Raw genomic sequence first — 187,102 nt, forward strand, 5'->3', positions numbered from 1 at the left:
ATTCCGAAGGGCGGCGAGATCACCTTGAGCAACAACCCGGGGGGGGGGGACACTGGCCAGTGGCGGCTGTGTTGAGGCCGCGAAGGCCGTTGTCTCGGCTGTCGGACGCAGCCGCCATGCCGGGATGTTGGTCGGCGCGGTATTGGCGCTCGCGTCGACCGCCGTCCTCGCCGCGGGGCCGTCTGGCGCCGAGACGGACTCGCACTCAATAGGTTTCAACGCCTACGCTACGTCCACCTCGGCCGTCATCGAGATCGACGCGGGTTCACTCACCGTCGAAGACGGGGTCCTGCGGATCGCAGCCGACGACGGCCGTGTACTCGCCGCCGCAGAACTCGCCGCCCGCGTAGACGATTTTGTTTTCCCGATCGCCGCCGAGATCACCGACCGCACAGTCGTACTGACCCCGCAACTGGATCCCGAGCACGCGACCTACCGCCCGGTGGCCCTGCCCTTCGAGGACCAAGCGCCGTGGCGTTCGGAATACGACCGCGAACGTGACGCCTGGACCCGCCTGACCTCGACCATCGCCACCGGCGTCATGATCGGCACACTGGTCGGCGGAATCGGTGGCGCCGCAACGGGCTGCGTCCTCGGCGGCCTGGCCGGAGCAACCATCGCCTCGGCCACGATCATCGGCCTGTTCGGCCCCTTCCTCCCCGCCGCCCTCCTCGGCTGCCTGGGCGGTGTCGTGGCGATAGGGCCCCTCGGCGCCGTCGCGGGCCAACTGCTCGTCTCCGCCCCGATCGCGATACTGGCCGCGGTGCAGTACTTCACCACGATCACCGCGCCCATGCCCACTCGATGACGGCTGGTCGGCACGCCGAACCATGGCGACGTGCCGACTGAGAGCTTCCTCCAGCGGGTGGGTCTCGCGTTTCCCGCTTCGCCTCGGCACGGATCAACAGGCCTGTCGTTCTCTCACGTCGCAGGGATCGTCGGACATGATCGTGTATTCTTCCAACAGTTCAACTAACCCGGTCAGATTCATGCCGGAGATGGCAAGTCGCCACACGAATCTCAAGAGGATCAGCGGGTACGGCCTGCTCGACGCAGCCGGATATAGCCTCTTGACATGCGCAACTTCGGACAGCCGAGGAAATCGAAGAGCGCTTTGACCTCGCGGTCTGGCCAGGTCGCGCTGTATCGAGAGCGGAAAGTCGAGTTCGGTGTCGAACCGCTTATCGCTGTCGGGTGACGGCGCCCGCGTACCGTGCGCGACCAACCGCGGTCGTAAACGTCGGTGTCGTAGGCGCTTTCACTCAGGGACCGCAGCGTCGGGCGGCCGGTCCTCCCGCTCGACGCCCGCAGGCCAAAGGACGACGTGACCGGGCTCGTTCTCCAGTTTCCCGCCATACAACGGCGAACGTCACCGACCCGCCGGTGGTGTATATCCGAGGCTTGACAGGGCCCGCTCTGGAAAAGTGCGACGAATTCGAGCACTACCGCGATGCGTATGCTGATCTTCGGAGTGTCGCTTGGCGCGAGGCCGGTAGCCGCCAACACATCCAGGAGATTGCAGAGGAGTGGGCTCGGTGAGTCTCGGTTCGGAAGCGCACTTACTCAAGCTTGTCCGGCACAGCCAATAACGATGAATTGACACCGGGGGTAGAACGATGACCAGATTGATGCTGTTGACCGCCGAAGAAGCGGCGTTGGTCCTCGACGGCTACATCGCCGACCCGACGTATCGACCCATGCTGGTCTCGGTCTTCCGGTCGTCGGTCAACCTTCAGCAGCCATCCGATACTTGGGACGGCATCGACTCGCTGAGCCGGCAAGAATCCGCCGCTGCCGCTCCGCCGGCACGCCCGCGACAAGCCGAGCAGGTACGCGAGGACGACACGCCCATAACATTTCCGCGAATGGTGCCAGCTCAGTACTGGACTGCCCATGCGGGTTCAGTAGTCGTGCTGCTCGTCAGATCGCCCGATGGGTTGAAGATCGTTGGCTTGGCGGCTGTCAGCGGAGGAACCCGCAATCGGAAGAGCCATGGCATTCGCGATGTACAGGTCGGTCCATGGCGGGTTGTTCCCCCATTCCCGTTATCCGATTTGATGGAGGGACTCGACTCCGCGCAGCGAACGCGTCTGGAACGCATGTTGTACGAGCCAATCAGAGATCTTCCTCAGGCTATGGATGAGATTGTCCGCCGAAATCTGCGGCGACTGTATCCGGGATACGACGCCGCTGTACGCGAACTCCAACCAACCATGCCATCGGCAATCGACCGCAGCCTGGCGGGCGTACACGGCCGGGACCGTGTCGCTACAGCTCTGCGTATGTTCGGATACAAATACTGGAAGGATGTTGTTCCGGAGCCGAGCGATGAAATGGAGGAGCTCCGATCGGAATATGCGGATGCCCTGGTCGATTCGGTACTCGCCAATGAGGATGACTACATCACCGATGACGCGGCTGTGTTTCCCAGGTGGCAGCGGTCCGATCGTCCGAATCGGGGCTGGTGGGTGTTCCGAAGTAGATCCCGAAGGCTTTTGGTCAAAAACATAAATGTCAGTACAGCCGAAAGCAGGACTGGCGCCGATCTGGTGTATGTGCGTCGGAACCCGGATGCCGTTGTCCTGGTTCAGTACAAGTTGCTGGAAAAATCGAAGAAGCCTGCCCGGCTGCTCTACCGGCCGAACGACGGTCGGTTGGACTCGCAGATGAGCCGTCTGCTCGACCTGGAAAAGCCCCAAGAACGTGCAGTTGAGTGGTCGGCTGACGACTATAGGATTGGTCCCGGATTCACGTTCGTGAAGTTTGTCGCACCATATCCGTCCAATAGATCACAAGACGACGGGTTGTCGGATGGGTTCTACTTCCCCACGGCAGTACTGCAGAAGATGCTGGAGCAACCCGACGTCGGCCCGTCGGGAGGAACGGTCTTCTACCCTGATGCTCGCAGGTATATCGATCCGACCACCTTCGTGAAACTTGTGCAAGACAACTGGATCGGCACGACGGCAAAGGCAACGGACGTCGTGTTCAAAGCTCTTGGCTTGCGGAGGCCGGAAGAGCGAACTCCGTTCACCATCGCCGTCGATGAACTCAGAGACCCGTTGTGATCAGTCATCGGAAATGGCGGCATATCGCCGACTTGCGATCGTATCGAAGCGTTGGGCGCCTGCGTATCCATCGGATGGGAATAGACGACCGCTCCGTCGGACTTGAGTCGCCGCGAGCTGTGCATTGCGCTTCGTGCGGGTGCCGAGAAGTGCTCATAGGCGAGCTGTATGTCGCGCTCGCGGTCCACACCGATGGAAGGTTCCGCATAAGTGACCTCGTCACCGGTCGGTTCGGACGGGCTGAGGCAGCCGTTCTTGCGGTACGTGCTTATCAGCAGCACGGTTGTCACGTCGAGCGCGCCGCGGATGGCGAAGACCTGGTTGCGGCTCAGTGCGCTCAGCGCCCGGCCGCTCGCCCAGTCCAGCACTGGGCGCAGCAGACCGAGGAAGCGCGCCTCCGGCTGGTGCTGGCGTTGAGGCCCTTGCCTGTCTGGTCGTCCGCGGCTGGGCATCGCCGACTTGCGGCGAAGTGGCTGGCCTTAGCCGTTCCCGCACGCGGCCGTGCTGGAGGTAGTTCTGCGGTAGCTGACCCAGCCGCTGCCTGATGTTTCTCGGCGAAACCACGATCAGTCCCGATCGGACAGCAGACCGAGCTGCCTCTTGACCCGGTTCGAGGCCTCGCGGACCGGACCGCGCTGGGTGGCGACCTTTCCGTCCTCCGACAAGATGCTGTTCTGCCAGATCGTCGCGCTGCGTCGCCAGTCGATCTCGGTCGCGAGGCGCTTGTACTGGTGCAGGCGCCAGTCGAGATCGGGGCTCTTGCGAATTTCGTAGGCGACGCGTCCGATGATGACAAGCCCGGTCGCGGTCATGTTCACGTACTTCTGCCGGAAGTCGGCCACCCGGTTGGCCGGGCCGCCGCTGGTGGGCAGCGCGCAGATCTCCTGCCAAGGGTCCATGTGCTCGGACATGGTTTCGACGAGCGTGACCGCGTCGGTGACGAGCTCGTCGCGAGCGGTCTTGTCCCCGATCAGCTGGGCGCTCTGCCTGGCCACCGAATCCTCCGCGAGCGCGTAGTCGGCGAAAAGCAGTTCCTTGACGAACTGGCGGACCTGGTTGAGCAGGAACACCGACTGCGATGCCTTGGGCAAAGTCTTGGAAGTGGCGTCGACGCGGCCGCGAAAGAATCGGGTCCGGTCGACCAGATCGGCGAGAACGCCATTGACGGGTTCTCGGGTGTTGTACACGGCGAGGAGACTGGCCGGGATCTGCTTCGTCTGGGCGGCATCGGCGAAGTCCTGGTGAATGCGCTTGAGGTCGTCTTCGACGACGATCAACACCGCGAGGCTGTCGTTCTCGAAACCGGCTTCCAGGTCGACGAGCCCGGTGATAGCGGAGCGCCCGGCACCATGGCCTTTGATCGCGGTGATGCGGTGCTGCCCATCGGTGACGTAGAAGCGGACGTCGTCGCCGATCACCATGAAGCCGAGGCGGTTTTTGAAATTGCCGCGGGGGACGTGCAAGGCGGGCAGTTGACGAGCGTTCAGGGTGACCGGCGGGAGGATGTAATCCTCGGGATTCTCGCGGACGTAGCTGTTGATGTTCTTCACGTGGTCGGTCATCAGCGGCCGGTTCGTCGTATTGGCCGGGTCGCCGCCCTTCTCGACCGACTCGGACACAACCTGGCGGGCGAGGAAAGCGTACGGGAACGAGGTCGAGATCATGGTCCGCCGTCCTTGGCGGAAGACGGTGCAGGGAAACACGCGGGCGCCGGCCGCTGCCGCGTCGCCGGAGGCGGCCACCAGCGCCTTGTCGAGACCGTCGTGCTCCTGGAGGCCGATGTGGTTGTCGGACATAGCGAAATCTCCTGTCTATCAAGCTGATACGCGCAAGAAGGATAGTGTGGTGAGCGTGCCCCGGGGTGCGATTGCGCTACCTCGGAACTGGAGGCGAGCGGGCCGCCCGTGGCGCTTGCTCGCACACCGGGGGCGAGCTGAGCCGGCACTGCTCGGTATTGGAGCAAACGTCACGAAAGGCCGTCGAAGCTCCCGGTCGCCATGAGCGCGAGCAGGTGCAGCGGAATCTCGCTGTGCGGCACGATCGAGAGTCGGTAGACGCCGTTGTTCAGCCGATCGCAGAGCACGACCGCGTTCGGCACGCTGCCGATCGCGACCTTGTCGGCGTTGCAGGCGAATTCGGCTCCGTAACCGGAGTAGTGGCGAACATGAGCCTCAGCGGTCGCGCTGCCCGCTGTGGCGATGGCGATCGCGAACCCTGTGGCGACGAGGGCAGCGGTGGCGGTGATACGCATGGAGTTCCTTCCGATGTTGCGCGAATGACGAACGAATTCACCGGCCTGCGCGATGACGCGCCCTGCCGAGCTGGGCGAGCGGGCTTCCGACGGTCAGCGCCAGCTCGGCGATGCTGCCGACACCCGCGAGCGCGGCGAGCCGGATGGCGATATCGGCGGTGGCCGCCGCGTCAGCGCCCGCGTGATGGTGCTTGCTCAGAACCACGCCCAGCGCGTCAGCGACGTAGGGCAGCCGGTATTTCTCCAGCAACAGCTGTCGTTTCGACCAGGTATACGTGCATCCATACAGCCAGTCCGGCAGGTCGGCGCCGCCGAAGGCGCAAGCGCGGGTGAGATTGTCCATGTCGAAGGCGGCGTTGTGCGCGACCACCGGCAAGTCGCCTACCACCGCCAGCACCTCGGGCAGCCGTTGAGCGAAGCCGGGCTGACCGGCGACGTCGTCGGGCGTGATCCGGTGTACCCGCACGTTGTACGGCGAGAATTCGCCGATCGCGGACGGGGGCCTGCACAGCCAGGTGTGGGTGCCCACCCGGACGCCGCCGCGCACGATGGCGACGCCCATCGCGCAGATGCTGCCGCGTCTGGGATTAGCCGTCTCCACGTCGAACGCGGCGAAGGAGAGGTCGGATGCCATGGGTTTCCTCCGGGGAAGTGGGCGGACGGATGGCCCGAACGGGAAATCGTCCGCATGCAGGTCTCGAACGCTCGGCAGGCCCGAGCGTGGCCAGGCAGTCGAAAAGAACAGGTGTTAATGAGATCCACTGGGGCTCAGCTTGATTGGTGGATCGATGTGGGGCCGCCGGTGGATGAGATGAACCGTAACGCTAGCTGAAAACATTGTCAATCATGTCTTCGATGGTTGACTTTGACGTCATGCTCCGGGAGTCTGGACCTCCGAGAGGAGGGACCATGTCGGAAACCACCCCGTTGGTCACCGCCGCGGAGATCTCCCGGCTGGCCGGCGTCACCCGTGCGACCGTCAGCAACTGGCGCCGTAGGCACCAGGACTTCCCCGGTACGGCCGGTGGTAGCGAATCGCGTCCGCTGTTCGATTGGAATGAGGTGCGGCAATGGTTACGTGAGCATGGCGTCGAGGCGGCGGAGTCGCCCGCTCAACGCTTGCGCACGTTCCTGCGCACTCAGCTCTCGCCAGTCGTCGTACCCGAGCTGTTGGACCGTTTGATTTGTTCTTCGCGCGACAACGGGTTCTCGGAACTGTCCGAAGAAGCTGTGCGGGAAGCGCTTCGGGCGACGCATTCTGGACCTGATGCCGAGAAAGCCGCCCGTGTGATCGGTGGAGAGCTGCCCGCGATGCTGCGGGCGGCCGAGGCCGAGGTGGGGATAACGGGCACGCTGGAGATACTGGCCGAGCGCGGTCTCGACGGCACACCGACCACCGGTGCCTATCCCACCGAGCAGCCCGTCGCAGCGCTGATGGCCGACCTTGCCGCCGCCGTGACGCCACCGGAAACGGTGCTCGACCCTGCATGCGGCAGCGGGACCCTTCTCGCGGAGGCTGTCCGAGTCGGCGCGCGCACATTGCGTGGCCAGGACGTGCTCGCGGTCCAGGCCGCACGCACCGCCGCGCTGCTGCGATCGCGAGCCGCCGGTCTCGAGATCGACATCCACACGGGTGACAGCTTGCTGGCTGACGCGTTCCCCGGCCTCGCCGCCGATGCTGTCCTCGTCAACCCGCCTTACCAGCAGCGAGATTGGGGCGCCGACGAACTCGCCCTCGATTCCCGGTGGGAGTATTCGGTGCCGCCGCGCGGTGAATCCGAGCTGGCTTGGGTGCAGCATGCTCTAGCCCATCTACGGCCGGGTGGTATCGCCGTTCTGCTGCTTCCGCCCGCGGTTGCCGCCCGCGGCTCCGGGCGGAAGATCCGGTCCGAACTGATGCGTGCGGGTGCCGTCCGAGCGGTGGTCGGCCTACCCGCGGGTGTCACCGCGCCGCGTCAGGTGGGGCTGCACCTGTGGGTGCTCCGCCGACCCGAGCCCAGTGGGCCGAATCCCGATCAACTGCTTTTCGTCGACACCACCGCGACGATGAAGACCGGAAGCGAGTGGGACTCGCTGGCCCGCATCGTGCTCGACTCTTGGCGTGCTTTCGACCAGGGCGATTCCGCGTCCGCCGCGGTCCCCGACGTGGCGACCGCCGTGCGAATGATGGATGTGTTGGACGACGATGTCGACCTGACACCCGCGCGCCACGTGCGAGCGGCTCTGGACCCGGCAGGTGTTTCCGGAGCGGCGAACGAGGCGATCCGCGTGCTGGCCGATGAGCTGGCGATGCTCACCACGGCTGCTGCTACGGTCAGTGCATGGTCTTCCTCGACCAAAAACCCTTGGCGCGCAGTGACTGTCGGAGATCTGATGCGTGGCGGTGCGGTGCGGACGATCATCGCGGCACGCGGACCGGCCGACACGGGGGGCGATGTCAGCGAGAAGCCGCGTCCGGTGCTCACCGGCCGTGACCTGGTGACAGGCGCGGCGCCGTCAGGCCTGACCGCATCGGGATCTCCGGATGACCAACCCGTGATCGCCGCGGGAGACGTCCTCGTCTCCCGTTTCCGAAGTGATCATCGCGCCACCCAGGGCGCCCGCGTGGCGGACGGCGCGGACGTCGGCGCGGTCGCGGGCACGGGTGTCGTGGTGTTCCGTCCGGACCCGACCAGATTGGACCCCTGGTTCCTGGCCGGATTCATCGGCAGCGCCGAGAACTCCGCTGCCATGGTGGGCACCACGACGATCCGCCTCGAGCCCGCCCGGCTGCGCATACCGATGATGAAGCTCGCTGACCAGCAGCGCTATGGTCAGGCATTTCGCCGCTTGGACCAGCTGCGGTTGGCCGCTCGTCGCGCTGCCGCCGCCGCACAGCACACCGCCGACCTGATCGGCACCGGCCTTACCGTGGGCGCGCTCGCGCCCCAGCACACGAATATCGACGCGGAAACAAAGGATTCGGAAGGTAGGAAGTGAGTACGAGGAAGCACACCGAACTCGCCAACCACGCCTGGTCGGTCGCCGACCTGCTGCGCGGGGACTACAAGCAGTCTGATTACGGCAAGGTGATCCTGCCGTTCACGGTGCTGCGCAGGCTGGAGTGCGTGCTCGAGCCGACGCGAGACGCGGTGCTTGCGAAGCTGGAACAGATCAAGGACCGCGACCTGGACGTCGACCCGTTCCTGCGCAAAGCCTCGGGCACCGTCTTCTACAACGTCTCCGACCTGACCTTGAAGAAGATCCTCGCCGACCCCGGTTACGTGGCGAAGAACCTGCTCAACTACGTGGGCTCCTTCTCCGAGAACGCCCGCGAGGTGATGGAGAAGTACGAGTTCGCCCAGCAGGTGAAGCGCCTCGACGGAGCCGGGCTGCTGTACCAGGTGATCGGCAAGTTCGCCGATCTCGACCTGCATCCCGAGGTGGTCTCCAACCACAACATGGGTTACGTCTTCGAGGAACTGATTCGGCGCTTCGCGGAGCAGTCCAATGAGACCGCCGGTGAGCACTTCACCCCGCGTGAAGTGATCGAACTGATGGTGAACCTTCTCGTCGCGCCTGACCCGGACCTCGTCGGCACCCCCGGTGTCACCCGCAAGGTGCTCGACCCCGCCTGCGGGACCGGCGGCATGCTCAGCTCCGCCGAAGAACACATCAAGCTGATGAATCCGCAGGCGCGGGTGGAAACCTACGGCCAGGAACTCAACCCGGAATCTTGGGCGATCTGCCGCTCCGACCTGATGATCAAGGGGCAGAACCCCGACAACATCGTCTTCGGCAATTCCTTCAGCGATGACGGGCACAAGGACCTGCGCGCTGACTACCTACTCGCCAACCCGCCCTTCGGCGTCGAGTGGAAGAAGGTCAAGGCCGATGTTGAATGGGAGCACCAGAACCTGGGTGAGGCGGGCCGATTCGGAGCGGGCCTACCTCGGATCAACGACGGCTCCCTGCTCTTCTTGCAGCACATGCTCTCCAAGATGAAGCCGGTCGACCTCGGTGGAGGCGGAGGCAGCCGGGTCGCCATCGTCTTCAACGGTTCACCGCTGTTCACCGGCGCCGCCGAATCGGGCGAATCCAACATCCGCCGCTGGATCATCGAAAACGACTGGCTCGAAGCGGTGGTCGCCCTCCCGGACCAGTTGTTCTACAACACCGGCATCTCCACGTACTTCTGGATTCTCACCAACCGCAAATCTCCCGAGCATGAGGGCAAGGTTGTGCTGCTCGATGCCCGCGACTACTGGCAGAAGATGCGGAAATCGCTGGGCGACAAGCGTAAGTCGATTTCCCCCGAACAGATCACCGAAATCACCCGGCTCTACAGCAACGCCCTTGAGGTCGCCGCTGACCCCGACCATCCGCAGCACGGCAAGGTGAAGGTCTTCGCCAACAACGATTTCGGCTACCAGCGCATCACCGTCGAGCGTCCCCTGCGGTTGCGTTTCGAACTTAGCGAGGAAGCGCTCGACAAGCTCGCGGGCACCGCCCAGGTCGCCAAGCAGTATTCCGACACCGACGCCTTCCGTCGGCTGCTACAGCCGCTCGTCGGCTCCACGTGGAAAACCAAGGCCGACGCCGTCACCGCGTTGAAGGACGCAGTCGTCGGTGCCGGCGAGCCGTGGCCCACCGGAGCGCCGTTCAATAAGACACTTCGTGACATCCTCGGCGTCCGCGATCCTGAGGGTGAAGTTCAACTCGTCAAGGGGGAACCGGAGCCGGACTCCGACCTTCGGGACTACGAGAACGTTCCCCTCGATGAGGATGTCGAGGACTACCTCGCGCGCGAGGTTCTTCCGCATGTCGCTGATGCTTGGATCGACCACAGTAAGACCAAGATCGGGTACGAGATTCCGTTCACGCGGCATTTTTATGTGTATACGCCGCCGCGTCCGTTGACCGAGATTGATGCTGAGTTGAAGGCGCTAGAGGCGAAGATCCAAGAGTTGTTGGGGGAGGTGACCCGATGACTGAGGTCACTATTGCCCCATGGTTGGCGTCTTCACGCTGGCCCACGGCGCCTATTCGGCTCGTGGCCAGTCTGGGTACTGGGCATACGCCGAGTCGGAAGGTGCCCGAGTACTGGGACAATTGCACCATACCATGGGTAACGCTTGCTGATGTTTGGCAACTGCGTAGTGGCGGCGTGGATGTCATTTCGGAAACGAAGGAGAAGATCAGTGAGCTCGGCATGGAGAATTCTTCTGCCGCGTTGCATCCGCCAGGGACGGTAATCCTCTCTCGGACGGCATCAGTGGGCTTCTCCGCCATGTTGGGAACGGCCATGGCTACCAGTCAGGACTTCGCAACTTGGACCTGTGGGCAACGTTTGGATCCGAGATTCCTGCTTCATGTTCTGCGTGGTATGGCGCCAGACCTGAAGCGGGTCTCCATGGGGTCCACCCATAAGACGATCTATATGCCGGACATCGAGCAGTTACGGACTCCGCTTCCTCCGCTGGAGGAGCAGCGCCGCATCGCCGACTTCCTTGACGCCGAAACCGCTCGCATCGAGAAGCTTCGATGTTTTCGGGAGCGTCAACAAGCCTGTCTACTTGAACGGCAAGATTCATATATTGCATCGCAAATTGATCGATTGTTCTGTGACCACGGTAGGTTGGCGCTTCGCCGGGTGACGACTTCGATCGAACAGGGCTGGAGTCCTCAGTGTGACGAAGTTGGAGCTGATCCAGCGGAGTGGGCGGTACTGAAGACGAGCGCTGTTAGCTCTGGAGAATTTCGTCCTTTGGAGCACAAGCGGCTCCCCTTCGATGTTGAACCCGATCTGAGGTACCAGATCAGGGATGGCGATATTCTGATGACGAGGGGTAGTGGCTCTGCTGCGCACGTCGGAGTTGCGGCATTGGTTCGCACGGACGGGCGTCAACTTTTACTTAGTGATCTTTTGTATCGTATTCGTCTTGAATCAGCATGGTTTCCGGAATTTGTGCAGATCGCACTTAGAAGTAAGCCGGTCCGAGGCTTGGTACATCTACTGCTTCGTGGCCAGTCTGGGCAGACAATAAAACTTCGAGTTGAAGATGTTGGTGCAATAGAGATACCATTTGTTCCTCCTGCGGATCAGCCGGATATCGCTTATCACTTGCGGAAAATTGTGTCCGATACTTCCGATTCGATTAAAGCGATCGAGCGTTCGAATTCGCTTTTGATCGAACGCCGTCAGGCACTCATTACCGCAGCCGTAACGGGCCAATTCGATGTCACGACCGCCAGCGGGCGGAACATCACTCAGGGGGTATAAGAGCATGAGCCCGGTCCACGACGAACTCGCCTTCGGCGACGCGATCGTTGCGAGCATGCGGAAAGCCGGTTGGTTGCAAGGCAATCCGCACGAGTACCGGCCCGAACTTGGGCTCGATATGGGTGAGTTGCTCGCCTTCATCGGCGCGACGCAGCAGGTGGAGTGGGACGACCTGATATCGGCTTACGGGGGAGACCAGGATGCCGCGCAGCAGAGTTTCGCGAACACTGTCGATGAACAGATCGGGAAGAAGGGCCTGATCGAGGTGTTGCGGTCGGGTGTCAAGGACCGGGGTGTGCGGATTCGGCTGGCGTATTTCAAGCCGAATCTGGTGACGTCCGAGGCGGATCTGGCGGAGTACCGCGCGAACCGGCTGACGGTCGTGCGGGAACTGCGATACGCCACCAAACGCGCGGACGCGGGCAACGAGCTGGACTTGGTTCTCATGCTCAACGGCATCCCGGTCGCGACGGCGGAACTGAAGAACCCGCTCACCGGACAGACCGTAGAGGACGCGAAGAAGCAATACCGCACCGAGCGCGACCCGAGTGAACTGATCTTTACCCGCCGGGTGATCGCCAATTTCGCGGTCGACCCGCTGCTGGTGTTCGTCACCACTCAGTTGCGCGGCCCCAAAACCCAGTTCCTGCCGTTCAACACGGGTTCGGAAGGTCCAGGGCGTTCCGGCGGCGCGGGCAACCCGCCCGCGCCGGGACCGGGCCAGTACGCCACCTCCTACCTGTGGGAGACGATCTGGCATCCGGACAACTGGCTGGACATGCTGGAACGCTTCGTCCACACCCAGCAGTCGAAGGGGCCTGGCGGGCGCAAGAGCATGTCGATTGTCTTCCCGCGTTTCCATCAATGGGATGTGGTCAAGATGCTCGCCGCCCACGCCGCCGCGCACGGCGCCGGCCACAACTACCTGGTGATGGCTTCGGCGGGTTCGGGAAAGTCCAACACCATCGCTTGGCTGGCGCATCGCTTGTCCGACCTGCATACACCCACCGATCCGGCCGCGCTCGACCCTGAAGCGTCAGCGGGTGGGTTGCTGACGGGTATCCCGGTTTTCGACAAGATCATCATCATCACCGACAGGCGCAACCTGGACGCTCAGCTGCGCGATACCGTGGGCAGCTTCGAAAAAGTCCAGGGACTCATGGTGGACATCGATGAGAAGCGAGGGGCGAAGTCGGAGCAGCTCGCCCGAGCTTTGAACGAAGAGTCGGGCAAGATCATCCCGATCACGCTGCAAACCTTCCCCGCCCTGCTCGACTATCTACGCCGCAACGAGGCCGAACTGCGGCACGGCCGGTTCGCCATCATCATCGACGAGGCGCATTCCTCGCAGTCGGGTGACGCGGCCACCGCCGTGCGCGCGGCCCTGCGCGACCTCGGTCTCGACGCCGATGACGACGAGGCGGGTGCCACCGAACTCACGGTCGCGGACCGGCTGAGGCGTAAGGCCGAGGATCGCAGCAAAGCTCACAACATGTCGTACTTCGCGTTCACCGCGACTCCGAAGGCCAAGACTCTTGAAGCCTTCGGCACCCTGGTCGGCGATAAATACCAGCCCTTCCACACCTATTCGATGCGTCAGGCAATCGAAGAGGGCTTCATCCTCGATCCGCTGCGCAATTACGTCACCTACAAAACCTTCTACAAGCTGGTCAACGAGAATCCCACCGATTACGAGGTGCCGGAGTCGAAGGCGAAGACGCTGCTGGCGCGGTTCGCGTTCACCCACCCGTCCACGGTGGCGCAGCAAGCGCAGGTGGTGGTCGAACATTTCGTGACCCACACCCGTCCTCGTCTCCAGGGGCGGGCCAAGGCGATGGTGGTGACCGACTCGCGCAAGAGCGCCGTCGCGATGAGCCGGGCCATCCGCCGCCACCTCGAAGACACCGGGTTCGCCAAGAAGTACCCGGATATCGGCGTGCTGGTGGCTTTCTCCGGAACGCTGGACTACGAGGGTGAGGAGATCACCGAATCCAAGGAGAACGGCGGCCTGCCGGAATCCCAGCTGCCGAAGGCTTTCGCGTACACGCGCGCCGACGATATGGCGACCCGCTCGGGCGGCAAGGGTCAGCGCGAGTACCGGATCCTGGTGGTCGCCGAGAAGTACCAAACCGGTTTCGACCAGCCCTTGCTGACAACGATGTATGTGAACAAGTCACTCTCGGGCATCGCCGCGGTACAGACCCTGTCACGGCTCAATCGGACCGCCGAGGGGAAGTCGGTGGAGGACCTCGCCGTCCTGGACTTCTACAACGAGGCCGAGCACATCCAGGAGTCGTTCCGCCCCTACTACGAGGAAGCCGAAGCGCTTCCCACCGACCCCAATCTTCTCTACCGAGCACAGGACCGCGTGCTGGCCCCGCCAATCCTGTTGCAACAGGAGATGCGCGATTTCGCCGACGCTTACACGCAGGCGGAGCAGCGGGCCGGTGGTTCACAGGCCAAGTGGCAGAAGTTGCACGCCGAGTTGTACCGGCACCTCGAGCCCGCCGTCGCGCGGTTCTCCGTGCTGCTGCACAGCGACGAAGCCGATGACGTGGAAACCGCTGAAACCTTCCGCACCGACCTGCGTGACTTCGTCCGCAAATACGGGTTCCTCGCTCAGATCGTGCCGTATCAGGACATCGAACTGGAGATGTTGCACCTGTACGGAAAGCACCTGCTCAACGTTTTGCCGAGGCTGGAGGACGGCGGCGTCGATATCGGCCAGGTCGATCTCAGTCACCTGCGAGTCGAGCGGACCGGCGAGCACGACATCGGTCTCGAACCGGAAGGCGCAGCTGTGTTGCCCTCGTTCGCCGACGGTTCGGCTGGCGCCAAGGACCCGGAGCAGGCGTTGTTGTCGGCGTTGATCGCCGAACTCAATGACCGCTTCGGTCTCGAACTGGGTGAGGATGACCTGCTCAAGCCGTATCGCGATGCCCTGGCCGACCCGAATGTGGAGCTGGCCGCCCTCGCCAACCGCAATGAAGAGGACTTCCGTAACCAATTCGTGGAGGTCCTGCGCGACAAGATGATGGACCACATCGACACCATCGTCGAGGTCGGTAACAAGTACTTCAACAAGGCCGATCCATCGTTCCAGGAGACGGTGAACCGTCAGCTCAGCCGCGCTGCCTGGCGGACCATCCGCCGCCAGGCCGGACTCGACAGCGTGGCCTGAGACGACGGCGTTCGGATACCGTCGCAACTGATAGCGGCATTGAGCAGGGGTGCAGGATGCGGGAGCGGCGGATCGACAACCGATACGAGTTGACCGAGGAGATCAGCTCGGGCGGTATGGGTTCGGTGTGGCGGGGCTACGACACCGTGCTGGACCGGGAAGTCGCGGTCAAGAAGATCCGCCTCGACCAGGTGCAGACCAACGAGCAGGCCAAGGAGTTCACTCAGCGCTTCCGCCAGGAAGCGCGGGTGACCGCGCGCATCCGCTACCACGGGGTGCCGCAGGTATTCGACGCGGTGCTCGACGCCTCGTTCGAGGTGGTGTATCTCGTGATGGAACTGATCGACGGGATTCCGCTGCGCGACTACATCAACCCCGGGAATCCGCTGCCGCTCACCTGGGTGGCCGCGGTCGCGGCGCAGATCGCCACCGTGCTGTCCCATGCTCACGCGATCCCGGTCGTGCACCGCGACCTCAAGCCGGACAACGTGCTGGTCACCCGCGAGGGCGCGGTGAAAGTGATCGATTTCGGTATCGCCGCGATCCTCGATGGGGGACCGAGGCTGACCAAAACCGGTCAGCAGATCGGCACCTTCCGCTACATGGCTCCCGAACGAGTGCAGGGCGCGCGGGTTCAGAACCCGAGCAGCGACCTGTACTCGCTGGGCTGCATGGTCCACGAAATGATCAGCGGTGCACCGCTGTTCGCGGCAGAGTCCGAATTCGATCTGCAACTCCAGCACGTCGACGCCGAACCGCAGCCGCTGCGTGAGATCCGACCCGAGGTCCCTGCCGATTTCGAGCGGCTGGTACTGGACCTGGTGCAGAAGTCGCCTCAGGATCGCCCGGCGGATGCCTGTGTGGTGTACGAACGCCTGCTGCCGTTCCTTCCCGGCCCTGGCGCCCCCGTCGATCCTGCCGAGCTGTACCTCCCCGGCTTTCCCGACCCTACGCGAATCTTCCGGCGGCCCAACGCGCCGCTGGAGACTTCGCAGATCGAACCCACCCGCCTGCGGCCCAACGCCGCGCCGCCGACCGTTCCGCTCTCGGCGATGCACCTGCGAACCGCGGTCGAATCGGCGGAACGGCGCTACAACGAACTGCTGGAGCAGGGCCGATTCGATCAGGCCGCGGCCGCGCTCAACGCTGTGCTGGACAGCGCCGCCGAGGTCAATGGCGCGGACAACCTCGCGGTACTCCGGCTGCGCAGTCTGGTCGCGGCCGCCTGGTCGCTGGGCGGAGAACACGGCAAAGCGAAGCGAGAGTTCGAGGCGCTCGCCGACGCATACCGCCGTGTCCAAGGCCGCTTCAGCGAGTTCGCGTGGGACAGCCGCGCCGGCGCCGCCCGCTGCCGCATCGCACTGGGCGACATCGACGGTGGCATCTCCGCAATGCGGTCGGTACTGGACGAGGTCGTCTCGGCAAACAGCGACGGCGGCGAAATGGCGTTGGCCCTGCGCTTCGACCTCGGTGAAATGCTCGCGAGCACTGGGCAGTTCGCCGAGGCGAGGACGTTGCTCGAAGCACTGCACGACGATCTCTGCGTCATCAACGGGCCTGCGGACGAATTCACGGTGGAAGTCGCGGAGCTTCTGCGGACGTTGCCGGAGGAAGATCGGAACTAACCGCTCCCTGCCCGCTGGCGTTCACGGATCCAGGTAGAGACGCTCGCACGGCAACCGGTCGAGACCACGCGTCGGGCCGGGAATGACGGTGATCGGTTCGTGCTCGCGGGCATGCCACTCTGCGATGAAGCGGAGGGCGGCGGTGCGGCACGCGGCGTAGTCCAGCCGGATTCCGTGTAGAAAGATGCTCAGGTGGAGGTCTGGTTCGCCGGGGCGCGGTGTGCTGCGATCGGTCACGGGGCGCAGGCGACGAGGGCGTCGAGTACCGTCTTCAGGCTTGGGCGGTAGCCGTCGCGAGCTGGTTCTATCCATCTGCGGTAGGCTCCCTGATCCGTGGGGGAGGGCAGTGCGACGATGCCGAGTGGCGGGATGATCAGAGAGTTGGTGCGAAGTAGGGTGCGCGCGTAGAGCGAATGGTCGTCAGCCTCGGCCGAGTAGCCCGTGATAAACGTGTACCTGCGCGATCGATGCCACACGATCGGTCCCGTCCACGATCGGGCGAGTAAGTACTCACGGATCGCGTTTCCGAGTGTTTCCGGCGTGGTGACCGCGCGGACTCGACCGCCGATGGTGACGGCGATGCGTCCGGATCCATCAATGTGGCAGGGCAATTGGCAGACGGTGCGGTAGTAGTGGCAGCGGCCGAGCGCGTCCGCTACGGCGGATACGGACATAGTTACCCCCTGGATGCTCGTACGTGTGGGTGCGCCCGGTCCGACATGTTGACGGCGTCGGACAGGTTGCGAAGGGGTGCGCGGCGTCCCTTCCTCCGGGCGCAGTGATAGCTTGACGCTTCAAACGAATGTGATCCACGGCACTTAAGAGGCGTCTATGATGCCTCTATGCGACGCAAGCGGCTGATCGACGCGCGGAAGGCATCGGGGAAGACTCAGGAGCAGATCGCAGAGTTCGTGGGGGTCGACAGAACGACACTAGGTAAGTGGGAGCGTGGTGAGTCCACGCCGCAACCAACCCAGCGAGAACGATATGCCGAGGCTGTCGGTGTGTCCCTGCGTGAGCTGGACGCGATGCTGAATGGGGTCATGCCGCGCGTCAATGAAATGCCGGAATGGCTGACTACCTATCTCGGTATGGAGCAGTCGGCAACCATCGTCCGCGCTCATGAGCGCCGGGCCGTCTACGGTCTTCTGCAGACGCCCAGGTATCTCGAGAGTCTTGGTAGCAAGGTGGGAATCTCCGGCATGTCGGACACTTACTTGCAGCGTACGGTCGACCAGCGAATCTACCGGCAGAAGCGAGTGCGGAATGGAGATCTGATAGTCGACGTAGTGCAGCCGGAATCGGCGCTGCATCTTCGCATCGGAGACGGACAGGTGATGTCCGAGCAAATGCGGGTAATGGCCGAGTTGGCAGACCTGCCGAACGTGACCATCCGGATCAGCATGTACGACGCTGGCTTGTATGAAGCTCTGCGGTTAGGTGACTTCTCGATCATGACGCATCCATGGGGTGGATACGATCGGGTGCATGTCGAGGGCAATGGCGGTGGGCGGTTTCTAACGGATGTGGACGAAGTTGCATACTTCTCCGCCGCGTTCGATCATGCGTGTCGAGTAGCGCTGTCTCCCAAAGAGTCACGTGAGTTCATATTGGAGGCTGCTGAGAGATGGAGCAGGAGATGCTAGGTATGAAGCAAGACTCGAACGAACTGGACTGGCGGAAGTCGACGTTCACCAGTCCGGAGACTTGCGTAGAGGTTGCCGCGATTCCAGGGGGCGTACTGGTCCGCAACAGCAACGCACCTGAGGCCGGAACATTGGAGTTCACCCGAGCCGAGTTCGCCGCTTGGCTGGAGGGATGCAAAGCGGGAGAGTTCGACGACCTCGCTGTCTGATGCGGTGGGCGGCGTGAGCGCTCCTCGACCTTGTTGCGCCGCAGGGCCGACCCGACCGCACAGATCGATCGTCTGCCAACGCTGCGGCCGCCGAGTTACCGCGGTGCCGTTGTTGTCGCAGGCGGAGTGGGGTCGACGAGTAGTCGTACCTCCAGAGGGGCAACGTTTGCGTCGAGACGTACGGCAGGGCTGTAGACGCCGTCGGGAGGGAGATACCCACGGATGTACGCGGCTCGTTGCACCAAACCGTCCTTTGTGAACACGAGAATGCTGCCACGCTCGGTGAAGATGGGTTCCATCTCGACCGGAGCGCCGACGAACGCCTCGACTTTCGCACGGGTGTCGGCGGTCACGACGTAGACTCGGTCCCAATCGCCGCCGGTGAGATCGTGGAGCAGAGCTGAGCCGTGCGTGCGGAAAAGTTTGTCCTTCTTCGCCTCCAGATCGGTGTCCTCGATAAGGTGTGGACCTGTCGGTCGAGGCTCCACGAATTCGAGATAGCGCGGGTAGCCGGGCGCCCAAAGCTCGACGTCTGCGGTGTAGAGCCCTGAAATCAGTGGCACATCAACCCAAGTCGCATGCTGAACGCCGTTTCCTTTCGCGAAGATCAGCACTGACGCGCCACTTTTGGAGAAGGTGTCCTCCATCTCCACCGGTGCACCGACTTCTCGCTCCACCTGTTCCCGGCCGAGGTATTCCTGCTGGTACACGTAGACGCGGTCCCAGCTTCCGCCGGCAAAGTCGCGCAGTGGCGCGGAGCCGCCCTTCCGCCACAGGTCGTTCAACTGTACGGAAAGCTGCTCGCCCTGGCTCAAGCGCGGTTTGTGCAGACCGCCGCCCACGTATACCAGAGGTCCGAGCACCGCCAACAGCGGCACAGCGAGGAGAAGAACGCCCCACAGCGCCCTGCGAAGCCACTGTCCCTTAGTAGTAGCCCCCGTCCCGGGATTCACCGCGCGTTACCTCCGGGTCGTGCCTAGCTCGCGCCGGAAGCTCCTCATCAGTAATCTCCGTCCCCATCGTCGTCCGAACCTTCGAGTTCGTCGAGCACCCGCCACGCCAGGTCGGCCAGCGTCTCGCCGGAACTGGTTACCCACCGTGCGGTTCCTTGGTTAGCCACAGGCCGCTGCTCCCATTGCGCCAGTTCCCACATGTAGGAGACGAGCCCGGACGGCGAGTACTGCTTACCATCAGCGGCCCAAAGGAGCGGCTTGAGGCGGTGCGGTACCCACGTTGCCCGCGCCCGCTGGGGATCGGCCGCGAGCCAGTCCTGCATGGCCTCGGCCTCAACCGAATAGGCGGTGGAGAGCGTGAGCGGATCGCCCTCGGCAAGAACATTTTTGTCGATCAGGACAGACACTGCACTAGGACGCCGACGCTTCCGTGTTGCGGGTATACGACGGTATCTGTCCGCCGACGCGGCCTTGTTCCTGGCGGAGCCGTCGCCGAGCACATACTCGGCAACTTCCTTACACCGCAGCACGTCCGAGCAAACAGCCCGAACTTGCGAACGGTCGCCATAGAGTTCGTCGATCGCGGCAGCCACAGCGGGCAAGAAGGTTTTGATCAAGCTCGGTGTCTGCTCGACAGCACGAGCCAGCCATTCCAGTTTCGGATCGGGTTCATCGAGGGCTTCGGTATCGAGGCTTCGGAAGACAAGGTAAGCGAGGAGGTAAACGCCATGTTCGGTCAGCGCTGCCCCTCTGCCCTCATAGCGTGGACGGAGGGCATGGAGGCTTCGCCGTACCTGCCTCAGTACATTCACCGCATTCCACAGGAGGTAGACGCTGGGCTGGGGACGGAACAGTATGTCGTGGATTCCTTGCGAGCCACGCTCCCAAAGCACGTCGAGTGTGGTGGCGATCCGTGCTGCATACTGACTGTCCGGGTGCGCGCAAGCCAGCGCACAGGCAGCCTCGACGACTGAGCAACCTGTATCTGGATGCGGCTCCAGCTCGCCCCGGCGGACGCTGTACTCCAAGCCGAGCTCGGCTCGCATCTCCTCCATGATCGCGGCCTGAACCGACTCCAAGGCAATGAAGTCGCGCGCTTCGACGCGATTCTGTCGATTGGTCGCCTGAGTAGTTCGCTTGGCGAAATCTTTTGCCTTCCCCGTCACGATGATGCGTACGCCGATCTGGGCTGAGGCAGCAGTGTCATCCATCGCGACTGCCTCGGCCACTGAGCGAACGGTCTGAGCTCCATCGACTACGCTGGCGTCACGCAGGATTAGGCTGAGTGGCCGTGTATGCGGTGTCCGCATGGATTGGTGGGTTTTCTCGACCGAATTGCAGAGAATGGTGATGCCATTGTTGAAGTACCAGAAGTGAGCCGGTTCCGCGGTGAGCGTCTCGATCAACTCGTTATTGATTGCGGTCCTACCAAGTGGATTGCGAATATTCAGGTTAAACAAATTCGAGCCCTGCTCAACCCATTCGGCTACCTGTGCTGCCTCCGCCACACCTTGGTACGACTCATACGGCGCGGGGATCGCGAACCACGGGAACAGATCGGCTGATAGCTCGACCGGCTGGGGTGCGAGATCCTTTCGGACCGATTCCCAAACCTCGCTGGCGAGAATTATGCGGTGCCGCAGCATCTCTCCATGCCGGTTGAACTCCTTTTCACCGTTTAGGAGTGCCCCGCGAAACCCTGATGTGACCTCGTCAGCTCGCATCAACACAGCCACTTGCGTCACAGGTACTGTGCCTTTATCCATGACGGTTTTGGCGAGTTCGGCGAGCTGCCGACCGCGTGGGTTAAATGGAGCGAAGTCCTCGTCGTCAATGAGACGCAAACCAGCGAGTAGTTCCATCACCGCCGAGCGATCACTGGGGGCCTTGCCGTACTTGCTCCACTTCGCCTGAACGAGATAGATGTGGGGATCAGCGCCATCCACGACGGCGAGAGCATCGATGCCTTGATCGGCCACACCGTCGATCACCGTAAGCGCAGCCTCGGCCGGGCTGAAGCCGGTGACGATACGCACTGCCTGAGCGGCAAGTGCTCGAGACAACACCCGAGGAGTGAACTCCTCCTCCGGCTTGCCTTCGAGGTCGCTGATGTCCAGCAGTCCCGACTCGACATAGACCTTCTGAAGGGCGTTCCCGACTTGGCGGACCTGTCGTGGCACATCGTCGTGCCCGCCGCGGGTGTTGGTGCTCAAACTCTCTCCTCCTGTCGGGCAAACCATTCTGGCCGGGATTCCCACAACTTGTTTTCTCCGTCGGCGATTCCCTATCAAGCGTGCGGGTCGATGCAGACGCGAGCTCAGCACCGTTCTCGTGTCATCGAACCGTCACCGTGCTGTCGACTACCGCTGACCCGTTGTATTCGTAACGCGAACGCCGGGCGTGGCGTTGTTGTTGACGAGCGAAAGGTCGATCGCGGGTTGGGTCAACACCTGCACTGTGAATCCCGAGTCCGTCGTAGAACTGTCCTCCCACAGCCGCGTATGCGTCACATCTTCCTCCGCGTACTTCGAACTCGTTCCCGGCCACGGATCGGGCAGGGTGCGCCCCTGGTCGAGCACTGATCCATCGGCGCGCGATGATCAATCGTGACATGTTGCGCGCGTCGTTTCAGCTTGAATACGTGGAAGGGGTGAGACATCTGGCCGATAGGGGGATTCGGTGTCGGTGTCGGAGGGAGTGTTTCGTGTAGGAAGGATCTACCTGCCTCCAACTGCTTTCCACGGGGCGGCTCTAGTCGGGCCTGTGATGACGGGCGGGCAGTATGGGAGTAGACCGGACAATCGGTGGCGAGCTAGAGGGCGCAGGTGGGTAGACGTTGCGCACAGCCGGGCGTGTTCACCGGCCCGTCCGTAAGATGTCCGGCGGAGCCCGCTTGAGCGGGCTGCCGGTGGCCAGCTCCAGCTGGATGAGATTGTCAGTGCCAGAGCGCGAGGAGCGTGATGGCGAGATCCACTGATATCTCTCCATCGACTGCGGAAGGCCCACTCCTGCTTCGGAATTCCCCTCGCTGTTCTCCCTCGACTCCGTGGTAGCGTCGCAAGGTGCATAGCAATCCCGAACAGATGCATGCCGCAGCCGACCGGATATCGGCTAGGGCGAACGAGTTCTGGGACGACGTCGAGGCGTTGCGCAAGGAAGCCGACGCGCTGATGTCCGCCGATTGGACCGGCGAGGCGGCCGATTCGCACGCCGCGCTGTGGACCGAGTGGGTGGATTCGGCACGGAAGGTTGCTGCCGCTCTCAGCGAGGATGCGGCGTTGATACATCAGGCCGCTGACAGGTACGTGAAGACCGATAACAGCAACGCTGGCGACCTTACGTACGTTCAGTTCAACCTGGGCAATCCGTAATGTCCGCCTACACTGCCGACACCGACCGAATTCTGGCCCTAGTCGAGAAGGCTCGACGAATCGGTCAGCAGATCGAACAACGCATCGCCGATGTCGAGCGCGAAGTGGCTGCGCTGCACATCGAGTGGGAAGGCGCGGCGGCGGAGGCGCACCGGTCGAAACATGACACCTGGCACCGCGAGATGAACGACATGAAGACGGCTCTCACGGAACTCGAAAACGCTGCCCGCGCCGCTCGGGACCGATACCTGGCCAACGTTGCTCACAACCGGGGAATGTGGCCCTGATGGCGCCCATCACCATGGACCCAAGCGTCCTGTACAGCGCAGCGACCCTGTATGAGGCGGCCCGTAACAACGCCGACGGCGTCATGCGAACGCTCGCCGGGGCACTGGACAAAGACTGGGGCTGTGCGGGCAGCGACAGCGCGGGACGCACCTGGGCCAGCAGTTACGACCCGGCCGCATTCAACGCCGTAGCCGCCGGAACAGATATCGTCAATGCACTCGGCAAGCTCCATGACCTGCTTGCCTTTACCGCCGTAAATCATGTCAATACAGAGAAGCTCAACAAGACGCCTCCTGAGACGCCGGACCCGTCGCCCTCGGTCCTCGAGACCACGACGGCACCGACATTCAAAGGTGCATTCGGCGGTGACACCGACCCGCCGTTCGGGTGGGAATTGGTCAGCAGCTGGCTGCAGGGCCACACCTGGCCGAACGGAAACCCCGACAAGCTGAGGAGGCTCGGAAAAGCGTGGAGAGACGGAGCTAAAGGGCTACGCAGTGCCAGCGATGGTACCGGACAGGCGTGGCTGAACCTGGAGGAGATCGCCTCAGAAGAACTGCCACAGGCGCTTGCGCAGATGGACGTGGTGTTCACAAGCGTCGAGACCGTCGCTACGAAATACGAGAGTCTCGGTAGCGCATGTGACGATTGGGCGCAGCAGATCGAAGACGCGCACCAGAAGATCCTCGCCATCCTCGCGGGCGCGCTCGGTATCGGAATCATCGCCGGGGTCCTGGTCGGCATTTTCACTGCGGGAACAGGAGCCGTCGGGACGACAGCCGCAGCGGGGAGTTCCGCCGGCGCCGCCATCGTCACCGTGCTGATCGCGTTCGACGCAGCCGCTGCCCTTGCCGCCGGTGTGACCGTCGCGGCGGGTGCGGCGGTCATCGGCGTGGCCACCGAACTGCAGCCCCTTCTGGAAGCAAACCCCACCCAGTTCAACGCCAGCACGACCGCAGGCGGGGGTAACCACAACTATGTCCCTCCACCGAAAGGTGGGTTGCCAGGCTTTCCAAAAGCGCGGCCGGTGAAGAAAGTTGGACCGCGATACAGGCAGCGATGGCAAGACAATGATGGCAATATCTACGAGTGGGACTATCAGCACGGCGCTGTGGAGAAATACAGCAAAAACGGTAAACATTTAGGCGAGTATGATCCCGATACGGGAAATCAAACAAAGCCACCCGACCCGGGCCGCGTGCCGGGCCGGTGAGATCTTCGAGATCGTCCGAGCATCGCGAACGGTCGAGGCCGCCGCGGGTGGTAGCCACTAAAACAGTCGTCACCGAACGCCATTGGAGCGCAAGTGAATTATCTGGAAGCCTACGATAGGCAGTCCGGGTTCCTGGTCGACGAGTATCCGCTACGCGGTATCGATCTTGCGGAACTGAAGCGGTTTCTGAATATTGATGAAGGAATCGAGATATATGGCTGCGATGTTTCCCGTGAACAGGTAGGCGAGCTCGCTCGATACATTAGTGAACCGTTCACGATAGACGACGCGTGTGACTACCAGGTCGGCTTTTACCGCGAGTAGCCCAGCGTACCGAACGATCCGACCTTCAGGAGGCGTCGTGGACTATTTGGACCAATGGAACGAAGAGCAGCGTCGAGCCGTAGCGGAATGGCGGCGCAAGAATAACGATTTAGGGCGGGCTCTCGCTCGGGTGGCGGTCCGGGCTGGCTCCCGTAATGGTGAGCTGGGCGTCACTGTAGACGCGCGCGGCAAGGTGACTGATCTGCGGCTTACGCCGCAGGCTCTCCGGCTCGGTGAAGTCCAGCTTGCGCGAGTGCTGCTCGAGACCATCCAGCGCGCCCAATCGGATGCGCAGCAACAGGTGGAGGCCATGTCACGCCCATACACCGAGGATCCCGATGCCGCCGCCGCAATGAAGTTCCTCCATGAGATTCTGGGCGAACATGCGCCTAGACGCCGACCATGAGGCGCCCGCGATATTTCGTCCGGCAGCAAGCCAGAGACCTCGACGGTCGAGAATGCTCCGACATGTTGACTCGAGTAGGAAGACTAGCTCCTTCGCCAGGGTGGCGACGCTGGCGTTCTGAATCTCCATGCTCCGGAAAAACTGAATCGGGCCGATCGCTCTGTGTCAGAGAGATCGGCCCGATTCAGGTTAGGTGACTAGGCAGTCGGCTCGAACGCCTCCGCGATGATCTCCGCCTGCTCCACCGCGTGCACCTTGCTCGACCCCGAGGACGGGGCCGACATCGCGCGGCGGGAGATGCGGCGCAGTCGGGTGTTGGCGAAGCGGGGTGGGAGGGTTTCGGGGAGGTTGAGGCCGAAGAAGGGCCAGGCGCCCTGGTTGGCCGGTTCTTCCTGGACCCAGGCCAGGTCGGTGGCGTTGGGGTAGCCCTCGAGGGCCTCGTTGAGGCGGCGGACGGGCAGCGGGTAGAGCTGCTCGATCCGGACGATGGCGACGTCTTCGCGCTTCTGCTTGGCCTTTTCGGCGGCGAGTTCGTAGTAGAGCTTGCCGCTGGTCATCAGGACGCGCTTGACCTTGCTGCGGTCGCCGATGCCCTGCTCGTAGCCCGGTTCGTCGAAGACCGAGCGGAACTTGCTCTCGGTGAAGTCCTTGAGGTCGGAGACCACGGCCTTGTTGCGCAGCATCGACTTCGGGGTGAAGACGATCAGCGGGCGGCGGATGCCGTCGAGTGCGTGGCGGCGCAGCAGGTGGAAGTAGTTGGCCGGGGTGGACGGCACCGCGACGGTCATCGAGCCTTCCGCGCACAGTTGCAGGAAGCGTTCGATGCGACCGGAGGTGTGGTCCGGGCCCTGGCCCTCGTGGCCGTGCGGCAGCAGCAGCACGACGTCGGAGAGCTGGCCCCACTTGGCCTCACCGGAGGAGATGAACTCGTCGATGATCGACTGCGCGCCGTTGACGAAGTCACCGAACTGCGCCTCCCACAACACCAGCGCGTTGGGGTTGCCCAGCGAGTAGCCGTATTCGAAACCGACGGCGGCGTATTCGCTCAGCGCCGAGTCGTGCACGGCGAACCAGCCCGGGTTCTCGCTGCCGATGTTGTGCAGCGGGGTGTACTCCTCGGCGGTCTTGCGGTCGATGATCACCGCGTGGCGCTGGGTGAACGTGCCGCGGCGGGAGTCCTGGCCGGTCAGGCGCACCGCGCGGCCCTCGTCGATCAGCGTGCCGAAGGCGAGCAGCTCGGCGAAGGCCCAGTCGACCTTGCCCTCGTAGGCCATCTCGCGGCGCTTCTCCAGCACCGGCTTGACGCGCGGGTGCACGTTGAAGCCGTCGGGCACGTTGAGGAACGCGTCGCCGATGCGCTGCAGGATCGACTTGTCCACGGCCGTCACGACGGACGCGGGCACCGGCTGGTCGCCCTCGACCGACTCGCTCGGCTCCGGCGAATACTTCTCCAGCTCGCGGACCTCGTTGAACACCCGCTCCAGCTGGCCCTGGTAGTCGCGCAGGGCGTCCTCGGCCTCTTTCAGCGAGATGTCGCCGCGGCCGATCAGGCTCTCCGTGTACGCCTTGCGGACCGAGCGCTTGGTGTCGATGACGTCGTACATGTACGGCTGGGTCATCGACGGGTCGTCGCCCTCGTTGTGGCCGCGACGGCGGTAGCAGATCATGTCGATGACAACGTCCTTGCGGAACTTCTGCCGGAAGTCGACCGCAAGGCGGGCCACCCAGTCGCACGCCTCCGGGTCGTCGCCGTTGACGTGGAAGATCGGCGCGCCGATGAACTTCGCGATGTCGGTGGAGTACTCGGTGGAGCGGCTGTTCTCCGGAGCGGTGGTGAAGCCGATCTGGTTGTTCACCACGATGTGGATGGTGCCGCCGACCCGGTAGCCGCGCAGACCCGACAGGTTCAGCGTCTCGGCGACCACGCCCTGACCGGCGAACGCGGCGTCACCGTGCAGCATCAGCGGCACGACCGAGAAGCCCTCCGGGCCGTCGCCCTTGTCCAGCAGGTCCTGCTTGGCGCGCGCCAGGCCCTCGAGGACCGGGTCGACCGCCTCCAGGTGCGAGGGGTTCGCGGTGAGCGAGACCTCGATCTCGTTGTCGCCGAACATCTGCAGGTAGGTGCCCTGCGCGCCGAGGTGGTACTTCACGTCGCCGGAGCCGTGGGTGGCGGCCGGGTTCATGTTGCCCTCGAACTCGGTGAAGATCTTCGAGTAGGGCTTGCCCACGATGTTGGCCAGCACGTTGAGCCTGCCGCGGTGCGGCATGCCGATGATGACCTCGTCGAGGCTGTGCTCGGCGCACTGGTCGATCACCGCGTCCATCATCGGGATGACGGCCTCGGCGCCCTCCAGCGAGAAGCGCTTCTGCCCGACGTACTTGGTCTGCAGGAAGGTCTCGAACGCCTCGGCCGCGTTCAGCCGGTTCAGGATGTACTTCTGCTGCGCGACCGTCGGTTTCGCGTGCTTCTGCTCGACCCGATCCTGGATCCACTGCAACTGCTCGGGCTCGAGGATGTGGGTGTACTCCACGCCGACGTGGCGGACGTAGGCGTCGCGCAGGACGGACAGCACGTCGCGCAGCTTCATCTGGTCCTGGCCGTGGAAGCCCGCCACGTTGAACGTGCGGTCCAGGTCCCACAGGGTCAGGCCGTGCTGGGTGACGTCGAGGTCCGGGTGGCTGCGGAACTTGTCCTTCACCAGCCGCAGGGGATCGGTGTCGGCCATCAGGTGGCCGCGGTTGCGGTATGCGGCGATCATCTCCAGCACGCGGGCGCTCTTGTCGACAGCGCGCTCGCGGATGTCCTTGCGCCAGCGGATCGGCTCGTACGGCACGCCGAGACCGTGGAAGATCTCGTCGTAGAACTCGTCGGCGATCAGCAGTTGGTGGATGGTGCGCAGGAAATCACCGGACTCCGCGCCCTGGATGATGCGGTGGTCGTAGGTGGAGGTGAGCGTCATCAGCTTGCCGACGCCCAGATCGGCGATGCGCTCGTCGCTCATGCCCTGGAACTCGGCGGGGTACTCCATCGCGCCCGCGCCGATGATCGCGCCCTGGCCGTTCATCAGGCGGGGCACCGAGTGCACGGTGCCGATGGTGCCCGGGTTGGTCAGCGAGATGGTGACGCCGGAGAAATCCTCCGCGGTGAGCTTGCCGTCGCGGGCGCGGCGGACGATGTCCTCGTAGGCGGTGTGGAACTGCCCGAAGGTCATCGCCTCGCAGCCCTTGATGGCCGCGACGACCAGCGATCGGCTGCCGTCCTTGCCGGGCAGGTCGATGGCGAGGCCGAGGTTGGTGTGCGCGGGGGTGACCGCGTTCGGCTTGCCATCGATCTCGGCGTAGTGCCGGTTCATGTTCGGGAACGCTTTGACCGCCTGCACGATGGCGTAGCCGAGCAGGTGGGTGAAGGAGATCTTGCCGCCCCTGGTGCGGGCGAGGTGGTTGTTGATGACCAAGCGGTTGTCGATCATCAACTTGGCCGGGATGGCGCGCACGCTCGTCGCGGTGGGGATGCTCAGCGAGGCGGACATGTTCTTCGCCACCGCGGCGGCGGCGCCGCGCAGCACCTTGGACTCGTCGGCGGCGGTGTCGGCCTGCTTCGGACCGGAGGTCGGCGCGGCGTTCGAAGTCGGCGCCGGGGTGGTCTGCGGTGTGCGTGTTGTCACAGCGGCGGGCTTGGCAGCGGCCGGTGCGGGCTTGGCGGCAGCCGGTGCGGGCTTGGCGGCGGCCGGGGCGGGTGCTTTCGGGGCCGCGGGGGCGGCGGCAGGCTTGGCGTCGTTGCGCGTGGCGGCGGCGGGCTTGGTGGCCGCCGGAGCCGGTGCGGGAGCGGCAGCTTGCGCGGTCGCGGGGGCGGGCTGGCTGTTGCCGGTGTCGCCGCTCGCGTCAGGCGTGTAGTCGGCCAGGAACTCGTGCCAGCTCTCGTCGACCGATGATGGATCTTGTTTGAACTTCTGATACATCTCGTCGACTAGCCACTGGTTCTGTCCGAACTGGGATGTTGAGCTGCTCACAGCAGGTGTTCGCCTCATTTCGTTCTTCGCGCTGCGACGTTTGTGACGTGCCCGGCACGGGGATCAGCGGATTGCGCGCCGATGCGCCCTATCTGAGGATAGGCCCAGCAGCAAATCGACCGATTCACTGACCACCCGACACCCCCGACCCTATTGGTGATGACCCGGCGTCACCCGAGAATATTCCCTCCGACGCCTGTGCCGCTGCCCAGAGCCGGGCATATGGCCCACCTGCGGCGAGCAGCTCCGTATGCTCGCCGAATTCCACGATCCGCCCGTGGTCGACGACCGCGATCCGGTCGGCGCGCGCGGCGGTGCCGAGCCGATGCGCGACGATCACCGTGGTGCGGTCCCGGCTCAGCGATCTGCTCGCTGCCAGCACCGATGCCTCGGCGTCCGGGTCGAGCGTCGCGGTGGCCTCGTCGAGCAGCAGCAAGTCCGGAGCGACCAGCTCGGCACGGGCCAGCGCGATCAGCTGCCGCTGCCCGGCCGACAGGCCCCGGCCGCGCTCGCCGACGGGTTGTTTCATGCCGAGCGGGAGGCCGGCGATCATCTCCGTCGCGCCCACCGCCGCAGCCGCCGCGGCGATCTCGTCGGGGGTCGCGAATGGTTTCCCGAATGCAATGTTGCTCGCCACGTCGCCGGTGAACAGGTGAGCTTCTTGGGGGACGATGCCCAGCCGCGAGCGGTAGTCGGCGAGGCGATAGTCGCGCACGTCGACGCCGTCCACCCTGATCGCGCCGGGAGCGTGTCCTTCGGCTGCTGCGGCGGGCACTCGCGTGCGCTCGCCGGAATCCGGGCGCAGGTCGTACAGCCGCGCGAGCAACTTGACGACGGTCGACTTGCCCGCGCCGGTCGGGCCGACGAGAGCAAGGCTGGAACCCGCCGGAATGCGCAGCGACACACCGTCCAGCGCGGGAACACGACTTCCCGGGTAGTGGAAACGGACGTCGTCGAACGCCACGTCACCCCGCAGCGCGGGTCCGATGGTCACCGGGTCGGCCGGGTCGGCGGCGATCGAGGAGGGGGTGCGCAGCAGGTCACCGATCCGGCGCAGCCCGACCCTGGCCTGCTGGTAATTGTCGAACACCTGGGACAGCTGCAGGATCGGCACGAACAGCAGCTCCAGATACAGCACGAACGCGACCAGCGTGCCGGCGCTGGTCGCACCGGTGGCGACCTCGCGCGCACCGAAGAACACCACCGCAGCCAGCGCCACGTCCGCCCATCCGACGACGAACGCGAAGTACAGCGCGATCGCCCGCTGCGCTCGCAACCGGCTGTTGCGGTAGCGCTGCGAGTACTCGGCGAAGCGGCGGGCGGCGCGCGGCTCGTGCCGGTTCGCCTGCACCGCGCGCAAGCCCGTGACGTTCTCCTGGAAGTCGGCGTTGACCGCCGACACGTGCTCGCGCGACACGGTGTAGGCGGCGGAGGACACCCGCCGGAACAGCACCGTAGCTATCGCGAGGGCGGGCACCGTCGCCAGCACGACCAGAGCCAGCGATACGTCGATGACCAGCAGCGCGACCGTGATGCCGACCAGCGTCAGCAGCCCGACCAGACTGGTGGCCACGCCGGTCTGCAGGAAGGTCGACAGCGCGTCGACGTCGGTGGTCATCCGCGTCATGATCCGCCCGGACAGTTCGCGCTCGTAGTAGTCCAGGCCGAGTCGTTGCAGGTGTGCGAAGCTGCGCACCCGCAGGGCGAACAGCACGCGTTCCCCGGTGCGCGCGGTGAGCAGCGTGGTGGCCGCGCCGACCGCCAACCCCGCCGCGGCCAGTGCCGCGCCGAGCAGTGTCGCTCGGACGAGTGCTCCGGCGTCGTCGCCGAGCACGCCGCCGTCGATCGCGTAGCGCACCAGCGGCGGGAACGCGATGGCGATCGCCGCGTCCACGGCCAGCAGCGCCATCACGGTCAGCACCAGCCCGCGGACGGGACGCAGCAGGCGGGTGAGCCGGAAACCTGGATCCGGCTCGCGAATGCGTTCGCTGTCTGTGTCCGGCTGCTCGGTGGCAGGCGGCAGCCGCTCGATGGTTCGGCGCAGCTCGGGCGTCTCGCTGATATCGGCCGCCGCCGCACCGAAGCGACGGCCGGCGGATCCGTCGCCGACTCGCCTGCCCGTGGCCGAACTCCCGTCCGGCTCGGGAGCGGGGTGCCCGGCGGGCGCGGGCAGCCGGATCACGCGATCGGCGTGGGCGAGCGTCGACTCCCGGTGCGCGAGGATGAGCGTGGTCCGTCCGCCCTGGTCGGGCAGCGCGTCGAAGATCGCCGCCTCGGTCACCGCGTCCACCGCGGAAGTGGCGTCGTCGAGCACCAGGATGCGCGGACGGGCCAGCAGCGTCCTGGCCAGCGCGATCCGCTGACGCTGGCCGCCGGAGAGGGTGAGGCCGCGCTCGCCGACCACCGTGTCGTAGCCGTCGGGTAGCTCGGCGATGAATTCGTCCGCAGCGGCCTGGACGGCCGCCTGCCTGATCTCCTCGTCGGTGGCGTCCAGTCGCCCGAGCGCGATATTGGCCGCGATGGTGTCGGAGAACAGGAACGGATCGTCGAAGACGACGCCGATGGCGGCGCGCAGGTCGGCGGCGCGCACGTCGGCGATGTCGACGGCCTCGCCGATTCGGGTCCCGGCGCGCGAAGTCGGGGCTTTGATCGCGTCGACCGCGCCCGCGTGCGGCGCGGTGGGGTCGGTGAACAGCCGGATACGGCCCGCGTCCGGCGCGTAGAAGCGCGGAAGCAGCAGAGCGAGTGTCGACTTGCCCGAGCCCGCCGGACCGATGACCGCCACCGTCTCGCCGGGCCGCACGCGCAGATCCAGTTCGCGCAGCACCGGCCGCTCGGGATCGAAGCCGAAACTCAGCGCATCGAGCTCGATGCCGAGCGGGCCGTCCGGCAGCTCGACCGGGCGTTCGGGATCGGCGATGACCGGGGCGGTGTCGATCACTTGGAAGACCCGCTCGGCCGCCGCCCTGGTGAGCTGCGCCATGACGATCACCGAGGAGAGAATGCGCGCGGTGCCGGTCATGACGGCGACGTAGGCGGCGAACGCGACGAAGGTGCCGATGCCGATGCTGCCGTGCAGCGCGAGCAGTCCGCCGAGCGCGATGACCGCGACCATCCCGAGCTGCGGGATCGCCGCGACGGTCGGCGCGAAGCGCGCGTCGATCCGTGCGGCGCGCATCCGCTCCGCGAACAGCTTGCGACCGTGCCGCTCCAGCAGGTCGACCATCCGCGCTTCCTGGCCGAAGCCTTTGACCACCCGTACCCCGGTGACCGTCTCCTCGACGTGCTGGGCCAGATCGGCGGCACGCTGCTGCGCGGACCAGGTCGCCGCGTGCAGGCGCGGCCGCATGCGGTAGACCACCAGGCCGACCGCGGGCACCACGAGCAACGCGACGGCGGCCAGCGGCGGGGAGAGCCAGAGCATGACCGCGGCGGCGAGCCCGAATTCCAGCAGCGCCATGCCCGACAGCGGCACCATGGCCAGCAGTCCTTGGACGAGCTGCAGATCGGTGATCGATCGCGACACCACTTGGCCGGTGCGCAGGGTGTCCTGACCGACGCCGTCGAGCCGCTGCAGTGCGCCGAGCAGCTGCACCCGCAGGGTGTGCTGCACGTCCAGCGACAGCCGCCCGGCCAGCCAGCGCCGTCCGAATCCGGCCCCGGACCGGCTCACGGCCACTACCAGGATCAGCCCGGCGACCACGCTGATCGCCGCCGTGTCACCGATCCCGGCCGCGTCGACGGCCCGCTTGGTCAGCAGCGGCCCCGCTGTCTCGACGATCGCCCCGCCGAGCACCGCGGCGGCGAGGCCGCCCAGCACCGCGCGGTGCGGTAGGCATTCGGCCCACAGCCTCCGTATCCAGCCCGGACTGCATCCCCCGTCCACGTCGTTCGCCCGTCCCCTTCGTCGTACCGTGTTCGTCATCGACGGTACCGACACCGGCCGACAAGTCGTTGTTCCCGGCGGGTCCTCGGATCACAGATCGCGGGTGCGCAGATTCCACCAGCTCGCGGCGCCCAGGCCGATGGTCCACAGCAGCAGGACCACCACGGCGGCCGGAGTAGGGGCGAGGAAGTCGCTGTCGGGATAGGAACCGACCGCCACGGTGCCGACGGTGGCGGAGACGGGCAGCAGGGTGACCACGCCCGGAATACCGAGACCGCGCGCGATCAGCCAGATCAAAGGCTCGGCGACGACACTCCAACCGAGCAGCAGCGCCGCCGCCTTGGTCGAGGACCGCAACAGGATGCCCGCGCTCGCGCCGATCAACGACCAGCAGACCGCGGCGAGCAGCCCGCCGCCGAGCACCGCGAAGAACTCCCCGGTGACCGGGACCTTGCCGCGCCCCACGCCGAACAGCGCGCCGGCCGACACCAGTTCCACCGCCAGCGCCGCGGCCAGCGCGCAGCCTCCGATGACCAGGAACTTCGCGGCGGCGAGCCGGTCGCGGTCAGGGCTGAACAGCGTGGTCACGGCCATGCTGCGGTACTGGTACTCCGCGCCGGTCGCCAGCGCGCCGAAGACCGCCGCCGCCAGCACGACGAAGGCGAGGCCGAAGTAGAGCCCGATCGTCGCGGCGCCGGTGGCGGGCTGGCCGCGCGGATCCGGCGGCCCGGCCAGGCTCGCCGACGCGACGCTCGCCAGCAGCGCCACGACGATCGGCGCTGCGGCGAGCGTCCGGCCGCGCGGCATGGTGACGACCTTGCGCACCTCGGAGTTGACGTTCGGCACCAGGTCCGTGGGCAGGATGGCGATCATCGTGGGATCCCGTAGGGCGTCGGCGAGGGTGGCTGGGCGGGCGCGGAGAGGCCCGGGTAGTGCGGCGCGGGCGTGGCGGTGGGTCTGGTCAGCGACGCGAGCACGCGGTCGGGGTGGATCGGGTCGGGCACGATGCTATCGATCCGCACCTGCGCCGCGGTGGCCGCCGTCCTGATCTGCGCTTCGCTCGCCTCGGCGACGGCGAGGCGGCCGTCCGGCCGGATCACCGCGTCCGTGAATCCTTGTGCCGCCAGCGTGGTGGCCAGCGCGATGGGGGTGGACGCGGCGACGACCAGCCGGTCCGGATGCCCGCGCCGCAAGCGCGCCGGAGTGCCCTGGTACACCACCGTGCCCTCGCTCAGCACGACCAGTTGGTCCGCGGCGGGCAGCACCGCGCCGAGACTCTCGCTGGTCAGCAGGACACTGCCGCCGCGCCGGGCGTGCTTGCGCAGGAAGTCGTGCAGCCAGCCGCGTTCGGCGGGGTCGAGTCCGTCCATCGGCTCGTCCAGCACCAGCAGCGGGGGGTCACCGAGCAGCGCGGTGCCGAGGGCCAGCCTGGTCTGCTGCCCGATCGACAGGGCGCCGATCTTCGTCCTGGCGTGTTCGTCCAGTCCGACCAGCTCGAGCACTTCGGTCACCCGGCTGTCGACGACGTTCGCCGCGGCCGCGTAGACCCACAGGTGTTCGCGCGCGGTGCGGGCCGGATCCAGTCCGCGCGGCGCGAGGACGCCGCCGATCACGTTCGCGGAGCCCGCGGTGTTTCCCCGGGAACCGGGCCCGCCGACGGACGCCGTTCCCGAGGTGGGAGCGAGCAGGCCGAGCAGCACCCGCAAGATAGTGGTCTTGCCCGCGCCGCGCGGGCCCACCAGTGCGGCGATGGTGCCGGAGGGCACGGTGAAGCTGACGTCCGTCACGGCGGTCGCCAGCTCGTACTGCTTGGTCAGTCCCCGGACCGCGAACGCGATCGGCCGCGTCCCGCTCATCGCGGAGTGGCCGGAGGTCGCGGCTTCGCCGGGTCGATCGCGGTGAGCGGATCGGCCTCGATGACCAAATGGCGGTCGACCGGCCAGGTGGTGGGCGGCGGCCCGAATGCCTTGCGCGCGTTGGTGATGGTGGCCTTGCCGAGGGCGCGGTTGCCCGCGCCGCCGATCACCGCGCCGATGCCTGCGGGCAGTACCTTGCCCGCCATCAGCGCCGCGCGCTTGGTGATGAACCGGATGATGAACCGCTTCAGCAGCGAATCGTTCATGCTCGACAATCCGGGGATGCGGTTGGCGAAGGCCGAGCCCCAGTTCTTCGCGGAGGTGCCGACGCTCTTCTGCACGATCTGCATGCCGCTCTCGCCCAGCACGACCGCCAGCACGAGCGCCCTGCGTTGCTCCTGGTCTTCCGGCGTGATGCCGTGCACCGAGGCCACCGCGAGGGTGAACACCGCCGACGCCTCCATGAAGAAGGTGGTCTCCGCGCTTACCGCGGCGATGGCCGCGACGGTGCCGACGCCGGGGAAGGCTGCGGTCGCGCCGACCGCGCTGCCGCTGCCGGTCACCGCGAGCAGGTACTGCTTCTCCAGTCGGTCGACGATCTGTGCTGGGCTCTCACCAGGGTGAGAGCGGCGAATGCGGTCCACGTACTTGGCGACCGCGGGGGCCTGCAGGCGGGACCCGGTGTCGAGCAGTTCGACCACCGTCTTCTCGAACGCGCCTTTGAGCATCGGCGGCATCCTCCTCTTCCGGTCTGCTGGGTAGAACTGTATGGCACCGGTTGCCGTCAGCTCGTCATGACAACGAAGTACCCAGCCGCATCGGTTCCACCGGCGGCTGCCTCGCTTTCGACCCGGGCGGGTGCGTCTTTACGCGGAAGTGTGGATCGCGGGCACGCGTTCGCCCGATGCCGGAGGGGGAGGTGGGGTTCCGTCGCCGAACGGCCTGCCGCCGAGAGCCTCTCGGCCGTGCGGGGTCAGCCAGTTCGCCAGGTCGGGGCCCTTGGGGATGATCCCGGTCGGGTTGATGTCCCGGTGCACCACGTAGTAATGCCGCTTGATCTGCCCGAAGTCGATCGTGTCGCCGAAGCCCGGGGTCTGGAACAGGTCGCGCGTGTACGCCCACAGCACCGGCATCTCGGCGAGCTTGGTCCGGTTGCACTTGAAGTGCCCGTGGTAGACCGCGTCGAAGCGGGCCAGCGTGGTGAACAGCCGGACGTCGGCCTCGGTGATCGTGTCGCCGACCAGATACCGTTGTGCGGCAAGGCGTTCGGAGAGCCAGTCCAGCCGCGCGAAGAGCCGGTCGTAGGCGGCGTCGTAGGCGTCCTGCGTACCGGCGAACCCGCAGCGGTAGACGCCGTTGTTGACGTCGCGGAAAACGGCGAGGTTCACCTCGTCGATCTCCGCGCGCAGCGGCTCCGGGTACAGCTGCGGCGCGCCGGGCCGGTGGTGCGCGGTCCACTCGGTGGAGAAATCGAGGGTGATCTGCGCGTAGTCGTTGGTGACCACCTGGCCGGTCGGCACATCCACGATGGCGGGCACCGTGATGCCACGCGGGTAGTCCGGGAACCTGGCCAGGTAGGCGTCGCGCAGCCGCGGGATGCCGAGCACCGGATCGACACCACCGGGATCCAGATCGAAGGTCCAGCTCAGCTTGTCGTGCGTGGGTCCGCACAAGCCGAGCGAGAGCACCGGCTCCAGTCCGAGCAGGCGGCGCACGATCAGCGTTCGATTGGCCCACGGGCAGGCTCGCGCCGCGACGAGCCGGTAGCGCCCCGGCTCGACCGGGTAACCGTCGCGGCCGTCGGCCGTGATCCGGGTGGTGATGTAGTTCGTGTCGCGTTTGAACTCGCCGGGCTCGACGTAGGAACCGGTTTTGCTGGCCGACTTGGTCACATCGACAGTCTTCCAGATCGACCTCGTACGCTGACCGGATGAGTGAAACGAAGGCCACCCGTCTGGAACGAGACGTCACCGACGGCGGAGCGGAGGTGGCGACCCTCACGCTCGCCCATCCGCCGCTCAACCTCTTCGACCGGTCGATGCTGGACGCGCTGGTCGAGGACATCGCCGAGCTGTCGGCGCGGCCGCCGCGCGCGGTGCTGCTGCGCGCCGAGGGCAAGGTGGTCTCCGGCGGCGTCGACGTGCACGTCTTCGACGGCCTGACGCCCGAGCAGGGCGCCGAGTTGTGGCGCACCCTGTTCGCGCAGATCATCCATCCGCTGGAGGCGCTGCCGTGCCCGGTGGTGTTCGCCGCGCACGGGTTGACCCTGACCGCCGCCTTCGAGATCGCCCTCGCCTGCGACATCCTGCTCGCGGCGCCGAAGGCGAAGTTCGGGCTGGTGGAGATCGTGGTCGGGCTGACCCCCTCGATGGGCGGCCCGCAGCGTCTCGCCGAGCGCGCGGGCTCGGGGCGGGCCCGCGAGTTCGTGATGACCGGCGATCTCTACGACGCGGCGACCATGGCCGAGTGGGGCGTGGTCAACGCCGTGCACGAAGATCTCGACACCGCGGCGCGAGCGCTGACCCACCGGCTGGCCGATGGCCCGACGAAGGCCAACGCGGCGACCAAGAAGATCATCGAGGCCTGGCGTTCCGGCGGTGTGGCACATGCGGATTCGGTGACGCCGGAGGTGTCCGGCGAGCTGTTCGGCACCGAGGATCTGCAGGGCGGCGTGCGCAGTTTCCTCGAGCAGGGTCCGGGGAAGGCGCGCTACGCGGGCCGGTGACAGCTAGGACACGTTCATCGCCTATTCCAGCGAAGTTGTGACATGCGTCATATAGTCGCAGTGCCTGATAACTCGAGGCACGCGGAGGACGAATGTCGCAGTTGCTCGTCGAATATCCCCTCACCGGCCCGCACGTCTGGGACAACCCGCTAGCTCGGGGCGCCGACGGGGTGCTGCGCTACGGAAACCTCACACCCGCGCTCACCGAACTACTCGATCTTCAGGTGCACGCGTTCGGGAGCCGCGAAGCCGTGGTGGAGGTCGGCGGCCCGCGCCTGACCTACAGGGAGCTGTGGCACTCCGCTTCCCGCATCGCGGGCGGCTTGCAGGAGCACGGCATCGGATACGGGGACCGAGTCGCCGTCCACCTGCCCACCGGCGCTCGATGGGTGCAGGCATTCCTCGGCGCACTGCTCAGCGGAGCGGTACCGGTACTGGTGCACGACGGGCTCCCGGAGTCGGTGGCCGAGCGCGTGATCGCCGACAGCCGTGCCGATTTCGTGCTCGGCGGCAAGGGCGCCGAGACCGAGCTGCCCGACGGCGCCGCCTTTATCGATGACGGCGCGGCACTGGGCGACCTGGCGCTGCTGTGCTACACGAGCGGAACGTGCACGCCCAAGGGCGTGGAACTGACCAACGAGAACCTGCTGTCGGCCGTGCGTTCGGTGGTCGCGGCGCTGGACCTGCCGACCGACGGCCTGCGCAACCTGGTGCTGTTGCCGTTGGCGCACGCGGGCGGCTGTGTCGATCAGCTGTTGCCGACCTTCGCCGTCGGCGGCACCGTGGTACTCACCCGGGACACCCGAGGCATGGCCGAAGCCGTCACCGCCGAGCGCGTCGACATGGTCTCCGCGACGCCGCGGATCTTCGCGGGCCTGCTGCCCCGGCTCGCGGAACTGCGCTCCGACGGATTGCGCACCGAGGGCATCGCGCGGATCAGTAAAGCCGGTCATCGCGCCGCGTCTCCGGCCGCCCTCGCGGCCGAACTGCGCGGCGTGTTCCCCGCCGCCAGGCAGTGGTCGGTGTGGGGCGCGACCGAGACCAGCGGCATCGGCCTCGCGGTGGACGACGCCGAGCGAGCGGACTCGTCCGAAGCCGCCGCGGTACTCGGTTTCCCGTTCGGCGGAACGGAATTGGCGCTGTGGGGCCCGCGGGCGACGGCGGGGCACGGCGAACTGCTGTGCCGCGGGCCGAATGTCACCCCGCGCTACTGGGACGACCCGACCACGACCGCGGCGCGGTTCACCGGGACCTGGTTCCACACCGGCGACCAGGTGACGATCGACGAAGACGGCTTGGTGCGCAGGGAACCGGTGCCCGTCGAGTGACCCTGTCTCACTCCAGCATTCGCTCGCGCAGCCGCCCGAGCAGGTCGGGCGTCAGTCCGATCGTCGCGAGATAGCCGTCCAGGCCGCCGTGCAACTCGCGCATCGAGGCGGTGGCGATGTCCAGGTATTCCTCCCGCACGCCGAGCAGGTCGATGGAGAGTTCCTCACCGCCGAGCAGCTTCGCCGTCATGAGCGCGCGCAGCGCCGGGACCGCGCCGTTGCTGAGCAGATAGTCGGCCTGCACGTCGGTCTCTGTGACGCCGACCGCGCGCAGCAGCGTGGCGACGGCCCACCCGGTGCGATCCTTGCCCGCCGCGCAGTGCACCAGCACGGCGCCGTCGCCGCGCAGGACGGACTCGGCGAGGGACGCGATGGCGGCATGCGCCTCAGGCAGTGCCGGGAACATCCGGTAGACCTCGAGCATGTGCGTGTAGGCGGTCTGCGCGGTCGCCTCGTGTGGCGGCGCCTCGGCCATGCGCGAGTCGAACGGGGTGATGCTCAGCCGGACGTCCGCGGGCAGCCGGTCGGCGCCGATGTGGTCGATCTCGCGCTGTCCGCGCAGGTCGTGGACGGCGCTGACGCCCAGGTCGCGCAGCGCGGCGTGGCCCGCGTCGTCGAGTCCGCTCAGTTGCGCCGAGCGCAGCAGGACGCCGGGACGGACCTTGGCGCCGTCGTCGGTGCGCAGCCCGCCGGTGTCGCGGAAATTGAACGTGCCGGAGAGGAAGTACTGGTCGGCGGGGGGCGAGAGAGTCACCGATCCAGGCTATCCGCAGCGCGGAACGAACAGGTGTCGGTAGCGGATCGAACCTCCCACGATAAGCTGACCGTTTTGAGAGGTTCCACTGTGGGATTCGCCACAGGATTTGGGCTGCTCGGCACCAGGACCGTACCGTTGTCAACGGTCTGCCGAGTGGCCGAGCACCGCCGAGATCCACCGTCATAGCGTGATTTCCGGGTGACACGGCCCGATCGCATACCGATCGCGGTTGGGTAACAAAACATTCTTTCAGTCTGAAATTACCCATCGAACCCGTTCTCAAACCCCGGAAACGCTCTACCATTGGTGAATGTTGGACCGGGCAGCCCAGGTGTTTCCCGATGTTGCCCGCCCTGTTCAGCGAGTCGCGCCGACGCAGGTGCGTGAGTTCTTTCGCCGAGAGGGAGTCGTCGTTGAGCGCACGTGGAGAAGTGATAACAGAAATCCGGCTACGACCCGCCGTCATCGAGGCGGTCGAAGCGGCGGCGGCCACGGTCGACTACAAAGGCCTCCGCGCGCTGCGCGTGCTGCTGCACGCGGGAGTCAGCGCCTACTGGCCGCTGGTCAAGGCCACGCCGGAGAAGCAGATCAGGTCGTATGAGATGACCCTGCAGGCGCTGCGCGCCCGCTGGGCGGTCAAGGCCGACTGCTTCCCCGATCCGATCGCCACGGAGTTCTATCAGGAGAAGGACGCGGAAGTCACCGCGTTCCTGGAGATGTGTGCCGAGTTGTCCGGAACCCAGTGGCTGGAGCCGGTGGAGGCGATCGCCTGCAATGTCGTGTCGATCGTGCAGGGCACGGTGCTGCGCTGGCTGGCCGACTGCAACGACGAGACCATGCTGGTGGTGCTCGACGAGATGGTCAGCGGGCTGGCCGCCAAGGCCGCGGAGCTCTGACAAATACTGGACGTTTGACCAACTTGGTGGTTGAGTTGTCCGGGTGACCGAGACGTCGCCGATCGCGGGGCTGCATGCGGCCACCGCCGAACTCGACCCGCCGCTGGCCGCCCTCGACCTGTCCACCCTGCGCGCGAACGCCGCCGATCTGGTGCGGCGAGCCGGTGGCACACCGGTGCGGGTGGCCAGCAAATCCGTGCGCTGCCGTGCCGTGCTCGCCGAAGTCCTCGGCGCCGATCTCACCGCGGCGGGCGGCTTCGCGGGCATCATGTCCTATTCCTTGCGCGAGGCGCTCTGGCTCGTGCGCCACGGGGCGCGCGATGTCCTGCTCGGCTATCCGAGCGTGGACCGCGCCGCGCTGGCCGAACTGGCGGCCGACGACATCACGCTGCGCTCCATCACGCTGATGATCGACGACGCCGCGCAACTCGACCTGATCCGCGCCGCCGTCGGCTCCGATCGCGTGCGGCCACGTGTCTGCCTCGACGTGGACGCCTCCCTGCGGATCGGCCCGCTGCACCTGGGCGTGCGGCGTTCCCCTGTTCGCACGCCGCAGCAAGCGGCCACGCTAGCGGGCGAGGCCCGGCGGCGAGGCTTCGACGTGGTGGGCGTGATGACGTACGAGGCGCAGATCGCGGGGCTCCCGGACGCCAATCTCGCGGTGCGCCTTGTGAAGCGGGCGTCCGCGGCGGAGATCCGCAAGCGCAGGGCCGAGGTGCTCGCCGCGGTCCGGTCGGTGACCGGCGAACTCGAGATCGTCAACAGCGGCGGCAGCGGATCCATCGAGGTCAGCGTCGCCGATCCGGACGTCACCGAAGTGACGGCCGGGTCCGGGCTGTACGTGCCGACGTTGTTCGACGGCTACCGGTCCTTCACGCCGAGACCGTCGCTGTATTTCGCGATGCCCGTGCTGCGGCGTCCCGCCACCGACATCGCCACCGTCTTCGCGGGCGGGTACATCGCCTCCGGCCCCGCAGGGCGGTCCCGGGTGCCGAAACCGGTGTGGCCGCGCGGGTTGAAGTTGATCGGCACCGAGGGCGCTGGCGAAGTGCAGACCCCGCTGTCCGGCGCCGCGGAACTGCGGATCGGCGACCGGGTGTGGTTCCGGCACGCGAAGGCCGGTGAACTGTGCGAGCGATTCGGCACCGTGCATCTGGTCGACGAGGACGGCTCCCGCGTCAGCGCGCCGACCTATCGAGGCGAGGGCGCCTGCTTCGGCTGACCCGCGCCGGTCAGCCGCAGGAACGCGCCCAGATCGGCGAGTTCGTCGGGGTTCGCGGGCAGGTATTCGGTGAGCAGCGGCGAGCGTATGACGATCGCCTTCCACATGGCCCGGCACAGCGCGTGGATCAGCCCGCGCGACAGCAGCGACGGCATGCCGTAGGGAGCGTCGGCGGGGGAGGAGGTGGTCATGGACAGCAGCACCACCGCCGCCTCCCGGCCGCGGAAGCGATCCGGCGTGCCCACCAGGACGTCCTCGATCTTCGCGCGGGCCAGCAGCGTCCGGATGCGTCCCACCTGAGCGGCGTACGGAGCGACCACGAAGATGTCGTGGGGGTGCAGCCTGCGCGTGGTCGCGCCGCTGGTCCATGACATGCCGAGCAGCGCGCGGACCCGGCGCACCACTTCGCGCGCTTCCGCGGGCGACTCGGTGGCGTTGCCGTAGTGGTCCACCAGGACGGTGTCCACCCCGGGGTCCTCGCCGTGCAGTTTCCGGGCCAGGGTGACCGTCTCGCTGGCGCGCAGGCGGCCGTCGTAGTACAGGCGGGAGACGGGTTCGCACACCGCCGGGTGCATCCGCCAGGTGCGGTCCAGGAAGTAGCCGCGCTCGGTGGGCAAGGTCTGGCGTCCGTCCGCCAGCCAGCCGAGCACCGATTCGCCGACCGGGGCCGGATGCGCGCCGCGCGCGGTGGACGCCACCGGATCGCCGAGCAGCAACAGATTGCGCGCGCACTCCGCGACGGACACCGTCTCGGCCAGCGGGAAGCGGCCCGCGTCGGCGATCACGAGCAGGTCGAGGCCCGCGCGGGGCACCAGATCATCGTTCGCGAAATCGGCCGGTTCGCCGCCGAGGACGCAGCCGCTGATCGCGTTGTCCAGGAATCGCGGGTAGCGGACGGCGTCGATCACCACCCACTCCGGTGCGACGGTCGCCGCGTCCTTCTTGGCGACCAGTTCCGGCAGCACACCCGCCCGCACCACCGCGTCGAGCAGGTTCTCCACGGTGGCGGGTGTTTGCGCGAGGATGCCGATCCGCCACTTGTTCCGAGTGATCAGCCGCTCCAGCACCCGGGCCGCGGTCGCGGTCTTCCCGGTGCCCGACGGACCCTGCACCGCGACGTAGGAGTGATCCAGAGCGCACAGCGCGGCGGTGATCGCCGCGGCGTAGTCGCCGTGCACCTCGGGCAACCGGACGTCGCCGTGCAGCCGGGGCGGGCGGCGCGCGAGGATGTCGAACACGGCCGTACGCGGCGTTTCCGGCAAGGTCATCAGCAATTGCTGCGCCGCGAGTTCGATCGCCAGTTCGGCGTTCTCATCCCAGTCCGGCAGGCCCGGCGCGATCGCCGAGGGCAGTTCGTCGTAGGGTTCGCAGCCCTCCGGCAGCGATTCCTCCAGCCGGACGGTGTCGTCGAATTCGGCGTCCACCGAGCAGCCGAGCACCGTCGCGGTAGCGGTCGCCCGCTGCCCCGCATCGGTCACCATGCCGGCCGGCATCGGTTGATCGTAGAAGGTGTAGACGGCGGTACCCGGGGTCAGCGCGCTCGGGCCGGGGGCGCCGCTGGAACCGGTGCCGATCCGTCCGGTCAGGGTGAGATAGCGCCGCATCCCCGGGCGGTCGGGGCGGCGATGCCACTTGGTGTCGACGGTGCCCCAGTCGGCGACCAGCACTCCCGGGGCCTGCGCCCATTCCTCCACCGGATGACTGAGCCGGTCGGCGTGCGCCCACCACAGCGGCTGCCGCTCGCGCCGGTGGTAGCCGAGCGTCGCGGCCATCAACGCGGCCGGATGCAGCGGATCGCCCTGCGCGGCGGCGTATTCCGCGAGCGCGGCCTCCAGCGACGACGGCCGGGACGACGGCGGTGCGGGCTCTCCGGCGACCGCTGAGGTGGACCGCGCGTCCGGAGTCCGGGTCCGGGTGGCGATGCGTTGCTCGGCCGCGCGATCGAGCAGCCAGTCGCGCAACCGCAGCACCGTGTGGCAATCGTGTTCCGCGGCAGCCGGATCGGTCACACCGGGAAGCAGTCGGCGCAGGCCGCCGAGCCGGTAGGAGGACTCGCCGACGAGCAGCGCGCCGCGGACGATCGGATACAGATCGACCAGAACGCCCTCGCGCAGCAGTTCGTCTACCAGTTCCTCGTTGACCCCGTGCCGTCCGGTGCAGCGCAGCAGTGCCGTCCGCACCGCCGCGGAGTAGTGGTAGACGTGCAGATCCGGATCGATCCGGCGGCGCTGGGTCAGGTAATCGAGCACCTGCTCGAGCACGCGGCGTTCGGCGGCCGCGGCGCGGCCGGGCTCGCTCGAACCGCTCGGTCCGCGCAACGAGAGGTGCACCGTGTCCGGGCCGCCGACCTCGACGACGAGCGGAGTCCGTCCGCCGCCCGAGACGGTGAGCGAGAGATCGCCGGGCGAAGGCGCGGGCAGCGCCCCGAGCACGGTCGCGTCGAGCACCGCGTAGGTCGGCTCGCCCGAAACTTCGCGGCGCAGCTGGGTTTCCGCCTGGCGGCGCAGCGCGGAAACGGTGCGCGGCGGCACGCCGGGCACCGAGCTCTCGGTGGTGGCCAGCCGATCGATGGTGTTCACCCCCGCTTCGCGCAGCCGGGCGCGGGCGGCGGGCGGCATGCCGGCCACGAGCAGCAGGTCGCGCGCGGCGGAGAGGGCATCGACACAGGTGCGGCAGCGGCCGCAGGCGAGATAACGAGGATCGCCCCACTGCACGGGCAGCAGTTCGCCGAGCTTCTCGTCCACGATGCGCTCCACCCGGCTCCTGCGCGCCCGATACAGCGGAAGCAGCTCGCTCAGCGCTCCGGCGCTGCTCTCCGTGCCGAGATGCAGCCGGACCAGCGGCGCGGTGAGCGCGCCCGAATGGTCGAGTGCCTCGGCGCAGGCGGCCAGTTCGAGCGCGGCGGCCACCCGATCGGCGGTCGTGGACGCGATGCCGTGCACGGTGTAGCGGACCCGATGTTCGGCTCGCACCAGAAAGTCGGCGGAGCAATGGAATCGGCCGTCGAAGAAGGTCGCGCCGTGCACCACGTGCGCGCCGGAGCGCAGCGCGGCGACCGTGTCGGCGTGCGCGACGGTCAACGCCGCGACATGGCGGCCGGGTTCGCCCGGTTCGTCCGGAGGGCGGTCGATCTCGACCACCGCGCCGCCGAACCGCGCGCGGTAGTCGTCGAGCAGGCGTCGACGGACGTCATCGGTTCCCGGAGCGGGTTCGTACCCCGATACGGCGCTGCCGGGGTCGGCCGGGATGGTGCCGAGTTCGGCGTCGAGGGCGCGCAGCAGGGCGAACTCGCAGTGCGCCGCGCGGACGAGATCGACGGCGGTGCAGACGACACGATCACCGAACACGAACAAACGCGGCCCTCCTGTGTCTTCGCGGGACACCCGCTGCAGGCGTGCGCCGAATTACACACGGACCGCAACACTGTAGCTAGCGCGTCTGACCTCGACGTACCCTGCCCGGCTCAGGAACGCGGCTTACGGCGCTCCGGCCGCTTGCCGCCCTCGCGCTCCCGGCGCTGGCCGCGGCTGAACGTGCGATGCTGCGGCGCACCCTGATCCAGTTGCAGCTGAATGAGCACGCCACTGATCCGTGTGCGCCGCAACGCTTCCAGCGTTTCATCCGGCAGCTGCGCGGGCAGTTCCACCAGGCTGTGGTCGGGGCGGATGCTGATGTGCCCGAAGTCGCTGCGGCGCAGGCCGCCTTCGTTGGCGATGGCGCCGACGATGGCGCCGGGCACCACGCGATGCCGCTTGCCCACACTGATCCGGTAGGTCGCCAGCTCGGTTCCGGTGGCACGGTGGTGCGAGGCGCTCTGCCGGTCCTCGTCGAAGCGGCGAGCGGGACGTTCGCGCGGAGTCCGGTCGCGTTGCGGGCGCTCCACCGGCTCCGGCTCGGGCTCCATGAAGAAGTTGTCGCCGTCGTAGGAGCCCACCGCCAGCGCCGCGGCGATGTCGGCCAGCGGGATGTTGTGCTCGCGCTCGTAATCCTCGATCAGCTTGCGGAACAGCGGGAGATTCGACGAGGTGAGGTTCTCGGTGATGGCGTCGCCGAACTTGGCGACGCGCTGGGCGTTGACGTCCTCCACGCTCGGCAGCTGCATCTCGGTGAGCGGGTGGCGGGTGGCCCGCTCGATCGCCTTGAGCAGATGCCGCTCGCGCGGCGCGACGAACAGCAGCGCCTCGCCGCTGCGCCCGGCCCGTCCGGTGCGGCCGATACGGTGCACGTAGGACTCGGTGTCGTGCGGGATGTCGTAGTTGACCACGTGCGAGATGCGGTCCACGTCCAGCCCGCGCGCGGCCACGTCGGTGGCGACCAGGATGTCCAGCGCGCCGGACTTGAGCTGGCCGATGGTGCGCTCGCGCTGGTTCTGCGCGATGTCGCCGTTGATCGCCGCCGCGGAGAACCCTCTCGCGCGCAGCTTCTCGGCGAGTTCCTCGGTGGCCTGCTTGGTGCGGACGAAGATGATCATCGCCTCGAACGACTCGACCTCGAGCACCCGGGTGAGCGCGTCCAGTTTGCGCTGGTGCGACACCAGCACCCAGCGCTGGGTGATGTTGGTGGCCGTCGAGGTCTTCGCCTTGACCGTGATCTCCACCGGATCGTGCAGGTACTGCTTGGAGATCTTGCGGATCGCGGCGGGCATGGTCGCGGAGAACAGCGCCACCTGCTTGTCGGAGGGCGTATCGGCGAGGATGCGCTCGACGTCCTCCTGGAAGCCCATCTTCAGCATCTCGTCGGCCTCGTCGAGCACCAGATACTGCAGCTGCGACAGGTCGAGCGTGCCCTTCTCCAGGTGATCGATCACCCGGCCCGGCGTGCCGACCACGACGTGCGCGCCGCGGCGCAACCCCGACAGCTGCACGCCGTAGCTCTGCCCGCCGTAGATGGGCAGCACGTGCAGGCCGGGAATGTGCGCGGCGTAGCGGCCGAACGCCTCGGCGACCTGGATCGCGAGTTCACGGGTCGGTGCGAGCACGAGGGCGCGGGGGCTGCGACCGGTGGCCTCGAGCCCCATCAAGATCGGGATGGCGAACGCGGCGGTCTTGCCGGTGCCGGTCTGCGCGAGACCGACGACGTCGGCGCCGGAGAGCAACGGGGGAATCGTCGCGGCCTGGATCGGCGAGGGCGATTCGTAACCGACATCGGCGATGGCCGCCAGAATGCGGTCATCGATACCCAGATCGGCGAAGGACGGGCCGTCAATGTCCCTGTCGTCGTCGCCAGGAACGCTGTCGACCTGATTGGTGCTCATTGAGCAGCAGTTTACTGCCTCCTGCTGGTCGTCCCGGCCACCGCCCCAATACGGTGAGATCTATGCAACTGGACAACTCGCCCGCGCATCGGGATGAGACGCCGGATCAGCTGGACGTGGCGGTCGTCCAGTTCGCCCCTTCGACCGCCCCCGCGGAGAACCTGGCCGCGGTGCGCGAACACGTGCGCACGGCGCGCGAACGGGGCGCGCGCGTGGTCGTCGCACCGGAATACTCGATGTTCGCCGTGACCCGGCTCGATGAGCGGGTCGTCGCCGTCGCCGAGCCGCTGACCGGCCCGTTCGTCACCGGCCTCGGCTCGATCGCCCGCGAGTTCGGCGTGTTCCTGGTCGCCGGAACGGTGGAACAGGTCGCGCCAGGCGGCGACCGGATTCGCAACACCCTCGTCGTGCTCGGCCCCGACGGTTCCCTCGTCACCAGGTACCGGAAGGTGCACCTGTACGACGCCTTCGGCCACCTCGAATCCGATGTGGTCGAGCCGGGCGCGATCGAGGCGCCCGCCACCTTCACCGTCGGCGATATCACATTCGGCATGCAGACCTGTTTCGATCTGCGCTTCCCGGAGGGCGTGCGCCGGGTCGCCGCGGCGGGCGCGCAGGTGCTGCTGCTGCCTGCCCAGTGGATCCCGGGACCGGGCAAAGTCGACCAGTGGACCACGCTGGTGCGGGCGCGGGCGATCGAGAACACCGTCTACGTCGCGGCCGCCGACCAGGCCGCTCCCCGGGGCGCGGGCGCGTCCATGATCGTGGACCCGGCCGGCGCGGTGCTCGCCGAACTCGGCGACGAACCGGGCGTGCTGACCGCCGGAATCGACCTGGCGTACCTGAGCAAGGTGCGCACGGCGAACCCGAGTCTTGCCTTGCGTCGATTCGCGATCACCGAGCGTGGACCGGAGTAGCGTTCGGAATCGATGGTCTACACCGATCGGACCTCAGCCGGTCACGCGCTGGGTGCGCATCTGGAACACCTACGCGCGTCGGACCCGTTGGTGCTCGGGCTGCCGCGCGGTGGAGTTCCGGTGGCCGCCGCGGTGCGTGCGGTGATCGGCGGTGACCTCGACATCCTGCTGGTCCGCAAGCTGGGTGTGCCGTGGCAGCCCGAGCTGGCGCTGGGCGCCATCGGGGAGGACGGGGTCCGGGTGCTCAATCAGGATGTATTGGCGCACACCGGGATAACGCCCAAGAAGGTCGACTCGATCGAGGCGCGGGAGCGGGCCGAGCTGGAGCGGCGCAGGCAGGTGCTGCGCGGTGCGTCGCGGCCGATCCCGCTGACGGGTCGCACGGTGGTGATCGTCGACGACGGTATGGCGACCGGCGCCACGGTCGTGGCCGCCTGCCGGGTCGCGCGCCTGCACCGGCCCGCGCGCGTCGTCGCCGCCGTCCCCGTCTCCTCGACCGAGGCGATGCGCCGGGTCACCGACGAGGCCGACGAGGCGGTCTGCCCGTGGGTGCCGCGCTCGCTCGGCGGCGTCGGCGGCGCCTACCGCGATTTCCACCAGCTCGAGGACGCGGAGGTCACCGCGCTGCTGTGCTGATCAGACCTCGGTGATGCCCGTGCGGTGGCGCTGCGCCAGGTCCGCGTAGAAGCCCGGGTTGAGCCGCACCCACATCTGCGCCTGGGTGCCTTCGATCGGCCGTTTCACCTCGGCGGGAGAACCGGCGGCGAGCACGCCGTCGGGGATCTCCGCCCCCGGTGGCACCAGCGAGTGGGCGGCGATCATGCTGCCCGCCCCGATCTTGGCCAGGTCCAGCACCGTGGTCCCGTTGCCGACGATGGCCTCGGCGCCGACCGCGGCGCCGTGGAACACCACGCTGTGCGCGATCGTCGCGCCGGGCCCGATCTCCATCGGCACATCCGGCGGCACGTGCAGCACCGCGTTGTCCTGGATGTTGGCGCGTTCCCGGATGACGATCGGCGCCAGATCCGCGCGCAGCACCGCGCCGTACCAGATCGAGGCGCCCGCCTCGACCCGGACGTCGCCGATCAGGGTCGCCGTCGGCGCGACGAACGCGGTCGGGTCGACCTGCGGACGTTTGCCTTCGAATTCGTAGAGTGGCACTCGAACACCGTAAATGGTCCCGTAGCGCCAACCGGAGCGGTGTCAGGCATCCGCCGCGTGGCTCAGCGACGGATCCGATGCGGACAGGGTGGCGCGCCCCGATCGTCGCGGCCGGTCGGTGTGCCGGGCCGGGGTCGGACTCGCGTCGGGTCTGCGCGCCGCTCAGCGCCCGGCGTAGGCCGTGGAGGTGCGCGCGGCCGCGGCGACGAGCGGTCGCAGCTGGGCGGCCAAACGCTCGGCGGTCACCGCGACGATGTCGACGTCCGTGCCGGTGCGCACCGCGTATCGGCCGTCGGCGACCACGTCGATCCAGCACAGCACGCCGAACGGGCGCGGTTCGCCCACGCCGCGGCGCGCGGAGACGACCATCTGGCCGATACCTTCACGCGGCTGCCGGAGCAGCTTGCGGATCCGGGACGGAATAGACGGGCCCGCGACCGGAACGGTGACCAGGTTGCGGCTGTCCTCGCCGACCTGGGACAGGGGAGCGGTCAGGCGCGGCAGCATGCCGGGATTGTTCTCCGGGAGCATCGAGACGATCCGCGGGCACAGGGTTTTCGAGCTGCCCGCGAACAATCGCACGTCGCCGCCGCGATCGGGCGTCGCACCGGGGCGTTGCGCGGCGACTACCGCGATGTTCCCGGCGGCGGCGCCGAGGATACGGATCGGCCGCGCCGCGGATTGCCGCCCGGTGTCGATCGCCGGTGGGCGTAGTCCACCGTTCTCGCGCGACGGCGGTTCTGGCGCCGCGTCACGTTGACCGAACACCTCGACGCGCAGGTCCGGCTGGGCGAGGATGCGCAGCGCCGCTTCCAGATCCGCGTCCAGCACCTGAGCGCACCAGCGGTCGAGCGCGGGAAGCTGCGCGGTGCGTTCCGCGGTGTCGCGCGCCGAAAGGCGCACGGCGAGTGGATAGGGAATGCGATCCCCATCGGTGCGTGACCAGGCCAGCGCGAACTGATCCGGGGTCAGCGTCCAGTTCACTCGTACTCGGTCCATTCGCCGAGCACAGGCGGCGTGGTCGGATCGAGCGACCCGATGAGTTCGCCGCCGTCGTCGGAGGGCTCGAGGAACGTGGGGAGATCATCGAGGTCGAACTCGTCGTCCTCGTCATCGATCGGCGCCAAGCGTGCGCTCGCGGCGTTCGCGGCCACACTCGAACCGCCGCGCGGGGTGTCGACGGCGGCCACCGCACCACCCATCAGGCCACCCATCGCTCCGGCGCCTAGACCGGTGACCGCCGCGTCGGAGCTGTCGTCGTGCTTTCGCCGCTCGTCGCGCTTGCGCTGCTCTTCGGACGGAACCTGGCCGCCGACGCCGGGCACGGCGGGCAGCGTCGTCGGCTCGCTCGTCGCCGAGGCGGGCGCGGTCGCCGGACCCGGCGATCCGGTGGGGGGCGCGGTGCGGAGAACGGAGGCGGCCGCAACCGTCGAGAGCGCCGCCGTGGCGGCGGGTGCGACTCGTGGCGCGGCCGGGGCCGGTGTCTCGTCCGCGACCGCGGTGCCGGTCGTCGGCACGGCGGCAGCGGCGGCGGACGTGGCGGGCGTCTCGTCGGCGGGTGTCGAATCGGTGGACGTCGCCGAGACGCTCTGCTCCACCGTGTGGATCGGTTTCGGCGCGTGCGTCCCGAGCGAAGTGGGCTGCGCGTCGGGTGCGACCTGGGTTGTCCCGACGATCTTGCTCGTCGGCGCGGCGGTGGGAGCCGGGGCGGCCGATTGATCCGATTCGTCGGGGAACGCGGGCACGTCGGTGCCGGTGCGCACGAAAACCCCCGCGTAGATGTCGTTCATCGCGCGCACGACGTCCTGACGGGCATGCTCGCTCGCCTTCTGCCCATCGACATTGCTGGTCGCCCGGGACGGATCGAGCAGTGCCGCCCCCAGATCCGGTGCGCCGGTGGACGGCTCGGTCACCGCGGCGCGCAGCGCCTCCGCCGCGTCGCTCGCCTGTCCGAGGCGCTGCGAGACGACCGCGAACACGTCGGCCAGGTCTTGGCCGCTCTGTTCGAATACGCGCACCACCGCGTCCGCGCTCTTGGCGGCGGAGCCGCGCCAGCCGTCGGCGATGGCCGCGCGGATCTCGGTGTGCGCCTGGAAGACCGCGTCGGCCAGGTGCGCTGCCGCGTCGCTCCACGCCTGCTCGCCGCCCGCGAGGACGGCCGGGTTCAGCAACTGGACCTTTGCGTGGATCTCGTCGTGGGTGAGGTTGTCGAACACCTCGACGTTCGGCGCGTAGGCGGGATCGGTGCGCCGGTGGGTGGCCCGCTGCCCGGCGCGCGGCATCTCACGCATGCGCGGCTCCCGTCACGTCGACCCGTTCGACCGCCTGCGCGAGCGCCTCGTCGGCCTGCTGGTAGACGGCGGCCGCGGCGCGGAAGGTCTGGGCGAGTTCTCGCGCGGCGGCGGCGTATTCGTTCAGCCGGGTGATCGCGCCGTCGGCCTTGCGCTCGAAACCGGCGCGCAGCGCGTCGCCGGAGGCGAATCCGCCGAAGCCGGGCAACGCGGTGGCGGCGCTCAGGATGCGGATCTGCTCGTCGACCCGATCGGCGAGCAACTCGTACTGGCGCGCGCACCGTTCGTGCGCGCCGTCGGCGACCAGGAGGCCGTCGATCCACAGCGAGCCGTCGTCGACCGCTCGGTTCAGCGCGGCGATGTCGACGCCGGGTGCGGTGACTTCCGCGAGCGGCTCTCCGCCGAACCCGTTCTCTTGCGATGGCATCTGCGCCGTCCCCCTTCCTCGTCCGAAGTGCGGTTACGGATGTCGTGCCAACCCCACGACGACACCCTGCATCCAATCCGCGATGTCGGCAGTGACCCGCGCGTGCACCGGCTCGTGCAGCAGGTCGTGCCCGGCGTCGATGTACTCCCGTAAATCTACCGATTCGTGGCGGCTAGTCCAGACCCTGATCGCATCGATCGGCGCGCGCCGGTCGTCCACGCCGTGCACCGCGAGCACCGGAAGACGCTGCGGCAGGGGCGTTCCCGGCGCGCCCGGCGCCCCGCCGCCCAGCGCGCGTTTCGGGACGCCCGACAGCACCAGGCCCGCCAGCGCGTCCGAGGGCAGGGCGGGGCGCAGTGGATAGTTCCGGTCCAGCACCGTCGAACCCGTTGCGGCATCGGCCGACTCCGGCACGGCGGCCCCGAGCATGCTCAGCGCGGTCACCGCGCCGAGCGAGTGGCCCATCAGGATCAGCGGCCGGTCGCCGCGAGCCAGCTCGACCAGCCGCACCGCGTCCGCCACCAGCTCGGCGAGCGTGCCGGGCCGTTCCGGATCGCCCTCGCTCAACCCGTGCCCGGCGGTGTCCAGCGCCCATACCTCACCGGCGGGGCGCAGACCGCGCGCGAAGCGGTGGTAGTGGCCGCTGTGCTGGCCGATTCCGGGCAGCAGGACCACGGTGTAACGCGGGTGTTCGATCGGCCACCGCCGATAGTGCATCCGGCCGCGCGCGCCGTCGAAGAATGGCATCCACCGATAGTGCCAAAGATCGTGTCGCGGGTGGGACCGCGCGATTCCGCGCCGGAAACGGTTAAGATCCGCGGCGACTCATACCTACCGGAGCCCGAGGTGCCCGCGTTGCGAACTCTCCGCCGTCGAGGCGCCTTCCTCATGTCCGCCGTGGCGCTGGCCCTCACCGGAGTGCTCGCGCCGAGCGCGGGCGCCGCGCCATCCATCGCCGCCTGCGACCCCGCGGTGGCGGTCACGGCCGTCGCGGCGCGAGTGCCGGTGCTCGACTGGGCGGAGAACCTGGGCTACGACGCGCAGGGCAATCTGTGGGTATCGCGGCTCTACCGCAATGAGGTGCAGCGTTACGACCCCGCCGGCAATCTCACGGCGACTGTTCCGGTGGAGTTCCCCGGCGCGGTGCGGCTCGGTCCCGACGGACTGCTGTACGTGGTCTACGGTGACGCGCCGGTCAGCGTCGTCCGTCCCGGCGGCGTGCTCCGATTCGATCCGGCGGCGGCCGTGCCGAAGCCGGAGGTCTTCGTCTCCGGGTTCACGATGCCCAACGGCGCGGCGTTCGACCCGAGCGGCAACCTGTACGTCGCCACCCTCTCCGGCGTGATCAAGGTCCGTCCCGACGCCTCGCTCGACACCGAGTGGGCGGCGCCGCTGGCCGGACTGGCCGCCAACGGCGCGGTCGTGCACGACGGCGTGCTCTACGTGACCGCCAACGGCGGCCCGCTCGGCCGGATCGTTCGCGTCCCGCTCGACGCGCCCGCGTCCCGCAGCACCGTCGCCGACCTGTCCTCGCAACTGGCCGGTCTCCCGGATTTCGCCGACGATCTTCTGGCCGATCCGAGCGGCATCCTCTACGTCACCACCCTCACCGGCCAATTGATCCGCGTCGATCCGACCACCGGCGTCACCTGCGCCGTGCTCAACGGCCAGCCGCTCACCGCGGTCGCCGCCGTCCCCGGCCGTCCGGACGAATTGACGGCGAGCACGGAATCCGGCGCTCTCCTCCGAATCCAGCTCTCTCGCTGAGGCCGAGCCGCCGTCGTCGGGATCACCAGCTTCGGCGCTGTCCCGGTTCGTCGGCGCGCAAAGGGGAGTGAAGCGGCGTCCATCTCCACGTTGATCGGCGGCACCGTGTCGGTGTGCCCGGCGATCCGGCCGCGCGGGCATCTCGCCGCGGGACCAGGAGGACCGCGTGTCCACGAGCCAGCACCGAACGCGCGGTCCACACATCGCTGCGAGGTGAAATATGTTGTCAGGCAGGTGTTTTGATTACGCTTGCTTGCGCAATTTGCCGGTGATGCTGTCATCGGCAAGCGGGAAACCCGCGGCCTCAGGTCACAGGGCCGTGCTGCGGGTTGATCGCGCGCTCGGCTCGGTCAGCGATGGCCCGCAGATGGGCGATGAGTTCCGGGGGCTCGTGGACTTCGAAGTCCGCTCCCAGTGCAAGCAGCCGGTGAGCCAACCATTCCGGCGCGTCGTCGCGCCGGGCGTCGATCCGGCAGGTGTCCGGTTCGATCGCGACGACATCGCCGGGGCTTTCACCCAGCCGCCCCGTGACACGGTCGGCGGAGGTGTGGATGGTCACTCGGAGCCGGAAGGACGGTGTGCCCCAGTCGGTGCGGCGGCCCGCGACGTAGGCGGCGGCATCGGCGGCGGGTAGCGCACGCGGCGAGAAGCGGGCGGCGGTGGGCTGCGGACGGTCGATCCGGTCGACGCGGTAGACCCGCCAGCCGGCCCGATCGAGGTCGTAGCCGACCAGATACCAGCGCCGCCGGGCGGGCACGAGGCCGACCGGCTCGGTGTTGCGCCTGGTCTCGGCGCCCGCCTCGTCGCGGTAGGCGAAACGCACCCGCTCCCGGTTGGTCACGGTCGCCGCGAGCGTGGCGAGCACCTCGGGGTCGGCCGTGGGCCCGTCGGCGGTGGGCGGGGTCAGCGCGACGGCGAGTACCCGCACCCTGCGTCGCAACTTCGCGGGCAGCACCTGCTCCACCTTGGCCAGCGCCCGGACCGACGCCTCCTCGATCCCGGCCACCGCGGACCCGGCGGCGGCACGCAACCCGACCGCGATGGCGACGGCCTCGTCGTCCTCGACCAGCAGCGGCGGCATCGCCGTGCCCGCCGCGAGGCGGTATCCGCCCGCAGCGCCGAGCGTCGCGGTCACCGGATAGCCGAGTTCGCGCAGCCGATCGATGTCGCGGCGCACCGTGCGGTCGGTGACACCGAGGCGTTCGGCCAATTCGCTGCCCGGCCATTCCCGTGGCGTCTGGAGCAGCGACAGCAGGCGAAGCAGTCGGGCGGGAGTGTCGTTCACGAATCAGATGATGCCGAAAATCTAGGACATGTTCGGTCCTAGATGCTGCTTAACGTCATCGCTGTACCGCAGCACCGACCGCCGAGGAGGCGTACCGATGACCACCGCCATTCGCCCGTTCCGCATCGAGATTCCGCAGTCCGACCTGGACGACCTGCACGATCGGCTCGCTCGCACCCGTTGGGCCGCCCAGCTGCCGGGCACGGGCTGGGATCGCGGCGTGCCGGTCGACTATCTGCGCGAGCTGGCCGAGTACTGGCGGACCGGATTCGACTGGCGGGCACAGGAAGCGGCGCTGAACGAGTTCCCGCAGTTCAAGACGCGCATCGAGGGGCTGGACGTGCACTTCCTGCATGTGCGTTCGCCGGAACCGGACGCGACGCCGCTGATCCTCACCCATGGCTGGCCGAACTCGTTCGCCGAATTCGCGGGGACCATCGGCCCGCTCGCCGATCCGCGTGCGCACGGACTCGATCCCGCGCAGGCCTTCCACGTCGTGGTGCCCTCGGTGCCGGGCTTCGGCTTCTCCGACGGGCCGCGCGAGCCAGGCATGACACCGGCGAAAGTGGCCGGGATGTGGCTGACCCTGCTGGATCGGCTCGGTTACCGGCGCTTCGGCGCACAGGGTGGCGATCTCGGCGCCTACGTCGCGCCGGAACTCGCCATCGCCGCGCCGGACCGGGTGATCGGCGTGCACCTCGACGGCGGGATCGGGATGCCCACCGAAGCGGACGTGCCCACCATGACGCCGGACGAGCGTGCCGAGTGGGACCTCATGCAGCAGTGGATGACCGGCGGCGTGGACCACCACGTCCTGCTGCGCCCCGCCCCGCAGACCTTCGCCCACGCGTGGACCGATTCACCGGTGGGCCTGCTCGCCTGGTTGATGCAGAAGTTCACCGAGTTCGCCCCGCTCGCCGACCGGGTGGAGGACGTGATCAGCCGCGATCAGCTGCTGACCAACGTCAGCCTGTACTGGTTCACCGGCACGGCGGCCTCGTCGTCCTGGCCGATGTACAACGGCCTCGGCGACGGCGGGTTCACCTGGCCGAAAGGACAGAAAGCGGTGCCGACCGGCACGTACGGCGGCGGCTCCGCGCTGATGCGGCGGCTCGCCGAGCGCGACAACACCATCGTGCACTGGCCGGAGGGCAACACGGGCAACCATTTCATCGCGATGGAACGCCCGGACGCGCACGTCGCCGACATCCGCGCGTTCTTCGCCGCCGTCCGATAGGGAGCGGCACCTGCCCCGCACGCGGTCGGTTCGGCGATGCGCGGAGCAGCCGGTGCCCGGTTGCTCGACGGGTGGCGGGAGTCCATGCGGCGGATCGGGCCATCCTGGCCGTTCGATTACCGACGCGACGGCGCGGTCGCATCGAGCGGCCGGGCCTCGGACGGTCGGGGCCGGGCACGACGGTCGGCCGACGTCAGCGACGAAACGTTGCTACGGGGTGGGTTCGCCGCCGGAGCCGCTCGGCGCGGGCTGAGCAGGGGCGGGGTTGGGCGCAGGAGCCGAAGGCGGCGGGGGCGGGTTGTCCGGCACCGTGAAAAGTCCCACGGTGGGAGTCATCACACAGTGGGCGAACGGGTAGTCGATGATGCCCCACATCGAAGCGAGCACGGTGCCGGGACCGCTGCGGACCGTCTTGGACAGCGTGGGCTGGCGGTACTCGGTCACGTCGTCGAGCGGGTCGATGCCGCTGGCGCCGGTGTTCACGTTCACCCAGGCGACCACGAGCCCGGAGGCCAGGGGAGCGCCGGAGTGCGAAGGAGTCGCGCTGAACCGCAGCTCGCCGGGCTCCACGTTCAGGTCACGGCCGTTGCCGGTCCCCTCGGTCGTCGCGGCGGCGATGGTCGTGGTGATCGGGCCGTTGCTGCCGCAGCCGAAGGTGGGCGCGGCGTAGGAGAACGGGGTGAACACGCTGGAGACCTCGCGCAGGTGCGCGGCGTCGATCAAGCCCGCGTAGCGCGTGAGCGCGGCGATGCCCTCCTGTGCGGACGGGTCGGCCCCCGCGATGTCGGTCAGATGCGCCAGGCCGGTGTCCACCGGCGCCTGGGTCTGCTCGGCGGTGGCGGGCGCGGAGAAGGTGAGAACCGCGCCGATGCCGAGGGATGCCGCGGCGGCCGCGGCGCGTGCGATGGTCCTGCCGTTCACTCGTTCTCCTCGATACCGAACCCTGTGGGCCCCCGGCCCACCTGCAGCAACGTACCAGCTCGCGCCGGTCGCCGTCCCGGGGAGCTGCGCGGAATCCGATGCCGCGAACGGCGAGTGTGTCCCGCACCTGTGATCCAGTCGACAGGTCAGGATTACCGGGGGGTAGTTTGGACTCGGACGTACGAGACACGCAGGGAGATGCGTATGAAACTATCCTTGTCCCCAGACGACGTCGCCTTCCGCGACGAACTGCGCAAGTTCTATCGGACCGAGATCCCGGCCGACATTCGCGAGCGCGTCCGGGACGGCCGTGAGCTGACCCGCGACGACATCGTCACCGCGCACAAGATCCTCAACGACCACGGCCTCGCGGTGCCCAATTGGCCCGTGGAGTGGGGCGGCAAGGATTGGACGCCGATGCAGCGCCACATCTGGCAGGACGAGATGCAGCTGGCCTCGGTGCCGGAGCCGCTGACGTTCAACGCGCAGATGGTCGGCCCGGTGATCGCCCACTTCGGCTCGCAGGAGTTGAAGGAGCGTTTCCTGCCGCCCACCGCGGCACTGGACATCTGGTGGTGCCAGGGCTTCTCCGAGCCGGACGCGGGCTCCGACCTGGCGTCGCTGCGCACGACGGCGGTCCGCGACGGTGATTCCTACATCGTCAACGGCCAGAAGATCTGGACCACGCTGGCCCAGTACGCGGACTGGATCTTCTGCCTGGTGCGCACCGACCCGAGCGCGGCGAAGAAGCAGGCGGGCATCTCCTTCCTGCTGTTCGACGTGAAGTCGCCCGGTGTCACCATCCGCCCGATCAAGCTGATCGACGGCGGGTACGAAGTGAACGAGGTCTTCTTCGAGAACGTCCGGGTACCCGCCGATCAGCTGGTCGGCGCGGAGAACATGGGCTGGACCTACGCGAAGTTCCTGCTCGGCAACGAGCGCACCGGAATCACCGGCGTCGGCCGCACCAAGGTCAAGATCGGCGTGGCGAAGCAGTACGCGGCGAAGATCAAGTCGGGCAACGGCACGCTGCTGGAGGACCCGGTGTTCGCGGCGCGGATCGCGGAACTGGAGAACGAGCTGCTCGCGCTGGAGCTCACCCAGTTGCGGGTGGTCTCCAACTCCTCCGACGGCAAGCCGAATCCGGCCTCTTCGGTGCTGAAGCTGCGCGGTTCGGAACTCCAGCAGGCCGCCACCGAGCTGCTGCTGGACATCGCCGGACCGGACGCCATCCCGGTGGGCGCGGACGACATCGCCTCGCCCGGCTGGGCGCAGCGCAGCGGCCCCTCCTACCTGAACTACCGCAAGACAACCATCTACGGAGGCTCCAGCGAGGTGCAGCGCACCATCATCGCCTCCACGATCCTCGGATTGTGAGGCGCAACCATGGATTTCGATCTCACCGATGAACAGGTCATGCTCCGCGACACGGTCCGTGACCTGCTCGCGCGCAACTACGACGCCGAATCACGGCTGAAGGTGGTGGACTCCGAACTGGGCTGGAGCCGCGACGTGTGGCGTCAGCTCGCCGAACTGGGCGTGCTCGGCCTGAGTTTCACCGAGGAGGACGGCGGCGTCGGCGCCGGTCCCGTGGAGACCATGGTCGTGCTCGAGGAGGTGGGCCGCAGGCTCGCGCCGGAACCGATCCTGGACGCGGTGCTGGTGCCCGGTGGCCTGGTCGCCGCGGCGGGCAGCGCCGAACAGCGGCAGCGGATCCTGCCCGAGGTGGCCTCGGGTGCGAAGCTGCTGGCCTTCGCCCATGCCGAGCCCGGGGTGCGCTGGCCGGCCGCGGAACTGGCGACCACCGCCACGGCGCAGGGCGATTCGTACACGCTGACCGGCGTGAAGAACCCCGTCGCGCACGGCGACAGCGCCGACGAACTCGTGGTCAGCGCCGCGCTGCCCGAGGGTGGCGTCGGTCTGTTCCTGGTCGCGCCGGACGCGACGGGTGTGGTCCGCAAGTCCTACCGCACGGTGGACGGCCAGCGCGGCGCGCAGGTCGAGCTGACCGACGCGCCCGCCGAGCGGCTCGGCGCGGCGGACGCGACCGAGGCCATCGAGTCGGTGCTGACCCACGCGCAGGCGAGCCTGTGCGCGGAGTCGGTCGGCGCGATGGAAGAGGCGTTGCGACTGACCACCGACTACCTCAAGCAGCGCAAGCAGTTCGGTGTCACGCTGTCGAAGTTCCAGACGCTCACACAGCGAGCGGCCAACATGTACGTCTCGCTGGAACTGGCGCGCAGCATGAGCCTGTACGCCACGGCGTCGCTGGCGGACGGGGCCGACGATCCGGTGATCGCGTCGCGCGCACGGCTGCAGGTCGGCCGCGCGGCACGTCACATCGGGCAGGAGGCGATCCAGATGCACGGTGGCATCGGCGTCACGGCGGAGTACCCGGTGAGCCATTACGTGGCCCGGCTGACCGCGATCGAGCGCACCCTCGGTAGTGGCCTCGAGCATCTGCGGGTGCTCAGCACGCGGGTCGGCGACTACGAGTTGCCCGAACTGTAAGGAGTGCCGCGGTGGTGCGTTTCGCGCACCACCGCGTCATTCATCGTCTCGCGGCGTCGTCCGTAGTTGGGTGGGCGCTTCGTCCGTCGAGTCGCTCGCCGGCGCTCGCGCCGCCGTCGGCCTCGGCTCCTCGGGAGGCGCCGCCTGCGTGGGGTCGTCGTGCGGATTTCCCGGGGACGGCTCAGCGGTGGTGCTGCTCATGAAGCCCGAAAATGGGGTGGGGTGCCGCTGGTCGGCCGGTGCGATCCGCCAGCTGGGCGACGGCGGGATGACGACCTTGGGGGTCGTCGAGCCGGTGGTGTTCTCGTGGACAACGGGTTCGGCGTACTCGCCTGCCTTGAGCGGCGGGGGCGGCACGTAGGTGTCGTGCTTACCGACGCCACAGGCGCCGATCAGGACGAGCCCGATGGAAACCGCTCCTACGGCGATCGCCGGACCGGCGATCTTGGCCCTGCTGCTTTCCAACGGTGACGCTCCTCGGTGTGTATCGAGTGGACTCACCTTACTCGAGGCCGGTCGGTCCGGCGAGGCGAGTGGTCGCTGGGTATGCGCCGGACGGCGCATTTAAAATAGTTCTGATTCAGATATCGAATTGGTCTCTTCGGCGTGTCGTGGGCACGTGTCGCTATCTTCCGGCGTCCCGGAGTCGTAGCGTGTGTGAGCAAAGTTACGCGTGAGACGCCGGTTTAAGGATGAGAGACACGTTGTGTGAGAACGTGATTGTGGTTCTCTGACCGGCGTCATCGAGGAGTAGATGATGGGAGCTTACTCGACAGCGTCGCGGCGTGGTTCGTCCCGCGCCGCAGAAGATGCCGTGTCGGCAACGGCACAGCATCCCGCGTCGAACCAGCAGGGCCGCTCGCTGTCCACGATCGTGTCGCGGACGCTCGCCTGGCTGATCTTCATCGGCGGACTCGTCGGGGCGGTGCTCGGCATCGCCGGACTGCACGTCGAAATCACCGTCGCCGGACTCATTCTCGCCTGCACCGCGGGACTGGTTCTGCTCAAACTCCGCGCGGGTGGCGGCGAAGCGGACTGACCGTAAACCGGCCGGTCGGCCGCCCACAGGCCCGGCGACGGGCGTGAGAAACGAAGGCGCGCAAGATCTCAGGCGCCTACCGTGATCTGTATGAGGATCGAGATCACCACCGACGCCGCCGAGTTCCGCTCGGTCGCGGGGGCGTTCCTGCTCCGCGATCCGCTGCGGCACACCGTGCTCACCACGAGCGTCGCCAACCATGTCACGGGCATGGATGCCCCGGCTGAGCCATCGCGATTTCTTACCGTCCACGGCGAGGATGCCGCGGTGGTAGGCGCCGCCATGCGCGCGTCCGGTCGCGACGTGTATCTCGGTGCGCTACCGCCCGACGGCATTCCCGCGGTGGCTCGCGCGCTGGCCGAGGTCGTCCCCGAAAGCGCGGGCGTCGAGGGCGTCGTCGCGGACGCGACCGATTTCGCCCAGCACTGGTGTGGACTGCTGGGGAGAGATTTTCAGCAGTCGTACCGCACCCGGCTGCACCGGCTCGGCGCGCTGCGGATCCCGGACGTAGCCGGAGCGCCACGCCGCGCCCTGGAATCCGATGTCGCCCTGTGCGGGGACTGGCTCGCGGCCATGCGCGCGGAGTCCGGCATGGCGGCCGGACTGGACGAGGCCGCGATCCGGCGCCGCGTCGAAGCGGGCCGGTGGTGGCTGTGGGAACGCGACGGGCAACCGGTCAGTCTTGCCGCGCATCAGATCCCGATCCAGGGCTGGTCGCGGATCGGGCCGGTCTACACCCCGCCGGACGCCCGCGGACACGGGTACGCCAGCGCGGTGACCGCGCACGTCGCGAAGCAGCTGCGAGCCCAGAACCTGGAGGTCTGCCTCTTCGCCGACACCGACAACACCACGGCCAACCGGATCTACCGGGCGATCGGCTTCCACCCGACCCACGAATTCGCGCACTATGTCTTCGAGTAGCCCGCCAGGACGCCCCGCAGGGCGGCGGTGAACCAGGCGAACACCGGCGTCAGGCTCGGCGGCGCGGCCCAGCCGTTGATCACCGCGAGCAACCGCCAGTACCGCTCCACGCGTTCGTCATCGGCCACCGCGAGGCGTTCCAGCATCCACTCGCGCAGCGCGCGATCGTCGGGCCTGCCGAACGTGGCCGCGTAACGCGCGGCGAGGTCGGCGACCACCTCGGCCGCCGCGGGAGAGCCGGGCGTGACACCCGCCGCCATGGCCGCCTCGACCCGGTCGCGCACGGCCTCGGTGAGTGCGTGGTGCAGACCTGTCGCATCGCCCTCGGCGCGTTCGCGCGCCTGGTACTCGGCCATCCGCCGGATCGCCGCCCGAAAGTCCGTGTCGGCGGTAAGTTCCGCCAGTTCCACCCACGCGGCCACCTGCTCGGGTGCGGGATCGTCGGGCAGGTCCGGCAGTGCGGTGCGCAGCAACTCGGTGAGTTCCGGGTTGGCGTCCAGTCCGCCGAAGGTCGCCTCAACGAAATCCTCGATCAGTCGATGACGTTCGGCAGCCGACAAGGTGACGAGCTTGTGCATGAGATCCAACTCCTGTGGGGTCGAGCCCTGCCCGGCCACCGCGCGCAGAACCGCTCGTCGCTGACGCAGGATTCGGATCTGGGTGTCGAGTGCGTCGGCGTGCGCCGCGGCGACCTCGGACAGCGCGAGCTCGTGGGTGAGCACGCGCCGGACGGTGGCCAGGTCGAGTCCGAGAGCGCGCAGCGTCCGCACCAGATCCAGTTCCGCCAGCGCGCGGACGTCGTAGAGGCGGTAGCCGGAGGGGCTGATTTCGGTGGGCAGGACGACGCCCTTGTCGGCATAGAACCGGATCGTCTTGACGCTGAGGCCGGTGCGTTCGGCAACGGCGCCGATGGTGAAGCGGGTGTCGTCCATGTGCCTACCCTCGCGTCTCCCCCTGGGGGAAACTCAATTCAGCGGCGCGGATTTCCACCAATTCATGAACTCGGCTTCGGTGGCGATGAATCCGGCGCTGTACATCAGCATGGCGGCCCGTCCCGGGTCCGCGGAAAAGGCGGTGACCATTCGCGGCCGCAGGTTCCGGCTGTCGCGCAGGGTGTAATTCGTGTAGCTGTGCCCGCCGTTGTTGGTGGCGGTCGCGCGGTCGTTGGCCGGTAACGCCGCTAGCGCGGCCTGCGCGTCGGCCGGGGAGCCATAGAGGTAGAAGTCGAAAGACGCCTTGTTCGGGCCGCCGAAGCAGCTCCACACCACCAGCCAGGGGCCGAAATCCGGATCCTCGTGGTCGCGCGTCGTCGCGGAATCCGGTGCGTGGGCGAAACAGCCCGCCTTGTTGTACCCGGTTCCGGAGTGGACCAGGCGCTGGGCGGAGGTCTCCGGAAGCATGTCCGGGAACGCGGCGCTCAGCTCGGCCGCGCGGGCGCCGATGGTGGCACGGTCCGCGGTGGCCGAGACGCTCGTCGTCGGGCGCAGGGCGGTCGGCGGCGTGGTGGCGTCGGTGTTCCGCGTGGCCACCGTGGTGGTCGATGCGGCGGAGCCGGATGAGGTGTCGTAGAACGATGGCGCGGCGAGCGCAGCGGCCAGGCCCAGCGCCAGCACCAGACCTATCACGGCCTCCAGTCGCGCTCTCCGCCCGGGACGCCGCTGCGGACGAAGGCCCCCGCCCGCGCTGGGGAGCGGTGGTTCCGCGTGTAGCGGAGGATGACTCGGTGCGGGCCACGCCGCGGGCGCGGTCAGCGCTTGCCACGCGGCGGCGGCGAATTCGCTGCACGAGTCGAAGCGATCGGCCGCGTGCTTGGCCATCGCCTTGGCGAGCACGCCGTCCAGCGCCACCGGCAATCCGGGCCGCAGCCTGCTGATCGCGGGCGGCGGTGCGTTGAGATGCCCCTGGATCACCGCGACCGGATTGGTGGCGTCGAACGGCACCGTGCCGGTCAGCAACCGGAACAGCGTGCAGGCCAGCGAGTACTGGTCGGCGCGGTGATCCAGCGGCGCACCGGACAATTGCTCCGGCGCGGCGTAGGCGAGGGTGGCGGTGAAGGTGCCGGTCTGGGTGAGCCGTCCGGTGTCGTCCCGGAATCGGGCGATGCCGAAGTCGGAGAGGAAGACCCGTTCCTGGTCTCCCTCGACGCGCTCCAGCAGAATGTTCGCCGGTTTCACGTCGCGGTGCAGCACGCCGCGGCTGTGCGCGAAGTCCAGCGCTTTGGCCGTTTCGGCGATGATCTGCACCGCCCGTGGCGGCGGCAGCGTCCACGCGTCCAGCGCCGCGGCGTCGGTGCCGTCGATGTAGCGCATGCAGATCCACGGCTGGTCGCCCTCGACGCCGCGATCGAACACCGTGACGATGTTCGGGTGATCCAGCCGTGCGACGAGGTCCGCCTCCCGCTCGAAGCGGGTGCGGGACTCGGTGTCGTCGAACAGGTCCGGGTTCAACAGCTTCATCGCCGTCAACCGGGGCAGCCGCGGATGCCGGGCCAGGTACACCGATCCCATCCCGCCGCGGCCGAGCAGGCGTTCGATGGTGTACCCCGCGAAGACTTCGCCGGTGTGGCGCATCGGTCAGTTCAGCGGAGCCGAGCGCCACCAGCGCAGCAGCTCGTCGACGGTGGTGTGGGAGAAGCCGTCGGTGTACATGAGGTACTGGGTCCGATCGGGATCGCCGGTGAACGCGGTGACCATCTTGGCGCCGTCGTCGACGTACTTGTAATTGGTGTAGGACTTTCCGCCGTTGGTGTCGGTGGACTTGGCGGCCGACGAGGGCAGGCCCTTCAGCACCGCCTGCACATCGGCGGGGGCTTTGTAGACGTAGATCCGGTAGTACGGATCCTCGTTGTTGCCGCCCTTGAAGCAGCGCCACTGCGCGGCCCAGTCACCGAAGTCCGGTTCGCCCTTGGACGGCGAAGGCGGCGAGCTCGGCGAGGCCAGCCAGCATTCGGCGCCGTTGTATCCGACCTCCTCGGACTTGGAGGCGGGCACCATCCGGGGGAACTCCGCGCTGACCGACTCCGGGGTCGCGTCGACGAGATTCGGCTTCACCGCCGATGTGGTCGTCGTGCCCGCGTTGCTCGAGCCCGAATCGGAGACGGCGCCGATGATGCCGAGCACCACCACGATCAACACGACCACGCCCACCACCAGGCCGATGATCAGGCCGGTGTTCTTCTTGGGCGGCGGCGCGGCCGAGTGGTGCACGTGCGCGCCGTGCGGCGGGGCGAAGGTGGAAAACGCGGCCTGCTGCTGGGGATACGGGTTGGCGGCCGTCGGCTGGGGCGCGGGACCGGTGTGCGGCCGCGAGTTCACCACCGGCGCGGGCGGCGGAGTCGCGGGCGACGCCGAGGCGAGCGCGTTCGGCCCGCTGGTTTGCGGGGTGTGCACCTGGTGGCCAGGGCCGCTGACGTAGTGACCTTGCGCAGCCGGATACGGCGATCCCGTGGTGGGGATCTGCGGCCCGGTGGCCGGGCGCGGCCCCGCCGTGGGGTGCTGCGGCCCGGTGACCGGGCGGGGACCGCCCACCACCGGCATCGACGGCGCGCTGGAACCGGTCAGCGCCTGCTTGGCGGCCGCGGCGAATTCCGCGCAACTGCCGTACCTGTCGTCGGGTCGCTTGGCCATCGCCTTGGCCAGCACGCCGTCCAGCGCGAAGGGCAGGCCCGGCCGGACGCCGCTCAGCGCGGGCGGCGTGCCCTGCAGATGCCCTTGGATGACCGCGGCGGGGTTCGTCGCGGAGAACGGGCCGGTGCCGGTGAACAACCAGAACAGCGAGCAGGCCAGCGAATACTGATCGGAACGGTGGTCGAGCGACGCGCCGGTGAGCTGCTCGGGCGAGGCGTAGGCCAGCGTTGCCGTGAAGGTGCCGGTCTGGGTGAGGTGGCCGGTGTCGTCGCGCAGCCGCGCGATGCCGAAGTCGGTGAGATACACCCGCTCACCGCGACCGGCGCCGGAGCGGGCCAGCAGGATGTTGGCTGGTTTCACGTCGCGGTGCAGCACCCCGTTGCCGTGCGCGTAGTCCAGCGCGTCGGCGGTCTCCTTGATGATCTGCACCGCGCGTACGGGCGGCAGCGACTTCGGCTCCACCGAGGCGGCGTCGATGCCGTCGACGTACTGCATCGAAATCCACAGCTGCTCGTCCTCGAGCCCGCGGTCGTAGACCGTGACGATGTTCGGGTGATCGAGCTGGGCGACCAGATCCGCCTCCCGTTCGAACCGCGCCCGCACCTCCTTGTCGAAGAACATCTCCCGATTCAGCAGCTTCAGCGCGGTCATCCGCGGCAGCCGCGGATGTTTCGCCAGATATACCGAGCCCATGCCACCGCGGCCCAGTTGCCGCTCGATGACATAGCCGGCGAAAACGTCACCGCTGGCCAGCATGACTGCTCCACTTCCCGCCGCCCGCCGGGACCCACCGGCGAACAGGCGTACAGCAAAAGAACGCGTGGCCGGAGATGGGCCCGACCACGGAAAACATCGAAACCATAGCAGTAATCGCGCCTCACCTATCGCTCGTCGAGCGTGGTGCGGCGCGGGCGATCGACATGCGTCGGACCGCCCGGCGGAGGCCGGGGGTCCGGAGGTTGCTGGTGCGGTCGCACCGCCGAGCCCGGGCGCATGGGCAAGTTCGGCAACTCGATCAGGCCGGGACGCGCCGGGCGGCGCGGCGGCAGGAAACTCGGGGACGGTCGAGGGGTTTCCCGCGGCCTCGGTCGGTGCTGCGGCGCGGACGCGTGGTGCGTCGGCGCGGTCGGATACCCGTCGGGATGAATGCCGTGCGGCGCCGTCCGATGCCAGGCCCGCTGTTCGGCCAGCGCGGATTTCGCGGCGGCGGCGAACTCGGCGCAACTGTTGAAACGATCCTCTGGCCGCTTGGCCATCGCACGAGCCAGCACCGGATCCAGCGCGGGCGGCAAACCGGGACGTGCGCGGCTGAGCACCGGGATCGGTGCGTACAGATGGCTGTTCACCACCGCCGCCGGGTTGGCGCCGGGATACGGCGGCGCCCCCGTGAGCATCCAGAACAGCGTGCACGCCAGCGAATACTGATCGGCGCGGTCGTCCAGCGGCCTGCCGATCAGCTGTTCCGGGGCGCCGAAGGCGAGTGTCGCGGTGATCGTGCCGGACGAGCCGATCGTGCTCTCCGCGCCGCGGATGCCCGCGATCCCGAAATCGGTGAGCAGCACCCGTTCCGGGTGACCGATCGGCGCCTTGGCCAGCAGGATGTTGGCCGGTTTCACATCGCGGTGCAGCACCTGGTTCGCGTGCGCGAAATCCAGCGCCGCGGCGGTGTCGGCCGCGATCTGCACCGCCCGCAACGGAGCGAGCACGTCGACGTCCGCGCAGGAGGCGTCCGCGCCGGGCACGTACTGCATCGAGATCCACAGCTGCCGGTCCTCGGCGCCGCGATCGAACACCGTGACGATGTTCGGGTGATCGAGCCGTGCCACCAGATCGGCCTCGCGTTCGAAGCGGCGGCGGATGTCGGTGTCGGCGTACAGTTCGCGTTTGAGCAGCTTCAACGCCGTCAGGCGGGGCAGCCGAGGATGCTGGGCCAGGTACACCGTGCCCATGCCGCCATGGCCGAGGACGCGTTTGATGACGTAGCCCGCGAAGATCTCGCCGGTCTGCAACACCTGTACACCCCCTTGTCGAGTCGAGCGCGCGGACACTACCCATGTATCTCGATGAGCCATCGGGATGCAACACCTCGCGGCGCAACCTCGATTGTCGTCGGTAGCAGCCAGTACTGTGACCCGCATGCGCATTGGAGCACACGTCCGGCTCGACAGCGACCCGATCGGCTTCGGGGAGAAACTCGGCGCCGACGTCATCCAGATGTTCGTGGTCGATCCGCAGAGCTGGGACAAACCCACCCCGCATCCGCGGACCGAGGAGATTCTCGCCAGCCCGATCGAGGTCGTGGTGCACTCCTCCTATCAGATCAACGTCGCCAGCCTGAACAACCGCCTGCGCATGCCCTCGCGCAACGCGGTGGCCCAGCAGGCGAAGGCGGCCGCCGAACTCGGCGCGTTCGGTCTGGTGGTGCACGGCGGGCACGTGCGTTCCGACGCCGAGTTGGAGACCGGAATCGACAATTGGCGCAAACTGTTCGAGCGTCAGCAGGACAAAGGCGGCTTCGCGGTGCCGATCCTGATCGAGAACACCGCGGGCGGCAATCACGCCATGGCCAGGCATTTCGATTCCATCGCCCGGCTGTGGGACGCGGTCGGCGAGTACGGCGCCGGATTCTGCCTGGACACCTGCCACGCCTGGGCGGGCGGCGAGGAGCTGATCGGCGTCGTCGATCGGATCAAGGCGATCACCGGCCGGATCGACCTGGTCCACTTGAACTCCTCGCGCGACGAATTCGACTCCGGCGCCGACCGGCACGCCAACTTCGCCGACGGCACCATCGACCCGCAATTGCTCGCCGAGGTGTGCCGCACGGCGGACGCGCCGGTCGTGCTGGAGACTCCAGCGGACGGCCTGGCGGAGGACTTGGCGTACTTGCGCGAGCACTGTGTCTGATTCGCAGCGCCTGTGGCGCTGCGTGTTCGCGGCCCCGGGGAGTCTCGCGGCCGAGCGACCGAGACTCGCGACTGCGTCGCATGCGCTTCGGTCACTCGGCCGCGAGACGGGCCGCGAAGGGCGCTCGTAAGATTCGCACCCGGCGGGGCTGGGTCAGCTCGGTCGTCCCGACGATGTTTGGGCAGCGCCCCGCAGAACGGAATGGAGCTGGGCGGTGTCCGGGTCGGGCTCGCGCTCGGTGGGCCGAAGTGGTGGTGCTTTCGCGCCGTTTGCGATCAGTGCGACGAAAACCCTGGTCAGAGGGGTCGTTTGGGTGGTCTGCTCTCCGGAGCAGTAACCGATCTCGACAGCGAAGGTGATCTCATGACGGTCGCACCCGCCACCCCATCCACAGCCTCGGTGACCAGGCTCGGCGCTCGTATCGGCGCGCGGATCGACAACGTCCGGCTCGGCGGAGACCTGGATCCGGCCACCGTCGACGTGATCCGTCGCGCGCTGCTGGAGCACAAGGTCATCTTCTTCCGCGGTCAGGACCACCTCACCGAGGACGGGCAGTACGAGTTCGCCCAGCTGCTCGGCTCGCCGACCACCCCGCACCCGACGGTCACCTCGCATGGTGTGAAGAGCCTGGCGATCGATTCCGAGCACGGCCGCGCCAACAGCTGGCACACCGACGTCACCTTCGTCGACCGCATCCCGAAGGCGTCCATCCTGCGCGCGGTGCACCTGCCGTCCTACGGCGGCGCGACCACCTGGGCGTCCACCGTCGCGGCCTACGAGTCGCTGCCGGAGCCGCTCAAGCGGCTCGCCGAATCCCTGCGCGCCGTGCACACCAACGTCTACGACTACGCCCGCGCCGAGGAGACGCCGCGTCCCAACACGGCCGCCTACCGCGCCGAGTTCGAGTCCACCTACTACGAGACCGAGCACCCGGTGGTGCGCGTGCACCCTGAGACCGGGGAGCGGGCGTTGCTGCTCGGCCATTTCGTCAAGCATTTCGTCGGGCTGTCCAGCACGGAGTCGCACGCGCTGTTCCGGCTGTTCCAGGACCGGGTGACCCGCCTGGAGAACACCGCCCGCTGGAACTGGGAGCCGGGCGACGTCGCCATCTGGGACAACCGCGCCACCCAGCACTACGCCATCGACGACTACGACGACCAGCCACGCAAACTGACCCGCATCACCCTGGCCGGCGATGTCCCGGTCGGCGTCGACGGCTCGACGAGCACCATCATCGCGGGCAACGCCGAGCACTACTCGATCGTCGAGGACACCCAGCTGCTCGCGTCCTGAACGCGGACCCCGCATGGTTGCCGGGCCTCCGGCTGTTGAGGGGCCATGCGGTGTCTTCGGGTCGCTGTGAGCCGTCGCCGAGGAGTCCGGCCTGCCATATATGCAGGTCGGGCTACGAAATGCCCTAAGTGACCTGACCGCGAACCGCGGATTCGGTCCACTGACGCGGGGGCAGGAGTACTCGCGTATTGCCCCCGGCACCGGAGGTTGCCACAACAACCTAGAGCCGCCCGAAACCGACCCAACCCCGCCGGGTGCGAGTCTTACGAGCGCCGTTCGCGGCCCGTCTCGCGCCGAGTGACCGACGCGCATGCGACGCAGTCGCGAGTCTCGGTCGCTCGGGCGCGAGACTCCCCGGGGCCGTGAACACGCAGCGCCGCAGGCGCTGCAAAAACCAACACAGCCCATACTGGTTGCCATGAGTATTCGGCCGCTGGACGGGGTGCGCGTCCTGGAGCTCGGCAATTACATCGCCGCGCCGACCGCCGGGCGCATCCTCGGCGACTTCGGTGCCGAGGTGATCAAGGTGGAACGCCCGAAGGCGGGCGACGAGCTGCGCAACTGGCGGCTCTACGGCGGCGACACCTCGATGCTCTACCGGACGATCAACCGGAACAAGAAGTCGATCACGCTGGATCTGCGCACCGAGGCGGGGCGCGGGATCGTCCTCGACCTGATCCGGCGCTGTGACGTGCTGCTGGAGAATTTCCGGCCCGGCATGCTGGAGAAGTGGGGTCTCGGGCCGGAGGTGCTGAACGAGGCGAATCCGGATCTGGTGATCACCCGGATCTCCGCTTACGGGCAGACCGGCCCGCTGTCGGAGCGTCCCGGTTTCGCGGCGGTGGCCGAGGCGATCGGCGGACTGCGCGAATTGGTGGGCGATCCGGACCGTCCACCCGTGCGCACCGGCGTCTCGATCGGCGACTCCATCGCGGGTATCTACGCCGCGTTCGGCACCGTGATGGCGCTGTTCCAGCGCGAGCGCCGCGCCGAGTCGGACACGCCGGTCCCGTTGCGGGAGCGCGTGATCGACGTGGCGCTGAACGAGGCGATCCTGTCGGTGATGGAATCGCTGGTGCCGGACTATCTCGCCTACGGCATCCAGCGCGAACGCGTCGGCGGCCGGATGGAGGGCATCGCGCCGAGCAACGCCTACCCGTGCGCGGACGGCACCAGCATCATCATCGGCGGCAACGGCGACGCCATCTTCCAGCGCTACATGGCGGTCATCGATCGGCCGGACCTGGCCACCGACCCGGACCTGCAGGACAACGCGGGCCGTTGGCGCAATCGCGAGCGGCTGGACGCGGCGATCGGGGAGTGGACGGTTCGGCATACCCGCGACGAGGCGCTGAAGCTGCTGGACGCCGCCGCTATTCCGTGCGGCCCGATCTACACCGCGGCCGACATCGTGGCCGACGAGCAATACCGGGCGCGCAACATGATCCAGTCGTTCACCGTGGACGTCGGCGCGCCGGAGCCCAAGGCTGTCGGCTTCCCCGGCATCGTCCCGGTGATCGGCGAACAGTCCTTGCCCATCCGCAGCGTCGGACCCGACTTGGGTGAACACACCCGAGAGGTGCTGTCCGGCCTGCTCGGCATGAGCGAAGCCGAGATCGATGCGTTGGAGGCGCGATGAGCACGCGGCCACACGACCGGAGGCGTCCGAAGGGGCGCGACGTGAGTGAACCGCGCTCGCCGGGCACCAGCAGGCCCACGGTGCAGCCGAATCCGACCGGGGCGGGCGAGAAACCATGGGGCGGCGTGATGTGCGGCCACCACCGGGCGCGGGAGCAGCGATGACCGCGCCGGTGCTGCGCGATGTCACGTTGCGCGACGGACTGCAGCTGACCGGCAAGCTGCTGCCGGTGCAGCGCAAGGTGGACATCGTGCGCCGCCTGCTCGCGCTGGGGGTGCCCGCGCTGGAGATCGGCTCGATGGCGCGCCCGGACCTGGTCGCGCCGATGGCGAACACCATGGAGCTGGTCGCCGCGTTGACGCCGGAGGAACTGCGCCGCTGCTGGGTATGGGTGGCGACGCCGCGCCATGTGGAGAAGGCCGCCGCGGCGGGAGTGCGGAACTTCCAGTACTGCTTCTCGGTCTCCGACGCGCACAATCGGGCGAACATCGGACGCGACACCGAGGCCAGCGTCGCCGCCATGCCGGACGCGGTGCGCCTGGCCCGTGCGGTGGACGGGTCGATCCAGCTCTGCTTGGCGACGGCGTTCACCTGCCCGTTCGACGGCCCGGTCGACCCGGAACGGGTCCTGGCCATCGCCCGCGACCCGCGCACCGAGGGCGCGGACGACATCGTCCTGGCCGACACGCTCGGCCAGGCCCACCCCGGTGAGGTGTCCGCGCTGGTCGCGGCGGTGCGGGACCGGACGCCTCCCCGGCGCGTCGTCTTCCACGGTCACGACACCTGGGGCATGGGCGTGGCCAACACCCTCGCCGCGGTCGCGGCTGGCGCGGACATGGTCGACGGCGCGCTCGGCGGCCTCGGCGGCTGCCCCTTCGCGCCGGGTGCCAGCGGAAACACCGCCTCCGAGGACATCCTGTTCGCCACTAGGCCGGACTGGTTCACCCCAGCCGCCCTGGCCGCCCTGGTCAACCTGTCGGAGGACCTGCTGTCCGAACTCGGCGAACCCAACCGCTCCCGCACCCTCGAAGGCGCCCGATCCAAAGCGTCCGCCTTCGAGTGGGTCGTAGGTGAGGCCTGAAACACAGGGTGTTCCCTGATGGCGTGCGGCGGCGATGCCGGTAAGACTGGACGGCATGACTTCGCAAGCCTTGGGCGCCGACACCGCCGACCTGGCGGCATCGACCGATGTCGCGGCCCACGCTATCGAACTGACCAAGGTCTACGGATCGGGCGACACCCAGGTCAGGGCATTGGACGGGGTGTCGGCCGAGTTCGCGAAGGGCGAGTTCACCGCGATCATGGGTCCCTCCGGGTCGGGCAAGTCGACGCTCATGCACTGTCTGGCCGGACTGGACAGTGCCAGCTCGGGCGCCGTCCGCATCGGTGACACCGACCTGACCTCGCTGTCCGACAAGCAGATGACGCGCTTGCGCCGCGACCGCATCGGTTTCGTCTTCCAGGCGTTCAACCTGGTGCCGACGTTGACGGCGCTGGAGAACATCACATTGCCGCTGGACATCGCGGGGCGAACACCCGATCGCGAATGGCTGGAGACGGTGGTGCGTCGGCTCGGGTTGGTCGGTCGGCTGACCCACCGCCCCAGCGAGTTGTCCGGCGGACAGCAGCAGCGGGTGGCCTGCGCCCGCGCGCTCGTGGGTAAGCCGGACATAATCTTCGGCGACGAACCGACCGGCAACCTGGACTCGCGCTCCTCGGAGGAGGTGTTGTCGATCCTGCGCGCGGCGGTGGACGAGTTCGGGCAGACGGTCGTCATCGTCACCCACGAACCGCACGCGGCCGGGTTCGCCGACCGGGTGGTGTTCCTCGCCGACGGACGCATCGTCGACGAGATGCGCGATCCGACCGCCGACACCGTGCTCGACCGGATGAAAGCGTTGGAGCAGGCGTGACCGGGCGTTCGCGGAAGATTCGGGGGCGGGCGTAATGGCTGGAAGTCCGATGCGCAAGGTCGCGCTGCGCAATCTCGCGGCGCACAAGGTGCGGCTCGCGCTGACCCTCTTGTCGGTGGTGCTCGGCACCGCGTTCATCGCGGGTTCGTTCGTGTTCACCGACACCCTGCAGAGCACATTCGACGGAATCTTCGCCAACGAGGCGAAGGGCGTCGACGTTCGGGTCAGCCCGAAAGAACGTCAGGCGCAAGGCGTTCCGAACAACGTGGTGGACGAGCTGGGGAAGTACCCCGGCGTCCGCACGGTCGCGCCGAGCGTGAACGGACCGGTCGTGCTGCTCGATCCGACCGGAAAGAAGGCCGTGCAGACCGGCGGGGCGCCGACGTTCGGCAAGTCGTACCTGCCGCCGGAGAAGGCCGTCGCGGAGCCGGAGAAGTTCCTGCAAGGCGTCCCGCCCGCCCGGCCCGGCGAGATCGCGCTCAACACCGGCGGGGCCGACCGGGCCGGACTGAAGATCGGTGACCGCACCAAGATCCTCATCCCCTCCCAGGCCGATCCGATCGACGTGACCCTCACCGGCATCTACGAGGTTCCCTCCGACACGGGTGGGTTCATCGGCGTGCTGTTCGACGATACGCAGGCGCGCAAGCTGTTCACCGACGGCCTGCACGTCGCCTACGTCGACCTGGCGGCCACCGGCATTCCCGGCGACGAGTTGCGCGACAACCTCGCCAAGGCACTGCCCGGCTACAAAGTGCAGAACAGCGATCAGGTGCGTGCCGACCTGAAGAAGGAAATCTCCAACGCGCTCAACTTCATCAACTACTTCCTGCTCGCCTTCGGCGCGATCGCGCTGATCGTCGGCACGTTCATCATCTACAACACGTTCTCGATGATCGTCGCGCAACGCCTGCGGGAGCTCGCGCTGCTGCGCGCGGTCGGCGCGAGCAGGCAGCAGGTCGGCACGTCGGTGGTGGCGGAGGCGTTCGTCATCGGGTTGATCGGCAGCGTGGTCGGCCTCGTGGGCGGCGTCGCCCTGGCGTTCGGATTGTCGGCGGTGCTCAACGCCTTCGATCTCGGCTTGCCGACCGGATCGATGGCGGTGCGGCCGCGCACTGTCGTGGTCGGGCTGCTGGTCGGCCTCGCGGTGACGATGGTCAGCGCCTACGCGCCCGCGCGCCGCGCCTCGCGCATCCCGCCCGTGCAGGCCATGCGCGAGGAATTCGCGTCCATCGGGGAGTCGCTGCGCCTGCGCACGATCTTCGGCGCGGTGCTCGCGGTGCTCGGCGCGGTCCTCGTCGTGCTGGGCGCGCAGCGCACCGGTGGCACGGCGGCCGCGACGGTCGGCGTCGGCGCGCTCGGGTTGATCTTCGCGGTGCTGCTGGCCGCGCCCGCGTTGTCGCGACCGCTGGTCGGCGGGCTCGGCGTGCTGGTGCGCCCGTTCGGGCCGATCGGTCGCATGGCGCGCAACAACGCGTCGCGCAATCCGCGCCGCACCGCCGCGACGGCCTTCGCGCTCACGCTGGGTCTGATGCTCGTCTCGGCGATCGGCATGCTGGGCGCTTCGGCGAAGGAGAGCGTCGGCGTGCTGGTCGACAAGGGCGTGCGGGCCGACTACGTGCTGGCGGGCCCGCAATTGCTCGGGGTGCCGTTCGGTGCCGCCGACGCCGCCCGGACGAAGGTCCCGAACGTGGCGCAGGTGGTCGGAATGCGGGGGGCCGCGTTCAAGCTCGGCGGCGATCAGGTGTTCGCGTCCTCACCGGACGGTCCGCTGACCGGTGTGCTGAACTACGAGATCGTGCGCGGCAGCGACACGCTCGGCGCCAGGGACGTGCTCGTGTCCGAGGACGAAGCGAACGACCGCGGCTGGAAAGTCGGCGAAGAGGTGACCCCGACCAGCGTCGACGGCAAGAAGGTCCCGCTCACCGTCACCGGTGTGTACAAGAAGAACCCGCTGCTCGGCCCGATGGTGGTGTCGCAGACGGTCTACGACGAGGTGGTCCCGCTCAACTTCCGGACCAACTTCCTCGTGCTGATCAAGGCGCAACCGGGCGCGAATACCAGCGCGATGCGCGCCGACCTGGAGAAGGCCACCGAGCAATTCGTCGTGGTGCAGGTGCAGGACCGGGAGGAATTCAAGGGAGCACAGGGCAAGCAGATCAACACCCTGCTGGCCATTCTCTACGGCCTGCTCGCCTTGGCTGTGGTGATCGCGATCCTGGGCATCGTCAATACTTTGGCGCTGTCGGTGGTGGAGCGCCGCCGGGAGATCGGCATGCTCCGCGCGGTCGGCATGCAGCGCGCCCAGGTGCGCCGGACGATCTATCTGGAGTCGATGCTGATAGCGGTGTTCGGCGCGATCGTCGGCATGGTGCTCGGCCTGGGACTCGGCGTCGGATTCCTGCGCACGCTAAGGGATTTGGGTCTCGACCAGATCGCCATCCCGTGGAGTCAGCTGGTCCTGGTCCTGGTCAGCTCGGCGGTCGTCGGGGTGCTCGCCGCGCTGTGGCCTGCGGTGCGGGCGGCGCGCACGCCACCACTGGCCGCGATCGCCGATCTCTGACAGGTCCGTGCGGCGCGCAATCATTGTGCGCCGCACGGGACTGCGGCGTGTCCTCGCGGAAACTACTGCGAACTCTTGCCGGACCTCTCCGTCCGCGTGTTCGATCACGTGGCTCAGAGTCGGTGTATATACCGAGCAAACCAGTGATCTCTATGTCCAGCCCGGTCTCTTCGCGGGTCTCCCGAACCGCGCAATCCTCGAGGGTCTCGCCTACTTCCATGATTCCGCCGGGTAGAGACCAGTTACCCGAGTCGTCACGGCGTTGCATCAGCACGCGCCCGTGCTCGTCGGTCACCGACGCGGAAGCCCCCGGCTTCAGCGAGTTCGGCCGTGGTGCGTTCGGATCTCGGTAGTAGTCACGCCGTGAGCCCATTGGCGAATCCTTGCGTAGTTGAGTACGGGGTGATCTTCACTTTCGCAGTTTGGGCGAACGGGTGTTCGACGCGTACGGCGATGTTCTCGGCTACCAACTACGGGCGCGCGGCCAACCCCGCCGGACAGCGTGTAAAGAGTCTTTACAGTCCCGCACTCCAGCGCTGACCACCCCGCCACGACCAGGAGAACCCGATCTGTAAGCGGCATGTGAGTTCATGTCGAGATGTCATGCCCCCGAGGCCATGCACTGGCGGATGCCCAATGATGGGAAGTTGATCGAGGCCCGGACCCCTAGCCTCGGGACGAGACCGCGCCGGTCCCATCCATCATCGAAATCGAACGTTTCCGCGTTCCTCCAGAGGTTGTTGTATGACTCGCACTACGCCGCCACGTCCGGTCGATCTCGTGGCCGTCTTTCCTGAGCTGGCGCCACTGGCCCGCACCGCGACTCGGTTGCACCCCCGTCCGGGAACACCATCGGCGCACGACAGTTCGATCGGGGGGCCACTGTTGTGGCCGGCGAGCGAGCCATGGCCGTACTGCCACGCTGAGGACCACGATTTGGAACCGGAGTCCGACGGTTCGATTGCGATGGTGCCGGTCGCGCAGTTGTACGTCCGTGACGTGCCCGGTTTGTCTCCGCCCGAGGGGGCGGACCTGCTGCAAGTGTTGTGGTGCCCCTTCGAGCACGACGACGATGGTATGCCCAAGACCGCACTGTTCTGGCGGTTGGCAGCGGCGATCACCGACGTTCTGATGGATCCTCCGGAACCCGCGGAGTACGAGGAAGACCTGGTGCCCGAACCGTGCATGATCGATCCGGAACAAGTGATCGAATACCCGCACTCAGGGGAGCTCGAGGGGGAGCTTCGGCAACGAGTGGACCAGTGGACCATGGCCCAGATTCCCGGAGTCGAGTTCGGCGGTCTCGAAGACGACGATCACCCTTACAACTTCTTGTGTATCGCACCCGGATGGAAGATCGGCGGCTTTATCAGATGGGGCATGCAAGATCCCTATCCGAATCCTTGCCCCACCTGCGGCACCCCGACCGAGCCGCTACTGACGATCGCCAGCCGCGAGTGGCGATCCGACATCCACCACTGGATTCCGTATGAGGACCAAGCCGCCAACATCTCATGGGGCGCTTACCAAGGCGGGCCGAGCACGCCGACCCAGATCTGCGTCTCCGACGTCAACGACCAGATCATCCGAATCTGCCCGGTGTCACATGAGCACCCACACATCCAGATGATGCAATAACCAATTACACGCTGAACGTTCACTTCCACGGCTGCGGTGTAACCGTGCTCGGCATTACCGAGCACTATGGTTCAGGATAGTCAGGTAGGTCTGAGCGACCGGAATGGCAGCTGACGTGTGACAGCCGGTGTCCTTGTCGGCGTGTCGGGGAATCGGCGGCGGGTGTGTGGGGTGATGATCGGCGGTTTGTGTCGATTCCTGCGGTACCGAAGTCGTTGCAGCCCTTGCTGGATGCGTTCCGGCCGTGTTTCACCACCCCCACCTTCACCACGTTCGTCGCCCTGACGGTCGGGGTGATCGCCGCGCCCACGCGGCGGACGGTGTGCGGCATGCTCACCGCCGCCCGGCTCGGCGGGACGCGGCATCACAGCGCGGGCGACGGGGCCGGCCCCGCACCCGCGGCGAAAGTATCGGCACCCCGGCCGATCTCGCCGCCACCACACCCGGACAGCAGGTCACGGTGACCCGCTACGGTCGCACCGCCACCGTGACCGTGCACGAACGCCGCTGCCTGTGGTACGGCGCGTTCCGATCCCAGCCGGTGCGGGTGCTGGTCGTGCGCGAACCTCGCCGATCCGGTCTGGCGCTGCTGACCACATCCCCAGCTATCCGGACATGCTCGCCAAGCTGCGCCGTACGCTGATCGCTGCCCAATATTGTGCCGACCTACCTGGCGACCCCACCCCTGAACAAATTCACACCATTCGCCCGGCCTGGGCAAACACCGGCACCTGATCGCGAAACACGAGGGGTGATGGTGCCCCAGATCTGTTCGAACTGGTCGGCGAACGACTCGAATATCCCGTGCTGCGACAACCGGCGCACAATCATTGTGCGCCGCACGTGACTGCGGCGTGTCCTCGCGGGAACTGCTGTGGGCTCAGGCTGCGCCGGTGGAACCGTCGAGTCGAACGGAATTGGTGAACGTGTCCCACTGGCCCGGAGCGAACACCAGGGCGGGACCGTTGGGGTTCTTGCTGTCGCGAACTCCCACCATGCCCCGCTCCAAGAAGGCGACCTCAACGCAATCTTGGCCCATCGAGCTACGGGTGCTCTTGAACCACTCGGCTCCGGATAGGTCGATGTTCACGCCAAGTACTCCTTCATTCTTTGCCGAAGCAGCCTCCTGCTCGCGACTGCGTCCAGCGCGGTATGTCGAATGATCGTGAGGGCCTCGCGATACCGCCGAAGATCCGACTCTCCCTCAAAGTACATCGCACCAGTGAAGCCCTCAACGTAGACAACTGTCGGTTCCGCGACGCCACCTGCGGCGTCGAGGCCGTAGTCGAGGATCGAAAATGGTCCGACGGGTCCGCCGACCGGAAAGCCCGCACCGAACGGAAGAACTCGAATCGTGACGTTCGGGCACGTGCTCAGCTCCGCAAGGTGACGATGTTGCGCGGACATGATCTTGGGATTGCCGACGACCGCGTGCAGGACGGCTTCGCCGAGAATGACGTCGATCGTCGCCGGGTTCGCCTTGCGCGTGATGATCGCTTGACGCTTGGTCTTCAGTTCGATGCGGCGTCGGCGTTCTTCCTCGGAGTCTTTCGGAAAGTAGATCCGGTCGAGCGTCGCCGCGTAGTCGTTGGTCTGCAACAGCCCGGGAATGATGTCGGGTCGAAAGATCTCGATCTGCCGAGCGCTGGCTTCCAAACCGATGTAGACATTGAACGTCTCAGGAATGAGATCGCCGAAGCTATGCCACCAGCTCTTCTCGGCTCCCTGCCTGAACAGGCCGACCATCGCGGCGCTCTTCTCGTGATCCAGACCTAGATTCTGGCAGAGCAATTCGATGTCACGTGCGCGCAGCCGGCCGACATCTCCCCGCTCCAGCCTGGACTGGGTACTCACACTCCAATCCATGATGGTGGCCACCTGTCCCTGCGTGAGGTTCTGCTCCTCGCGCGATTCACGCAGGTAGCGACCCATCTGCCGGCGCGGCAGCGACGCGCTTGTGCCTTGCTTCCCCATTCCGACCCCCTGGTAGGCATTATCAGTTCGATCGCCTTTCACTCTCAGTTTGGCGGTGATCCAGGGGATTTGGGCCGAATTGCTGAAATTTTCTGTTAGACAGCGGCAGCCTGCTCAGGCGGTGGTATGCTTCCAGTACTCCGACCAGCTTCGAGGGGGATCAATGACCTACGCGAACGCAATCGAGCCGCCCATCGCGGGCAGGCCGAAATCATTGGGATTCATTCGGAATGACCTGTCCGGCATCCATGCCCCACGTCATGCTGCCGAGGTGTGGCGGCATGCTCTCGGACTGGGGCACCACTACGTGTACACCGTTCGTCCACCGGTCGATGTGGAGAGTCCGATCGAGTACGTGCTCGGCCTCGCGGCACGGCTCGGTGTCGATGCGATCGTCGTGTTCGAGCTGGGGCATGTGGATGATCGACCGGCCTTGATCTGCGACAGGGGATTCGATCTCGAGACCGTCAGCCCGCAGGGCACATGGACGCGCTCGTCCGGGCTCGTGCCCGGCGAGGGGGCGTGATGGGGGTCGAGACCGTTGTCGAGCCACCGCTGATCTGCGGTGACGTGGACGTGGAAATCGCTCATCGCATCATGCGGCGGCATCGCGCATGCCGCATCGACCGGTGCGCATGGAAACGTCTGGCGTATTACACGCTTGTCGTGCGTGGCCGGATCGTGCCGCAAACGCTCAGTCCGCGTGAGCGTGCCGCCGAGAGGAACATCCCGTTCCCTCCGATGGACGATGTTCGCGCCTCGACCGAGGTCGGTGTGGCGCCGCGAACGTTGCGGCACGTGTTGGACATGCTGAATCAGTCCTTGCTACCGCCAGGACGGGAGGTCGTGCCGCCGCTCGAAGGGGCGTGATGCCTTGAGTGTGTGGGATCTGGTGTGCAGTGCCGCCGCGACTGTCGGCGGCGGATCGTGTGTCGCGCTCGCGTTGGCCTGTCTGTGGCCGACCGGTTCGCCGGGACGCCCCGATGGGCGTCGCCGCCTCCCGGACGCCGCGAAGCGGGTGGCGTTCCGGTGGCCTGCGGAATGGACCTGTGCGGCACCGTCGGAGCCGTTCACGGTTGCCGAAGCCCATGTCGCCATGCAGTGGCACCGCGAACACGGGTGTGCCCGCAAACGCGCCGCCTGGGGTGTGCTGGTGGCCGCAGGGCGGGTTGTACCGGATTCACACCGGCGGAATGAAAGGCCGTGAATCGGGCCGGATCGATGTCGGCGAAAGCTCAGCCCGCTGGGGCCACATTCGCCCACCGGTTGAGGCAAGCGCGGATCGCGCCTGGAACGGCTGGAGCCGGTGGCCGCGCCAGGTCGTCAGCCATGCTTCTGGCGTGCTCGGCGGTAGCGGTCGATGGGTAGCGAAAATCGCGAGATCGCCTGTCTTGCAAGCAAACTCGAATTGGTGACAGGCGGCTGTATGCCCCGTCACATCTTGCTGAAGTTGTCCGTTCGGTAGTGCTAGTTTAAACGGAGGTTACCACTCCACTTAATTCTGGGTAAACGGCCTGATTCAACGGGGAAGGAGGCCGCGCGATGGTCGCTGTGGACTTCGGGGGTCCGGGCGCCGAGCTCGAGCTCGCGTCGGGCGGAGTCGTCGAACGGGTGCGCGCGGCCGTGCGCGGTCGCGGGGGCGAGGCGGTCGGGCAGCTTCTTCTCATCACGGTGCTCTACCTCGGCTATCGCGCGGGCCGTCTGATCACCGCCGACGACACGGGGCATGCCCTGGTCAACGCGCACCGCTTGCTCGGACTCGAAGACCGGCTCGGCCTGCTGGACGAGCAGACGGTGCAGTCGTTGTTCCTGAACCGCGAATTCCTCGCGGTTCCGGCCAACTTCTACTACGCCAGCGCGCATTTCACCGTGGCCGTCGGAGTCCTGCTGTGGCTGTGGACGTTCCGGCCGGAGCACTATCGCTGGACCAGGAACCTCATGGCGGCGCTGACGGGAGCCGCGCTCGCGGTGCACATCCTGATCCCGCTCGCGCCGCCGCGCATGCTGCCCGACCAGGGTTTCGTCGATCTGGCCGTGCGATACGGCCAATCCGTCTACGGCGCGGCGGATTCCGGCGGTCTGTCCAATCAGTTCGCGGCCATGCCCTCGCTGCACGTCGGTTGGGCGTTGCTGCTCGGTGTTGCCGTCGTCGCCGCGACTCGCACACCGTGGCGCTGGCTCGCCTTGGCCCATCCGGCGCTGACCACGCTCGTGGTGGTGGGTACCGCCAATCACTACTGGCTGGACACCATTGTCGCTGTCATGTTGCTCGCGGTGGCCGCCGTACTGCATCCCCTCGTGGTGCCCGCGGCGGCCACGGCGTGGGGCGTGATGGGTCCCGTTTCGTCGAAACCCATGCTGGCCAGCTCCTGACAGTCCATCACGCACCCGGTGGCGCTCACCGGAAAAGCGCTCCGTCGCGCGTACGATCGCAGAGCCGTCCTGTTCGCCCATCCGGACAAGGAGTTGCCATGGAACCGATGACCATCGCGGATCTGCTGTCTTCGCTTGCCATCCAGGTGTTCGCCCTGTTGGGCGGATTCCCCGGGGGTTACCCCGGCTGATCCGTTGCCGCTGCTTCCGCGCCGCTCTTCATCGCTGCGAGTGTCTCCCGCATGAGCGCGGGCATGGTCCGGCCGACGAGGGCCGATACCAGTGGTCGCAACAGGGCCGCGGTGGGCTGGAACGAGTAGGTCCAGGTCACCGCGGTCCGGCCGTTTTGATCGCGGAACGCGAAAGCGCCGTCATGGGACGTTCCCCGCCGACTTGCTGTCGCGAATACATGCGCGGCCGGGAACGGGACGGTGTTGTCTATTTCTCGCCGGAACCCTGATGCCGGGATTCCTACCGTCGATGCAATGAAAAGCGAACGGATCCCGGATGCCGGGAATGCTGAGTTGCGGGCGCCTGTCGTGTGGTTCATGGCGCTGGCGGCCGCGCTCGGGACGGCGAGTGTCTACCTACTGCAACCGGCCGTCGCGGAGGTTGCCGGTTCCCTGCACGCCTCTACGGCGGCGACCGGCACCGCTTTGGCGTGCGGGCCGGTCGGCTATCTGGTGGGGTTGGTTCTGCTGGTGCCGCTGGTCGACCGGTTCGCGCCACGGGCCGTGGTGGCGGCCCAGTTCGTGGCGCTGGCGGTTGCCTCCGCCGCTGGTGCGGTAGCGGGATCACTCTGGGCCCTTGGATTCGTCATGGGCCTGGTCGGGGCGGGGTCGGCGGTCGGGGCCCAGCTGAGTTCGGTGGCGGGGCGTTTCGCGCAGCGTCGTCGGCGGGCCACGGTCTTGGGTATCGTGACCGCGGGCATATCTGCCGGAATCCTCGCCGGGCGCATCATCGGCGGCTGGCTCGCCGACGTGATCGGGTGGCGAGCAATGCTTTTCGTATTCGCTGTGCCGTGTGTCGTGGTCGCGGCGGTGTCCTTGTCCACCCTGCCGACCGCGTGGGGTCGCACGTATGCCGGATATCTGGATACGATGCGCGGAATTCCCGGGCTCTTCGCCCGCTTCGCCGCACTGCGCCGGGCGGCGGCACGGGGAGCGCTGTGGTTCTTCGCGTTCTGTGCGATCTGGGCAGGTTTCGCGGTGGCGCTGTCGCAGCCTCCGTACTCATATTCACCCGAACGGATCGGCCTGTACGCCTGCGCCGGACTGGCCGGTGTCCTCGCGACCCGGATCGCCGGCGGATGGACCGACCGGGTCGGCCCGCGAAACGTGATCCTCGTGGGGCTCGCGCTCGCCCTTGTCGCGACGGTTGTCCTGGGCGTTGCCCTCTCGAACACTGTGGTGACCCTGGCCTGCCTCGGGCTCTTCGATGCCGGACTGTTTGCGGCCCAGGTGGCCAACCAGAGCACGGTCCTGGCTATCGACCCGTCCGCGCCTGCCCGCTTCAACAGTGCGTATATGTCTGTGTACTTCGTCGGAGGCAGCCTGGGAACCGCATTCGGCGCCGCCGCCGTCGGCTGGTTCGGCTGGCCCGGTCTGGTCGCCCTCGCTGCGGTCGCCACGGCCGCGGCGGGCGGGGTCACCCTGGCCGACCGGCCGCGGCGGCACGCGGCCACGCAGCCTGCCCGATGAGCGCCTACGGTGCGAGTTCGCTGCCACCCGGCTCCTGGGATCCCCCTGCCTCCAGGGTCCGGCGCATGACAGCCGATGCCTGTTCGACGAACTCGGCTATCGGCACAGTGAGCGCCTCGGGCAGGACATCGGTGTGCCACACGACCAGGGTCCCGCCGTCCTCGCCGGGCAGCGCCTGCATCGAGGCGTGGTGATGGGAGGAATGCAGACTGCCTCCGACGATGGAGTACGCGATACGCCGGCTCACCGGGTCGAGGTCGATGAGCCGTTCCACGACGACGGTGCCGTCGGCGAAGGTGACGGTACGGGTGTCCGCGTCGAGCCGTGCGTCGGCGACGAGACCCGGGCCGAGGCGCTCGTGCACCGCGCCGAAATCGCTGACAGCGTCCCATACCTGCTCGGGCGTGGCGTCGATGTCGAATTCTTTGTGAACGGATGCCATTGGGTCCTCCTGGGTCGGGCCGCGGTGATTCGGTTGCCGTCTCAGCATTCCCGTCGGCCCAGCCGCGGGTCTTGAAGATCCTTGCGCGGCGTTTTTCGTCGTACCCTCGGCGTACGGTCCGCAGGTGCTGTCCACGACAACCGTTGCCGCCCGGCCCGAGTTCACCGTGACCACGGTGAACTGCCGCTCCGACCACACCCACTTCTCGGACCCGGAGGTCCGCGACGACCATCGCCTCGTGCTCGTGCGCCGTGGCCGGTTCCAGCGACAGTCCGACGGCGACCGGGCCGACCTGGATCCGACAGTCGGCTACCTGGGCGTACCGGGCGAAGAGGAACGGTTCGCCCATCCCGCCGGCGGCGACGTCTGCACCGTGGTGACCGTCGCGCCCGGCCGTTGGGAAGAGGCCGTCGATCCGCGTGCGGTGTACATCGATGCCCGTATCGATCTCGCGCACCACCGTGTTCTCGCTGCCGTCCGAGGCGGCGACATCGACTACGCGTTGACCGAGGAGCTTGTCCGGCTCGTCGCACTCGCCGCCGGATGGCCGATCCCTCGGTCGCGGCCCACCGACCGGGCGCTGGTTACCGCGGCCCGCGAGGCGATCATCAACGGCGCACCGGAATCGGTGGGCCTGCAATCTCTGGCCGCATCGCTGAAGGTCTCGCCGTACCGGCTGAGCCGGGTGTTCTCGCAGCACATGGGGCTGTCGCTGACCCGCTACCGCAACCGAGTACGGGTCGGCCGGACCATCGACCGGCTCACCGACGGAGAAACCGGCCTCGCCGACCTCGCCGCGCACCTCGGTTTCGCCGACCAGGCACACCTGACCCGCACCGTCCGCGAACACCTCGGCCACACCCCCACGGCGCTACGCCGTCTACTCACCGAAACCACCTGACCGAGCCGTTGAGACGGGGCGCGGAATCAGCCTGCGTCGCTGCACCTTCCCAGGCCTCGCGCTTCCAGCCCGGGCGACGTGAGTTGGCGACATAACGACCGGCTCGAGCTGCGACGGCGCACCGTCGACCTACGTGGTGGCGATTTGCTGGTCCCGCGTGGCAGACCCGGAGGCATTCGCGTCAGTGCTGGGCGGCGTTGGCGTGGGCCCAGGACTGGACGTCGCCGCGGTCGAGAGCCAGTGCCAAGAGTTCCGGGAATTTGTCGGGGGTGCAGGCGAAGGCCGGGATGCCCAGTGCGGCGAGGGCTGCGGCGTTGTCGTGGTCGAAGGCGGGGGCGCCGTCGTCGGAGAGGGCGAGCAGCACGACGACTTGTACGCCGGAATCCTGTAGCGAGCGGACGCGGCGCAGCATCTCGTCGCGGATGCCGCCCTCGTAGAGGTCGGAGATCAGGACGAACAACGTATCGGCCGGGCGGGTGACCAGGGACTGGCAGTAGGCGAGGGCCCGGTTGATGTCGGTGCCGCCGCCCAGTTGCGTGCCGAACAGCACCTCCACCGGGTCGTCGAGCTTGTCGGTGAGGTCGACGATCTCGGTGTCGAAGACCACCAGCGAGGTGCGCAGCGACCGCATCGAGGCGAGCACCGCGCCGAACACCGACGCGTACACGACGCTGGCGGCCATCGAACCGGACTGGTCGATGGCCAGCACCACGTCCCGCCGGACCGCCTGGGCCTTGCGGCCGTAGCCGACCAGGCGTTCGGGCACCACGGTGCGATGCTCGGGCAGGTAGGTGGCTAGGTTCTTGCGAATGGTGCGGTCCCAGTCGATATCCCGCAATTTCGGCCGGGTGACCCGGGCGGCGCGGTTCAGCGCACCGGACACAGCGGCGACGGTCTGCGCCGCGATGCGCTGCTCGATCTCCCGCACCACCTTTTCCACCACCATGCGCGCGGTGGCCTTGGTGGTCTCGGGCATCACCCGGTTCAAGCTCAGCAGGGTGCCGACCAGGTGCACGTCCGGTTCCACCGCCTCGAGCAGTTCCGGCTCCAGCAGCAATTGGGTGAGATCGAGCCGCTCCACGGCGTCGCGTTGCATGACCTCGACGACGGAGGCGGGGAAGTAGCTGCGGATATCGCCGAGCCAGCGGGCCACGCGCGGCGCCGAGCCCTGCAAACCACCGGTGCGCTTGCCGGGCGAGGTCTCCTCATCGGTGTTGTACAGCGCCGACAGCGCCCGGTCCATCGCCGCGTCGGCGCCGGAGCCCAGCCCGCCCAGTCCTTCCTCCGCGGCCGCGCCGAGCACCAATCGCCAACGCCGAGACTGTGCTTCGTCGGTCACGGCTTGTCCTCCTCGGTACGGGCGAGAGCGCCGGTGCGGCCTCGGCCCGCTGCCTTGTCACTCATACTGTGTCCGGGGGTGTGGTTACGCGCCGCTGCCGTCTCCGGGTCCGACCGCTCATACCGTCACCCCCAGGATCTCCGCCGCGGTGCGCACCGCGGTCGTGGCTCGATCGGCGTCGATGCCCGCGACGGCCGCCGCCGGTGATACCGATCCGCCGTCGCGGACCGCCTGCCCGATCGCGCGGCGTTCACCCGATTCGAACGCGCCGAAGGTACGGCGCAGCAGCGGCAGCGTCTCGACGAACGTGTCGTCGCCGAGTCCGCGCAGCCAGTCGTCGATGAGCCGCAACAACTCCCGATCGTGCACCAGAAGCAGGCCGCGACCGCCGAGGAATCCGTCTATCCACGCCGCCTTGGCCGCGGCGGTGGCGCCCACCGAGAGGGCGGCGGACAGTCTGCGCGCGGATTCGGCGTCATCGATGCGACCCGCGTCGGCGAGCAAACGGACCGCACGACCGACAAGCGCGCCGTGTACGTCGTCGCGGTCGGCGACCCGGCGCAATGCGGCGAGCCACTCACCGGTGGCCCAGCCGTCGTCCCTGGTGTGGATGGCGGTGTGCGCCGCGTCCAGCAGACCGCGCAGATCGGTGGCGGCGTCGGTGTCCAATCCGGTGACCGCCGCGGGCAGGCCGGCGCAGATACGCACCAGCAACCCGTCGGCCACGTGGGCCAGCGCTTTGGTGTCGGTGCCGCGCACGTCGCCGTAACGCAGCGTGCGGATCAGGCCGGGCAGCGCGGCCAGCAGGTGGGTGACGTCGTGGTCGAGCGCCGCGGTGGATTCCAGCCGGGCGATCAATCCGTCGGTGGCGCCGCCGAGGTCGGCCAGCAGCGCGACTTCCAGCGCGGCGGTCAATTCGCCGACCGAGCGGTCGGCGCGGCTCGCGGTGTCGAGAATCTTCGCCTCCGCCGCGGTGCGGATGGTGGTGCCCCAGCGAGAGGCCTCGATGATGGAGATCGCGTACTCGGGCTGCCATCGCAGCGTCCAGGTTTCCCGGAAGGTGCCCGTGCTGCGCACGTCGCTGGTGGTGAGCGTGCCCCACTCGATGTCGAGCACCCGCAGCCGGTGTAGCAGGCGCGACCGCCGCACCTCGCGATCCTTACGCAGATCCAGGTCGACGGTGCGGATCGAGGGCTCCTGCTTCATCCGCAGCGACCGGATGGTGGCGCGCAGGTCCGCGTCCAGCGGCACGGTCGGCGTCTGCTCCGGAACGGCCCCGAGCGCCTCGCCGACGACGAGTTCGCCGATCACCAACCGCAGCATCGTCTCGTCGCCGCCGCACAGCACCGACCGGGTGGCCTCGGTCACCTCCGACAGACCGGGGAGCGGGCGACCGCGCAGCGCGGCGAGGGTGTCGGCGAGCCGGACGGCCTCGATGACGTGGGCGCTGGAGACGGGCAGATCGTGGGCGCGCAGCACACCGGCGACCTTGGTCAGCCAGCGGGCGATCGGCCGCTCGGTGGCGGTGAACAGGTGGTGGTACCAGCCCGGTGAGGTGACGCCCGCGCCGTAGCCGGAGGTCGTGGACAGCCGCGAATGCGTCCACGGCACCCAGGTGAGCCTGGTTTTGATCTTCGGAAGGCCCTTGAGCATCCGTGCGTCCGGCGCGGCGGGACCGAGCGCGCCGGCGAGCGCGGGCGCGTGCCACGCCCCGCACACCACCGCCAGCCGCATCGCACCGTCTTTGAGGGCCTTGCGCATCGTCTGGCGCATATAAGCCTCGCGCCGGAGGGTGTGAGCGTCGACCACGAGTGGTTCGGGCGGTGGTTCCGGCACGAGGGCCGATTCGGCTACTGCCTCCGCGACCGAATCCAACTCCGACGCGGAGGCCATGGTGGATCGATCCTGCGCCGGTTGCACGGTCGAGAGTTGCTCGCCTTCAGGGCGATCGCGTCCCGATTCGGCGGTCGGTCGGTCATCAGCCGGTTCGGTGCCCGCAGGCCCCTGGCGCGCCGGGCCGTCTTGCGCGGCCGACGTCGGGTCGCCATGCGTGGCGTCGCGCTCGGCGCCTTCCCGCAGCGCGCCCATCGCCTCGGTGATCGCGTCGAACGCGTCCGCGTCCGGCACGGTTTCGACGACGGCGTCCCACCAGCGTTCGGCGTCGTCGTAGCCGCCCGCTTCGGCGAGCGCGGCGAGCGGATCGAACCGGTCGCCGGGCTCGTCCTCGGTCGCGAGCGTGACGCTCGCGGGCAGATCGCAAAACCGTACGGGCACCGCGTTGTCCGTGGCGTACCGCAGCGCCTGCCACTCGGGGGAGAACACAGCGTACGGCCAGAACGCGGCCGTGGCGGGGGCGTCGGGCACGTACGCCAGCAGCGCGACCGGAGGGACCATCCCTTCGGCGGCGACGAAGCCCACCAGCGGATCGGCGTCCGCGGGCCCCTCGATGAGGATCATGTCGGGCCGGAAATCCGCCAGGGCCATCCGCAGCGAGCGCGCCGAGCCGGGACCATGGTGGCGGATGCCGAATACCCTGGTCACAGGGGCGGTTTCGATACCGGAGGTCACCCGGTGACCTCGCGGCAGGCGCGGTAGAAATCCGCCCAATCCGGTCGCTCGCGGACCACGGCCTCCAAGTACTCCGTCCACACCACCGCGTCGGCCACCGGGTCCTTGATCACCGAGCCGAGCACCGCGCCCGCGATGTCGGAGGCGCGCAGCACGCCGTCGCCGAAGTGCGCCGAGAGCGCGATTCCGTTGGTGATCACCGAGATCGCCTCGGCCGTGGACAGTGTTCCGGACGGCGACTTGAGCTTGGTCCGGCCGTCGGCCGTACTGCCGGAGCGCAGCTCGCGGAAGACCCGCACCACCCGCCGCACCTCTTCGGCCGCCGCGGGCACGGTCGGCAGTTCCAGCGCGGAGCCGAGCTGCTCGACCCGCCTGCTGACGATGGCGACCTCCTCGTCCTCGCTCGCGGGCAGCGGCAGCACGACTGTGTTGAACCGGCGGCGCAACGCGGAGGACAACTCGTTCACCCCGCGGTCGCGATCGTTGGCGGTGGCGATCACGTTGAAGCCCTTCGCGGCCTGCACTTCCGTGCGCAGTTCGGGCACCGGCAGCGTCTTCTCGGACAAGACGGTGATCAGCGCGTCCTGCACGTCCGACGGGATGCGGGTGAGCTCTTCTATGCGGGCGATGGAGCCCGTCCGCATGGCCGTGAGCACCGGCGACGGCACCAGCGCCGCATCGCTCGGTCCCTCGGCGAGCAACCGCGCGTAGTTCCAGCCGTAGCGGATCGCCTCCTCGGCGGTGCCCGAGGTGCCCTGCACCAACAGCGTCGACGCACCGCTGATGGCGGCGGAGAGATGCTCGGACACCCAGGTCTTGGCGGTGCCCGGCACCCCGAGCAGCAGCAGTGCGCGGTCGGTGGCCAGCGTCGCGACCGCGACCTCCATGAGCCTGCGTGGGCCGACGTACTTCGGGGTGATCACGGTGCCGTCGGGCAGGGTGCCGCCGAGCAGGTAGGTGACCACCGCCCAGGGCGACAGCCGCCACGACGGCGGGCGGGGCCGGTCGTCGGCGGCGGCGAGGGCGCGCAGCTCGTCGGCGTACGCCTGTTCGGCATGGGGGCGCAGCAGATCCGGCGTCGGGTCGGTGGTGGTCATCGCAACTCCTCGAGCATCATCGAGCGGTTGTTGAGGTCATGGGCGAGCTGGTCGAAGGCCCGCTGCCAGGCGGGATCGTCGCATTTGCGGGCCACGGCGGACAGTGTGGCGGCGGCGGCGACGGGGAGGTGGACCGAGGCCGCGGCGAGCAGCGAGCGGTGCGCGTTCGGTGAGGCGCCGTGCGTCTCGGGGCGCCGCGCCGCCGCCCGCGCCCGCTCGAACAGCAGCAGCACCACATGCTGGGCCAGCGCTTCCGGCCACGGATGGCCCATCGCGGGCAGCAGCGCCTCGATCTCCGACAGCCAGGAGCCGTCCAGCCGCACCAGGTGCGCGGTCCGATCCGGCAGCGGTAGCAGCGCGAACAGCTCCCGTCTGCGCAGCATCGCCAGATCGGTGGGCACGCCCGCCTCGAACAATGCCCGCGCCCACGTCGAATCGTGTTGAGCCAGTGCGGCGTCCACCCAGCCGTCGAAGATGGGCTGCCGGAACCGGTCTTCGATCGTGGCGCGCACCGCCTGTTGCGGTGTGCCGAGCACACCGGTCCAGTGCGCCAGCGGCGTCGCGGCGACCACCTGCCGGAGCCGGGCCGCGGACACGTCGGGCGCGCCGTTCCAGCGGTAGGCGAATTCGATGGTGCGGTCGGTGATCCCGTCGCGCTGCGCGGCGGCGTCGGGCCGGTCGGGCAGCGTGAGAACCACATTCGTGTGCAGCATTCGGTGCTCGGCGCGGATCCACGCGCTCGCTCGGGCGCGCATCCGTTGCGAGAACGCCGATTCCGGCAGTAGTGCGAGCAGTCCGGCGGCGGTGCGGCGCACGTCGGCGCGCCGGTCGTCCAGCGCCGTTTCCAGCAGGGGCTCGTCGTCCGGGCCGAGCCCGTCGGCGAGCACGGCCAGCAGTTCGGCCTTCAGCGGCCCGGATTCCTTCGGCCACGCCGCGGTGAGCTCCGCCCTGGCCGCGCCCGCGTCGCCGCGCCGGAGGTCGGCGAGCCAGTCGCGCCGCTCGGGTGGTCGACCGAACAGCCAAGTGTCCGTTGACCGTTCGACGGGCAGCCGCACCAAGTCGCGCCGATCCGGATGCTGGGCCGCCAGCCAGCTGCCGCGAGTGCCCGCGAGGCGTAACAGCGGCTCGCGCAAACCGGCATTGATCTTCGCGTGCTCGAGCAGTTGCTCGCACAGCGCGCCCGGCGCCCGGTAATCGTGCGGCCGCGCCGCGTCGAACCATTCGGGCAGGAATGCCGAGCGTTCCCGCAGCATGCGTGCCAGGCGCACGGCAGCAGGGCGCGGCAGCGACGGACGAGGATCGTCCGCCGCGGGTTCCGGTGCCGCGGCAGTGGCGGGCACGACCCCACCCCGAGTGAAAAGGTCTTGTAGGGCGGCTGTTTCGAGCAGTCGCAACGCGGGATCGTGGGGCAACCGGTCGGCCACGCGTGCGATCGCGGGCGCGAGTGCGGCGAGATCCGGGGCGCGGCGCGCGGTGCCGAGCAGCGCGACGGAGGTGAGGTCGGCACTCCAGGTCGGCCCCGCGGGCGGAGTCGCGTCGGGCACGAAGGTCTCCGTGGGTGCAAGATCGATCACCTCCCCCGCGGTGAACACCGAAATCGGCTCCCATCCGTCGGCGCTCCACTCGCCGGCCACCGTCACCGGATGACCGCCCGAGACGGCCAGCAGCGTCCACGGTTGTTCGCCCGGCCGGATCGGCAGCGCGCTGCCGCCGGATTCGGTGAGGTATAAGCCCTCTTCGGTGCGGGTGGGTATCACATCGGCCAGCAGCATCGGCCACGAGCGCAGCCACGGATCGGCGCCGAGCGCGGACGCGTGCGCGGCGAGCGCGGCGGCGATGGTGGCGGGGTGGTTCGCGTCGGCGGGCAACGTGGTGAACGGTTCGACCGTGCTGTGCCGCTCGCCCCACAGCGCGCGCAGCGGCGCGGCGCCCGGGTAGAAATGCAACTCCGCGTCGGCCAGTTGACCCAGCGCGGGAACGTCGGCGGGGAAGCCGGGGGAGCCGAAGGAATGGTCGACCACCAGCGCCCAGCGCCTGCTCTCCCGCCCGTACAGCCAGCTGCGCCGGGTGTAGAGGCGCTCGTCCTCGGTGATCCGCGAGCCGAACACCATCCACCGATCACGCACCGGAGCTTCGGCGCGCACCGCCTCGGCCGGATTGGGGTAGCCGACATGGGTGCGGATGCTGGCACGCAGTGCGGGTGATACCGCGTCGAGCTGCCGGTGCGCGGCGATCAACAGGTGCATCCGCGCGTACTCGCGCAGCACCACGTCGGGCCAGTCGGTTCTGGTGGCCACGGCGGCCGGGAGCCTGCGCAGAGCGGAGGCGAGGCCGGGGGCCTGCGCGTCGACCATCCTGGCGGCCACGGCCTCGAAGGCGCGATACGAGCGATCGGCCTGCGCGAGCCCGGTGCGTACCTGATCACCGAGCCAGACGTCGAGTTCCTCCAGCCCCGCCGTCACCCGCACCCGGCGCTGTTCGGCGGTGGCCGGATTCGGGGTGCGGGGCCGCTCCGCGGTCGCGGCGGCCCGCGCCGTACGGCCGCCGATCCACGCCGCCGCGTAGTCCGCGGTCTCCGGCGCGACGGCGACCTCGCCCGCGGACCAGCGCAGCAACAGCGACAGCGCGTGTTTGCAAGGAAACTTGCGGCTCGGGCAGGAGCACCGGTACGCCGGACCGGACAGGTCGACGATCGTCTGATAGGGCGTGGCGCCGCTGCCCTGGCACCGGCCCCACAGCGCCGGGCCGTGCTGCCCGCACTCGCGCCAGCGACCCACCAGCTTGCGGGCCGCCGAGAGCGAATTCGCATCCGGCGCCAACGCCGTGACCTGGGCTTCGGTCCACTGCGTCGTCATCGGCTCGCTCCGGCTCGCTGCTGCCTCATCGCCTTCCTTCATTGCTCGGTTGACCGGATTTCTACCCCAGCGCACCGACAAGTACCGCCGCCGGCGCCGCGCTGCCCTCGGAACCGCTTGTCCCGGTGCCGCATTCGTCTTTCGAACGAATCTTGCGCCGATCGGTGCGCTCTGGCATTCTGTCCTGTTCGGCTCGACCGAGCCACCCGGACCGGGTGTAGACACCATCGAGGCTGCCCGCCGGGGTTGGCGCGAGGGGTGGACATCGAGACATGGCGCAGGCGTTTCGATGACCATATATCCATCCCCGCGGGCAGATTCGCTCGGGCGCGGTGGGCGATTCCGGCGTGATCGGGTAGCGTTCCGCACAGCTTCGACAAGGCGCCGTGCACGGGGTCGGAGGACGTGTTGCGGCTCGATGGTGGAGGGGTTTTTCGCATGCGCCTGGATCCCGACGCTGTCGACGCCGCCGGTTCCACGGACGCGCCGCCCCGGCTGTCGGAGGTGGTGACGAGGCGCCTTGCCGAGGATCCCGCGGTCACGCCGTCGGTGACGCGGACCGTGTTGCGCGCCATCGGCGCCGCCGAAACAGAGGACGCGTCAACGGCATTCGATCACTCCGGGATCTTCCTCAGCGCCATCCGGGTGTGCGGTTTCCGGGGTATCGGCCCCGAGACGACGCTGCAACTGCCGCCCGGGCCCGGCCTCACGCTCGTGGTCGGCCGCAACGGCAGCGGCAAATCCAGTTTCGCCGAGGCCGCGGAATTGGCGATGACCGGAGGGAACCGCCGGTGGGACGGTCGCTCGGCGGCGTGGCGGGAGGGCTGGCGCAACCTGCACGACGGCACGGCCGCCCGCATCGAGCTCGAGTTGCTCACCGCCGGTGCCGCGCCGCGCCTCACCATCGCCAAGGAATGGGCGGCCGACGCGGACCTGCAGGACGCGCACTGGACCCAGCGATATCCGCCCGCGCCGCCGACGGGATTCGACACCGACCGGTGGGCGGCCCAGCTCGAGCTCTACCGCCCCTTCCTGTCCTACAGCGAACTCGGCGCGCTGGTGGACGGGAAACCGAGCGACCTGTTCGACGCGCTGCACCAGCTGCTCGGTCTCGACGAACTCACCCTGGCGCAGGAGCGGATCCGGATGCGCCGCCTGGAGCTGGAACGCGCCGTGCGGGATTCGCGTCAGGAACGCCTGGAACTGCTGGAGCTGCTCGCGTCGGTGGCCGACGACCGCGCGGTCCGGGTCGCCGGGCTGCTGCGGCCCGCCCAACCGGATCTCGCCGCGGTGGGCCGGGAAGTGCTCGGCGCGGTGGACGACCCGACCGGACCGGACGGCCTGCGCGCCATCGTGCGGCTGGCGCTGCCCGAGGACGCCGAAGTGGAGGCGGTGGCCACCCGGCTCGAGGAATGGGGCGCGGCGCTGGCCGCGGGAGCCACCGCCGACGCCGAAGCCGATCTGCGCCTGCTTGAACTGCTGCGCAAGGCGCGGGAACACCATGCCGCGAGCGGGCCGTGTCCGTGCCCTGTGTGCGGCCGCGGCGCACTCGACGACGCGTGGGCGCGCGAGACCGATGCTGCCATCGAGCGGCTGACCGCCCGAGTCGACGCGCTCACGACCGCGCGGATCGAGCTCGGCAACGCGGTGCGGGCCGCTCGGGCGCTTCCCGACCTCGTTCCCGCCGAATTGGATTTCGATCCGCGCAACCCGCCGTCGGTCGACACCACGGCGGTGCGCGAGGCCTGGGCCGAATGGGCCGCGCTGACCAACACCGAATACGCCCCGGACCTGCCCGCCCGGCTGCGCGCCGCCCACGCGCGACTGGTCGACGAGCTCGACCTGTTGCAGAAGGGCACCCGCAAGGAACTCGACCGCTTGGACGAGGTGTGGACGCCGCTGGTGCCACGGATCGTGGCCTGGCTGGAGGGCGCGCGCGAGGTGGCCGCGCACGCCGCGGAGCTGCGCACCGTGAAGAAGGCCGAGGACTGGCTGAAGTCGGCCACCGCGGGTCTGCGCGGCGAGCGCATGACGCCGCTGGAGACGACGGCCCGGTGGGTGTGGCGCACGCTGCGGCAGCAGAGCAACGTCGAACTGGGCGCTATCCGTTTGCAGGGCAACGCGGGCACCGCGCGCCGCGTGCTGCTCGACGTGACCGTCGACGAGGTGGACGGCGCCGCGCTTGGCGTGATGAGCCAGGGTGAGCTGCACGCGCTCGGTCTCTCGCTGTTCCTGCCGCGCGCCACGGTGGAGCAGAGCCCGTTCCGGTTCGTCATGATCGACGACCCGGTGCAGGCGATGGACCCGGCCAAGGTGGACGGCCTGGCCCAAGTACTCGCCACGGTCGCCTGGACCAGGCAGGTGGTGGTCTTCACCCATGACGAGCGCCTCGCCGAGGCGGTGCGGCGGATGCAGCTCGACGCGACCGTGCTGGAAGTGCAGCGCCGCGACCGCTCGGTGGTCGAGGTGCGGGTGTCCAGCGACCCGATTCGCCGCTATCTCGACGACGCCCGCGCATTGGTGCGCACCCCGCAGTTGCCCGGGGCGATCGCCGACGAACTGGTGGCCACGTGCTGCCGTTCCGCGGTGGAGGCGGCCAGTCTGGCCAGGGCGCGGCGCACCCTGCTCGCCGCGGGCATGGATCACGCGGAAGTGGAACGCCACATCGATGCCGCGCATTCGACCCGGGCGAAGGTGGCGCTCGCGGTCTTCGGGGTCGGCAGCAAGGTCGACGACTTGAACAAGAACCTCATCGCGCGCGAAGGACGGTGGGTGGTGGACGCATTGCGCGACGCCACGGCGGGCGCGCACGTGCCGATCGGGCGCGATATGCGTGAGCTGATCGGTGAGACCGAGAAGTTCGTCGCGTGGCTGGCCCGGTGAGGCGCCGATGAGCGGGCGGCGTCGGCCGGTCGGCGCACGTCGTGGACCCGCGGGCGGCGGGCGCGCGGCCAGGCACGGGCAGCGTGGGCCGAACAACGGCGCGCAACGCTCGCGCGCGAATCGGCCGTCGGTCGCCGAGCGGCTGGAAACCGTGGATCTGTTGCTCGCCGGATCGGTGACCGCCGCGGGCGGGCTGTGGTCCCGCGCGACGGCCTGGATTCTGCGGATCGCTCTGGAGCAGGCCGTCGACGAACTGTGGCTGCGGCTGGCGCCCCCGCTGGTCCGCTGTCCGATGCGGGCACAGCTCATCGCGCTGCGCGCCTTCGCGGGACCGGACGTGGCGGCGCGGGTGGCCGTGCTCTGGGCGGCGCTGTCGCGCGCCGCGCACCATCACGACTACGAACTCGCGCCGAGCGTCACCGATCTGCGGCGCTGGCGGGAGCAGACCGTAGCCTTGGCCGAGGACCTGGCGGCGGTGCGGGCGCGCCGGGGTTCCTGACACAGGTCGGAAGGGCGCGGAATGAACAAGGCACGGCGCTGCCCGTGTGGGCGTGGCGAGGCATTCGAGGACTGCTGCGGTCCGGTGTTGAGCGGCGAGCGTCCCGCTCCCACCGCCGAAGCCCTGATGCGCTCGCGCTACACCGCGTTCGCGGTGGGCGATGTCGACTATCTGCTGCGTTCGTGGCATCCGCGCACTCGCCCGGCCGCCTTGACCCTCGATCCCGCCCAGCGCTGGTTGTTCCTGGAAATCACCCGGACCGATCGAGGTGGACTGTTCGACGACACCGGCACGGTGGAGTTCGTCGCGCACTACCGCGACGCGGGCGGTCGCGGCGCACTGCACGAGACCAGCCGGTTCGCCCGATCCGACGGCGCCTGGGTCTACCTGGACGGCACGCACGACGACTGAGCGGTAGCGTCAGCGGACATGGCACGCGTCGCGATCGAGTACTGCACCCAATGCCGCTGGCTGCTGCGGGCGAGCTGGATGGCGCAGGAATTGCTCAGCACCTTCGCCACCGACTTGGACGAAGTCGCGCTGCTGCCGGGTTCGGGCGGGGTCTTCCGGATCACCGTGGACGGCGAACAGATCTGGGAGCGCAAGGCCGACGGCGGATTTCCCGACATCACGGTGCTGAAGCAGCGGGTGCGCGACCGGGTCGCACCCGAGCGCGACCTCGGTCATGCCGACCGGCGCGAGTGAGACCGCGCCGGGAACTCAGCCGCAGCAGCCGCCACCGCAGCAGCCGCCGCCCGCCGGGGGCGCCGCCGGGGTTGGTGCGGGCGCGCTCGCGCCGCCTCGGGAGACGGTGGCGAAGGTGGTCAGCAACTTGACCGTGTCGTCGTGGCCGATCGGGCAGGTCGCCGGCGCGGCCGACTCCGCCATCGGACGGGTCACCTCGAACGTGTCACCGCAGCTGCGGCACCGATAGCTGTAACTCGGCATCCGCTCAGTTTAGGGCCTGTGCCGCCGGTGTGTTCGGATCGGCCTGCGCCAAATGCTTCGCAGCCGCGGGTCGCGTCCGTAGCGTGGCTGGGCAGCGCGGCGATGAAGAGGTGACGGCGATGGCGGACGGCAGCGCGGGAGCGGTACTTCGAGCGTTGCTCGAGCTGGGTCCGGCTCCGCGCAGTTCGATCGCCAGACACGCGGGAATCTCACCCGCCACGGTGACGTGGCAGACTCGCGCGCTGCTGGAGGCGGGGTTGATCGTCGAGCTGCCCGAGACCGCGGGCGCGTCCGGGATCGGCCGACCGCATAGCCCGCTGGCGCTCGACACCGCCGACAACGTGGCCATAGCGGTGCACATCGCGGCCACCCACACCACCGTCGCGGTGGTGGACATCGGCGGCACGCTCCGGCACAGCACGAAGGTGCCGCACCGCACGCACGCCCCGTACGACATCCTGGCCACCGCCGCCGCCGAGGTGTGCCGGGTCCGCGACGAGTCCGACGGCCTGCGGATCGTGGGTCTGGGCGTCGCTACCGGCGGCCGGGTCGACCGAACGGCGGGGTCGGTGGTGGACCATTCCTTCCTGCGCTGGCGTGACGTCCCGGTGCGGGAGTATCTCGCCGCGCGCACCGGATTGCCGACCCAGCTCGACAGTCACACCAGAGCGCTGATGCACGCCGAGCAGCTGTTCGGCCGCATGGGCGCGACGGCGAGCTCGGTGGTGCTGTTCGTCGGCAACGTGATCGATGTGGCCATCGCGGTGCACGGGCAGGTGCACTACGGGCCGCGGTCTGGAGCCGGATCGATCGAGTCGCTGCTCGGCCTGGGCGCGGGAAAGAGCGCGGGCCCGCAGGGGGGTTCCTCGCTCGACGACTACTACTCCGATCATGCGCTGCTCGAGCGCTGCGGCGTGGCGTCGACCATGCCCGAATTGGTGGCGGTGGCGGCCGAAGGCGCGCCCGTGCGCGGGCTGTTCCTGGAGCGCGCCCGCGTGCTCGGCCGGGTCGTCGCGGCGCTGATCGATCTGCTCGATCCCGAATCGGTGGTAGTGGTCGACCGCGGCCGTCGCGTCGGCGGCGTGTGGGAGGCGTATCTCGCGGCCGTACGCGAACATTCGCTGTTGTGTACCGACCCGGCCGAACTGGTCGTCGGTTCGTCGTTCGAGGGGCGAGTCCTGGAGATGTCCGCGGGCGCGGTGGTGCTGCACAGCCTGTTCCACACTCCGCTGCGCGCGCTGGAGGCTGCCGTTTGACTCCGACTTATTTTAAGTAGAACGAATATTGACGTGCGGCACGGTTATTCGGGAAAGTTCTTTCATGAAAGAAATGCACCGAGCCATTGCCGGGACCGGATCGCAACTGCGGTGTTGTCCGGGAGCGAGATATTCCCGAGAACACCGGATTCGACCCAGGAAATCACCGTGCGCAATTCTCTCCGGCGATTAGCACTCGTCACCTCCGCCACCGCTCTGCTCGCCGTCTCGTGCGCCACCGATGAGGGCGGCGACACCGATCTGAAATCCGCTCTGCCGACCACCGTTCCGGCAGGCACCTCGTTGTCGGTGGCGGTCAACACCACCCGCGTCGCGCTGGAAGCCTCCGGTGAGATCGGCAAGCTGCCGTTCACCGTGTCGGCTTGGCCCGCCGTCTCCGCGGGCCCCGACGTCATCCAAGCCTTCCGTGGCGGTTCGGTGGATATCGCGACGAACGCGGGCATCCCGCCCATCCACGCCCACGCGACCGGTCTCGACGCCAAGATCGTCGGCGTCAAAGTCCGTGACATCCCGAACTATCAGCTGGCCACCGCGCCCGGCGTGACCGTCAACTCGATCCAGGAATTGCGCGGCAAGAAGATCGGCTTCTCGCCTGGTCAGGCCCAGGGCGTGGTGGTGCTGCGCACCCTGCGCGCCGCGGGCATCGGCCTGAACGAAGTGCAATTGGTGGAACTCAACAGCCCGCAGTTCCTTACCGCGTTGCAGGGCAAGCAGATCGACGTCGCCCCGCTGGGGGAGCCGACGCTGACCAAATACCTGGACAAATACCGCGGGCAAGGCGCCACGGCGGTGGCCACGCCCGCGGTGGACGCGCTGACCGTGCTGTGGGCGCCGACCGCGGTCCTGCGCGACTCGGCCAAACTCGCGGCCGTCCGGCAATTCGTCGAGTTCTGGGCGCGCGGCGATGTCTGGGCCTGGGAGCACCAGGAACAATGGATCTCCTCTTACTACGTGAAAGACCAGGAAGTCTCCGCGGCGGACGGCCGGCGAATTCTGGATACGACACCGCGCCCCTATTTCCCGGACAATTGGGACAAAGCGATCGCATGGGAGCAGGACACCGTCGACTTGCTCACCGGTTCCGGCTATTTCGGCAAGCGGTTCGACGCGAACGAACTTTTCGACCGCCGCTTCGAACGAGTCGCCGCCGAGGCGGTGACCGCGAACTACCGCACCCAGGACACCCGGTGAACCGCTCGAGCGCCCGCACAACACAGGAGTCGCCATGACCATCGCACTGACTCGCACCGTAGCGGCGCCGCCGTCACGGACCGACGGATTCGTCGAACGCAGGCAATTGCGCAGGCTCGGGCTACGCAAGTCCGTTCCGTTCGCCCGGATGCTCGGCGTGCTGGTAGTTCTCGGCCTCTGGGCGGCTGGCGCGCACTTCGGCTGGCTCGACGAACGCAAGCTGTCGGCGCCGTGGACCGTGCTGGAAACGGGCTGGGACCTGCTCGTCAACGGTTCCCTGGCGGCGAACGTATCCGCCTCGCTGCAGCGCGCGGGCATCGGCCTCGGCATCGGCGTGCTGGTCGGCACGACGCTCGCCCTGATCGCGGGCCTGTCCCGATTCGGTGAGTCGCTGGTGGACGGCCCGATCCAAGTGAAGCGGGCGATCCCAAGCCTCGGCCTGATTCCGCTGATGATCCTCTGGCTCGGCATCGGCGAATCGTTCAAGATCGTGCTGATCACCCTCGGCGTGGTGATCACCATGTATATCCAGACGCACGCCTCGCTCACCACCATCGATCAGCGGCTGGTGGAACTGTCGGAGGTGCAGCGGGTTTCGCGGGCCACGTTCATCAGGAAGGTCGTGGTACCCGGTTCGCTGCCCGGCTTCTTCCTCGGCCTGCGACTCTCGGTGACCGGCGCGTGGCTGGCGCTGATCGTCGTCGAATCCGTCAACGCCATCGACGGGTTGGGCAAGATGATGCAGAACGCCCAGAACTACGGCCAGGCCGACGTGATCCTGGTGGGCCTCGCGGTCTACGGCACGTTCGGACTGTTGTCCGACGGTGTTATCCGGCTGGTCGAGCGGAAGGTGCTGTCGTGGCGACGGACGATCGCGGGGTAGGCGTACAGGTCCGCGGACTGACCCGCGGTTTCGGGGAACGCACGGTGCTGGACGGCATCACGCTGACGATCCCGGCCGGGCAGTTCGTCGCCCTGCTCGGCCGCAGCGGGTCGGGCAAGAGCACGCTGCTGCGCGCGCTGGCCGGACTCGACTACGACGTGGCCGGGTCGGGCACGCTGCGGGTGCCCGCCAAGACGTCGGTGGTGTTCCAGGACTCCCGCCTGCTGCCATGGCAACGGGTGCTGGCCAACGTGCTCTACGGCCAGCCGCGCTCGCGCAAGGCCGCGGCGGTGCGGGTACTGACCGAGGTCGGTCTCGCCGGACGCGAACGGGCGTGGCCCAACCAGCTCTCCGGCGGCGAGCAGCAACGGGTTTCGCTGGCCCGCTCCCTGGTGGGCGAGCCGGACCTGCTGCTGGCCGACGAACCCTTCGGCGCGCTGGACGCGCTGACCAGGATCAAGATGCACGAGCTGCTGCGGCAACTGATCCGGCGCCGCCGCCCGACCGTGCTGCTGGTCACCCACGACGTGGACGAGGCGATCGCGCTCGCCGACCGGGTGCTCGTGCTCGACGAGGGGCGCATCACGGTCGACGTGCCGGTGGACCTGCCCGCCGAGCGCGACCCGAGTCTGCCCGAATTCCAGCGCGTCCGTCGCGCATTGCTCTCTTCGCTGGGCGTCGCCCCGGCCGCTGTCTGAAAGGACCCGACCATGTCCGGTAAACAACTGCACCTCAACGCCTTCCTGATGTCGGTGGGACACCACGAGGCGGCCTGGCGGCTGCCGGAAAGCGATCCGTACGCGCACACCGACATCAACTACTACGTCGAGCTGGCCCGCACCGCCGAGCGCGGCAAGCTGGACTCGATCTTCTTCGCCGACAGCCCGGTGCTGATGGGCGATCCCGGCCGCAGGCCGAGCGGCAAGCTGGAGCCGACCGTGATCCTCACCGCGGTGGCCGTGCAGACCAACCGGATCGGTCTGATCGCCACCGCGTCCACCAGCTACAACGATCCCTACAACCTGGCACGCCGGTTCTCCTCGGTGGACTGGGTGAGCAACGGCCGGGTCGGCTGGAACATCGTCACCACCGCGGGCGCCGACGCCGCGCGCAACTTCGGTCTGGACGACACCCCGGACCACCAGCTGCGTTACGAGAAAGCCGCCGAGTTCGTCGACGTGGCCACCAAGCTGTGGGACAGCTGGGACGACGACGCGATCGTCGCGGACAAGGGCCTCGGCATCCACACCGACGCGAGCAAGGTTCGCAAGATCGGCCACCACGGCGAGTTCTTCAAGGTCGACGGTCCGTTGAACGTGCCGCGCTCGCCGCAGGGCTACCCGGTGCTGGTGCAGGCCGGCTCCTCGGAGGACGGCAAGAACTTCGCCGCCCGCTACGCGGAAGCGGTGTTCACCGCGCAGCAGACGCTCGAGGACGGCAAGGCGTTCTACACCGATCTCAAGCAGCGCGCGGTCGCGCTGGGCCGTGACCCGGAGACGATCAAGATCCTGCCCGGCATCGTCCCCGTCATCGGCGACACCGAGGAACAGGCACGCGAACTCGACGCCGAACTCGAGCGCCTGATCTCGCCGGAGTACGCGCGCCGCCAGCTGGCCGCGCACTTCAAACTCCCGATCGAGCAACTGGACCTGGACAGCGAACTGCCCGAGGATCTGCCCACCGAGGACGAGATCCAGGGCGCCAAGAGCCGGTTCACGCTCATCGTGAACCTCGCCCGGCGCGAACGACTCACGCTGCGTCAGCTGATCGGGCGGCTCGGCGGCGGCCGCGGGCACCGCACCTTCGCGGGCACGCCCGAACAGGTGGCCGACACCATCGAGCACTGGTTCCGGGAGGGCGCCGCCGACGGGTTCAACATCATGCCCGCCGTGCTGCCCTCCGGACTGGAGCGCTTCGTCGACCAGGTGGTGCCGATCCTGCAGCAGCGCGGGCTGTTCCGCACCGAGTACACCGAGACCACCCTGCGCGGACACTACGGCCTGGACCGGCCGGCCAACCAGTACGACACCGCGGATGCGCTCGTGGTCGCCCGATGAGCTCGGTTCAACCGGATCCGTCCCAGCCGGGATGGATCCGGTACCTGACGCGCCGCTGTCTCGAGCACCGCCGCCTGGTCGTGGCCGCGGGCGCCGGTGCGCTCGCGGCGGCGCTGCTGACGGCGGTGCTGCCCCTCATCGTGCGGCACGTGGTGGACACGCTCACCACCACCGCGGCGTCGGTGGCGCCGTGGGCGGCGCTGCTGCTGGTCGTCGGCGCGGCGCGATTCGGGTCGTCGTTCACGCGCCGGGTGGCGTCGTCCCAGCTGTCGCTGGGTGTGCAGCACGATCTGCGCCGGGACCTGTTCGCCGCGCTGCTGCGGCTGGACGGCCGCGAGCAGGCGGACCTGCGGACCGGTCAGGTGGTCAGCCGGGCGATCACCGACGTCACGCTGATCCAGATGTTCGTGCAGCTCATTCCCATGGTGGCGGGCAATGTGGTGCTGCTCGCCGGTGCGCTGACCCTGATGACCCTGATGTCGCCCGCCCTGACCGTGATCGCGCTGCTGGTGGTTCCCGCCTTGTGGATCATCACCCGGCGCAGCCAGCGCAAACTCTTCCCGGCCAACTGGGACGCGCAGGCCCGCGCCGCCGAGGTGGCGATGCGGGTGGAGGCCGCGGTCGCCGGGGTGCGAGTGGTGAAGGGGTTCGGCCAGGAACGGCACGAGCTCGACGGATTGGCCGCCAAGGCACGGGAGCTGTACCGCTCCCGGCTGCGCGTCGCGCGCATCACCAGCCGGTTCACCCCGGCGATGCAGGCCGTGCCCGCGGCGGGACAGGCGCTGATCCTGATCGCGGGCGGGCTGCTGGCGCTGTCGCAGTCCATCACGCTGGGCACCTTCTTGGCGTTCATGACCTATCTCGGCTCGTTCGTCAGCCCGATCCGGCAGTTCGCCATGCTGCTGACGGTCAGCCAGCAGGGCAAGGCGTCGCTGGACCGGGTGCGCGAGGTGATCGAGGCGCCGACGCCGGTGGAACGTCCCCAGGTCGAGACGGTGCGCGGCAGTACGCCCCCGCGCGTCGAGTTCCGCGGCGTCGGTTTCGGTTTCGACCGCACCCGGGTGCTCGACGGGCTGGAACTGACCGTAGAGCCGGGCGAGACCATGGCGATCGCGGGCGGGGCGGGCAGCGGCAAATCGACATTGGTGCAATTGCTTCCGCGGCTGGTCGACCCGGACGCCGGGGCCGTCCTGTTCGACGGCGTCGACATCCGCTACCTGTCCGACGCCCGCGACCAAGTGGCGATGGTGTTCGAGGACACCCACCTGATGGCCGACAGCATCCGGGCCAACGTGGCCTATGGACGCCCGGCGGCCACGGACGAAGAGGTCTGGCACGCCTTGTATCTCGCCGCGGCCGACGGGTTCGTGCGGACACTGCCCGAGGGACTGGATACCAGGATCGGCGAGCGCGGGCAGCGGCTGTCCGGCGGACAGCGGCAGCGCATCGCGCTGGCCCGCGCGCTGCTCACCGACGCGCCCATCCTGGTTCTCGACGACGCCACCTCGGCCATCGACGCGCAGGTCGAGGAACAGATCTACGCCAGGATCGCGGCCGAGGTGCGCGGGCGTACCACCATCGTCGTCGCGCATCGCCTGTCCACCCTGGCGCTCGCCGACCGGGTGGCCGTGCTCGACGACGGACGGGTGGCGGAACTGGGCACGCTGCGCGACCTGCAACACTCCGGCGAGTTGTTCCGCGCGCTGTTCACCCCGCCGGAGGTCACGGGCATCGGCGTGGACGCCGGGCTCGCTCGGCCCGAGGCGCCGACCTCCCCGCTGTGGGTCGAGCCCGCCGGGGAGGACGATGACGGCGCACGCACCCTGGAGCAGGTGGCGAAGGCGTTCTCCCAGCGTGCCGCCGGTGCTCCTGCCGGAGCGGGCCGGGCGGCGGGGCCGGGGATGCTCGCCGCCGCGCCGCCCAGCGGTGACGTGCAGGAGCTGATCGACCGCCTTCCGGCGCTGACCGGCGAACCGGAGGTCTCCGAATCCTTCTCGCACACGCCGGATCCGGAGTTCTCGCTGCCGCGGCTGCTGCGGCCGTTCGCGGCGCCGTTGCTGGCCGGGCTCGGTCTGGTGGGGCTCGACGCCCTGGCGCAGGTGCTGATTCCCTTCTTGGTGCGTTACGGCATCGACCACGGCGTCCTCGCCGGCGCGCGCGACGTGCTGCTGGTCGCGGCGGCGCTCGCGCTGCTCGTGGTCGCGGTGGACTGGGCGATCAGCGTCGCGCAGGTGCGGGTCACCGGTCGCGCGGGCGAACGGCTGCTGTACGGCCTGCGAGTGAAGACCTTCGCGCAGTTGCAACGGCTCGGCTTGCAGTACTACGAGCGCGAACTCGGCGGCCGGATCATGACCAGGATGACCACCGACGTCGACGGGCTCTCTGCGTTTCTGCAAACCGGCCTGGCCACCGCGCTCACCAGTACGGTGACCATCGCGGGCGTGGTGATCGCACTGCTGGTCATCGACGCGCGGCTGGCGCTGGTGGTACTCGCGCTGCTCCCGCTGCTGGTGATCTCGACGGCGGCGTTCCGGCGCGCGTCGGTGCCCGCCTACAACCTCGCACGCGAGCGGGTCAGCATCGTCAACGCCTACCTGCAGGAGAACGTCGACAACATCAAGGTCACCCAGGCCTACCGGCGCGAGGAGCGCAACCGGGCCGAGTTCGAGCGGCGGTCCTGGGACTATCGCGACGCGCGCCTGCGCAGCCAGATCCTGATGGCCGTGTTCTTCCCGTTCATCGAGTTCATGTCCGTGGTGGCCACGGCTGCGGTGCTCGCGGTGGGCGTGCACCAGGTGCGCGAGGCCGTGCTCACCGCGGGCACGCTCATCGCCTTCCTGCTCTACGTGGATCTGCTGTTCGCGCCGATCCAGCAGCTGTCCCAGGTCTTCGACAGCTACCAGCAGGCCGTGGTCGGCGTCGATCGGCTCGGCGAACTGCTGCGCACGCCGGTCGCCACCCCGGACGCCGCCGACGCGCGTCCGGTGACCCGCCTGAACGGTGCGATCGAGTTGCGCGGAGTCGGATTCACCTACGAGACCCGCGCCGAGCCGGTGCTCTCCGGCATCGATCTGCGCATCGAGCCGGGACAGAAGGTGGCGCTGGTCGGCGAGACGGGCGCGGGCAAGTCGACGCTGGTGAAGCTGCTGGCCAGGTTCTACGACCCGACCGAGGGCGCGGTGCTGGTCGACGGCGTCGACGTGCGCGACTATCGCTTGCGCGAGTATCGCAAGCGGCTCGGCGTGGTCCCGCAGGAACCGTTCCTGTTCGGCGACACCGTGCGCGCGGCCATCTCCTACGGCAAGCCGGAGGCCACGCCCGCCGACATCGAGTGGGCGGCGCGGGCGGTCGGCGCGCACGAGATGATCGCCGCGCTGGAGCACGGGTACTACCAGCCCACCGGCGACCACGGACGCAGCATGTCGGCGGGCCAGCGCCAGCTGCTCGCGCTCGCGCGGGCCCAGCTCATCGAGCCGGACATCCTGATCCTGGACGAGGCCACCGCCTCGCTGGATCTGGCGACCGAGGCCAGGGTGCGGGCCGCGGTGGACGTGCTCACCGCCGGGCGCACGACCATCGTGGTCGCGCACCGGCTCGCCACCGCCGCGGACGCGGATCTCATCGCGGTGGTGGGCGAGGGGCGGCTGTTGCAGACCGGCACGCACGCGCAACTGCTCGGCGAGGACGGGCCGTATCGCCGCTTGTGGGCCGCGTACGTCGGCGACGACACGGCGTCGGTCGGTGACCGGGAATCGGAGGCCGCGACCTGATCCCGCGCCACCGTGACAGCAGGAGCATTCTCCTGGCTATCCCCAGGTGGCGGTGGGTGCCTGCGCTCGCGTGACCGATTCGACACCGCGGCGCCGGCCAGGGGCCTGAACAGCGGATGAATGGGAGTCGACGCGGCAATGTCACGGCATCGCGACGCTCTCGTACTGATCTTCGACGTACTCTCGAAAAAGAAGTATGAGGAGGTCTGCGATGCGCGCTCAGTTCTCCGAGGCGGTGCCCGGTCCCGGCGGTTCGGCCGAGCCCATCGCGCGAACGGCCTACGGCGACGTGCGTGGTGTGCGCGAAGGGCCGGTGTCGGTCTGGCGCAGCATCCCCTACGCGGCGGCTCCCACCGGTCCGGCCAGATTCGCTCCGCCACGGGCCCCGCAGCCTTGGGACGGGGTGCGCGACTGCACCGCTTTCGGGCAGATCGCGCCGCAGACGATGGGCACCATGGTTCCCGTCGACTCCGGCTTGACCATGGGCGAGGACTGTCTGTGGCTCAACGTGTGGTCACCGCGGCCGGAGACGGGCGATCCCACCCGTGGCCCCGACACCGAGCCGCGCCCGGTGCTGGTCTGGCTGCACGGCGGCGCGTACTGCCTGGGCACCGCCGCGCAGCAGATCTACGACGGGCGCAAGCTGGCCGCGGCCGGTGACGTCGTGGTCGTCGGGGTCAACTATCGGCTCGGTGCGCTCGGCTTCCTCGACCTGTCCTCGCTCGGCGACGACTTCGCGCCGAACCTCGGCCTGCGCGACCAGATCGCCGCACTGGAGTGGGTACGCGACAATATCGCCGCGTTCGGCGGCGATCCCGGCAACGTCACGCTCTTCGGCGAGTCCTCCGGCGCGGGTTGCGTCACCGCGCTGCTGACCGCCCCCCGCGCCGCCGGGCTGTTCCACCGGGCGATCGCGCAGAGCCCGCCCGCTACGACGGTGTTCGGGCAGGAACGGGCCGCGACGGTGGCGCAGCGGTTCCTCGAGCTGATCGAGCTGCCCGCGACCAGGGCCGAAGAGCTGCTGGACTGCCCGATCGAGCGGATCGTGGCGGCGGCGGGGGTCCTGCTCGACGAGATACCGCTGAAGGAGCCGGGCCGGCTTGCGGCCGCGCCCGTGGTCGACGGCGATCTGCTGCCGACCTACCCGATCGACCGGTTCCAGCGCGGACAGTCGCACCGGGTGCCGTTGATCATCGGCACCAACAAGGACGAGGCGTCGCTGTTCCGGCTGCTGCGCTCGCCGATCATGCCGGTGACGCCGGACGCGGTGAACGCGATGCTGCGCGACGTCGCGGCGAGCCACCCGGAGATGTCCGCGGAGCGCATCGCCGAGATCACCTCGGCCTACCCGGACCTGAACAAGGCGCGCGGGGCGCTGGCGATGTCCACCGACGCGGCGTTCCGGATGCCTGCGCACTGGGTGGCCGACGGTCACGCCGAGCACTCGCCCACCTGGATGTACCGCTTCGACTACGCGACCCCGATGCTGAGGGCCGCCCGCGTCGGCGCCGGTCACGCCACCGAATTGCCTTACGTCTTCGGCAATTTCGGGACGCTGAACCTCGATCCGACCTTCTGGCTCGGCGGCCGCAAAGCGGCCATGGAGGTCTCCGGGCGCGTGATGCGCCGCTGGCTGGCCTTCGCCGCGCACGGCGTCCCCGCCGCGCTCGACGGCTCCAAACACTGGCGGCCGTATCGCCTGGGCGACCGCGCCACACTGCTCATCGACGGCGTCGATCGCGTGGTCGACGACCCAGACCGCGACCTGCACACCGCCTGGGGACAGCAAGCCGTCGGGTTCTCCTAGCAGAGGTTCTTCGCGCAGCACGCGAATTCGGGTCGTCCGCGCCGTCGGCAGGCACCGGAAGTGGCGGCAACACCAGCCCGATCGCGCCGCCGCCGGATGCCTGGTCGATCGCGGCACCCGGCGAGCGTGAGCGCCTCAGACGTCGGTGGAGAAGCGGATGCCGCCGTCGGGAATCTCCACGCCGGGCCAGACGCGAGCGCCGCGCAGCAGTTCGCAGCGGGCGCCGATGTTCGCGCCGTCTCCGATGACGCCGTCGCGGACCAGCGCGCGGGGGCCGATGCGCGCCCCGAAGCCGATGATGGTGCGCTCCACCGTCGCGCCCGCCTCGATCACCGCGCCGTCGAAGACGACCGCGCCGTCCAGGCGCGCGCCCGCGCCGATCTCGGCGCCGCGGCCGACGACCGTGCCGCCGATGAGCACCGCACCCGGAGCGACACCCGCGCCGGGATGCACCAGCGATTCACCGCGCTGCCCCGGCAGGGCGGGGGAGGGCGCGATGCCGCGCACCAGATCGGCGGAACCACGCACGAAGTCCTCGGGCGTGCCCATGTCGCGCCAGTAGGAAGCGTCGACGTACCCCTGGACGCGGGCGCCCTCGGTCAACAGCGCAGGGAACACCTCGCGCTCCACCGACACCGGACGCCCCGCCGGGATCTTCTCGATGTACTCCCGGCGGAAGACGTAGCACCCGGCGTTGATCTGATCGGTCGGCGGATCCTGGGTCTTCTCCAGAAACGCGGTGACCCGGCCGTCCTCGTCGGTGGGCACGCAACCGAACGCGCGCGGGTCGCTGACGCGTACCAGGTGCAGCGTCACGTCGGCGCGAGTCGACTCGTGGGTGTCGAGCACCGCGCCGAGGTCGGTTCCGCCGAGCACGTCGCCGTTGAACACCATCACGTTGTCCGCGCGCAGCTTGGGCAGCACGTTGCGGATCGCGCCGCCGGTGCCGAGCGGCTCGGTCTCGGTGACGTACTCGATCTCCAAGCCCAGCTCGGAGCCGTCGCCGAAGTGTTCCTCGAACACTTCGGCCTTGAACGACGTGCCCAGCACCACGTGCGTGATCCCGGCCTCGGCGATACGGGCGAGCAGATGGGTCAGGAACGGGAGCCCGGCCGTCGGCAGCATCGGCTTGGGCGCCGAAAGGGTCAGCGGCCGCAGCCGCGTGCCCTGCCCGCCGACCAGGATCACCGCGTCGGTGCCTGTATTTCCTGCCATCAAGCTCCCCTGTTCACAAGGTCGTTTCTCGCCGCCGTCGCCGGTTACCCGGCGTCGCGCGCCTGCTGGCGCAGGGCAGATCGAACCGCAATCCGCGAGCGGACCGCAAGTCCGGCCCGCAGCGCCAACCGCAGCGGAGCCTGCCACCAGTGCGGATGCCGGTCGGCCTGGAACCGGTAGGCGCTGGCATGGTGGGCGGGCAGCATCACTTCGGGATGGCGGCCCGCTGCGTGACCTTTGGCATGGGTTACCTCGGCGTCCGGCACGAAAACGTTGTGCCAACCCGCCTTGCCCATCCGGTCGCCGAAGTCGACGTCCTCCATGTACATGAAGTAGCGCGAGTCGAAACCGTCGATCGAGTCGAACGCCGCGCGCCGCACCAGCAGGCACGACCCCGACAGCCAGCCGACGGCTCGCTCGGAGATCTCCTCGTTCTCCTGCCGGTACCTGCGGGTCCACGGGTTGGACTTCCACACCGTGCCCAGGATCGCGTGTCCGGCGCCGTCGAGCAGGCCGGGCACCCGGCGGGCCGACGGGTACACGCTGCCGTCCGGCTCCAGCACCAGCGGACCGAGCGCGCCCGCGCGCGGCCAGCGCTTGGCGGCGGCGAGCAGTTTGTCGATGGAATCGGTGCCCCAGCGGATATCCGGGTTGGCGATCACGATGAATTCGATCGCCGGATCGATCTCCGCGACCGCCCGGTTGATCGCGCCGCCGTAACCGATGTTGCCGCCGGTGCGCAGCAGCCGCACGTGCGAATTGGCTTCGGCGACCAGCTCCGGCACACCGTCGACCGACCCGTTGTCGGCGAGGATCACCTGAGGTTTCTCGGCGGTGGCCCCGGCTAGAGTGCTGATGAAGTGCTCTAGGTGCTCACCCGGCGAGTAGGTCACCGTGACGACGGCCAGGCCCGCGGGCGCGGCGGATTCGGAATCACTCACGACAGCCAACCTTAACGGGCGCAACCGCAAGCCGTCCGTCGATGGCTCGCGCTCGTCCGCAGCCGAGGTGGAGGATGCCGGAGAGGCGAGCGCGCGTCGTGTGTCGAGCCGGAGGCCTGCCCGGCCGGCGCAGCGGGACATCCGCGGGGCGATCCCCTGCGCGTGGCCGGAATGAAAGCGCAGACGCCTGACGGGCGCTGCGGGAGACGATCTGCGCATGACCGGGGTGCGAGAGTACGCCCGACGGGCGCAGCCGGACATCGTCGGTCGACAGCCTGCGCGTGGTCGGAGTGACAGCCTGCGCGTGGTCGGAGTGACAGCGGAGGTAGGCCCAACGCGCGCAGCTCGACCCGTCCGTCGATGGCTCGGCATGCCGCGAAGGCGGGGTACGCCTGGCGGACGGAGCCAGGTGTCGTCCATCAGCCCGCATGACCGGGAGGTACGCCTCGATCGGCCTGCCGCGCCAGCGCGTCTCCCAACGCGGTCCGCCAATCCCGCAGCGGCGTGAGCCCGGCGTCGTTCCAGGCCCGCGGCGAGAGCACCGAAAACGCCGGGCGGCGTGCGGGTCTGGGGAAGGCGGAGGAGTCGCACGGACGGACGCGCCCCGGATCGGCGCCGACACCGGCGAACACCGCTCGGGCGAGCTCGAATCGGCTGGCCCGCCCGGCGTTGGTGGCGTGCAGCACCCGCGGCGCGTCCGGCCTGCCCGCCAATTCCAGCAGCGCGGCGGCCAGGTCGGCGGCGTAGGTGGGCGAGCCGACCTCGTCGTCGACGACGTCGACCGTGTCGCGTTCGCGCTCCAGCCGCAGCATCGTGGCGACGAAATCGCCGCCGCGCCCGGTGTATACCCACGCGGTGCGCACCACGTGCGCGTCCGGGCAGCGGCTCAGCACCGCCTGTTCCCCGGCGAGCTTGGACGCCCCGTAGACCGACGTCGGTCCGGTCACATCGGTTGTGTCGTACGGCCGATCCTGGGTACCTGGGAAGACGTAATCGGTGGACAGATGGATCAGCCGGGCACCGAGGTCGGCGCAGACGTCGGCGAGCACGGCCGGTCCGGTGGCGTTGCCCGCGTACGCCGCCTCGGTTTCGGTTTCGGCCAGGTCGACGGCGGTATAGGCGGCGCAGTTCAGCACCACGTCGCCGGGCGTGAGCACCGCGCGCACGGCGGCGGGGTCGGTGATGTCGAGTTCGGCGCGCCCGTAGCCGCTGGCGGCCGGAGCGAGACGACGCAGTTCCCGGCCCACCTGCCCGTGCGCGCCCATGACGACGAGGCGAGCGGACGCGGTGGAGTCGGGCGCGGTGGGGTCGGTCACGGGCGCAAGTCTGGCACGCCGCCACGTCCTCGGTTGCGGCCGTTCGCGCCCGCCGTTCGATAGCCTTGTGCTATCGGGGGATCCCGAAACCGGGCGGGGCGAGCGGTAACCATGGTGGCGGATCGGTTGCGCACGCGTCGCCAGGACACCGAGTTTCGGCGAGAGGATGCGGACTTGTCGCAGCGGAGGGGCACATCGGCGGCGTCGCGGGCGGCCGGGCCCGGCGACCGGGCCTTCGGGCCGCTGCGCTCGCTCGCCGTGGCCGCCGCCGTGATCGTGCTGGTGCTCACCGGTTTCGCCTGGCACAGCGTCGACGGGCTGGTGGCCGACATCGAGCGTCTCGGCGATCTGGGCCTCGGCGGCGGTCGCGACGGCGCGGTGGACATCCTGCTGGTCGGTGTGGACAGTCGTACCGACGCGCACGGCAACCCGCTGTCGGACGCCGAGCGCGCGATGCTGCACGCGGGCGACGAGGTCGGCACCAACACCGACACCATCGTGCTGCTGCGCGTGCCGAACGACGGACGCTCGGCCACCGCGATCTCGATCCCGCGCGATTCCTACGTCAGCATTCCCGGCCTCGGCATGGGCAAGATCAATTCCGCCTACGGCGCGACCAAGGCGGCACAGTTCCAGAAGCTCCTCGACCAGGGCGTCTCGAACGCCGACGCGGAGCGGCAGTCCACCCAGGCGGGCAGGCAGGCGCTGATCAAGACGGTGGCCGGGCTCACCGGTATCACCGTCGATCACTACGCCGAGGTGAGCCTGCTCGGCTTCGCGCTGCTCACCGACGCAGTCGGCGGCGTCGAGGTATGTCTGCGGAACCCGGTCGACGAGTGGATGTCCGGCGCCAAGTTCCCCGCCGGACGCCAGCGCCTGGACGGGCCGCGGGCGTTGAGTTTCGTGCGCCAACGGCACGATCTGCCGCGCGGCGACATCGACCGCATCGTGCGCCAGCAGGTGTTCATGGCACAGCTGGTGCAGCAATTGCTCAGCGCGAAGATGCTCGGCAACCCGGCCAAGCTCCAGCAACTCAGCGACGCGGTGGGCCGGACGATCGTGCTGGACGAGGACTGGGACGTGCTGGCGTTCCTGCAGCGGTTGAAGGATCTGTCCGGCGGGCAGGTGAAATTCGAGACCATTCCGGTCGCCGACCTCAACGGCGAGACCGGCAACGGTGAATCCGTGGTCAAGGTCGAGCCCAAGGCGGTCAAGTCCTACGTCGCCTCGCTGGTCGGCGGCGACCCGGCCCCGCGCAACGCCGAGCCCGGGTTCGATCCGGCGACCGTGACGGTCAGCGTCTACAACGCGGGCGGCATCGGCGGACTCGCGGCCGAGGTCGCGCAGGCCTTGAGCGCCAAGGGCTTCCGTCAAGGCACGGTGTCCAACTACAGCGGCGGCCACGTCACCGGCAGCCGCGTGCTCGCGGCGGACACCTCCAGTCCGAAGGCGCAGGCGGTCGCCAAGGCGCTCGGCGGGCTGACGGTGCTCGCCGATCCGGCTCTGTCCCCGGATTCGGTGAGTGTCGTGCTGGCGAGCGACTATTCTGGTCCGGGCTCGTCGGCGAGCCGGATGTTCGACCTGTCCGGAACGTCGACCGCGGCCACACCAGTCCCGCCCGCTCCACCGATCGACGCAGGCCAGAACGGACCGAAATGCGTGAACTGAACCATGCGTGACATCGACCAGGCACATACTCTCACCGAAGCGGTGCTCGATCCCATCCTCGCCCGCGAACCCGCGGGTCCGCGCGTCACCTACTACGACGACGCCACCGGCGCCCGCATCGAGCTGTCCGGCGCGACGCTGGCGAATTGGGCGGCCAAGACCGCCAACTTGATTCGCGACGAGTTCGGCCTGAGCCCGGGCGCGCGGGTCGCCGTCCTGCTCCCGGCGCACTGGCAGACCGCCGCGGTGCTGCTGGGCTGCTGGTGGGCGGGCACCGAGGTGGTCTTGCATCCGGACCGGGACGCCGATCTGGCCCTGGTCACTCCGGACCGCCTGGACGACGCCGACGGAGCGGGCGAGGTCGCGGCCCTGTCGCTGGACGCCATGGGCTCGCCGGTGCGCGACCTGCCGGTGGGCGTCACCGACTTCGCCACCTCGGTGCGCGTGCACGGCGACCAGTTCCTGCCCCGCGGCGCCGGCGTCGCGCTGGACGGCATGCCGGTCGCCGAGGTGCTCGCCGAGGCACGGAAATCGGCGATGCGCCAGGGCTTCGCCGAAGGCGACCGAGTGCTGTCGAGCACGCCGTGGGACACCCCGGCCGAACTGATCGACGGATATCTCGCGGTGCTGGCCGCGGGCGCTTCGCTGGTGCAGGTGGTCAACCCGGATCCCGCGCTGCGCGAGCGACGCGTCGCCTCGGAGCGGGTGACCGCGCAGCGCGGCTGAGCGGCTCCTACCACGGTATAAGCGCCGAATCCGACCTGAGGACGTTCCACAAGCGGGCCGGGTTCCGTACGGTGGACTCATCGGCGACGACGACGGGGTTGGACTTATGAAGCCACATTATTGGTTCCGCTGGTTGTCCGTGCAGGGCGCGCCTCGTCTCGTTCTGCGCCTGCAGGCGCGTCGCGGTGACCCGTTCGCCGAACTGATGGGCGGACCGGCCGGTTTCGACGACCCCTATCCGCTGATCGAACGTCTGCGCGGCGAGACGAGGCTGATGCGCACCTCGATCGCGTGGGCGACCTTCGACCACGAGCTGTGCCGCTCGATCCTGCGCGACAGCCGCTTCGGGGTGCGCACCACGGAGAGCTTCAACATTCCCAAGCCGCTGCAGAAGCTCGCCGAACGCTTCCCCTTGCCGCCGAATCCGGTCGAGCCGCCGTCGATGCTGGTCATCGATCCGCCGGAGCACACAGCCATGCGCAAACCGGTGGCCTCGGCCTTCACCCCGCGCGCGATCCGCAGGCTGCGCGACCGCGTCGAGTCGGTCACCGAGGAACTGCTGGACGATCTGCCCGCGCACGGTTCGGCGGACCTGATCCGCTCGTTCGCCGCCCAGGTGCCGATCGCGATCATCTCGGAGATGCTCGGTTTCCCGGACGAGGACAAGGCGCTGTTCCTGGACTGGGGCGATCAGATGACGCCCCTGCTGGACGTCGGCATCCCCTGGCACGCGCACCGGAAAGCGATGCGGGCCATGGAGGTGATGAACGACTACCTCGGCCAGCACATCGAACGGTTGCGTCGCGCGCCGGGCGAGGACATCCTCAGCAGCCTGGTCGCCGCGGGCGAACTGGACTCCTACGCGCTCAAGGCCACCGCGAGCCTGCTCATGGGCGCCGGTTTCGAGACGACGGTCAACCTGATCGGCAACGGTGTCGCGCAGTTGCTGGCCCATCCGGATCAGCTGGAGCGGCTGCGCCAGGAGCCGGAGCTGTGGCCGAACGCCGTCGAGGAGATCCTGCGTTTCGACTCCCCGGTGCAGACCACCGCGCGGACCGCGCTGACCGACGTCGAGATCGACGGCGTCCGGGTGCGCGAGGGCAACACAGTGGTGCTGTCGCTGGCGGGCGCCAACCGCGACCCCGCGGTCTTCGCCGATCCCGGGCGTTTCGACGTCGGGCGCGACAACGCCAAGGACCACCTGTCGTTCAGCAGCGGCGTACACGTCTGCCTGGGCGCGAGTTTGGCCAGGATGGAAGGCGTCTACGCCCTGCAAGCCCTGTTCGAGCGGTTCCCCGACCTGCGGCTGGACGGTCCGCTGCGGCGGCGCGCGCTGTTCACCCTGCACGGGTACGAGCGCATGCCGGTGCACCTCGGCCAGCGCGCGCAGGCCCCGGAGCCGGTCTGATCAGCCCGTGGTCTTCCAGACGTAGCGGGTCTTCGGGCGCCCGGCCCGGCCGTAGTCGGAGCGGCGGACGACCAACCCGTCGTCGGCCAGCTTCTCCAGATAACGCCATGCGGTGATGCGCGAGACGCCGATCGAGGTCGCGGTGTCCGCGGCCGTCACACCCTCGGCCTCGGCCGCGCGCACGGTGCGGGAGATCTCGTCGAGGGTCTGCGGCGCGACGCCCTTGGGGGTCGTCGCGCGCTGGTCGGTGGTGCGCAGGGCGCTCAACGCCCGGTCGATGTCGTGCTGGGAGATGGCGCTCTCCCCGGCAGGGAGCGCGGTGCGGAACTCGCGATAGCGGTCCAGTTTGTCGCGAAACGCGGCGAAGGTGAACGGCTTCAGCAGATACAGCACGACGCCGTGCGACACCGCGGTGCGCACCATGGCGAGGTCCCGCGCGGACGTGATGGCGATGACGTCCGGGCGCGGCGCCAGGCCGGTCAGTGCGGCGGCGACGTCGAGGCCGCTGGCGTCCGGAAGACCGATGTCCATCAACACCAAATCGATCGGCGTGCCCTCGGCCGCGGCGTCGGCCGCCGCGCGCATCGCCTCGCGTCCGGTGTGGGCGATGCCGACGGGTGTGAATCCGGCGATGCGCTCCACGTAGGCGCGGTGTGCTTCGGCGATCAGCGGCTCGTCCTCGACGATCAGCACGCGGATCATCGTGCCTCCTTTCGTGGGATCGTCACGGTGACCGCGCTTTCGGGATCCCGTTCGGTATGGATGCTTCCCCCGTGACGGGCCACCAGCCGGTGGACCAGCGCGAGACCGAGCCCGTGGTGGTCGGCTTTGGTCGAATAACCGCGCTGGGACGCGCGGGCGAACGTCTCCGCCGACATACCGGGGCCGCTGTCGGCGACCCGGATGTAGAGCGTGGACTCGTCCGGGGCGTCCGCCCATTGGTGGCGCAGCGTGACCTCCACCCAGCCGGAGGTGCTGTCCGCCGCCGCATCGATCGCGTTGTCGACGAGATTGCCCACCAGCGTGACGGTTTCGTGCGGGGACAGCGGGTCCACCGAGTCGAGCGCGGTGTCGTCGGTGATCGTCAGCTCGATGCCGCGTTCGGCGGCCTGGTTCACCTTGCCGAGCAGCAGAGCGGCCAGGGCAGGCGCGCCCACCGCGGCGAACAACCGATCGATCAGCGACTGGGACAGCTCCAGTTCCGCCGTGGCGAACTCGACGGCCTCGCGGTGGCGGCCCAGTTCGACCATGGTGACCACAGTGTGCAACCGGTTGGCCGACTCGTGCGCCTGCGCCTGCAACGACGCCGCGAAGCTGCGCACGGAATCGAGTTCGCCCATCACCGCCTGCAACTCGGTGTGGTCGCGGATGGTCATCACCGTGCCGATCGCCCGGCCTTCCCACTCCACGGTGTCCTGGTTGACCAGCAGGATCCGGTCGGTGGTCACGTGCATCTCGTCGCGGACGGTGCCCCAGCTCATCCGTTGCAGCGACAGCGGGAGGTCGCTGCGCCGCACGTCGCCCGCGGGCAGGTCGAGCAGGCGGCGCGCCTCGTCGTTGACCACCTCGGCATCCTCGCCGGACGCGCCGAACACCACCAGGCCCTCGTGCACCGAATGCAGGACGGCGTCGTGGTGCTCGTACATCGCGCGCAACTCGTCCGGCGCCAGGCCGTGGGTCTGCCTGCGCAGCCTGCGGCTCAGCAGGAACGATCCGCCCGCGGCCAGCGCCAGCCCGGCCGCGGCGACGCCGAGGATCAGCGGGAACTGAGTGGCGACCTGGTCGCCGATCTTCGCGCGGGTCACGCCCGCGGAGACCAGAGCGACGATCCGCCCGTGGTCGTGGACCGGAGTCACCGCCCGGATGGAGGGGCCGAGCGTGCCGGTGAAGGTCTCGGTGAACGTCTCGCCCGCCAGCGCGCGATCGATGGTGCCGCTGAACGGCAGTCCGATCATCGCGGGGTTGGTGTGCGTGTAGCGGGTCCGATCCAGCGCCATGACCACGATGAAATCCATGCCGGTCTCGCGCCGGATCTCCTCGGTCACCGGCTGCAACAACGCCGTCGGATCCGCGCTGTGCAGCGCGTCGATGGTCGAGGGCGCATCGGCCACGCTCACCGCGACGTCGGTGACCTCCCTGGTGGTGGTGACGTCGCTGTCGTGCCTGGCGTCCAGGACCGCGAGCACCACGCCGATCCCGATCATCACCGCCAACACGACCAACTGGAAGACGAACGCCTGCCCGGCGAGGGAGAGCCGACCGCGTCTCACAAGCTCTGCCTCCGCTGAACGTAATGCACCAAACAGTGACCGGGATCACCCGGCCGACCATCATTCTGCCTGGAAGGCGTGAGCCACTTCGCGTCGGTACCTTTCGAAGGGAAATCCTCGCTATGAGCGACACGACTCGAACGCGGCGCGACCGCACCCATTGGCTCTATCTGTCCGTCATCGTGGCGGTGGTCGCGGGCGTCCTCGTCGGCTGGCTGGCGCCGGGCGCCGCGCAGTCGTTCGCCCCGCTGGGAACCATTTTCGTCAATCTCATCAAGATGATGATCGCTCCCGTCATCTTCTGCACCATCGTCCTCGGGATCGGCTCGGTGCGCGCGGCGGCCACCGTCGGCAAGGTCGGCGGACTGGCCATCGGCTACTTCCTGGTCATGTCGACCATCGCGCTCGGCATCGGTCTGGTCGTCGGCAACCTGCTGCAACCCGGCGCGGGACTGAACATCGCCACTTCGGCCAAAGCCGGTCACAACCTCGCCGATACCGCGCACAGCGCGGGTGGTACCTGGGAATTCGTCCAGAACATCGTGCCGTCCACGCTGCTGTCCTCGCTCACCACCGGCAACGTGCTGCAGGCGCTGTTCGTCGCGCTGCTGGTCGGATTCGCGGTGCAGGCCATGGGCACGACGGGCGAGCCGATCCTGCGCGGCGTGGCGCTGCTGCAGAAACTCGTGTTCCGCATCCTGGTGATGATCCTGTGGCTGGCGCCGATCGGCGCGTTCGGCGCGATCGCCAACGTGGTCGGCAAGACCGGCTTGGACGCCGTGGCGAAGCTGGGCACGCTGATGCTCGCGTTCTACCTCACCTGCGTGGTCTTCGTCTTCGGCGTGCTCGGTCTGCTGCTGTGGAGCGTGTCGCGGGTGTCGATCTTCAAGCTGGTCCGCTACCTCGCGCGGGAGTACCTGCTGATCGTCGCGACCTCGTCGTCGGAATCGGCGCTGCCACGGCTGATCGCGAAGATGGACCACATGGGCGTCGAGCGCACCACCGTGGGCGTCGTTGTGCCCACCGGCTATTCGTTCAACCTGGACGGCACCGCCATCTACCTGACCATGGCATCGCTGTTCATCGCCGAGGCGATGGGCAAGCCGCTGTCCATCGGCGAGCAACTCGGGCTGCTGGTCTTCATGATCATCGCGTCCAAGGGCGCGGCGGGCGTCACCGGCGCGGGGCTGGCCACGCTGGCGGGCGGATTGCAGAGTCATCGGCCCGAGTTGCTCGACGGTGTCGGCTTGATCGTCGGCATCGACCGCTTCATGTCCGAGGCGCGGGCGCTGACCAACTTCTCCGGCAACGCGGTCGCCACGGTGCTGATCGGCACCTGGACCAAGACCGTCGACGTGGACCGGGTGCGCGAAGTGCTCGATCGCAAGTTGCCGTTCGACGAGCGGACCATGGTCGACGACGACCACGGGACGCCCGCGCAGGCGCAGGAATCCGAGACCAAGGATCTGGTCCAGGCATAGCGCGCGCACGACGAAGGGTCCGCAGGATCTGCGGGCCCTTCGTCGCGTCCGGGATCAGGCCTCCCACTTCTCCGGGTGCAGATGGTGCTGGGTGAGGGCGTTGGCGTGGCCGTGCCCGAAACCGTGCTCGGTTTTCAGCCACTCGACGAGTTCCTTGTGTGCGGCCAAGCCGGTCTCGCGCATGGCGGCCTTCCACTCTTCGATGGTGCGGCCGTACTTGGCCTCGATGGAGGGGAAGTAGGAAGCGGGGCCGTGCGGCTTGGTCGCCATGGTCGATCTCCTTGCTCGTCGTGCGTTCGATGGTGCAGACGGGGCGGCCGCCGGAAAATCATCGCACCGGCCCGTCATGCCGCCGCGGACTCGCCGCTGCGGGTCGCGCGGGCCTACTCGGACTTCGCGGTGGCGAATCCGTCGCTCTACGACGCGATGTTCCTGATGAACACAGCCCTCACCTTCGGCCTGGAGGCGCCGCTGCCGCTGCGGGCGGCCTTCGGCGAGCTGGAAGCCATGGTCGGGCCCTTCGTCGATGCTCCCGACCTCGGCGCCCGCACGGAGGTCGCCTGGACTGCACGGTTTGGCCACGTTGGGCCGGGGTGGACGGCCGCGGCCGGAACTGCGCGATCGACGCCTGACCTTGCTGGTGGCGGAACGGCTCGCCGCCGTGGGCGCGGCGCGGGCCTGGCGTCCGTGTCGGCATGCCCGTCGCCGGTAGCGTGGGGGTATGGCTGATGTGGTGGTGGTCGGCTCCGGACCGAACGGCCTCGCCGCCGCGGTGATCCTGGCTCGGGCGGGGCTCGCCGTGGAGGTGTACGAGGCCGAGGCGACGGCCGGAGGTGGGTCCCGTACGGCGGAACTCACTTTGCCCGGCTACCGGCACGATCTGTGCGCGGGCGCGCATCCGATGGCGGCGGCCGCGCCGCTGTTCCGCGCGTTCGACCTGACCGCGCACGGTGTCGAGTTGCTCGCACCGGAGGTCTCCTACGCGCATCCGCTCGACGGCGGTGTGGCCGGACTAGCCTGGCGAGATCTGGATCGGACCGTCGACGACCTCGGTGCCGACGGCCCGGCGTGGCGCAAACTGTTCGCTCCGCTGGTGCGGCACTGGCCGGACGTGGTCGACATCGCGATGTCGGATCTGCGCCGCATCCCATCCGGGCTCGCGACCTCGATCCGTTTCGGCCTGCGCACCCTGGAGCAGGGCTCGCCGCTGTGGGACATCAGGTTTCGCGACCAGGTCGCGCCCGCCCTGCTGACCGGCATCGCCACCCACGCGATCATTCCCCCGCGCGCCGTCACCGCCGCGGGAGCGGCGCTGTTGCTCGGCACGCTGGCCCACGTCGAAGGCTGGGTGATTCCGCGCGGCGGCAGTCAGGCGATTCCCGACGCCCTCATCGCCGAACTCGAACGTCTCGGCGGACGGGTGCACACCGGCCACCGGGTCGACTCGATCGACGAGTTCGCCGGCGCCCGCGCCGTTCTGCTCGACCTCGCCCCGGCCGAACTACTGCGTATCGCCGGGCATCGGTTGCCCGCGCGGTACGCGAAGCGCCTGCGTCGTTTCCGGTACGGCGGCGCGGCGTGCAAAATCGACTTCGCCCTTTCCGGGCCGGTGCCGTGGCGAGCCGAGGGCTGCGCGCTGGCCGGGACGGTGCACGTGATCGGCACCCGCGCCGAGGCCATGGCCGCCGAGCACGCCGTGGCCATGGGACGACACGCCGACCGGCCCTACGTGCTGTCCATCCAGCCGGGCGTGGTCGATCCCACTCGCGCGCCCGAGGGCGGCCACACGTTCTACACCTACGCACACGTGCCCAACGGCTCCACCCGCGATGTCAGCGAGGAAGTGATCGGCCAGGTCGAGCGGTTCGCGCCGGGTTTCCGCGATCTGATCGTCGCCGAGAACGTGATCACCGCCACCGAAATGCCCGCGCACAACGCCAACTACATCGGCGGCGACATCTCGGCGGGCGCGATGACCCTGCGCCAGTTCGCCTTCCGCCCGGCTCCGCGCTGGAACCCATACGCCACACCGATTCCCGGTGTCTATCTCTGCTCGTCCGCGACGCCACCGGGCCCCGGGGTACACGGTATGTGCGGGCTGCACGCCGCGCGCCACGCCCTGCGCGACCGCTTCGACATCCGCACCGATCCGCTCGACCTCTTACGCACCCCGGCTTTCCAGCATCGCTGAGGACTGCCCCGGTCGCCGAGTCGCTAACTCGTGGCGGGCTCGGTGCGGTAGAGATCGGGTTCGAGATAGATGACGCGCGCCGCGGGTACCGCCGCGCGGACGCGGGACTCGGCCTCATCAATGGCACCGGCGATCGCCGCGATGTCGAGTCCGGGAACGACGCCGACCTTCGCGGCCACGAGCAGTTCCTCCGGGCCGAGATATTGCGTCTTGAGGTGGATCACCCGGTCGATGCGGGTCCGGTCGACCAGGTTCGCGCGGATCAGCCGGTTCTCCTGCGGCGTGGCGCCCTCGCCGATCAGCAGGCTCTGCATCTCCACGATCAGCACGATCGCGATGACGCCGAGCAGCCCGCCGATGGCCAGCGTGCCGACGCCGTCCCAGACCGGGTCGTCGGTGAGCATGGTCAGGCCGACGCCCGCGAACGCGAAGACCAAGCCGATCAGCGCGCCGGTGTCCTCCAGCAGCACCACCGGCAGCTCGGGGCTGCGCGAATTGCGGATGAACCGCCACCAGCTCGCGTCACCCTTGAGCGGCGCGGACTCGCGCACCGCGGTGGTGAAGCTGTATGACTCCAACGCGATCGCGATCACCAGGATGATCACCGCCACGATCGGCGAACTCAGCTCCTCCGGATGCTGGATCTTGTGGATGCCCTCGTAGATGGCGTAGCCGGACCCGAGGGTGAACAGCACCAGCGCCACGATGAACGAATAGAAGTAGCGGTTGCGCGCGTAGCCGAAGGGGTGCAGCTCGTCGGCTTCCTTCGCGGCGCGCTGCTGGCCGAGCAGCAGCAGTGCCTGGTTGCCCGTGTCGGCCACGGAGTGCACGGCCTCGGCGAGCATCGATCCCGAGCCCGTGATCGCCGCACCGACGAACTTCGCCGCGGCGATCCCCGCGTTCGCGGACAACGCCGCGATGATCGCCTTCTTGCCACCGCCAGCCGACATGGAAGCATGTCCTCTCTGTTTTCGAGATACCCGCGAACAGACTAGGACACCTGGAATCCGGCGTTCCGGATCGGTCAGCCGGTCGCGCCGACGGACGCGCAGAACAGCTGGACGTCGCCGTCCACCGCTTGGGCGCGAATATCGGTGTCCACGGCGGAGATCCACGCCGCGCCACCCCGGGTGAGCTCCAGCGACGAGTCGTTGCGGAACAGCCGCACCGTCCCCGCGGTGCACAGCACGATGCCCGGTCCCGCCGCGGTCAGCGGCACCCGGGCGGAACCCGCGACCAGGTCGAAGCGGCGCAGCGCGAACTCCGGTGCGGGCGTGCGATAGCGCACCGACCCGTCACCGGCGGGCTCGGGTAACACGGCAGGCAAGTCGATCGGCTCGAAATCCAGCACCCGCAACAGTTCCGGCACGTCGACGTGCTTGGGGGTGAGCCCGCCGCGCAGCACGTTGTCGGAGTTGGCCATGATCTCCACGCCCACCCCGCGCAGGTAGGCGTGCAGATTGCCGGCCGCGAGGAACAATCCTTGGCCCGGCTCCAGGGTCACCCGGTTCAGCAGCAGCACCGCCAGCACGCCCGCGTCGCCCGGATAGGCCTCGGCCAATTCGAGGGTCGTGCGCGCCTCGGCCGTGAACTCACGGGCGCCTTTGCCCGACAGATACCGCACGCAGCCGTCGAGCACCTCGGGCAGCAGCGTGGTCAGCACGTGGTGCGGCAGCGTGATCCAGGTGGTGAACAGTGTGCGCAGGCCCGCCTTGTCCGGTTGCGCGGCAAGCAGTTCGCAGTAGGGGCGCAATCCGTCCACCGCCAGTGCGCGCAGCAGTGCGACGGTGCGGTGCGGATCGCGGAAACCGGCCAGCGCCTCGAACCGGTCCAGCGCGACGACCAGCTCGGGCTTGTGGTTCTCGTCGCGGTAGTTGCGCAGTGGGGAGTCCAGCGGCACCTTCGCCTGGTTCTCCCGCGCGAAGCCGGCCCGCGCCTGCTCCGTGCTCGGGTGCGCCTGCAGCGACAGCGGCTCCTCTGCGGCCAGGATCTTGAGCAGGAACGGCAGCTTCTCGTCGAATCGTTCTGCGGCCGAGCCCAGTTCCCGGCTCGGGTCGGCGGCGATCAGTTCCAGCAGCGAGGTGGTGCGGTCACCGGTTTTCACGTGCGCCGGATCGGCCGGGTGGGCGCCGAACCACAGTTCGGCCTCCGGATGCGCCGACGGCACCGGCCTGCCGCACAGCTGAGCGAGCGCGGTGCGCGAGCCCCAGGCATACGAGCGCAGCGCACCAACGAGTTCGTGCACTAGTAGCTTCCCCCGTACTGCCCCTGGCTGTCGGCCGGAGCCGTCCGCGAGCCGAGCAGCCGCAGGTAGGCGGCGGCCATCTCCAATCGCAGCGCGAGCACCGCGAGCTGTTCGAGTTCGGTGCCGTTCGCCTGCGCGGACTCCTCGGCATGGGTCTGCGCGGGCGCGGCGGGGTCGGTCATCTCGGTGTGCAGCAGGTCGACGTCGGCGTTCACCAGATCGGCGTCCACCAGGTTCCCGCCCTCGCCACCGAACACCGCGATGCGACGGCGTGCCGCCGCCCGATCGCGATCGGCGCTGAGCACGAACACTCGGACGCGCTCAACCGGCGCGGGCCCGTCCAACTCCTCGTCGTGGAACATCGGGTCGAAGTCGGGCGCGGATTCGCCTGCCGCTTCGGCCATCCGGGTCCGCGCGGCCACGGCCTCGGCCAGATCCACCGCGGTGGCGACCTTGCCCGCGGACTGCAACAGCACCTCGGCGCCGTGCTCGGCCAGTTCGGCGGCGGCGGGCGAATCGCCCGCGAGCACGATGCCCCGCTGCTGCATCCGGGCGGCCAGCGTCTTGGCGGGGTTGTGGAAGACCTCGTTGTGCGGGCCGTCGCGTAGCGCCTCCGCGTCCAGCACGTCGGCCAGGTCGGCGAGTTCCGGGACCGCGGCGCCGGTGCGCTGGGGGTCGACCGCGCGCAGGACCGCGATTCCGGCGGCCAGGAAGCGCAACAGGCGGTTGTACCCGAGAACTTGGACCCTCGGTTCCAGGACGGCGGCGCGTCCGGCCGCGGCGGCGCGCAGCGGCCCCTCGTGCGGCGCGGCGACGACCACCTCGGCGCCGCGACGCAGCGCCCGGTCGACGGCGTCGATCAGGCGCGGATCACCCGCGTCGTCACCGGAGACCAGGACGACGTCCAGCGGCCCCACCCACGGCGGCAGGGCGGCGGCGGGCACGACGGGTAGGCCCGCGCGGTCGCCGAGCGCGGCCACGAGCAGTCCGGCGGCACGTGCGGCGCGTCCGGAACCGGAGACCAGCACCACGCTGCGCGGTCGCAGATCGGCCAGCCGGGCCAGCGCGTCCTCACCGACGGCCGCCGCGGTGGCACGCACCTGGGCGCCGCCAGAGGCGGCCGAGCGAAGGGCGCCGCCTGCGTCGGCGGCTTCGAGTGAAGCGGCATCGTCGAGGTCGAGCACCGGTGTTCCAGCGATCATCGGGCGTTCCACCTCCCCTCATCGCGCTGTGTCTTTTCCGCCCCCGCGCCCACCCGGTCCAGCTGCCACACCGAGACCGAGTCGGGCGAATCCAAGGCCTGTGATTCCACTATTCCAGTCAGGACCGCACGATGCTCAGGATCTCGGTCACGAGTGCGTCTACTTCCTCCGCCGATCGGGCCTCGACGTTCAGCCGGAGCAACGGCTCGGTGTTCGACGCGCGCAGGTTGAACCAGGCGTTGTCGGCCAATTGCACGGTCACCCCGTCCAGCCGGTCCACCGAGTGCGCCCGGTCGGCGAAGGCGTCCACCACGGCCAGCGTCCTCTCCTCGGCGTCGGCGACGGTGGAGTTGATCTCGCCGGAGGCCGCGTAGGTGGCGTAGGACGCCATCAGTTCCGACACCGGCCGATCCTTCTCGCCCAGCGCGGCCAGCACGTGCAACGCCGCGAGCATTCCGGAGTCGGCGCCCCAGAAGTCGCGGAAGTAGTAGTGCGCGGAGTGTTCGCCGCCGAACACCGCTCCGGTGGCGGCCATCTCCTGCTTGATGAAAGAGTGGCCGACCCGGGTGCGTACCGGCGTTCCGCCCAGTTCGTGCACCAGCTCCGGTACCGCGCGGGAGGTGATCAGGTTGTGGATGATCACCGCGCCGGGCTCCTTGGCCAGTTCGCGCTCGGCGACCAGAGCGGTGATCGCCGACGGCGCCACCGGGTCGCCGTTCTCGTCCACCACGAAGCAACGGTCGGCGTCGCCGTCGAAGGCGAGGCCGATGTCCGCGCCGGACTCGCGGACCAGCTTCTGCAGGTCCACCAGGTTCGCCGGGTCCAGCGGGTTGGCCTCGTGGTTCGGGAAGGTGCCGTCCAGCTCGAAGTACAGCGGCACGATCGTCACCTGGGGCAGCGTGCCCAGCACCGCGGGCACCGTGTACCCGCCCATGCCGTTGCCCGCGTCCACCGCGATGGTGAGCGGGCGGATATCGCCCAGATCCACCAGGCCGCGCAGGAAGTCGGCGTACTCGGTGAGCAGGTTCGATTCGGTCGCGCTGCCGCGCTCGCCCTGGTACGCGGGCACGCCGTCGACGAGTTCGTTCTTGATGGCGGCCAGGCCGGTGTCCTGCCCGACCGGAAGGGCCTTGGCGCGGCACAGCTTGATGCCGTTGTAGCGGGCCGGGTTGTGGCTGGCGGTGAACATGGCGCCGGGGCAGTCCAGGCGGCCGGAGGCGAAGTACAGCTGGTCGGTCGAGGCGAGACCGATGTGCACCACGTCGAGGCCCTGGCCGAGCACGCCGTCGGCGAAGGCGGCCGACAGCTCGGGGGAGGAATCCCGCATGTCGTGACCGATGACGATCCGGTTCGCGCCCTCGGCGCGCATCAGCCGTGCGAAGGAGGCGCCGACGTCCCTGACGAATTCCGCGTCGATCTGATCACCGACCACACCGCGAACGTCGTAGGCCTTGATCACCGCGTTCACGAATTCGGCAGAGCGGGCGACTGTCATGCCCAATACCCTAGTGGTTGCGCCGGACCGGTCCGACACCGTCCTCGTCCGATCAGGACGGCGGGTCGGGCAGCACGCGCAGATGGCCGCGGCGACCCGTTCGTGTGGTGCGCGGCGGCGGGGGAGCGTAGTCGCGATAGCCACGCTGTTCGCGCTCCGGTGGGCGGCGGCGCAACCCCGCCTCCCGCACCGCCTCCGCCAGCGCGGTCAGGTCGTCGTCGTCCGGTGTGCTGGAGGAGAATCCGCCTTCGTGGCGAACGAGTTCCCAACCCTTCGGAGCGGTGATGCGTGAGCCGTGCGTTTCGCAGAGATCCCAGGAGTGCGGTTCGGCGACCGTCGCGAGTGGTCCGACCACCGCCGTCGAGTCCGAGTACACATAGGTGAGCGTCGCGACGGCCGGATTCTTGCAGCCTGGTCGGCAGCAACGACGCATGGGAATCACGCCGATGAGAGTAACCCCCCTGGCGCGTCGATGGGGACAGACACGCTTGAAGAATCTCGGTCCGTGCGTCGCGGAACGAGGGCAGCACGACGTCCCACAGGGCCGTGACGGGCCCCGCGGTGATCTGGACGACTTCGCCGTACGCGCTGGCGACGGTGTCGCCGGTGCGCGACATCGGTGGTGCGTCGCGGCGTGGGTTCACGGAGTACCCAGCCGGTGACCGGCCTACACGCCCGCGCCTGCCCCGCAACGGCATTCGGGAGCCGCCGCCACCCGGATGGGTGCGATTCACTCCGCTTCCGGGTCGATCACGTCCGGATCGACGCCGAGGTAGGTCGCGACCTGCTGGACCAGGACTTCGCGCAACAGATCCACCAGGTCGTCGGGGTCGCTGGCGCGCAGCTCGAGCGGCTTGCGGAACAGCACCACCCGCGCCCTGGTCGCCGCCCCGTGCCGGTCGACGCCCGCCGGGATGAGCCGGGAGAGGGGAACCGGGCCGTCGGCCACGACCTCGTCCGGCCAGGTGACCGAATCGGGGTGCAGCGGACGGATTTTCGGAACGTCGTCGACCGCGATGTCGAGCTTGGTGAGCCGGTCGTGCCAGCGGGAGTCCAAGGGGGCGAACGCCTCCAGCACCAGCCGGTCGAACTTCTGGCCTCGGGTCCGCCAAGCGGGCACGGTGGGTGGCAGCATCGGCCCGCGCACTCCGCGGCCGCGGCGGATCACCGACCGCGCGGTCGGCGGTCGACGCTTACGGGAACGTGCCATGAGAGAAAATCTAGGCCAGTCGGCTCCGGTCGTCCGCATCGAGGCGGTCGGGAACTGTCCGGTCGTGTCGCGCGTGCCCGGAGCGCCACGGTGGACGGGCGGCTCCGGGCATCGCGGATGTCTGTCAGCCGATGCCGCGCTTGAGGCGGCGGCGCTCCCGCTCGGAGAGGCCGCCCCAGATGCCGAAGCGCTCATCGTGCGCGAGCGCGTACTCCAGGCACTCGTCGCGTACCTCGCAACCCATGCAGATCCGCTTGGCCTCGCGGGTCGAGCCGCCCTTCTCGGGGAAGAACGCCTCCGGATCGGTCTGCGCGCACAGGGCGCGCTCCTGCCACTGCTCTTCGATGGATTCGAACATCTCGTCGAAGCCGGTCACGACCAGGCTGAGCCGGGGCGCCGTGACTCCGTCACCCCCCTCTTGGTCCTTCCAGCCGCCGTTATCTGCGCAGACGCCACGTGCTGCGCCTGCTGTGGAATCGGTCGGCGAGACCATCTCGTTGGCCATCGCTCCGCCTCCTCACTGTGTGTTAGCGCAGAATGATTCTTTCCGTCGGACCAACACGCATACCGACGGCCATACCCCGCGACGTTGTCCCGCGGACGTCCCCGAGCTTGTCACACCGATGCGAACACTTGTTCGAAATGCCGTTCGCGCGTTGATCTCTCGCGCGAACCCGGAATGACATGTCTGTGATTAGACACGCCGGACGCTGCGATGGTCAAGCCGCCGTCGCTATTCCGTTACTATCCGCAGCCGCATTCCGAGTCCCTCTTGTGATCTGCGATAGCAAATGTATAGCAAATTTGCCGCGAACGGGAGCCTTCGCGTCAGCGCATAGGCTGTGCGGATGTGACTGGACAACAAGCGGACGCCACGCTCGCGAACGGACCCCGGATCGCCGTGCTGGTCGGCGGTGTCGGTGGCGCGCGTTTCCTTCAGGGCGTCAGGGAGCTGCTGCCCGAGGCGGACGTCTCCGCGATCGTGAACGTCGGCGACGACGTCTGGATGCATGGGCTCAAGATCTGCCCCGACCTCGACACCTGCATGTATACCCTCGGCGGCGGCATCGATACGGAGCGCGGCTGGGGCCGGGTCGGCGAGACCTGGCACGCCAAGGAGGAGCTCGCGAAATATCATGCCCAACCGGACTGGTTCGGCTTGGGGGACCGCGATATCGCCACGCATCTGATCCGCACCGAAATGTTACGCGCCGGATACCGGCTCTCCACGGTCACCGAGGCGCTGTGCAACCGGTGGCAGCCGGGCGTGAAACTGATCCCGGCAACCGACGATCGCTGTGAAACGCATGTCGTGGTGTCGGATCCGGACAAGCCTGGCGAACGGCGCGCGATCCATTTTCAAGAGTGGTGGGTTCGCTACCGCGCGAACATCGACACCCATGGATTCGCCACAATTGGCGCCGATGAAGCCAAACCTGCCCCAAATGTGATCAATATCATAGAATCCGCCGACGTGGTCCTCCTCGCGCCGTCGAACCCCGTCGTGAGCATCGGCGCCATCCTCGCCGTGCCCGGCATCCGGGGCGCGCTGCGCACCACCCCGGCGAAGGTGATCGGCGTGTCCGGCGTGATCGACGGCAAGCCGCTGCGCGGTATGGCCGACGAGTGCCTGTCGGTCATCGGCGTGGAGACGACGGCCGAGGCGATCGGCAGGCACTACGGCGCACGCTCCGCCACCGGCATCCTGGACGGCTGGCTGATCCACAGCACCGACACCGCCGAGGTGCCAGGGGTCGAGGTGCGTAGCGTGCCGTTGTTGATGACCGACCCGCCGACCACCGCCGAAATGGTGCGTCAGGCGCTGGATCTCGCTGGAGTCGCCCTGTGAGCACACCGACCGACCACGCGGCCGGAGAGCTGCGCATCCTGCCCGTCACCGGGCTGCCCGAATTCCGGCCCGGCGACGACCTCGCCGAGCACATCGCCCGCTGCGCGCCCTGGCTGGCTCACGGTGACGTGCTGGTGGTCACGAGCAAGATCGTCGCCAAGGTCGAGGGACGCATCGTGGAAGCGCCGCTGGACCCCGAGGAGCGCGACGCGGCCCGGCGCAGGCTCGTCGACCAGGAGGCGGTGCGGGTGCTCGCCCGCAAGGGCCGCACTCTGATCACCGAGAACAAGCTGGGCATCGTGCAGGCGGCCTCCGGTGTCGACGGCTCGAACGTGGAGAAGGGCGAGCTCGTGCTGCTGCCCACCGACCCGGACGCCAGCGCCAAGGCGCTGCGCGCCGCACTCGCCGAACGGCTGGGCGTGACGGTCGCGGTGCTCGTCACCGACACGATGGGCCGAGCCTGGCGCAACGGGCAGACCGACGCGGCCATCGGCGCCGCGGGCTTGCGGGTGCTGCACGACTACGCGGGCGCGGTCGACGGGCAGGGCAACGAGCTTTTCGTCACCCAGGTGGCCGTGGCGGACGAGCTGGCCGCCGCCGCGGACCTGGTCAAGGGCAAACTCGGGGGTGTCCCGGTCGCCGTGGTGCGCGGGCTGCCGATCGTCGACGACGGATCGGGCGCCGCCGATCTCCTGCGCGGCGGCACCGACGACCTGTTCTGGCTGGGCACCGCGGAGGCCATCGAACGCGGTCGCAAGGAGGCGATTCTCCTGCGTCGCTCGATTCGCCAGTTCGCCGACGTGCCGGTCGATCCCGAACGGATCCGCTCGGCCGTGTCGGTCGCGCTGACCGCGCCCGCTCCGCACCACACCCGCCCCGTGCGGTTCGTGTGGCTGCGCACGCCGGAGCTGCGCGCACGTCTGCTCGAGGCGATGGCGGAGAAATGGCGCACCGATCTGACCGCGGACGGGCTGTCGCCGGAGCGGATCGAGCGCAGGGTCGCGCGTGGGCGCATACTGTTCGACGCACCCGAGGTGATCATTCCGTTCTGTGTGCCGGACGGCGCGCACGACTATCCGGACGAGCGCAGGCGAGCGAACGAACGCACCATGTTCACCGTCGCGGTGGGCGCGGCGGTGCAGGGCCTGCTGGTCGCCTTGGCCACCGAGGGCATCGGCAGCTGCTGGATCGGGTCGACGATCTTCGCCCCCGAGGTCACCCGGGACGTGCTGGGCGTGGCCGAGGACTGGAGTCCGCTGGGCGCCATCGCCATCGGTCATCCGCTCGAAGAGCCGACCCCGCGGCAGCCCGCGGGCGCGGGGTCCGGGCTGGTCGAGCTGTGAAGCGCCTCGATTCCGCAGTGCGAGAGTGTCGCCGGTGAGCGTGGAGTCGCTGCACGCTTCGGCCACCGAGTTGCTCGAGACTTGGTGTCCCGGAACAGATCCGGAGCGATCGCTGCGGGAAGCGATGCTGGCCTTCCTCGGTTCGGCCCCGCGTGGTTGCCTGCGTGAGCACGCGCCGGGCCACATCACCGCCTCCGCGGTCGTCTTCTCCCACGACGGCCGCGAGGTGCTGCTCACTCTGCACCCGCGGGTCGGACGCTGGATTCAGCTCGGCGGCCACTGCGAAGAGCGGGACGAGACGGTCGCCGGGGCCGCGTTGCGCGAAGCGACCGAGGAATCCGGCATCGCGCACCTACGGCTGGAGCCAGGGCTCTACGGCGCCCAAGCGCATCCGATCACCTGCTCGCTCGGCGTCCCCACCAGACACCTCGACCTGCTGTTCCGCATCACCGCCCCCGCGGGCGCGATCCCGGTTCGCAGCCACGAATCCACCGACCTGCGCTGGTGGCCGGTGAACGCCCTACCCGCCGACGCCGACGTGCTGCTGCGCTGAGTCGGTCCCTTCATTCCACGCCGAGCCCCGGGCGGAGTTGTCTCCGGCCGGGGCTCGGTTCGTTGGACCCGGAGGAAGTTTACAAATTGCGTGATTTGTCTAGACAAGCGACAAATGTCCGTATATCGTCCAGAAGTGAGGTAATGCACGTCACATGTGGCGTGCCCTTCGGGAATGGAGACAACGATGTCGACGCACGCGGACATGTCCGCTCAGCCGGTGGAGGTGCCGGCCTGGCGGGATCGCAAGCGCTACATGTGGCTGTGGGGCTTGTTCGCTCCGGCCGGCCTGTTCATCATCGGTCTGCCGCTGATCTGGGGGCTGAACGAGTTGGGCTGGCATCGCCTCGCGCAGGTGCCGTTCTGGCTCGGGCCCATCCTGATCTACGTGTTGATCCCGATCGCGGACATCTTCTTCGGCCCGGACGGCGACAACCCGCCGGACGAGGTGATGGAGTACCTGGAGAACGACAAGTACTACCGCTACCTCACCTACCTGTACCTGCCGTTCCAATACGCCTCGCTGGTGATGGCGGCCTATCTGATCACCGCCGACGACGTGAGCTGGCTCGGCATCGATGGCGGGCTGCACTTGGTGGACAAGATCGGGCTGGCGATCACGGTCGGCATGATCGGCGGCATCGGCATCAACACCGCACACGAACTCGGCCACAAGAAGGTGGACCTGGAGCGCTGGCTGTCGCGGATCGCGCTGGCCCAGTCCTTCTACGGGCACTTCTACATCGAGCACAACCGCGGCCACCACGTGCGCGTCGCGACGCCCGAGGACCCGGCGAGTTCCCGTGTGGGCGAGACGTTCTGGGCCTTCTGGCCGCGCACGGTATGGGGCAGCCTGAAGTCGTCCTGGCAGCTGGAGAAGGCCCGGCTGGACCGGCTCGGCAAGAAGCCGTGGAGTCTGCGCAACGAAGTACTCAGCGCCTGGCTGATGTCGGCGGTGCTGTTCGCGACCTTGGTCGCGGTGTTCGGCATCGAGTTGCTGCCGTACCTGATCCTGCAAGCCGTGGTGGGCTTCAGCCTGCTGGAGGCGGTCAACTACCTGGAGCACTACGGCCTGGTGCGGCAGCGCACGGCGAGCGGCCGGTACGAGCGCCCCGCGCCGGTGCACAGCTGGAACAGCGACCACATAGTCACCAATATCTTCCTGTACCACCTGCAGCGGCACAGCGATCATCACGCCTATCCGACCCGCCGCTACCAGACGCTGCGCAGCTGGGACGGGGCGCCCAACCTGCCGAGCGGCTATGCCAGCATGATCATGCTCGCCTACTTCCCGCCGCTGTGGCGTCGCGTCATGGACAAGCGCGTACTCGCGCACTACGACGGCGACATCACCCGGGCCAACATAGATCCCGGCAAGCGGGAGAAAGTGCTGGCGCGCTACGGCTCGGGTCGGGCGGAAAACGCTGCCGGAAAGGACGCGGCGTGAAAGCGTATCGCTGCCCCGTCTGTGACTACGTCTTCGACGAGGCGAAAGGTGAGCCGCACGAAGGTTTTCCGCCGGGCACCCGGTGGGAGACGGTGCCGGACGACTGGTGCTGCCCGGATTGCGGCGTGCGGGAGAAGATCGACTTCGAACCGATAGGGGCCACGAAATGAACGAGTACAAGCTTTATCAGTGCATCCAGTGCGGCTTCGAATACGACGAAGCCGAGGGCTGGCCGGAGGACGGCATCGCGCCGGGAACCCGCTGGGACGACATTCCCGACGACTGGACCTGTCCGGACTGCGGCGCCGCCAAGGCGGATTTCTTCATGGTCGAAATCGAACGGTCGTGAGATTTTGACTGCGGCAGGCGCCCGTGACAGTGTCGCGGGTATGCCGCGCACCGGAACCAGGATTCCCTACCAGGAGGCCGCGCGGGACCTGCTGCGGACGTCGGTCCTGGACGCGATGCGCGAGCTGCTCACCGAGCGGGATTGGTCCAAGATCACGCTCGGCGACGTCGCGGCCAGGGCGGGCGTGAGCAGGCAGACCCTGTACAACGAGTTCGGTTCACGCGGCGGCCTCACCCAGGCCTACGCCCTGCGCCTGGCCGACTTCCTGGTCGATCACGTCGACGCCGCCATCAACGGCAACGTCGGTGACGTCCGCGCGGCGTTCCGCGACGGCATGGCGAACTTCTTCTTCGACGCGGCCTCCGACCCGCTGGTGCAGTCGCTGGTCGCGGGCGAGGTGAAGCTGGATCTGCTGCGCCTGATCACCCTGGACGCGGGGCCGTTGCTCGAGCACGCGACCGCGCGGCTGTCGCGCGCCTTCCAGTACAGCTGGGTGGCGTCGACGGCGGCCGAATCGGACGTCATCGCGCACGCGCTGGTGCGGATCGCCCTCAGTTACATCCCCACTCCGCCCGGTCCGGGGCGGGACGCGCCCGCGGAATTGAGCGCGCTGCTGAGTCCCTACGTCGAAGCGATCCTGGCCGCGCGGGTGCAGAGCTGAGCCCGCGCGGGCAACCGGCGCGCGACTGGCGCATATGCAGCACATTGAAAACCGACTGCGTAGCTTGTAATAGCGATCATGTCTCAACCCACCACTTGGTTGTAACAGACAACAACTCAAGAAGTATTCTCATGCGACGGTGTTCGGGTCTTCTTCGAGTGGGGCAAAAGTGCAAACGGTTGGCAAACCCGTGGGATCGCCCGATCCCAAACGCCATCTGTGGGTCCTCGGCTTGCTTCCGCCTGCGTCCGCGTTGCTGCCCTCGCAGTTGGTGCTGCACACCGGCATCCCGATCTTCTGGTGGATCGGCCCGATCATCGTGCTGATCGTGATCCCGGTGCTGGACTGGTCGATCGGCGTGGACGGCAACAATCCGAGGGACGAGGACTACGAGCGGCTCTCCAACGACCGGTACTACCGGTGGTGCACCTACCTGATGCTCCCCGTGCAGCTGATCGGCTTGGTGATCGCGAGTTACATGTGGGCCGGGGACGAACTGAGCGTGGTCGACAAGCTGGGTCTGGCCGCCACTCTCGGATTCGTCAGCGGTATCGGCATCAACGCCGCCCACGAGCTCGGGCACCGGGTCGAGCGCCTGGAGCGCTGGCTGGCCAAGATCGCGCTCGCCCAGTCCGGATACGGGCACTTCTTCGTCGAGCACAATCGCGGCCATCACGTGCGGGTGGCTACTCCGGAGGATCCGGCCAGCGCGCGCCTCGGCGAGTCGCTGTGGGAGTTCTTGCCGCGCAGCGTGTCCGGAAGTTTCCGCTCGGCGATCGTCTTGGAGCGCGAGCGGCTCGCACGCAAGGGCAAGGGTTGGTGGAGCGTGCAGAACCACATCCTGCAGGCCTGGTCGATGACGCTCGTGCTGTTCGGCGCCTTGGTCGCGGCGTTCGGCTACCAGGTGCTGCCCTGGCTGCTGCTGCAGGCCGTGATCGGCTTCGGCCTGCTGGAGACGGTGAACTACGTCGAGCACTACGGCCTGCTGCGGCCGCGCCGCCCGAACGGCATGTACGCCCGCTGCTCGCCGCGCGACAGCTGGAACAGCGACCATCTGGTCACCAACATCTTCCTGTTCCACCTGCAGCGGCACAGCGATCACCACGCCAACCCGGGCCGCCGCTACCAGACGCTGCGCACCTCCGAGCAGGCCCCGCAACTGCCCGCGGGCTACGCCGCCATGATCGTGCTGGCCGCCGTCCCGCCGCTGTGGCGGCGGATCATGGACGGCCGCGTGCTCGCCCACTACGGCGGCGACATCACACTGGCGAACATTCAGCCGCGTAAGCGGCGTCGCATCCTGGCGGCCCGCGGCGTCACGGCGTGAGCCGAGTCCGAGGCCGGTCCGCCCGTCGGAGGGACGGCCGCGTAAACCGCACCCCGTCGTGAGCGACTAGCCTTGCCTCGGTACTTGCCGAACCAGGAGAGGCTGATGACCACCTCAGAACTTCGCACGTCGTTGACCGCCGATGTCCGCAACGGCATCGACTACAAGGTGGCGGATCTGTCGCTGGCCGATTTCGGCCGCAAAGAGATCCGTCTGGCCGAACACGAGATGCCCGGTCTGATGGCGCTGCGCCGTGAGTACGCCGAGGTGCGGCCGCTGCAGGGCGCGCGCATCTCCGGCTCGCTGCACATGACCGTGCAGACCGCGGTGCTGATCGAGACCCTGACCAGCCTCGGCGCCGAGGTCCGCTGGGCCTCCTGCAACATCTTCTCCACCCAGGACCACGCGGCGGCCGCCGTGGTCGTCGGCCCCAACGGCACCGTCGAGGAGCCGAAGGGCACCCCGGTGTTCGCCTGGAAGGGCGAGACCCTGGAGGAGTACTGGTGGGCCGCCGAGCAGATGCTCACCTGGCCGGGCGAGCCGGCCAATATGATCCTCGACGACGGCGGCGACGCCACCATGCTCGTGCTGCGCGGCGCGCAGTTCGAGAAGTCGGGCGTGGTGCCGCCGGAGGACGAGGACCACTCGGCCGAGTACAAGGTCTTCTTGAACCTGCTGCGCGAGCGCTTCGAGTCCGATCGCGGCAAGTGGAGCAAGATCGCCGAATCGGTGCGGGGCGTCACCGAGGAGACCACCACCGGCGTGCTGCGGCTCTACCAGTTCGCGGCGGCGGGCGAACTGGTGTTCCCCGCGATCAACGTCAACGACTCGGTCACCAAGAGCAAGTTCGACAACAAGTACGGCACCCGCCACTCGCTGATCGACGGCATCAACCGCGGCACCGACGTGCTCATCGGCGGCAAGAAGATATTGATCTGCGGCTACGGCGATGTCGGCAAGGGCTGCGCGGAATCGCTTGCCGGACAGGGCGCCCGGGTGCAGGTCACCGAGATCGACCCGATCAACGCGCTGCAGGCGCTGATGGACGGCTACGACGTGGTGACCGTGGAGAAGGCGATCGGCGAGGCCGACATCGTCATCACCGCGACCGGCAACAAGGACATCATCACCCTCGACCACATGAAGGCGATGAAGGACCAGGCCATCCTCGGCAACATCGGTCACTTCGACAACGAGATCGACATGGCGGCGCTGGAGCGTTCCGGCGCAACGAAATTGACGATCAAGCCGCAGGTCGACCTGTGGACGTTCAAGGAGACCGGCCGCTCGATCCTGGTGCTGTCGGAGGGGCGTCTGCTCAACCTCGGCAACGCGACCGGCCACCCGTCGTTCGTGATGTCGAACAGCTTCTCCAACCAGGTGATCGCGCAGATCGAGCTGTGGACCAAGCCGGAGGAGTACGACAACGAGGTCTACCGGCTGCCGAAGCACCTGGACGAAAAGGTCGCGCGCATCCACGTCGAAGCGCTCGGCGGCGAGCTGACCAAGCTCACCAAGGACCAGGCCGAGTACATCGGCGTCGACGTCGAGGGCCCGTACAAGCCGGATCACTACCGCTACTGAACGCGCTGCCGGTGTCCCCGCCTACGGTCGGCGGGACACCGGCGCCCTTCACCTCGCGCCCGCCCGCAGCGCCCGGCATCCACGCTGGTCAGCCGCTGCGGGCGTCCGGTGTGAGGCGGGGTAGTGTGCCTGGTCATGGGAGTGCTGATAGCGGTCGAAGGGCTCGACGGCGCGGGTAAGCGGACGCTGATCGAGCGGGTGGTCGCCGATCTGCGTGGTCGCGGACTGCGCGTCGCGACGATGGCCTTCCCGCGCTACCGCGTCTCGGTGCACGCCGATCTGGCCGCCGAGGCGCTGCGCGGCGCGCACGGCGACCTCGCGGGCTCGGTCAGCGGCATGGCTCTGCTGTTCGCGCTGGACCGCGCGGACGCCGCGGACGAGCTGTCGAAACTGTTGGCCGACAACGACGTTGTGCTACTCGATCGCTATGTCGCTTCCAACGCCGCCTATTCGGCCGCCCGGCTGGGGCAGTCGGCGGACGGCGAAATCGTTACATGGGTGGGCGAATTGGAGTTCGGCAGATTCGCTCTGCCCGAGCCCGCGCTGCAAGTGTTGCTGGACGTGCCCACCGAGCTCGCCGCCGAGCGTGCCCGCAGGCGTGGCGAACTCGACGCCGAACGCGCGCTCGACGCCTACGAACGCGACGGCGGTCTGCAGCATCGCACCGGCGCGGTGTACCGTGAGCTGGCCGAACGCGACTGGCGCGGACCCTGGTGGACATACCGATCCGACGACGGTCCGGCGACGCTGGCCGCGCGCATCGCCGAAATCGTTGGTCGATAAGGTTGGTTGTGCCGCGGGTTCACACCAGTGTTGGCGTGGCGGCCCGATCCTGGCCTGGGAGATGACAACATAGTAGTTATGAAGCCGAAGATTCTGGTCGTCGACGACGATATGGCACTCGCTGAGATGCTCACGATCGTCTTGCGCGGGGAAGGGTTCGACCCGCACGTGGTCGGCGACGGCACACAGGCCCTGGCGGCGGTTCGCGAGATCCGCCCCGATTTGGTGCTGCTGGACCTGATGCTGCCCGGCATGAACGGCATCGACGTGTGCCGCGTGCTGCGGGCCGATTCCGGAGTTCCGATCGTGATGCTCACGGCGAAGACCGACACGGTCGACGTCGTGCTCGGTCTGGAGTCCGGTGCCGACGATTACATCGTCAAGCCCTTCAAGCCGAAGGAGCTGGTCGCCCGGGTGCGGGCCCGTCTGCGCCGCACCGAGGAGGAGCCCGCCGAGCTGCTGTCGATCGCCGATATCGTGATCGATGTGCCCGCGCACAAGGTCAGCCGTGGTGGCGCGCAGATCTCCCTGACGCCGCTGGAGTTCGACCTGCTCGTCGCCTTGGCCCGCAAGCCGCGCCAGGTGTTCACCCGTGAGGTCCTGCTCGAGCAGGTCTGGGGCTACCGGCACGCCGCGGACACCCGCCTGGTGAACGTCCATGTGCAGCGGTTGCGGGCGAAGGTGGAGAAGGATCCCGAGAACCCGGAGATCGTGCTGACCGTCCGCGGTGTCGGTTACAAGGCCGGACCGCCGTGATCCATGGCGTCTTCGCGCGTCTGGAACGATCGCTGGCTCCGGTGGTGGCCTGGTTCCAAGCGGTCGGCATTGCCCTAGGCCACCTGTGGCGTCGTTCGCTGCAGTTGCGCGTCATCGTGTCAACGCTGACGCTGTCGCTGATCGTCATCACGATCCTCGGTGTGGTGCTGACCAGCCAGATCACCGACCGGCTGCTGGACGCCAAGATCAACGCGGCGGTCGAGGAGATGGACCGTGCGCGTAACACGGTCGAGAGCCAGCTGGCCGGTGTGCACGACATCGGTGCTCAACCGCAGCGACTGGAAGAGGCTCGCAACGCACTGTCCAATCGCGGCGGTAGCGGCCAGTCCACCGGCGCCGCGGGCAGCTTCGTCTCGGCGCTGAGCGTCATCGGCGGGATGCCGCCGCAGCAGATCCCTCGCGGCCCGATCCAGGAGGTGCCCGACGAGCTGCGCCGGTTCGTGCAGCGCAACCAGGTCAGCTACCAGTTCGCCACCGTCGAGGACGCGGATGGCTACAGCGGTCGCGCGCTGATCATCGGCAGCCCGAGCGCCGAGGTTCCGACCCTGGAGATCTACCTGATCTTCCCGCTGGCCAACGAGGAACGCAGCCTGTCGCTGATGCGCGGCACCATGCTGGTCGGCGGCATCGTGTTGCTGGTCCTGCTTGCCGCGATCACCGCGCTGGTCACCAGGCAGGTGGTGCTTCCGATCCGCTCCGCGGCCAGGATCGCCGGCCGGTTCGCCGACGGCAGGCTCAAGGAACGCATGCTGGTACGCGGCGAGGACGACATGGCTCGGCTGGCTCAGGCGTTCAACGAGATGGCCGAGAGCCTGTCCAACCAGATCACCCAGCTGGAGGAATTCGGCAATCTGCAGCGCCGGTTCACCTCCGACGTCAGCCACGAGTTGCGCACACCGCTCACCACCGTGCGCATGGCCGCCGACCTGATCCACGGCAGCAGCGACGACCTCGACCCCGCCTTGGCCCGCAGCGCCGAGTTGCTGGTCAACGAGCTGGACCGGTTCGAGGGCCTGCTCAACGACCTGCTGGAGATCAGCAGGCACGACGCGGGCGTCGCCGAACTCCAGGTCGAATCGCTGGACGTGCGGATGTGCGCGCGGGCCGCGATCTCGACCGTGCGCCACCTCGCCAAGGACGCCGGGGTGGAGATCATCAGCGACATGCCGGAGGATCCGCTCGTCGCCGAGGTCGATCCGCGCCGGGTGGAGCGGGTGCTGCGCAATCTGCTCGCCAACGCGATCGACCACAGCGAGGGCAAGCCGGTGCTGATCCGGATGCGGGGCGACGTCGAGAGCAACGCGGTCGCCGTCGTCGTGCGGGACCAGGGCGTCGGCCTGCGCCCCGGCGAGGAGAAGCTCGTCTTCAACCGGTTCTGGCGTTCGGACCCGTCGCGCATGCGCCGCTCCGGCGGCACCGGCCTCGGTCTGTCGATCAGCGTGGAGGACGCGAACCTGCACGAAGGCAGACTCGAAGCCTGGGGTGAGGTCGGGATCGGCGCCAGCTTCCGCCTGACGCTGCCGCTGGTGCGCGGTAAGAAGCTCGGCCCGAGCCCGCTGCCGCTGGAGCCCGCGCGCAAGACGATGCACGTGGTGGAGCCGGAACCGTCCGCCGATCGCGACACGACCGATACGGCGCTGCCGGTCGCCGCCGAGCCGGGCGTCGCGCAGGTGACCGACGCCGCGCCACAGGGCGCGCACGCGGGCACATCCGATCCGGTCGGCGTGCGTGCGGACGGCGCGAGCGAGGCGGCCGAGACCGACAGCGATGAGCTGGACGGCACGGACGTCGAAGGCGGCGCGGCCGCGGAGCCGAGCGTGAGCGAGTCGCCCGGAGCGGCCGACGGTACGGCGACGCCCACCGACAGCGCCGTGGCCGAAGAGCCGCTCGCGTCCGGGTCGAACGGTTCGCCCGCCTCGGAGTCGGCGCAGACCGGGGGCGGCGCGGCGCGCGAACCGGGGGACGTACAGTCATGAGAATGCGTGTCGGATCTGCGCGGATGCGGCGGCTGACCGTACTGACAGCGGCGGTCCTCGCGGTCGTGATGCCGCTCACGGCCTGTGCCAGCCTCCCCGAGTCCTCCGCGCCGGAGGCGCTCGGCACCATCAATCGTGAGCCCACCTCCGAGGGCCCGCCGGCCCCGCTGGCCAACCGCGATCCGGATCTGCTGCTGCGCGATTTCCTTCAGGCCACCGCCGATCCGGCCAACCGGCATCTGGCCGCAAGGCAATACATGACCCCTGCGGCCTCCACCCAGTGGGACGACGCGGCGGGCACGGTCATCGTCGAGAAACCGGACACCCTGCGGGAGTCGCGTTCCGGGGACAAGGCCAACTATCTGATCCGCGCGCGCAAGGTCGGCGAGCTGTCCGCGGACGGCGGGTACCGGCCCAACGACGACATTCCGTTCGTCGAGAACAAGATCGAGCTGACCAAGATCAACGGCGAGTGGCGCATCGACGAGTTGCCCGACGGCGTGGTCATGGACTCCACCGCGTTCTTCAAGTCCTACCGCCGCTACGCGCTGTACTTCATCGATCCGGGCGGCAATATGGCCGTGCCGGACCTGCGCTGGCTCGCGGTGCCGAAAGCGCAGCTGACCCAGCGATTGATCAGCTCGCTGCTGGAGGGGCCGCAGCCCGCGCTGGCGTCGGTGCTGCACAGTGAGCTGGCGCCGCCGATCGCGGTGCGCGGGGCGATCACCAAGGCCAACGGTGATCCCGACGGCGTCGGCATCGGGCTCGGCGGTGTCCGGATCGATTTCGCGGGCGCGTCGGCGCTGAATCCGCGCGAGCGCGAACTGCTGGCCGCGCAGGTGGTGCTCACCTTGTCCAGCGCCGACATCCTCGGGCCGTACATGCTGTTGGCCGACGGCAAGCCGCTGGACGAGCGCTTCGCCGCGAACGGCTGGAGCGTGGCGGACGTGCAGCAGTTCAATCCGGCGACCGCCGCGCGCAACCAGGTCGGGCTGCACGCGCTGCGCGGCGGCGGGCTGGTGCAGATCGCCGACAACGGCGGTATCACTCCCGCTCCCGGCTACTTCGGCGGAGTGAACAACCTGCAGTCCGCGACGCTGTCCGCGGACGGTCAGCTCGTCGCCGCGGTGGCGGAAGCCGGACGACCGCCGGGCGCGCCGTCGCGGATCTTGATGGTCGGCACTTACGGCGGCAACGCTTTTCCGGTGGCCGATGGCTTCACCATCACCCGGCCCTCGTGGACGGCGGACGGCAGCGCGGCATGGGCGGTGGTCGACGGTGACCGGGTGATCCGCGCGGTCAACGACCGCGGCACCGGAAACGTCTCGATTCAGAACGTCGACATCTCGAGGTTGACGGCGGCATCCTCGGCCACGGCGCCGCGGCTACCGATCACCGAACTCCGGATCTCCCGGACCGGGGCGCGGGCGGCGATGATCGCCGACGGCCGGGTGTACGTCGCGGTCGTCGCGCCGCAACCGGACGGAAAGCTGGCGCTGACCTCGGCGGTGCCCGTCGGTGTCGGACTCAGCACGGCCGCGGTGTCGGTGGACTGGCTGGACGCGGACACGATCATCATCGCGCGCGAGGGGAATGTGGACCCCGTGAGCACGGTGTCGGTGGACGGCTCGGAGCCGACCCCGTTGACGTCGCAGAATCTCACCGCCCCGGTGCGGTCCGTGAGCGCGAGCCCCGACCACCAGTACGTCGCCGACTCACGCGCGGTGCTGGAGCTGACCTCCGCCCCGGACCAAGGCCAGCCCTACTGGCGTGAGGTGCCGGGTCTGGGCGCGAACGCCACGCCCGTCCTGCCCGGCTGAGCGGCGACCTGTCGCGAGTACGCGAGGTCGGCCGCACGTCGGCACTTCGGAAGGCTCGCTCACACTCGGAAGAATCCGGCGCGGGCGCGCATGGCGGTTCGAGCAGGGAGCGAGCGCAGCGTAAAAGACTTCGCCGCAAGGGCATAACGTTCTGCCAGGTGCATGCTGTCGACATGATCGAGCGATTCTGTCAGGGGGCGGGCGCACACTCGGTCGATGCGAACCCTGCTCGATCTGGTGTTGCCCGCCACCTGTGCGGGCTGCGGACGTTCCGGAGCCGATTGGTGCGCCGATTGCGCCGTCACGTTGGCCGGTCCGCCGGTGCGGGTGTGGCCGCGCAACGACCCGGGCATTCCGTGCTGGGCGCTGGGGCCGTACGCAGGGCCCGCGCGGCGGGCGGTGCTCGCCGCCAAGGAACGGGGACGGCGGGATCTGGCGCTGCCACTCGGAAAGGCGTTCGCGGGCGCGCTCGCCGAGCTGCGTTCGCCGGGTGTTCCGTTGGTACTGGTGCCCGCGCCGAGCCGACGCGTGGCGGCGCGGCGCCGGGGCGGCGATCCGGTGCTTCGCGCGGCGTCGGTAGCTACCCGATGGCTGCCCAACTGCCGAGTGGTGCCGGTGTTGCGAGTGGGGCAAGGGGTGCGCGATTCGGTGGGCTTGACACCCGCCGAGCGCGCTCGCAACCTGAAGGGGCGGGTGACCACGACGCCCGGCCCTGCCGCGGACTGGGGAGTACCGGCGAATGCCGAGGTAGTGCTGGTCGACGACGTGCTGACCACCGGTGCGACGGCCTTCGAGTCGGTGCGCGCGCTACAGCGCGCCGGGTTGCCGACACGTGGCGTTCTGGTTACTTGTGCTGCTTGACTCCGGGAAATTTGCGTGAACACTGGCGATCAGCCCGTCGGCGGACTAGCGTCGCGGACACACACCCGAACCGCAAGTTTGGAGGTGGCGCCTCGGACGTCTAGTGCCGAGCAATCGTCGTTCGGCACGGTTCAATCCCGCCGCACTGGAATCGGTCGGTGCGGCCAGATCCGGGAGGTACGCGTGACGACTTCTTCACGACCTTCAGTGAAAGATCCCGCTGCTTCGGTGCTGGAGCCCAGCACCCAGGAAGCACTCGAGCAACCCACTGCGGAACGACCACGAGCGCCGCGCGGCGACATCGTGGTGAAGGGCCGCAACGTCGAGGTGCCCGATCATTTTCGTATCTACGTCGCGGAAAAACTCTCCCGATTAGAACGCTTCGACCCGTCGATCTTCCTCTTCGACGTCGAGCTGTTCCACGAGCGCAACCGTCGTCAGCGCAAGAACTGTCAGCGCGTCGAAATCACCGCGCGCGGAAAGGGTCCCGTCGTGCGGGCCGAGGCCTGCGCGGACAGCTTCTACGCCGCATTCGAGTCGGTGACCGCGAAGATGGAGAGCAGGCTGCGCCGCACCAAGGACCGGCGCCGGGTGCACTACGGCGACAAGACGCCGCTGTCGGTCGCCCAGGCCACTGCCGATCTGGTGGACGACTCCCTGTTCGACCGGCTCGCCGAGTCCGGCGCCGCCCACGCGCACCAAGAGCGGGAACCGGAATACGAGGAGGGTCCCGGCCACATCGTGCGCACGAAGGAGCACGCGGCGACGCCCATGTCCGTCGATGACGCCCTGTACCAAATGGAGCTCGTCGGCCACGACTTCTTCCTGTTCCAGGACAAAGAGACCGACCGGCCTTCGGTGGTCTACCGTCGTCACGCCTTCGACTACGGCCTGATCCGCCTGGCCTGACCAAACGGAAACCACCCGTCCCCACTTCTCCGGGCATTCGGCTCACCGGCCGGATGCCCGGAGATTTTCGTCGATGCGCCGTCGGCGGGCCAGCGGCGGGCCAGCGCGAGCAGCAGCCGCAGATCCGAGTCGATGTCGCCGACGGGCAGCCGCACGGGCTGGTCGAACTGCCGCGGGGTCACGGCCGCGCCGTTCGTCTTCGCGGCGATGGCCTGCACGATCTGTTCCACGTAGTCCGGCCGGCCCGTCTCCCCGGGCAGGTAGTGCCGCAGGTGCATCAGGGCATCGCGGATCTCCACCGTCATCCGGATCAGCCGCGCTTCGGATCCGAGGGGGATGTCCGGCTCGAGCACGACCTCGGGCACGGCCGCGGTGAGATCGCGCCACAGCGGCCGCAGGCGACGGCAGTACCGTCCGGCGCGGTCCCAGCCCGCGCGGGCCCGCAGCCCGGCGAGCAGCGGCACGGCGAGCAGCGCCGCGCCGAGCGTCGAGGCGGCGAAAGTCGGTGCCGCCCAGCGCACCATGGCCGGGTCCGCGGCCGTACCAGGCGCCGCCAGCCGCACGGCGGAGACGACCAGGCCCGCGGAACCGACGACCAGCGTCGCCAGCAGGGTCGCGTAGACGATCCGCTCGGCGGCGGTGGATTCGGCCGAGCGCAATTCGCGCAGTGCCGCGCGCCAGGCCAGCCGACCGGCGGCGAGCAGCGGAAGCCACAGGATCGACCAGACCACTACCGTCGGCCAGTCCGATGCTTGCCCCAGCAGCCTGCCCTCCTGTCGCGCCGGAGTGCCGACGGCAAGGATGATCGCGCCACCCACCACTCCGGTGAGGTCGTAGACCCGCTGCCGAGCCGATGCGGAGACCGGGTCGGCGCCCGACCACAGCCGGGCCGCACCGTACAGACCGGCCACCTCCATCAGCAGTGTGACCATCGAAAGCTGGTGCAGCAGACTGCCGATCTCCGGAGCGACGCCGCGCTCGAGCAGGACCAGCGTGGCCGTACCCCACAGCAAGGCTCGATTGAGCAGCCGGTCGACGGCGGCGTGGTGCAGCACGATCAACCGTCCGAGGACGACCACCGCGACGAAGACGATCAGCGGTATCGCGATCGGCGCGGGGATCGGCGAGTTCACCGCCGCCGGTCGCGGAAGAACGTGCGGTGCAGCAGCGAATCGCGACGCGGTGGACGCATGGCGTGCAGCATCACCATGTCGGCGAAGGTCTCCGCGTCGCGCTCGCGCAGGGTGCCGTAGTCGGTGCGGCCGAGCACGTGGGCGATCGACTCGGGCGAGATCGAGGGCAGCAGGTCGGCGACCGCCGCCACCGTCGGCGTGCCCGCGGGCGGCTCACCGGGCCGGTGCTGCTCCGGGCCGTGCCCGAGCAACATGTGCCCGAGTTCGTGCACGATGATGTGCTCGGCATGCCATTCGGTGGTGTCCGCGCCGTAGACGATGACGTCGCTGTCCTGCTTCGCGATCCACAGGCCGCTGCCCGTGCCGCAACCGGTGCCCGCCAGCAGCGCGGTATCGATCGGCAACAGGCTGATGCTGCGACCACGGTGCGCCGCGACGGCATCGAGGTAGGTCTGCAGATTCCATGGGTGGGGTATCGGGAGGTCCCGGGTCAAGCTCCGGAACCGGGCCTGGATGGCCATGTGATCGGTCTCCTACAAAAGCTCAGTGGCCCATGTAGGGAAGCATGTTACCGACTCGGCGGCATCGATCCTTCTGTGCTCTGAATGATCCTGGCGAGCATGGCCCGATCGATGTTCGAACCGCGCAGCGCGACGCTGGCGACGTTCGCGTCTCGCATGGTGGCGAGGAGTTCGAGTTCCCGGTCGATCGCGTCCGCCGCGGGTCCGCGGGTGAGCAGATAGTCGGCCGCCACGCCGAAACTGCGCGCCACCGCCGCGAGGATCTCGACATCCGCTGTGGCGCCCGCGTTCCGGTCGTCGAACTCGCCGTCGCGCAGGCGCTCCAGGTAACCGGGCGGCACCGTGCGACCGAGGAATTCGCCGATCTGCTCGGCGACGGATTCGGTGCTGCGTTCCGGTGCGTTGCGCGGATGCACGACGGAGAACAGCCGATTGATCTTGTGGCTGAGGGTCAGCTCCGGGCGATTCGATCCGTGGTCGGTCATGGCTGCCTCGTCACTCGCCGTTTCGAACCGCTGTCGTGGCCAGGTTGGCCGCCAGCCAGCGTGCGCGGAATCGGGCTTCGGTCGCTGCATCGATATCCTCCGATCGACCGGCCAGCCAGCGGCGGTACCGGCGTTCCTGTAGCTCGTCGGGGTCGCTGGACTCCGCGGGGACCGCGAGCAAGTGCGCGAAGGCCATTTCCACCAGCGGATGCAATTGCTTGCCCGGTCCACCGTTGCGTTCGAGCATGGCGGTCGCGTATCGCGCCGACAGCTTGGAGACCACCCGGTTGAGTTCCGCGATCGCGGCGACCACCTGCGGGTCGGTGGTGCGGCCGTGCTCGACGGCGTCGTTGAGACTGCCCGATGCCGCGAGAAGGCCGGTCAGGTCGGAGATTTCGAAGCGGATCGCGTCCGGCCCCGCCACCACCGAGTCGCCCGCGCCGCGCGCGGAGTTCGCGGGTTCGTCGGCGGCGGGTACGCCGCCCGCGTAGGTGCGTGCGGCACTGCCCGGCAGCCATCGCAGCGGCGCGTCGAGCTTGTTCAGCGTCTGCATGCTGATGGTCGCTTCGCCGTCCTCGATCTTCCTGATGGTCGGCGCCGAAGGTCCCCCGAGGTCGCCGATCTGTAGCTGGGTGAGGCCGAGCTCGTCCCGGCGTTCTTTGATGATTCGCCCGAATCTCTTCTGCCGCGACAGCTCCGAAGGGCTATGCATAGTGCGTTCATGGTAAGCCGATGGGAGGCTCAAGGCAAACAAATAGAAACTATTTGGAAAGTTAGTCGAAAGTTTGTTACGGTTCTTTGCGTCGGATGACGGAGTGCATGCGACGGTTCCGGGACGGGCAGGGGCGTTCGCCGGGACGGGCGTCTCGGTCCGTCGCGCAACGGCGCGCGGCGGACCGGTTCAGCGGCGGTGGAGGGGATCGTCGCTGCGTCGGGGTTCACCGTCGGCGAAGGGGGTCGACGGTGAACTTACTTTGCAGTAAGTTTGGTGGTCCCAGGCTTTCGAAAGGAAATCGCATGGCCACCAGAGCTGCTCGCCGTGCTGTGATCGTGTCCGGTGCGCGCACGCCGTTCCTGCGTGCGTTCACCGGATACACCCGGATGGACTCCATCGCGCTGGCCGATGCCGCGGTCCGTGGACTGCTGGAGCGCACCGGGCTGCCCGGCGCGGAAGTGGAGGCGATCGTGTGGGGCGGGGTCATCCTGCCCAGCGCGGCGCCGAACATCGCCCGCGAAGTCGCGTTGGACCTTGCACTGGACCCGGGCTGTGAGGGCTACACCGTGACCAGGGCCTGCGCCTCCGGTCTGCAGGCGGTCACGTCGGCGGCGGCCGCGATCGAGCGGGGCGAATACGACGTCATGATCGCGGGCGGCAGCGATTCCACCTCCAACGCCGAGGTCAAGCTGCCGCAAAAGGTCGTGCACGCGGCGGCGCCGCTGGCGCTGGGCAAGCCGAAGCCGAAGGACTACTTGTCCGCGGCCGCGCGCTTGGCGCCGTTCACCGACCTGCTACCGAGCAGGCCCAAGATCGCTGAGCGCACCACCGGCGAGGTGATGGGCGAGTCGGCCGAGAAGATGGCTCGTATCCACGGCGTGAGCCGCGCGGACCAGGACGAGTTCGCCGCCCGATCGCATCACCGCGCGGCGGCCGCCATCGACTCCGGCCGGTTCGATGACGAGGTGCTGCGGATCCGCACGCCCGAAGACGCGGAGATCCGGCGCGACGGTCTGGTGCGCGGCGACACCAGCGTCGCGAAACTGGCCGCGCTGAAACCGGTTTTCGCCGCCGACGGCAGCGTGACCGCTGGCAACGCCAGCCCGCTCACCGACGGTGCCGCCGCGGTGCTGCTGATGAGCGAAGAGAAAGCGCACGCCCTCGGATATCGGCCGCTGGCGGCGTTCCGGTCGTGGAGCTACGTGAGCGTCGACCCGGCCGATCAGGTGCTCATCGGGCCGGCCATCTCGATGCCACGCGCGCTGGAGAAAGCCGGAATGTCCTTGGCCGACGTCGATCTCGTGGATATCCACGAGGCCTTCGCCGCCCAGACCTTGGCGGTGCTTACCGCACTGGCCAGCGACGAATGGGCCAAGACCAGGCTGGATCGCGATACCGCCGTCGGCGAGGTGGACGTCGACAAGCTGAACGTGCACGGCGGCTCGATCTCGCTCGGTCACCCGTTCGGCGCGACCGGGGCGCGCATGGTGACCACCATGGCCAACGAACTGACTCGCACGGGCAAGAACGCGGCCCTGCTCGGTATCTGCGCCGCGGGCGGCATCGGCGCATCGGCGGTGCTCGAACGCGTCTGAGGCGATGTATAAGTGGCCCTGCCGGAGCCTCTCTCAGGCCTTGCCTGTGAAGCCCCGGCGCTTGCGCCCCTCGTCCGCGAGGATGCGCAGACAGGTCTGGTGCTTGGTCTCGCCGGGGACGCCTTCTCGACGCAGGCGCAACGTCGCCTGTGCCAGATCGATGCCCAGCTCGCTGGACAGCCGAACAGCATCGACATTGGCCATTGCACAAACCTCCTGGAACCGACGAAAACCACGATGAAGCGCACTGCGTAAGTGACAGTTTCGCCCTTGTCGTACCCAGTGGGGATCCGATTGAAGCATGAACGATCCGCACATTTGGGTAACGATGCGCGGAAGGTCAGCCCCGATAGGTCTCGCGGTGCACCGCGTCCGTGAGGGGTCTGCCCGCGCGCCAGCCGAAGCGCTCCAGATCGGGAATGCGCTGGAACTCGCGCACCGGCCCGACGCACAGCCAGGCGACCGTGCGGACGCCCTCCGGGAGGCCGATCAGATCGGACAGGAAACCGGGATCGTAGAACGACACCCACCCCACGCCGATGCCTTCGGCGGTGGCGGCCAGCCAAAGGTTCTGGATGGCGAGAACCGCGGAGTAGATGCCGGTTTCGGGCACCGTGGCCCGGCCGAGCACCTGCGGCCCGCCGCGATCGTGGTCATAGCAGACCACGATCCCGGTACCGCTCTCCGAAATGCCCTCGATCTTGATCGGCTCGAAGGTGGCGGCGCGCTCGGGTGGCAGCGCATCGCGGAACTCGATGCGCTTCTGTGCCACGTGATCGGCGAACTCGCGCAGCGTCGCCGGCTCGCGGACCACCACGAAATCCCAGGGCTGCGAATTCCCGACGCTCGGCGCCCGGTGCGCGGCATCCAGCAGCCGCCACAGTGTCGCATCGTCGACGAGTTCGCCGGTGAACTCCGCGCGTACGTCACGACGGCGCCGGATGGCCTCGTAGACGCTCAGAACTTCAGCATGCACCGTCCGAGTCAATCAAACCCGGCGAACTCGCCGCACACGGCGTGGTCTCCTGCGTCGCCGACCGACCGCGGCGTGGCGGGAGTGGAAGTCAGCCTGCCGCGGACACGCGTCGCCGGGCCAGCCGCCGCCGTCCCTCGGCGAGCGCGGTGCGCAGACCGCGGCGGCGGCCCGTCACCGGATCGATGGAGGCGGCGGTGTGGCCCCCGAACTTGCGTTCCGAGGCGGTCTCGGGCGCATCGTCGGCGGTGGCCCGCAGGTACTTGTTCGGCAACGCCAGTTTGAGGATGGTGCGCCACGCCTTGAAGTACTGCACCGGCAGCGAGCCGGTGGTGTAGGGCAGGTCGTACTTGTCGGCCAGCTCGCGCACCCGCACGGCGATGTCGGCGTACCGGTTGCTCGGCAGATCGGGGAACAGGTGGTGTTCGATCTGGTGGCTCAGATTGCCGGTCATGAAGTGCATGACCGGGCCGCCGGAGATGTTGGCGCTGCCGAGCATCTGGCGCAGGTACCACTGGCCGTGCGTTTCGCCGTCGATGTCGGCCTTGGTGAACTTTTCCGCCCCGTCGGGGAAGTGCCCGCAGAAGATCACCGCGTTGGACCAGATGTTGCGGATCGCGTTCGCGGCCAGGTTGGCCGTCAGCGTGGAGAAGAACGCGGGCCCGGTGAGGGCGGGGAAGACCACGTAGTCCTTGAGGACCTGCTTGCCCATCTTGGTGAGCGCCTCGTCGCGCTTGCGCTCGAACTCGGCCCGTTCGGGGGAACCGGGCTTGTACCGGCCCGCCACCAGTTTGCCCAGCTCCAGGTGCTGGATGGCGACGCCGTACTCGAAGAACAGCTGCAACAGCAGGTTGTAGACCGGGTTGCCCAGGTTGAACGGCTTCCAGCGCTGGTCGCGGGTCACCCGCAGCAGGCCGTAGCCGATGTCGTCGTCCATGCCGAGCACGTTGGTGTACTTGTGATGCAGGTAGTTGTGGGTGTGCTTCCAGTGCTTGGCCGCGCCGGTGTTGTCCCACTCCCACGAGCTGGAGTGGATCTCCGGATCGTTCATCCAGTCCCACTGCCCGTGCATGACGTTGTGCCCGATCTCCATGTTCTCGATGATCTTGGCGGTGGCGAGCAGTGCGACGCCTGCCAGCCACGCGGGGCGCTTCGGGCTCGCGAAGAGCACCGCACGGCCGCTGATCTCGAGAGCGCGCTGCAACCGGATGACGTTGCGGATGTACTTCGCGTCGCGTGCGCCGCGCGAGGCTTCGATTTCCCGCCGGATCGCGTCGAATTCCGCGCCGAGTGCTTCCACGTCGGCCTCGGTGAGGTGCGCATATTCCTTGACATCCGAGATCGCCATGCGGGTTACTTTACCGTAAGTTACGAAACCGTAGGTTGCGAGGTGCGCCGCACGGATGTGTCAAATACCTTATTGCGATCCCGGCTGTCGAATGGTAAGTTAGCGCACCCTGCCCGGAAAGCGAAAACGCCTGTCCCGCTTCGCTTTTTCGCGCAGCGCCGCTTGTTCATGACGGGCCCGTTCCTGGAACGCGAGCTTGGCCTCGCGCAGCACCTGCCGCTCGTGTTCGGCCTTCTCCTGTAGGGCCGCCTTGGCCTCGCGGAGCATCTCCTTCTCCTGCCGCGCCTTCTCGCGCAGCGCGATCTTCGCCTCGTGCAGCGCCGAACGCAGGCCGCGCCGCTCGCCGGTCTCCGGATCGACGCGCAGCCAGTGCGTGGATTCCGCGCCGAGCGACGGCAGCGTGATACCGGCGAACTTGCGCTCGGAGGAGGTCTCCGGCGCGTTGTCGGCGGTGGCCTTGAGGAACCGGTCCGGCAGGGCCAGCTTGTGGATCGTGCGGAAGGCCAGCAGATACTGCTTGCCCAGCGACCCGGTGGTGTAGGGCAGGTCGTACTTGTCGCACAGCTCGCGGACCCGTACCGCGATCTCCTGATACCGGTTGCTCGGCAGGTCGGGGAACAGATGGTGCTCGATCTGGTAGCAGAGGTTGCCGCTCATGAACGCCATGGCGGGCCCCGCTTCGAAGTTCGCGCTGCCGAGCATCTGGCGCAGATACCACTCGCCGCTGGTCTCGTTCTCCAGCTGTTCGACGGTGAACTTCTCCGCGCCGTCGGGGAAGTGCCCGCAGAAGATCACCGCGTACGCCCACAGATTGCGCACCAGATTCGCCATCGCGTTGGCCTTCAGCGTGTGCTTGAACGCCGGACCCGTCAGCGCGGGATGGATGAGGTAGTCCTTGGCCACCTGACGGCAGATCTTGCGGGCGAACTCCACGTTCGGACCGGAGGCGACCTCCCAGCGCGGGGTGTCCGACAGCTCCTTGTCGATGCTCCAGTCGTGCAGCGCGATGCCCCACTCGAAGGTCGCGGCGAGCAGCAAGTTCGCCAGCGGCTGCACCAGATGGATCGGCCGCCACTGCTCGTCCCGGGTCATCCGGAGGATGCCGAAACCGAGGTCCTCGTCCTTGCCCAGCACATTCGTGTAGGTGTGGTGGGAGTAGTTGTGCGCCCGGCGCCACTGCGCGGAGGGGCCGGTCATGTCCCACTCCCACGAACTGGAGTGGATCTCCGGGTCGTTCATCCAGTCCCATTGCCCGTGGCTGACGTTGTGCCCGAGCTCCATGTTCTCGATGATCTTGGCCACCGACAGCATCGCGGTGCCTGCCAGCCAGGCCCAGCGGTTGCGGCTGCCGAACAGCACCACCCGGGCGGCTACCTCGAGACCGCGTTGCGCCGCGATCGTGCGCCGGATGTACTTCGCGTCGCGCTCGCCGCGCGACAGCTCCACCGAACGCCGGATGGAATCGAGTTCCTGCCCCAGTGTCTCGATATCGGCCGCCGTGAGATGCGCGAACGTCTTGATGTCGGTGATGGCCACCGGGGTCCTTTCCCTACTCGATACACCTCGAGGGTACCTGCCGGACTAGACGTCCAGGGTGCAGTCGCCCGCCGCCGCCGAGATGCAGGTCTGCACCTTGTCGCCTTCGCGGCGCTCCTCACCGTTGCGCAGGTCGCGCGCGTGTCCGGAACTCAAGGTGACCACGCAGGTCTGGCAGATGCCCATCCGGCAGCCGAACGGCATCTGAACACCGGCGGACTCACCGGCCTCGAGCAGGCTGGTCGCGCCGTCGGCATCGACGCTGCGACCGGTCTTGCCGAAGGTGACCGTGCCGCCCGCACCGACCGCGGAGCGTTCGATCTCGAAGCGCTCCACGTGCAGCCGGTCCGACAGCCCCGCGTCGCGCCAGTGGTTCTCGATCTCGTCGAGCATTCCGGCCGGGCCGCACGCCCAGGTCTGGCGTTCGCGCCAGTCGGGGATCTCGGTGTCGAGATCGGCGAGGGCGAACTTGCCCCGCTCGGCGGTGAGATGCAGGCGGGTGTCGAAGCCGGGATTGCGGTCGCGCAGCGCGCCCAGCTCCGCGCCGAACATCACGTCGTCGGAAGTGCGCGCGGAGTGCAGGTGCACCACGTCGGTGAACACCTCGCGGCGGTCCATCGCGCGCAGCATGGCGATCACCGGCGTGACGCCGCTGCCCGCGGTGAGGAACAGCACCTTCTCCGGCGGCGGGGACGGCAGTACGAAACCGCCCTGCGGGGCGGCGAGCCGGACGACGGTGCCGACCGGCACGCCGCTGACCAGGTGGCTGGACAGGAAGCCTTCCGGCATCGCCTTAACGGCGATGGAGATCAGTCGCTTGCCGCCGTGGCCGGGGTCGGACCAATTCGGCGGACAGGTCAGTGAATACGAGCGCCAATGCCAGCGGCCGTCCACCAGGATGCCGATGCCGATGTACTGGCCGGGCTGGTATTTGAAGTCGAAGCCCCATCCCGGCTGGATCACCAGCGTCGCGGAATCGGCGGTCTCCTTGCGTACCTCGACGATGCGTCCCCGCAGCTCGCGAGCCGACCACAGCGGGTTGGCCAGGTGCAGGTAGTCGTCGGGCAGCAGCGGTGTGGTCACGCGCGCAAAGGCTCCGCGCAGCACGTTCAGCTTGCCGCCGCGCTCGGCGACGCTCGCGGCGGGCGCCTCCAGCCACGCACGGACGCTTCGCACGGAGCTCCCAATTTTCGAACCCATCGCTGCCGTTGGTCTCCCTGTCGTCGGATGCGCGGGCCGCCGTCTCGCCGATCGGAGGCCTCGCCAGCAAGGTTACGGCATCGTAGGTTACGGCGGCAGGTCAGTGGGGCGCCCGCCGCGGCGATTCAGAGGAGCTCGAGCAGAAACGGCAGCTCTTGGGCCGCGTACCAGGCCAATTGATGGTCCTCGGCGTCGCCGAGAACGAACTCGGCGTCGGTGTCGCCGAGATCGGCCGCGTCCACCACGTCGACGGCCTTGGCAACCTGTGGTTCGGCGTCGGCCAGGTCGACGTGCACCGAGGCGATCTGCTGGTACCCGATCGGGCCCGCCAGCCGGACCACCGCGTCGTCGAGGTCGGGCCGCAGCTTCGCGCCGGTCACGTCGGCGGCGATCACCGCACGGCGGTAAACCGGGTTACCGCCCGCCGCCGGCGCGGCCTCGTCGTCGGAGTCCTCCGATCCGATCGCCTCGCGTTCGGCGGCCAGCAGTCGCAGCGAGGCGCGCGCGGCCTCGTTCATGGCGACTTCGCCGAGTTCCTCGTCGTCGCCGGAGGCGTAGGCCTCGCGCAGCGCGGGCGTCACCGCGAACGCGGTCCCGCCGACGGGGGCCAGCTCACGGTTGCCGACCAGATCGCGCAGCATCGGCACCGTGGCCGGGATGTAGACCCGCAGCTTCTTCTGATCAGACGCAGGCACCGAGCATCTCCTCCATGGAATCGCGCACCGCCGTGGCGAGCACGCCGATGTCGGCCATCGCGTCGCGGTCGGCGTTGAGACCGTAGAAGACACGCCCGTCGTAGGACGTGATCCCGATACTCGACGCCTGATTGCGCAGCAGTGGCGACACCGGGTACATCTCCAGCATCCGCGCGCCGCCGATGTACATCGGCGCTTGCGGACCCGGCGCGTTGGTGATCACCAGATTGAACGTGTGTTCTGCGAACGTACTCGCCGCTCGCACACTCATCGCATGCAGGCTGGCCGGAGCGAAACCGGCCAGGTGCACGAGCGTACGCGCGCGGACGCCGCGCCGCTGACGACCGTTGAGTTCGGAGGCGTGCGCGATGTGCGACAACCGCATCACCGGGTTCGGTTCGCCCACCGGCAGATCGATCAGGAACGACGACACCTCGCTCGCCGAGTGCGTCTGGTCGCCCTCGTTTCCCTCGACGTACACCGACATCGGCACCACAGCTCGCAGCGTGGTGGACTCGGTGAGCGCTTCCCCGCGCGACAGCAGCCAGTTGCGCAGAGCGCCGGTGACCACGGCGAGGATGGCGTCGTTGGTCGAGCAGCCGAACCGCTTGCGGATCGTCCGGTAATCCGCCAGGTCGGTGCGCACCACGTCGAAGCGCCGGTTTCGCGAGGTACGCGTGTTCAGGGGGCTGGCGGGCGCACCGGTCGCCGCGGTGCGCACGGCGGCGACCACCGACTCGACCGCCTTGCCGGCCGTCCCGACCACCGCGAACGCGCCCGCGCTCGCCTCCCGGGCGACCTCGAGGGCTTTGCGCGGCTGTGTGGCGAGGTGTGCGAGCGCGCCGACCAGCAGTTCCATCTCACCGGGTTCGCGCGGCGCGATCCAGTCGTCGCCGGCCAGTTCGCGGGGAGCGGGCCCCGCGTCGAGGATCACATGGCCGATCTCGAGCGCGGTGTCCCCGTCCACCAGGGCGGAATGCGTCTTGGTGAAGATGGCGCAGCGGCCGTCGGACAGCCGTTCGATCAGGTACATCTCCCACAGCGGCCGGGCCGGGTCCAAGGGGTGGGAGACGAGGCGGGCGACCAGGTCGTGCAGCTGTTCGTCGGTGCCGGGACCGGGCAGCGCCGAACGCCTGATGTGGTAGGTGATGTCGAAACGGCTGTCCTCGACCCAGACCGGCCGCCCCAGCGACAGCGGGATCTCCCGCACTTTGCGCCGGTATCTCGGTACCAGCGAGAGCCTGCTCTCGACGAGATCGACCAACCGGTCGTAGTCCAGGATCGGCGCGCCCGAGCTGTCGCCGGGATCGGTGTTCCGCACGATCGCGAGAGAGCCGATATGGATCGGATTGCTGCTCGACTCGAGCCGGTAGAAGGCCGTGTCTTGCGGCGTCAGTCTCGTGATCACGCTGCCCGGTACTCCTTTTCCCGATGCCGCCCCCGCTTCATTGTGCTGCCGCATCAACCGTTGGCCCGGCCGTTGTGGCATTTCTGATGAATTCCGTACACGTTTTTCCGCGCCGGGGGCCCATGACACGCTGGTCGACTCGAGTTCTGCGAACCGATTCGATCACAGGGCGGACCGGAATGCGCGGCCGAACCATCCGGGTGGCCCGCCGGGCACCTTTTCCAGCGGGGCGCGACCACTTCGCGGCAGGTCCACGCAGCGCCGCAGGCGCTGCATATCCAACAGACCATTACCATGGGGCATGCAGCGGATTCCGCGCAACCGCGTGGGCCGCACCGGCCCGGGGGCCGACGACACGATTTGACACACCGACCAGAGGACTGACGAGACCCGTGCCTGCGCTGACACTGACGAGGTTGCTACGGATTGGTGAGGGTCGCATTGTCAAGCGGCTCTCGCATTTCGCCGACCAGGTCCTCGCCCTCGAACCGGAGTACGAGGACCTCAGCGACCTGGAGCTACGGGCCAAAACCGACGAGTTCCGCGAGCGGTACGCCGAGATGGTCGAGGACGGCGAGACCGATCCGCTCGGCCAGCTGATGGCCGAGGCGTTCGCCGTCGCGCGGGAGGCGTCCTGGCGGGTGCTCAGCCAGAAGCACTACAAGGTGCAGATCATGGGCGGCGCCGCGCTGCACACCGGCAACATCGCCGAGATGAAGACAGGTGAGGGCAAGACCCTCACCTGTGTGCTGCCCGCCTACCTGAACGCGCTCAGCGGCGACGGCGTGCACGTCGTCACGGTGAACGACTACCTGGCCAAGCGCGACGCGGAGTGGATGGGCCGCGTGCACCGCTTCCTCGGCCTCGAGGTCGGCGTGATCCTGTCCGGCATGAGCCCCGCGCAGCGGCGGGCGGCCTACAACGCCGACATCACCTACGGCACGAACAACGAGTTCGGCTTCGACTACCTGCGCGACAACATGACGCACTCGCTCGACGACCTGGTGCAGCGCGGGCACAACTTCGCCATCGTCGACGAGGTCGACTCCATCCTCATCGACGAGGCGCGCACCCCGCTGATCATCTCCGGGCCCGCCGACGCCTCGTCGAAGTGGTACGCCGAGTTCGCGCGGATCGCGCCGCTGCTGAAGAAGGACCTGCACTACGAGGTCGACATCAAGAAGCGCACGATCGGCGTGCACGAGGCCGGCGTCGAGTTCGTCGAGGACCAGCTCGGCATCGACAACCTCTACGAGGCCGCCAACTCGCCGCTGGTGAGCTACCTGAACAACGCCGTCAAGGCCAAGGAGCTCTACACCCGCGACAAGGACTACATCGTCCGCGACGGCGAGGTGATCATCGTCGACGAGTTCACCGGCCGCATCCTGGTCGGCCGCCGCTACAACGAGGGCATGCACCAGGCGATCGAGGCCAAGGAAGGGGTGGAGATCCAGCCGGAGAACCAGACCCTGGCCACCATCACCCTGCAGAACTATTTCCGCCTCTACGACAAGTTGTCCGGCATGACCGGTACCGCCGAGACCGAGGCCGCCGAGCTGCACCAGATCTACAGCCTCGGCGTGGTGCCCATCCCGACCAACAAGCCGATGATCCGCGCCGACCAGTCCGACCTGATCTACAAGACGGAAGAGGCGAAGTTCTCCGCCGTGGTCGACGACGTCACCGAGCGGCACGAGAACGGCCAGCCGGTGCTGATCGGCACCACCAGCGTCGAGCGCTCGGAGTACCTGTCCAAGCAGTTCACCAAGCGCGGCATTCCGCACAACGTGCTGAACGCGAAGTTCCACGAGAAGGAAGCGGAGATTATCGCCGAGGCGGGCCGGCCGGGCGCGGTGACCGTCGCGACGAACATGGCCGGCCGCGGTACCGACATCGTGCTCGGCGGCAACCCGGACATCATCGCCGACATCCTGCTGCGCAAGCAGGGGCTGGACCCGGTCGAGACGCCGGAGGAGTACGAGCGCGCCTGGCTGCCCGCCCTGGACCAGGTCAAGGCCCAGACCGCCGAGGACGCCGAGTTGGTGCGCGAGGCGGGCGGCCTCTATGTGCTGGGCACCGAGCGGCACGAGTCGCGCCGCATCGACAACCAGCTGCGCGGCCGCTCCGGCCGACAGGGCGACCCGGGCGAGTCCCGCTTCTACCTGTCGCTGGGCGACGAGCTGATGCGCCGATTCAACGGCGCCGCGCTGGAAGCGATCATGACGCGGCTGAACCTGCCCGACGACGTGCCGATCGAGGCGAAGATGGTCTCCAAGGCCATCAAGAGCGCGCAGACGCAGGTCGAGCAGCAGAACTTCGAGATCCGCAAGAACGTGCTCAAGTACGACGAGGTGATGAACCAGCAGCGCACCGTCATCTACGGCGAGCGCGATCGGATCCTGCGCGGCGAGGACATGGAGGGCCAGGTCCAGAGCATGATCACCGATGTGATCACCGCCTACGTGGACGGCGCCACCGCCGAGGGCTATGTCGAGGACTGGGATCTGGAGAAGCTGTGGACGGCGCTGAAGACGCTGTACCCGGTGAGCCTGGACTACCGGGACCTGACCGGCGAGACCGAGGTCGGCGAGGCGGGCGAGCTGACGCGCGAGGAGTTGCTCGAGGCGCTGCTGGACGACGCGCACGACGCCTACGAGCGGCGCGAAGCCGAGATCGACGGCCTGGCGGGCGAGGGCAGCATGCGCAATCTGGAACGACAGGTGCTGCTGTCGGTGCTCGACCGCAAGTGGCGTGAGCATCTCTACGAGATGGACTACCTCAAGGAGGGCATCGGCCTGCGGGCCATGGCGCAGCGCGACCCGTTGGTGGAGTACCAGCGCGAGGGCTTCGACATGTTCACCGCGATGCTCGACGGCCTCAAGGAGGAGTCGGTCGGCTTCCTGTTCAACCTGCAGGTCGAGGTGCAGCAGCCGCAGCCGGAAGGCGTCGCCGTCGACCAGGGTCTTCGTTCGCCGGTCGGAGCGATGACCGCCCCGCGCCCGCTGCCCACCGAGGAGGCTCAGGTCGCCAACGGCCACGCCGCACCGGCGGCCCTGCGCGCCAGGGGTATCGATGACACCGCCCCGCGCGGTTTCAGCTACTCCGGCCCCGACGAGGGCGGCCGCGCCGCCGTGCACAGCGACGCCGAGGAGTACGGCGTGGACGGTGGGCCGCAGCCCACCCGTCGCGAGCGCCGCGAGGCCGCCCGCGCGGAGGCGAAGGGCCGCCGCGGCCCGAAGTCGCGCCGCCGTCACTGATCCGCTGAATCACGAAGGCGCTCAGGGTTTTCCTGGGCGCCTTCGTTGTTTTCCGTATGCCGAAGCGTCTTCGCAAGGGGGATTTACCGTCGTGTCTGCGCGTGTCCGGCGAGAGAAAGTTGTGTGCTACATCGTTCGGGACGAGAAGTTGCTGGTGTTCCGCCACACCGAGTTCTCTTGGGAGGAAGTCGGGATTCAGGTTCCCGCGGGCAGCATCCAGGCGGGCGAGTCTCCGGCAGACGCTGCCCTCCGGGAAGCGTGTGAGGAGACGGGGCTGACCGAGTTCACGGTGGTCCGCGAACTCGGCAGAGACGAATTCGACGTCCGCCCAAATCGTTTCGAGACGCACCGGCGTCACTTCTTCCAGCTCGCATTACACCGAACCACACCCGAACGGTGGGCGAGTCAGGAGGACCACGACGGCCTGGCCCCGCCGACGAAGTTGGAGTGCTTCTGGATTCCGCTGACCGCCGCGCATGTGCTGCAAAGTGGGCAGAGCGCGATGATCGGTCGGCTTTTCGACTGAGTCTCGGACGGCCGAGGCGATTACCAGGGATCGTTGGAGTTCAGGGCGACCAGCAGGCGGCGGATGGCCGCCACCCGGTGTTCCTTGCCCGGCAATTGGTCCAGCGCGCATTCGGGATCGGCGGGCGGACCGAGATGGGTGCAGCCCCGCGGACAGTCCTCGATGGCGTCGGCGAGGTCGGTGAAGGCGGCGATGACGTCGTCCGGCGTGATGTGCGCCAGACCGAACGACCGCACGCCCGGCGTGTCGATGACCCACCCGCCGCCGGGTAGCGGGAGCGCGACCGACTGAGTGGAGGTGTGCTTGCCCTTGCCCACCCCGGATACCTCGCCCACGGCCCGCTCCGCCTCCGGCACAAGGCGATTCACCAGCGTGGACTTGCCCACGCCGGAGTGGCCGATCAGCGCGGTGAGGTGATCGGTGAGCAGATCGAGTACCGGATCGAGCGGATCGTCGATGCCGCCGTAGACGATGGTGAGGTCGAGATCGTCGAAAGCGGCGGCGAATTCGGAATCGGCCGCCAGATCGTGTTTGGTCAAGCACAGAACCGGTTGCAGCCCACCGGCGTACGCGGCGACCATGGCGCGTTCCACGAAGCCGGTGCGCGGAGGCGGGTCGGCGAGCGCGACCACGATGAACAGCCGCTCCGCGTTGCCGACCACGATGCGCTCGAACGGATCGGTGTCGTCGGCGGTGCGGCGCAGCACCGTCCGGCGGTCGGCGACCCGGACGATGCGCGCGAGGGTATCCGGTCGCCCGGACAGGTCGCCGACCACGTCCACCTGGTCGCCGACCACGATCGGAGTGCGGCCCAGTTCCCGGGCGCGCATCGCGACGATGCGGCGATCCGGATCGCCGCCGAGCACACATCCCCACCGGCCCCGGTCGACCGAGACCACCATGGCCGGCTCGGCGTCGCTGTGCTGCGGCCGGGTCTTGGTGCGGGGACGGGAGCTACGCCCCGGACGAACCCGGACATCGGATTCGTCGTAGCTGGCCGCGGATCGTCGTCCCCGGCTCAGTGCGCCGCTCCTTCGTCGGATAGCGCGGACGCGAGCATCTGCTCCCACAAAGCGACGAAGTTCGGCAGCGTCTTGGCCGTGGTCCCGATGTCCTCGATCTCGATGCCGGGCACCCGGAGTCCGAGAATGGCTCCCGCCGTGGCCATTCGGTGATCGGCGTAGGAGTGCCAGCTGCCGCCGTGCAGTTCGGTGGGCACGATCTCCAGTCCGTCCTCGGTCTCGGTCACCTTGCCCCCGAGGCGGTTGATCTCGGTGGACAGCGCGGCCAGCCGGTCGGTCTCGTGACCGCGCAGATGGGCGATGCCGCGCAGCACGGACGGGGAGTCCGCCAGCGCGGCCAGCGCGGCGACGGTGGGCGTCAGCTCACCCACGTCGTGCAGGTCGATATCGATGCCTGCGAGCCGGTCGGGGCCGTGCACGGTGAGCACGCCGTCGAAGATCCGCGCTTCCGCGCCCATCCGCACGAGGATCTCGCGGATGACGTCGCCCGGCTGGGTGGTCAGCCGCGGCCAGTGCGGGATGCTGACCGTGCCGCCCGTGATCGCGGCCGCGGCCAGGAACGGGGTGGCGTTGGACAGGTCCGGCTCGATCTCCCAGTCCACGGCGCGGATCAGCCCGTGCTCCACGGTCCAGGTCTGCGCCTTGAAGCTGTCCGCGGGCGCCTGCACCCGCACGTCGGCGCGCCGCAGCATCTCCACGGTCATCTCGATGTGCGGCATCGAGGGCAGCGCCTTGCCGTCGTGGTGCACCACCAGTCCCTCGTCGAAGCGCGCGGCCGACAGCAGCAGGCCCGAGACGAACTGCGACGACCCGGACGCGTCGATCGTCACGGTGCCGCCGCGCAGCGCGCCCTTGCCGTGCACGGTAAACGGCAGTGCGTCGCCGTCGATATCGGCGCCGAGCGAGCGCAGCGCGTCCAGGATCGTGCGCAGCGGCCGGATCCTGGCCTGTTCGTCACCGTCGAACGCGACATCGCCCGACGCCAGGGCGGCGACCGGCGGCAGGAAGCGCATCACCGTGCCCGCGAGCCCGCAGTCGACCGTGCCGCCGCCCAACGGCGCCGGGGTGACGGTCAACGTGTCGCCCGCGCCCTCGATGTCCGCACCGAGCGCGCGCAGCGCGGCGATCATCAGGTTCGTGTCCCGGCTGCGCAGCGCACCGGTGATGGTGGACGGACCGTCGGCCAGTGCGGCCAGGATGAGCGCCCGGTTCGTGATCGATTTCGATCCGGGCAGGGTCACGGTCGCGTGTACGGGGACCTCGACATGGGGCGCTGGCCAGAAGTTCACTCATCCATCATCACACGGTGTTCAATTGCAGCGCCTTCGCGCTGCGTGTTCGCGGCCCTTTGTGGCTCGAACGGCGGATGCTCGGTCTTGCTTCGCTCGAAACCGGAAGATGCGGTGCGCTGGGGGCGTAGGTGTCGGAGCCTGATACCGAGGGCATGCCGTTTGTTGTGGCCCGGCGCCGGATCAGTCCGACTGCCGTTCGGTGCTGGTCGCCGGCCGCGAACGGCGGGTGTTCGGTTTCGCTGCGCTCGAAAGACGTGGTTGCGGTGCGCTGGAGTGCGTGACGCTTCCTTACTGGTGCACGGTTTGTAGTGGCTGGTCGTCGGCCCGGCGCGACCGACGCTGCTATTTGTGCGCGGTGGTCACTCGGATGTGAGCGAGGCGGCGAACGGTGCGTGCCAAGTCTCGATCAATCGGGCCGGGGTCGGCAAAAGTTGTTGCGCGGGAGGAAGTATGCCGGAACGGAGACGCGGCGCGTAGCTGTGCCGGTCGAGTGCCCCGGTTGCGCGGTCAGCCGGGGCGCGGACGATGCCCGGCAGACTTCGGCCGGTCTCATAGCGCCTCGCCGTCGCGATTCGCGCACGTTCAGCTGGTGGATTGCCGCTGGTCTCACCTACCGCACGGGGCCGGGTGCTCGACCAGGTCGAGTGCCCGGCCCCGGCCGTGGGATTCCTACTTGTGCCGTCCGTGCAGGAACGGGACGAGCTTGCGCAGCAGCTTCATCGTGGAGTCGGTGCGGCTGTAGCTCAGCAGCGCCATGCCCGGAACGGTGAAGCGCTGCACCGCGATCGAGTGCGGACGGGTGAACTCGCGCAGACCCGGTTCGCCGTGGATGCGGCCGATGCCGGAATCGCCGACGCCGCCGAAGGGCAGGCCGGGGATGGCGGCGAAGGCGAGCACCGAGTTCACCGAGGTGGCGCCGACGCGCAGCCTGCGCGCGATGTCCAGGCCGTTCTTCTTCGAGTAGACCGCCGAGGACAGGCCGTACTTGGAGTTGTTGGCCAGTTCCACCGCCTCGTCGACGCCGTCGACGGTGCGGATGGTGATGGTCGGGCCGAAGGTCTCCTCGGCCACCGCCTCGGAGTTCTCGTCCACGTCGACCAGTACGACCGGTTCGATGAACGGCGCCTTGACCGACTCGGGGCCGCCGAGCACCGCGGTGCCGCCGTTCTTCAGCGCGTCGTCGATGTGGCGGCGCACGATGTCGATCTGGCTCGGCATGGTCATCGGGCCGTAGGCGGCCTTGTCGCCGGAGCCGGGCTTGATGTCGGTGAGGATGCGCTTGACCTCCGCGACGAACTCCTCGCGCACCGAGCGGTCGACGTAGACCCGCTCGACGCCCGCGCAGGTCTGACCGCTGTTGGCGGTGGCGCCCCAAGCGACCGCGTCCGCCGCGGCCTTGATGTCGGCGTCGGCGGCGACGATCACCGCGTCCTTGCCGCCGCACTCGAGCAGCACGGGGGTGAGCCGTTCGGCGGCGGCGGCCATGATCCGCTTACCCGTGGCGGTGGAGCCGGTGAACGCGATCTTGTCGACGTCCGAGCGGACCAGCGCCGCACCCGTGGCGCCATAGCCGTTGATCGTGCTGAACACGCCCTCGGGCAGTTCACGATTGGCTTCGGCGAAAGCGTCGGCGAGGAAATTGCCGATGCCGGTGGAGTACTCGCTCGGCTTGAAAACGACGGTGTTGCCCGCGGCAAGCGCGTAGGCGATGGAACCGTTCGGTGTGTAGACCGGGTAGTTCCACGGGCCGATCACGCCGACGACGCCGAGCGGGCGCTGCTCGAGCCGGGCGCTGAAGTTCGACATCAGCGCGCCAGGGGAGACCCGCTTGGGGCCGAGCACCTTCTTGGCGTTCTTGGCCGCCCAGGAGATGTGCTCGAGCGCGAGCATCAATTCCAGGAAGGCGTCGTCGAGCGGCTTGCCGTTCTCCGCGTGGATAAGGGCGCAGAATTCCTCCGATTTCTGCACCAGCTTGCTCGACCAGCGCAGCAGATGCGTGCGCCGCTCATCGAAACTCAGCGCGCCCCAGGTGGCGGCCGCTGCGCGAGCCTTGGCGACCGCGGCGGCCACCGCGGCGTCGTCGGCGATGACGTGCGTGCCGATCACCTCGCCTGTCGCCGGATTGACCGACGTCAGTGCCGTGTCGTGATCGGCCGGTTTGGTGTCGGTGGATGTCACAGTGGTTCTCCTCTTGCCGTCTGCGGTCGACGGTCGATGCGCATGTCCGAGTGGACGGGCAGCCCGTCCTCCGATGAGAGAATGCTATGTCACAACTCTCAACAGGTCACCAGCTATGCACCAATTGTCCCCGACGCTGTCGGTGGCGAGTGGGACTATCGGGATATGTGCGGACGATATGCGACCACGACCAATCCCGGCAGGCTCGCGGTGGAGTTGGATGCGCTCGACGAGACCGGCGCGGCCGACGAGAGCTCGTTCACCAATTACAACGTCGCTCCGACGACGCAGGTGCTCACCGTGGTCGAGCGGCACGACCGAGACCACGAAGACGACGACCCGAAACTGCGTATCCGGCGCATGCGCTGGGGCCTGATCCCGGTATGGACCAAAGCGGCCGAGCCCGGTGTACCGGTCAAAGGCAAACCGCTGTTCAACGCCCGCGCCGACAAGGCCGCCACCACGCCGTCCTTCCGTGACGCGGTGAAGTCCCGGCGCTGCCTGGTGCCGATGGACGGCTGGTACGAGTGGGTCGTCGAGCCGAACGGCGAGAAAGGCAAAGCCGCCAAGCATCCCTACTACATGGCCAACGCCGACGGTTCCCGTCTCTACATGGCCGGCCTGTGGTCGGTCTGGCGCGACCGGTCGCAACCGGAGAGCCGACCGCTGCTGTCGTGCACCATCCTCACCACCGACGCGGTCGGCGACCTCACCCGCATCCACGACCGGATGCCGCTGCCCATGCCACGGGAACATTGGGACGCGTGGCTGGACCCGGATCACCCGGCCCCGGCGAGCCTGCTGGAGACGCCGTCCGAGGAGACGGTTGCCGCCATCGTGCCCCGCCCGGTCCCATCCCTGGTCAACAGCGTGCGCAACAACGGCCCCGAACTGCTCGCCCCGGTGGACGATCAAAAGGAAGCAGAGCAGATCACCCTGCTGTGAGCGCCGGCTGCCCCACCGCCGGATCCCGCGCCGCCGCAGGCACACGGGGCGTGCCGTGCTGGATCGGCGTGCAATCGGACATCCGCACCGCTTGAATCTCCACCACGAACGAGCGCCCGGGTCCGGCAACGGAATGGCTCGCCGGCGCTCGCCCTGGTGATGGCGGCCGTGGCTCGTCCGCAGTCGGCTCAACGCGTCCGAGCGGCTGCCGCGTTCGCAAGGAGTTGCGTTGCATACGGGGTCTCGAGTGTGGTCCAGCGGTTCGCGGCTGGATCGGGTGCCGGGCCAACCGCCCGACGCGAACGGCGTCGGCCCAACCCGCGGTTTCGAGCGAAGCGAGACCGAGCATGTTCCGTTCGCGGCCCGGCTCGCGTCCGAGTGGCCGCCGCGTTCGCGACGCAGTCGCCAGCGGCGGTCGCTCGGACACGAGCCATAAGGGGGCCGCGAACACGCAGCGCCGAAGGCGCTGCAAAAACTACAGACTGCACTTCACGCTGGGTGAAGCGATATTCAAGCCGCACTTGATGATCCCGGCGACCAAGTCGATCAGCTTGGTGGTGACATTGCCGCTCAGCTTCTCGGCTTTCCCGGACTTGTCGTCACTCTTCGAACCCTGGCCGCCGAAGTCGAACACGGAATCGCTGACCTGCGTGATCTGCGGGCTGTCCGGCGCGGCGGCTGCCTCGGGGGCGAGGAGCGTTGCCGAACCGAGAGCCAAGACGAGAGCTCCGAACAACGCGACGATCACGGTGCGCACACGCTGCTGCGTAGACATTCGCATCACATCCTCGAGTCGGGTCTATCTGGCCAGTTCAGTAACGCACAGATCGCGGTGATCGTGGCGGAATTACGCGGATGTCACGGGCGCGGTCACCGCGGCGGTCAGCCGGATCAGGTCGGCGGGCGCCAGCTCGATCTCCAGTCCGCGCCGTCCGGCGCTGCACAGCATCCGGTCCCAGGTCAGCGCCGAGTCGTCGATCACGGTGGGCAGCCGTTTGCGCTGACCGAGCGGTGAGATGCCGCCGAGGACGTATCCGGTCGTCTTCTCCGCTCGCGTCTTGTCCGCCATGCTCGCCTTCGGCGCGCCGAGCGCCGCCGCCGCGGCTTTGAGCGACAACGTGTTCGGCACCGGAAGCACGGCCACCGCGAGCGCGCCGGTGGCCAATTCGATGACCAGGGTCTTGAAGATCTGCTCGGCCGCGACTCCGAGTTCGGCGCCCAGCGCGTCGACCGCCTCGGTGCCGTAGGAGTCGGAGCGCGGATCGTGCTTGTAGGCGTGCACGCGGTGGGACACCTTCGCCTGGGTCAACGTGCGGATCGCGGGAGTCGAGCCTGCTGCCATGGGCCAAACCCTAACGGCGGCTGTGACCCTGCCCGCAACGGGATTTCCTGCGAATTCGCCGGGAGCCGGTGGCGGGTGGGAACACCGGACGCGTCGCGCATGTTGTAGCCGGTACACCGCGCTCGGAATGATTTCCACCGCGTGAGCAGGCCCTATGGAGACGTGAAGGAGATGCCTGTGCCCGTGCTGCTCGATGACCGCCCGGTAGGGACCGACGTGTCCCCGACCGACGGCGGATTCTCCTTCGATGTGCCGATGCCGGTAGATTTGGCAGGTACGGCGATCGAAGGGACAGGTGTGACGAGCGACGATGACGTGGCGGCCGACGATGTCGCCGCCGTCGACGATGCCGAGCTGGCACAGCGGTTCGAACGGGACGCGCTCCCGCTGCTCGACCAGCTCTACGGCGCCGCGCTGCGCATGACCAGGAACCCGGCGGATGCCGAGGACCTGGTCCAGGAGACCTACGTGAAGGCCTACCAGGGCTTCAAGTCGTTCCGGGAGGGCACCAATCTGCGTGCCTGGCTGTACCGGATCCTGACCAACACCTACATCAACTCCTACCGCAAGAAGCAGCGCCAGCCCGCGCAGTATCCGACCGACGAGATCACCGACTGGCAGCTGGCGGCGACCGCCGAGCACACGTCGCAGGGGCTGCGCTCGGCCGAGGTCGAGGCGCTGGACGCGTTACCGGACGACGACATCAAGGCCGCGTTGCAGGAACTCCCCGAGGAGTTCCGCATGGCGGTGTACTACGCCGACGTCGAGGGTTTTCCGTACAAGGAAATCGCCGACATCATGGGCACTCCCATCGGTACGGTGATGTCCCGGCTGCACCGTGGCCGGAAGCAACTGAAGGGTTTGCTCGCCGATGTCGCGCGCGAGCGTGGATTCAACCGTTCGGGGGAACGCCAGGAGGTCAAGCAGTGAGTACCGAGCGGGACCCCGACATGGAGCTCGACTGCACGGCGGTGCTCGCCGACGTGTGGCTGATGCTGGACGGCGAGTGCGACGACGCGACTCGGGAACGATTGCAGCACCACATGGAGCACTGCAGTCCGTGTATCGAGGCCTACGGCATCGAGGAGAAGGTCAAGAGCCTGCTCAGCCGCAAATGTGGCGGTGATCGCGCGCCCGAGTCGCTGCGTGAGCGCCTGACCATCGAGATCCGCCGGACGACCGTGACCACGGAGACTTCGGTAGAGACCTCCGACTGATGGGTGCGGTCGGACGTAGTCCGTCCTCAGCCCGCGCATAGCCGATCCGCGAAACGCGAGCGGCACGCCTTCCTGCTGGAAGTGCGTGCCGCTTCGTGCTTGCGGGCCGAGCGTAGCGCTCAGGCGTTGGGCCGCTTGCCGTGGTTGGCCGCGTTCCCCTTGCGGCTACGCTTCTTACGTCCGCGCTTACCCATGAGTAGTCTCCCTTCTGATTGAAGGCCATTCTTTCACGTGTGGTTGGCTGTACCGTCAGCGGATGCAGGCCAACGAGGATATGGGGTGTCATGGCTGAGCAAGTACTCGCCGAGCTGGTGTCGGTCGTCTACCAGGTGGTCGCCGAGGAAGGCGACGAAGTCCAGGAGGGCGACACCCTGGTGATCCTCGAGTCGATGAAAATGGAGATCCCGGTGGTCGCCGAGTCCAGTGGCACGGTGACCTCGATCGGTGTCAAGGAAGGCGACGCGATCAAGGCGGGCCACCTCATCGCGGTCATCTCCTGATCGATTGCGGCGGTAGATCTGCATGGCGACACTGAGCGAGCTGCTGGCCGAGCACACCGACCTACCCGGCGTCGCCGTGGATCATCTGCAGCGCGTGGTGGGCGATTGGCAGTTGCTGTCCGATCTGTCCTTCGCCGATCTGCTGCTGTGGGTCGGTGCGGGACCGGTGACGGACGGCGCGGACATCGTCTGCGTCGCGCAGTGCCGTCCCACCACCGCGCCCACCGTGCACCAGGAGGACCTGGTGGGCACGGTCGCGCTGCGGACCGACCATCCGCAGGTGTTCGAGGCGCTGCTCACCGGCGAGACCGTACGAGCCGACAGTGAGGGCGAGGCCTCCGGCGTCTATCACCCGCATCCGGTGCCCGCGGTCCGCGAGGCCATACCGGTGCGCTGCGGCGACGACGTGATCGCGGTGCTGAGCCGGGACACCGATCGGCAACGCTCCCGGGTGCGCAGTCAGCTGGAGAGCGCCTACGTGGCGTGCGCGGACGATCTGTGCCAGATGATCGCCGAAGGCACCTTCCCGACCACCGAGGATCGCGCGGCCACCCATTCCAGCCCGCGCGCGGGAGACGGATTCATCCGGCTCGACACCGAGGGCATCGTCGTCTACGCCAGCCCGAACGCGCTGTCGGCCTACCACCGGATGGGTTTGCAGGCCGACTTGGCAGGCCAGGATCTCGCCGTCACCACCCGTTCGCTGATCACCGACCCGTTCGATGCCCAGGAAGTGGTCGGCGACATCCAAGCCGCCCTGGCCGGGCGGACCGGACGCCGGATGGAGGTGGAGGCGCGCGGAGCCACCGTGCTGCTGCGCACCCTCGTGTTGCGCCCGCACGGTGAGCTGGCCGGCGCCGCGGTGCTCGTCCGCGACGTCACCGAGGTCAAGCGGCGCGATCGCGCGCTGCTGAGCAAGGACGCCACCATCCGGGAGATTCACCACCGGGTCAAGAACAACTTGCAGACCGTCGCCGCGCTGCTGCGCCTGCAGGCCCGCCGCACCGAGAACGAGGAGGCGCAGGTCGCGCTCACCGAATCGGTGCGCAGGGTCACCTCCATCGCCTCGGTGCACGAGATGCTGTCGATGTCGGTGGACGAAGAGGTCGATCTCGATGAGGTCGTGGACCGGCTGCTGCCGATCATGGCCGACGTGGCCACGGTGCACACCACGCGCATCAAGGTGCGCCGCGCCGGTTCGCTCGGCGTCTTCTCCGCCGAACGCGCCACCCCCTTGGTGATGGTGCTCACCGAACTGGTGCAGAACGCCATCGAGCATGCCTTCGACTCGGGCGAAAACGGCACGGTGACAATCCGTTCCGAGCGTTCGGCCCGCTGGCTCGACGTGATCATCAGCGATGACGGCCGCGGTCTGCCGCCCGGGTTCAGCCTGGAGTCCTCCGATCGGCTCGGCCTCCAGATCGTCCGCACCTTGGTGACGGCCGAACTCGGCGGCTCCATCGGCCTGCACCCCGGCGCCGACATCGGTACCGATGCCGTCCTTCGCGTTCCGCTTGGCCGTCGTTCCGGCCGCTGACCAGCGCGTTCGGGCCTTGAGCTGCAGCTCACGAGGATCACCGGGTCAAGTCGCGCTCGGCAGCGCCGCAGTTTCCCATCGCCGCGAGCAGGCGGTGCCGGATCCGTCGCCCGCGCTATCGGTCGTGCCCGCTGCGCGCTGTTGCTCGGAGGTCGCGGAATGGCCGCTTCTCGGGCGCGGTGTGCGGCTTGCGGCACGGTTACTTCCCGAATGTCCGCAACGAGTGGAATGCGAGGTGTCGCACTGATTCGCGACCGTCCCAACCCGATTGGAAACCAACCACTTTCCCACAAGTTCCGCTCGTCCGCGAGTCGAACCGCGGCCCGCGCCGCGCTCTGATCCGCGCTGCCGATATTGCCATCCGGCGAACCGCATTGGTCGGCTTCCGGATTCGTCGCGAAGCGAGACCGGTCATTTCCAGTTCGCGGACGAGCGTGCAAAAACAACACAGCCCGGCACCTTTGGGTGCCGGGCTGAAATGCGTTACCGGGCCGGGCTGAATGGCCCGGTAAGGCCGGTCGTCTGGAGATCAGACGACGGTGCGGGTGCGGGTGCGCGCGTTGCGACGCTTGAGCGCGCGGCGCTCGTCCTCGCTCATACCACCCCACACGCCGGCGTCTTGTCCGGACTTCAGGGCCCAGGACAGGCAGTCGGCGGTTACGGGGCAGCGAGCGCAGACCAGCTTGGCATCGGCAATCTGCGCGAGCGCCGGACCACTGTTACCCACGGGGAAAAACAGCTCGGGGTCCTCATCGCGACAGATGGCCTTGTGGCGCCAGTCCATTCCTCTGCTCCTTTGCTGGGCGCCGCGCAGGGCGCCGATGGTTTGTGGTTCGTTCACTTGTGCGACTCGAATGTTTCCGCACGGTTGCTTGTGAATGCTTTCACGAACACCGTAGATGTCAATAGGCACGCGGTGCACCGTGGGGAAGCTCACGCTCTGAAGGCCCCCGCTGTGGGGAAGCCTGCCCGGTCCTTTGTACTCGCTCTACCCGGATTTCGCACCACTAACAGCGATGTTTTTCCCGGTGTTTCGCCGCTCAGTGCGGTCTCGGCGCGACGACGGCCAGGACATCGGGCACGGCAGTGAAATCCACCACGTTGCGCTTCCCGATGAAGTCGCCATCGATTTGCAGGCCGATCGGTTCTTTGGACTCGATTCGTACGGCGGGAACGTCGTCTTCGCGAAATAAATTGCGGGACTTGGGATTCCCGTTGGCCGCCAGGAGCTGGCGCGCGAGCAGGAGCGTCGGGAGGACCGCCATGGAGCGCACCGCAAACACTCCGAGGCCCGTTTCGAACCGGGTGCCGGGGTTGGTGTGCACCGGCGTGGCATTCAGATATGTCCACGGTGTGGTGTTGGTAACGAAGGCGTAATGCACCTCGTCCACGGGCTCCCGGCCGGGAATTTCGACCCGAACGCCGGGTTCCTTGCGTTTTGCCCGGAAGAATTGTCGCACAGTTGTTCGAACATAACGTGCCGGAGTGGCGGCGCGTCCCCGGGCGCGGCTCGCGTCGATCGCCTCGCAGACGTCGGCGTCGAGTCCGACGCCTGCGCTGAAGCAGAACCAGCGGTCGTCGGCCAGCCCGAGACCGATCCGGCGATCGGCGTCCAGCGTGAGCAGGTCGATGAGCTGGTTGGTCGCGGTCACCGGGTCGGGGGAGATGCCGAGCGCCCTGGCGAAGACGTTGGCCGAGCCGCCCGGGATCACACCCAGGCGTGGCAACCAGGCTTGACCGTCGTCGAGGACGGGCAGCGGCAGGAAGCCGTTGATGGTCTCGTTGACCGTCCCATCGCCACCGTGCACGACGATCAGGTCCATCTCGTTCGTGGCTGCCCATTGGGCCAGTTCCGCGGCGTGGCCGCGATGCTGGGTATGCGCAACGGTCAGCTGAGTGCGGCTCTCCAACGCGTGCGCGAGTAGGTCCCTGGTCGCCGGTGTGGTCGAGGTGGCATTCGGGTTCACGATCAGCAGCGTCCGCACGATGGCAGCCTAGTTGGCGGCCGACCGGCCCTGGAAAAGCGGCGAGCGATGCGCCGGATGCCGTTGCCCGGCATACGCCAGGACGATGACGCGGACCAGCGGGGCCGTAGGCTTGCCGCGTGAACGAGCGTCAGCAAGGGAAGCGAGGACACCGTGCGCTGCGGCGCACGACGGAGCCGAGCGAGGCGCGATCGTGAGCGACAAGAGCGCGGCCGCGGGAACGGCGCCGACGACGGTGCGGGCGGCCGGCGGATTGGTGACGCTCGAAGGCGTCGTCGCCGTCGGCTTCGCGATCGTGCTGGTGGTGCGGGGGCTGCTCGGGCACGACCAGTCCGCGACCAGCGGCTACGGCACGGCGGCCTGGTTCGGCATCCTCGGCGGGGCGGTGCTGGCCGCAGGCATCGGGCTCCTGCTGGGAAAACGCTGGGGTCGCGCCATCGCCGTCATCGCGCAGCTGCTGTTGCTCCCGGTCACCTGGTCGCTGCTCACCGACTCGCATCAGCCGGTCTACGGCACGGTGCTCGGGGTGGTCGCGGTCGCCGCGCTGGTGCTGCTGTTCGCGCCGCCGTCCACCCGCTGGATGGCGCAGGACTACGGCGTCGAACCGGAATAGTTCCCGGTGGCCGTGCGCAGCGCCGCGCGGCAGAGGTGGTCGGCGTGCCGGGTCGTCTCCGGTAGCCGGTAGCGCGGGGTCAGTGCCAGCACCTGTGCGCAGGCGGTGTCGAGGTCGATGCGGTGCCCCACGGAGACGAACACCGGCTTGACGCCGGTTCTGGTGCGCAACGCCCGCCCCACCACCGCTCCGCCGATGGTGATGTCGGTGGCCGCGCCGCGTTGCGGGCCCGGTTCGGCGTAATCGCCCCACACCGTCTTCGCCACGCCGATCGTCGGCACGCCGGTGAGCAGTCCGAGATGGCAGGCGAGGCCGAAGCGGCGCGGATGGGCGAGTCCCTGGCCGTCGCAGACCAGCAGATCCGGTGCGCTGTCGAGCTTTTCGAGCGCGGCGAGGGTGGCCGGGATCTCCCGGAAAGCCAGCAGGCCGGGCACGTACGGGAAATCGGCGACGCCGTGCGCGACCGCGGAGGCGACCGGTCGCAGGGTGTCCGCCGCCAAGACGACGACGGCCGTGGCCACGGCGCCGGTGTCGTCGTAGGCCGAGTCGAGTCCGGCCATCGTTCGGAATCGGGTACCGGGCGGGGTGACCGGAGTGACCAGCGGCCGCAATTCGTCCTGCAGGGCCATGGCCGATTCGGCAGTGGTGGGCCAGGACGCGAGATCGAGCGGCGGGAACCAGGACATCCGCGCTACCGCGCGTCGGCGGCCAGCTTGCCGAGCGCGTCGCCGGCCAGCCGATAGCCCAGCCATTCGTCCTGGGCTACGGCGCCGATCGATTCGTAGAAGTCGATCGAGGGCTTGTTCCAGGTCAGCACCGCCCAGGAGACGCGGCTGTAGCCGTGCTCGACCGCTTCCTTCGCCAGGGCTGTGAGCAGGGCCTTGCCGTAGCCCTTGCCCCTGGTCTCCGGCCGGACGTAGAGGTCCTCCAGGTAGATGCCGTGCACGCCGTCCCAGGTGGAGAAGTTGAGGAACCAGATGGCGCAGCCGAGCAGCCTCGACTCGTCCGCCACCACGTGCGCGAACACCTTCGGTTCCGCGCCGAACAGCGCGGAGCGCAGCTGCTCGAGGGTGACCGTGCACTCGTGCCGTGCCTTCTCGTAATCGGCGAGGTCGTAGATGAGGTCGACCAAGCCGGGCACGTCGGACGGGACGGCGCGGCGCAGGACGGCGGCGCCGAGGTCGACGGCGGTGCGGTCGACGGCGGTGGGGTCGGTGGCGGGTCGGGTCACAGTGACGCTCCGTTGTGTACCAGGTTGTGCGTGCGAATCGTGCGCGCGTCGTGTTCGTAGCCGAGCACGGTCAGCGCGCCGGTCGACATGGCGAATCGGCGGCCCTCCCGGACGTCGAATTCGGCCCAGCGGGCGATCAGCGCGCGGGAGAAGTGGCCGTGCCCCACCAGCACGATATCCCGCTCCGGCAGCGCGGGTGCCACGTCGGCCAGCACCCGGTCGGCGCGCTCGCGCACCTGCTGTGCGGTCTCACCGTCCGGGACCGGGCCCGTCCAGATGGTCCATCCGGGCGCGGACTCGCGGATCTGCGGGGTGGTCAGTCCCTCGTAGGCGCCGTAGTCCCATTCGGCGAGGTCGTCGTCGACCACGGCGCCGGTGAGCCCGGCCAGCTCCGCGGTGCGCATCGCCCGTAGTCGGGGGCTGGTGCGCACCAACGGATTTCGCAATTTCAGCGTGGCGAGCAACTCGCCTGCCGTCCTGGCCTGTTCTTCGCCGCGCTCGGTGAGCGGGAGATCGGTGCGGCCGGTGTGCCGCCGCTGTGTTGACCAGCTGGTCTCGCCGTGCCGAAGCAGCACAACGCGGGCATCGTCGAGTGCGGACATGCCTCCATGATGGTCCACCGTTGATCATGGAGCGGCACGGTGGTCTCCCCGCGACGGTGACGAAGCGGACTACGATCCTGTCGGCCGCTCGATCTCGAGCACTGTCAGCGGCACCGGCCGCGAGACCTCGGCCTGGTAGTTCGCGAGCAACGGATCGCTCGCGGTCACCCATTGCGAGCTCGTTCGTAGTCGGCCCCCGGCCTTCTGCGCCGTGCACCGGCAGGTGGTCGATTGGTGACGTCGGAGCTCAGCGGCACCAATAGATTCGCCGCGTGCCTCAGCCGAAGGCGTGCAATTCTCCGTCGCGCAGTTCCAGCACGGTGCTCCCGATCACGGTGAGCGAGATCGGGTTTCCGGTATAGCCGGGCCGGTCCACCGGAATCCGACCGGTTTCGGTTCCCGTGGCCGGGTCGAGGACGGCGAGCGCGCCGGTGGTCGGCAGCAGCAGTTTGCCCGCCATCAGCGCGGGCGACCCGAGCGCGCCGCCCGCGGTCCACAGCGGGTCGAAAGTGCTGCCGTTCAAAGCGATCACGCTGTTCCCGGTGAAGACCAGATAGGCCGATCCGATGCGCGTGGTCGTGGCCGTCTGGCTCAGCGGCGCCGAAAGCTGATGCACCACAACGGCGTTGCCGTTCCCGTCATAGACGGCCAAGCGAGGCGGTACCGGCTCGGCGCCGGTCGCGGCGGGGAAGTAGAGCACGATGCGGTTGTCGGAGACCGCGAGCACCCGTGCTTCCGTGGAATCCGATCCGGGACCGGTCAATACGTGCGAGCCGAACTCCTCCGGCACCGTGTTGTCCTTGGGAGCCGGGTTGAGCACCGTCAGCCGCTCGGCCGGGTCGGTGGGGCAGCGTTCCAGCACGGCGAGCCGAGACGGACTGGAACCCGACGACAGCAGCGTGCACCCTTTGCGCGGCTGCGTCCTGACGTTCACCGGGGCGTCGACGAAGCCGTACTCCACGGTGCGCACCAGATCCGAACGCCACATCTCCAGCCGCTGCGGCCCCTGCGCCAACAGGTAGGTGCCGTCGGTGGACAGCCGCACCTCCCGGTCCATGTAGCTGCTGCGCGCGGTGCGGCGGGCGCCGCTGTCGCCGGCCAGCATGGTGGCCTGGCTGCAGCCGCGCTCGTCGCGGTAGACCGCGATCACCATGCCGTACTGGCCCTCGACACCGCACAGCGGCAAGTCGCGCCGGTACTTCCAGAGCTGATCGCCGGTGCGTGGGTCGCGGCCGGTGACCGTGTCGTCGTCGCCGGTCACCGCGACCCCACCGGACACCAGCGCCCGCGTGATCGCACGGTCGGGCGCGTGCCACACCTCACGCAGCGCGGTCGGCAGCTGATCGGCCGCGACCGGGGTCGGCACCGTGGAGGACGCGGTCACCGATTCGGTGCCGTGCGCGTCGCCGCGCACCCACACCACGGCTGCCGCGATCACGACGAGAACCGCGATCGCGACTGCGGAGATGATATCGGCGCGCGTCCGCCGCTCGGGTGCGAGCACGATTGCGAGACTAGCCGATCCGGGCGGTCAGGCCGACGCGGCGGCCGCGGGCTCGGCCGCGCTCCCGGCGTCCTCCGCCGCGACGTCTCCTTCGCTCGACCGACGCCGCCTGCGCCTGCGGCGAGCGGGACGGTCGGTCGTGTCGGTCCCCTCGGCGGCGCCGTGGTCGTCCGAGGCCGCTGGGCTCGACTCGTCGGTGGCGGCGCTGTCGGTGGTGTCGCCGGTCGCCTTGCGCCGCCTGCGCCTGCGGCGGGCGGGCTTGTCGGCCTCGGGGGCTTCCTGCTCCGTGTCGATGACCTCGTCGTCCACGGCGGAGTCGGTGTCGGCCGCATCGGTGACGTTCGGTGCGCCGTCGATCGGCTTACCGCCGCGGGTGCGCTTGCGGTTGCGCTTGCGCGGGGCGCGGGCCTGGCGTTCGACCACCACCGCGTCCGGGTCGCGTTCCGGCTTCGGCTTGCGGATCACACCGGTGATGCCCTCGGGAATGCCGAGGTCGGTGTACAGGTGCGGCGAGCGCGAGTAGGTCTCGACCGGCTCGGGGATGCCGAGGCCGAGCGCGCCGTCGATCGCCGACCAGCGGTTGAGCTCATCCCAGTCGATCAGCGTCACCGCGACGCCGGTGCGCCCGGCGCGGCCGGTGCGCCCGATCCGGTGCACGTAGGTTTTCTCGTCCTCCGGGCACTGGTAGTTGATGACGTGCGTGACGTCATCGATATCGATGCCGCGCGCCGCGACGTCGGTCGCCACCAGCACGTCGATGGTGCCCTTGCGGAACTTGGTCAGCGCCTTCTCCCGGGCGATCTGCCCCAGGTCGCCGTGCACCGCTCCGACCGCGAACCCGCGCTCGGCCAGTTCGTCGGCCACCTTCTGCGCCGTGCGCTTGGTGCGCGTGAAGATCATCGTCGCGCCGCGGCTCTCGGCCTGCAGGATCCGCGCGATCAACTCGCCCTTGTCCAGGGCGTGCGCGCGGTAGACGAACTGCGCGGTGCGGTCGTGCACCGCCGAGTCGTGCGGCTCCTCGGCCCGGATGTGCGTCGGCCGGGTCAGGAAGGTGCGCGCCAGTGTGATGATCGGCCCGGGCATGGTCGCGGAGAACAGCATGGTCTGGCGCTTGTCCGGGACCATGCCGAGAATGCGCTCGATATCCGGGAGGAAGCCCAGGTCGAGCATCTCGTCGGCCTCGTCGAGCACCAGCACGCCGATCTTGCCGAGGATCAGGTGCTGCTGGTCGGCGAGGTCCAGTAGTCGGCCCGGCGTGCCGACGACCACGTCGACGCCCGCGCGCAGCGCCGCGATCTGCGCCTCGTAGGGGCGGCCGCCGTAGATCGACGCCACGCGCAGCGGCCCCTGATGGTTGGTCAGGTACTTGCTCGCGTTCTCCAGGTCCTGGGTGACCTGGATGCACAGCTCGCGCGTCGGCACGATGACCAGCGCGCGCGGCGTGCCGTCCAGCGGCGTCGTGCCGGATTCCGCGGTGGCGATCCGGTGCAGCAGCGGCACGCCGAATCCGAAGGTTTTACCCATGCCGGTGCGGGCCTGACCGATGAGATCTTCTCCCGCGAGCGCCAGCGGGAGGGTCAGTTCTTGAATGGCGAAAGTACGTTCGATTCCGATCTCGCCGAGTGCGCGGACGATTTCCGCGCGCACGCCCAATTCGGCGAAAGTCGGGGCGGTATGCGTTGCGTCCAGTTCGGCCGTCAACAGGGTCTCCGCCAGACCTGGTTCCTGATCGACTGTGATCTTGCTCAGGGTTCGTGCCTTCCTCGTAATCACGTCCCGCGCGCACGAGGTGGGGCGGACCGGGCGGTCCACGACGACCACGACTCCGCAGGCGATACTTCACCCGGCCACGCTCCGGATGCCGGGCGCCTGCCACAAAAGCGGCGGCTACCTCGCAAAACATCGGCGCGGCGCACTGGTGACGCGGATTGGTGCGCGCACATTTTCCTGTCCAACGAAAACTTCGCACTCGAAACCGGTCGGCAGTCGCAGCGGCGTCCCCGCGGTGTGCGTGAGCGCGACGTCCGGCGACTCTGTCGAGCGAAACTTTCCGTTGTCCGCCGCGATTGTAGCGTGATATTGTGCCGCGTTCGAATTGCCACCACGGCGCGCTATCGAAAATGCTGCGGACCCGCAGCGCGCTTTCGCCGTGCAGGGCGCCCACGTACGCTGCGCCACATGGGAATTCATCCGGCGCGGCAAATCTGGGCGACGCTCGAACCGCTACACGATGTCGTCTATTTCGGCACCGGCGTCAAGGAGGCGGGCGTCGGGATCGGATTGCGCGGCTACTGGCAGACCTACTTCGCTTTCCGCGCCGCGCCGCTGGGCGCGGTGATGCCCGCTGCCGTGCAGGCGGCTTTCGCCGGATTCCACCCCGGCATGGTGCGTCGCGCGCTGCCGGAGGCGTGGGAGCGGGCGACGCCGCAACGCTGCCTGGCCGCTCGGCTCGAGCTGGCCACCGGTCTGCTGCGCGGCGTCGGCGCGGGTGACGCGGTGTCGGCTCGCGCGGTCGAGCTGCTGGCGCCGGTGCAGCGTGCCGCCGATCCGACGGGGCGGGCGCTGTTCGCCGCGAACGCGGCCTTGCCGCTGCCCGTCGACCCGGTGGCCGCGCTGTGGCAGCTGGCCACCTCCCTGCGTGAGCATCGCGGCGACGGCCATGTCGCGGCCCTGGTCACGCACGGTCTCAGCGGACGCCATGCGCTGGTCGTGCAGGTGGCAGCGGGCAAGGCGCCCGAATCGGTGATGCGGCCCGCGCGCGGGGTGTCGGAGGGGGAATGGGCGGACGCTTTCGACGAGCTGCGGGCCCGTGGGCTGGTCGCGGGGGAGCCGGTCACTCCGACTCTCACCGGCAGCGGCGCGGAACTGCTGGCCGCGGTAGAGGCCGAGACCGACGAAGCGGCGTGGACCGGTGCGCTCGCGGTGTTGTCGGCCGACGCGATCACCGAGCTGGCCACCTCGCTCGCGCCGCTGGTGCGCAGCGTGCAGGAGTCGGTGGTTCCGCCGCTCAACCCCGTCGGCATGGGGCCGCGGTAGCGCGGCGGGCAGTTGCCTGTTACCGGCGGTACCGATATGTGAGACTCTCTTCGCTGTGAGCCTTGCCGACACTGTCACCATCGCCGCGCGCAACGCCTGGGCGCTGACCTTCGGCTCCGGCATCGAGGCGCCGGACCCGACCCCCGCGACGATCCTGTGGGACCAGCCGCACCGGCAACTGCGGCGGTTCGAGCGCGCGGAGGGGGATGCGGCGGAAGCGGATTCGGCCGTCCTGCTGGTCCCGCCGCTCGCCGCGCCCGCCACCTGTTTCGATCTGCGGCCCGACCAGAGCCTGGCGCGCTTCCTGCTGGAGATCGGCCACAGCCCCTACGTCGTCGACTACGGCGAGATCACCTTCGCCGACCGGCGCATGGGCTTCGAGGACTGGATCGACGACATCCTGCCCGAGGCGGTGCTGCGGACCAGCGCCGACCGCGACGGGCGCGCGGTGGATCTGGTGGGCTGGTCGCTCGGCGGCACGCTGGCATTGCTGACCGCCGCGGCGCACGCCGAACTGCCCATCCGGTCCGTCACGGCCGTCGGCTCGCCGCTGGACTACGACCGGATGACCGGCGTGCCGCAGCTGCGCGCGGTCGCGAAACTCACCGGTGGCCGCGCCACCTCGACCGTCATCCGCGCGGCCGGTGGCGTTCCTGCGACACTGACTCGAATCGGCTACAAGGTCACCGCCTGGGATCGTGAGCTGACCCGGCCATGGTTCGTCGCGAGCAATATCGCGCGGACCGAGGCGCTGGCGAAGATGGAGTCGATCGATCGGTTCATGGCCGAGATGCCCGGATATCCGGGTCGTTTCTACGGTCAGCTGTGGGGCCGGTTCATCCTGAACAACGACATCGGTCGCGGTGTCGTGCGGCTCGGCGAGCGCCGGATCGAGTTGGCGAACGTGACCGCGCCGGTGCTGCTCGTCGGTGGGCCGTCCGACGTGATCACCCCGGCTCCCGCAGTCGAGGGGGGTGTGCACCTGCTCACGGGAGCGGCCATGGTCCGTTACGAGACCGCGCCCGGCAGCCACCTCGGCATCCTGGCCGCGCCGACCGCACGTGACACGACATGGAGTTACCTCGAGAAGTTCCTTGCCGAGACCTCCTGAGTCGCGGTGAGTATTACGCTGGGGCGCATGGGAGCACAGTCACCTGCCGCGTTAGGTGTTTCGTCGACCGACCCAGCAAGCCTTTCCATCCCCGCGAGCCATCCCGGCGTGACCGACCTGTTCGCGGTGCTCGCCTACGGCGAGATATCCGCGTTCTACCGGCTGACCGAGGAGGCCAAGCTGTCGCCGTCGCTGCGGGGCAAGGTGGCGGTCGCGAAGATGGCCGCGGCCGAGATGGAGCATTTCAAGACGCTGGAGTCCGCGCTGGCCGCGCGCGGCGCCGGCGTCTTCGACGCGATGGCGCCGTTCGTGCGCGCGCTGGACGACTACCACGCGTCCACCGACCCGTCGACGTGGCTCGAGTCGATGGTGAAGTTCTACGTCGGTGACGGCATCGCCGCGGACTTCTACACCGAGATCGCGGGCGCGCTGACCCCCGACGTCGCCGCGGTGGTCCGCGATGTGCTCGCCGAGACCAGGCATTCCGAGTTCGTCGTCGAGGAGGTGCGGCGGGCGGTCACCGAGAGCCGCTCCGAGCGCGACCGGCTCACGCTGTGGGGCAGGCGGCTGCTCGGTGAGGCGATCACCCAGGCGCAGTTCGTCATGGCGCAGCGCGACGAGCTGACGGATCTGGTGCTCACCGCCACCGGCGATCTCAACGGCATCGCCGCGTTGTTCGAGCGGATGCAGGACAGCCACGCCGAACGCATGGCGGTTCTCGGCATCTGAGCTATTCGTTCGCCGCGCGGTTGGGCACCAGCCGCAAACCGGGCGCGTGGATGCTCGCCCGGTCGATCAGCCAGACCACGACGCTCTGGTCCCTGCGGTCGGCTTCCAACATCTCGAACGGGACCTCGACCATGCCGTGTACGGGATGGTCGAGGTGCAGCGTGCCGGAGCCGGGCGCGCCGACCCGATGCGGCTTCCAGCGGCCGGCGAAATCGGGGAGTCCGCGCAGCGTCTCGATCGTCTCGAGCAGCGCCGCATCGCCGGGCCAATGAAGTTTGGCGCGGCAGAGGGCGGCGGTGAAGGTGTCGGCGGCTTCCTCCCAGTTGCGCAGGACGCGCCGCGCGGCGGGATGCACGAAGGTGTACCAGGCGAGATTGGGCTGATCCGGTCCGTCCAGCAGGCCCAGCGGGGCGACGAAATCGGCCCACGCCTGGTTCCAGCCCAGCACGTTCAGTCTGCGGCCGACCACGAAGGCCGGTGTCGGTTGCAACGCGTGCAGGATCGTCTCGATCGTCGGAGCCACCTGCTCCGCGGCGGATTCGCTCCCGGGGCAACGGGTTTCGTTGCCGGAGGTCATCGCGAGCATGCCGAAGTACTGGCGGTCGTCGCCGCGCAGCAGCAGCGCGTCGGCCAACGCGTCGATCACCGCGAGCGACGGATTGGTGTCGCGGCCCTGCTCCAGCCGGGCCAGGTAGTCGGCGCTGACGCCCGCGCGCACCGCGACCTCCTCGCGACGCAGCCCGGGTGTCCGGCGCCGGCCGCCCTCGGGCAAGCCGACATCCGACGGCCGCAGTTCGGCGCGCCGGGCGATGAGGAACTCCGCGAATCCGTTGCTTGCCATAGATCCCATCGTGCCCGGTCCGAGGACGGTTATCCGCGCCCTGTCAGGTCCAGGATAACGGCGGTCTGGCTACCGGACCGCGGTCCGGTCATTGTCGGAAGCATGACATCTACCTCGGAATCCACCACGCTGAAAACCGGTTCGTGGGCACTCGACGCCGCGCACTCCTCGGTCGCCTTCACCATTCGCCATCTCGGCATCTCCAAGGTCCGTGGCGGATTCAACCGGTTCGAGACCGAATTCGTGGTCGACGAATCGGGCGCGGCCACCGTCGGCGCGACGATCTACCTCGACTCCTTCGACACCGGAAACGCCGACCGGGACGCGCACATCCGCACCGCCGATTTCCTCGACGTCGCCAATCGCCCCACGCTGACCTTCCGCGCCGACCATCCCGTGGTCGTCGCCGAGACCTTCGAGGTCGAGGGGCAGGCCACGCTCGGCGCGATCACCAAGCCCGTCACGCTGGAGGTCGAGTGGGGCGGTGTGCAGGACTTCGGTCCCACCGGCGACCGGCACGCGGGTTTCTCCGCCACCAGCACCATCAAGCGCACCGACTTCGGCGTCGGCGGAGCTCTGCCCGGCATGCTGAGCGACACGGTCAAGATCGAACTGGAGATCCAGCTCGTCGAGCCCAAGTGAGCGCCCCCGGCGGCCCGCACTAGCCTTGGAACCGACAGCACAGGACTCTCAGGTTCGGAGGTTGGCCGTGGAGGTCAAGATCGGTATTTCGGATAGCCCGCGCGAGCTGGTGATCAGCAGCGCGCAGACCCAGGAAGAGGTCGAGGCGCTGGTGTCCGGTGCGCTCGGCGGCGACGATGGCGTCCTGACGCTCACCGACGAGAAGGGCCGCAAGTTCCTGATCCAGGCTTCGAAGGTCGCCTACGTCGAGATCGGCTCGACCACCGGCGGCCGCGTCGGTTTCGCCGCCGTCTGACTTCCGGCTTCCCGCCGAAACCCAGCGAGCCCCTGCCCCCGATCGGTCGGGGGCAGGGGCTCGCTCGTCGTCGTGACCGCGCTCAGTCGATCGGGTGCAGCGGCACGTGCTTCAGGCCGCCCCAGGCGAGCGAGACGGTGGTGTCGACCGCCTCCTCCTTCGGGATCGGCCGATCGGCCTCCAGCCAGTACCGTGCGGTGAACTGGCTCGCGCCGACCAGGCCAACGGCCAGGATGCGGGCCCGGTAGGGATCGAGGCCCGAGTCGTGCGCGACGAGGTCGAAGACCGCGTCCACACAGGCCTCGGTGGCCTGCTCGACGCGGCGCTGCACCTGCGGCTCGCTGGTCAGGTCGGACTCGAAGACCAGGCGGAAGCCTTGCATCTCGTTGTCCACGAAATCGAAGTACGCCTGCACCGCCGCGCGCACGCGCTGCTTGTTGTCGGTGGTGGAGCGCAGCGCCTGGCGCACGCTGGACACCAGCATGTCGACGTAGTTCTGCAGCACCGCGAGATACAGCTCGAGCTTGCTGGTGAAGTGCTGATACAGCACCGGCTTGCTCACTCCGGCGCACTGCGAGATCTCGTCCATGCCGGCGGCGTGATAACCGCGCTGCACGAAGACTTCGCTTGCCGCCGCGAGCAGCTGTAGACGTCGCTCGTCGCGCGGAAGCCGGGTACCGCGTTTGGCGGGCTCGGACGACGATCTACGGGACGTCATCCGGTCCACGAGGTCAGTCATTTCGGCTCTCCCAGTCGATTCCCCGGCAAAGGGGTGTGCACCGGGTTATCTCAAGAACGATACCCGGTTGTCGCCCGCCCGCGGATCGGGGCCGGGCAACTGGTGCCACCCGGAGACACATTGTCGCACCGACGGGCCCGCTGGTATGCCCGCAGGTGGGGATTCGCCGCTGTGAGACGCTGGTGAACGTGACCGACCGACCGGAAAGACCCCCCGGCGGGCGGCGCGGTGCGCGTCGCCCGGCTGGCTCCGGCGCGCCCGGTTCCGTAGGGTCGGACGGCGTGGCGAGAACCTGGCCAGTGGCGCGATCCGGTGAGGCGGCTCGGACCGGCGCAGCCGAGCGGTCCGGGGCGGGCGGCGGGTCGCCCGGCCGGGAGACAAGTAAACGCGTGCGCGGCAAACCGCCTGAACCTCCTGCGCCCCAGCCGGATTCAGCCCTGGCGCAGCTCGAACACGATGGCGCCGAGGTCTATGATCCGCTCGGTCTGTACTCGCACAAGGCCGAGCGATCCCACCAACCGCTGCGCGCCCGCTGGGATCCCACCGCTCCCGACGAGGGCAGGACGAGGTCGCGTCCCGAGCGGGATGCCAAGAAGCAGAGCGCACTGGGCAGATTCGTCTCGACCTACGGCTGGCGGGCGTACGCGTTGCCGGTTCTGGTCGTGATCACCGTTCTGGTGGTGGTCGACGCGATCCGCGCCACCGACGACATCAACGCCGCGGGCTCGGATCCTGGGCTCGGTCGACTCAGTCCGGCCACCGCGACCGCGGGCATCATCGGCGCTCCGCCGGGTGACGGGCAGTTTCCCACCGACCTGCCGACCGGGGCTCTTCCGGAAGGCGGCGCCTTCGCCGAGTCGGGTGCGGGCGTCTGGCATGTAGTGCCCGGCACGACCGCCCAGATCGGCACCGGCACCGCGACCGCCTTCCGCTACACCGTGGAAATCGAGAACGGCGTGGACACTTCCGGCCTGGGCGGGGACGAGGCCGTCGCCAAGATGATCGATTCCACGCTGGCCAACCCGAAGAGCTGGACGCACGACCCCAAGTTCGCGTTCCGCCGGGTCGACCAAGGCGAGGTGGACTTCCGCGTCTCGCTCACCTCACGGGGATCCAGCCGCAAGGAATGCGGTTTCGACATCCCGATCGATACCTCCTGCTACAACGCCGATGATCGCCGCGTCGTGCTGTCGGAGGTCAGGTGGGTGCGCGGCGCGCTCGCGTTCGAAGGCGATATCGGGTCCTATCGGCAGTACCAGATCAACCACGAGGTCGGCCACGCCATCGGCTACCACCAGCATCAGGCGTGCGACACCGACGGCGGGCTGGCGCCGGTGATGATGCAGCAGACCTTCGGCACCCGCAACGACGACATCGCCGCCCTCGATCCGCACGGCGTGGTGCCGATGGACGGCAAGCGCTGCCGGTTCAACCCCTGGCCCTACCCCCGGGGATAGTGATTGCGCCGGACGGGGTGGTTGTCGCGGTGCGGCGGGTATACGGAACGATGGGCGGGAAGAACGGCCCGGTCGTCGGTGTTGCACTGTTGAACCAACCCGCCGAGGGCGTCATACCGCCGCAGCGATCGGCCAAGCGATTCGAGGAGTCCTGGACGTGTCATCACCCAAGTCCCTGCCGCCACTTGTCGAGCCGGCCGCGGAGCTGACCAGGGATGAGGTAGCCCGCTACAGCCGACACCTGATCATCCCCGATCTCGGCGTGGACGGGCAGAAACGTCTGAAGAACGCCAAAGTGCTGGTGATCGGCGCGGGTGGCCTCGGATCGCCCGCCCTGTTGTACTTGGCCGCCGCGGGCGTGGGCACGCTCGGCATCGTCGAGTTCGACGAGGTCGACGCCTCGAACCTGCAGCGTCAGGTCATCCACGGCGAATCCGACATCGGCCGCCCGAAGGCCGACAGCGCGCGCGACTCGATCCTGGAGATCAACTCCGGCATCGATGTGCGGTTGCACAAGATCCGGCTGGAACCGGAGAACGCGGTGGAACTGTTCCGCGAGTACGACCTGATCGTCGACGGCACCGACAACTTCGCCACCCGATACCTGGTCAACGACGCCGCGGTGCTGGCGGGCAAGCCGTACGTGTGGGGCTCGATCTACCGCTTCGAGGGCCAGGTCTCGGTGTTCTGGGAGGACGCCCCGGACGGACGCGGCATCAACTACCGCGACCTGTACCCGGAGGCCCCGCCGCCCGGCATGGTTCCGTCCTGCGCCGAGGGCGGCGTGCTCGGCGTGCTGTGCGCGTCCATCGGTTCGGTGATGGTCACCGAGGCGATCAAGCTGATCACCGGCATCGGTGAGCCGCTGCTCGGCCGTCTGATGGTGTACGACGCACTGGACATGAACTACCGGACCATCAAGCTGCGCCGCGACCCGGAGCGTCAGCCGATCACCGAGCTGATCGATTACGAGGCGTTCTGCGGCGTGGTGTCCGAGGAGGGCCAGGTGGCCGCGGCCGGGTCCACCATCACCGCGCGCGAGCTCGAGGAGCTGCTGGCGTCGGGCAAGGACATCGAGCTGATCGACGTGCGCGAGCCGGTCGAGTGGGACATCGTGCACATCGAGGGCGCGAAGCTCATCCCGAAGGACCGCATCCTGTCCGGTGAGGCGCTGTCGGAACTGCCCCAGAACCGTCCGATTGTGCTGCACTGCAAGACCGGAGTGCGCTCCGCCGAGGCCCTGGCCGCGCTCAAGCGCGCGGGCTTCTCCGACGCCACCCACCTGCAAGGCGGCGTGATCGCCTGGGCCAACCAGGTGGACAAGTCGCTGCCGGTGTACTGAGTCACGGCGCGCCGGAGGCGCGCCGAAATCGACGCAGCGTAGCGTACGGCCGTGACTTCTGTGGAACCTCCCGAGCATGTGCGTGCCACGTTCGGTCTGCGCGAAGTGACCCCGGTTTCGCTCGGCGACTGGGAAGGCGGCTGGCGCTTGGGCGACGTGGTGCTCAGTCCGGTCACCGATCACGCGCGTGCGGCGTGGTCGGCGAAGGTCCGTGAGGCGTTGAAGGTGGACGGGCTGCGGCTGGCCCGTCCGGTGCGGGCGACCGACGGTCGCTATGTGGTATCCGGCTGGCGCGCGGACACCTATCTGGAGGGCATGCCCGAACCGCGACACGACGAGGTGGTCTCGGTGTCGCTGCGCCTGCACAAGGCGACGGAGAAGCTGGAGCGTCCGCGCTTCCTCGCTCAGCCACCGGTGGTCCCGTGGGTCGACATCGACGTATTCGTCGCGGCCGATCGCGCCGCCTGGGAGCCGGTGCCGCTGCGCAGTCTGCGCGCGGGCGGAGCGTCGCTGTCGACCTCCCCGGACGGACGGCGCAGCATCGAACTGATCGGCCAACTGGCCACCCTCCGCAAGCCGGTGCAGTCGCCTCCGCAGCTGGTGCACGGCGACCTGTTCGGCACCGTGTTGTTCGCGGGCGCGCAGACCCCCGGGCTCACCGACCTCACCCCGTACTGGCGTCCGGTGCCCTGGGCAGCGGCGGTGGTCGTGGTGGACGCACTCTCCTGGGGCGGCGCGGACGACGGCTTACTCGATCGCTGGTCGGACCTGCCGGAGTGGCCGCAGATGTTGTTGCGCGCGGTCATGTTCCGGCTCGCGGTGCATGCGCTGCATCCGCGCTCGACCCCCCAGGCGTTCCCCGGTTTGGCGCGCACGGCGGATATGGTGCGTCTGACCCTCTGAGGCTTTCCCAGGCAACGTAGTCCACCCCACAGCGCACGACTCGTGCGGTTCGTCGGGGCAGCTCACCCAGGGGTCGGACGGACGTGTCGGCAATTTCCAATGTCGGGAATGCCCGATACTTGCGGTAACGCACGTGCGCCGCATGTGCCAGGAGACTCTCGCCGAGAGAGGTTACGGATGCTGTTTGTTGTCCCGCGGGGACGGGCCGTGGAGATCGCGCGGAGTGGAGGGCGTGCATGACGACCCTTGCCGACATAGACCTCCCCGACCTTCCGCATCCCGACTACGCCAGTGCCGGTCTCAACGCAGTGGTCGACGTGGCGAATGTGTACATGCAGAACGCGGTCGTGCTGTTCGCGTCCGGCTGGGATGGCGGGCAGCCGGACATGATCGCATGGCTGGGGGACAAGAAGCTGCTGAGCGCGGACGGCAAAAAGCTCACCAAGGATGGCGCCCAGACGCTCGAACCCGGATCGTCGGTGCTGGTCGACGGCTACGACAAGCAGCGCGGTGCGTTCGTGGACAAGACGTCACAACTGCAAGCGCAGAACGACGGTGTGAACGAACGCGCCATCGCGAGCTTCGACACCTCGAACAAGGCGTTCCAGGATGTCAAGGAGATCGTGAACGGGCTCGTGACCGAGCTGAGCCGCAAGCCCGGAGAGCACCAGCTGACCCGGCTGCCCGATGGCAACTTGCACCTGACCCCCGCCGAGGAGAACCGGCTGCTACAGCTGATCTTGGAGGGCGTGGACCGTGTGCACGACACGATCGAGGACGCGGACGACGGCATGCGACGGGACGCGGGCAATATCTACAAGATGATTCCGGACCTCCCGCGCAACCCCTACGGAAATGCGCCGGACGCGGGGAACCGGGCTGCGTGGGCGCTGCCCGCGAGCGATGCCACCTGGTCCAACGGCACCGGGACCACGGACGATATCGTCGCGAAGGCTCGGGAGCAACTAAATCTCGGGGTATCCGAACGTAATGGCGACAATTCCCCGGTGTACTACGACAAGGATGGAGTGGCCCACAAGGTTCCGTACAACATCGGTGACGCGTGGTGCGCTGCCTTCTCCACCTGGGTATGGGATAAGGCGGGTTACAACGTCCATTGGACCAATCCGAACTACGTGCCCTCCATCTGGAACGACGCCAAGCACATGGGGTTGGCGGCGAATATCTCGAGTGCGCAAAAGGGGGACATGATCATCTTCGACTGGGAGGGTGACGGAACCCCGGACCATGTCGGAATCGTGGAGTCCGTGGATCCCCGAACCGGCCAGATCACCACCATCGAAGGAAATTCCAGCGACCGTTTGAAATCCAACCACTATTCCATGAACGCGGGATCGCTCGTCGGCGTGGTCAAGCCACCGTCCAACCAGGCAAGAGCGTCCTGACGGTACCGATGCGCCGCGCACGGACCATTCCGGCAGGCCCTGTGCGCGGCGCGCGGATCACTGTGCGCAGTATCAGCTCGACAGGTCGTTCACCGAGGCCGACTCATTGCCGGACAGCTTGATTCCCAGATTTGCGGCGGTGCGATCCACCTCGTCGTCGGCGTGCTGGAATTCGATGGCCGAGCCCGCCGACAGCACTTCGACGTTGAGGCACAGCGACTGGAGTTCCTTGAGCAGGACCTTGAACGATTCCGGAATGCCCGGCTCCGGGATGTTCTCGCCCT

The 187,102-nt window shown here is 68.4% G+C and carries 166 protein-coding genes; 90 read left to right on the forward strand and 76 right to left on the reverse strand.

Annotation, left to right across the window (positions count from 1 at the left end; translation table 11 throughout):
* Window positions 1–124 precede the first annotated feature (124 nt).
* Both ABZ824_RS30420 and ABZ824_RS30425 read left to right on the forward strand, forming a co-directional pair.
* Window positions 125–808, forward strand: coding sequence for a hypothetical protein (locus ABZ824_RS30420; RefSeq protein WP_356967182.1), 684 nt, complete (start codon window positions 125–127; stop codon window positions 806–808).
* A gap of 808 nt (window positions 809–1,616) precedes the next feature.
* Window positions 1,617–3,068 (forward strand): hypothetical protein, encoded by a 1,452-nt coding sequence (locus ABZ824_RS30425; protein ID WP_356967184.1) that lies wholly within the window; start codon window positions 1,617–1,619, stop codon window positions 3,066–3,068.
* A 566-nt stretch (window positions 3,069–3,634) separates the two neighbouring features.
* On the opposite strand, the gene ABZ824_RS30430 is transcribed toward ABZ824_RS30425, so the two are convergent.
* The 3 genes from ABZ824_RS30430 to ABZ824_RS30440 form a co-directional block, all read right to left on the reverse strand.
* Entirely contained in the window at window positions 3,635–4,864 is a 1,230-nt protein-coding gene (locus ABZ824_RS30430) for a DNA sulfur modification protein DndB (protein WP_356967186.1), read from the reverse strand.
* 170 nt (window positions 4,865–5,034) lie between these two features.
* Window positions 5,035–5,319, reverse strand: coding sequence for a hypothetical protein (locus ABZ824_RS30435; protein ID WP_356967188.1), 285 nt, complete (start codon window positions 5,317–5,319; stop codon window positions 5,035–5,037).
* A 37-nt stretch (window positions 5,320–5,356) separates the two neighbouring features.
* The gene (locus tag ABZ824_RS30440; protein ID WP_356967190.1) at window positions 5,357–5,953 is read right to left on the reverse strand and encodes an exonuclease domain-containing protein; all 597 of its coding nucleotides are present in this window, start codon (window positions 5,951–5,953) and stop codon (window positions 5,357–5,359) included.
* A gap of 275 nt (window positions 5,954–6,228) precedes the next feature.
* On the opposite strand from ABZ824_RS30440, the gene ABZ824_RS30445 reads away from it, so the two are divergent.
* The 5 genes from ABZ824_RS30445 to ABZ824_RS30465 are packed head-to-tail and all read left to right on the forward strand — an operon-like array spanning window position 6,229 to window position 16,387.
* Window positions 6,229–8,298: an N-6 DNA methylase gene (locus tag ABZ824_RS30445; RefSeq protein WP_356967191.1), complete on the forward strand. Its 2,070-nt coding sequence runs from the start codon at window positions 6,229–6,231 to the stop codon at window positions 8,296–8,298.
* Window positions 8,295–10,289 carry a class I SAM-dependent DNA methyltransferase gene (locus ABZ824_RS30450; protein ID WP_356967193.1) on the forward strand — a complete coding sequence of 665 codons (1,995 nt, stop codon included), beginning with the start codon at window positions 8,295–8,297 and terminating at the stop codon, window positions 10,287–10,289. The genes ABZ824_RS30445 and ABZ824_RS30450 overlap by 4 nt, the downstream gene beginning before the upstream one ends.
* Entirely contained in the window at window positions 10,286–11,581 is a 1,296-nt protein-coding gene (locus tag ABZ824_RS30455) for a restriction endonuclease subunit S (protein ID WP_356967195.1), read from the forward strand. The genes ABZ824_RS30450 and ABZ824_RS30455 overlap by 4 nt, the downstream gene beginning before the upstream one ends.
* Window positions 11,582–11,585: 4 nt before the next feature.
* A complete protein-coding gene (locus ABZ824_RS30460; protein WP_356967196.1) occupies window positions 11,586–14,762 on the forward strand; it encodes a type I restriction endonuclease in 3,177 nt (1,058 codons plus the stop codon).
* A gap of 56 nt (window positions 14,763–14,818) precedes the next feature.
* Window positions 14,819–16,387, forward strand: a complete 1,569-nt coding sequence (locus tag ABZ824_RS30465) for a serine/threonine-protein kinase (RefSeq protein ID WP_356967198.1) — start codon at window positions 14,819–14,821, stop codon at window positions 16,385–16,387.
* Between the two features lie 21 nt (window positions 16,388–16,408).
* On the opposite strand, the gene ABZ824_RS30470 is transcribed toward ABZ824_RS30465, so the two are convergent.
* Both ABZ824_RS30470 and ABZ824_RS30475 read right to left on the reverse strand, forming a co-directional pair.
* Entirely contained in the window at window positions 16,409–16,624 is a 216-nt protein-coding gene (locus tag ABZ824_RS30470) for a hypothetical protein (protein ID WP_356967200.1), read from the reverse strand.
* A complete protein-coding gene (locus ABZ824_RS30475) occupies window positions 16,621–17,061 on the reverse strand; it encodes a DNA-directed RNA polymerase subunit beta (protein ID WP_356967202.1) in 441 nt (146 codons plus the stop codon). The genes ABZ824_RS30470 and ABZ824_RS30475 overlap by 4 nt, the downstream gene beginning before the upstream one ends.
* A 168-nt stretch (window positions 17,062–17,229) precedes the next feature.
* Between ABZ824_RS30475 and ABZ824_RS30480 the strand changes: the two genes are divergently transcribed.
* A complete protein-coding gene (locus tag ABZ824_RS30480) occupies window positions 17,230–18,033 on the forward strand; it encodes a helix-turn-helix transcriptional regulator (protein ID WP_356967204.1) in 804 nt (267 codons plus the stop codon).
* A 2-nt stretch (window positions 18,034–18,035) separates the two neighbouring features.
* Window positions 18,036–18,242, forward strand: coding sequence for a DUF397 domain-containing protein (locus tag ABZ824_RS30485; protein ID WP_356967206.1), 207 nt, complete (start codon window positions 18,036–18,038; stop codon window positions 18,240–18,242).
* A gap of 95 nt (window positions 18,243–18,337) precedes the next feature.
* On the opposite strand, the gene ABZ824_RS30490 is transcribed toward ABZ824_RS30485, so the two are convergent.
* Window positions 18,338–19,120 carry a hypothetical protein gene (locus ABZ824_RS30490; RefSeq protein WP_356967208.1) on the reverse strand — a complete coding sequence of 261 codons (783 nt, stop codon included), beginning with the start codon at window positions 19,118–19,120 and terminating at the stop codon, window positions 18,338–18,340.
* A 122-nt stretch (window positions 19,121–19,242) separates the two neighbouring features.
* A complete protein-coding gene (locus ABZ824_RS30495; protein WP_356967210.1) occupies window positions 19,243–21,408 on the reverse strand; it encodes an AIPR family protein in 2,166 nt (721 codons plus the stop codon).
* An 849-nt stretch (window positions 21,409–22,257) separates the two neighbouring features.
* On the opposite strand from ABZ824_RS30495, the gene ABZ824_RS30500 reads away from it, so the two are divergent.
* The 5 genes from ABZ824_RS30500 to ABZ824_RS30520 all read left to right on the forward strand — a co-directional run bounded on the left by ABZ824_RS30500 (window position 22,258) and on the right by ABZ824_RS30520 (window position 24,797).
* Complete coding sequence (locus ABZ824_RS30500) at window positions 22,258–22,566, forward strand: WXG100 family type VII secretion target (protein WP_063022042.1); 309 nt, start codon at window positions 22,258–22,260, stop codon at window positions 22,564–22,566.
* On the forward strand, window positions 22,566–22,853 hold the full coding sequence (locus tag ABZ824_RS30505) for a WXG100 family type VII secretion target (protein WP_356967213.1): 288 nt from the start codon (window positions 22,566–22,568) through the stop codon (window positions 22,851–22,853). The genes ABZ824_RS30500 and ABZ824_RS30505 overlap by 1 nt, the downstream gene beginning before the upstream one ends.
* Window positions 22,853–24,067, forward strand: coding sequence for a colicin E3/pyocin S6 family cytotoxin (locus tag ABZ824_RS30510; protein ID WP_356967214.1), 1,215 nt, complete (start codon window positions 22,853–22,855; stop codon window positions 24,065–24,067). Before ABZ824_RS30505 ends, ABZ824_RS30510 begins: the two co-directional genes overlap by 1 nt.
* Before the next feature lie 93 nt (window positions 24,068–24,160).
* Window positions 24,161–24,391 (forward strand): hypothetical protein, encoded by a 231-nt coding sequence (locus ABZ824_RS30515; protein ID WP_356967216.1) that lies wholly within the window; start codon window positions 24,161–24,163, stop codon window positions 24,389–24,391.
* Between the two features lie 37 nt (window positions 24,392–24,428).
* Complete coding sequence (locus ABZ824_RS30520; protein WP_356967218.1) at window positions 24,429–24,797, forward strand: YbaB/EbfC family nucleoid-associated protein; 369 nt, start codon at window positions 24,429–24,431, stop codon at window positions 24,795–24,797.
* 197 nt (window positions 24,798–24,994) lie between these two features.
* On the opposite strand, the gene ABZ824_RS30525 is transcribed toward ABZ824_RS30520, so the two are convergent.
* The 6 genes from ABZ824_RS30525 to ABZ824_RS30550 all read right to left on the reverse strand — a co-directional run bounded on the left by ABZ824_RS30525 (window position 24,995) and on the right by ABZ824_RS30550 (window position 36,441).
* Window positions 24,995–28,825, reverse strand: a complete 3,831-nt coding sequence (locus tag ABZ824_RS30525) for a multifunctional oxoglutarate decarboxylase/oxoglutarate dehydrogenase thiamine pyrophosphate-binding subunit/dihydrolipoyllysine-residue succinyltransferase subunit (protein WP_356967220.1) — start codon at window positions 28,823–28,825, stop codon at window positions 24,995–24,997.
* A 106-nt stretch (window positions 28,826–28,931) separates the two neighbouring features.
* A complete protein-coding gene (locus tag ABZ824_RS30530; protein WP_356967222.1) occupies window positions 28,932–32,732 on the reverse strand; it encodes an ABC transporter ATP-binding protein in 3,801 nt (1,266 codons plus the stop codon).
* 51 nt (window positions 32,733–32,783) lie between these two features.
* Window positions 32,784–33,566 (reverse strand): ABC transporter permease, encoded by a 783-nt coding sequence (locus ABZ824_RS30535; protein WP_356967224.1) that lies wholly within the window; start codon window positions 33,564–33,566, stop codon window positions 32,784–32,786.
* Window positions 33,563–34,549 carry an ATP-binding cassette domain-containing protein gene (locus ABZ824_RS30540; protein ID WP_356967225.1) on the reverse strand — a complete coding sequence of 329 codons (987 nt, stop codon included), beginning with the start codon at window positions 34,547–34,549 and terminating at the stop codon, window positions 33,563–33,565. The genes ABZ824_RS30535 and ABZ824_RS30540 overlap by 4 nt, the downstream gene beginning before the upstream one ends.
* Window positions 34,546–35,277 (reverse strand): hypothetical protein, encoded by a 732-nt coding sequence (locus ABZ824_RS30545; protein WP_355077290.1) that lies wholly within the window; start codon window positions 35,275–35,277, stop codon window positions 34,546–34,548. The genes ABZ824_RS30540 and ABZ824_RS30545 overlap by 4 nt, the downstream gene beginning before the upstream one ends.
* Window positions 35,278–35,415: 138 nt before the next feature.
* The gene (locus ABZ824_RS30550; RefSeq protein WP_355077288.1) at window positions 35,416–36,441 is read right to left on the reverse strand and encodes a glutathione S-transferase C-terminal domain-containing protein; all 1,026 of its coding nucleotides are present in this window, start codon (window positions 36,439–36,441) and stop codon (window positions 35,416–35,418) included.
* 38 nt (window positions 36,442–36,479) lie between these two features.
* On the opposite strand from ABZ824_RS30550, the gene ABZ824_RS30555 reads away from it, so the two are divergent.
* Window positions 36,480–37,274, forward strand: a complete 795-nt coding sequence (locus tag ABZ824_RS30555) for an enoyl-CoA hydratase/isomerase family protein (protein ID WP_355077286.1) — start codon at window positions 36,480–36,482, stop codon at window positions 37,272–37,274.
* A 92-nt stretch (window positions 37,275–37,366) separates the two neighbouring features.
* Window positions 37,367–38,602 (forward strand): long-chain fatty acid--CoA ligase, encoded by a 1,236-nt coding sequence (locus ABZ824_RS30560; RefSeq protein WP_356967227.1) that lies wholly within the window; start codon window positions 37,367–37,369, stop codon window positions 38,600–38,602.
* Between the two features lie 7 nt (window positions 38,603–38,609).
* On the opposite strand, the gene ABZ824_RS30565 is transcribed toward ABZ824_RS30560, so the two are convergent.
* Window positions 38,610–39,356, reverse strand: coding sequence for a tyrosine-protein phosphatase (locus ABZ824_RS30565; RefSeq protein WP_355077283.1), 747 nt, complete (start codon window positions 39,354–39,356; stop codon window positions 38,610–38,612).
* A 416-nt stretch (window positions 39,357–39,772) separates the two neighbouring features.
* On the opposite strand from ABZ824_RS30565, the gene ABZ824_RS30570 reads away from it, so the two are divergent.
* Window positions 39,773–40,255 carry a TetR family transcriptional regulator gene (locus ABZ824_RS30570; RefSeq protein WP_356967229.1) on the forward strand — a complete coding sequence of 161 codons (483 nt, stop codon included), beginning with the start codon at window positions 39,773–39,775 and terminating at the stop codon, window positions 40,253–40,255.
* Window positions 40,256–40,298: 43 nt separating this feature from the next.
* Complete coding sequence (locus ABZ824_RS30575; protein ID WP_356967230.1) at window positions 40,299–41,477, forward strand: amino acid deaminase/aldolase; 1,179 nt, start codon at window positions 40,299–40,301, stop codon at window positions 41,475–41,477.
* On the opposite strand, the gene ABZ824_RS30580 is transcribed toward ABZ824_RS30575, so the two are convergent.
* Both ABZ824_RS30580 and ABZ824_RS30585 read right to left on the reverse strand, forming a co-directional pair.
* Window positions 41,447–44,824: an AAA domain-containing protein gene (locus ABZ824_RS30580; protein WP_356967232.1), complete on the reverse strand. Its 3,378-nt coding sequence runs from the start codon at window positions 44,822–44,824 to the stop codon at window positions 41,447–41,449. The genes ABZ824_RS30575 and ABZ824_RS30580 overlap by 31 nt on opposite strands.
* Before the next feature lie 116 nt (window positions 44,825–44,940).
* Window positions 44,941–46,731 (reverse strand): DEAD/DEAH box helicase, encoded by a 1,791-nt coding sequence (locus ABZ824_RS30585; RefSeq protein WP_356967234.1) that lies wholly within the window; start codon window positions 46,729–46,731, stop codon window positions 44,941–44,943.
* Window positions 46,732–46,793: 62 nt separating this feature from the next.
* On the opposite strand from ABZ824_RS30585, the gene ABZ824_RS30590 reads away from it, so the two are divergent.
* Window positions 46,794–47,648 carry a carbon-nitrogen hydrolase family protein gene (locus ABZ824_RS30590; RefSeq protein ID WP_356967236.1) on the forward strand — a complete coding sequence of 285 codons (855 nt, stop codon included), beginning with the start codon at window positions 46,794–46,796 and terminating at the stop codon, window positions 47,646–47,648.
* A gap of 12 nt (window positions 47,649–47,660) precedes the next feature.
* The gene (locus tag ABZ824_RS30595; protein ID WP_355077273.1) at window positions 47,661–48,284 is read left to right on the forward strand and encodes a phosphoribosyltransferase family protein; all 624 of its coding nucleotides are present in this window, start codon (window positions 47,661–47,663) and stop codon (window positions 48,282–48,284) included.
* Here the strand turns inward: ABZ824_RS30595 and ABZ824_RS30600 are convergent, their stop codons facing one another.
* The 5 genes from ABZ824_RS30600 to ABZ824_RS30620 all read right to left on the reverse strand — a co-directional run bounded on the left by ABZ824_RS30600 (window position 48,285) and on the right by ABZ824_RS30620 (window position 52,274).
* Window positions 48,285–48,809, reverse strand: coding sequence for a gamma carbonic anhydrase family protein (locus ABZ824_RS30600; RefSeq protein ID WP_356967238.1), 525 nt, complete (start codon window positions 48,807–48,809; stop codon window positions 48,285–48,287).
* Window positions 48,810–48,971: 162 nt separating this feature from the next.
* Window positions 48,972–49,808: an ESX secretion-associated protein EspG gene (locus tag ABZ824_RS30605; protein WP_356967240.1), complete on the reverse strand. Its 837-nt coding sequence runs from the start codon at window positions 49,806–49,808 to the stop codon at window positions 48,972–48,974.
* Window positions 49,790–51,100 carry a hypothetical protein gene (locus ABZ824_RS30610; RefSeq protein ID WP_356967242.1) on the reverse strand — a complete coding sequence of 437 codons (1,311 nt, stop codon included), beginning with the start codon at window positions 51,098–51,100 and terminating at the stop codon, window positions 49,790–49,792. Before ABZ824_RS30610 ends, ABZ824_RS30605 begins: the two co-directional genes overlap by 19 nt.
* Entirely contained in the window at window positions 51,093–51,527 is a 435-nt protein-coding gene (locus ABZ824_RS30615) for a hypothetical protein (protein WP_356967244.1), read from the reverse strand. The genes ABZ824_RS30610 and ABZ824_RS30615 overlap by 8 nt, the downstream gene beginning before the upstream one ends.
* Before the next feature lie 33 nt (window positions 51,528–51,560).
* Entirely contained in the window at window positions 51,561–52,274 is a 714-nt protein-coding gene (locus ABZ824_RS30620) for an alpha/beta fold hydrolase (protein ID WP_356967246.1), read from the reverse strand.
* Between the two features lie 141 nt (window positions 52,275–52,415).
* On the opposite strand from ABZ824_RS30620, the gene ABZ824_RS30625 reads away from it, so the two are divergent.
* The gene (locus tag ABZ824_RS30625; RefSeq protein ID WP_356967247.1) at window positions 52,416–53,294 is read left to right on the forward strand and encodes a hypothetical protein; all 879 of its coding nucleotides are present in this window, start codon (window positions 52,416–52,418) and stop codon (window positions 53,292–53,294) included.
* A gap of 304 nt (window positions 53,295–53,598) precedes the next feature.
* Here the strand turns inward: ABZ824_RS30625 and ABZ824_RS30630 are convergent, their stop codons facing one another.
* Window positions 53,599–54,579, reverse strand: a complete 981-nt coding sequence (locus ABZ824_RS30630; RefSeq protein ID WP_356967249.1) for a YafY family protein — start codon at window positions 54,577–54,579, stop codon at window positions 53,599–53,601.
* 97 nt (window positions 54,580–54,676) lie between these two features.
* On the opposite strand from ABZ824_RS30630, the gene ABZ824_RS30635 reads away from it, so the two are divergent.
* Window positions 54,677–55,816 carry an epoxide hydrolase family protein gene (locus tag ABZ824_RS30635; protein WP_356967251.1) on the forward strand — a complete coding sequence of 380 codons (1,140 nt, stop codon included), beginning with the start codon at window positions 54,677–54,679 and terminating at the stop codon, window positions 55,814–55,816.
* A gap of 210 nt (window positions 55,817–56,026) precedes the next feature.
* On the opposite strand, the gene ABZ824_RS30640 is transcribed toward ABZ824_RS30635, so the two are convergent.
* Window positions 56,027–56,737: a hypothetical protein gene (locus ABZ824_RS30640; protein WP_356967253.1), complete on the reverse strand. Its 711-nt coding sequence runs from the start codon at window positions 56,735–56,737 to the stop codon at window positions 56,027–56,029.
* Between the two features lie 204 nt (window positions 56,738–56,941).
* On the opposite strand from ABZ824_RS30640, the gene ABZ824_RS30645 reads away from it, so the two are divergent.
* Window positions 56,942–58,114 carry an acyl-CoA dehydrogenase family protein gene (locus tag ABZ824_RS30645; RefSeq protein WP_355077254.1) on the forward strand — a complete coding sequence of 391 codons (1,173 nt, stop codon included), beginning with the start codon at window positions 56,942–56,944 and terminating at the stop codon, window positions 58,112–58,114.
* A 9-nt stretch (window positions 58,115–58,123) separates the two neighbouring features.
* The gene (locus ABZ824_RS30650; protein WP_356967254.1) at window positions 58,124–59,248 is read left to right on the forward strand and encodes an acyl-CoA dehydrogenase family protein; all 1,125 of its coding nucleotides are present in this window, start codon (window positions 58,124–58,126) and stop codon (window positions 59,246–59,248) included.
* Between the two features lie 36 nt (window positions 59,249–59,284).
* Here ABZ824_RS30650 and ABZ824_RS30655 read toward each other — a convergent pair whose 3' ends face one another.
* Window positions 59,285–59,713, reverse strand: a complete 429-nt coding sequence (locus ABZ824_RS30655) for a hypothetical protein (RefSeq protein WP_355077250.1) — start codon at window positions 59,711–59,713, stop codon at window positions 59,285–59,287.
* A gap of 349 nt (window positions 59,714–60,062) precedes the next feature.
* Here ABZ824_RS30655 and ABZ824_RS30660 point away from each other — a divergent pair, with 349 nt between their 5' ends.
* Both ABZ824_RS30660 and ABZ824_RS30665 read left to right on the forward strand, forming a co-directional pair.
* Entirely contained in the window at window positions 60,063–60,287 is a 225-nt protein-coding gene (locus ABZ824_RS30660; RefSeq protein WP_356967256.1) for a hypothetical protein, read from the forward strand.
* A 90-nt stretch (window positions 60,288–60,377) separates the two neighbouring features.
* Window positions 60,378–61,208, forward strand: a complete 831-nt coding sequence (locus ABZ824_RS30665; protein ID WP_356967258.1) for a GNAT family N-acetyltransferase — start codon at window positions 60,378–60,380, stop codon at window positions 61,206–61,208.
* On the opposite strand, the gene ABZ824_RS30670 is transcribed toward ABZ824_RS30665, so the two are convergent.
* From ABZ824_RS30670 to ABZ824_RS30685, 4 genes are all read right to left on the reverse strand, one after another.
* On the reverse strand, window positions 61,193–62,140 hold the full coding sequence (locus ABZ824_RS30670) for a MerR family transcriptional regulator (protein ID WP_356967260.1): 948 nt from the start codon (window positions 62,138–62,140) through the stop codon (window positions 61,193–61,195). The two genes, ABZ824_RS30665 and ABZ824_RS30670, sit on opposite strands and share 16 nt — an antisense overlap.
* A 33-nt stretch (window positions 62,141–62,173) precedes the next feature.
* Window positions 62,174–63,778, reverse strand: coding sequence for a serine/threonine-protein kinase (locus ABZ824_RS30675; RefSeq protein WP_356967262.1), 1,605 nt, complete (start codon window positions 63,776–63,778; stop codon window positions 62,174–62,176).
* Window positions 63,779–63,781: 3 nt separating this feature from the next.
* Complete coding sequence (locus ABZ824_RS30680; RefSeq protein ID WP_356967264.1) at window positions 63,782–65,590, reverse strand: protein kinase; 1,809 nt, start codon at window positions 65,588–65,590, stop codon at window positions 63,782–63,784.
* Window positions 65,591–65,715: 125 nt separating this feature from the next.
* Entirely contained in the window at window positions 65,716–66,846 is a 1,131-nt protein-coding gene (locus ABZ824_RS30685; protein WP_356967266.1) for a serine/threonine-protein kinase, read from the reverse strand.
* 124 nt (window positions 66,847–66,970) lie between these two features.
* Between ABZ824_RS30685 and ABZ824_RS30690 the strand changes: the two genes are divergently transcribed.
* The 7 genes from ABZ824_RS30690 to ABZ824_RS30720 all read left to right on the forward strand — a co-directional run bounded on the left by ABZ824_RS30690 (window position 66,971) and on the right by ABZ824_RS30720 (window position 75,149).
* Window positions 66,971–67,741 (forward strand): deoxyribonuclease IV, encoded by a 771-nt coding sequence (locus ABZ824_RS30690; protein ID WP_355077239.1) that lies wholly within the window; start codon window positions 66,971–66,973, stop codon window positions 67,739–67,741.
* A 363-nt stretch (window positions 67,742–68,104) separates the two neighbouring features.
* Window positions 68,105–69,034, forward strand: a complete 930-nt coding sequence (locus ABZ824_RS30695) for a TauD/TfdA family dioxygenase (RefSeq protein WP_356967268.1) — start codon at window positions 68,105–68,107, stop codon at window positions 69,032–69,034.
* A gap of 418 nt (window positions 69,035–69,452) precedes the next feature.
* On the forward strand, window positions 69,453–70,673 hold the full coding sequence (locus tag ABZ824_RS30700) for a CaiB/BaiF CoA-transferase family protein (protein ID WP_356967270.1): 1,221 nt from the start codon (window positions 69,453–69,455) through the stop codon (window positions 70,671–70,673).
* A gap of 41 nt (window positions 70,674–70,714) precedes the next feature.
* Window positions 70,715–70,837 (forward strand): hypothetical protein, encoded by a 123-nt coding sequence (locus ABZ824_RS30705; RefSeq protein ID WP_356967272.1) that lies wholly within the window; start codon window positions 70,715–70,717, stop codon window positions 70,835–70,837.
* Complete coding sequence (locus ABZ824_RS30710) at window positions 70,834–71,754, forward strand: hydroxymethylglutaryl-CoA lyase (RefSeq protein ID WP_356967274.1); 921 nt, start codon at window positions 70,834–70,836, stop codon at window positions 71,752–71,754. Before ABZ824_RS30705 ends, ABZ824_RS30710 begins: the two co-directional genes overlap by 4 nt.
* Window positions 71,755–71,809: 55 nt before the next feature.
* Complete coding sequence (locus tag ABZ824_RS30715) at window positions 71,810–72,586, forward strand: ABC transporter ATP-binding protein (protein ID WP_355077231.1); 777 nt, start codon at window positions 71,810–71,812, stop codon at window positions 72,584–72,586.
* Between the two features lie 34 nt (window positions 72,587–72,620).
* On the forward strand, window positions 72,621–75,149 hold the full coding sequence (locus ABZ824_RS30720; protein WP_356967276.1) for an FtsX-like permease family protein: 2,529 nt from the start codon (window positions 72,621–72,623) through the stop codon (window positions 75,147–75,149).
* Here ABZ824_RS30720 and ABZ824_RS30725 read toward each other — a convergent pair.
* Entirely contained in the window at window positions 75,058–75,522 is a 465-nt protein-coding gene (locus ABZ824_RS30725; RefSeq protein ID WP_356967278.1) for an NUDIX domain-containing protein, read from the reverse strand. The two genes, ABZ824_RS30720 and ABZ824_RS30725, sit on opposite strands and share 92 nt — an antisense overlap.
* A gap of 563 nt (window positions 75,523–76,085) precedes the next feature.
* On the opposite strand from ABZ824_RS30725, the gene ABZ824_RS30730 reads away from it, so the two are divergent.
* Both ABZ824_RS30730 and ABZ824_RS30735 read left to right on the forward strand, forming a co-directional pair.
* Window positions 76,086–76,787: a hypothetical protein gene (locus ABZ824_RS30730; protein WP_356967280.1), complete on the forward strand. Its 702-nt coding sequence runs from the start codon at window positions 76,086–76,088 to the stop codon at window positions 76,785–76,787.
* 188 nt (window positions 76,788–76,975) lie between these two features.
* Window positions 76,976–77,251, forward strand: coding sequence for a hypothetical protein (locus ABZ824_RS30735; protein WP_356967282.1), 276 nt, complete (start codon window positions 76,976–76,978; stop codon window positions 77,249–77,251).
* Window positions 77,252–77,667: 416 nt separating this feature from the next.
* On the opposite strand, the gene ABZ824_RS30740 is transcribed toward ABZ824_RS30735, so the two are convergent.
* Both ABZ824_RS30740 and ABZ824_RS30745 read right to left on the reverse strand, forming a co-directional pair.
* Window positions 77,668–77,877, reverse strand: coding sequence for a DUF397 domain-containing protein (locus ABZ824_RS30740; protein ID WP_356967283.1), 210 nt, complete (start codon window positions 77,875–77,877; stop codon window positions 77,668–77,670).
* A complete protein-coding gene (locus ABZ824_RS30745; RefSeq protein WP_356967285.1) occupies window positions 77,874–78,761 on the reverse strand; it encodes a helix-turn-helix transcriptional regulator in 888 nt (295 codons plus the stop codon). Before ABZ824_RS30745 ends, ABZ824_RS30740 begins: the two co-directional genes overlap by 4 nt.
* A gap of 49 nt (window positions 78,762–78,810) precedes the next feature.
* On the opposite strand from ABZ824_RS30745, the gene ABZ824_RS30750 reads away from it, so the two are divergent.
* The 4 genes from ABZ824_RS30750 (at window position 78,811) to ABZ824_RS30765 (ending at window position 82,834) form a co-directional block, all read left to right on the forward strand.
* Window positions 78,811–79,287 carry a hypothetical protein gene (locus tag ABZ824_RS30750; RefSeq protein WP_356967287.1) on the forward strand — a complete coding sequence of 159 codons (477 nt, stop codon included), beginning with the start codon at window positions 78,811–78,813 and terminating at the stop codon, window positions 79,285–79,287.
* Between the two features lie 44 nt (window positions 79,288–79,331).
* Complete coding sequence (locus ABZ824_RS30755) at window positions 79,332–79,631, forward strand: hypothetical protein (RefSeq protein WP_356967289.1); 300 nt, start codon at window positions 79,332–79,334, stop codon at window positions 79,629–79,631.
* Window positions 79,632–80,303: 672 nt separating this feature from the next.
* Window positions 80,304–81,134 (forward strand): phosphatase PAP2 family protein, encoded by an 831-nt coding sequence (locus ABZ824_RS30760; RefSeq protein WP_356967291.1) that lies wholly within the window; start codon window positions 80,304–80,306, stop codon window positions 81,132–81,134.
* A gap of 485 nt (window positions 81,135–81,619) precedes the next feature.
* Window positions 81,620–82,834 carry an MFS transporter gene (locus ABZ824_RS30765; RefSeq protein WP_356967292.1) on the forward strand — a complete coding sequence of 405 codons (1,215 nt, stop codon included), beginning with the start codon at window positions 81,620–81,622 and terminating at the stop codon, window positions 82,832–82,834.
* A 4-nt stretch (window positions 82,835–82,838) separates the two neighbouring features.
* Here ABZ824_RS30765 and ABZ824_RS30770 read toward each other — a convergent pair whose 3' ends face one another.
* Window positions 82,839–83,276 (reverse strand): SRPBCC family protein, encoded by a 438-nt coding sequence (locus ABZ824_RS30770; protein WP_356967294.1) that lies wholly within the window; start codon window positions 83,274–83,276, stop codon window positions 82,839–82,841.
* Window positions 83,277–83,400: 124 nt separating this feature from the next.
* On the opposite strand from ABZ824_RS30770, the gene ABZ824_RS30775 reads away from it, so the two are divergent.
* Entirely contained in the window at window positions 83,401–84,177 is a 777-nt protein-coding gene (locus ABZ824_RS30775; protein ID WP_356967296.1) for an AraC family transcriptional regulator, read from the forward strand.
* Between the two features lie 181 nt (window positions 84,178–84,358).
* Here ABZ824_RS30775 and ABZ824_RS30780 read toward each other — a convergent pair whose 3' ends face one another.
* The 4 genes from ABZ824_RS30780 to ABZ824_RS30795 all read right to left on the reverse strand — a co-directional run bounded on the left by ABZ824_RS30780 (window position 84,359) and on the right by ABZ824_RS30795 (window position 92,036).
* Entirely contained in the window at window positions 84,359–85,516 is a 1,158-nt protein-coding gene (locus ABZ824_RS30780) for a VWA domain-containing protein (RefSeq protein ID WP_355077210.1), read from the reverse strand.
* A 117-nt stretch (window positions 85,517–85,633) separates the two neighbouring features.
* The gene (locus ABZ824_RS30785; RefSeq protein WP_356967404.1) at window positions 85,634–88,102 is read right to left on the reverse strand and encodes a DUF5682 family protein; all 2,469 of its coding nucleotides are present in this window, start codon (window positions 88,100–88,102) and stop codon (window positions 85,634–85,636) included.
* Window positions 88,081–89,181: an AAA family ATPase gene (locus tag ABZ824_RS30790; protein WP_355077206.1), complete on the reverse strand. Its 1,101-nt coding sequence runs from the start codon at window positions 89,179–89,181 to the stop codon at window positions 88,081–88,083. Before ABZ824_RS30790 ends, ABZ824_RS30785 begins: the two co-directional genes overlap by 22 nt.
* Window positions 89,178–92,036: an SWIM zinc finger family protein gene (locus ABZ824_RS30795; RefSeq protein ID WP_356967299.1), complete on the reverse strand. Its 2,859-nt coding sequence runs from the start codon at window positions 92,034–92,036 to the stop codon at window positions 89,178–89,180. The genes ABZ824_RS30790 and ABZ824_RS30795 overlap by 4 nt, the downstream gene beginning before the upstream one ends.
* A gap of 438 nt (window positions 92,037–92,474) precedes the next feature.
* Here ABZ824_RS30795 and ABZ824_RS30800 point away from each other — a divergent pair, with 438 nt between their 5' ends.
* The 4 genes from ABZ824_RS30800 to ABZ824_RS30815 are packed head-to-tail and all read left to right on the forward strand — an operon-like array spanning window position 92,475 to window position 96,123.
* Window positions 92,475–94,919: an AAA family ATPase gene (locus ABZ824_RS30800; RefSeq protein WP_356967300.1), complete on the forward strand. Its 2,445-nt coding sequence runs from the start codon at window positions 92,475–92,477 to the stop codon at window positions 94,917–94,919.
* 7 nt (window positions 94,920–94,926) lie between these two features.
* Complete coding sequence (locus tag ABZ824_RS30805) at window positions 94,927–95,418, forward strand: hypothetical protein (RefSeq protein ID WP_356967302.1); 492 nt, start codon at window positions 94,927–94,929, stop codon at window positions 95,416–95,418.
* Window positions 95,419–95,439: 21 nt separating this feature from the next.
* Window positions 95,440–95,829, forward strand: coding sequence for a YchJ family protein (locus tag ABZ824_RS30810; RefSeq protein ID WP_356967304.1), 390 nt, complete (start codon window positions 95,440–95,442; stop codon window positions 95,827–95,829).
* Window positions 95,830–95,847: 18 nt separating this feature from the next.
* Complete coding sequence (locus tag ABZ824_RS30815; RefSeq protein ID WP_355077196.1) at window positions 95,848–96,123, forward strand: SelT/SelW/SelH family protein; 276 nt, start codon at window positions 95,848–95,850, stop codon at window positions 96,121–96,123.
* 15 nt (window positions 96,124–96,138) lie between these two features.
* Here ABZ824_RS30815 and ABZ824_RS30820 read toward each other — a convergent pair whose 3' ends face one another.
* Window positions 96,139–96,366 carry a zinc ribbon domain-containing protein gene (locus tag ABZ824_RS30820; protein WP_355077194.1) on the reverse strand — a complete coding sequence of 76 codons (228 nt, stop codon included), beginning with the start codon at window positions 96,364–96,366 and terminating at the stop codon, window positions 96,139–96,141.
* Window positions 96,367–96,485: 119 nt separating this feature from the next.
* Here ABZ824_RS30820 and ABZ824_RS30825 point away from each other — a divergent pair, with 119 nt between their 5' ends.
* From ABZ824_RS30825 to ABZ824_RS30855, 7 genes are all read left to right on the forward strand, one after another.
* Entirely contained in the window at window positions 96,486–97,622 is a 1,137-nt protein-coding gene (locus tag ABZ824_RS30825; protein ID WP_356967306.1) for an ROK family transcriptional regulator, read from the forward strand.
* 168 nt (window positions 97,623–97,790) lie between these two features.
* Window positions 97,791–98,834 carry an ABC transporter substrate-binding protein gene (locus ABZ824_RS30830; RefSeq protein WP_356967308.1) on the forward strand — a complete coding sequence of 348 codons (1,044 nt, stop codon included), beginning with the start codon at window positions 97,791–97,793 and terminating at the stop codon, window positions 98,832–98,834.
* Window positions 98,835–98,868: 34 nt separating this feature from the next.
* On the forward strand, window positions 98,869–99,717 hold the full coding sequence (locus tag ABZ824_RS30835) for an ABC transporter permease (RefSeq protein WP_355077189.1): 849 nt from the start codon (window positions 98,869–98,871) through the stop codon (window positions 99,715–99,717).
* A complete protein-coding gene (locus tag ABZ824_RS30840; protein ID WP_355077187.1) occupies window positions 99,693–100,415 on the forward strand; it encodes an ABC transporter ATP-binding protein in 723 nt (240 codons plus the stop codon). The genes ABZ824_RS30835 and ABZ824_RS30840 overlap by 25 nt, the downstream gene beginning before the upstream one ends.
* Window positions 100,416–100,427: 12 nt before the next feature.
* The gene (locus ABZ824_RS30845; RefSeq protein WP_356967311.1) at window positions 100,428–101,774 is read left to right on the forward strand and encodes an LLM class flavin-dependent oxidoreductase; all 1,347 of its coding nucleotides are present in this window, start codon (window positions 100,428–100,430) and stop codon (window positions 101,772–101,774) included.
* Window positions 101,771–105,544 (forward strand): ABC transporter ATP-binding protein, encoded by a 3,774-nt coding sequence (locus ABZ824_RS30850; RefSeq protein WP_356967313.1) that lies wholly within the window; start codon window positions 101,771–101,773, stop codon window positions 105,542–105,544. Before ABZ824_RS30845 ends, ABZ824_RS30850 begins: the two co-directional genes overlap by 4 nt.
* 211 nt (window positions 105,545–105,755) lie before the next feature.
* Window positions 105,756–107,351 (forward strand): carboxylesterase/lipase family protein, encoded by a 1,596-nt coding sequence (locus ABZ824_RS30855; protein WP_356967315.1) that lies wholly within the window; start codon window positions 105,756–105,758, stop codon window positions 107,349–107,351.
* Between the two features lie 135 nt (window positions 107,352–107,486).
* Here the strand turns inward: ABZ824_RS30855 and ABZ824_RS30860 are convergent, their stop codons facing one another.
* From ABZ824_RS30860 to rfbD, 3 genes are all read right to left on the reverse strand, one after another.
* A complete protein-coding gene (locus tag ABZ824_RS30860) occupies window positions 107,487–108,566 on the reverse strand; it encodes an NDP-sugar synthase (RefSeq protein ID WP_356967317.1) in 1,080 nt (359 codons plus the stop codon).
* A 44-nt stretch (window positions 108,567–108,610) separates the two neighbouring features.
* Window positions 108,611–109,507, reverse strand: coding sequence for a glycosyltransferase family 2 protein (locus tag ABZ824_RS30865; RefSeq protein ID WP_356967319.1), 897 nt, complete (start codon window positions 109,505–109,507; stop codon window positions 108,611–108,613).
* Between the two features lie 419 nt (window positions 109,508–109,926).
* Complete coding sequence (gene rfbD / locus ABZ824_RS30870) at window positions 109,927–110,772, reverse strand: dTDP-4-dehydrorhamnose reductase (protein ID WP_356967406.1); 846 nt, start codon at window positions 110,770–110,772, stop codon at window positions 109,927–109,929.
* 294 nt (window positions 110,773–111,066) lie between these two features.
* Between rfbD and ABZ824_RS30875 the strand changes: the two genes are divergently transcribed.
* The 3 genes from ABZ824_RS30875 (at window position 111,067) to ABZ824_RS30885 (ending at window position 114,625) form a co-directional block, all read left to right on the forward strand.
* Window positions 111,067–112,491, forward strand: a complete 1,425-nt coding sequence (locus ABZ824_RS30875; protein WP_356967408.1) for an LCP family protein — start codon at window positions 111,067–111,069, stop codon at window positions 112,489–112,491.
* A gap of 3 nt (window positions 112,492–112,494) precedes the next feature.
* Complete coding sequence (locus tag ABZ824_RS30880) at window positions 112,495–113,217, forward strand: TIGR03089 family protein (protein WP_356967321.1); 723 nt, start codon at window positions 112,495–112,497, stop codon at window positions 113,215–113,217.
* 106 nt (window positions 113,218–113,323) lie between these two features.
* Window positions 113,324–114,625 carry a cytochrome P450 gene (locus ABZ824_RS30885; protein WP_356967323.1) on the forward strand — a complete coding sequence of 434 codons (1,302 nt, stop codon included), beginning with the start codon at window positions 113,324–113,326 and terminating at the stop codon, window positions 114,623–114,625.
* On the opposite strand, the gene ABZ824_RS30890 is transcribed toward ABZ824_RS30885, so the two are convergent.
* Both ABZ824_RS30890 and ABZ824_RS30895 read right to left on the reverse strand, forming a co-directional pair.
* Window positions 114,626–115,327, reverse strand: coding sequence for a response regulator (locus tag ABZ824_RS30890; RefSeq protein WP_355077172.1), 702 nt, complete (start codon window positions 115,325–115,327; stop codon window positions 114,626–114,628).
* Complete coding sequence (locus ABZ824_RS30895) at window positions 115,324–116,895, reverse strand: ATP-binding protein (RefSeq protein WP_356967325.1); 1,572 nt, start codon at window positions 116,893–116,895, stop codon at window positions 115,324–115,326. Before ABZ824_RS30895 ends, ABZ824_RS30890 begins: the two co-directional genes overlap by 4 nt.
* A gap of 122 nt (window positions 116,896–117,017) precedes the next feature.
* Here ABZ824_RS30895 and ABZ824_RS30900 point away from each other — a divergent pair, with 122 nt between their 5' ends.
* On the forward strand, window positions 117,018–118,376 hold the full coding sequence (locus tag ABZ824_RS30900; RefSeq protein ID WP_356967327.1) for a cation:dicarboxylase symporter family transporter: 1,359 nt from the start codon (window positions 117,018–117,020) through the stop codon (window positions 118,374–118,376).
* Between the two features lie 54 nt (window positions 118,377–118,430).
* Here ABZ824_RS30900 and ABZ824_RS30905 read toward each other — a convergent pair whose 3' ends face one another.
* The gene (locus tag ABZ824_RS30905; protein ID WP_355077166.1) at window positions 118,431–118,646 is read right to left on the reverse strand and encodes a DUF4287 domain-containing protein; all 216 of its coding nucleotides are present in this window, start codon (window positions 118,644–118,646) and stop codon (window positions 118,431–118,433) included.
* A gap of 129 nt (window positions 118,647–118,775) precedes the next feature.
* Here ABZ824_RS30905 and ABZ824_RS30910 point away from each other — a divergent pair, with 129 nt between their 5' ends.
* Both ABZ824_RS30910 and ABZ824_RS30915 read left to right on the forward strand, forming a co-directional pair.
* Window positions 118,776–119,105 carry a hypothetical protein gene (locus ABZ824_RS30910; RefSeq protein WP_356967329.1) on the forward strand — a complete coding sequence of 110 codons (330 nt, stop codon included), beginning with the start codon at window positions 118,776–118,778 and terminating at the stop codon, window positions 119,103–119,105.
* A complete protein-coding gene (locus ABZ824_RS30915) occupies window positions 119,098–120,567 on the forward strand; it encodes an NAD(P)/FAD-dependent oxidoreductase (RefSeq protein WP_356967331.1) in 1,470 nt (489 codons plus the stop codon). Before ABZ824_RS30910 ends, ABZ824_RS30915 begins: the two co-directional genes overlap by 8 nt.
* A gap of 23 nt (window positions 120,568–120,590) precedes the next feature.
* Here ABZ824_RS30915 and ABZ824_RS30920 read toward each other — a convergent pair whose 3' ends face one another.
* The 7 genes from ABZ824_RS30920 to ABZ824_RS30950 all read right to left on the reverse strand — a co-directional run bounded on the left by ABZ824_RS30920 (window position 120,591) and on the right by ABZ824_RS30950 (window position 127,077).
* Window positions 120,591–121,517: a cation diffusion facilitator family transporter gene (locus ABZ824_RS30920; RefSeq protein ID WP_356967334.1), complete on the reverse strand. Its 927-nt coding sequence runs from the start codon at window positions 121,515–121,517 to the stop codon at window positions 120,591–120,593.
* 74 nt (window positions 121,518–121,591) lie between these two features.
* Window positions 121,592–122,812 carry a mannose-6-phosphate isomerase, class I gene (gene manA, locus ABZ824_RS30925; protein ID WP_356967336.1) on the reverse strand — a complete coding sequence of 407 codons (1,221 nt, stop codon included), beginning with the start codon at window positions 122,810–122,812 and terminating at the stop codon, window positions 121,592–121,594.
* A complete protein-coding gene (locus ABZ824_RS30930; protein WP_355077157.1) occupies window positions 122,812–124,014 on the reverse strand; it encodes a tobH protein in 1,203 nt (400 codons plus the stop codon). Before ABZ824_RS30930 ends, manA begins: the two co-directional genes overlap by 1 nt.
* A gap of 118 nt (window positions 124,015–124,132) precedes the next feature.
* On the reverse strand, window positions 124,133–125,509 hold the full coding sequence (locus tag ABZ824_RS30935) for a phosphomannomutase/phosphoglucomutase (RefSeq protein ID WP_356967338.1): 1,377 nt from the start codon (window positions 125,507–125,509) through the stop codon (window positions 124,133–124,135).
* A gap of 52 nt (window positions 125,510–125,561) precedes the next feature.
* Entirely contained in the window at window positions 125,562–125,951 is a 390-nt protein-coding gene (locus ABZ824_RS30940; protein WP_195046620.1) for a DUF3499 domain-containing protein, read from the reverse strand.
* Between the two features lie 288 nt (window positions 125,952–126,239).
* Window positions 126,240–126,719: a metallopeptidase family protein gene (locus ABZ824_RS30945; RefSeq protein WP_168434228.1), complete on the reverse strand. Its 480-nt coding sequence runs from the start codon at window positions 126,717–126,719 to the stop codon at window positions 126,240–126,242.
* 124 nt (window positions 126,720–126,843) lie between these two features.
* Window positions 126,844–127,077 carry a WhiB family transcriptional regulator gene (locus ABZ824_RS30950; protein WP_029901515.1) on the reverse strand — a complete coding sequence of 78 codons (234 nt, stop codon included), beginning with the start codon at window positions 127,075–127,077 and terminating at the stop codon, window positions 126,844–126,846.
* A gap of 537 nt (window positions 127,078–127,614) precedes the next feature.
* Between ABZ824_RS30950 and cofD the strand changes: the two genes are divergently transcribed.
* From cofD to raiA, 15 genes are all read left to right on the forward strand, one after another.
* The gene (gene cofD, locus ABZ824_RS30955) at window positions 127,615–128,568 is read left to right on the forward strand and encodes a 2-phospho-L-lactate transferase (RefSeq protein WP_355077377.1); all 954 of its coding nucleotides are present in this window, start codon (window positions 127,615–127,617) and stop codon (window positions 128,566–128,568) included.
* A complete protein-coding gene (locus ABZ824_RS30960) occupies window positions 128,565–129,911 on the forward strand; it encodes a coenzyme F420-0:L-glutamate ligase (protein ID WP_356967341.1) in 1,347 nt (448 codons plus the stop codon). Before cofD ends, ABZ824_RS30960 begins: the two co-directional genes overlap by 4 nt.
* 34 nt (window positions 129,912–129,945) lie before the next feature.
* Entirely contained in the window at window positions 129,946–130,464 is a 519-nt protein-coding gene (locus ABZ824_RS30965) for an NUDIX domain-containing protein (RefSeq protein ID WP_356967343.1), read from the forward strand.
* A gap of 186 nt (window positions 130,465–130,650) precedes the next feature.
* Window positions 130,651–131,910 (forward strand): alkane 1-monooxygenase, encoded by a 1,260-nt coding sequence (locus ABZ824_RS30970; RefSeq protein ID WP_355077149.1) that lies wholly within the window; start codon window positions 130,651–130,653, stop codon window positions 131,908–131,910.
* On the forward strand, window positions 131,907–132,080 hold the full coding sequence (locus tag ABZ824_RS30975) for a rubredoxin (protein ID WP_355077148.1): 174 nt from the start codon (window positions 131,907–131,909) through the stop codon (window positions 132,078–132,080). Before ABZ824_RS30970 ends, ABZ824_RS30975 begins: the two co-directional genes overlap by 4 nt.
* Window positions 132,077–132,259: a rubredoxin gene (locus tag ABZ824_RS30980; RefSeq protein ID WP_355077147.1), complete on the forward strand. Its 183-nt coding sequence runs from the start codon at window positions 132,077–132,079 to the stop codon at window positions 132,257–132,259. Before ABZ824_RS30975 ends, ABZ824_RS30980 begins: the two co-directional genes overlap by 4 nt.
* Window positions 132,260–132,299: 40 nt before the next feature.
* Entirely contained in the window at window positions 132,300–132,920 is a 621-nt protein-coding gene (locus ABZ824_RS30985; RefSeq protein ID WP_355077145.1) for a TetR family transcriptional regulator, read from the forward strand.
* Between the two features lie 190 nt (window positions 132,921–133,110).
* Window positions 133,111–134,247, forward strand: coding sequence for an alkane 1-monooxygenase (locus ABZ824_RS30990; protein ID WP_356967346.1), 1,137 nt, complete (start codon window positions 133,111–133,113; stop codon window positions 134,245–134,247).
* A gap of 105 nt (window positions 134,248–134,352) precedes the next feature.
* Window positions 134,353–135,831 carry an adenosylhomocysteinase gene (gene ahcY / locus ABZ824_RS30995; RefSeq protein WP_355077141.1) on the forward strand — a complete coding sequence of 493 codons (1,479 nt, stop codon included), beginning with the start codon at window positions 134,353–134,355 and terminating at the stop codon, window positions 135,829–135,831.
* 135 nt (window positions 135,832–135,966) lie between these two features.
* The gene (locus ABZ824_RS31000) at window positions 135,967–136,614 is read left to right on the forward strand and encodes a dTMP kinase (RefSeq protein WP_356967349.1); all 648 of its coding nucleotides are present in this window, start codon (window positions 135,967–135,969) and stop codon (window positions 136,612–136,614) included.
* Window positions 136,615–136,683: 69 nt separating this feature from the next.
* Window positions 136,684–137,370: an MtrAB system response regulator MtrA gene (gene mtrA, locus ABZ824_RS31005; protein ID WP_174315456.1), complete on the forward strand. Its 687-nt coding sequence runs from the start codon at window positions 136,684–136,686 to the stop codon at window positions 137,368–137,370.
* Window positions 137,367–139,367, forward strand: a complete 2,001-nt coding sequence (mtrB, locus tag ABZ824_RS31010; protein ID WP_356967351.1) for an MtrAB system histidine kinase MtrB — start codon at window positions 137,367–137,369, stop codon at window positions 139,365–139,367. Before mtrA ends, mtrB begins: the two co-directional genes overlap by 4 nt.
* Window positions 139,364–141,187 (forward strand): MtrAB system accessory lipoprotein LpqB, encoded by a 1,824-nt coding sequence (gene lpqB, locus ABZ824_RS31015; RefSeq protein ID WP_356967352.1) that lies wholly within the window; start codon window positions 139,364–139,366, stop codon window positions 141,185–141,187. The genes mtrB and lpqB overlap by 4 nt, the downstream gene beginning before the upstream one ends.
* A 216-nt stretch (window positions 141,188–141,403) precedes the next feature.
* Window positions 141,404–142,048 (forward strand): ComF family protein, encoded by a 645-nt coding sequence (locus tag ABZ824_RS31020; RefSeq protein WP_356967354.1) that lies wholly within the window; start codon window positions 141,404–141,406, stop codon window positions 142,046–142,048.
* A gap of 228 nt (window positions 142,049–142,276) precedes the next feature.
* On the forward strand, window positions 142,277–142,957 hold the full coding sequence (raiA, locus tag ABZ824_RS31025) for a ribosome-associated translation inhibitor RaiA (RefSeq protein ID WP_355077374.1): 681 nt from the start codon (window positions 142,277–142,279) through the stop codon (window positions 142,955–142,957).
* Here the strand turns inward: raiA and ABZ824_RS31030 are convergent.
* The 4 genes from ABZ824_RS31030 to ABZ824_RS31045 are packed head-to-tail and all read right to left on the reverse strand — an operon-like array spanning window position 142,933 to window position 145,808.
* The gene (locus tag ABZ824_RS31030) at window positions 142,933–144,090 is read right to left on the reverse strand and encodes an MAB_1171c family putative transporter (RefSeq protein ID WP_356967356.1); all 1,158 of its coding nucleotides are present in this window, start codon (window positions 144,088–144,090) and stop codon (window positions 142,933–142,935) included. The genes raiA and ABZ824_RS31030 overlap by 25 nt on opposite strands.
* A complete protein-coding gene (locus ABZ824_RS31035; RefSeq protein ID WP_355077130.1) occupies window positions 144,087–144,611 on the reverse strand; it encodes a hypothetical protein in 525 nt (174 codons plus the stop codon). The genes ABZ824_RS31030 and ABZ824_RS31035 overlap by 4 nt, the downstream gene beginning before the upstream one ends.
* Before the next feature lie 47 nt (window positions 144,612–144,658).
* Window positions 144,659–145,096, reverse strand: a complete 438-nt coding sequence (locus tag ABZ824_RS31040; protein ID WP_355077128.1) for a hypothetical protein — start codon at window positions 145,094–145,096, stop codon at window positions 144,659–144,661.
* 10 nt (window positions 145,097–145,106) lie between these two features.
* On the reverse strand, window positions 145,107–145,808 hold the full coding sequence (locus ABZ824_RS31045) for a helix-turn-helix transcriptional regulator (protein ID WP_355077127.1): 702 nt from the start codon (window positions 145,806–145,808) through the stop codon (window positions 145,107–145,109).
* Between the two features lie 305 nt (window positions 145,809–146,113).
* Here ABZ824_RS31045 and ABZ824_RS31050 point away from each other — a divergent pair, with 305 nt between their 5' ends.
* Entirely contained in the window at window positions 146,114–147,406 is a 1,293-nt protein-coding gene (locus ABZ824_RS31050; protein WP_356967359.1) for an acetyl-CoA C-acyltransferase, read from the forward strand.
* Between the two features lie 33 nt (window positions 147,407–147,439).
* On the opposite strand, the gene ABZ824_RS31055 is transcribed toward ABZ824_RS31050, so the two are convergent.
* The 7 genes from ABZ824_RS31055 to ABZ824_RS31085 all read right to left on the reverse strand — a co-directional run bounded on the left by ABZ824_RS31055 (window position 147,440) and on the right by ABZ824_RS31085 (window position 154,566).
* The gene (locus ABZ824_RS31055; RefSeq protein WP_356967360.1) at window positions 147,440–147,610 is read right to left on the reverse strand and encodes a hypothetical protein; all 171 of its coding nucleotides are present in this window, start codon (window positions 147,608–147,610) and stop codon (window positions 147,440–147,442) included.
* A 136-nt stretch (window positions 147,611–147,746) separates the two neighbouring features.
* The gene (bluB, locus tag ABZ824_RS31060; RefSeq protein ID WP_356967412.1) at window positions 147,747–148,367 is read right to left on the reverse strand and encodes a 5,6-dimethylbenzimidazole synthase; all 621 of its coding nucleotides are present in this window, start codon (window positions 148,365–148,367) and stop codon (window positions 147,747–147,749) included.
* Window positions 148,368–148,470: 103 nt separating this feature from the next.
* Complete coding sequence (locus ABZ824_RS31065) at window positions 148,471–149,727, reverse strand: fatty acid desaturase (RefSeq protein ID WP_356967362.1); 1,257 nt, start codon at window positions 149,725–149,727, stop codon at window positions 148,471–148,473.
* Between the two features lie 99 nt (window positions 149,728–149,826).
* A complete protein-coding gene (locus ABZ824_RS31070) occupies window positions 149,827–151,263 on the reverse strand; it encodes a fatty acid desaturase (protein ID WP_356967364.1) in 1,437 nt (478 codons plus the stop codon).
* A gap of 45 nt (window positions 151,264–151,308) precedes the next feature.
* Window positions 151,309–152,463: a ferredoxin reductase gene (locus ABZ824_RS31075; RefSeq protein ID WP_356967366.1), complete on the reverse strand. Its 1,155-nt coding sequence runs from the start codon at window positions 152,461–152,463 to the stop codon at window positions 151,309–151,311.
* Between the two features lie 125 nt (window positions 152,464–152,588).
* Window positions 152,589–153,104: a hypothetical protein gene (locus tag ABZ824_RS31080; protein WP_355077370.1), complete on the reverse strand. Its 516-nt coding sequence runs from the start codon at window positions 153,102–153,104 to the stop codon at window positions 152,589–152,591.
* Window positions 153,105–153,144: 40 nt separating this feature from the next.
* Window positions 153,145–154,566 carry a wax ester/triacylglycerol synthase family O-acyltransferase gene (locus ABZ824_RS31085; RefSeq protein WP_356967368.1) on the reverse strand — a complete coding sequence of 474 codons (1,422 nt, stop codon included), beginning with the start codon at window positions 154,564–154,566 and terminating at the stop codon, window positions 153,145–153,147.
* Between the two features lie 392 nt (window positions 154,567–154,958).
* Between ABZ824_RS31085 and secA the strand changes: the two genes are divergently transcribed.
* Both secA and ABZ824_RS31095 read left to right on the forward strand, forming a co-directional pair.
* The gene (secA, locus tag ABZ824_RS31090; protein WP_356967370.1) at window positions 154,959–157,823 is read left to right on the forward strand and encodes a preprotein translocase subunit SecA; all 2,865 of its coding nucleotides are present in this window, start codon (window positions 154,959–154,961) and stop codon (window positions 157,821–157,823) included.
* Window positions 157,824–157,914: 91 nt separating this feature from the next.
* Window positions 157,915–158,349 (forward strand): NUDIX domain-containing protein, encoded by a 435-nt coding sequence (locus ABZ824_RS31095; RefSeq protein WP_356967372.1) that lies wholly within the window; start codon window positions 157,915–157,917, stop codon window positions 158,347–158,349.
* Window positions 158,350–158,369: 20 nt separating this feature from the next.
* On the opposite strand, the gene rsgA is transcribed toward ABZ824_RS31095, so the two are convergent.
* The 3 genes from rsgA to ABZ824_RS31110 all read right to left on the reverse strand — a co-directional run bounded on the left by rsgA (window position 158,370) and on the right by ABZ824_RS31110 (window position 162,841).
* A complete protein-coding gene (gene rsgA / locus ABZ824_RS31100; RefSeq protein ID WP_355077368.1) occupies window positions 158,370–159,371 on the reverse strand; it encodes a ribosome small subunit-dependent GTPase A in 1,002 nt (333 codons plus the stop codon).
* A complete protein-coding gene (aroA, locus tag ABZ824_RS31105) occupies window positions 159,368–160,660 on the reverse strand; it encodes a 3-phosphoshikimate 1-carboxyvinyltransferase (protein ID WP_356967374.1) in 1,293 nt (430 codons plus the stop codon). The genes rsgA and aroA overlap by 4 nt, the downstream gene beginning before the upstream one ends.
* A gap of 672 nt (window positions 160,661–161,332) precedes the next feature.
* Window positions 161,333–162,841, reverse strand: a complete 1,509-nt coding sequence (locus tag ABZ824_RS31110; protein ID WP_355077108.1) for an aldehyde dehydrogenase family protein — start codon at window positions 162,839–162,841, stop codon at window positions 161,333–161,335.
* Window positions 162,842–163,006: 165 nt separating this feature from the next.
* On the opposite strand from ABZ824_RS31110, the gene ABZ824_RS31115 reads away from it, so the two are divergent.
* Window positions 163,007–163,786 (forward strand): SOS response-associated peptidase, encoded by a 780-nt coding sequence (locus ABZ824_RS31115; protein WP_356967377.1) that lies wholly within the window; start codon window positions 163,007–163,009, stop codon window positions 163,784–163,786.
* A gap of 475 nt (window positions 163,787–164,261) precedes the next feature.
* On the opposite strand, the gene ABZ824_RS31120 is transcribed toward ABZ824_RS31115, so the two are convergent.
* Window positions 164,262–164,561, reverse strand: a complete 300-nt coding sequence (locus ABZ824_RS31120) for a hypothetical protein (RefSeq protein WP_356967379.1) — start codon at window positions 164,559–164,561, stop codon at window positions 164,262–164,264.
* 72 nt (window positions 164,562–164,633) lie between these two features.
* Complete coding sequence (ybaK, locus tag ABZ824_RS31125; protein ID WP_356967380.1) at window positions 164,634–165,128, reverse strand: Cys-tRNA(Pro) deacylase; 495 nt, start codon at window positions 165,126–165,128, stop codon at window positions 164,634–164,636.
* 255 nt (window positions 165,129–165,383) lie between these two features.
* On the opposite strand from ybaK, the gene ABZ824_RS31130 reads away from it, so the two are divergent.
* The 4 genes from ABZ824_RS31130 to ABZ824_RS31145 all read left to right on the forward strand — a co-directional run bounded on the left by ABZ824_RS31130 (window position 165,384) and on the right by ABZ824_RS31145 (window position 168,382).
* Window positions 165,384–166,058 carry a sigma-70 family RNA polymerase sigma factor gene (locus ABZ824_RS31130; protein WP_083880799.1) on the forward strand — a complete coding sequence of 225 codons (675 nt, stop codon included), beginning with the start codon at window positions 165,384–165,386 and terminating at the stop codon, window positions 166,056–166,058.
* 20 nt (window positions 166,059–166,078) lie between these two features.
* Window positions 166,079–166,345 carry a mycothiol system anti-sigma-R factor gene (rsrA, locus tag ABZ824_RS31135; RefSeq protein ID WP_355077366.1) on the forward strand — a complete coding sequence of 89 codons (267 nt, stop codon included), beginning with the start codon at window positions 166,079–166,081 and terminating at the stop codon, window positions 166,343–166,345.
* Between the two features lie 284 nt (window positions 166,346–166,629).
* Entirely contained in the window at window positions 166,630–166,845 is a 216-nt protein-coding gene (locus ABZ824_RS31140; RefSeq protein ID WP_355077100.1) for a biotin/lipoyl-binding carrier protein, read from the forward strand.
* Window positions 166,846–166,867: 22 nt separating this feature from the next.
* Window positions 166,868–168,382: a histidine kinase N-terminal domain-containing protein gene (locus ABZ824_RS31145; RefSeq protein ID WP_355077099.1), complete on the forward strand. Its 1,515-nt coding sequence runs from the start codon at window positions 166,868–166,870 to the stop codon at window positions 168,380–168,382.
* 529 nt (window positions 168,383–168,911) lie between these two features.
* On the opposite strand, the gene ABZ824_RS31150 is transcribed toward ABZ824_RS31145, so the two are convergent.
* Complete coding sequence (locus ABZ824_RS31150) at window positions 168,912–169,166, reverse strand: WhiB family transcriptional regulator (protein WP_011211115.1); 255 nt, start codon at window positions 169,164–169,166, stop codon at window positions 168,912–168,914.
* Between the two features lie 256 nt (window positions 169,167–169,422).
* A complete protein-coding gene (locus ABZ824_RS31155; RefSeq protein ID WP_356967383.1) occupies window positions 169,423–170,367 on the reverse strand; it encodes a diacylglycerol kinase family protein in 945 nt (314 codons plus the stop codon).
* A gap of 193 nt (window positions 170,368–170,560) precedes the next feature.
* Between ABZ824_RS31155 and ABZ824_RS31160 the strand changes: the two genes are divergently transcribed.
* Window positions 170,561–170,980 carry a hypothetical protein gene (locus tag ABZ824_RS31160; protein WP_039800324.1) on the forward strand — a complete coding sequence of 140 codons (420 nt, stop codon included), beginning with the start codon at window positions 170,561–170,563 and terminating at the stop codon, window positions 170,978–170,980.
* Here ABZ824_RS31160 and ABZ824_RS31165 read toward each other — a convergent pair.
* From ABZ824_RS31165 to ABZ824_RS31185, 5 genes are all read right to left on the reverse strand, one after another.
* Window positions 170,959–171,666, reverse strand: a complete 708-nt coding sequence (locus ABZ824_RS31165) for an endonuclease V (RefSeq protein WP_356967385.1) — start codon at window positions 171,664–171,666, stop codon at window positions 170,959–170,961. The two genes, ABZ824_RS31160 and ABZ824_RS31165, sit on opposite strands and share 22 nt — an antisense overlap.
* A gap of 5 nt (window positions 171,667–171,671) precedes the next feature.
* Entirely contained in the window at window positions 171,672–172,145 is a 474-nt protein-coding gene (locus ABZ824_RS31170; RefSeq protein ID WP_356967416.1) for a GNAT family N-acetyltransferase, read from the reverse strand.
* 62 nt (window positions 172,146–172,207) lie between these two features.
* Window positions 172,208–172,813 (reverse strand): acid phosphatase, encoded by a 606-nt coding sequence (locus tag ABZ824_RS31175; RefSeq protein WP_355077093.1) that lies wholly within the window; start codon window positions 172,811–172,813, stop codon window positions 172,208–172,210.
* A gap of 277 nt (window positions 172,814–173,090) precedes the next feature.
* The gene (locus ABZ824_RS31180) at window positions 173,091–174,317 is read right to left on the reverse strand and encodes a hypothetical protein (protein WP_356967387.1); all 1,227 of its coding nucleotides are present in this window, start codon (window positions 174,315–174,317) and stop codon (window positions 173,091–173,093) included.
* Window positions 174,318–174,344: 27 nt separating this feature from the next.
* A complete protein-coding gene (locus tag ABZ824_RS31185) occupies window positions 174,345–176,087 on the reverse strand; it encodes a DEAD/DEAH box helicase (RefSeq protein WP_356967418.1) in 1,743 nt (580 codons plus the stop codon).
* Between the two features lie 408 nt (window positions 176,088–176,495).
* Between ABZ824_RS31185 and ABZ824_RS31190 the strand changes: the two genes are divergently transcribed.
* The 3 genes from ABZ824_RS31190 to ABZ824_RS31200 are packed head-to-tail and all read left to right on the forward strand — an operon-like array spanning window position 176,496 to window position 179,193.
* Window positions 176,496–177,353 (forward strand): hypothetical protein, encoded by an 858-nt coding sequence (locus tag ABZ824_RS31190; RefSeq protein WP_356967389.1) that lies wholly within the window; start codon window positions 176,496–176,498, stop codon window positions 177,351–177,353.
* 55 nt (window positions 177,354–177,408) lie between these two features.
* Window positions 177,409–178,464: an alpha/beta hydrolase gene (locus tag ABZ824_RS31195; protein WP_356967391.1), complete on the forward strand. Its 1,056-nt coding sequence runs from the start codon at window positions 177,409–177,411 to the stop codon at window positions 178,462–178,464.
* A 27-nt stretch (window positions 178,465–178,491) separates the two neighbouring features.
* Window positions 178,492–179,193 (forward strand): ferritin-like fold-containing protein, encoded by a 702-nt coding sequence (locus ABZ824_RS31200; protein ID WP_355077085.1) that lies wholly within the window; start codon window positions 178,492–178,494, stop codon window positions 179,191–179,193.
* A gap of 1 nt (window position 179,194) precedes the next feature.
* Here the strand turns inward: ABZ824_RS31200 and ABZ824_RS31205 are convergent, their stop codons facing one another.
* Entirely contained in the window at window positions 179,195–180,034 is an 840-nt protein-coding gene (locus tag ABZ824_RS31205) for a helix-turn-helix transcriptional regulator (protein WP_356967393.1), read from the reverse strand.
* A gap of 102 nt (window positions 180,035–180,136) precedes the next feature.
* Here ABZ824_RS31205 and ABZ824_RS31210 point away from each other — a divergent pair, with 102 nt between their 5' ends.
* Entirely contained in the window at window positions 180,137–180,676 is a 540-nt protein-coding gene (locus tag ABZ824_RS31210) for a YceI family protein (RefSeq protein ID WP_356967395.1), read from the forward strand.
* A 67-nt stretch (window positions 180,677–180,743) separates the two neighbouring features.
* On the forward strand, window positions 180,744–180,971 hold the full coding sequence (locus tag ABZ824_RS31215) for a DUF3107 domain-containing protein (protein ID WP_355077360.1): 228 nt from the start codon (window positions 180,744–180,746) through the stop codon (window positions 180,969–180,971).
* 82 nt (window positions 180,972–181,053) lie between these two features.
* Here ABZ824_RS31215 and ABZ824_RS31220 read toward each other — a convergent pair whose 3' ends face one another.
* A complete protein-coding gene (locus ABZ824_RS31220; RefSeq protein ID WP_039800303.1) occupies window positions 181,054–181,710 on the reverse strand; it encodes a TetR/AcrR family transcriptional regulator in 657 nt (218 codons plus the stop codon).
* A gap of 485 nt (window positions 181,711–182,195) precedes the next feature.
* Here ABZ824_RS31220 and ABZ824_RS31225 point away from each other — a divergent pair, with 485 nt between their 5' ends.
* The 4 genes from ABZ824_RS31225 (at window position 182,196) to ABZ824_RS31240 (ending at window position 186,818) form a co-directional block, all read left to right on the forward strand.
* Window positions 182,196–183,167: a DUF3152 domain-containing protein gene (locus ABZ824_RS31225; protein ID WP_356967420.1), complete on the forward strand. Its 972-nt coding sequence runs from the start codon at window positions 182,196–182,198 to the stop codon at window positions 183,165–183,167.
* 157 nt (window positions 183,168–183,324) lie between these two features.
* The gene (moeZ, locus tag ABZ824_RS31230) at window positions 183,325–184,509 is read left to right on the forward strand and encodes an adenylyltransferase/sulfurtransferase MoeZ (protein WP_356967398.1); all 1,185 of its coding nucleotides are present in this window, start codon (window positions 183,325–183,327) and stop codon (window positions 184,507–184,509) included.
* Window positions 184,510–184,560: 51 nt separating this feature from the next.
* A complete protein-coding gene (locus tag ABZ824_RS31235) occupies window positions 184,561–185,412 on the forward strand; it encodes a TIGR02569 family protein (protein ID WP_355077077.1) in 852 nt (283 codons plus the stop codon).
* Between the two features lie 236 nt (window positions 185,413–185,648).
* Complete coding sequence (locus ABZ824_RS31240) at window positions 185,649–186,818, forward strand: CHAP domain-containing protein (protein WP_356967400.1); 1,170 nt, start codon at window positions 185,649–185,651, stop codon at window positions 186,816–186,818.
* 72 nt (window positions 186,819–186,890) lie between these two features.
* Here the strand turns inward: ABZ824_RS31240 and ABZ824_RS31245 are convergent.
* The coding region (locus ABZ824_RS31245; protein WP_356967402.1) for a hypothetical protein at window positions 186,891–187,102 on the reverse strand (212 nt) is incomplete at its 5' end.

Source organism: Nocardia sp. NPDC047038, from assembly GCF_040644075.1.
Classification (GTDB): Bacteria; Actinomycetota; Actinomycetes; order Mycobacteriales; family Mycobacteriaceae; genus Nocardia; species Nocardia sichangensis.

Bases quoted from the DNA above. Each gene is read 5' to 3' on its own strand.
- ABZ824_RS30890 (WP_355077172.1), bottom strand. From the start codon at position 115,327: ATGATCCGCGTGCTGATCGTCGAGGACGAGCCGCTGATCGCCGAAGCA.
- ABZ824_RS30920 (WP_356967334.1), bottom strand. From the start codon at position 121,517: ATGTCGGCTGGCGGTGGCAAGAAGGCGATCATCGCGGCGTTGTCCGCG.
- ABZ824_RS30710 (WP_356967274.1), top strand. From the start codon at position 70,834: ATGACCGCGCCGGTGCTGCGCGATGTCACGTTGCGCGACGGACTGCAG.
- ABZ824_RS31065 (WP_356967362.1), bottom strand. From the start codon at position 149,727: ATGGCGATCTCGGATGTCAAGGAATATGCGCACCTCACCGAGGCCGAC.
- ABZ824_RS31220 (WP_039800303.1), bottom strand. From the start codon at position 181,710: ATGACTGACCTCGTGGACCGGATGACGTCCCGTAGATCGTCGTCCGAG.
- ABZ824_RS31175 (WP_355077093.1), bottom strand. From the start codon at position 172,813: ATGTCCGCACTCGACGATGCCCGCGTTGTGCTGCTTCGGCACGGCGAG.
- ABZ824_RS30700 (WP_356967270.1), top strand. From the start codon at position 69,453: ATGAGTATTCGGCCGCTGGACGGGGTGCGCGTCCTGGAGCTCGGCAAT.
- ABZ824_RS30535 (WP_356967224.1), bottom strand. From the start codon at position 33,566: ATGATCGCCATCCTGCCCACGGACCTGGTGCCGAACGTCAACTCCGAG.
- ABZ824_RS30905 (WP_355077166.1), bottom strand. From the start codon at position 118,646: ATGGCGACCAAGCCGCACGGCCCCGCTTCCTACTTCCCCTCCATCGAG.
- ABZ824_RS31210 (WP_356967395.1), top strand. From the start codon at position 180,137: ATGACATCTACCTCGGAATCCACCACGCTGAAAACCGGTTCGTGGGCA.
- ABZ824_RS30420 (WP_356967182.1), top strand. From the start codon at position 125: ATGTTGGTCGGCGCGGTATTGGCGCTCGCGTCGACCGCCGTCCTCGCC.
- ABZ824_RS30425 (WP_356967184.1), top strand. From the start codon at position 1,617: ATGACCAGATTGATGCTGTTGACCGCCGAAGAAGCGGCGTTGGTCCTC.
- ABZ824_RS30930 (WP_355077157.1), bottom strand. From the start codon at position 124,014: ATGATCGCTGGAACACCGGTGCTCGACCTCGACGATGCCGCTTCACTC.
- ABZ824_RS30815 (WP_355077196.1), top strand. From the start codon at position 95,848: ATGGCACGCGTCGCGATCGAGTACTGCACCCAATGCCGCTGGCTGCTG.
- ABZ824_RS30615 (WP_356967244.1), bottom strand. From the start codon at position 51,527: ATGCCATCGCAAGAGAACGGGTTCGGCGGAGAGCCGCTCGCGGAAGTC.
- ABZ824_RS30850 (WP_356967313.1), top strand. From the start codon at position 101,771: ATGAGCTCGGTTCAACCGGATCCGTCCCAGCCGGGATGGATCCGGTAC.
- ABZ824_RS31050 (WP_356967359.1), top strand. From the start codon at position 146,114: ATGGCCACCAGAGCTGCTCGCCGTGCTGTGATCGTGTCCGGTGCGCGC.
- ABZ824_RS30985 (WP_355077145.1), top strand. From the start codon at position 132,300: ATGCCGCGCACCGGAACCAGGATTCCCTACCAGGAGGCCGCGCGGGAC.
- ABZ824_RS30510 (WP_356967214.1), top strand. From the start codon at position 22,853: ATGGCGCCCATCACCATGGACCCAAGCGTCCTGTACAGCGCAGCGACC.
- ABZ824_RS30665 (WP_356967258.1), top strand. From the start codon at position 60,378: ATGAGGATCGAGATCACCACCGACGCCGCCGAGTTCCGCTCGGTCGCG.
- ABZ824_RS30950 (WP_029901515.1), bottom strand. From the start codon at position 127,077: ATGTTCGAATCCATCGAAGAGCAGTGGCAGGAGCGCGCCCTGTGCGCG.
- ABZ824_RS30885 (WP_356967323.1), top strand. From the start codon at position 113,324: ATGAAGCCACATTATTGGTTCCGCTGGTTGTCCGTGCAGGGCGCGCCT.
- ABZ824_RS30810 (WP_356967304.1), top strand. From the start codon at position 95,440: ATGAACAAGGCACGGCGCTGCCCGTGTGGGCGTGGCGAGGCATTCGAG.
- ABZ824_RS30540 (WP_356967225.1), bottom strand. From the start codon at position 34,549: ATGAGCGGGACGCGGCCGATCGCGTTCGCGGTCCGGGGACTGACCAAG.
- ABZ824_RS31130 (WP_083880799.1), top strand. From the start codon at position 165,384: ATGCCGGTAGATTTGGCAGGTACGGCGATCGAAGGGACAGGTGTGACG.
- ABZ824_RS31000 (WP_356967349.1), top strand. From the start codon at position 135,967: ATGGGAGTGCTGATAGCGGTCGAAGGGCTCGACGGCGCGGGTAAGCGG.
- ABZ824_RS30460 (WP_356967196.1), top strand. From the start codon at position 11,586: ATGAGCCCGGTCCACGACGAACTCGCCTTCGGCGACGCGATCGTTGCG.
- rfbD (WP_356967406.1), bottom strand. From the start codon at position 110,772: ATGGGCGCGCACGGGCAGGTGGGCCGGGAACTGCGTCGTCTCGCTCCG.
- ABZ824_RS31200 (WP_355077085.1), top strand. From the start codon at position 178,492: ATGGGAGCACAGTCACCTGCCGCGTTAGGTGTTTCGTCGACCGACCCA.
- lpqB (WP_356967352.1), top strand. From the start codon at position 139,364: ATGAGAATGCGTGTCGGATCTGCGCGGATGCGGCGGCTGACCGTACTG.
- ABZ824_RS30855 (WP_356967315.1), top strand. From the start codon at position 105,756: ATGCGCGCTCAGTTCTCCGAGGCGGTGCCCGGTCCCGGCGGTTCGGCC.
- ABZ824_RS30625 (WP_356967247.1), top strand. From the start codon at position 52,416: ATGTCCGCCGTGGCGCTGGCCCTCACCGGAGTGCTCGCGCCGAGCGCG.
- ABZ824_RS30605 (WP_356967240.1), bottom strand. From the start codon at position 49,808: ATGGACCGAGTACGAGTGAACTGGACGCTGACCCCGGATCAGTTCGCG.
- ABZ824_RS30645 (WP_355077254.1), top strand. From the start codon at position 56,942: ATGAAACTATCCTTGTCCCCAGACGACGTCGCCTTCCGCGACGAACTG.
- ABZ824_RS30790 (WP_355077206.1), bottom strand. From the start codon at position 89,181: ATGACCACCACCGACCCGACGCCGGATCTGCTGCGCCCCCATGCCGAA.
- rsrA (WP_355077366.1), top strand. From the start codon at position 166,079: ATGGAGCTCGACTGCACGGCGGTGCTCGCCGACGTGTGGCTGATGCTG.
- ABZ824_RS30610 (WP_356967242.1), bottom strand. From the start codon at position 51,100: ATGCGTGAGATGCCGCGCGCCGGGCAGCGGGCCACCCACCGGCGCACC.
- ABZ824_RS30690 (WP_355077239.1), top strand. From the start codon at position 66,971: ATGCGCATTGGAGCACACGTCCGGCTCGACAGCGACCCGATCGGCTTC.
- ABZ824_RS31080 (WP_355077370.1), bottom strand. From the start codon at position 153,104: ATGCTGCGCGATCTGGTCGGCAACCGTGAGCTGGCCCCCGTCGGCGGG.
- ABZ824_RS31075 (WP_356967366.1), bottom strand. From the start codon at position 152,463: ATGGGTTCGAAAATTGGGAGCTCCGTGCGAAGCGTCCGTGCGTGGCTG.
- ahcY (WP_355077141.1), top strand. From the start codon at position 134,353: ATGACCACCTCAGAACTTCGCACGTCGTTGACCGCCGATGTCCGCAAC.
- ABZ824_RS30525 (WP_356967220.1), bottom strand. From the start codon at position 28,825: ATGAGGCGAACACCTGCTGTGAGCAGCTCAACATCCCAGTTCGGACAG.
- ABZ824_RS30680 (WP_356967264.1), bottom strand. From the start codon at position 65,590: ATGCTGGCCAGCGGTGACGTTTTCGCCGGCTATGTCATCGAGCGGCAA.
- ABZ824_RS30765 (WP_356967292.1), top strand. From the start codon at position 81,620: ATGAAAAGCGAACGGATCCCGGATGCCGGGAATGCTGAGTTGCGGGCG.
- ABZ824_RS31240 (WP_356967400.1), top strand. From the start codon at position 185,649: ATGACGACCCTTGCCGACATAGACCTCCCCGACCTTCCGCATCCCGAC.
- ABZ824_RS30805 (WP_356967302.1), top strand. From the start codon at position 94,927: ATGAGCGGGCGGCGTCGGCCGGTCGGCGCACGTCGTGGACCCGCGGGC.
- ABZ824_RS31190 (WP_356967389.1), top strand. From the start codon at position 176,496: ATGGGAATTCATCCGGCGCGGCAAATCTGGGCGACGCTCGAACCGCTA.
- ABZ824_RS31165 (WP_356967385.1), bottom strand. From the start codon at position 171,666: ATGTCCTGGTTCCCGCCGCTCGATCTCGCGTCCTGGCCCACCACTGCC.
- ABZ824_RS30445 (WP_356967191.1), top strand. From the start codon at position 6,229: ATGTCGGAAACCACCCCGTTGGTCACCGCCGCGGAGATCTCCCGGCTG.
- ABZ824_RS30585 (WP_356967234.1), bottom strand. From the start codon at position 46,731: ATGAGCACCAATCAGGTCGACAGCGTTCCTGGCGACGACGACAGGGAC.
- ABZ824_RS30970 (WP_355077149.1), top strand. From the start codon at position 130,651: ATGTCGACGCACGCGGACATGTCCGCTCAGCCGGTGGAGGTGCCGGCC.
- ABZ824_RS30760 (WP_356967291.1), top strand. From the start codon at position 80,304: ATGGTCGCTGTGGACTTCGGGGGTCCGGGCGCCGAGCTCGAGCTCGCG.
- ABZ824_RS30670 (WP_356967260.1), bottom strand. From the start codon at position 62,140: ATGGACGACACCCGCTTCACCATCGGCGCCGTTGCCGAACGCACCGGC.
- ABZ824_RS30485 (WP_356967206.1), top strand. From the start codon at position 18,036: ATGAAGCAAGACTCGAACGAACTGGACTGGCGGAAGTCGACGTTCACC.
- ABZ824_RS31120 (WP_356967379.1), bottom strand. From the start codon at position 164,561: ATGTCTACGCAGCAGCGTGTGCGCACCGTGATCGTCGCGTTGTTCGGA.
- ABZ824_RS30560 (WP_356967227.1), top strand. From the start codon at position 37,367: ATGTCGCAGTTGCTCGTCGAATATCCCCTCACCGGCCCGCACGTCTGG.
- ybaK (WP_356967380.1), bottom strand. From the start codon at position 165,128: ATGGCAGCAGGCTCGACTCCCGCGATCCGCACGTTGACCCAGGCGAAG.
- ABZ824_RS30650 (WP_356967254.1), top strand. From the start codon at position 58,124: ATGGATTTCGATCTCACCGATGAACAGGTCATGCTCCGCGACACGGTC.
- ABZ824_RS30675 (WP_356967262.1), bottom strand. From the start codon at position 63,778: ATGCGCCACACCGGCGAAGTCTTCGCGGGGTACACCATCGAACGCCTG.
- ABZ824_RS30880 (WP_356967321.1), top strand. From the start codon at position 112,495: ATGCGTGACATCGACCAGGCACATACTCTCACCGAAGCGGTGCTCGAT.
- ABZ824_RS30440 (WP_356967190.1), bottom strand. From the start codon at position 5,953: ATGGCATCCGACCTCTCCTTCGCCGCGTTCGACGTGGAGACGGCTAAT.
- ABZ824_RS30635 (WP_356967251.1), top strand. From the start codon at position 54,677: ATGACCACCGCCATTCGCCCGTTCCGCATCGAGATTCCGCAGTCCGAC.
- ABZ824_RS30480 (WP_356967204.1), top strand. From the start codon at position 17,230: ATGCGACGCAAGCGGCTGATCGACGCGCGGAAGGCATCGGGGAAGACT.
- ABZ824_RS30820 (WP_355077194.1), bottom strand. From the start codon at position 96,366: ATGCCGAGTTACAGCTATCGGTGCCGCAGCTGCGGTGACACGTTCGAG.
- ABZ824_RS30435 (WP_356967188.1), bottom strand. From the start codon at position 5,319: ATGCGTATCACCGCCACCGCTGCCCTCGTCGCCACAGGGTTCGCGATC.
- ABZ824_RS30795 (WP_356967299.1), bottom strand. From the start codon at position 92,036: ATGACGACGCAGTGGACCGAAGCCCAGGTCACGGCGTTGGCGCCGGAT.
- ABZ824_RS31140 (WP_355077100.1), top strand. From the start codon at position 166,630: ATGGCTGAGCAAGTACTCGCCGAGCTGGTGTCGGTCGTCTACCAGGTG.
- ABZ824_RS30590 (WP_356967236.1), top strand. From the start codon at position 46,794: ATGCAACTGGACAACTCGCCCGCGCATCGGGATGAGACGCCGGATCAG.
- ABZ824_RS30620 (WP_356967246.1), bottom strand. From the start codon at position 52,274: ATGCCATTCTTCGACGGCGCGCGCGGCCGGATGCACTATCGGCGGTGG.
- ABZ824_RS30505 (WP_356967213.1), top strand. From the start codon at position 22,566: ATGTCCGCCTACACTGCCGACACCGACCGAATTCTGGCCCTAGTCGAG.
- ABZ824_RS30465 (WP_356967198.1), top strand. From the start codon at position 14,819: ATGCGGGAGCGGCGGATCGACAACCGATACGAGTTGACCGAGGAGATC.
- ABZ824_RS31045 (WP_355077127.1), bottom strand. From the start codon at position 145,808: ATGCATAGCCCTTCGGAGCTGTCGCGGCAGAAGAGATTCGGGCGAATC.
- ABZ824_RS30945 (WP_168434228.1), bottom strand. From the start codon at position 126,719: ATGGCACGTTCCCGTAAGCGTCGACCGCCGACCGCGCGGTCGGTGATC.
- ABZ824_RS31020 (WP_356967354.1), top strand. From the start codon at position 141,404: ATGCGAACCCTGCTCGATCTGGTGTTGCCCGCCACCTGTGCGGGCTGC.
- ABZ824_RS30725 (WP_356967278.1), bottom strand. From the start codon at position 75,522: ATGGGCTCACGGCGTGACTACTACCGAGATCCGAACGCACCACGGCCG.
- ABZ824_RS31040 (WP_355077128.1), bottom strand. From the start codon at position 145,096: ATGACCGACCACGGATCGAATCGCCCGGAGCTGACCCTCAGCCACAAG.
- ABZ824_RS30475 (WP_356967202.1), bottom strand. From the start codon at position 17,061: ATGTCCGTATCCGCCGTAGCGGACGCGCTCGGCCGCTGCCACTACTAC.
- ABZ824_RS30980 (WP_355077147.1), top strand. From the start codon at position 132,077: ATGAACGAGTACAAGCTTTATCAGTGCATCCAGTGCGGCTTCGAATAC.
- ABZ824_RS30800 (WP_356967300.1), top strand. From the start codon at position 92,475: ATGCGCCTGGATCCCGACGCTGTCGACGCCGCCGGTTCCACGGACGCG.
- ABZ824_RS30915 (WP_356967331.1), top strand. From the start codon at position 119,098: ATGGCTGATGTGGTGGTGGTCGGCTCCGGACCGAACGGCCTCGCCGCC.
- ABZ824_RS30430 (WP_356967186.1), bottom strand. From the start codon at position 4,864: ATGTCCGACAACCACATCGGCCTCCAGGAGCACGACGGTCTCGACAAG.
- ABZ824_RS30835 (WP_355077189.1), top strand. From the start codon at position 98,869: ATGACCATCGCACTGACTCGCACCGTAGCGGCGCCGCCGTCACGGACC.
- ABZ824_RS31115 (WP_356967377.1), top strand. From the start codon at position 163,007: ATGTGCGGACGATATGCGACCACGACCAATCCCGGCAGGCTCGCGGTG.
- ABZ824_RS30530 (WP_356967222.1), bottom strand. From the start codon at position 32,732: ATGACGAACACGGTACGACGAAGGGGACGGGCGAACGACGTGGACGGG.
- ABZ824_RS31150 (WP_011211115.1), bottom strand. From the start codon at position 169,166: ATGGACTGGCGCCACAAGGCCATCTGTCGCGATGAGGACCCCGAGCTG.
- ABZ824_RS31035 (WP_355077130.1), bottom strand. From the start codon at position 144,611: ATGGCCATCCAGGCCCGGTTCCGGAGCTTGACCCGGGACCTCCCGATA.
- ABZ824_RS31205 (WP_356967393.1), bottom strand. From the start codon at position 180,034: ATGGCAAGCAACGGATTCGCGGAGTTCCTCATCGCCCGGCGCGCCGAA.
- ABZ824_RS30860 (WP_356967317.1), bottom strand. From the start codon at position 108,566: ATGGCAGGAAATACAGGCACCGACGCGGTGATCCTGGTCGGCGGGCAG.
- ABZ824_RS30695 (WP_356967268.1), top strand. From the start codon at position 68,105: ATGACGGTCGCACCCGCCACCCCATCCACAGCCTCGGTGACCAGGCTC.
- ABZ824_RS30720 (WP_356967276.1), top strand. From the start codon at position 72,621: ATGGCTGGAAGTCCGATGCGCAAGGTCGCGCTGCGCAATCTCGCGGCG.
- ABZ824_RS31145 (WP_355077099.1), top strand. From the start codon at position 166,868: ATGGCGACACTGAGCGAGCTGCTGGCCGAGCACACCGACCTACCCGGC.
- ABZ824_RS30745 (WP_356967285.1), bottom strand. From the start codon at position 78,761: ATGGGGAAGCAAGGCACAAGCGCGTCGCTGCCGCGCCGGCAGATGGGT.
- ABZ824_RS30555 (WP_355077286.1), top strand. From the start codon at position 36,480: ATGAGTGAAACGAAGGCCACCCGTCTGGAACGAGACGTCACCGACGGC.
- ABZ824_RS30900 (WP_356967327.1), top strand. From the start codon at position 117,018: ATGAGCGACACGACTCGAACGCGGCGCGACCGCACCCATTGGCTCTAT.
- ABZ824_RS30455 (WP_356967195.1), top strand. From the start codon at position 10,286: ATGACTGAGGTCACTATTGCCCCATGGTTGGCGTCTTCACGCTGGCCC.
- ABZ824_RS31055 (WP_356967360.1), bottom strand. From the start codon at position 147,610: ATGGCCAATGTCGATGCTGTTCGGCTGTCCAGCGAGCTGGGCATCGAT.
- ABZ824_RS30770 (WP_356967294.1), bottom strand. From the start codon at position 83,276: ATGGCATCCGTTCACAAAGAATTCGACATCGACGCCACGCCCGAGCAG.
- ABZ824_RS30715 (WP_355077231.1), top strand. From the start codon at position 71,810: ATGACTTCGCAAGCCTTGGGCGCCGACACCGCCGACCTGGCGGCATCG.
- ABZ824_RS30845 (WP_356967311.1), top strand. From the start codon at position 100,428: ATGTCCGGTAAACAACTGCACCTCAACGCCTTCCTGATGTCGGTGGGA.
- ABZ824_RS30935 (WP_356967338.1), bottom strand. From the start codon at position 125,509: ATGACAGTCGCCCGCTCTGCCGAATTCGTGAACGCGGTGATCAAGGCC.
- ABZ824_RS30545 (WP_355077290.1), bottom strand. From the start codon at position 35,277: ATGCTCAAAGGCGCGTTCGAGAAGACGGTGGTCGAACTGCTCGACACC.
- ABZ824_RS30595 (WP_355077273.1), top strand. From the start codon at position 47,661: ATGGTCTACACCGATCGGACCTCAGCCGGTCACGCGCTGGGTGCGCAT.
- ABZ824_RS30825 (WP_356967306.1), top strand. From the start codon at position 96,486: ATGGCGGACGGCAGCGCGGGAGCGGTACTTCGAGCGTTGCTCGAGCTG.